We start from the raw sequence: 230,686 nt of genomic DNA on the forward strand, positions 1-230,686 counted from the left end.
TTTACATGAAAGATGATAGTGGTCATTGGGTTGAAGTTGTTAGTTTAATTAAATGGAAAGGATTTTTCTTCCCGTATCCAACCTTTGGTGGCGTTATGATTATTGAAAACGGAGAACATGATTTTAACGATTATTTAGAGCGTGTATTTATAGGAAAAGGAACATTTGTAGCTCCTGATCAAATGAAAAACTATCCATTTTTAACACGTCAAAATACCTTGGCAGAAAAAGTATCACGTCTTCAAGCAGAATCTTTGAAGTTTCTAGGCGGATTTAGTGATCCTTTACCATGGAATATGGAAACAGCTGTAAAAATTCCTGTTTTACCAGATGATCAAAACCAGCAACCATTTGTTACCGATTTTGATTTTTCTGAAAGTAATAAAGATGCGTATAGTGGATTATATCATTGGTTTGGTTTAGAGCCAGTAGGCGATGAGCGTACCAGTTTAACTTACAGTGTTTTTGTGCCTGCAGATGGCACAGAAAAGCTATTTTACTACGATCATGCTAGTAAAAAACAAGGTTATGCAGGTGTTTCTGCTATGCCTTTAAAAGTGATAGAATCTAGAAAAGAATACGATTGGTCTGTTAATAAACCAGTAGAGTTTAGACCATATATAAAAGAAATAGCTGGTAAAAAACGTATGTTTTTTCTAGGTACTATTTCTTCAATTAAAAAGGATAATGCGCAGTTTGATGGTTCTGCAACACCAGATTTAGCATTAATTGATAGCGAATATCGTGATGTAGTTTGGATTGATGCAAAACATCCTAGTCAATGGAATAAAATAGTTTATGATCAGTTAAATGAAGCTTGGCGTGCTAGTGAAGGTATTGGTAACTTTTTTCAAGAAGATAATACTATGTTAGATGCTATAAGTGGAATGGAAGACAAAGTAATTGAAATAGATTCCACATTAACTAATTCTACAAACAAAGATTTAACTGTTGAAGAATTAAAAGCACAAATTGATTCAATTAAAAATGCCAGAAAACAAAGTGAAGTAGAACGTTTACAACGCGAACTAGACTCATTAAAAGCTTTAGAAAATTAACTAAATTGTTTAAAAATATCGTTTACAACGGTTTCAATTTTTAGGTTTTTTTGTTCTTTTTCTAAGATTTTAGCTGGTACCATTCGCTCTTTACAATCTTTGATCGCACAACGCTCGCAAGTAACACCAACATTAAAGGTTTCAATTTTTTTGTCCTCTAAAAAGTTAAGCTTTCTTTTTAATTGTTGGTTAATTAATAATCCTATACTAACGCTTCTATATTGGTCGGTTTTAAACGGATCTTTTGTTGCAGAAGACAATACTAAATACGATTGGTTACTATCTGGATAATTAGAGATTTGCAAATTAAACACATGTTTGTCGTTTGTATTTACAATATCTTTTAAGACTTTTAAAGACATCCAACGTCTGCAATAATGCTCGTTTGTTTCGTTAGCATGAGGCGAATGTTGATGTGATAAATGGAGCTCTTTGGTTAAATAAAAGTTTGGACTATTTTTTTTATGTATAAATCGTAAGAAAAATAAATTCTGAATATTAAAATCTTTAGGTAATATATTGGTTAAACGCTGATAAAAAGATTCTGGAGAAGCGTTAAACGATTGTGCAATTTGCACAAATTGCTTATCGTCAAAGGTTTTTTTCTTAAATAGTTTTTCGACTTGATTAGTAAGTAATTCCTGCGGTAAAATTAACGAACCAGCAAAATAAGACGCGTAAAAATTATTTAATACTTGATCAAAATTTTCGAATTTAATCCAGGAAAATGTATATAATCGTTCTTTATAATTCAAATAATTATACGCAATTTCTTTAGCATAAATAAACGTACGTTGGGCTTCATCTATATGATTAGCCACTAACAACGTTTTTGTTTTAGGTATAAAAATAGATCTTAAATTATCTAATTCTTTATAATTTTCTAATTCTTTATTATTAATAGTGTAGCCATATTCTTCAACTAAAATTTCTTCTAATTCTAAAGACGAAATATTAGCTTTTAAATCTAATTGATAAGCTTCTGCAAACTTAATTACGCTTTGCTCTAAAGCTTCAAAATAGTTATTATTTGCTTCTTGAAAAGATCTTACAGACGCCAAATAAAAACTTTCTTTACTAAAGCTGTAATGCTGTGCTATTTCTATAATAGTACTAATAAATGCATTGACTTTATCTGGTGCATTTGCAACAATATCTATCAAGTCGCTTTCTTTTATACCAAATAATTCTAACGGAATTTCCTTTAAAATCTTCGACTTTAAGATATCACCAATTGGCGCTAAATTTTTATCCAATTTTAAGGAAACAAATTGATCGTAAGGCACATCTAATTTTTCAGATAATATTGCAATTTTATCAGGTTTAGGATATTTTTTTCCTTTTTCAATTTCGTTTAAATACGATTTTGATAACCCAGATAATTTAGATAATCCAAATAAGGATAAATTCCTGTCAGTTCTTATCTGCTTTAGCTTTAAGCCAAAAATTAACTTAATATAATCTTCTTCCATAATAACAAATATAATCAATTTTGCGAATATTATTTTTTAGCGAAAAAATAAAAACAGCGAACGTTCGCTTGTTTTTTTCAAAAGTTTGTTTTAATATTGCTTTATAAATACAAAACGTCATGGAATACAGCACATTAAAATTACCAACAGTACAATTTTCTAAAGCGGTAAAACAGTATTACCCAGAAATTTTAACCGATGAAGCTTTAGAGTTTCTTTCTGCTTTACACGAAAAGTTTAATTCTAATAGATTACAATTATTGTCCAGACGTGTAGAACAACAAAAGGTGTTTGATCAAGGTAAATTTCCAGAATTTCCTAGAGAAACTAAAGCCATAAGAGAAGGTGATTGGACAGCAAATGCAATTCCGGAAGATTTACAAGACAGACGCGTAGAAATTACTGGTCCAGTAGATAGAAAGATGATTATTAATGCATTAAACTCTGGTGCAAAAACTTTTATGGCAGATTTAGAAGATAGTAATGCACCAAGTTGGAAAAATTCAATCGAAGGTCAGCAAAGTTTATTAGATGCTAATAATAAGACAATTATTTTACACGATAGCAAACGCGATAAAACCTATAAATTAAACGATAAAACAGCAGTATTATTAGTGCGTCCAAGAGGATTGCATTTAAACGAAAGACATTTATTATTCAATACAGAAGAAGCGTCTGGAAGTTTAGTAGATTTTGGGTTGTATGTGTTTCATAACACCAAAACTATGCTAGAACATGGTACTGCGCCTTATTTTTATCTACCAAAATTAGAACATTATTTAGAAGCACGTTGGTGGAATGAGGTTTTTACCTTTGCAGAAAACTATTTAAATGTTCCTGTTGGCACATTTAAAGCAACGGTTTTAATCGAAACTATTACGGCTAGTTTTCAGTTAGATGAAATTATTTACGAGTTAAAAGACCATATTGTCGGACTTAATTGCGGACGTTGGGATTACATTTTTTCTTACATCAAAAAGTTTAGAAATCACCCAAATTTTGTTGTTCCAAATCGTGATCAAGTAACAATGACGTCGCCATTTATGGATGCCTATTCAAAATTAGTAATACAAAGATGTCATAAAAGAGGCATTTTAGCAATCGGCGGAATGGCGGCACAAATTCCTATAAAAAATAACGAAACAGCTAATAAAGCTGCGTTAGAAAAAGTAAGAAAAGACAAAGAACGCGAAGTAAAAAATGGTCACGATGGGACTTGGGTAGCACATCCAGCATTGGTAGAAGTAGCAATGAATGAATTTGATAAGTACATGAAAACGCCTAATCAACTCCACGTAACAAGAGATGATATTACTATAACAGAAGAAGATTTAGTAGAAATCCCAAAAGGAACTGTTACCGAAGCAGGAATAAGAAAAAACATAAACGTCGGTATTCTTTATATCGAAGCCTGGCTACGTGGTTTTGGCGCAGTTGCGCTGTATAATTTAATGGAAGATGCAGCTACAGCAGAAATCTCGAGAACTCAAGTTTGGCAATGGTTAAAAAATGAAGTAACTCTTGAAGATGGACGCGTGTTTAACAACCAATTATTTACTGATATTTTTGATGATGAAGTTGAAAAATTGATCACAGAAATAGGAGACGATGCTATTAAAAACACAAAATTTGAATTAGCGATATCGTTATTTAAATCTTTGGTAACTGCTACCGAATTTGAAGAGTTTTTAACATTACCAGCTTATAAATACTTATAAAAAAATGATCCTGCGATTGCGGCAACAATCAACAGGATCCAATTATTAATAATAAATAACTATTACAAAATTATGAAAAATTTATTTGATACTAATTACAATTCTGCTTTACAAACAATACAAGATTTAAAAGAAAAATTTGGTTCGACTTGGGAAGCAATTTCGGCACAAAATGGCGCAAGAATGAGGTTTCAAAACCAGTTTAAAACAGGTTTAGACATTGCAAAATACACTGCAGCTATTATGCGAAAAGATATGGCAGAATATGATGCAGATGCTTCAAATTATACACAGTCTTTAGGTTGTTGGCATGGTTTTGTGGCACAACAAAAAATGATTGCTGTAAAAAAACACCACAATACAACAAATAAAAGATACTTATACTTATCGGGTTGGATGGTAGCTGCATTACGTTCAGAATTTGGACCATTACCAGATCAATCTATGCACGAAAAAACAGCAGTTCCTGCTTTAATTGCAGAGATTTATGATTTTTTACGTCAAGCAGATGCAATAGAATTAAACGATTTATTTAGACGTTTAGAATTAGGCGAAGATGTACAAGATCAAATAGATAATTTTCAAACGCATATTGTTCCAATTATAGCAGATATAGATGCAGGTTTTGGTAATGAAGAAGCGACGTATTTATTAGCTAAAAAAATGATTCAAGCTGGTGCATGTGCGATACAGATTGAAAACCAAGTGTCTGATGCCAAACAATGCGGTCATCAAGATGGTAAAGTAACTGTGCCACATGAAGACTTCATAGCAAAATTAAATGCGGTTAGATATGCATTTTTAGAGCTTGGAGTTGATGATGGGATTATTGTGGCAAGAACAGATTCTGAAGGTGCAGGATTAACACAAAAGCTTCCGGTAAGTAAAACTAAAGGCGATTTGGCATCTAAATATTTAGAGTTTGTAGATGCAAATCCAGTTAATATTGAAGACGTAACCGAAAATGAAGTGTTGCTAAAACGAAACGGACAATTGGTAAAACCTGTACGATTAGCCAACGGATTGTATAAATTTAAAGAAGGTTCTAATATAGATAGAGTAGTGCTAGATTGTATTACTAGCTTACAAAATGGTGCAGATCTTTTATGGATAGAAACGCCAACACCAAACGTAAAGCAAATAGCACATATGGTAAATCGTGTAAAAGATGTTGTGCCTAATGCTAAATTAGTTTACAATAATTCACCATCGTTTAATTGGACTTTAAACTTTAGAAATCAAGTGTATGAAGAAATGTTAGCTGAAGGTGAAAACATGACTGCTTACGACCGTAATAATTTGATGGATGCAGAATATGATAATACCGAATTATCGTTTAGAGCAGATCAAAAAATTAAAACATTTCAGATGGATGCAGCTCGAGAAGCAGGAGTTTTTCATCACCTAATAACATTACCAACATATCACACTACAGCGTTACACATGAATGATTTAACCAAAGGGTATTTTGGTAAAGATGGTATGTTAGCTTATGTAAAAGACGTGCAAAGACAAGAAATACGCAAAGGTGTAGCTTGTGTAAAACACCAACGTATGGCTGGATCTGATTTAGGAGACGACCATAAAACATTTTTTGCTGGCGATAATGCTTTAAAGGCTGGTGGCGCAAAAAATACTTCAAATCAATTTGAAACTAAAAAACAGGTTAAAAAAGAGGAAAATACTATAAGCGTTGTTGCTTAATTAATTTGTTAGTTTTAATTGAAAAAGCACTCTAAAAGTAGAGTGCTTTTTTTATTTAATTCATATTAAATTCCATTTTAATATCTGCTCTTTTGTAAGGTGTATTTGGTTCTAGATTTACCTCTTTAAATCCAATTTTTTTATACAAATAAATGGCGTTTTCTAAAGATCTGTTAGAATAAAGTAATAAGTTTTTAAACTTATTTTCTTTAGCAAAATTTATAGCATGGTTTAATAGTTTTTGTCCAATTTTTTGACCTCGCATTTCAGGTAAAACAGCCATTTTTGTAAGCTCAAAACCTTCTTTATCTTTTAATGGCATAAATGCATAGGTACCAACTATAGTATCGTTTAATTTTGCAAAAAAGATATAACCACCTTTGTTAATAATATACTTTTCAGGTTGACTTAAAACGTCTTCATCTAAAGGTTCTACGTAAAAATAGGTTTCTAACCATTCTTTATTAAGTTTATAAAAATCTTTACTGTAAAGTTTATTAAATGGTATAATATGAATTGTTCCAGTCATTAATTTAAATATATAAATGCAAATCCAAAAAGTAGTAAACTTATAAACGAAATGAAAAAGGTTAAATTAAGAATTGATCTATCTACAATATTTTTTTTTACCAAATCAATAATCATCCAAATAGGTATTGCGATTATTAAAACTAAACTAGGTATAGTAAATAATTCTGCTAACGCTTTAAACCATTGTGAATCAATACGATTTATGTATAAAAATAAATGAGTTACTATATAAACAAAAACTAAAAAAGCTAAAGCTAATCTTATATATTCAATTTTTAGTTTATTCATTTTTGGTGTTTTTAGCTTTAATAAAATCGGTTATTAAGTAAGTAATTAATTTTCCTACTTGATTAGCTGTCTTTTTTGTTGGTGCAGCTTCGCAAATATGCAAATATTTTACATGTTTTCGTTTTGCAAAATAATGTAAAAATTGCCTTGTTTTTTCTACGCTAAATCCGCTAGGTGTTTTTGCACTACTAGGTATATTAATGATAGCATCACAATCTATTTCGATACCAAATTCATTTTTACAAATATGATCCTTACCTCGTTTTAAAGCGTTTTTAAATGATGTTTTTTGTCTTACTTCTATGTCTTCATAGGTTATGTAGTCTAGCTTTTTATCAGTGTCTAAATTCTCGAAAATTGGAGTAGAGGTATAGTTTTCGTGCAAGCCAAAAATAAAATACTTTTTTAAAAAACCTTCGTTGTATGCGTAGCTAAAACCATTTCCGCTATGTCTTCCTTCTAAGTTTCTAAAATCGGTGTGCGCATCAAAATTAATTGCATTAATTGGCTTTTTTAATCCTAAAGATGTGCCTTTAATCATTCCGTAAGCATTATTGTGTCCGCCACCAATAGCAATAGGTGTTTTACCAGCGCTAATAATTGTACAAACTAAGTCTGTAACGTGTTTATCAATTTCGGTAACTAATTTTCTTGCACTTTGTATATGTTTTTTGTCGTTTTGCTTAAGTTTTGATAGTTGTTCTAACTCTTCAGTAAAATCTAAATGTCCTAATATCAAAACTCTATTAGCTGCTGTATAAGGGTTACTTTGTATATTTAACAAAACTTTAATTGTGGCATTCCAAGCGTTGTAAGTGCCAGTATTTCCTAGGTTTGCGAATACACCAACATCTTCTGGTAAACCAAAAATAACGTAGTCAACGTCTAAAGATTTAATTGCGTCGTATATATTAGAAACGTTGGATAATAACTTGATTTGTTCACCAAATTTTGTTTCTCCATCACGAGTATTAAGTAAATTGTTTACTTCTAATTTTTCTAATAAAATTAGTTTTTCCATTTGCTTTTTATAAGTTTTGTAGAATAAAATTAAGGTTTTTAAATCAAAGTTTATCCAAAATAAAGAATTAACGTTTCACCCTTAAAAAAAATTAAATATTATGGCAAACAACACTGCAAGCACAGGATTAAAAGTAGCATTAGGTATAGCTTTAGTGTTATTTATTGGTACAGCTGTTTATACTGGATCTTTATATAGCGAAAAACAAGAAACAGAGCAGCAATTAAAAACAGAAAAAAATGATGTATTAGCTAACTTAAATGCAATGAAGTCTAAGTACGACTTAGCATTAAGCGAAAACGAAGTGACTAATCAAAATTTAGTAGATGCAAGAGAAAGAATACAAGGTCTTATAGATTCTTTACAAACAGCAGAAACTAACGTAAAAAGTTTATGGAGGTACAAACAAAAGTATCTTGCATTACAAGAAGAAATGGATGTTTTATTAACAGAAAATGACCGTTTAAAAGTAGAGAATATGCAGCTTGCAACGACTTTAGATAGTACAAAAGTGCAACTTGAAGAAAGAGCAATGTTTAATGACTCTTTAATGATACAAAATACAGCATTAGCTGAAGTTATGGAAAATGCAGCTGTTTTAAATACAGTAAACCTTAAAGGATATGGTGTTTTAGTGCGTAACAATGGTAAATTAGTACCTATGGAAAGAGCTAGACGTGTAGACAAAATTAGAGTATGCTATACTGTTGCTAAAAACAAGTTGGTACAATCTGGAGATAAGGAGTTATACGTGCAAGTTATTGATCCAAAAAACAATATTTTAGGAGCAAATCAACAAGTAACTTTTGGAGAGCAAACTTTAAATTATAGTGTTATTAGTAAGTTTAATTACGAAAATGGAAACTTAGATATATGTGAGTTTGTAAGTAATAATACAGACGACGATTTTGAAGAAGGTCGCTATCAAGTTAACGTATTTAACGGAAACGAATTGGTATCTAGCTCTGAATTTACACTTAAATAATATTCAGTAACAATGTAGATATTGTTAATTATTCCACTAAAAAGCCCATATTAATTTTGGGCTTTTTTTATGCAATAATTTGACCGTTAATAATTACAGTTTCTATATTATTTTCTCCAAAAGAATACGGTAAATAATAGTAGCTAGGTATTTGTTTAGTGATTATTACATTTGCTTTTTTACCTCTGGTGATACTTCCGTATTGTTTGTCTATACCCATAGCATAAGCACCATTAATGGTTGCTGCATTAATAGCTTCTTCAGGTGTCATTTTCATTTTTATGCAAGCTGTACTTACGACAAAATTCATATTACCACTTGGTGTAGATCCTGGATTATAATCTGTAGCTAAAGCTAAAGGTAAACCTGCATCAATCATTTTTCTTGCAGGAGTATACGGAATACTTAAAAAGTAGGAGCAAGACGGTAACGCAACTGGCATGGTATTACTACCTTTTAAAACTTCAATGTCTTCATCATTCATTTCTTCTAAATGATCTACGCTTAAAGCATTGTTTTCTACAGCTAACGCTACGCCTCCAAAAGCATTAAATTGATTTACGTGTATTTTTGAAGCCATATGATGTTTTTTACCAGCTTCTATGATTTGTTTAGTATCATCTAAATCAAAATATCCTTTTTCGCAAAAAATATCAATGTAGTCTGCTAATTGCTCTTTTTCAATTAGTGGTAGCATTACATTTATAATTTCATCTAAATAACCTTGTTTGTTGTTTTTATAATGTTGTGGTAGTGCATGTGCACCTAAAAACGTGGCTCTTACTTTTACAGGAAATTCTTTTTTTATGCGTTTAATTACACGAAGCATTTTAAGTTCTGCTTCTGGAGTTAGTCCGTAACCAGATTTAATTTCTAATGCGCCTGTACCTAACTTCATAACGGTTTTAACGCGTGCAATAGATTGATTGTAAAGTTCTTCTTCAGAAGTGTTTTGAAGTGTTTTAGCACTGTTTAATATTCCACCACCACGATTAGCAATTTCTTCGTAAGTCAACCCATTAATACGGTCTACAAACTCTAATTCACGATTACCAGCGTAAACAATGTGCGTATGAGAATCGCACCAAGTAGGTAATACAAATTTACCAGTTGCATCAATAGTGGTTTCTGCTTCTATGGAAGATGCATCTTCCATTGGTCCATAATTTACTATTGTATCATTTTCTATTAAGAGATATGCGTTTTCTATTGTAGGTAGCGTTTTCATGTCATTACCTGAAATAAACGATGGACAATTTTCTCTAACTTGAAGTAATGATTTTATGTTGGTAATTAATATGGACATATGGTTATTTTTAGATGAAATTCAAAGATAGATATTTTAATAAAAATTTATAATTGAAATATTCGTTCTTTTCAATAATAATGCAGTTTGTCGAATATTTAAATCTAAGTCAAATTTTTCAAAAACTTTTTTGTACTATGTCAAGATTAACTAATTTTAATCAAACATCCCTTAAAATATCAAATGATAACACCTGACTTAATACAAGCATTTAAAGATAATGTAAGTGAGTTTTATGATATTTCTTATGAGTCTTTGCACCTTTTAAAAGAAATAACAGAAGTTAGAGAGCTTAAAGCTGGAACAATTTTAGAAAATGTTGGAGATATACCTAACAGCGTTTATGTTATTATTGATGGGTATTGTAGATCTTATTTTGTAAATGAAAAAGGTAAAGAATTTACAAAAGCAATTTATAAACCTTTAGATATTTTCACTTCTTTTAATGCTATAATCAAACAAATACCGGCAGATTGTTATTATGCAACTTTAACAAAATGTACTGTAATAGTTACAAATTATAACGAATACATTAATTTAAGAGAACAACATCCTGATATATTAAAGTTTCATTTTAGTTATTTAGAAAATTTAATATGTCAAAACGATGTAAGACATAAAGAGCTTTTAAGTATGAATGCTACAGAGCGATATTTGAGTTTAAGAAAACAAATACCAAATATTGATAATTTAATACCTCAATATCAAATAGCAACTTATTTAAGTATTACACCTGTGCAATTAAGCAGAATAAGAAATAATTTAAACCATTAACATATGTTAATGCATAAACTTGATGTTTTAAGTATAATTGTATTGTTATAATACTACACACATATTAATAACTAACTTACACACAAAAAAACCGTTAAAAAGTTAATTTTTAACGGTTTTCCTTTTTTAAAGTATATAAAGTTATTATTTAAGACTTCCAACCATGTCTTCTGGTTTTACCCATTCGTCATAATCTTCTGCGCTTACATAACCTAAATTAATTGCTTCTTCTTTTAAAGTAGTACCGTTTTTGTGTGCTGTGTTAGCAATTTCGGCAGCTTTATAATAACCAATTTTTGTGTTTAAAGCAGTCACTAACATTAAAGAATTGTTTAATAATTCTTTAATCACTGCGTGGTTTGGCTCTATACCAGATGCACAATTTACATCAAAACTTACACAAGCATCTCCAATTAATTGTGCAGACTCTAAAATATTAGCCGCCATAACTGGTTTAAACACGTTAAGCTCGTAATGTCCTTGTGTACCACCAACAGTTATCGCCACATCATTACCCATAACTTGCGCACAAACCATGGTTAAAGCTTCGCATTGTGTTGGGTTTACTTTTCCTGGCATGATAGAACTTCCAGGCTCGTTAGCAGGAATAATAATCTCTCCAATTCCAGATCTTGGTCCAGACGCCATCATACGTATATCGTTAGCAATTTTATTTAAAGACACAGCAATTTGTTTTAAAGCGCCATGACTTTCTACAATTGCATCGTGTGCAGCTAACGCTTCAAACTTATTTGGTGCTGTGATAAATGGTAAACCTGTAAATTCAGCAATATATTCTGCTACACGTTTATCGTAACCTTTTGGTGTGTTTAGACCTGTACCAACAGCTGTACCACCTAACGCTAATTCTTTTAAGTGGTCTAACGTGTTTTCTAACGCTTTTAAACCGTGATCTAACTGAGATACGTAACCAGAAAACTCTTGTCCTAATGTTAATGGAGTTGCATCCATTAAGTGTGTACGACCAATTTTTACAACGTTTTTAAATTCTTCAGATTTCTTTTTTAAAGTATTGCGTAATTGTTTAACACCAGGTATGGTTGTTTTTACAATTTTTGTGTACGCTGCAATGTGCATTCCTGTAGGGAATGTATCGTTAGACGACTGCGATTTGTTAACATCATCATTTGGTTGAATAGTTTTATCGCCATCACCAATAGTTTTACCAGCTAATTGATGCGCACGGTTAGCGATAACCTCGTTAACATTCATGTTAGATTGCGTACCAGAACCAGTTTGCCAAATCACTAACGGAAACTGATCATCATGTTTACCTACTAAAATCTCGTCACAAACCTTAGCAATAAGGTCGCGTTTTTCTACCGGTAACACGCCAAGCTCGCAGTTAGTGTAAGCAGCAGCTTTTTTAAGGTAAGCAAAACCGTAAACAATTTCTAAAGGCATAGATGCAGGCGCACCAATTTTAAAATTGTTACGAGAGCGTTCTGTTTGTGCGCCCCAAAGTTTGTCTGCAGGCACTTTAACCTCGCCCATTGTATCTTTTTCTATTCTGTATTCCATGGTATAGTTGATTATAAAAATAAGACTACAAATTTATAAAAAATTGAGGTCTTAATTAAGTGAATGTTAATAAGAAATAAATACTTTTTAGGGTTTGTATTTGAGATGTTGAATAATTTGTCGAAATTGTGGTTTAATAATAATTTATTTTAATATCATGAATTTAAATAGGTCAATCTTCTTTATCTTTTTGTTTTGCTCCACCATTAGTTTTGCTCAAAAAAAAGACAATACTAACATAAGTATTTTATTAAAACAATGGGAATTAGTAGATTTTGAAACTGTTGATAGTTCTTCAGATAAAATGATAGTAACTTTAACAAAGTATGCAGATAAGGTTAGATTTAATTTTAGTGAAGATTATTATTTACAGGTTGTTTATTCTGAAACTAAAAAAGAAATTTATAAATGGAAGTTTAAACGAAAATTTACAATTGAAATTACACCATTAGATATTAATAGTTTTAATAAAGATATTGTGGGAGAATTCGTAATAAGAGACTTAAGTAATATTTCGTCTATATTTTTAGAGCATAAGGGACAACCTCATAATGGTATTATGCTCAAACTTTCTGAGAATTAATCAAATTTCTTAACAACTCTGTTAATAATTTTTAGGATAGTGTTGTTTAAAAAAAAGGTAATAAGTATCTTTGCGGTAACAATAAACAAGTAATTAGACGTAATCATGTTCGAATTTGACCAATATTTAGGCTTTTTAGCATTTTTAACTATCTTAACCATAGGCTTTTGGTTAATGATTTTTTTAATCACATTTGTAGTTCCTTATTGGATTGGAGGAAGCTTAATAGAGCGTTTAAAAGAAATTAAAGAAGAGAAAAAAGCAAAAAGACAACAGGCTTAAGTTTTTTATTAATCATATTTAAAAAGGGAAATTCTAAAATAGTTTTAGAATTTCCCTTTTTTTTATGTGTTATATTAAGTGGTTTTGTCATTTAGAGTTGTCACATTGAGCGCAGTCGAAATGAAAGCGAAGAATCTATTTATTTAAGATTATAAGATTCCTCGATACCTCGGAATGACAGTTGATTGATATTTTAGGATATAAAAAAAGGGTTTATTACAATTTAATAAACCCTTTTTTATAGTTTGCTAACTGCTAACTGCTAACTGCTAACTGCTAACTGCTAACTGCTAACTGCTAACTATCCTTCAAATTCGTCATCACCATTATAGTTGTTATTTCTGCTACCTCTATTACGATCTTTTTTCTGATTAAATCTATAAATCATAGATAATGTAATTTGACGTTGTCTCCATTGAAATTCTGAAGTTACACGTTCTGTAGCTGTTGTTGTAACAGAGTTTCTTTTTCTTGAGTTAAATACATCTCTTACGTTTAAAGATAAAGTAGCTTTATCTTTAAAAATCTCTTTACTAAATGCTAAATCCATAGAGAAAATTCCGTCTGTATCAGATTGTGCATCAGATCTTGCACCTCTATAAAATGCATTTGTTTGCCAATCTATTTTTGCTGGTAAAGTTACTTTACTACTAAATCTAGCAAACCAACTTGTGTTTTTTGCGCTGTAATCTACACCGTTAAATTCTCCTTCTGTATTAAATTGAAAAAAGTTAATACTAGAGTTTAAACGTAACCATTTTTCTGGGTTGAATAACACACCAAGTTCGGCTCCAGTACGTTTGTTTGTAGATAAGTTAACAGGAATTGTTCTAATAATATTAATACCATCTGTTGTTACGCTTCCGGTGTTTTCTTGTACACGCTCAAAAGAATCTGTTTCGTGTTGGTAGTACACAGATGTAGTTAATGTTAATTTATCCCAACGCTTTAAATATCCTAAATCAAAAGTGCTAGAAAATGCTGGGTCAAGATTTGGGTTACCTTGAAAAACTCTTGTTCTACTTGATCTGGTAGGAAAAGGGTTAATAAACCAACCACGCGGTCTGTTTATACGTCTGTTGTAACCTAATGTTATACTTTCTTCTTTCTGATCTTCTTTTGCAAGATTATAAATTAAGTTTACTGTTGGGAATAAACCTAAATAGTTTTTATCAAAATCTGTATCAATCGGAAAGCTAAAAGCGTCGTTTAATTCTTGATCTGATAATCTTGAGTCAATTTTTCCTTTTAATTGTGTATGCTCTAATCTAAGACCTAATAAAAAAGAGAATTTACCTAATTTGGTACCGTATTGCGTGTAAAGTGCATTTACGTTTTCTGAATAATCAAAAACGTTTGTAATAGTATCGTTTACAAATAAAGATCCATCTGTAATGTTTTCTTGTTCTAAAAGATAGTCTGTTACTTCATTTTGAAAACTACCACGGTAACCAGCTTCAAATCTAGAATCCTCACCAATTGGTAATACATAATCAGCCTGTACTAAATATTCTTTTTGATCTTCTGTTTGATAAATTTGTTCTCTTTGAAATGGTTCTGGATTAGCATCTTCGGTAAAATCATAATTTTCATCTAAAAATGTAAATTGCTCTTCTTTATCAATTACATATTGAAAATCTGCAGTTAATTGGTGTCCGTTATCATCAAATTTAGTGATATAATTTAATGCGAATTGGTAGCTATTATCTTCTTCATTTTGACGCTCGTATCTTGTAGTTTGTTCTACTAAACCACCATTATAACGTTCTGAAATATTTGTAGATAAATCTGCATCTTCACCATATCTATAGAAAAAACTACCTGTTAAAGATGTTTTATCTGATAAGAAGTATTCCATACCAATGTTACCGTTATAATTACGATTAAGCCTAGTAACATCTTGGTCTTCTATAATTTGTCTATATTCTGGTGTTTGTAAAATACCGTCTTCATCTAAATAATCAAAATAATAGGTGTCACTATCACTTGTTCTTGGTGCGTCAAAATATCTAAAACCTATGTTTGAAAATAGGTTGAATTTTTCTGTTCTGTAGTTTAATGTTGTAGCAACACCAACTAAATCTGGATTACCAGCATTTAAATTAATAGATCCATTAAAACCTAAAGTTTCTTTTTGACGTAGAATAATGTTTAAAATACCAGCGGTACCTTCGGCATCATATCTAGCAGAAGGCGATGTAATAACCTCTACACGCTCTATTGCTTCTGCAGGAAGCTGACTTAACACATTACTGTCTCCAAAACCAGCAAGAGCAGATGGTTTACCGTTAATTAAAATTCTAACATTTTCGTTACCTCTTAAACTAATACCACCTTCTATATCTACAGAAACTGAAGGGACATTATTTAAAGCGTCACTTACAGTTCCTCCAGCTGTCGTTAAATCTTTACCAATGTTGTAGATTTTTTTATCAAGTCTAATGTCTACAGTGGTTTTTTCGGCAACGATTTCAATTTCATCTAAAGTTTCTGCATCTACAGATAGGGAAGTGGTACCTAAGTTTGTATTGCTAGTAATTGATTTGTTATTGATTGTTAGCTTTTTAAAGCCTATATATTCGTATGAAATGTTATAAGTTCCTGCTGCAACTTTAATGTTGTAATTACCTTTGGTATCTGTTATTCCTCCTGTAACATCACTTGCATCTGTTGTGCTAGTAAATACAATTGTTGCGTATTCTAATGGTGTTTGAGTGCTAGCGTCTACAATTTTACCTTTTACTGTAATTTCTTTTTCGTTCTGAGCAAAAATTAGCGTTGTAAATAAAAGAATAAAACTGGTTAGTATTTTTTTAGTCATAATTAGGTTTTTGTTCTAAGACGCCAAAAATACTTACAGGTTTAACCTGACTTGGTTAAAGCTTTGTTAAATAAAAATGAATAGTGTTAACGTACGTTAATTAGTCTGGAATTATATCAAAAATACGTTTTGCAGGTTTTCCTATTACAGCTTTTTCTCCGTTAATAATTATTGGTCTTTCAATAATTTCTTGATACTCAACCATTAGATCCAAAAGCTCTTCGTTATTAAACTTATGATTATCTTGATGCAAGTGATCAAAATTTTCTTTCCAGACTTTACTTTCTTTCCTAATTAGTTCTTCTGGATTAATTTTAAGAAGCTTTATTATTTTTTGAAGCTTTATTTTATCTAAAGGTTTATCCTGATATTTGATAGCTTCTTGATCATGTTTACTTGTCTCTAAAATTTCTAAACACTTATTTGAGTTTGGAGAGTCTGGGTTGTGATATATTACTATCATTATTGTTTAAGGGGAAATTTTATTACTCTATAATTATTTATGGTTTTAAATATTAATGATTAATAGCGATACAATTTAAATAATTTTTTTAATATTTTCAGGTGGTCTTCCAATAATAGCTTTATTTTTATTTACAACAATTGGTCGTTCTATTAACTTAGGATTTTCAACCATTGCTGTAATTATTTCATTGTCAGATAATTGTTTGTTTTTGTAGTTTTCTTTCCAAATAGATTCATTTTTTCTAACTAGGTCAATTGGTTTAATACCTAGTAGTTTTATGATGTCAGAAAGTTCTTCTTTTGTAGGCGTATTTTCTAAATATTTTACAATTTCAAAATCTTTACCTGATTCTTCAAGAATTTGTAATCCTTCTCTAGATTTTCTACATCTTGGGTTGTGATATATTTTAATCATATTAATTTTTAGAGGTTATTATTGTCTTCGGTTTGTTGTCCCATCATCATTAAATAAGACTTTAAAAATGGTTCTATATGTCCATCCATTACAGCGTCTACATTACCAGTTTCGTGACCAGAACGTACGTCTTTAACTAATTTGTATGGATGCATAACATAGTTTCGTATTTGGCTTCCCCATTCAATTTTCATTTTACCAGCTTCAATATCATCACGTTGAGCCATTTGTTTTTGAAGTTCAATTTCATAAAGCTGAGATTTTAGCATTTGTAGGGCACGAGCACGGTTATCGTGTTGAGATCTTGTTTCGGAACACGAAATTTGAATTCCAGTAGGTTTGTGTGTTAATTGTACTTTAGTTTCAACTTTATTTACATTTTGTCCTCCGGCACCACTTGATCTAGCAGTAGTAATTTCAATATCTGCTGGGTTAATTTCAATTTCAATAGTATCATCAACCAAAGGATAAACATAAACAGAAGCAAAACTTGTATGTCGTTTTGCGTTACTATCAAATGGCGAAATTCTTACTAATCTATGTACACCGTTTTCTCCTTTTAACCATCCAAAAGCAAAGTCGCCTTCAATTTCTAAAGTCACTGTTTTTATGCCTGCAACATCACCTTCTTGAAAGTTAAGTTCTTTTACCTTAAAACCATTTTTTTCTGCGTACATTAAATACATACGCATAAGCATACTTGCCCAATCGCAGCTTTCTGTACCGCCAGCACCAGCTGTTATTTGTAAAACAGCGCTAAGGCTATCACCTTCTTCAGAAAGCATATTTTTAAATTCAAGATTTTCTATAGCAGTTTCTGCTTTTTCAAACCTAGATTCAACATCTTCTAAACTAGCTTCTTCTTCTTTAAAAAACTCGTATATAACTTCTAAATCTTCAATATAAGTTTTAGCATTGTCATAGTCTTCTATCCATTTTTTCTTTTCTCTGATGGATTTCATGACTTGCTCCGCAGCTTTAGAATCATTCCAAAAATTCGGGTCAAATGTTTTCTCTTCTTCGTTACGAAGCTCTATTGTCTTTGCGTCTAAGTCAAAGATATTGCCTTAAAGACTTAAGGCGTTTATTAAGATCTTTAATTTGATCTGTTGTAATCATATAATATATTGTTTGAAACAAAAATAAAATTATTAGTAAGATTCTAAAATTTATTAAAACAATATTTATAGTTTTATCTCTAAAAAATATACTAATGATTATAGATTTAAGAAGTGATACGGTAACTAAACCAACACCAAAAATGCTTGAGGCAATGATGCAGGCTAAAGTTGGTGATGATGTGTATGATGAAGATGAAACAGTTAACGCTTTAGAAGAAAAAATAGCTAAACTTTTTGGAAAAGAAAAAGCATTGTTTTTTCCTAGTGGGACTATGGCTAATCAAACTGCTATTAAATTACACACCAATCCTGGCGACCAAGTAATTTGCGATAAATATGCTCATATTTTTAATTATGAAGGTGGTGGCGCATCTTTTAATAGTGGCGTTTCTTGTAAATTAATAGATGGTAATAGAGGAATGTTTACTGCAAAACAGGTTGAAGAAGCAATAAATCCACCAGATTTTTATCATAGTCCGTTAACCAGATTAGTCGAAATTGAAAATACCACAAACAAAGGTGGCGGCGCATGTTGGGATTTTGACGAAATATTAAAAATAAAATCACTTTGTAAAACACATAACTTAGGATTTCATTTAGATGGTGCAAGATTATGGAATGCTTTAGTAGCAAAAGAAGAAACTACAGAACAATACGGTAAAGCTTTTGATACCATATCTGTTTGCTTAAGTAAAGGTTTAGGTTGTCCTGTTGGATCCGTTTTAGTAGGTGACAAAGCAATTATGGAAAACGCAATACGAATTAGAAAGATATTAGGTGGAGGCATGCGACAAGTAGGTTTTCTTGCTGCTGCAGGTTTGTATGCTTTAGATAATAATATTGAAAGATTAGCCGAAGACCATAAAAAAGCAAAGTATATAGCAGAATTATTACAACAATCTAATTACGTTAAAAATGTAGAGTCAGTAGAAACAAACATCGTTATTTTTGAATTGTATGATGAAACAAGCGAAAAGTTTTTGAAATCGCTTTCTGACAATAAAATTCTTATCACCAATATGGGAAATAACAAACTAAGAATGGTAACACATTTGGAAATTACTGATAATGAAGTTGATATTTTAGAAAATGTAATTAAGTCACTTTTTTAAAAATAGATTTAATATAATTTAGAAGCTGTTTATGTCGTTTTTTTATGCATTTTATCGATTTTTTGGTTTTTCTTAACAGTTAATGTTAAAATAAGTTTGAATAGTGCTTTTTTTGTCTGAAATTAGTTGTAAAATGCTAATTTATAGTCTTTTATTAATCTATTTATAAACTTAAATTAACAAAAAATGAAAAAAGTATTACTAACGATTTTGTCTTTTGTAGCCTGTACAGCAGTATTTGCACAAGACCTACCAACAAATCCTGAACCAGGAAAATGTTATGTTCGTTGTGTTACTCCAGATGTATGGGTAAACCAAGATGTAACAGTACAAGTGGCACCAGCTTATAAAAAGCTATCTGTTGTGCCAGCTAGTTACAACACAGTAACAGAAGAAGTTATTGTGCAAAAAGCAGGAACAGAATTATCAGTAGTTCCAGCAAAGTACGAAACTCAGAATTTTGATGTAGTAGTACAAGAGGCAAGTCAAAAATTAGAAATCATACCATCATCAGTTTCTTACGAAGAAGAAACAGTTGTTGTACAAGAAGCTAGCCAAAGATTAGAAGTAGTTCCTGCTGTTTACGAAACTCGTACTTTTGAAGTAGTAACTCAACCAGCAACGCAACGTTTAGAGGTTATTCCTGCTAAATACGAAACAAGAGAAGAAACAGTAGTTGTTCAATCTGCAAGTCAAAAATTAGAAGTAATTCCTGCTGTTTGGGGAACACAAACTATTACATATAAGAAAAGAGAATTTGGTAACACTTTAAAAGTTGTACCAGCTAAATTTACTTCTAGTTACCAAGTTATAGAGGTTAAACCTGCAACTGCAAAGTGGGAAATGAGCGATACACCAGCTGCAGAGTGTCAATCAAGTGACCCTAACGATTGTAGATACTGGTGTTATAAAAGTGTACCAGCACAAAACATTACAATAAATACTACTGAATTAGCTTCAGATGCTTCTGTAATAACTACTCCAGGATGTGATAATTCTAATGGAGGAGCAGATGATTGTGGCATGGCTACTTATACTCAAAAAGTAATTGAAACTCCTGCAACAACAAGAGTAATAGATATTCCTGCTGTTACAAAAACAGTTAAGAAAACAGTAATGGTTACTCCTCCAACGACAAGAGTTATCGAAGTGCCTGCAATAACTAAAACTATGGAGCGTGTTGTAATGGTAACTCCTCCTACAACAAGAGTTATAGATATTCCTGCTGTTACAAAAACAGTTAAGAAAAAAATCATTACTCCAGAAACAACTCGTGTAGTTGCTATTCCAGAAGTTACTCAAACAATGAAGCGTGTGGTTATGTCTACACCTCCAACTACAAGAACTATAGATATAGCAGAGAAACGTTCTACAATCAAGAAAACTGTTTTAGCTTCAGATGCTAGAGTAGAAGAGTCTGTTGTACCTGCTGTTAATAAAACAGTTACAAAAGAAGTTTTACAAACTAAAGGAGGTTTAACAACATGGAAAGAAGTTGACTGTAAATTAGTAGAGTATAATGACCTTAACATAAACTGGAATTTAGGTTCTGCAACTTTAACACCTGCAGCAAAAGCAGAAATAGATGCTAAATTATTACCAGTACTAGCAGATGGTGTATCTGTAGAGATTGCTTCTCATACAGACTCAAGAGGATCTAAAGAATCTAACAGATTATTATCAGAAAGAAGAGCACAAGCTGTAACTAATTATTTAATTTCTAAAGGAATTAATTCTTCAAGAATTACTTCTAACGGTTATGGTGAGTCAAGATTAACTAACAGATGTTCTGATGGTGTATCTTGTACAGAAAGAGAACACTTAGCAAACAGACGTACTCAGTTTAGAGTTATCAACTCTAAATAAGAGTAGATGGACATAATAAAAAAGGAAGCCAAATGGCTTCCTTTTTTTGTTTACACTATTATTTAAACATGTCCATGCCAGGTATATTTGGCATACCATCTTTAGCAACAGCAGCTACTTCTGTTTCATGTACTTCTGTAGCTTTAGTAATAGCTTTATTTAAAGTTAAAATTAAATAGTCTTCTAGTTGTTCTTTATCTTTTAGTAATGCATCATCAATATTTATTGATTTTATCTCTCTATTGGCTGTTAATGTGACTTGCAATAGGTTGTCATTACTTTTTTCATCAACTAAAACAGTATTTAAACGCTTTTTAGTTTCTTCAACTTTTTTTTGGGTTTCTTTAAGCTTACCCATCATTCCCATTAGGTCTCCAAACATCTTTATTAGTTTTTAAATTATAACTGCAAATTTATTAATTTCAATAGATAAATTTCAACTCAATTATTCATTAAATGATTTAGCTGTTTTGTTATTTAACTTTACATTTGCTTTTTCCTAAAAAATTGAACTAAAATGACAGATTTTAATTCTGAATTAATAGCTCCAAAAGCAAAAAAAATAAAAAAAGAGCTTACCATACATAATGATGTAAGAGTAGATAATTATTACTGGCTTAATCAAAGAGAAGATAAAGACGTTTTAGAATATTTAAACGCAGAAAATGATTATACCAATGCAGTATTAAAATCTACAGAAAGTTTTCAGAAATCTCTTTTTGAAGAGATGAAATCTCGAATAAAAGAAGATGACCAAAGTGTACCATATAAATTTAATGGATACTGGTATATCACCAAATTTGAGCAAGGAAAAGATTACCCAATTTACACTAGAAAAAAGGAAACTTTAGAAGCAAAAGAAGAAATTTTGTTTGATTGTAACCAAATGGCTAAAGGCTATTCATACTTTAAGATAGGTGGTTTTTCTGTAAGTGAGGATAATACGTTAGTATCATTTTCAATAGATACTGTTAGTCGTAGACAATATACCATAAAAATTAAAAATTTAATTACTGGAGAGATTTTAGATGATACTATAGAAAATACGACGGGAAGTTCTACTTGGGCTAGTGATAATAAAACTATCTTCTATGCTAAAAAAGATGAAGTTACTTTAAGGTCGGATAAAATTTTCAGTCATAAAATAGGAGAAAAGGTTGAAGATGATAGATTGGTTTTTATTGAAGAAGATGAAACTTTTCATACCTATGTTTACAAGTCTAAATCAAGAAAATACTTAATTATTGGAAGCTCTAGTACACAAACTTCTGAATATCAAATACTACCAGCTAATAATCCTGAAGGCGACTTTAAAGTGTTTCAATCTAGAGAACGAAACCTAGAATACTCTATAGCACATTATAACGATAGCTTTTACATAATAACCAATAAAGATGGAGCGACTAATTTTAAAGTCCAAAAAACATTAGAAACAGCTACAGCAAAAGAAAACTGGGTAGATGTAATACCTCACAGAGAAGATGTCTTAGTAGAAGATATTGAAATTTTTAAAAATTATTTAGTCGTTAACGAGCGTAAAAATGGACTAAACCATTTACGTATAATAAGTTGGGATAAAAAAGAAGATTACTATCTTGATTTTGAAAGCGAAACTTATACAGCAAGCATAGGTAATAACCCAGATTTTAATAGTAATGTTTTAAGGTATACATTTAATGCATTAACACAGCCAAGTTCTGTAATAGACTATAATTTTAAGACTAAAACTAAAGAAATTAAAAAGGAACAAGAGGTTTTAGATAAAAGTTTTGATAAAAACAATTACACTTCCGAAAGGATTTGGGCGACAGCCAGAGACGGAAAAAAAATACCAATGTCTGTTGTTTATAAAAAAGGTATCAAATTAGATGGAACAAATCCTTTGCTTCAATATGCTTATGGAAGTTACGGCTCTACAATAGATCCTTATTTTTCCACAATAAGATTAAGTCTGTTAGATAGAGGTTTTATATATGTAATAGCTCATATTAGAGGTAGCGAATACTTAGGAAGACCATGGTATGAAGATGGAAAACTTCTAAACAAAATGAACACATTTACAGATTTTATAGATTGTTCAAAATATTTAATTGAAAAAAAATATACATCTTCAGAGCACTTATACGCAATGGGAGGAAGTGCAGGAGGATTATTAATGGGAGCAGTAATAAACTTAAACCCAAAATTATATAAAGGTGTTATTGCAGCAGTGCCTTTTGTAGATGTGGTAACAACTATGTTAGATGACACTATTCCATTAACCACAGGAGAGTATGACGAATGGGGTAACCCTAACAATAAAGATTATTATCATTACATGAAATCCTATTCACCGTATGATAATGTAGTAGAAAAAGAATATCCTAATTTATTAGTCACTACAGGACTACATGATTCTCAAGTACAATATTGGGAACCAGCTAAATGGGTAGCAAAATTAAGAGAATTAAAAACAGACAATAATTTGTTATTGTTAAAAACAGATATGGATGCAGGACATGGTGGCGCATCAGGTAGATTTGAAGCTTTAAAAGAAGTTGCTTTAGAATATGCTTTTTTATTCTATTTAGAAGGAATTACCGATTAATAAAAAAAAATGCTTATTTTTGTCAGGTTTTAGTAATTAAAACCAAAAAATAAGTAGCTTTTAAACAGCATTTATGGAACAAAGTAAACAAGTTTTTAATAGCGCATTAGATCTAATAGGTAATACGCCGCTAATAAAACTAAACAAAATGGCGACTGAGTTTAAAGGAAACTACCATGCTAAGGTAGAAGCTTTTAACCCAGGTCATTCTTCAAAAGATCGAATAGCATTATACATTATTGAACAAGCAGAAAAGCAAGGTATAATCAAACCAGGTGACACCATCATAGAAACTACTTCTGGTAACACAGGATTTAGTTTAGCAATGGTAAGTGTTATTAAAGGTTACGATTGTATTTTAGCAGTAAGTTCTAAGTCTTCAGCAGATAAAATAGACATGCTTAAAACTATGGGTGCAAAAGTATATGTTTGTCCAGCAAACGTAAGTGCAGATGACCCAAGAAGTTATTATGAAGTAGCTAAACGATTACATAGCGAGATTAAAGGATCGGTTTACATAAATCAATATTTTAATCAACTAAATTTAGACGCACATTACAATTCTACAGGACCAGAAATTTGGAACCAAACTGAAGGTCAAATTACTCATTTAGTAGCTTGTAGTGGTACAGGAGGAACAATTTCTGGTACAGCAAAATACTTAAAAGAACAAAATCCAAACATCAAAATTATTGGTGTAGATGCTTACGGTTCAGTATTAAAAAAATACCATGAAACACGTGAGTTTGATAAAGATGAAATCTATCCATATCGTATTGAAGGTTTAGGTAAAAATTTAATACCTACAGCTACAGATTTTGATGTTATTGATAAGTTTGTTAAAGTTACAGACGAAGAAAGTGCACATACAGCAAGAGAAATAGCATTAACAGAAGGTTTATTTGTAGGATATACTTCTGGAGCAGCAATGCAAGCCTTAAAGCAACTAAACGAAGAGGACTACTTTAAACCAACAGACAAGGTAGTAGTTATCTTTCCTGATCATGGTTCAAGATACATGAGTAAGGTTTATAGTGATAAATGGATGAACGATCAAGGCTTTTTTGATAGTCAAAATGAAGCAGCAGCACAAAGCATTCAATACGTTAAGTAACGTTTAAAAATATAAAATTAAAGTTAGCCATTATGAAAATTCATTTTGGTTAACTTTTTTGTTAATAACAGATTGACAATTTATTATGCAAGAATAGTAAAATTGCCTAATTTTGCTCAATCTAACTAAATACTAATAGCTTAAGCCATAGGCTTAATAATCATTTAAAGATGAAAGACTTATTTGAGAAAATATACAAAGACAAAGGACCGTTAGGAAAATGGGCGTCGCAAGCAGAAGGTTACTTTGTATTTCCAAAATTAGAAGGACAAATTTCTAATCGTATGAAATTTCAAGGTAAAGAAGTAATTACTTGGAGTATCAACGATTACTTAGGTTTGGCAAATCACCCAGAAGTAAGAAAGGTAGATGCAGAAGCAGCAGCAAAATATGGTTCTGCTTATCCTATGGGAGCACGTATGATGTCTGGGCACACAGATTTACACGAAAAACTTCAAAATGAATTAGCAGAATTTGTTAACAAAGAAGCGGCTTACTTATTAAATTTTGGTTACCAAGGAATGGTATCTACAGTAGATGCGTTAGTATCTAAAGACGATATTATTGTTTATGATGTAGATGCACACGCATGTATAATAGATGGAGTTAGATTACATCATGGTAAGCGATTTACTTACAAGCATAATGACATAGAAAGTTTAGAAAAAAACTTAGAGCGTGCTACAAAAATGGCAGAGCAAACAGGTGGAGGAATTTTAGTGATTTCTGAAGGTGTTTTTGGAATGCGTGGTGAGCAAGGTCGTTTAAAAGAAATTGTAGCGTTAAAAGAAAAATTCAACTTTAGATTATTTGTAGATGATGCTCATGGATTTGGAACATTAGGAGCAACAGGAGCAGGAGCAGGAGAAGAGCAAGGTGTACAAGACGATATTGATGTGTATTTTGCAACTTTTGCAAAATCTATGGCTAGTACAGGAGCATTTATAGCAGCAGATCAAGAGATTATAGATTATTTAAAATATAATCTACGTTCTCAAATGTTTGCAAAGTCTTTACAAATGCAATTAGTAGAAGGAGCTTTAAAGCGTTTAGATATGTTACGCACAATGCCTGAGTTAAAACAAAACTTATGGAAAATTGTAGACGCTTTACAATCTGGTTTAAAAGAGCGTGGTTTTGATATAGGTACTACACAAAGTTGTGTAACTCCTGTATACCTTAACGGAAGTATTCCAGAAGCTATGGCGTTAGTTAAAGATTTAAGAGAAAATTATGGTATTTTCTGTTCTATAGTTGTTTATCCAGTAATACCAAAAGGATTAATCTTATTACGAATGATTCCTACTGCGACTCATACTTTAGAAGATGTAAATGAAACATTAGATGCTTTTGATGCAATTAGAGAACGTCTTGTAAATGGTACTTACAAGCGTATGTCTGCCGCATTAATAAAAGCAATGGGCGAATAATTCCCCCTTACATACAAAACAAAAAATCCGATTTAAATATTTAAATCGGATTTTTTTATTTATAATGTTTTTCGGTAAGTACTTCGTTTTTTTATAATTTTTGGATCAAAGTTTTTCCAAATTTTATGTATAGCTTCATTGTTTTCTAATTCTGGCGTGCGGTAACAATCTTCTATACCCTTTTCTTTAAAAATAGGGTAGTATTCGTTAAAAATAATACCGTGTACACCTTTGTTTTGATAATCAGGATGTACACCAATTAAATAAAAGTTTACACTCTTACTTTCTTTTTTAGCTTTTAAAAGTTTTAAAAATCCAAAAGGAAATAATTTACCATTCATTTCTTTTAATGCTTCAGTAAACCTAGGCATAACAATAGCAAAAGCTACTAGATTGTTTTCTTGATCTACAACAAATTTGATGTATTCTGGATTGATAAAGTTGATGTATTTTTTCTTAAAATATTCTTTTTGAATATCAGTAATTTCAACAAAAGATGACAGTTTTGAATAAGTTAGGTTAAACAAGTCAAACATCTTATCTACGTAAGGCATTATCTCTTTAGTCTTAGTAAAATTAAGTGGTTTTAATTTGTAACGTCTTTTAATTAAATCTTGAATTTTAGTAAAAGCTTCAGGATTTACATTACTAAATTTAAAGGTGCTTTCTATATAAGTTTTTTCAGTAATAAAGCCAAGTGCTTCATAATGTTTTTGGTAATAAGAATAGTTGTACCATGTTATCATATCGTTAGGATAATCAAACCCTTCAGTTAAAACACCAACTTTATCTAAGTTAGAGAAACCTACAGGACCCTCAACAAACTCTAAATTATTGTTCTTTCCTATCTTGATTACTTCTTCTATTAATGCTTTACTAACCTCTAAGTCATCAATAAAATCAAACCAGCCAAAGCGCATTTTTTTATCGCCTTGTTTGTTTACTTCTAACCAATTAATAATCGCAGCTACACGACCAACTATTTTACCATCTTTGTAAGCTAATAATAATGTTGCATCTGCATCATTAAACACAGGGTTTTTTTCAGTGTTAAAAACCTCTAGTTCTTGACTTATTATTGGCGGAATCCAATACTTACAATCGTTATAGATTTTAAAAGGAAATTTTACAAAAGCTTTATAATCTGCTTTAGATTTTACTTCTTTAATAGTTATCATAGATTATAAAATAGGATTATTCGTCGTCAAAATTGATGACTTGTGTTTCTTTCTTGCGTTTTCCATCGTCAGCATTATTGTCATCACCTTTTTTCTTTTTCTTATTTCTGTTTCTGTTAGCTTTTCTTTCGTATTCATCCATCACATTAGTACCATTATCTACTTTTGGATCTTTATGAAAATCAAGCCTATAAGATGCACCAAAGTTTAAACTAAATACAGAAGGTGTATCTTTAGTATTAAATGTAAGTGCTGTATCTAACTGAAAATCTTTTCCAAAAAGGTAAGCTCCACCAAATCTAAATAAATTATCGGCATAATAATCTCCGCTAATACCTTGAGTTTCTCCAAATAGAACAAATTTTTCGTTTAGAGCTTTTGTTAGTGTTAAAATGTATTGAAAGCTAGAAAAATCTGTGCCTAACCTTTCCATAGAAAAGTTAGTGACAAATACCCAACCGCTACTAAAGTTGTTTTGCGTAGCAACCATAGCTTTAAAATTAACGCCACCTTCATAAGCAGGACTTGTAAATGGGTTAGAATAAGGAACGTAAATATTATCTTTTGCATCCAAATTAACGCCACCGTAAACAGCTACTGCAGGAATTAAATTACTCCACTTAAATTTTCTATTAGCATGATAACTATATAAATTAGGTTTTTCTTCTTCTTTGTTTTTATAAGGATCATAGACTAAATACTTGGCTCCTAAAGCAAAATTTCTAAAGTTAGATCGGTTTGTTTCATTTGGAGAAAGTGAAGATCTATTATCTGTAAACGTATCGTTTTGATAAGTTCCTTCTAGATTAATTTCTAACTCTTCCCAAAGTAAACCGTAGCGTAACGCAAAGTCAATACCAAAACCTTTAGCTTCATTCTTTAAAGGTGTATGTTTTTCGTTTACAGTGTATGGACCAGCTTCAATCTGACCAACATTAACACCAACAGCAAAAGCGCTTTTAGACTCGCCAGGTCTGTTAGAGTTTATTACTTCGGTATACTGAGAAAATGCTGAAATACTGAAGAAAAATAATATGTATTTACAATAGAATTTTGGGTTAAGCATAGCTATTTGTTTAAAGTCAAATATAGAGATTTTATATTTTTTTTAGCTATTAAATAACGAAATTAAAATTAGAGAATTGTATTTTTGTATTTATAGAATAAAATTTGAATTATGGGTTTATTAAGAACCATTTTAATAATATTATTAATTTACTACGGATTTAAAATCCTATCAAGAATTTTTGCGCCTGTCTTATTTAAATACGCTGCCAAAAAAGCTGAAGAACGTTTTGGTGGTGCATTTAATCAACAACGTCAAGAACCAATTAATAAAGAAGGTGAAGTGACTATAGACAAAATGCCAGAAAATAAATCTTCAAATAAAAATGTTGGTGAGTATGTAGATTACGAAGAAATTGAGTAATTTTCAACCTCATTGAATTTATAATTATTTATGCCGTTTTCTTTCAAAAAGTTGTTGCCACACATTATTGTGTTGGTTAGTTTTATTGTTTGCGCTTTATTATATTTTAATCCCGTTTTGCAGGGAAAAACGATTTTTCAAAGTGATATTGTTCATTACCAAGGTATGGCAAAACAGCAAAAAGATTTTAAAGCTGAAACTGGAGAAGAAACCTATTGGACTAATAGTGCATTTGGCGGTATGCCAACCTATCAATTAGGCGCAAAATACCCAAATAATTATATCAAAAAATTAGATTTATCATTACGCTTTTTGCCAAGACCAGCAGATTATTTATTTCTTTACTTTTTAGGGTTTTATATTTTGCTTTTAGTGCTAAAAGTAGACTGGAAATTGGCTGGATTAGGCGCGTTAGCGTTTGGTTTTTCAACTTATCTTATCATAATACTTGGCGTTGGCCATAATAGTAAAGCACATGCTATTGCTTATATGCCTTTAGTTTTAAGCGGTATTATCCTCACCTTCAGAAAAAAATATATCGCTGGTTTTTTACTAACAGCTGTTGCAATGGGATTAGAGCTTGTTGCAAATCACTATCAAATGACGTATTATTTACTATTGCTAGTTATAGTTTTAGGTATAGTGTATTTAATAGACGCTTATAAAAAACAAGAATTACCACATTATTTTAAGTCTCTTGGTATTTTAGTTGTTGCTGTAATTTTGTCTATAGGTCTTAATGCTACAAATATTTTAGCTACAAAAGAATATGTTAATGAAAGTACACGCGGAAAATCTGAATTAACCATCAATTCTGACGGTACAAATCGAGAAAACACAAACGGTTTAAGTAAAGAGTACATTACAGAATACAGTTATGGCATAATTGAAAGTTTTAACCTATTTATCCCAAGATTTTATGGTGGTGGAAGTGGAGAAGATGTTGGCGAAAACTCTGCAATGTATAAATTTTTTACAGATAGAGGCGTATCACCAGCAGAAGCTAAAGAATACGCAAAAAGTACACCAACATATTGGGGCGATCAAACCATAGTAGAAGCTCCAGCATACATTGGAGCGGTTGTGATTTTTCTTTTTGTTTTAGGATTGTTTTTAGTAAAAGGTCGAATAAAATGGTGGCTTGTTGGAGGCACAGTTTTATCACTACTTTTATCATATGGTAAGAACTTAGAATTTCTAACCGATTTCTTTATAAACGTCGTACCGTTATACAATAAATTTAGAGCAGTAAGTTCAATACAAGTTATTTTAGAATTGTGTATACCTATTTTGGCAATAATTGCAATAAAAAAATTATTTGATAATACTTCTGATGAAGAAAAGCTAAACGCACTAAAGAAAACAACAATGATAACTGCAGGATTTGCAGTTTTAATTCTGTTAGGAAAACTATTTGGAGTATTTGATTTTGTTGGTGGTAATGACGGGTATTATCGTCAAAATTACGGTCAAGAATTTGTTGATGCTTTACGCGAAGACAGAGCAAGCTTCTTAACAATGGATACGTTGAGAACTTTATTTTTCGTGTTGCTTTCCGCGGGAATTATTTATTTATTCTTAAAGAAAAAAGTCAACGAAACTAAAGTTATTCTTGCGTTTGCTGTTCTTATTGTAATAGATCTTGTAAGTGTAGATAGACGTTATGTTAACAATGACGATTTTGTTTCTAAAATTAAAATGGAACGTCCATATCAAGCTAATAAAGCCGATTTACAAATCCTAAAAGACGATTCTAATTATAGAGTGTATGATTTAACTTCAGGTGGCGCAAAAGCAAGTTATTTTCACAATGCTTTAGGTGGTTATCACGCCGCAAAACCTAAACGTTACCAAGATTTATACGAGTTTTACCTATCAAAAAATAACATCAATGTTCTTAATATGCTTAATGCTAAGTATATTATTGGACAAGGTGAAAACGGAGAGCCTTTCCCATATCTAAACAATGACGCTAACGGAAATGCTTGGTTTGTAAAACAACTTAAAAACGTTAAAAATGCAGATCAAGAAATAAAAATATTAGATAGTTTAGATAATAAAAATGTAGCTGTTTTTAGTATAACAGATCTTAAAGCAAAAACTTTCAAAGTAGATTCTACAGCATCTATAAAAGTTGAAACTTATAAACCTAACTATATCAAATACAGTTCAAATAATTCAAATGATGGTTTTGTAGTATTTTCAGAAATGTATTATGCCAATGGTTGGAATGCTTATATTGACGGAAACGAAAAGCCTCATTATAAAGTGAATTACGCATTAAGAGGTTTACAAATACCAAAAGGCAATCATACTATTGAGTTTAAATTTGAGCCAAAAGTAGTTAAAACTGGTAGTCAGATTGCTTTAACAAGTTCGGTAATATTATTCCTTTTAATAATAGGAGGATTATTTTATCTGTTTAAAACTAGTAAACCAGAATAATATGACTAAACGTGTTCTTATAGTGACTTACTATTGGCCACCAGCTGGAGGACCAGGTGTACAACGTTGGTTAAAATTTGTAAAATACTTACCAGAACACGATATAGAGCCAATTGTTTATTGTCCTTCTAATGCTAATTACCCTATAATTGATAAGACTTTAAAGGATGAAATTCCTGAAAATGCAATCATTTTAAAACAACCCATAAAAGAGCCATATAAATTGGCTAATTTGTTTTCTAAACAAACCAAAACAATTAGTAAAGGGATTATAAAAGAAAAAAACAAGCAAAGCATACCAGAACGTTTGTTGTTATTTATTAGAGGTAACTTTTTTATTCCAGACGCTAGAAAACAATGGGTAAAACCATCTACTAATTTTTTAACAACTTACATTCAAGATTTTAATATAGATACTGTAATTACAACTGGTCCGCCACATAGTTTACATTTAATCGGTTTAAAAATTAAACAAAAATTAGATGTTAATTGGATTGCAGATTTTAGAGATCCTTGGACAAGTATAGGTTACCATAAGCAGCTTAAATTAACCAATTATGCAAAAAAGCAACACAAGCAATTAGAAAGAAAAGTGCTTAATCAAGCCGATCACATTGTGGTAACAAGTCCAAGTACAAAAACTGAATTTGAAACTATTACAGACAAGCCAATTAGCGTAATAACAAACGGTTACGATAAAGAAAAAGTAATAGTTAACGATTTAGATGAAAAATTTACCATATCTCACATAGGTTCTTTATTATCTAAAAGAAACCCTGAGATTTTATGGCAAGCACTTTCTGAATTTGTTAACGAAGATGAAAATTTCGCAAAACATTTTCAATTAAATTTAGTAGGTGAAGTTGGAGAGCATGTGTTAAATTCTTTAAATAGTTATGGTTTATCTAGTTTTGTAAATAAAGTTGGGTATGTTTCACATAGTGAAGCTGTTAAGTTTCAAAAAAAATCACAAATATTGTTGCTTATTGAAATAAATTCTGAAGACACAAAAGCTATTATTCCTGGTAAATTATTTGAATATATGGTGTCTAATAGACCAATATTAGCAGTTGGACCTAAAGGTGCGGATATTGAAACAATTATTAAGCAAACAAATACAGGACAGTTTTTTGATTACTCAGAATTTTCAGCTTTAAAAACAGCTATTAAGCAACTTTTTGAAGATTATCAAAATAATTCTTTAAAGGTTAATGCTATTGGTTTGCAACGTTTTTCGCGACAAGCGTTAACAAAACAATTAGTAGATTTGATTAATAATCTATAAATTTCAACCACAAAATTTAATTTGTAAACTTAATGGGTATAGTCGTTAATCAATCCATAAAAAACACGGTAATTACTTACCTTGGTTTTGGTATTGGTGCTATTAATGTAGTGTTTTTATACACTAAATTTTTATCCGACGACTATTTTGGATTAATTACTTTTATACTCTCTACAGCCAATATTTTAATGCCTTTAATGGCTTTTGGTACACATAATACGATAATTAAATTCTTTTCGTCTTTTAAGACTAGACAATCACAAAATGGGTTTTTAACCTTAATGTTATTTTTGCCTTTAATTGTTATTATTCCGTTAGGTTTTATAGGTGTTTTAGCATATGATACCATTGGAAATTGGCTTGCAAAAGAAAACCCAATCATCAAAGATTACAGTTGGTTAATTTACGTTTGCGCCATTGCTTTTGCTTACTTTGAGGTGTTTTATGCATGGAGTAAAGTACATTTACATAGTGTGTTTGGTAATTTTATGAAAGAGGTTTTTCATAGACTTTGTATTTCTATTTTGTTGTTAGCACTTCATTTTGGATATTTAAATGTACAGCAGCTTATTTATGGTATAGTTATCGTTTATATTGTAAGAATGGTCGTGATGAAACTTTATGCTTTCAACTTAAAACTACCAGTATTTAAATTTGTTAAAATTCCTAAATTATCTAGTGTTTTAAAATACTCTTCATTAATAATTATTGCAGGCTCTATTGCAAATATCATTCTTGAAATTGATAAGTTTATGATTGGTCAGTTTGAAGCATTAAATAATGTAGCTTATTATGGCGTAGCTATTTATATTGCTACGGTTATTGGTGTGCCATCACGATCTATGCATCAAATAACAAACCCATTAACAGCACAATTTTTAAATGAAAAAAATAAAGTTGAACTTAAAAAATTATACCAAAAAAGCTCGTTGAATTTATTCATAATTAGCGGATTTATCTTTTTAGCAATTATAGTCAATATCAATCAGCTATATACAATGATTCCTGATAATTACTCAGAAGGTTTTTTAGTAGTTCTAGTTATTGGTTTAGCTAAACTATTTGATAATCTTTTAGGAAACAATAACGCTATTCTTTTTAATAGTGATTATTATAGAATGGTATTAGTCTTTGGAGTTATGTTGGCTATTTTAACCATAATTTTAAATCTGGTTTTTATTCCCGTTTACGGTATTAATGGTGCAGCTTACGCAAGCTGTATAACCATTTTTGTGTACAATACTGTAAAGTTGTTATTTGTTTATAGTAAATTTAAAATTCAACCGTTTACCAAAGAAACATTAAACTCTGCGTTACTAATTTTAGTTTGTGCTTTTGGTTTATTCTTTTGGGAATTTCCTTTTCATTCAATAATTAACATCGGTTTAAAATCATTACTTCTTGTATTAATTTATGGATTAAGCGTTTATAAGCTTAATTTATCTTCAGAAATTACAGAAATTTTAAATTCATTTTTAAAGAAATAAAAAAGCCCTATAACTTGAGGTTTTATAAACCATTGTTATAGGACTTATAGTAAGTGTTATAAATATTTTATCCTCTTCTTCCAGATCTAGAAGACGATCTTGATGTACTTCTTGATTTAGAACTTGATCTACTTGAAGATGCTTTTGATCTTGAGTTAGATCTACTTGTATTTGCTTTAGTAGATGTTTTTGGTCTACTTGTGTTAGCTCTAGTTTGTATTCTAGTTCTAGGCTTAGAAGTAACAGTGTTATTTCTAACTGTTCTTGGTTTGGAAATATTACTATTACTGCGTGTTCTAGGTTTTGTAATATTTTTTGAATTACCTCTAGTTTTTGGAGTGCTAATAGAGTTATTTCCTCGTGTTCTAGGTTGCGTAGCAGAACTATTCCCTCTAGTTCTTGGTCTGGAAGCTACTGCGTTTCCTCTGGTTCTAGGAGAAGAAGTAGTTGCATTACTACGTGTTCTAGGCACATTATTTCTTGTAATATTTCTTACAGCTCTACCATTACCACGAGTAGCTAAACTTCTGTTTCTTGATATTGTATTACCACGTCTTGTTGCTACAGCAGTTGTACGTCTGTAATTGTTTACAAAAGGTCTTGAATATGCATATCTAATAGGTCTATAATATCTTCTATATGGAGTAGTATAAACAACTCTGTATAACGGAGCAGGTACTACATAATATGAATGCCAAGGTCTATATACATAAACTCTATTGTAAATATTTATAAATCCTGTACAGTGAGAAAAGCGGTTATAACGGTTATAATGAACATAAAGTCCGCCAACTCTAGTAACAAAACCACGATTGTTATAGTTAATCCTAACATTACCAATTTGATTTACACGTCCATAATAATCATAGAATATTGGTGTGTTTTCAACTTGTATAATAGCACCATACTCATCATATTGTACATATGGGTTATAATCATAACCAGTATTAAAACTAATAGAAGCATTTGGAGTGTTTACTGAAACATTTACGTTAGGACCGTAATTTGGTATATAAAAGTCAAATTGCCCATCTGCAAAAACCGAAAACTCAATTCCTGCTTCTGTAAAAATGAAAGAATTGCCATAACCTCGGTTATAAGATTCGTTTATAGTTAAACTTTCGGCGTTTTTTGTTGTGTCTGCATTAACAGCAAAAATACTTAAAGTAAATGCTGATAATAAAAGGAATAATTTCTTCATAACTAATTGTTTTATGATTGAACATTTAAATATTTACAAGCATCATGCCAAAAACCAAAACTGCTGTAATTGTTATTAGGTTGTAAAATGAAATAACCTCGTAAATAAAGACTTACGAGGTTTTTTTGTTTTGATTGAAATTATTTTTTCAATTTAGGTTTTTCGGTTTTTACACCATTTCTGTAGTAGTAAAAATCGTCATTATTATAATTGTAATCATAATTATTATCTATTGGTGATCCGTATGGATTTCCGTAGTTATTATCTAACACAAAAGACGTATTGTATCTATTTACATGACCAATTGTTCTAATTAACCTTCCGTGTCTGTTATAAATCAAACGCATTCCGCCAATACGACTTACCAAGCCTTGTCTATTATAACTTATATAAACAGACCCTAATCGTTTAACCTGTCCTTGTCTATTATAATTTAAAAACACATAGCCAACACGTCTTACTTTACCAGATCTATCGTGTAAAACAATGGTTCCGTTGTTTGTTGGTCCATAATAGGTATTGTAAGTACCTGGTGCTCCATAAGTACGATTTATACTGCTACGTCTTGTGTTTACATTTGCATTGCTACGTCTGTAATAATTATCACCTTGTGTATAATCTAATTGAGTATTAAAATCAAAGCTTCCATCAGGAAAGATTAAAAATTCTACACCACGTTCTACAAACATAATAGGTTGTACAAAACGGTTTGGGTTAACAACTAAATCTTCACCTTGCGATTCAGACTTATTTTCTGCTGTTACAGTGGTTAATCCCATTAACACACCTGTAATTAATAGTACTAGTTTTTTCATAGTATTAAGGATTTAGATTTTGCCTACTGTTTAGCGTTTCGGCAATCGCTATTTGATAAATTAGTTTCAATAGCTGTGCCAAACTTGAAACACGTTGGTTTTACTGGTGTTTTGATACGAAATTATATTTTTACTATTTCAATTTTAAAAAAGAAATTAGACATCTTTTAAAGTTTATTTTTACATTTACCTAAACAATCTACCAACATGTCACTTCAATATAAAGTTTGCGAAAACTGTGAAACAGAATTTAAAGATAGCTTTAAGTTTTGTCCTTGTTGTGGTATGAAAAATAGAGAAGAGTTAACAGTTAGAAGTCTTTTTTATAATACGATTAATAATTATTTACTATGGGATTCTAAATTTTTAAAGAGCTTTTTGCCTTTAATGACAAAACCTGGATTTTTACCAAAAAAGTTTTTACAAGGCAAACGTTTAACATATTTACATCCTGCACAGTTTTATTTATTTGTTTCGGTAGTTTTTTTCTTCATCTTCTCATTTTATATTAGAGAAACTAGAACAAAATTAGATAAAGCTATACAGGAAGAATTAGCAGTAAAAAAGGAAAAAGAATACCGTGAAGCTTTTGAAAGAGTAGCAGATTCTATAAAGTTAGATTCTTTAGTAAATGAAAAAATAGACGCTAAAGACCGAAAAGCTAATGGTAGTGTTTTTGGAACTTCTTTTACTTATGATGAAAAAGAAATAGACTCTTTAATTGATGCAGGAGCAGACAAAAAAATTATCTTAAAAAAAATGGGAATGCCTGAAGATGCAGGTTATTTAAAACGAAAGTTTTTTGAGCAAATGTTTAAATTTCAGAAAGATAAAGGTGTCGGGTCTATTTATCAAACCATTACAGATAGTTTTCCTATAGCAATGTTTTTTCTGTTACCAATTTTTGCGTTGCTTTTAAAGGTTTTCTATTTTAATAAAGGAAGATACGCCTTCCATTTGGTATTTAGCTTTTATTTTTTCTCTTTTATATTTGCGGTAATGGCTATAGATTTAGGCATAAACTGGTTTTATGATATGCCCGATTGGTTAGACTTTTTATTGGTTTTATCTACTTATTTCTACTTTTTTATAGCAGTCAAAAAGTTTTACGATCAAGGTTGGTTTTTAAGTTTTATAAAAAGCGGAGCTATAACTACAATTTTTATGGGCATGATAATTCCTTTTGCTTCAATATTAATTGCAGTGTTAGCCTTTATGATTTATTAGATCTTATCTTTTAAGTATTTAGCAGTTGCACTTTCTTTAACTTTTGCAACTTCTTCAGGTGTACCAAATGCTACTAATTGTCCACCATTTTCACCACCTTCAGGACCAAGATCTACAATGTGATCTGCACATTTAATCAAATCTAAATTATGCTCGACAACAATAATAGAGTGTCCTTTTTCAATTAAAGCATAAAACGATTTTAGTAATTTTTGAATGTCATGAAAATGCAAACCTGTTGTAGGCTCATCAAAAATAAATAAGGCTTTGTCTTTAGTATTTCCTTTACCTAAAAATGTAGCTAGTTTTATACGCTGTGCCTCACCACCAGAAAGGGTAGAACTACTTTGACCTAGTGTTACATAACCTAAACCAACATCTTGTAAAGGCTGAAGTTTGTTTTTTATTTTATTTTGTTTGTGCTTATCGAAGAAAGAAATAGCGTCGTCAATGGTCATATTTAACACATCATCAATGCTTTTATCTTCAAAAGTAACTTCTAAAACTTCCTTTTTAAAACGTTTACCATTACAGGTTTCGCAGACTAAATGTACATCTGCCATAAATTGCATTTCTATTGTAACTTCGCCTTCACCTTTACAGGTTTCGCAACGTCCACCATCAACATTAAAACTAAAATGTTTAGCAGCAAAATTTCTTATTTTACTTAGTTTTTGTTTAGCAAACAAAGCTCTAATATCGTCGTAAGCTTTGATGTAAGTTACAGGATTAGAGCGTGATGAACGACCAATTGGATTTTGGTCAATAAACTCAATATGCTTGATATTACTAAAATTTCCTTTTAATTCTGAAAATTGACCTGCTTTATCACTAAATCCAGTTAGTTTTTTTTGAATGGCAGGAAATAAAATTTTCTTAACCAATGTACTTTTTCCGCTTCCTGAAACACCTGTAATAACGGTTAACATTTCTAAAGGAAAAGTAACATCAATATTTTTTAAATTATTTTCTCTAGCACCAACAATTTCTATACTATACTTACTTGTACGACGTTTTTTAGGGACTTCTATTTTTAAAGTTTCGTTTAAATATTGAGCAGTTAGTGACTTTGATTTTAAGATGTCTTTAAACGTTCCTGTTGCGACAACTTTACCACCAAAAGTACCAGCTTCGGGACCAATATCTATAATGGTGTCGGCTTGTTTCATGATATCTTCATCATGCTCTACAACAATTACTGTATTACCCAAATCGCGTAACGATTTTAATACCGATATTAGTTTTTCTGAATCCTTTGGATGCAAGCCAATACTAGGTTCGTCTAATATATACATAGAACCAACTAAGCTACTTCCTAGTGATGTTGCTAAATTAATACGCTGACTTTCTCCTCCTGAAAGTGTGTTAGATCGTCTGTTTAAGGTTAAATAATCTAAACCAACGTTGCTTAAAAAGTTTAAACGATTTTTTATTTCTATAAGTAAACGTTCGGCAATTTTAGTGTCATAATCATTCAATTCTAATTGGTTGAAAAAATTAGACAATTTATTTAATGGCATTTCTACTAAATCTGTAATTGTAGCGTTTCCTACTTTTACATAACTAGCTTCTTTACGAAGACGTTTACCACCACAAACGTTACATTTTGTTTTTCCGCGATAGCGAGATAACATTACACGATTTTGAATTTTATAAGCTTTGCTTTCTAGTTCTTCAAAAAAGCTATTTAAACCTTCAAAATACTGATTACCTTCCCAAATTAAATTTTTATGTTCTTGACTTAATTGAAAATAGGGTTTGTGTATAGGAAAATCGAATTTATGCGAATTGTTTACCAATTGATCACGGTACCAACTCATACTTTCGCCTCGCCAAGGGAAAATAGCCTCTTCATAAACAGAAAGCGCAGTATTTGGAATTACTAAATCCTCATCAATACCAATAACATCACCGTAACCTTCACATTTTGGACATGCACCGTAAGGGTTATTAAAGCTGAATAAATGCACATTTGGCTCTAAAAACTGCATGTTATCTAATTCAAATTTATTACTAAAATGTCTTATGGAATTGTCTTTTAAGGTTTCAATGTAACAATTCCCTTTACCTTCAAAAAAAGCAGTTTGAATGGCATCTGCTAATCGGTTATAAAAATCGTCATCGTCTTTTGTTACAATTCTATCAACAACTAAAAATACATCTTCAGTAGATGTTAAATCTTTTGCTTGATCAATTCTTAAAACTTCATCTTTTACTTTAATTCTAGAATATCCTTGAGCATTTAAGGTGCTAAGTTTGTCTTGAAGTGCTCTTCCTTCTTCTAAATAAATAGGAGCTAGAAGTAAAAGTTTTTCTTTTAAATCAATAGTTTTTATAAATTCTAAAACATCTGTAACAGTGTCTTTTTTGACTTCGTTACCAGAAATAGGAGAGTAGGTACGACCAATACGTGCAAAAAGTAGTTTTAAATAGTCGTAAATCTCGGTTGTCGTTCCGACAGTAGAGCGTGGATTAGTAGAATTAACTTTTTGCTCAATAGCAATTGCAGGCGCTATACCTTTAATATAGTCTACTTTAGGTTTGTTAAGTCTACCTAAAAATTGTCGTGCATAACTACTAAGACTTTCTACATAACGACGTTGTCCTTCTGCATACAACGTATCAAATGCTAAACTAGACTTACCAGAACCTGATAGACCTGTTATAACAACTAATTTACGTCTAGGTATAACAACATCTATATTCTTAAGGTTATGTAATTTAGCACCTTTAATTATGATGTTCTCTTTAGGGTTTACTGCAGAAAGCGTAGTCTTCATAGTCAATTTTCGTATAGATTTGCAAAGATAACACAACAATTTCAGCTTAAAAAATAGATTATTGTGCATTAAAATGTTAAAACTTGAAATTATGTTTGCATTTTTGGAATAATTGTTGTTACATTTGAAACATATCAATTAACCCACAAACACTTTTGCCTATAGCAAAACATTACTTTTTTAATTTATAAACCCCAAGCCCGAAACACGTTTTCTGTGCAAAAAAAGTAATGATTATGCAAAAAGAATTAATCTCTGATGCTCAATTAGTGAGTAATTATATAAGAGGCGAAGAATCTGCTCTAGAAGTTTTAATTACAAGACATAAACAAAGAATTTACAGTTTTATATACTCTAAAGTTTTTGATAGAGATATATCTGAAGATATTTTTCAGGATACCTTTATCAAAGTAATAAGAACTTTAAAAAGAGGTAAATATAACGAAGAAGGTAAGTTTTTACCATGGGTAATGCGTATTGCTCATAATTTGGTTATAGATCATTTTAGAAAAAACAGTCGTATGCCTAAATTTGACAACTCAGGAGATTTTAATATTTTTTCTGTAATAAGTGATAATGCATTAAATGCAGAGAAAACAATTATTAAAGGTCAAGTAGAAGCAGATGTAAGACGTTTGATTGACGAGTTACCAGAAGACCAAAAAGAAGTTTTGGTAATGCGTATGTATAAAGATATGAGTTTTAAAGAAATCTCAGAACGCACAGGAGTAAGTATAAATACTGCTTTAGGACGTATGAGATATGCATTAATTAATATGAGAAAAGTAATAGAAAAGTACAATATTGTTTTAACAAATTAGGATAAGCAATAAAGTTAAATCTTATCCGTTATAATGTAGTAACAAACTAAAAATCTACATTAAATGGCAAAACTTTACTCTAAAAAACCTAAATCAGATTTTAAATTGAACCCAAAAGATGAAACAATAAGTTTTATCCTTAATTACTCTAAGGCTTTAAGTGTTATAAATTATAAAAGCATGAAGTTTGAATCACTTCAAAATTAAAAGAAAAACGTCCTAAAACATTAGGACGTTTTTTTATGATATTCTTTTAAAACTGTAGCTCTTCCAATGGTTTTTGTAATAATATCTTTATCTAAATCCCAACCACGAGCTGGAGAATATTCTCTTCCATACCAAATGATTTGCAGATGTAAATCGTTCCATAGTTCTTTAGGAAATAGGCGTTTAGCGTCTTTTTCGGTTTGAGCTACGCTTTTTCCGTTAGATAAATTCCAACGATACATCAAACGATGGATATGTGTGTCTACAGGAAAAGCAGGTACACCAAATGCTTGACTCATTACAACACTAGCTGTTTTGTGTCCAACAGCAGGTAACTCTTCTAAAGCTTCAAAAGATTGCGGGACTTCACCGTTATGTTTTTCTATTAAAATTTTTGAAAGACCGTAAATACCTTTACTTTTCATTGGTGATAAGCCACAAGGTTTTATTATCTCTTTAATTTCTTCTACAGTTAATTTAACCATATCATAAGGGTTATCTGCTTCTGCAAATAATAAAGGCGTTATTTGGTTAACTCTAACATCTGTGCATTGAGCAGATAATAAAACAGCAACTAAAAGAGTGTATGGATCTTTATGATCTAAAGGAATAGGAATTTCAGGATATAACTTATTTAACGTATTTATAACAAAATGTACCTTTTCTTGCTTAGTCATTAATTTGTATTTTTGAATAAATCAAAATTACAACTATGAATACATTAAAACAAGGTGATAAAGTACCAAATTTTACAGTTAATGACCAAGATGGTAATGCTGTATCTTTATCTGACTATAAAGGAAAAAAATTAATTGTTTTTTTCTATCCAAAAGCAAGTACGCCAGGTTGTACTGCAGAAGCATGTAACTTAAGAGATAATTATAAAGTTTTACAAGATAAAGGTTTTGAGTTATTAGGTGTTAGTGCAGATTCTGAAAAAAGACAAAGCAATTTTAAGAACAAATATGAGTTTCCTTTTCCTTTATTAGCTGATGAAGAAAAAGAAGTAATTAATGCATTTGGTGTTTGGGGATTAAAAAAGTTTATGGGTAGAGAGTATGATGGTATACATCGTAAAACTTTTTTAGTTGATGAAGATGGAGTAGTAGCGCATGTTATTGATAAAGTAAAAACTAAAGATCATGCAGCTCAAATTTTAGAGTTAATTTAATTGAATTTAATCTTTTAAAAATAAAAAAGGCGCTAATTTATAATTAGCGCCTTTTTTTTATTTATTGTAAACTGTATTATTTATTCTGAATTTCTTCGGTTTCGCAACCAAACAGACTTTGTTCTGCAATTAATTTAGAGACACCTTCAGGTAACATAGGTTGCCAACCATCTTCACCTTGGGCAATCATTTTTAAGACTTTTCTAGAGAAAACATTTAATGTTGATGGGTCATAGTCTGCAATATCTACAACTTTACCATTGTATTTAAAGAATTTATAAAGCTCTTTCATACGTGGATGTACTTTTAAGTTATCACTTGTGGTAATGGTTCCATCTTCATTTTCCATAGGGTAAAGATATACACGTAAATCTTTAAAGAATAACTTACCAAAAGCCTCTAAAATACCACCACTTAAATGACGATAATACTTCTCGTCAAAGATATCTACAAGATTATTTACACCCATTGCTAATCCCATACGGTTTTTAGTGTATTGAGAGAAATATTCTACTAATTTATAGTACTCTTGGAAGTTAGATATTAATACGGTTTGTCCTAAAGAACATAGTAAACGTGCTCTATCCATAAAGTCTTGCTCGTCTATTTCTCCTTCTGCTCTTAGGTTTGATAAAGTGATTTCAAAAATTACTTGTGTTCTTTCTTCGTCAACTTTATTTTCTTTAATAAACATATCTAAAGACTTCTGGTACATGTCCATATTTACCTTTGTTACAGGTCTAAAACTACCACGAAGTGCTAAAATGTTTTTCTTATATAAAACTCTTGCAGGAAGTACGTTATTACCATCTGGAGCAAACATTACAGCATCAGTCATTCCATTTTTAACTAGCTGTAAACTCATTAAACGGTTATCTACGTTTTTAAATACAGGACCAGAAAAGTTAATTGTATCAATTTCTAATTGGTCTTTATCTAAATGGTCGTATAAATATCTTAATAATTTTTTAGGTTCGTTGTATTTATAGAATGCGCCGTAAATTAAGTTAGTACCTAATATACCAAGAGTTTCTTGTTGTAATCTTGCGTCATTTTCTTTAAAACGAATATGTAGAATAATTTCGTTAACTTCTTTATCTTCAGGATCGATTTGGTATTTAATACCAACCCAACCATGTCCTTTATATTTTTTTGCAAAATCTATTGTAGCAACAGTGTTAGCAAAACTAAAAAACATTCTATGTGGGTTACTTTCTCTGCCTATACGCTCTTCAATTAATCTATATTCATGATGAAGCATTTTGCGTAACCTAGCTTCAGTAACGTAGCGTCTATCATCTTCAATACCATAAATAGCATCGCTAAAACTTTTATCATAAGCAGACATTGCTTTTGCGATAGTACCAGATGCGCCACCAGCTCTAAAAAAATGTCTTACAGTTTCTTGTCCAGCACCAATCTCGGCAAAAGTACCGTAAATGTTTTCGTTTAAGTTAATACGAAGCGCTTTATCTTTTAAGGATGGAATATTTTCAAATTCTTTATCTCCTTTTAGCGTAATTTCCATAAAAAAATCCCTATAAATTTAGTGTTACAAAGGTACCAAATAACTATAGTAAACAAAAAAATTAACTTATTTTTGTTTTCAAATTTTATAGATTTTGAAAATTACTTTTTTAGGTACTGGTACATCTCAAGGAATTCCTATTATAGGAAGTACACATCCAGTGTGTTTAAGTAAAAATCCTAAAGATAAACGTTTGCGTGTTTCAATTTTGGTAGAATGGGATTATTATACCTATGTTATAGACTGTGGACCAGATTTTAGACAGCAAATGCTTAGAGCTAATGTAAATAAAATTGACGGAATCATTTTTACGCACGAACATGCAGACCATACTGCTGGTTTAGATGATATTAGACCCTTCTTTTTTAGACTAGGAGATATACCTATTTATGCACATAAGAGAGTTGTAGAACAACTTAAGCAACGTTTTGCTTATATATTTGCTACAGAAAATAAATATCCTGGCGTACCAAACTTACAGGTAAATGAAATTGAAAACAAACCTTTTAAATTGAATAATTTAGAAGTGCTTCCTGTAGAAGTTTTTCATCATAAATTACAAGTATTTGGATTTAGATTTAACAACTTTGCTTATTTAACAGATGTTAAAACCATACCTGATGAAGAAATGGAAAAACTAAAAAACCTAGATGTTTTAGTGATTAATGCCTTAAGAGAAGAGACTCATATTTCGCATTTAAATTTAGAAGAAGCATTACAAATTATAAATACATTACAACCTAAAAAGGCTTATTTGACGCACATAAGTCATTTATTAGGTTTTCATGAAGAAGTCCAACAAAAGCTACCTAAAAATGTGTTTTTAGCTTACGATGAGCTTCAAATTAAACTTTAAAATCAAATATTATAATGAAGAATAAAATTTTTATGTACTTGTTTATCTTTACGTTACTTGTTGTTTTGTTTCAGTACGTAAACACTAAAAACTATGTAAAAGCTAATGATAGTCAGTTTAAAAGCTTAAAAGAAAAAAATATAAGAATGAAAGATTCTTTAGCGCTTTTAAACAATCAGCTAAATGATTTTATCATGTTTGATTTTAGGTATAACCAAGAAGCTAAGGATTATTTTTATGATAGAGGTATTGATACTGATAAGCTTACAATACTTATAGAAAATGAATTATACGATTTAACAGACGCGCCAGGAGAAGAGCATCCACTAATTCCTTATGCAGCTTCAGGTGGCAAAAAAATGCAATTTAATTCTATAAAAATACTAAACCATAAATGGGTTATAGCAGATTTTTCTGATGGTGTTTTTTGGGGAGAATTACTAATTAAATATGAAATTACTCCTGATAATCAGTTAAACTTTAAAGTTTTAGATCACTTATTGTATCCTACAAATTAGAGTTTGCTTTCAACCATTCTCTAAACTCATAAAAATTCTGTGGCGCAACACCATGACCAACAGGAAACTCGCTATACTTATAGTTAACTCCTAATTGCTCCATAAACGGTTTGGTTTGTCTAGCCCAATCTATAGGTATAACTTGGTCAACACTACCGTGTGAACAATAAAAATTAAGATTTTTATATGTTTCTGGACCTTTTAATTCAAATAAATCAGGATTTACATAACCGCTTAAAGCAATAACATTTTTAACTTTTTCAGGATATGTAAATGCTACAGCATAACTTAAAATAGCGCCTTGACTAAAGCCTAAAAGCGTTACATTATTGCTATCTGCGTTGTATTTAGCTAAAATTTCATCTATAAAATTAGCAATCAAATCTCTAGATTGTTTGGCTTGCTCGTTATCACTCCATTTTCCTTTTTCAGCATCAAAATTTATGGCATACCATGCATTACCAAAAGGCTGCATTGGGTAAGGTGCTTTAGCAGAAATTATTAAAAATTCTTCAGGTAATTCTGATGCAAAACTAAATAAGTCGTTTTCATCACTTCCATAACCATGAAAGAGTAAAAGTAATGGTGCGTTTTCTTTTAAAGTTGAAGGTCTTGATATATATTCTAAGCTTAAATCTGTCATGTTTCTATTTTCCTAATGATGAAAAAATTTTTTGAAAAAAAGGTCCTACTAGAGGAACAGCTTGCATTTTACCGCTAATAGCATTTATAATTCCGTAGAAAAATAATAAACCCATTCCTACCCAAAAAGCGACAGAGATTTGCATGTTATCAAATTGACTAATAAAATATCCAATAATCATATACATTAAACAAAGTCCTAAACCTTGACGGTTATGAAATGCTGTAAACTCGTTTTTTTTATCGTTATTCATTATGATAGCAATAACACTACCTATGATGGTTAAGTAGCTTACTACTGCTAATGTTTTTCCTTCTTCAGCTGTATTTTGATTCATTATAAAACTATTTTTTTATTGGCATAAATACCATAAACTTTTCCTTTTAATTCTTGTCCTAAAAAGGCACTATTTTTTGATTTTGATAGAATGTTTGACTTACCAAATACGTATTTTTCATTTGGATTAAATAGCGTGATGTTTGCAACTTCTCCTTCTTCAATTTTAGAAGTTACAGTACCAAAACGTTCTTTTCCTTTAGTTAATAGTTGAATAGATTTTTTAGTAGAAAATATCTGGTTTAAAGCACCAAAAGCACTTTCTAATCCAATAGTACCGTAGTTGGCATGGTCAAATTCTACTTTCTTTTCTTCTATGGTTTGCGGATTATGATCACTGGTTACCATATCTATCGTACCGTCTTTTATACCTTCAATTAAAGCGTCTATATCGTCTTGAGTACGTAATGGCGGATTGACTTTGTAACGTGTATCAAATTCGTTTAAAACATCGTCAGTCAAAAACAAATTATGTATAGCAACACTACAAGTAACGTCTATTTTTTTTTGTTTGGCTTCTCTAATTAGCTTTACACTTTCTTTAGTTGAAATGGTAGGAATATGAAGTTTACCACCAGCATATTCTAATATGTATAAATCTCGAGCCACTTGTAAAGATTCGGCTAAATTTGGACTTCCTTTTAGACCTAATATAGTGCTAGAAACATGCTCGTTAACAATACCTTTACCAGCAATTTTTTGTTCTAAAGGAAAACTACATACCAAGCCATCAAAATTACTAGCATATTGTAAAGCAATCTTTAATAGATTAGGGTTAGTAATTGGTTTTTTATAATCGCCAAATGCTACTGCACCAGCGTTTTTCATGTCAAAAAGTTCAGCTAAATCAACGCTTTCGCTATTTTTTGTTAATGCGCCAATTGGTAACAAATCAACGGGTTGTGATTGTGCTTTTGATAAGACAAAAGTAACGTCAGAACTGGTGTCGATAATCGGATTTGTGTTAGCTTGCAACGCAATGATTGTAAACCCAGATTTTGCAGCTGTTTTTAAACCGTTTTCTATAGTTTCTCTATCTTCAAAACCAGGTTCGCCAAAGCAAACGCTAGAGTCAAACCATCCTTGAGAGATATGTAAATTATCTAACTCAATTTCTTTAAAATTGCTAGTGTTTTTAATACATTTAGCAATTTGTGAAATCTTTCCTTTTTCAATTAAAACATCAACAATTTGATTATGAAATTTGCTTGATGTATCAATTACTGTTGCCGATTTGATTAAGACGTTCATTTAAAATATTTTAAGATGAGCATTTCTATGATTAAAAACACTAAAGCCAAAATTACAAACCATTTCCATAACTCATCAACTTTAGTGTCATTTTTTATAGTGTTAAAAGCTTCTTTAACAGAGTTTGAAACATTGATGCCTTCTATGTTTTCAAGGTTTTGATAGGTTAAATCACTTTCGTTTCTGTTGTAGTTAAAGCTTACGTATTCTAAAATTTCATTTTTATTCTTTACTTCATAAACACCAGCGTTTTCTTGTAAATCGTTAGTTTTTATAACCACTTTATTGTTGTAGTATTGTTGTTCTGGTATTATAGATTCGTCATTATTAACAAGAGTTAATACAGTATCTGGTTGTAAATTTACAGACACATCAAATTGATTGTTTTGACCGATTGTATAATAAAGTTGGGCAGCATTTAAACTTTGTTTTGCAATGTTATAAAATGTAGGAACAATTAGATTTATATTTTTAAAGTTTGAATTGTCCTCATTAATCGCAGCGCTAAAAACAAACACATTATTACGTTGAGATAAAAATGGTTTGTTATCTTCAAATTGAAGGATAGCAGTACTTTGAGATGCATTTTGAGGAAAATACAGATTGACTTTTGGATACTGAAAGTTATCTATACGTTTTTCAAAAACACCATTAGCGTAAATTGGATGTGCATAATTTATAGATGTAATGCGCTTTTCTTGCTCTAAAATTGAATTAAAACCACTAAAGTTAAATTGCTGTAAAAACGTATTGTAGTTTGATAGATTTCCTTTAATGTTAGGTATAAATGCAACGACGCCACCTTTGTCTGTAAAGACTTTAAGAGCAGTAATTAAAGTATTTGGTAGGTTTTCAATTTCGTTTAATATTACTAGGTTTTGTGTATCAAAAAGGGCATAATCTAATGTGTTTGGTGTTTTTTTTGTAAAATTAAACTCGTCTTCAGTAAAAATTCCATTTAAATAGTTGGCATCATCGTTAGACACTGCTAAAACATTAATTTTTGAAGGCGTATTTATGCTAAAGTATAAGGTGTTATCAAATTGAAGTTGCGCCTCATCAATAGTAATTTTACCTTTTATAGTTTGATTGTTAGGTATTGTAAAAACAGCTTTGTTTTCGTCTTTAATTTCAACTGAAACTTTTGAGACTAATTGATCATTATTATATAACGAAACAGGTAAATTAATAGTAGTAGTTTGATTACTTTTTAATAAAGCAGTCAACTCATAATTAGTTGCGTTTTGTTTAGAAATATACAAACTGTCCATAAACGCATTTGTTTTACTTACAGGGTTTAACTGAATAACACTTAAAGTAATACTTGAATCTTTTTCAATACTAAATTCTTGTGTTTTTTGTTGGAAATCTGACACAAAAATCAAGTTTTTAGTGCTATTTGCTTTATTAGAAAATAGCTTTTTAGCTTTTAATAAAGCAGCGTCATAACTTAATTGATTTGAAGAATATTCAAGTTGAAGTAATTCGTTTTTAATTGCCTTTATAGTTGTGTTTCTATAACTATCAGTATTGGTAATTAGTGAGAATTTTTCATTCTCATCAATAGAAGTAATGATATCTTGTATTGCACGTTTTAAAAGTGGACCATTATTACCTTTAGCTTGCATACTAAACGAGTTGTCTAGGTATATAACGGTTTCCTTTTCTGTGTTAAAACTATTAGTTTTTGAAAAATAAGGCTGAGCAAAAGCAATGATAATAGCGGTTAAAAGTAGTAGCCTAGTTAATAAGACTAGCCACTTTTTAATTAATTGACTTTTACGCGTTTGTAATTGTACCTTTTTTAAAATAGCAACGTTTGTAAAGTATTCTTTTTGAAACTTTCTTAGTTGAAATAAGTGAACAATAACGGGAATTAGCAGTAAGAAAAGCGCGTAAAGAAGTTCTGGGTTTTTAAACTGCATGTGTTATTAAAAGTTTGTCAAAGATAATAATTGAACAATTAAAAACAGCAATAAGAAATTAACATTTTAACAAAATCTTAATCTTTACGATTGTAACAAATTTTACTTTTGAGCGTCTTGTTACCAAGACCATTAACAAATAATATTTAAATATGAAAAAACTCCTATTATCAACACTTGCTTCAGGACTTTTACTAGTAGGTTGTGGTGGATCTAAAACCACTACAAGTCTTTTAGCAACACAAACACCTATTGAAACTTCAATAGACTTATCTAAAGTTACAAACGACAAAGTACCAGTAACCATTAACCCTGGTCGTTTTACTACAGAAACAGTAACGTATAGACTGCCAAGAGTTGTACAAGGAACATACTCGGTAAGCGATTTTGGTAAATATATTGATAGTTTTAAAGCTTTTAATTATAAAGGAGAAGAGTTATCTACAAGTAAGGTAGACACAAATACCTGGACAATTACTAATGCTAAAGACTTAGATTATATTACCTATTATGTAAATGATACTTTTGATCAAGAAGTTGAAGGAGGAATAGGAGGCGAGCAACCTTTTTCGCCAGCAGGAACAAACATAGAGCCAACAAATTATGTAATGAATTTACATGGATTTATAGGATATTTTGACAGTTTAAAAAACAGTCAATATAAATTAGATGTAACTGCGCCAGCAAACTTTAAACGTACATCTGCTTTGCAGGAAACTTCAAATAAAACAAGCGAGGACGGAAGCTTAATCACATCAAGCTACTTTGCACCAAGATATTTTGACATTACAGATAACCCAATGTTTTATGGAGAATTAGATGTAGAAGAATTTCAAGTAGGAGACATTAAAATTGTATTAAGTGTTTACTCTCCTAACAAAGTACATTCAGCTACAGAAATTAAAGGTGTTGTTGAAAAAATGATGCAAGCTCAAAAAACATATTTAGGCGATATAAACAGCACACCTCGTTACGATATCTATTTATACTTATCTGATGGATCAGAAGGTTCTCCTAAAGGATTTGGAGCTTTAGAGCATCATACATCTACAGTAGTTGTTTTACAAGAAGATATGCCATTTGATGCTTTAGCAGAAAGTATGATAGATGTCGTGTCTCATGAGTTTTTTCACATCGTAACACCATTAAGTGTACACTCTGAAGATGTACATTATTTTGATTATAACCAACCTACATTTTCTAAGCATTTATGGATGTATGAAGGTGTAACAGAATATTTTGCAACGTTATTTCAAGTAGATCAAGGTTTAGTGGATAACCAAGAATTTTACGGTGATATTTTACAAAAAATTCAAACTGCTAAAAACATGAATGACTCAATGAGTTTTACCGAAATGAGTGAAAATGTTTTAGATGAGCCTTACGCACCACAATATTATAACGTTTATATGAAAGGTGCTTTAATCGGTATGTGTATTGATATCATTATGCGTGAAGAAAGTAATGGACAGCGTGGTATTTTATCTTTAATGAAAGAATTATCTAATAAATACGGAAAAAACAAACCATTTGAAGACGATAAATTAATAGACGAAATCACAGCAATGACTTACCCAAGCGTTGGAGAGTTTTTAAATACACATGTAGTTGGAGGAACACCAATAGACTATAATGTATATTTTGAAAAAGTAGGCTTAATGATGAGTGAAGGAAAAGTAAAAACTAATTACATCCAGAATGGTGGCGAGTTAATTTTTGCTCCTAATCAAGAAACTATGAAACTTCCATTTTCTGAAGCTGTAAAAAACAACAGTTTTTGGGCAGATAATGGTGTGCAACCTGGTGATGTAATGAAAACCGTAAACGGTGAAGCCTTTTCTTTTATGACTGCGCAAAAAATCTTAACAGATATGTATATGTGGAAACCAGGACAAGAAGTAGAAGTTGTTATTGATAGAAATGGTAAAGAATATACTGTAAAAACAAAACTAACACAGTCTTATACTACAGGAAAAAATATTACCGAAAACCCTGAAGCTACACAAAAGCAAAAAGAAATTAGACAAGCTTGGCTAAAAGGTTAATCTTGTAGTAAATTATTTATAAGAACTTGAAAAGCTTGGTTTTGTACCAAGCTTTTTATTTTGTTTTGGTATAATAAGTGAATAATAAGTTAAATGTAAAATCAAACAGTAAAAAATTATTATATTTATTAATATTAAAATCTAAATAAGATGAAACAAATATTCCTTTTTATATTTGCTCTGTTTATAACAACTGGAGCAGTTATGGCTCAAGATAAAATGCAGGTAGAAGACGCCAATTATGTTATTTTACTAAATGAAAAAGTTTTTCATTATAAAAAAACAGGTGTAGAGTTACTCAAATCTGATTTAAAATTAAATAACGGAACAGTTGTTAAAACTGATGGAAGTTATATTACAAAAGATGGAGACAAAATGATGCTTAAAGATGGGCAGTGTTTAGGCATGAGTGGTAAATTATACAAGGATCAAGCTACATTATCCAAAAAGCTTAAAAAAGAAATGAAATAAATAAAACATTATAATATTGTGAAAAAGCCTGATAATAATATCAGGCTTTTTTTATTTTTCTACTGAAAAACTAAAAGTCGTTCCTTCATTAACTTTTGATGTTAGACTAACTTCACCACCTAATTTTTCAACTAAAGTTTTTACAGTATACAATCCAATTCCTGTACCTTTATTTCCATACTTATCTGCATCATGCGCTGTATTAAAGAGGTCAAATAAAGATTCTTTTTTACTATCAGGAATACCATTACCATTATCTGAAACAGAAAAATGATGGTGAGTTTTGTCTTCCTTATAATCTAATACTACTATAGGATTATTGTTTGTGTTATATTTAATTGCATTATCTACCAAATTAAGAATAATTTGAGTTATAGCAGATTTATTGATGTCTCCTAAGTTGGTAGTGTTTTTTAACTTAAACTGAGCGTCTTTTAAGCTAAGCATCTGTTTTACATCATTAAAAATATTAGACAAATCTATAGTTTGTTTTTTGTCTTGTAGTAACGCTTCAGACTTATAATGTTTTAAAATTCCGTCTATGTATGCTCTTAACGTATCTGCAGACTCTTCAATAAAGTCTAAATATTCTAAATTTATTTCAGGATTAGACGCTTTTAATTCATCTTTAAATAATTGAGATAATGATGTAATATTTGCTAAAGGCGATTTTAAATCATGAGACACTTTTCCTGCAAAAGTTTTTAAGGATTGGTGTCTTTCATCTAACAAATAATATGCGTTGGTTAATTGATTGTTTTTTAATCTTAACTCAAATAGATTAACAACTTGTTTAGCTAAAATAACCATAGCTTCTTGTTGTTGTTTAGTAAGTTGTTTGGGTTTTACATCATAAACGCATAATGTACCTAAAGGAAAACCTTCTGGATTGATTAATGGTACACCTGCATAAAATTTAACGTCGTGATCTTTTATTAAAGGATTGTCGTAGAAACGTTGATCTTTAGTAGCGTCTTCAACAATAAAAATAGAATTGCTTTCTAAAATAGCATGACCACAAAAAGATATATTTCTTGGTGACTCATTAAAAGGTATGCCATAATGAGATTTTAAAAAATTTCTGTCAGCGTCTATAAGTGTAATTAAAGAGATTGGTACATCGCAAATATTAGCTACAAGGTTAGTTATATTATCAAAATCTTCTTCTGGTAATGTGTCTAGTAGTTTATATTCTTTTACTGCTTTTAAACGTTTTTTTTCGTTTTTTGGTAATTTGGGTGCAATCATTATTTGTGTAGGTAAGCTTGGTTTGTGATAAGCTTACGTAAATATAAGAGTCTAGGTTTTGAATTATGTTAAAACTTTTCGAAAACTCCTAAACCAAATAAAGCAAAGTCATATTTAACAGGATCTATAGGGTCTAATAGTCTTAAATTTTTATCTAATTCTTGTAAAGCCTTAGCATCATTTTGTTTTCTACTTAAAAGCCCAAGTTTTCTAGCTACATTGCCAGAGTGCACGTCCAAAGGACAAGATAATTCTGAAGGTTTAATACTTTTCCAAATTCCAAAATCTACACCAGTATTGTTAGGTCTTACCATCCAACGTAAAAACATGTTAATACGTTTTGCTGCACTATTTTTTAAGGGATCACTAATATGCTTTTGAGTTCTTGGTAAGTGATTAATCTCAAAAAAAATCTGTTTAAATTGAGAAATAGAATGCTGTAAATTTTCATTTCTACCTTTACTGAAAACAGCTTCTAAACCATTGTGATTATTATAAATATTTTGAAGTGCTTTTATAAAAGTAATACAGTCTACACTATTAAAAGTGCGATGTACAAAGTTGTCAAAGCGTTGTAAGTCTTCTTCTTTATGATTTAAAATAAAATCGTATGGCGAATGATCTAATAAATCCATTAATTTATTAGCGTTATTGATGATGCTTTTACGATTTCCCCAAGCAATTGTAGCGGTTAAAAAACCTGCTATTTCAATATCTTCTTTTTTAGAAAATTTATGCGGAATTTGAATTGGGTCACTCTCAATAAATTTAGGATTATTATAAAGAATAACTTTTTCGTCTAAAAACTCTTTGAGATTTTCTATAGTCTTCAATTTTTATTTTTTGATAGAAAATTTAAAAGTACTACCAACACCAACTTTAGAGTTAACAGTTATATTTCCGCCTAAATTTGTAACTAATTTTTTTACTGTAGATAAGCCAATACCATGACCTTTTTGGCCAAATCTATCAGTCTCTTCAATGGTAGAAAATAACTTAAATATTTTTTTCTGCTTTTTTTTAGGTATGCCAATACCGTTATCTTTTACTGTTATAAAGTTAAGATCTTCTTGGGTTGTGTCTAACTCTACATCTATTATAGTTTCTTCTTTATCGTTGTATTTTAGACTGTTGGTAATTAAATTAAGTAAAATAAGTTCTAAAGCAGCTCTGTTACTTGTAATATCAAAGTCTTTTTCGGGTAAATTAATGGTGCAGTCTACTTTGATATTTATAATATCTATAACTTCTTCTAGTAAATGATTAAAAGAAAAAGTATCTACAGAAGTTGAAGATGTATTACTATTTTCGTAATAGTTTAATAGGTTATTTATATAGCTACTTAATGATAAAGATGAAGATTTAATGTTTTGTAAATAATTAATACCAGTATCATCTATATGTTTTTTGTATTTAGATTTTAATATGTCTGTAGTTAAAATCATGTTAGCTAAAGGCATCTTCATGTCATGTGCTACCTGAGATGCAAATCCTTTTAGCATTTTATTTTTTTTAGTTAGTTTTTTCTTAGTTTGTTTAAGATTGACATTACTTTTATTAAGCTCTATTAATTTTACAACTTGTTGCGCTAGTAGTTTTAGTGCTTCTTTTTGATCTTTATTTATTGCATTAGGCTTATGATCTATCACACATAAAGTACCTAGTTTATGGTTGTCTTTATCTGTTAGACATACACCTGCATAAAAAGCTATAGATTTATCTCCGTTTTTAGTATAAGGATGGTTTACAAAACGTAAATCTTTTTTTGTGTTTTCTACTATATAAACATCATCATCACTAGCTATAGCATAACTACAAAAGGATAATTCTTTTTCAGAGCTACTAATTTGCATGCCTTTTGCAGATTTAAACCAAACTTCGTCCTTATCTACTATAGAAATTAATGAGACAGGCATATTGGTTATTGTTGTAGCCAGTGCAGTTATATTGTTAAAACTAATGTCTTTTTGACATCTGTTTAGCTTATAACTTTTTACAGCTAAAAGCCTTTCTTTATCATTTTTAGGAATCGTGTTTAGCTGCATTATTTTGAGAGTCAGAAATTTTGTTTAACTAAATTAGTAAAAATATAAACACGGATAAGAAAAAAGTTAAACAATTTTTCCATCAACCATTGTAAGTTTTCTATCTGCTAGATTGGCTAACTCTTCGTTATGTGTTACAATCACAAAGGTTTGCCCAAATTCATCACGAAGTTTAAAGAATAGATTATGAAGGTTTTCTGCACTTTCGCTATCTAAATTACCAGAAGGTTCGTCTGCAAAGATTAGTTCTGGGTTGTTAACTAGTGCTCTTGCTACTGCAACACGTTGTTGTTCTCCTCCAGAAAGCTCATTAGGTTTATGGTTGTACCTGTGTGACAAACCTAAAAAGTCTAATAATTCTTTAGCGCGTTTGTTAGCTTCTGTTTTATTAGTTCCTTTTATAAATGCAGGAATACATACGTTTTCTATAGCAGTAAACTCTGGTAATAATTGATGAAATTGAAAAATAAAACCTATGTGCTTGTTTCTAAATTCAGCTAATTGTTTTTCGTTTAATTCTGTAATATTTTTATCATTAATAATTAGCTCTGTTTCTGAGTTTTTATCAATAAAATCTAAGGTGCCTAATATTTGAAGTAAGGTGGTTTTTCCTGCGCCAGAAGCACCAACTATAGAGACAATTTCACCTTTTTTAATAGTAACGTCTACACCTTTTAAGACATGTAAATCGTCATAATATTTATGAATGTTTTTTGCTTTAATCATAGGCTTATATAAAGCTTGAAAATTACTACTTTAAATTAGCTTTAGCAAGGTTAGATTAAGTTACTTTTTTTAGTAAATACCTTTTTTAAATCGTTATAATCTATAAAATAAACCATTCTTAAAGATACAGTGTTACGCTGCTTTTGCTTAAACAAATCGTCTAAAGTATCAAAATAACTAGCTTCTGAGTTTGAAGATTGATTAAAAATCTGGTTACGATATAAAGCGGTTAATTGGCTACCAGGTGCAAATTGCCAAGTATAGCTTAAGTCTAAATTCCATGTATTAAAATTAATGTCTGGATTAAAATTAGGATTGTAACTTATATTATCTTTTGTATAAACTTCAGACTGTACAAGACTACCGTTGTTTTGTAATACATACATTTGAGAGTCATAGGTTACAGAACTTACATAGTTTCTAAAACTTAGTGTTAATGCGTTAAAAGAGTTAAAATTGTAGCTGCCGGATATATTTGAGGTTATTTGCTTTCTGTCGCGTTGACCAAAAATTATACGATCGTAAATTTGTTGACCGTTTACATAACCTCTATCTGCTGTGTAATCGTCATAATCAAAACCTAGTAATAGTAAAAACTTGTCATTAAACTTAAACCTTGGATTGATACCAAACCAATAATTATTAAAATTATCACGCTCTTTATCAAAAAATCGACCGTAACCAAAGTTAGCATCTATAGCAAAAAAGTTGTTGTAGTTAGAAGAAATCCACATGTTTGCTTGAGCGTAATTTTTGGTTGTAAAAAAGCTATTAAAACCATTACGAGGCTCAAAATAATCATGTTGTTCGCCAATATTCCAATTACCATTAATACCAAAACTGTGTAGTTTTTTATTAGTTGCATTAAAGTTAAAACCAGTGTTTTTTCCTGTATACACGCTTGGCGTAGCTAGCATGTTATAATTAAACCATGTGCCTAAATACATATTGTTTAGATGCTTAGTAGGCTCAAAAATACGGTAACTAGCGTCAAAGCTATAGTTACTGTAGTTATTCCTGAATTGAATACCTAAATCGTTTGGATCAAAATTAACATCTGCATAATTATAGTCTAAAGATACACGATATTTACCACTAATTTTTCCAATTCCTGCTTCTACAGCATAACCATTTTGTTTATTAGATACGTCATTAAACGTACTCATCTTTCCGTTAGCATAGACGCCATAGGTATTCTTTTTATTGACTAAATTGGTTAAAAAACCAGTAACGTTAGCATCTCTAAAATCGCCATCTCTAGTAACATTGGTGTTGATTAAAGTTACAGACGAGTTTTTATTAAACTGCTGATCTAAAACCATGATATTGTAGTTAGCTAATGGCTCTACTATAGCGCGTCTATTAGATTTTCTAATTTCTTCAGCTTCAGAATTTGGGTTTAAAACTTCAGTTTTTTTAATATCTACATAGGTTTTTTCTGTAATAGCATTAAAAAACCCAATACCTAAACCGTTTTTTGTACGTCCGGAAATTTTAACTGCATTTAATAGCTGAACTTTTTCAGGATATTCGACAATATCTTCATCTTCATCTAAAATAGGAAATCCGCTAGGTGCATCACCAATACGTCTAGAGTAAAAGAGGTTACCTTTGCTAAATAAATCAATACCTTCTGTAAAAAACTGGCGTCTTTCTGAAAATTGTTGCTCAAAAGGACCAAGGTTTAATATGACATTGTCAAAACCAGCTTGGCTAAAATCAGGTATTAAAGTAGCATCTAAAGTAATATTTTCTGTAATCCCATATTTTACATCCATACCTGCAGCAAGTTCGGTTTCTGTTTCTCCGTCAAAAGAGCTTGTTAAGCCAGATGCGTAAGGAAAAAAACTAAGTCTTGTTGGAGGCGTAATGTTTTTTAATCCTTTTAATTCTGCATGGTATAATCCATTATTACCTTTTGTTGGATCTAAAGGATTCCATGTCATTTGTTCTCTTGTTTTACGATAATGTCTATGAAATTGTATACCCCAAGTTGGGTTTTCTTGTTGTGTAAAACGTAAAGCTCTATATGGTATTTTAACCTCTACAATCCAACCGTCATTTTGCATTTTTACACTACTTTCCCAAACAGCGTTCCAGCCTAAATCTTCACCATTATTTGGGCTTTCTACAGCATCTGCTTGTGTACCAGAACTAAATACAAAAAAATTAGTGTTGTTTTGCGCATCATTATTTGGATTAAAAATAATAGCAAAAAAATCTGATTGTCCAAAATTATCACGTTGTGTAAACTGTGTCATTATATCTTCTGGATTATCATAGCAGTAAGCAGCAATGTAGATTCCAGAATCATCATAAGTCATTTTAACTTCTGTTCTTTTCTCTTTACTAGGTAAGTCGCCTAAATCAGGTCTAAACTCGGTAAAATTTGTAGCAATTTGTGCGTCATTCCACGCTTTATCATCTAAAATACCATCTATTTTTGGAGCTATATCAGTACGTTTGATTTGATAAGTTTTTTTGTCTTGAGCTTGTAATTGACAACTTATAAAAATGAAAAATAGCGCTTTAAATAAAATTTTCATGATGGTTTAAAAATTTCGGTATTCTCAATAAAGAGTAAACTAAAATATAATTGTTACACTTAAAGACACAAAACTAACTTTGTTGTTATACTTTTCTCATAATATAACGTTAAAATCTTTTTTGAAACTATAGATTATAACCCGTAAATTAACAGAAAACACTATTTTTATTGTAAAGTGATTTGACATTATGTTATATCAAAGATTTTAATATAAAGGTCAAAATTGATGTTTATAAAGAACAATTTATATTAATAGAGAGTAATAATGGTGACTAATTAAGTTTAGTAACTTATTACTATTTTTTCTTGTTTATTTTGGAACACTATTTGCTTATAACTTGTTAGAATTTAAAATATTATAAATGAACAACAACACAAACAAATACACAAAACTGTTTTTAGGTTTGCTTTTTGATGCTTTAGGATATGTTACTTTTATTATACCTGGTATTGGCGAATTTGGAGATATTATTTGGGCACCAGCATCTGCATGGTTAATGACCAAACTTTATAAAGGTAAAACGGGTAGAGTAGCAGCAGTAGTGTCGTTTATAGAAGAGGCGTTACCTGGTTTTGACGTCATCCCAACCTTTACTATCATGTGGTTATATACCTATGTATTTTCAAATAAAAAACAAGATCAAACTATAGAAGTGAAATAGGATTGATTTTCATAACGCTGAATAAAAAAACACCTCTTTTTGAGGTGTTTTTTTATTCATATTTTTTTATTAATTCTTTTAAAGTTTTAATTTTTCTTTTAATTCTCTTCTCATGGAATTCAATTTTTTTTGATTTTTTAACTAATCTATAATTGTAAATTATACTTCCAATAATTTTCATAATTAGAGTAGTTGAAGTTCCAAGAAAGCTGTAAAAAAACAAATCACTAGTTACTTTATTAATAAATAAAAGAGAGATTGCAATTATTAAACAAAATAAAAAGTAGTTATAAGTTTCCTCAATTAAATTTAACAATTCATCATTATTATTTTCAGATATCTTTTTAAGTGATTTTAATTCATCTTTATAATGATTAACTAAAAATTCAATATTTTTTAATGACCATCTATTTGTTTTAGTTATGGAGAATTTCATTATAGAAAAGAAAAGTTTTTTTAGTAGATCATATATTATATTTAAAACTAATGAAACTAAAAGAACTGAAGTTAAAGAATTGTCTCTTACGAAGCTATTTAACCAATTTAAAATATTCTCCAAAATTTATTTAAAATTTATAATTTAATAAATATAAAAAAATCCCAACGCTAAGTCGGGATTTTTTTGAAGTAATCTTCACTATGTTATTAACAGTTATAAGGTATAATTTAAAGCAAAACTAATATTGCGTCCCATATTAGCAATACCATCTGTTTTTAAGCGTGATAAATGGTTAATGTACACTTTGTTGGTTAAGTTTGTACCTGCAATACTTATATCTAAAGGATTTTTAAATAATGTAACCGTTGTGCCAACACCAGCGCTTAAAAGGTTGTAGCTTGGTGTTGTAGTTTCAAATTGGCTAACATTGTTTTGTGCAAACGTGGTACGTAGTTTTACAAATGCATAACTTTTTTTTAGGGTATTGGTATTAAACTCTGCACGTAACGTATTGGTTAAACTGTTAGCAGGTATTAATGGTAAATAATCATCATTATCTTGTTGTCCTGTTACGGTTTCAAAACTAGACTCTAAATGTAACCAATCTAAAGGATGCGGATGTAAGTGTACACCAAACTCGCCACCATATAAACGCGCATTACTTTGTAAATAGTTATATACAGGTGTGTTGTTTATAAAGTTTCCGTTAGGCGCTAAATAGATGTAATTATTAATGTGGTTATAAAAACCGTTGGCAAAAATTTCAAAATGCTCGTTAGCATATTCTAAGGCTAAATCGGTTTGAAAGTTTTGCTCATTTTTAAGGTTTATATTTCCTACTTCGTATCTATTTGTTCCGTGGTGAGTCCCATCAGACACTAACTCAGATAAATTTGGTGCTCTAAATCCAGTAGCTAGGTTTAATCTTGCTAAGATAGCTTTAGTCACATTAGCTTTGATACCAGCAGCACCATTAAAGCTGTTAAATTGTTTAGTAATAGCATTGTCTATATCTATATTTCTGTGATCAAAACGTGCACCTAATTGCACATCAAAAGTTTCAAAATGAATATGTGATGTGGCTAACACACCAACATCATTAGTTGTTGCGTCTGGTATTAATTGTTCTTCGCCATAATTACTGTTGTTTTGAAGCATACCTTGTACACCAACAATGGTTTCAAATTTACCCATAGTAGGTAAGTTGTATTTAATGTTGTAGTTAAAGGTTTTTAGCTTCATGTGTAGTGCTGGCGCTTGGTCTTTGTGGTGTTCTTCTTCGTGCGCATCTTCGTCATGATCATGGTCGTCTTCATCTTCGTGATGATGGTCTTCAAATTCTTGTCTATCGTTGTAGATATAACCTAAGTTAATATCTAAGCTAGAATTATCAAAAAACCATGTACTTTTTGAACTTAAAATATGGTTGGTTAAGCTTTGGTAAGGCTCTAAAGGTGTTTTTAAATCAGACTGAATTCCAATTTCCTCAGGAATACCAAGTTTAGAAAGGTTAACATTGTATCTAAAATCGGTTTTAAAATTGGTGCTTTGGTAACCTAAACCAGTCTTTAAATCTTGTTCTCTAAAACGTGTATTGGTTACTCTATAATCTTGGGTTTGATAGTCGCTATGTTCTGCTTGGCCTAATCTAATTAAGAATTTAAATTTATCGGCAGATGCTTTATGCCCAAAATTAACATTGTAACCATCTGTATTTGTAAAATATCTAGTGTTTATATTAGTTGCATTACTATTTGGATCTGCAAAACGCTCAGGATTTAGATATAAAACGCCACCAAGTGCATCACTACCGTAAAGTAAAGAAGCAGGACCTTTAATCACTTCGACGCTTTCTATACCAGCATCGCTAATGCCTAAACCGTGTTCTGCACCAAACTGTTGGTTTTCTAGTCGTACACCTTGCGCGTAAACTAACACACGATTACTACTTAAACCTCTAATAACAGGTTTACCAATTCCCATACCAGTTGTAATGCTTTCTACACCAGCGATATTAGTGATTCCGTCAGATAAAGTTACAGCACCTTTTGCTTTTAAAGTGCTTATTTTTTCTTGTTCAACCTTCATTACATTATCTTTTTGAAGCTTATGAAATGGCGTTGAAAGTATAACTTCACTCATTTCTATAGCAGAAGGTTTTAGTTGAAATTGAAACGGACTTGTTGCTGGTAGCGTAATGTTTTCTGAAAAGGTCTCAAAACCAATCACCGAAATGGTTATTTTTTGAACACCAGAAGGTAAATTATTAATAGTGAAATTTCCGTTGTCATCGGTAGTTGTTCCTTTTTCTAACTGCGGAAAATAAATATTTGCATAAGGAATAGGCTCTGAAGAATCATTAATGGTGACTTGTCCAGATATATAGTTTTGTGCAATTGTTACGGTAGATACCATAGCAATTAGCATAAATAAAAATTGTTTCATGTTTTTAAATATGAATTTGTATAAAGTGTTTTAAATAATAAATTTGATATCGCGAAAGCGAAATCTATAACTGCGTATATACAAATTGTGGCGGACCACGAAGTACAATACCTAATCTCTGGTAAGAGCTAATAAATTGGTATTGAGAATGAATAGGTTTGTGATTATTTTTAACCTCTAAAAGTGTGTAACTAAATACAGAAAATGATAGCGAATTGTTGAGTTTTATTTTATAAAAGTCACAATCTACATCTAGTTGGTGTAAGTGATGATCGCTAGTTTTATCTGTACACACCTCATGTTTGTGGTTTTCAAACACATGCATAGCTTTTACCGCAGCAGGTAACAACACAGCTACTGTAAGTAGTACAGCAAAGCCTTTTGTTAGTATGTGTTTAATAGTGTACATTTATTCGTTTAAAAAACGTCCTAAACCAAAACGTTTTAGCATTTTCTTTTCAAAGTTCCAAAAAAATTGAAATTGACCAAATAACCAACCATAAAATACTAGTAAAACTTGGTAAAAAATGAGGCCAATAATAATATATAAAATCCAATAAATAAAAGGATTTAAGTTTTCTTTAGTAATTCCTATATATTTTATTAAAGGTCTTCCAATAAACACAGAGGAAGATCCTGTAATGGCAAATACTATAAAGATAGCTATTAATTCCCATCTATAAGTTACTTTCCATTTATCTTCTAATTTGCTAAACAAGAATAAAGTAACCTTTAATAATAGGTAGGTAATAATAATAGTAAAGCTAATTTTAAGGTAAATATTTTCAAAAAATAAATTAGCTAGTTTATATCCAGAATAAAGTAAACCTAATAAGCCTAAAATAGGAAATAGAAGCTGCCAATTTTTTTGAATTTGCCAGCGTTGTTTAAATACTTTCATAGCTGTTTTTTAAGTTTGCAAAAGTACAAAACGATTTAAAAAGGAGGCACACGACCACCTAAAAGATTTTGATTATATTTATTTTGGAAGTAAATAAAGTAATTATACAATTTATAATTAAGCTCATAACCATAATCAATATTCTGTCGATAGTCAATTTGCATTTCATATAAATTAGGATTGTAACGTTGTGGTTGTGAAACTCTGTTATTCCATGCTTGTACATAGAAAATATTTTTATTTTCTAAATAAGTTTGATTGTAAAACCCTTCTGGTCTTGCAGTTGTATTTAACCAAACATTAAAACCTGGTTCTATTATGATTATTTCGTATTCTGTTTTATCACTAGTTATTTTAATAGTATCTCCAATTTGTGCAGAACTGTTATCTGCTTCTACAGTTTTTTTAGATGTAGTACAGCTATAAACAATTAAAATAATGCAAGCAGCTAAAGCTAAATTTTTCATCGTTCTGTTTTTACTAAAGTTACTAAAATTATTACATAAAAAAAGCCAAACATTTTGTTTGGCTTTTTCTTGAAATATTTAATAATAATTATTTTCCAAATAATCCTCCTAAAAGTCCGCCAAGACCGCCTTTTTTCTTAGCTCCTCCTAAAACCATACCAGCTACGTCATCTACAACGCTACCATCGCCATCTGCATCTAATATTTTTTCTAAAAAGCTTTGTTCTTCTTTAGCTTCACTACCACCAAGTAAACCACCAAGTAAACCACCTAAATCATTAGTAGAACTAACGTTATTTTGTCTTGCTTGTTTACCTAAAACACCCATTAAAATAGGTGCAGCTACTTTAAGGATATTACCAACAGAACCAGCATCTAAACCAGCTTTTTGTCCTATTACTTGTTCTACACCTTGCTTTTTTGCACCTAAAACATGACCTAAAATTTTATCACCATCAGTTTTTACAGACTCATCAACACCGCCATTAAATAATCCTCCAAGGTTATCTAAAATACTACCATCATGTTTATCCATTATAGCTCCAAGTAATCCTTGAGCGCCTTCTGGAGATGCAGAAGCGTTACGCTCCATAGCTTTCATTAATACAGGTAAAGCCATAGTTAATACGCTTCCTGTTCTGTTTTCGTCTGTTCCTGTAGATCCAGAAACACCACTAATTATTGTTTTTCCTAAATCTGAATTTAATAAGTCTAAAATACCTGCCATTTTATTATGTTTTAAAGTTGTTTAAAATTTGTGATTGTAAATTACAAAAAAAAAGTCCCAAGCTATTCTTGAGACTTTAATTAATAAATTTTTTAAAAGAAAACCGATAAAAAGTAAATTTTAATCGTTTAAAAGCAAGCTTTTAATCTGGTCTGCTAACTCAACTCCAATTCTGTCTTGTGCTTCGTTAGTTGCTGCACCAGTATGCGGAGTTAAAGATAAGCTACTATTCATTAATAATTGAATTTCTGGTTGAGGCTCTTTTTCAAAAACGTCTAGTGCTGCTCTTGCTACTTTTCCGCTTTCAATAGCATTAACTAGAGCGATTTCATCTAAAACACCACCACGAGCTGCATTTACAATAATAACACCTTCTTTCATTTTATCAAATTCGTCTTTACCAATCACATATTCTTTTTGTGCCGGTACATGAAGTGTTAAAAAGTCTGAGTTTTTGATAACTTCTTCTTTAGACACAGTTTTAATATCGAAATTTAGTTTTTGACCATTAAAAAACTCTAATTCTAAATCGGCTTTTTCAATAAATGGATCAAAAGCAATTACTTTCATTCCTGCTCCAATAGCTACTTTTGCTGTAGCTTGTCCAATACGCCCAAAACCAATAATACCTAGTGTTTTTCCTTTTAATTCTGTTCCTTTAGCATAAGCTTTTTTTAATGCCTTAAATTTAGTGTCTCCTTCTAAAGGCATGTCTCTATTGGCATTATGTAAAAATCTTGCTAAACCATAAAGGTGAGCAAAAACAAGTTCTGCAACAGAATGAGAAGATGCTGCAGGAGTATTGATTACATGTATACCTTTATTACGTGCATAGTCTACATCTATATTATCCATACCAACGCCACCACGACCTATTATTTTTAGTTCTGGACAAGCGTCAATGATGTCTTTTCTAACTTTTGTTGCGCTTCTTACTAAAAGTACAGTTATATTATTGTTATTAATATAATTTATTAATTGTTCTTGTGCTACAGTAGTGGTATTAACTTCAAATCCAGCAGCTTCTAAAGCTTCGATTCCGCTATTTGATATACCATCGTTTGCTAATACTTTCATTATTATATTTTCTTTTTCTGTTTAAAAATGATTAAGCTTTACTTTCTAATTCGCTCATAACTTCTACTAATACTTTAACACTGTCTAGTGATAAAGCATTATACATACTTGCACGGTAACCACCAACACTTCTGTGTCCGTTAAGTCCGTTAATACCAGCTTCTTTCCACATGGTATCAAAAGTTTCTTTTAAATCGTCGTTTGTTAATGTAAAAGTTGCATTCATGTAAGAACGATCTTCTTTAGCAGCAAATCCTTTAAATAGAGGATTTAAATCTATTTCAGAATAAATTAATCGCGCTTTCTTTTCGTTTTCTTCTTCAATTGCTTTAATACCTCCTAAATCTTTTAACCATTGTAATGTTAACATGCTAGTATATACTGCAAATACTGGAGGCGTATTAAACATTGAACTTTTTTCAATATGCACTTTGTAGTCTAACATAGAAGGTATTTTGCGTGATACTTTACCTAAAACATCTTCTTTTACTATAACTAGAGTAGTACCAGCAGGACCCATGTTTTTTTGAGCACCAGCATAAATAATATCAAATTTTGAAAAATCTAAGGTTCTTGAAAATATGTCAGAACTCATATCACAAACCATTGGTATTGGTGAGTTTGGAAACTCTTTTATTTGTGTTCCAAAAATGGTATTGTTAGATGTACAGTGAAAATAATCGTAATCTTCTGGGATTTCGTATCCTTTAGGGATATAATTGTAATTAGCATTTTTAGAAGACGCAACTTCAATAATGTCATCAAAGATTTTAGCTTCTTTAATAGCTTTGTCAGACCAAGTTCCTGTATTTAGATACGCAGCTCTTTTTTCTAACATATTTTGAGCAACCATTAAAAATTGCATACTTGCACCACCTTGTAAAAATAAAGCTTTATAACCTTTGCCTTCTAAACCAAGTAATTCTAAAGCCAAAGATCTTGCTTGCTCCATAATATCTACAAAGGATTTACTTCTATGAGAAATTTCAATTAAAGATAATCCGTTGTCATAGTCTAAAACCGCTTGAGAGGCTTTTTGTAATACTTCTTGAGGCAATACGCATGGTCCTGCGCTAAAATTGTGTCTTTGCATTTTTTAATATTTTATGCATACACTGTAAGAGATTTACAGTATATATAGTTTGTTTAGCATTACAAAGGTGCTAATTAATACTGTAAAAAATGTTATTAATATGATAATTTATCAACTATATTTTTAACAAAAACTCAATAGTATTAATATCATCTGCATAGTCCCAAAGTTGTGGTTTTTGGGTCATACCAAAATCTACATCGTTTTCGGTTAGCCCTTTAGACACAACACATTGAATTAAATCTTTATCAATGTTTAGCTTGCTTTGAAGTTGTTCTAAACTATCATAGTATTCATAAAAAACAGTTGCGATAGGAGATGCGTAGCTTTGGTCTTCTTTAATCATTAAAAAACCATTTTCTAGCATGTCAAATTCGCTCATTAAATAGACTGCTTTATTATAATCATAATTATTAGCGTATTTAGCCTCTTCAATTATAGGATGCCATTTATACATCACGTTAAAAAAGCTATCAAAATTATAGTCTTTTGGTACAAATAGTTTTGAAACGTTGCGACAGCCTAACCCATAATATCTAAAAATATCTTCTGATAAGGCATTAAGTTGATCTTCAGTTTCATCACCAGTTAAAACTGCTACCGAGTTTCTGTTTTGCCTAATTATTGATGGTTTATTTTTAAAATAATACTCAAAATATCTAGCAGTATTGTTGCTACCTGTTGCTATCACAGCATCAAAATCTTGAAGTTTGTCTTCGGTAAATGTTATTTTTCCTTTTAATTCAGGAGAAACATATTCTAAATATTTAGCTAAAAAAGGTAAAAGGTGTTTATCGTTAGACGATTGCTTTACCAACACATCATGTCCAGTGATTAAAACACTTAAAAAGTCATGAAATCCAACCAAAGGGATATTTCCTGCCATTATAATAGCTACTTTTTTTGGCTTGACTTCGTTTAAATTATAACTTAATAACCATTGCTTTAAATTGTTTTCAGTCAATAAATTAGCCCAGCCTTCTAAAGCGAATAAAATATTGTTTTCAGTAAACCAGCCATTATGTTCTTTGGCTAATTTTATTTGATGTTTAAATCCATCAAAAAACAAGTCATTATGTAGAACATTTTCTTTTTTTTCAATTCCTTTAGTAGTAAATTGGCTTAAAAATTGGCCTAATTCGGCGAAAGCTGTAGTTATGTAATATTTGTTACCCATTATAATTTGTATAACCGTATTTTTGGCTTTATTTTTGTACAAAGTTAAGTAAACAAAAACGAAATTACGCTATGGCAATTATTATAACAGACGAATGTATAAACTGCGGAGCTTGTGAGCCAGAATGCCCAAACACTGCAATTTACGAAGGTGCTGACGATTGGAGATATAAAGACGGAACAAGTTTAGAAGGTAAATTGGTTTTACCTGATGGAAAAGAAGTTGATGCAGATGAGGCGCAAGAGCCTTTAAGTGATGAGATTTATTACATTGTCCCTGATAAATGTACAGAATGTAAAGGTTTTCATGAAGAGCCACAATGTGCTGCTGTATGTCCAGTAGACTGTTGTGTTCCTGATGATGATCACGTAGAAAGTGAAGAAACCTTACTTGGTAAACAAAAATTTATGCATCCTGATGGATAACATAATATTTATCTAAAAATTTAAAATCTCAAGTTAACACTTGGGATTTTTTATTGGATTAATGTGTACATTTGCACTCGTTAAAAATAAAATATAACAATGAAAGCAGGAATTGTAGGCTTACCAAACGTAGGAAAATCGACTTTATTTAATTGTTTGTCTAATGCAAAAGCGCAAAGTGCAAACTTTCCGTTTTGTACGATAGAGCCTAATATTGGTGTGGTAAATGTACCAGATCCAAGGTTGGAAAAGTTAGAAAGTTTAGTAAAACCAGAACGTGTTTTACCAGCAACAGTAGAAATTGTTGATATCGCTGGATTAGTAAAAGGAGCTAGTAAAGGAGAAGGTTTAGGTAATCAATTTTTAGCAAATATTAGAGAAACAGATGCAATTTTACACGTGTTACGCTGTTTTGATAACGATAATATTGTTCATGTAGATGGTAGTGTTGATCCAATAAGAGATAAAGAAACTATAGATATAGAGCTGCAATTAAAAGACTTAGAAACAGTAGAAAAAAAGCTTGACAAAGTAAAAAGAGCTGCAAAAACAGGCGATAAAGAAGCTCAAAAAGAAGAAGCTGTTTTATTAAAAATTAAGGAAGCTTTAGAGGCAGGAACATCGATTAGAGCTTTAGATTTTTCTGAAGAAGACCATAAAGCTTACGTAAAACCATTACAGTTTATTACAGAAAAACCAGTAATGTATGTGTGTAATGTAGACGAAGGTAGTGCTGTTTCTGGTAATGAATATGTTGAAAAAGTACGTGAAAACGTAAAAAATGAAAATGCTGAAGTTTTAGTATTAGCAGTAGGCACAGAAGCAGATATCAATGAATTAGATGATTACGAAGAGCGCCAAATGTTTCTACAAGATATAGGATTAGACGAACCTGGATCTGCAAAATTAATCCGTTCTGCTTATAAATTATTAAACCAACAAACCTACTTTACTGCAGGAGTTAAAGAAGTAAGAGCTTGGACTGTAAATGTAGGTGCAACTGCACCACAAGCAGCAGGAGTAATTCATACCGATTTTGAAAAAGGATTTATTAGAGCAGAAGTTATTGCTTATAATGATTATGTTGAGTTTGGTAGCGAAGCTAAAGTAAAAGAAGCTGGTAAAATGCGTGTTGAAGGTAAAGAATACATCGTAAAAGATGGAGATGTGATGCATTTTAGATTTAATGTGTAATTAACATTTTAGATTGCTTCACAATTAGATATTAAGATTTAAGACATTAAAAACGAGATGAAAATTCATCTCGTTTTTTTGTTTAGAAGTGACTGAGTTAAAATGAAAACACAAGCGAATGATTGAAAATTCGTGAAATTCGTGTCAGAAAAATTATATTCCAACTTATCAAAATATATTGTTAATTAATTTCATAGTCTACTATTTCATTTTTTACTGGGTTGTATTATATTAGCAACATATCTCACATTTTGCACCTAAATTTATGTCAGAACAAACAAATTATACCGAAGACAATATACGCTCGTTAGACTGGAAAGAACACATCCGTATGCGACCTGGTATGTATATTGGTAAACTTGGTGATGGATCTTCGCCAGACGACGGTATATACATTCTGCTTAAAGAAGTATTAGACAACTCGATAGACGAGTTTGTTATGGGCGCAGGAAAAACCATTGAGATTTCCATACAAGGTAATAAAGTAATCGTTCGCGATTATGGTCGTGGTATTCCATTAGGAAAAGTTGTAGACGTCGTGTCTAAAATGAATACCGGTGGTAAATACGATTCTAAAGCCTTTAAAAAATCTGTAGGACTTAACGGTGTTGGTACAAAAGCAGTTAACGCTTTATCAACATATTTTAGAGTAGAATCATCACGTGATGGTAAAAGTGCATCTGCAGATTTTGAGCAAGGAAACCTTGTAGATCAAGAGTTTTTAGAAGAAACGTCAAGACGAAAAGGAACAAAAGTCTCATTTATTCCTGACGAAACTATCTTTAAAAATTACAAGTTTCGTCATGAGTATGTAGCAAAAATGCTTAAAAACTATGTGTACTTAAATCCAGGTTTAACCATAGTTTTTAATGGCGAAAAATACTTTAGTGAAAATGGATTAAAAGATCTTCTTTCAGAAAAAATAAAAGAAGACGATCAACTTTATCCAATAATACACTTACGTGGTGACGATATTGAAGTAGCAATAACGCACAGTAAAACACAATATAGCGAAGATTACAACAGTTTTGTAAACGGACAAAACACAACGCAAGGAGGAACGCATTTAAATGCTTTTAGAGAAGCTATTGTAAAAACTATCAGAGATTTTTATGGTAAAAATTACGATGCTTCAGATGTTAGAAAGTCTATTGTTTCTGCAATTGCCATAAAGGTAATGGAACCAGTTTTTGAAAGTCAGACTAAAACAAAATTAGGTTCTACAGATATGGGTGGAGACTTACCAACCGTTAGAACTTATGTTAACGATTTTATCAAAACGTACTTAGATAACTTTCTACATAAAAATACAGAAACAGCCGAAAAGCTTCAACGTAAAATATTACAAGCCGAACGTGAACGTAAAGAGCTTTCTGGTATTAGAAAATTAGCTAAAGATCGTGCTAAAAAGGCAAGTCTTCATAATAAAAAATTAAGAGATTGTCGTGTGCATTTTGGTGATACAAAAAACGAAAGAAATCTAGAAACTACATTGTTTATAACTGAGGGAGATTCGGCTTCGGGAAGTATCACAAAATCTAGAGATGTTAATACGCAAGCGGTTTTTAGTTTAAAAGGAAAGCCGTTAAACAGTTACGGTTTAACCAAAAAAATAGTTTACGAAAACGAAGAGTTTAATCTACTTCAAGCAGCTTTAAATATAGAAGAATCTTTAGAAGATTTACGTTACAATAACATCGTAATTGCAACCGATGCCGATGTAGATGGTATGCATATTAGACTGTTGTTAATTACTTTTTTCTTACAGTTTTTTCCAGAAGTTATTAAAAACGGACATCTTTACATCTTACAAACACCATTATTTAGGGTAAGAAACAAAAAAGAAACTATTTATTGTTACAGTGAAGAAGAACGTCGTAACGCTATAGAAAAACTAAAGCCAAAACCAGAAATTACACGATTTAAAGGTTTAGGTGAAATTAGTCCAGACGAATTTAAACATTTCATAGGTGACGATATAAGACTTGATCCTGTAATGCTTGACGATAATATGTCTATAGAAGAATTATTGTCTTTTTACATGGGTAAAAACACACCATCGCGACAAGAGTTTATTATAGATAACTTAAAGGTTGAAATGGATTTAATAGAAGAGAAGTAGGATGAAATATAAAGCTATATTAAATTTATTATTTGTTTTATTCTTATGTTTTAATTGTTCTTCTAACGATGAAAACGAAGATTCAATTCAAAGTTGCACAAAAACAATAACCATAACTCAGTTTTATATTCTTGACGGAGCATCTTACAGCTATAACACAGAACAAGAAGTGCCTTGTGATTTTTCAGAGCCAACTAGTGCAGAACAAATAGAACCTCAAAAATTAGAAGACTTTAGCTATAATGTAATTCAGTTTGAATACACACAAAACACAGGTAATAATACGTCTAGATTACAATTTGAAATTCAATTAAATAACCTTAGCGACCAACCAGTAGAAGGTATACAAAGAATAACTATTAATTCAGATAATATCCAATTTTCAACTAATTATGGCATAAATTCTTGTACATCAATTGATGCAAATTCAAGTTGTGTTATTACATATGATGTTGAAGAGCCGCATTCAACAGGTATATCAAATACTTTTGAATTGATAGATGTAGAATATTATTTAACTATCGAATAATTAAAACTTATATTTAAGTCTAAATAAATAATTTCCTTTAGACAGGAATAACAATATGGCAGAAGAAGAAAACGAAGACTTAACAAACGACCAAAACCAAGACGCAAACGAAACCATTACCAGGATTACTGGTATGTATAAAGAATGGTTTTTAGATTATGCGTCTTATGTTATTTTAGAACGTGCAGTACCAGCAATAGAAGATGGTTTTAAACCAGTGCAACGTCGTATCATGCACTCCATGAAAGACTTAGATGATGGTCGTTACAATAAAGTAGCTAATATTGTTGGTCATACCATGCAGTATCATCCGCATGGAGATGCCAGTATTGCAGATGCTATGGTACAAATTGGTCAAAAAGACCTGTTAATTGATACACAAGGTAACTGGGGAAATATCCTTACCGGAGATAGCGCAGCAGCATCACGTTACATCGAAGCGCGTCTTTCTAAATTTGCTTTAGATGTAGTTTATAATCCAAAAATTACGGAATGGCAAGCATCTTACGATGGTAGACGTAAAGAACCAATCAATTTACCAGTAATGTTTCCGTTATTGTTAGCACAAGGCGGAGAAGGTATTGCAGTAGGATTATCAACAAAAATATTACCACATAATTTTATAGAGCTTATCGATGCGTCTGTCAAGCATCTTCAAGGTAAGCGTTTTACAATTTTACCAGATTTCCCAACAGCAGGTATTGCAGATTGTGGCGATTATAACGACGGTATGCGTGGCGGAAAAGTTCGTGTGCGTGCAAAAATTTCGCAATACGATAAAAACACATTGGTAATTACCGAAGTACCTTTTGGTACAACAACATCGTCGTTAATAGATTCTATCTTAAAAGCGAACGACAAAGGTAAAATCAAAATCAAAAAAATAGAAGATAATACTGCTGCAGAAGTAGAAATCTTGGTGCATTTACCGTCAGGAATTTCACCAGATAAAACTATAGATGCACTTTACGCATTTACAAATTGCGAAATCTCTATTTCGCCATTAGGCTGTGTGATTGAAGATAACAAACCGTTATTTATTGGTGTTTCTGAAATGTTACGTCGTAGTACAGACAACACAGTTCAGTTATTAAAACAAGAATTAGAAATCAAACTTAACGAGTTTGAAGAGCAGTGGCATTTTGCATCGTTAGAACGTATTTTTATAGAAAACCGTATCTATCGTGATATTGAAGAAGAAGAAACTTGGGAAGGCGTTATCCAAGCGATAGACAAAGGACTTCAACCACATATAAAACATTTAAAACGTGCCATTACAGAAGAAGATATTGTACGTTTAACCGAAATTAGAATTAAACGAATTTCTAAATTTGATATCGATAAAGCGCAACAAAAAATTGATGCTTTAGAAGATCAAATTGCCGAAGTTAAACATCATTTAGCTAACCTAATAGATTACGCAATAGCGTACTTTAAACGCTTAAAAGAAACATATAGCGAAGGTAAAGAGCGTAAAACAGAACTACGCGCTTTTGAAGATGTAGATGCTACAAAAGTGGTGATTAGAAATACAAAACTTTACGTAAATAGAGAAGAAGGTTTTATTGGTACATCGTTAAGAAGAGACGAGTATGTTTGCGATTGTAGTGATATAGACGATATTATTGTGTTTACTGCCGAAGGTAAAATGATGGTCACTAAAGTAGATAGTAAAACCTTTATCGGTAAAAATATTATTCACGTTGCAGTCTTTAAAAAGAAAGACAAGCGTACTATTTACAATATGATTTATCGCGATGGAAGCAAAGGACCTTCGTATATCAAACGTTTTGCCGTAACTTCCATGACTAGAGATAAAGAGTACGACTTAACTAATGGAAATAAATCGAGTAAAGTTTGGTATTTCTCTGCAAACCCTAATGGAGAAGCCGAAGTCATTTCGGTATTTTTAAGACAAGTTGGAAGTATTAAAAAACTTAAATGGGATATAGATTTTGCAGACATTTTAATAAAAGGTCGTGCAAGTAAAGGTAATTTGGTCACCAAATATGCTATCAAAAAAATAGAATTAAAAGAAAAAGGTGTGTCTACGTTAAAACCACGTAAAATATGGTTTGATGATACAGTACAGCGTTTAAATGTAGACGGTAGAGGAGAATTGTTAGGTGAATTTAGAGGTGAAGATCGACTATTAGTAATCAACCAACGTGGTTATGTAAAAACTATAATTCCAGAAGTAACAGCGCATTTTGATGACGATATGATTGTTTTGGAAAAATGGATACCTAAAAAGCCAATTTCAGCAATTTATTATGATGGTGATAAAGAACGTTACTACGTAAAACGTTTTTTAATTGAAAACGAAAGCAAAGAAGATTTATTTATATCAGAACATCCAAAATCACAATTAGAAATTGTGTCTACCGATTGGAAACCTATGGCGGAAGTAGAATTTACTAAAGAAAGAGGTAAAGATAGAAAGGAAAATCTTCAAGTTAATTTAGAAGAATTTATAGCAATTAAAGGTATAAATGCACTTGGTAATCAATTAACTAAAGATAAGGTTAACCAAATAAGTCTTTTAGATCCTTTACCTTATGAAGCGCCAGAAGACGTTCCAGCAGATACCATTGATGTAATAGACGAAGAAGATGTTTCTTCAAAACCGTCAGAAGATTTAGAAGAAGGAAGTAACCTTGATGATTCCGGTCAACCTACACTTTTTTAGTAGGTTTTTTGCTTATTTTCTGATTCAAAAATTCGACAAATAAAGAAAATGCAATAGCAAAATATAGATATCCTTTAGGTATTGCACCAACTTTTTTATCAAAGAAAGTTGTGTGAGATAAATGTCCAGCTTCTGTAATTAGCATAAATCCAATTAAGATTAAAAAAGAAAGCCCAAGTATTTGTATACTTGGGTTTTTGTCTATAAAACGTCTAATTTTATTAGCGAAACCAATCATTATTATTATTGAAATAACAACCGCAATTATCATTAAAATTAAATTGTAGTTGTGATTGTCTGATAAACCATTAGTCATACCAACAGCTGTTAAAATAGAATCTATAGAGAAAATAAAATCTATAATTAATATTTGTATAATAGCTTGTTGTAAAGATTTAATAGCTTTGCCTTTAACTTCATCTTCATCATGTTTTGGATCAGAGACTTTTTCTCTTATTTCAGAAGTACTTTTATAGATTAAAAATAATCCTCCAGCAAATAAAATTATAGCTTGCCAACTTAACTCTAAATGCATCCAATTTAAATCTAAAGTATAAAAAGGCTTAGATAAACCAACTAAAAAAGACACAAAAAACAAAAGGATTATTCTTTGTACCATTGCTAATAATAATCCAATATTTGTGACTTTACCACGTTGTTCTTCAGGAAGTTTATTTGCAGCGATAGAGATAAACACAATATTGTCTATTCCTAAAATTATCTCTAAAAATGTAAGCGTTAGTAATGCAAAAATGGCATCACTAGAGGTTAAAAACTCTATCATGGTTATTGTTGTTTATAAGCTATACCTTTTTGTTTTTTAGATTCGCCAACATAAGAATATTCAAAGGTATAAGTAGAATCTGTTGTGGTTAATATCTTTAAATGAATATCTTTTTGCTCTGCCATACTCTTTGGATTTATAGTTTTAAAAATAACTTCGCAATTATTAATCCATCGCAAAGAAGAACTATCGGTTTTACCTTCGTAAGTTTCTACTTGTAGCGTATCATTTCTAAAAAATGTAGACTTATACAGTTTATCATTAATGGTTACTTCACTAGTAAACTTACCTGTTTTAAAATCTTTACAATTTCTTTCAACCTGATAACAACTAAATAGACTTAATGTTAAAAGCAAAAGGATAAAATGTTTCATAAAAAAATATTTACTACAAAATTACAAAACTAGCTTATTAAAATCGTATAATTTTTCACCTACTTATAACTTTCGTATTTGAAAATTTTATGGACTTAGTTACGAATTCTCAAAATTTTGAAAACTACCATCCTTATAAAAAATCACAATACGATCAATTTCTTTTTTTGAATTTTGTTCAATTCGTGAAATTGAAGTCGAATTTGTTTCTTGAGTTTTCTCTTCAACTTCAGAAAATAAATTTTGTGATTCTGGTCGAGTAGGAATTTCAGATTTAATTTCTGTTGAATTTTTTTCAGCAGGAAAATTTCCTTTGCCATTTAACAACCAATACAATTCTACTTCAGGATAAGAGGATAGGACTTTTAAAACAAATTCTAAACTTGGTTTGTTTCTTCCAGATAGTATGTGTGAAATACTTGAGCGTTGCACACCGATTTTTTCAGCAAAAGAAGAGCCACTTTCACCGTAATAATCTATGACTTTTTGAAGTCTTTTAGCAAATTCTGTATTGTTTATCATAGTGATACAAATGTAAACAAAGAAGTTCAAATTTCAATGTTACAATTGTAAAAAAATAGTTAATTATGTAAATATTATTGCTTATTTACAGTTAAAATATTTAAAGTTAAACTTTAAATAAACAGTATAAATAACTGATAAACAATAATCAATAAGTGATTTTTATTTGTTTGAGCTTTCATCTACTTTCTTAATTAAAAAGCCTTTTAATATTGATTACAGATGTTTACAAACGTAAATTACAATTGTAAATTATGTTGTTTACATTTGTAAAGTTTAGTTTGTTTACATTTGTAACGTATAAAATTTAATATGACAATAACAGACTTAAACACTAGACATAAACAAGATAAAGAACACACTTTATTTGGGCGTTATATTTCATTAAATGACATAGCTCCTTTAATAGATAAATTACCTTCAAATTTTATAACTGAAATTATTGGACGTTCTGTATTAGATCAAAAGATCTATTCTATAACTATTGGTAATGGACCAAAAAAAATACTAATGTGGTCGCAAATGCATGGTAACGAGTCTACAACCACCAAAGCAATTTTTGACTTATTAAACAGCTTTAAAAACAATTATTTTGATGATATATTAAAATGCTGTACTATTAAAATAATACCCATGCTTAATCCTGATGGAGCTAAAGCTTATACTAGACTAAATGCTAATAATGTAGATTTAAACAGAGACGCTCAGGATTTATCACAACCAGAAAGTAAAGTACTGTTAGATTGTTATAATGCTTTTAAACCTGACTTTTGTTTTAATTTACATGGACAACGTACCATATTTAGTGCAGGTAAAACAAATAATGTAGCAACATTGTCTTTTTTATCTCCAGCAGTAAACAAAGAAAGAGATATTAATAGCACAAGAGCTATAGCTATGCAGATTATAGCCTCGATTAATAGTTTTATGCAAACCGAGTTACCTAATCAAATTGGTCGTTATGATGACGGTTTTAATGCTAATTGTGTTGGTGATAGCTTTCAAATGAAACAAACTCCAACAATTTTATATGAAGCTGGACATTACAAAGATGACTATAATAGGGAAGAAGTAAGACGATTTACATATCAAGCTATAATAGCAGGGTTATTAAGTATAACTAAGGAAGATATAAAAGGTGACAATTATAAGGCTTATTTTGATATACCAGAAAATCAAAAACTATTTTATGATGTTATTATAAAAGACGCATTAATAGACGGAGAAATTAAAGATGTAGTTATTCAATTTCAAGAAAAATTGATTGATAATAAACTGAATTTTATTCCTAAAGTTGAGAAAATTTTTAAAAATGATTCTTTTTTTGCTCATAAATGGATTGAAGCCAATAATTTAGAGGTAAGGACAGTAAATAAGGAACAGTTATATGAAGGTTACGAAAACGATTTCGTTTTTGTGAATAATGTGAAAAAATCATTAAAACACTAAAAATCTTTGTTTAAAATACAGAATAATCAAAGATTTTGTACTATTTTTGCCTAAAATCTATTAATTCAATAAAATGGCAAAGTTTAAATTAGACGAAATTGATCATCAAATTCTTGACATGTTAATCGATAACACAAGAGTTCCTTTTACAGATATCGCTAAAAAATTATTAATCTCTGCTGGTACAGTTCATGTACGAGTAAAAAAGATGGAAGATGCAGGTATTATTAAAGGGTCTTCTTTAACTTTAGATTATAAAAAATTAGGATATTCTTTTATTGCTTACGTAGGAGTTTTTTTACAAAACACGTCGCAAACTACTTTTGTTTTAGAGCGTATAAACGAAATACCTTTTGTTACTGTTGCACATATTACTACAGGAAAATTTAATGTATTCTGTAAAATTAGAGCAAAAAATACAGAACACGCAAAAGATGTAATCTTTATGCTAGATGATATTGAAGGTGTTTATAGAACAGAAACAATGATATCTATGGAAGAAAGTATTAATGATAAAAAGCGTTTAATGCACAGTATTTTTAATGAGCTTTAAGCTTTTTTCATTTTTAAAATATTAAAAACGCTTCAGGTATAATTATCTGAAGCGTTTTTTTTTATTCTTCCTCATCAATTAAAACGATATCATTACACAGTGTTGTGTCTTTATTAAAATCCATCACAACATGTCCGTCGCTATTAGTTGTAAAATCTAAATTGCTATCAAAATTTGTCATAGTGTAGTGTAGTTTACTACTAACTTTTACAAGATAAATAGCATCTTTTGTTTTTACTTCAATAGCTTCAATACTGTGGTTGTGATGATCATCAAATTTGATAATATCATCATCTCCATAACCATCAGGAAATTTTTCTGTAAGTAATTGTAATACTTCAGGTGTTAATTTTTTGTAATCGATAATAACTTTTTTCATACCTAATAACTTGATAATTAAGAGGTTAGTGTAGTCATGTAAAAAGTAAAGTATTTAAAATTACAATTTATTTTAATATAAAGGTGTTAATTATTATAAAATTCAAAAGATTTGATAACCAAATCATTAGGTGCTTCTTGATTAATTTTACAGGTTCCTATATTTTCTAAAAGCACAAATTTAATTTTACCATTTTCGTTTTTCTTGTCATGTTTCATAAGCCCTATAATTCCTTCAAAGTCTTTAGGGTCAATTTTAGGTTGACCAAATGTTTTAATTAAAAATGACTTAATTTTTTCGACAGAATTAATGTCTAACCCAAGTATTTTGTGTGATAAAAAACTTTCTAAAACCATTCCTATAGCTATCGCTTCACCATGTAGTAAAGCTTTGTCTACTTGGTTTAAGTAGTAGGATTCTATAGCATGACCAAGTGTATGGCCAAAATTTAAAGTTTTTCTTAGGTTTTGCTCTGTTGGGTCTTTTTCAACAATTTCTTTTTTTACATTAATAGAGTCATAAATTAACCAATCTAAATCTTCAAGTGTTAAATTAGATAAGTTTTGTAAATCACTATAATGCTTTGGGTTATTTATTAGTCCATGTTTAATCATTTCAGCCAATCCAGAACGCAAATCGCGTTGTGGTAAACTGTTTAAAAATGAGGTGTCAATTAAAACCATAACAGGTGTTTTTATTATGCCTATTTGGTTTTTTAAAGCTCCTAAATCTACACCATTTTTACCTCCAATAGACGCATCTACCATAGATAATAGGGTAGTGGGTATATTTATAAAATCAATACCACGTTGGTAGCAACATGCAACAAAACCACCTAAATCTGTAACAACGCCACCACCTAAATTAATCATTAAGCTTTTTCTGTCTGCTCCAAGTTCGCTTAAAGCTTTCCATAAACTACTACAAGTATCTAGGTTTTTATGCTGTTCTCCAGGCTCAATCTCTAAAATCTCAATTCTAATATCTGTATTTATATTGGTCAAAAGTTGTGATGAGCAATGTTTATTAGTATTACTATCGGTTAAGATGAAAATTGAAGAGTAATTTTTATTATTTATTTGTTGGTTAAGATTATCGTAAGATTTTTGATTAAAATTAATAGTGTAATCTTGTGTTTGGATAGCTGTCATATTGTGTAAAATGAAGTGTAAAAATAAGGAGTTTTTTAAATAATTTCTATTATAGTTCATTTATATTTGCACATAATTTTTTTGATAATGGTTGATAAAAAACTTTTTGAAAATACAGAGATAGCTTTTAAACTTAAAAGCGACTCTCAATTAGATCGTGCTTACTTTTTGTTTAAAATGATAGCTAACGAACCGTTAGTTAGAATAGGTACAGCAGCAACAAACTTTGCCTTAAAAGCTCATTTACCTATCGAAGGTCTTATTAGAGCAACTGTTTTTGATCATTTTTGTGGTGGAGTAAGTGAAGAAGATTGTTTGGATGTTATAGATAAGATGTATGAAGCTAAAGTGAGCTCTGTTTTGGATTACTCTGTAGAAGGAAAAGAAGTAGAATCTCATTTTGATGACGCAGCTCAAAAAATCATTAAAATAATTCGATTTTGTGAAGAAAGAGAAGCTATGCCAATAGTTGTATTTAAACCTACTGGTTTTGGTCGTTTTTACTTATTTCAGAAAAAAGGAGAAGGAAAACCATTTACAGAAGAAGAACAAAAAGAATGGGATAGAATAGTACAACGTTATCATGACGTCTGTAGTTTGGCAAAACAGAAAGACGTAGAAGTTTTAATAGATGGTGAAGAAAGTTGGATGCAAGATGCTGCAGATGAGTTAGCTGAAGAAATGATGAAAACTTACAATACAGATGTTCCTATAGTTTATAATACTTTACAAACTTATCGTCATGATAGGTTGGAGTTTTTAAAAGCTTCTCATAAAAGAGCAAAAGAGCAAGGATTTAAGCTTGGTTATAAAATTGTAAGAGGCGCTTACATGGAAAAAGAAAGAGAGCGTGCAGAAGAAAAAGGCTACGAAAGTCCAATTTGTAAAGATAAGGCAACTACAGATGCTAATTTTAATGACTGCTTAACTTTTATTTTACATCACATTGATGATATTTCAGTTTTCATAGGAACACACAATGAAATTAGTAACTACATTGCAATGGAACTTATGGAGACTTTAAATATTGATATAAAAGATAATCGTGTATGGTTTGGACAGCTTTACGGTATGAGCGATAATATTAGTTTTAATTTAGCAGCTAAAGGATATAATGTTGCTAAATATTTACCGTTTGGACCTGTTAAAGATGTTATGCCTTATTTGATTAGAAGAGCAGAAGAAAATACATCTGTTGCAGGACAAACTAGTAGAGAATTAACATTAATTAAAAAAGAAAGACAGAGAAGAAAAAATGCTTAATCTTTAATCTTTATTGATTGCAAAGTGACAGTTTTTTTACAGTTTTTTACAGTAAGGATAATAGTTTTATTATCCTTTTCTTTTTCAATATGATAAATGCCGCAAGGTTCTTTTCTTGGTTCACTTTTAGAGAAAACAACATCTCCTTCTTTTAGTATGTTTTTTATGGTAGTAGTATCAATTTCTTTATTTTGCAGTAAAATTTGACTATCTTCTGAGTATTTTAACACTTTATTATTTATATCTTTCAACACTCTAGATTCTGGACCATAATCATATTGGCAAGACGTTTTACTTCCGTTTAAAAAAAAAGCTAATAATACTAATCCGATAGCAAAACCACCAAGGTAATATCCTAATCTGTGAATAAATTTCATGTAGTTTAAAATTTGAGCAAAATTCGTAAAATGATTTCACTTAAATAATAAATTCTAAAAGTATTTTTAGAAAATAAGAAGGTTAATATCGCTATGTTTTAAATCAAACCATTCTCCAACTGCACGACTAGTTAAAATTCCATGATAAAAGTAAAGACCGTTTTTTAAACCTTTATCAAATCTAATGGCATGTTCAAGACCGCCATCATCTGCTATTTTTAATAAATAAGGTGTAAATATATTACTGATAGAAGCAGAAGCTGTTCTAGAATATCTTGCAGGAATATTAGGGACACAATAATGAATAACATCGTGTTTTCTAAATGTTGGCTTGTTATGAGATGTAATTTCGCTGGTTTCAAAACAACCTCCCATATCAATACTAACATCTATAATTACGGAGCCTTTTTTCATGTTTTCAACCATTGCTTCTGTAACTATGATAGGAGATCTATCTTTTCCTCTTACAGCACCAATAACAACATCGCATCGTTTTAAAGCTTTACTTAAATATTTAGGCTGAATAGTAGACGTATATATTGTACGATTTAAGTTAGTTTGTAAGCAACGTAATTTTGTTATAGAATTATCAAATACTTTTACATTAGCTCCTAATCCTATAGCGCTTCTTGCTGCAAATTCGCCAACAGTTCCTGCACCTAGTATAACAACTTCTGTAGGAGGAACACCGCTAATATTACCAAACATTAGACCATTACCTTGACTAGAGCTGCTTAATAGTTCTGATGCTATAAGTACAGATGCTGTACCAGCAATTTCGCTTAAAGCTCTAACAGCAGGGTAAGCACCTACATCATCTTTAATAAACTCAAAAGCTAGTGCTGTTATGCGTTTTGCTGCTAGTTTTTCAAAATATTTTTTAGTTTGAGTCTTTATTTGTAACGCAGAGATAAGTGTTGCTTGAGGATTTATTAGATCTAATTCTTCTAAAGTTGGTGGTTCAACTTTTAGAATCATAGGGCAACTATAAACTTTAGCTGTATCTTTTGTAATTTCGGCACCAGCTTCACTATAATCTTTATCAGAAAAATTAGCGCCAAGACCAGCTTCAGATTCTATAAGAACTCTGTGTCCATTATTAACTATAGCAGAAACAGCATCTGGAGTTAAGCATACACGTTTTTCTTGAAAAGCAGTCTCTTTTGGTATACCGATAAAAAGTTCGCTTTTATGCTTATAAATTTCTAAAGTTTCTTCTTGAGGGATAAGTTGTGCTTTAGAAAACGGCGTTATGGATTTAGACATTGATAAGTCAGTTTTTAAATATGAAACAAATTACGAAATAAATTGTAATTGCTAAACATTAAAAATACTGCTTAATTTTTCCCCAAAGCGATTTTGGTTTAAAAGTTAATTCATCCTCTAATTCTTGTATTGATTTATTAACAGAATTTATTTTATGAAATATTCTAGCTCTTATTAAGTAAATTGAAGGAATAACAATAGCCATAGCTATAATTAGGTATTTAAATTGATTGCTATCAACATACTGTAAGTCTTCATTTATAACATTAATAAGTTGAAATATATACATTATAATAGGAATTATTAGGGCATGATACCACCAGTGTCTACAGGTGAAAAACCATATTATCAACAAATAAAGCGGAATAAACTTCCCCATTATTGTCCAAACACCAGCTAAAGCACTTCCATAATATTTGCTATCGTAAGTAAACAAAAAAGTGTCCCAGATTTTTCTGTCTGGAACACTCTCGTAAGAATAAAAAAGATACGGTGTAATAGCAATCATTGTTGCTACAATTGTACCTAATATAAAACTTTTATTATCCGTGAGTTGGAACTTTGATTTTACTCCTGTCGATTTCTGTTGTTTGTTGTTCATTTAAATCAATAAGATTTGTCGCTTGTGCAGTGAATAAAACGCCACCAAAAATTGCTAAGGCAATTACATACTTTTTAGTTTTCATAATGTTAGGGATTTAATTAATTAATACCGCTAAAGTATGTTGAAAACTAATATGATTTCAAGCTAAATGTTAAAATAATGTTAAAAAATATATTTTTCCAATTTTTTGTTGTGGTTAAAACCGCAAACGCACCAAAAATACATTTTTTTGTTAAAAAAAGAAGAGATTTTTTATTTAGTGTTAGTCAATTTAATTTGTCTAGAGCTATTGTTAGTGGTTATAAAACTTAAAACTGTATACTCTTCTTGTAACATTGTTTTTAATAAGTCAGGCCATTCAACAAAAACATACTTATCACTATATATGTATGTTTCTATTCCAAAATTATAAAGCTCTTCTTCTTCGTTTACGCGATATAAATCAAAATGATAAATAATATTATCATTTGTTTCATATTCGTTTACTAAAGAAAAAGTAGGGCTGCTTACAGTATCTTGACTTCCTAGTTGCTTTACAAGTTTTTTAATTAGAGTGGTTTTTCCTGAACCCATTTCGCCATCAAAAAGGATGATTTTGGATTTAGCATTTTTTAAAACAAAATTAGAAGCCTCTTCTAGTTGATCTAATGTATATGTAAAATTCACTATTATTTTTTTTGCAAAATTAGCTTATTTAGGATTTAGTACAACAAAAGGAATAATCATTTCTTCTAAAGACACACCACCATGTTGATAAGTGTTTCTATAATGACTAACATAATGGTTGTAATTATTAGGATATGCAAAAAACAAATCGCTTTTAGCAAAAATGAAAGAGCTACTCATCGTAATAGAAGGTAAGTGTATTGTTTTTGGGTCTTTTGCAACTAAAACATCTTTTTCTTCATAGCTTAAGCTTCGTCCTGTTTTGTATCGTAAATTTAAGCTGGTGTCACGATCTCCAATTACTTTTGAAGGATGTTTAACATTTATAGTACCATGATCTGTTGTAATGATTAATTTAAAACCAAGTTGTTGTGCTTGTTGAATCATCTCTAATAAAGGTGAGTTTTTAAACCAACTTTGGGTTAAGGATCTATATGCTTTATCATTAGAGGCTAGTTCTTTTACAACTTCCATATCTGTCTTTGCATGAGATAGCATGTCTACAAAATTATAAACAACAACAGTTAAATCGTTATCTTTAAGACCTTTAAAATTGTCTGCTAATTGTTTACCGCTTTTAAGGTTTGTAATTTTGTAAAACTCATGTTTTAAGTGTGTTAAGCCTAATCTTTTGATTTGGGCTTCTAAAAAATCTGCTTCATATAGGTTTTTTCCTCCTTCATCTGTATCATTCTTCCAAAGATTTGGATGAAGTTTTTCCATATCGGCTGGCATTAGCCCAGAGAAAATAGCATTTCTAGCATATTGTGTAGCGGTTGGTAAAATGCTATAAAATGCTTCTTCATTTTCTTTTTTATAATGATTAGCTACAGTTGGCTCAAATGCTTTCCATTGGTCATACCTTAAATTATCTACTACAATAAGTAATGTAGGTTGCTCTTTACTAAGTTCTGGAGCAATTTTTTCTCTAAAAAGCGTATGAGATAATATTGGTGCGTCTGTGTTAGGCTGAAACCAAGTAGGGTAATTTTTATCTATAAACTTACCAAATTGTATGTTGGCTTCGTTTTTTTGAGATTCTAGGATTTCAAACATACTTGGGTCTTCAATATTTTCTAGTTGAATTTCCCAATAAATCAGTTTTTGATATAATGAAACCCAATCTTCATAACTATTAACCATAGCAAGATCCATTGCTATTTTTCTAAATTCTTGTTGGTAATTAGAAGTTGTTTTTTCGCTAACCAATCTTGAGTGGTCTAAATTTTTCTTTAAACTTAATAGTATTTGATTTGGATTGACAGGTTTTATTAAATAATCAGCTATTTTATTACCAATAGCTTCTTCCATAATATATTCTTCTTCACTTTTGGTAATCATTACAACAGGAATGGTATCTTTTATTTCTTTAATTTCATTTAAAGTCTCAAGTCCTGTTAGTCCTGGCATATTTTCATCTAAAAAAACAATGTCAAAATTCTTTTCATTTAAAATTTCTAATGCTTCTGTACCGCTATTACAAGTTGTAACATTGTAGTTTTTTTGTTCTAAAAATATGATGTGTGGTTTAAGTAAATCAATTTCGTCGTCTACCCAAAGAATATTTATATTGTTCATGTATATTTGTTATCTAATTATAATGTAAAGATTTAGTTTGAGAAAAATAAACAAACTTAAAATATTAAACGATCCAATTTACGGATTTATTACTATACCAAACTCGACAATTTTTGATTTAATAGAGCATAAATATTTTCAAAGGTTGCGACGTATTTCGCAAATGGGTTTGTCATATTTGGTATATCCTGGCGCGCATCATACTAGATTTCATCATGCTATTGGTTGTATGCATTTAATGCAAAAAGCGGTGCAAGTACTTCGTTTTAAAGGTGTTAAAATCTATAAAGAAGAAGAGGAAGCGCTTTATATAGCTATTTTGTTACATGATATTGGTCATGGTCCATTTTCTCATGCAATGGAACACAGCATAGTAAATGGTGTATCTCATGAAGAAATTTCTGTGCTTTTTATGCAAAAGTTAAACGAAGAATTTAACGGCGATTTAACACTAGCCATAAAGATTTTTAAAGGCGATTATCATCGTAAGTTTATGCTTCAGTTAATATCTAGCCAAATAGATATGGACCGAGCAGACTATTTAAAACGAGATAGTTTTTATACAGGTGTTTCTGAAGGAAATATAAATAGCGAACGTATAATAACAATGCTTAATGTAAAAGATGATGAGCTGGTTATTGAACATAAAGGTATTTATAGTGTCGAAAAATTTTTAGTAGCAAGACGTCTTATGTATTGGCAAGTCTATTTACATAAAACAAGTTTAGTAGCAGAACAGCTTGTAATAAGAGTTTTAAAAAGAGCAAAAGAACTAAGTAGGCAAGGCGTAAAATTAGAAGCTAGTAAACCATTACAGTTTTTCTTGAAAAATGAAATAACATTAAACGAATTTGATGATAATTGCTTAGATACTTTTGCAAAATTAGATGATTATGATATCATTTCTGCAATGAAATCTTGGCAGCATCATGAAGATTTTGTGTTGAGTAATCTATGTGAAATGATAATTGATAGACAACTACTTAAAGTTAAAATAAAGAAGAAACCAATAAAAGAAGACATTTTATCTACTCACTTAAAATCTTTAATGGATAAATATAATATTACAGAGGATGAAGCGAAGTATTTTGTATTTAAAGGAGAAATAAGTAATCAGGCATATACAAGAAGTAAGCAGAATATAAAGATTCTTTACAAGTCTGGAAAAGTTGATGATGTAGTTAAAGCTTCTGACCAATTAAATTTAAAAGCGCTATCAAAAAAGGTAACAAAACATTATATATGTTATCCAAAGCAGAAACTTTAATTCATTTTTTCTATTTTTGCCAATAATGAAATTTACAGCAGAACAAATAGCTGGTATTTTAGAAGGTGTCGTAGAGGGAAATCCTCAAGTAGAAGTTTCTAAATTATCAAAAATAGAAGAAGGGGAAGAAGGTGCATTAACCTTTTTAGCAAACCCTAAATACACACATTATATATATACTACAAAAGCATCAATTGCTATTGTAAACAATACATTTATACCAGAACAAGACCTTAGTTGTACACTAATAAAAGTAGAAGACGCTTATAAAGCATTTTCTAAATTATTAGAATATTACAATCAAGTAAAGCTTAATAAATCAGGAATAGAGCAACCTTCTTTTATTTCAGATAATGTAAATCAAGGAGATAATATTTACATTGGTGCATTTACTTATATAGGTAATAATGTTACCTTAGGTAATAATGTAAAAATTTTTCCTAGTAGTTACATAGGAGACAATGTAACTATAGGAGACGATACGGTTGTTTTTTCTGGAGCAAAAGTATATTCAGAATCGATAATAGGTAAAAACTGTGTGATTAATTCTGGAGCCATAATTGGCGCAGATGGTTTTGGTTTTGCACCTGATGAAAACGGAGAATATTCTAAAGTACCACAAATAGGTAACGTAATATTAGAAGATTTTGTAGACATAGGAGCAGCAACAACTATAGATAGGGCTACCTTAGGGTCTACAATTATAAGAAGAGGCGTAAAGTTAGATAACCAAATACAAATAGCTCACAACGTAGAAATAGGGAAAAACACCGTAATAGCTGCACAAACCGGTGTCGCTGGTTCGACTAAAATTGGAGAAAATTGCCAAATTGGTGGTCAAGTTGGTATTGTAGGACATATTACCATTGGTAATAATGTAAAAATACAAGCACAATCTGGTATAGGCAGAAATGTAAAAGACAATGAAGTATTACAAGGTTCACCAGCACTATCTTACGGTGATTTTAATAAATCTTATGTATATTTTAAAAACTTACCAAAAATAGTTAAAACTGTAAACGACTTAGAAAAAAACAATAATGGCAATAATTAATACAGACGTCAAACAAAAAACCATTAAAAGTGAAATATCTCTTACAGGTGTTGGTTTACACACAGGTAAAGATGTAACATTAACCTTTAAGCCAGCGCCAGAAAATGCTGGTTTTGCTTTTAAACGTATAGACTTAGAAGGCGCTCCAGTAATTGAAGCAGACGCTAACTATGTTACTAATACACAGCGCGGTACTTGCTTAGAAAAAAATGGGGTAACAATACAGACATGCGAGCATGTTTTAGCAGCATTAGTAGGAATGGGTATTGATAATGCTTTATTAGAATTAGATAATTCTGAACCACCAATAATGGACGGTTCGTCTAAGTTTTTTGTAGAAGCTATAGAAAAAGCAGGTATTGTAGAACAAGAAGCAACAAGAGAAGTATTTGAAGTTACAGACGTTATTTCTTATACAGATGAAGAAACTGGTAGCGAAATTTTAGTTATGCCAGCTTCAGATTACAAGGTTACAACAATGGTAGATTTTGGAACTAAAGTTTTAGGAACTCAAAATGCTACTTTAGATAAAATGGCAGATTTTAAAGATCATATTTCTTGTTCAAGGACTTTTAGTTTTTTACACGAATTAGAATCTTTATTAGAACACGGTTTAATTAAAGGTGGCGATCTAAACAATGCAATTGTTTATGTAGATAAAGAAATATCACCTAACACTATAGAAAAACTTAAAGTAGCATTTAACAAAGATACTATAGCAGTTAAACCAAATGGTATTTTAGATAACTTAACCTTGCATCATCCAAATGAAGCAGCCAGACATAAATTGTTAGATGTTATAGGAGATTTAGCTTTAATAGGAACACATATAAAAGGGAAAGTTATAGCTAATAAACCAGGACATTTTGTAAATACACAATTTGCAAAAAAAATGTCTAAATTAATTAAAAACGAAAGACGTAACAATGTTCCAAAAGTTGATTTAAATCAAACACCTTTAATGGATGTTAATCAAATTATGGATATGTTACCACATAGACAGCCATTCTTATTATTAGATAAAGTTTTTGAACTTACAGATCAATATGTAATAGGAGCAAAAAATGTAACCATGAATGAAGACTTCTTTAGAGGTCACTTTCCTGGTGCACCAGTAATGCCTGGTGTTTTAATAGTAGAAGCTATGGCGCAAACCGGTGGTATTTTAGTATTAAGTACTGTACCAGATCCTGAAAATTATTTAACATTTTTCATGAAAATGGATAACGTTAAATTCAAACAAAAAGTAATGCCAGGTGATACTTTAATCTTCAAATGCGAATTAATCACACCAATACGTCGTGGTATTTGTCATATGCAAGGTTACGCTTATGCAAACGGTAAATTATGTGCAGAAGCCGAATTAATGGCGCAAATAACTAAAGTTAAAAACGACTAAAAAATGAATCAACCATTAGCATACGTTCATCCTGGAGCGAAAATTGCAAAAAATGTAGTTATAGAACCATTTGCTACTATCCATAATAATGTTACAATTGGAGAAGGTACATGGATAGGTAGTAACGTAACCATCATGGAAGGTGCTAGAATAGGAAAAAACTGTAACATTTTTCCTGGTGCAGTTATTTCTGCAGTACCACAAGATTTAAAATATAACGACGAAGACACATTAACTATTATTGGTGACAATGTAACCATTAGAGAATGTGTAACTATAAATAGAGGTACAACAGATAAAATGAAAACTGTTGTTGGAGATAATTGTTTAATTATGGCGTATTGCCATATAGCACACGACTGTACTGTTGGTAACAACTGTATATTCTCTAATAATAGTACCTTAGCAGGACATATAACCATTGGTGATTATGTTGTTTTAGCAGGTATGACAGCTGTACACCAATTTTGTTCAATTGGTAATCATGCTTTTGTAACAGGTGGATCTTTAGTTCGTAAAGATGTTCCGCCTTTTGTTAAAGCAGCAAGAGAGCCTCTATCTTACGTAGGTATAAATTCTGTTGGTTTAAGACGACGTGGTTTTACAACCGAAAAAATTAGAGAAATTCAAGATATTTTCAGAATTCTTTATCAAAAAAATTATAATAACTCTCAAGCAGCTGCAATTATTGAAGCTGAAATGGAAGCAACTCCAGAACGAGACGAAATCCTTCAATTTATCAAAAATTCTCATCGTGGAATTATGAAAGGATATTTTACATCAAATTAAAAATTCAAATTAAAAGTAAATAATGGCAACAACATCAGATATTAGAAACGGTTTATGTATTAGATATAACAATGATATATATAAAATCATTGAGTTTTTACATGTAAAACCTGGTAAAGGTCCTGCATTTGTTAGAACAAAATTAAAAAGTGTAACTACAGGTAAAGTATTAGATAATACATTTTCTGCAGGTCATAAACTTGACGATGTAAGAGTGGAAACTCACAAATTTCAATACTTATATAATGATGGTGAGTTTTATCATTTTATGAACGAAGCGGATTATACTCAAATTAGACTTTTAGAATCTGCTTTAGATAGACCAGATTTAATGAAAGAAGGAGAAGTGGTAACTATTCAGATAAACTCTGAAGATAATATGCCACTTTCTGTAGATATGCCTGCTACAGTAATTTTAGAAGTAACAGCGACAGAACCTGGAGTTAAAGGTAATACAGCAACAAATGCTACAAAACCTGCAACTGTAGAAACTGGTGCAACTGTTAATGTACCTTTATTTATAAATGAAGGTGATAAAATTAAGGTTGAAACAGAAAAAGGAACTTATAAAGAAAGAGTTAAAGAATAATTTAACTCTTTTGTTTTTTTAAAATGAAATTCCCAAAACCTCATACACTTCAGCAAATAGCGCAACTAATTAATTGCGAGTTTGTTGGCAATGAAAACTTTGAAGTTTTAGGCATGAATGAAATTCATGTTGTAGAACCTGGAGATATCGTATTTGTAGATCATCCAAAATATTACGACAAAGCTTTAAATAGCGCAGCAACAATAATACTTATTAATAAAGAAGTAGATTGTCCAGAAGGAAAAGCTTTATTAATTAGTGATGATCCTTTTAGAGATTTCAATAAGCTAACTAATCATTTTAAACCATTTACACCTTCAAGTTCTGCAATTTCAGATACTGCTAAAATTGGAAAAAATACCATAATTCAACCAAATTGTTTTATAGGAAATAACGTGACTATTGGTGATAATTGTGTCATTCATTCTAATGTAAGTATTTACGATGATACAATTATAGGTAACAACGTTACCATACATGCAGGTTGTGTGTTAGGAGCAAGTGCTTTTTACTATAAAAACAGACCAGAAGGTTTTGATCAATTAAAATCTGGTGGACGCGTTATCATTAAAGATAATGTAGATATTGGTGCTATGTGTAGCATCGATCGTGGTGTTACTGGAGATACTACTATTGGTGAAGGATCTAAACTAGATAACCAAATTCAAGTTGGTCATGATACTGTAATAGGTAAAAAATGCTTAATAGCTTCTCAAACAGGCATAGCAGGTTGTTGTATTATTGAAGATGAAGTTACGCTTTGGGGACAAGTTGGTACAACTAGTGGTATAACTATTGGTAAAAAAGCCAATGTATTAGGGCAAACAGGTGTTACAAAATCTATTGCAGGCGGAAAATCGTATTTTGGCACGCCAATAGAAGAATCTAGAGAGAAACTGAAAGATTTAGCATACGTCAAAAAAATTCCTGAAATTTTAAAACAATTAAAAGAAAAGTAATGACAGCAAAAGAGGTTGTAAAATCATTTTATAGTTTAGACTTAGCTAAAGATAACGAAGCCATAAAGTTTATTCATAAAGATTGCTTATTGCATTGGAATAGTAGTAAAGGCTACATGTGTTCTGATTATAAAATGATTAAAGAGCGAATAGAAACCTTAAAAAAAGCATTTCATTCATTTAATTACAAGCTTAGTCATTTGTTAGAGGATAATAATACAGTAACAGCAAGATATACCATTTATGTAACTTCAATTGAAAAACCTGAAGATGAAGAACCTTTAGCGCATTTTATTTCAATTTGGGAAATTAAAAATGGACAACTTTATAGAGGACATGAAATAAGTCAGCTAGCAGACGAAAATTCTCAAAATTTAAACTCATTTTCTGAAATTAAAGTTTAAAAATACTTTAGTAATAGCAATCAAAAACTTATTTTTGTTACACAAAAAAATAAAAACATTTACAAATTCTTAATAATACAAAACATGAGCGTTTTAGTAAACAAAGATTCAAAAATAATAGTTCAAGGTTTTACAGGTAGCGAAGGTACTTTCCACGCTGGTCAAATGATAGAATACGGTACCAACGTTGTTGGTGGTGTAACACCAGGTAAAGGTGGTCAATCTCACTTAGATAGACCTGTATTTAACACAGTATCAGAAGCTGTAGAAAAAGTAGGAGCAGACACTTCAATCATATTTGTTCCACCAGCATTTGCAGCAGATGCTATTATGGAATCGGCAGACGCTGGTATTAAAGTAATTATTTGTATTACAGAAGGAATTCCTGTAGCAGACATGATTAAAGCTGCAGATTATATCAAAGGTAAAGACTGTCGTTTAGTAGGTCCTAACTGTCCAGGTGTAATTACACCAGGTGAAGCAAAAGTTGGTATCATGCCAGGTTTTGTATTTAAACAAGGAAAAGTAGGTATTGTTTCTAAATCAGGAACATTAACTTACGAAGCTGCAGACCAAGTTGTAAAACAAGGTTTAGGTATTACTACAGCAATTGGTATTGGTGGTGATCCAATTATCGGTACTACAACTAAAGAAGCTGTAGAATTATTAATTAATGATCCTGAAACCGAGTGTGTTGTTATGATTGGTGAAATTGGTGGACAATTAGAAGCAGACGCAGCTAATTGGTATAAAGCTTCAGGAAGTAAAAAACCAATCGTTGGATTTATTGCAGGTGAAACTGCGCCAGCTGGTCGTACAATGGGGCATGCAGGAGCAATTGTTGGTGGATCTGATGATACTGCTCAAGCTAAAAAAGCTATTATGAGAGATTGCGGAATCCACGTAGTAGATTCTCCAGCAGAAATAGGTAAAAAAGTAGCAGAAGTAATGGGATAAGCCCAATAACATAAACTATTTAAAGCCTCATAATTTTATGACAATTATGAGGCTTTTTCTTATCAATAACATTCTAAATAACTATATTTGAAATACTAATTGAAAACAGAATTATAAATGAAACTTTTAGAAAATAAAACAGCTATTATTACAGGTGCTTCAAGAGGAATAGGAAAAGGAATAGCACAAGTCTTTGCTCAAAACGGAGCAAATATAGCATTTACATATAGCTCTTCTGTTGAAGCAGCAAATGAATTAGAAGAAGAGCTAAACGCTTTAGGTGTTAAAGCTAAAGGATATCAAAGTAACGCTGCTAGTTTTGAAGAAGCTCAAAAATTAGCAGAAGATGTGTTAGCTGAATTTGGTAGTATTGATGTGTTAGTAAATAATGCCGGTATTACTAAAGATAACTTGTTAATGCGTATGGGCGAAGAAGATTTTGATAAAGTAATCGAAGTAAACCTTAAATCTGTATTTAACATGACAAAAGCTGTGCAACGTACTATGCTTAAACAACGTAAAGGATCTATTATCAATATGAGTTCTGTTGTTGGTGTTAAAGGTAATGCAGGACAAACTAACTATGCAGCAAGTAAAGCTGGTATTATTGGTTTTTCTAAGTCTGTAGCTTTAGAGTTAGGTTCTAGAAATATTAGAAGTAACGTAATTGCACCTGGCTTTATCGAAACTGAAATGACAGGAAAATTAGACGAAAAAACTGTGCAAGGTTGGCGTGATGCTATACCATTAAAACGTGGTGGTACGCCAGAAGATATTGCAAATGCTTGTGTGTTTTTAGCTAGTGATATGTCTGCTTACGTAACAGGACAAACGATTAACGTTGATGGCGGAATGTTAACGTAAATTTTCATCCTAGATTTTTTTTTGAAATACTATTTATCTATAACAAAATAGTACTTCATATATTAAAAGATGTCTACACAAGATATATTATTAATCATATTAGCAGGAATTATAGCGCTACTTTTAGCGCTTTTCCAGTATAAATACAAAACAAAAAGCGCATTAAAAGACAATGCGCTTTTTGTTTTTTTAAGGTTTTTCACCTTTTTTTCTGTGTTTTTGCTTTTAATTAATCCTAAATTTGAACAAAATTCTACATATACAGAAAAACCTAATTTAGTTATTGTAGCAGATAATTCAGCATCTATTTCTCATTTAAAACAAAATGAAAAAGAATTTGAATTTATAAGTCAACTAAAAGAAAATCAAAAGATTAATGATAAGTTTAATGTTGGATATTTCACTTTTGGAAATCAATTAAACACATCAGATAGTTTAAATTTTAAAGACCAACAAACCAACCTAAATAAAGTATTTAGAGATTTATCAGAAATCTATAAAAATACAACAGCACCAACACTATTAATTTCTGATGGAAATCAAACTATAGGTAGCGATTATCAATTTTCTGCTAACAACTATAAACAACCTATATATCCAATTATATTGGGTGATACCATAACGTATGCCGATTTAAAAATTAGTCAGTTAAATGTCAATAAATATGCGTATTTAAAAAATAGATTTCCAGTTGAAGCTATTATTGTTTATAACGGAAATGAAACAGTAACTAAAAACTTTACTATTACACAAAACGGTAAAGTGGTATATTCAAAGACAATTACATTTTCAAAAGACAAATCATCACAAATCATTAATACTACTTTACCAGCATCTTCTGTTGGTGTTAAAAGTTATCAAGCTCAAATAGTTCCAATTTCAACTGAAAAAAATAAGATTAATAATCATAAAAATTTTGCTGTAGAAGTTATTGATCAAAAGACAAAAGTTGCAGTTGTTAGCACTGTTTTGCACCCAGATTTAGGTGCTATTAAAAAAAGTATTGAAAGCAATGAGCAGCGCGAAGTTTCATTTTTAAAACCAAATGAAACTTTAAATCAATTAAATGATTTTCAATTAATTATACTGTATCAACCAAGCAATTCATTTAAACAATTATATGAAGCTTTAGAAGTTCAAAATAAAAATAAATGGGTGATTTCTGGAGTAAAAACAGATTGGAGATTCTTAAATTCGGTATCCAAAAATTATAACTTAGAAATCACATCTCAAACCGAAGATTATCAAGCTAACCTTAATCAAAATTATAGCAATTTTATTGTAGATGATATCGGTTTTGAAAGCTTTCCTCCATTAAAATCTAATTTTGGCGTACCAAATTTTTCTGTGCCTTACCAATCTATTTTGAATAAAACCGTTTCTGGTATTCCAACAAACGAGCCTCTTTTAGCAACTTTTGAAACTAATGGTAGAAGAGAAGCGATTCTTTTTGGAGAAAACCTATGGAAATGGCGTTCTCAAAACTATTTAAACGATCAGTCGTTTGAAGCGTTTGATGCTTTTATTGGTAAAATGGTGCAGTATTTAGCTTCAAATCAACGTAAAAATAGGTTGACAGTCGATTATAATTCATTTTATAACGGTAGTGATAAAATTGTTATCAGCGCACAATATTTCAATAAAAACTACGAATTTGATGCAACTGAAAACTTAAATATTTCACTTAATAATAAGGACACTAATCAAAAAATATCAAGACCATTAATATTAAAAAACAACAGTTATCAAGTTAATTTAAATGGTTTAGACGCTGGAGATTACAGTTTTACAGTTAGTTCTACTACAGATAAATTATCATCGTCAGGTAATTTTAAAATTATACCATTTAATGTAGAGCAACAATTTTTAAACGCTAATGTAACAAAGTTACAACAAGTTGCTACTAATAGTAAAGGTCAAGCTTATTTTATTGATAACACTTCTACTTTGGCAGATAGTTTATTATCAGATAATCGCTATCAGCCAATTCTTAAAACCAATAAAAGAGTTGTACCTTTGATAGACTGGTATTATCTACTATTTTTTATAGCATTATGCTTAGCTTTAGAATGGTTTATCAGGAAATATAAAGGATTAATTTAAAATAAAAATTACAATGGAAAGATTACCAAAAATTGCATTCCCTTTTATAATTGCGGGAGTTATATTTATAATTATCATAGCTAAATCTGCTGTCACCATAGATGCAGGTCATGCTGCAGTTTTATATGAAACTTTAGGAGATGGAGTAGACTCTAATAAAGCACCTTTAGGTCCAGGTTTTCATATAATTGCTCCATGGAATAGAGTTATAGATTACGAAACACGTCAGCAAGAAATTCCAGAAAAAATGTCTGTATTATCATCTAATGGATTAGATATAAAATTAGATGCATCGGTGCTATACGAACCAGATGTTAAAAACTTAGGAAAATTGCATAATGAGAAAGGAGAAAATTATTTAAGCAGAGTTTTACAACCTGCTATAAGAAGTGCTGCAAGAAGTGTAGTAGGTCGTTATACTCCAGAACAACTATATTCTACTAAAAGAGATGCTATTCAAGAAGAAATTTTTGAAGAAACTAGAAAAATTGTAGAAAGTCAATACATTCAACTTAATAATGTCTTGATTAGAGATGTTACGTTACCTCCTACAATTAAAGAAGCAATAGAAAGAAAACTTAGACAAGAACAAGAATCCTTAGAGTATGAATTTAGATTAGTTACTGCTGAAAAAGAAGCTCAAAAACAACGTATCGAGGCACAAGGTAAAGCAGATGCTAATAGAATTTTAAGTGCTTCTTTAACAGATAAAATTCTTCAAGACAAAGGTATTGAAGCTACTAATAAATTAGCAGAATCACCTAATAGTAAAGTAGTTATAATTGGTTCTGGCGAAAGCGGAATGCCTATTATTTTAGGTAATCAATAATAATTAAATTAATTTTAACATTTCATAATTTGGAATTTTAAATATTAATTTACAATCTTTGTACAGAACAAAACAAGACATGACTTTTATTCAATTACATCATCATCATTTCCATACTTGCACTCAAGCGAGCTAGAAATGTATTGAATAAAACCAAGATATTTTTAAAACCGTTTGAGTAAATCAAGCGGTTTTTTTCATTCCTGTTAAAACAGGAATCTTACCCAAAAAAGATTTACTCAAACACTTTTAACTAAAAAAGAAAAATGAGTAAACTAAAAATTGCAATTCAAAAATCAGGACGATTAAATGAGGATTCTATGAAAATCCTTAAAGATGTTGGTATTTCTATCGATAATGGTAAAGACCAGCTTAAAGCTTCGGCTAAAAACTTCCCATTAGAAGTCTTTTATTTACGTAACGGAGACATTCCTCAGTACTTAAAAGATGGCGTTGTAGACGTCGCTATTATTGGAGAAAACGTTTTGGTAGAAAAAGGACAAGACATCACTGTTGCAGAAAAATTAGGGTTTTCTAGCTGTAAAGTGTCTGTAGCGATTCCTAAAGGAAAAAGCTATAATTCCATTAAAGATTTAGAAGGAAAACGTATCGCAACATCGTACCCAAACACAGTCAACCAATTCTTAAAAGACAACAATGTCAAAGCGAATTTGCACATCATTAACGGTTCTGTAGAAATCGCACCAAACATTGGATTAGCAGACGCAATTGTAGATATCGTTTCTAGCGGAAGCACCTTATTTAAAAACAATCTTAAAGAAGTTGAAGTCATTTTAAAATCTGAAGCTGTACTTGCAGTTTCACCTCAAATTTCATCTGAAAATCAAGCGATTTTAAACAAGTTACAGTTTAGGTTACAATCGGTTTTAAAAGCTAGAAACTCACGCTATGTCTTACTTAATGCGCCAAATAACAAAGTGGACGACATTATAAATATTTTACCAGGAATGAAAAGTCCAACCGTTTTACCGTTAGCCGAAGAAGGTTGGAGCTCACTGCATTCTGTAATCAATAAAAACGATTTCTGGGAAATTATTGACGAATTAAAAGACAATGGAGCAGAAGGTATATTAGTTTGTCCAATTGAAAATATGGTACTTTAAGTCATTGTCATGCTGAACTTGATTCAGCATCTCAAAGAAATATAATTGTCAGACTGAGCTTGTCGAAGTCTTTTTATCCAGAAGCAAAAACGTAATAACACAACAACACTAAAAAAGATTCCCACTTTCGTGGGAAATGAATATGAAAACAATAAAATACCCAAATAAAACAACGTGGTCAGAAATTTTAAAGCGACCAACACAAACCGTTAACGATATAGAAAGTACGGTCAATCAAATTTTTGAAGACGTACAACGTAGCGGTGATGCTGCAATAAATAAGTATACTAGCTTATTTGATGGCGTAGATTTACGATCTAATCTTGTAACTGAGCAAGAAATTGAGGACGCATCTTCTAAATTAGCATCAGAATTAAAATTTGCGATTAACCAAGCAAAGACAAATATTGAAACCTTTCACAAAGCACTAAAAACAGAAAGGGTAAGCGTAGAAACATCTGTTGGAATTACCTGTTGGCAAGAAAAACGTGCTATTCAAAAAGTTGGAATTTATATTCCTGCTGGTACAGCACCTTTATTTTCAACAGTTTTAATGTTAGCAATTCCAGCAAATATTGCTGGTTGCAAAGAGATTGTATTGTGTTCACCACCAAATAAAGACGGTAAAATTGCCAACGAAATTTTGTACGCCGCACAACTTTGTGGTGTGACTAAAATTATAAAAGTTGGCGGTATTCAAGCGATTGCAGGATTAACGTTTGGAACCGAAACAATTCCTCAAGTTTATAAAATCTTTGGTCCAGGAAACCAATTTGTAACTGTTGCCAAGCAATTAGCTACTAAATTTGGTGTAGCTATCGATATGCCTGCAGGACCAAGCGAATTGTTGGTTGTTGCAGATGATAGCGCCAATGCAAGTTATGTAGCTTCAGATTTATTAAGTCAAGCAGAACATGGAACAGATAGTCAAGTGATTTTAGTATCAACGTCTGAAAATTTTATAAATGAAGTTGAAACTGAAATCAATACGCAAATCAAAGCATTACCAAGACAAGATATTGCGCAACAAGCTATCAATAATTCAAAATCTATTTTAGTGAAAACTGATGAAGAAGCATTAGATTTAATTAATGATTATGGTCCAGAACACTTTATTGTAGCAACTAAAAACAACGACTTTTATGTTGAAGGCATTCAAAATGCAGGTTCAGTATTTATTGGTAATTACACACCAGAAAGTGCTGGCGATTATGCGTCTGGCACCAATCATACCTTACCAACTAATGGATTTAGCAAAGCCTATTCTGGTGTAAATTTAGACAGTTTCACAAAAGCAATTACATTTCAAAACATCACAAAAGAAGGTTTGAAAAATATAGGAAACACCATAGAACTAATGGCAGAAGCAGAAGGTTTACAAGCGCACAAAAACGCAGTTTCTATTAGATTAAAAGATATATAGCAAACGTCACATCGAGTGATTTCGAGGAATGAGAAATTGTATCGAGATGTAAAAGTTCTCGATACGATTTTCAAAAGAAAATCACTCGAACTGACGAAAATCAAATTAAATGAAAACAACTTTCAACATAAATAACTTAGTCAGACCAAACATCGCAGCCTTAAAGCCGTATTCTTCAGCGAGAGATGAGTTTAAAGACGCAACATCAAACCAAATGATTTTCTTAGATGCTAATGAAAATCCGTTTGAAAATGGTGTAAATCGTTATCCAGATCCGCAACAAAAAGATGTAAAATCAATGTTGTCAAGCATAAAAAACATTCCAACCGAAAATATTTTATTAGGAAACGGAAGTGATGAAGTGTTAGACTTAATTTTTAGAGCATTTTGTGAGCCTAATCAAGATAATATCATCACATTGCCACCAACTTACGGTATGTACAACGTACTAGCAAATACAAATGCTATAGACGTTTTAACAGTTGAATTGAATGCTGATTTCCAACCAAAAGTAGATGATATTTTAAACACTCAAAATAGCAACACAAAACTGTTGTTTTTATGTTCGCCAAACAATCCAACAGCGAATAGTTTTGAAGCTTCAAAAATTGAAAAATTATTAACTAATTTCAATGGAATTATAGTGATTGATGAAGCGTATATCGATTTTTCAGAAGATGAAAGTTGGATATCGAGATTATCAGAATTTTCAAATCTGATAGTTGCACAAACGCTATCTAAAGCTTATGGAATGGCAGGCATCAGACTTGGGATTTGCTTCGCTTCAACCGAAATTATTTCAATTTTAAACAAAATAAAACCTCCATACAATGTTAATCAACTAACGCAGCTAAAGGCAATTCAACGTTTAGAAAAGCAACAAGAGGTTCAAAACGAAATTCAGAATATAATTTCAGAAAGAAGCCTGTTAATTAAAGCGTTAGCATCGATTACTTGGATTGATACTATATATCCAACACAAGCCAATTTTGTGTTAGTAAAAGTTGATGATGCGACTAATCGATACAATCAGTTAGTTGAAAAAGGCATTGTTGTTCGTAACCGAACCAACCAGCCACTTTGCAACAACTGTTTGCGTTTTACGGTTGGTACAAGTGAAGAAAATGAGAAGTTTATTGCAGTATTAAAAAATATATAAACGTCACATCGAGTGATTTCGAAGAATGAGAAATTGTATCGAGATGCTAAAGTTCTCGATACGATTTTCAAAAGAAAATCACTCGAACTGACGAAAACATAAAAAACAATGAAAAAAGTACTATTCATAGACCGAGACGGCACATTAATTAAAGAACCAACAGACGAGCAAATCGATAGTTTTGAGAAGTTGGTGTTTTATCCAAAAGTCTTCACGTATTTAAGTAAAATCGCTAAAGAATTAGATTTTGAAATAGTAATGATTACCAATCAAGATGGATTGGGAACAGATGTGTATCCAGAAAACACGTTTTGGCCAGTACATAATTTTGTGATTCAATCCTTTGAAAACGAAGGTGTTATTTTTGAAGAACAGTTTATTGACAAAACATTTGCTAAAGATAACGCACCAACTAGAAAGCCAAATACAGGTTTGTTGACCAAATATTTTAGCGAAGATTACGATTTAGAAAATTCGTTTGTTATTGGTGACCGATTAACCGATGTTGAATTAGCTAAAAATCTGGGTTCGAAGGGTATTTTTATTAACGACAATACCAATTTAGGAACAGACGAAATTACGGTAAAACGAGACGCTTTAGACAAGTTTATCGCTTTAGAAAGTAATGATTGGGAAGAAATCTATAAATTCTTAAAAGCTAAAGAACGCACAGGAACCATCGAAAGAAACACCAACGAAACCAAGATTAAAATCGATTTAAATCTTGATGGAACAGGACAAAGTAATATCGATACAGGTATTGCGTTTTTCGACCATATGTTAGACCAAATTGCGCGTCACGGACAATTAGATTTAAATATTAAAGTCGATGGTGATTTAGAAGTAGACGAGCATCACACGATTGAAGATACAGCAATTGCTTTAGGTGAAGTATTTGCAACGACTTTAGGTAACAAATTAGGTATAGAACGTTACGGTTTTAGCTTACCAATGGACGATTGTTTTGCGCAAGCTGCAATAGATTTTGGTGGTAGAAACTGGCTGGTTTGGGAAGCCGATTTTAAACGCGAAATGATTGGTAAAATGCCAACCGAAATGTTTTTTCATTTCTTTAAATCCTTTACAGATGGTGCAAAATGCAACCTAAACATTAAAGCTGAAGGCACAAACGAGCATCACAAAATTGAAGCTATTTTTAAAGCATTTGCAAAAGCAATAAAAATGGCTGTAAAACGTGACGTTGAAAAAATGATTTTACCAAGTACAAAAGGAATGTTGTAATTAGCTTCTAGTCTTTAGCGTTTAGCTGTTAGCTAAAAACTAAAGGCCAAAAGCCAAAAGCTTAAAAATGAAAATAGTAATCATAAATTACGGTGCAGGAAACATCAAAAGCATTCAATTTGCCTTTAAAAGACTAGGTTTTGAAGCGTTGTTAACTAATAACCCTGAAGAAATTAAAGCAGCAGACAAAGTGATTTTTCCTGGTGTAGGCGAGGCGAGTAGTGCTATGGAAAAGCTAAAAGAATCAGGTTTGGACTCGTTGATTCCGCAGTTAAAACAGCCTGTTTTAGGGATTTGTTTAGGTATGCAATTAATGTGTAACTCTACAGAAGAAGGACATACAAAAGGTTTAGGCATTTTTGATGTAGCTGTAAAACGCTTTTCAAACGCAGTAAAAGTGCCACAAATGGGTTGGAACACGATTAATAACCTTCAATCAGATTTGTTTAAAGATATCAAAGAGAATGAATTTATGTATTTGGTACATAGTTTTTATGCAGAACAATGCCAAGAGGCAATTGCAATAACAACTTATGATGTAGAATACGCTTCAGCATTACAGAAAGATAATTTTTACGGTGTGCAATTTCATCCAGAAAAATCATCCTTGGCAGGCGAACAAATCTTAAGAAATTTCATCAATTTATAAAATAATAAAACGATTAGCTAAAAGCTAAAAGCAAAAGGCGAAAAAATGAGAATAATACCAGCAATAGATATAATAGAAGGAAAGTGCGTAAGATTAACTAAAGGTGATTACAGCACAACAAAAATGTACAATGAAAATCCGCTAGAAGTTGCCAAACAATTTGAAGATGCAGGCATAGAATACTTGCATATGGTAGATTTAGAAGGCGCTAAAGCAGATCACGTAGTCAATTATAAAGTGCTAGAAAAGGTAGCAACCAAAACCAATTTAAAAATTGATTTTGGTGGTGGACTTAAATCCGACGACGATGTATTTATAGCTTTTAATTCTGGTGCTAAACAAATTACAGGTGGTAGTATAGCAGTAAAAAACACCGACACTTTTTTACGATGGATTAATAAATACGGTACCCAAAAAATTATCCTTGGTGCCGATTGTAAAAACGAGAAAATCGCTATTTCTGGTTGGTTAGAAGAAAGTAGTTTAGAGGTTGTTCCGTTTATTCAAGATTATCAAAAAAATGGTATTCAGTATGTGGTATGTACAGATATTTCAAAAGACGGAATGCTTCAAGGACCATCAGTAGATTTGTATAAAAAAATAATCAACCAATGTACCAATGGTAGCGCAGATCAATCTGTAAAACTAATTGCTTCTGGCGGAGTAACAACTATTGAAGATGTTGAAGTTTTAGCAGACATAGGTTGCGATGGAGTCATAATCGGAAAAGCCATTTACGAAAACAGAATAAGTTTGAAAGAATTAGAACGCTTTTTATAATAAAAAATTAATGTCATTGCGAGTGTAAGCGTGGCAATCTCATTCTTTGTAAAAGATTGCTTCACTATGTTCGCAATGACGAATAGAATTTATGCTTACAAAACGAATCATACCTTGTCTAGATATTAAAAACGGTCGAACCGTTAAAGGCGTTAATTTTGTTAATTTAAGAGACGCAGGCGATCCTGTAGAATTAGCAAAACAGTATGCGGTAAAAGGCGCAGATGAATTGGTGTTTTTAGATATTTCTGCAACTTTAGAAGGTAGAAAAACAATGATTGAAATGGTGCTGAAAGTCGCCGAACAAGTCAATATTCCATTTACCGTTGGTGGTGGAATTTCAAGTGTTGAAGATGTAGATGTACTTTTAAAATCTGGTGCAGATAAAATATCTGTCAATTCTTCAGCAGTAAAACGACCAGAATTGGTAAACGAATTATCAAGTAAATTTGGCAGCCAATGTGTTGTGGTCGCTATAGACGCCAAACAAGTTAACGGACAATGGAAAGTGCATTTAGCTGGAGGAAGTATTCCAACCGAATTAGATTTAATTGATTGGGCAAAAGAAGTTGAAACAAGAGGCGCAGGCGAAATCTTATTTACTTCAATGAATAACGACGGAACAAAAAACGGATTTGCAAACGAAGCTTTAGCTAAACTGTCAGACACTGTAAATATTCCGATAATTGCTTCTGGTGGAGCAGGAACTATTCAACATTTTACAGATACCTTTAAAGTTGGTAAAGCAGATGCAGCTTTGGCTGCAAGTGTATTTCATTTTGGTGAAATAGAAATAAAAGACTTAAAAGAAGAATTAAAACAGGAAGGCATTTCTGTTAGATTATAACTTGTCATCCTGAACTTGATTCAGGATTTCATAAAGCGTAAAAATATAATGAACATAAATTTTAATAAAAATAACGACGGATTAGTCCCAGCAATCATTCAAGATGCCACAACCAAAAATGTGTTAATGTTGGGGTATATGAATGAAGAAGCGTTTAAAAAGACCCAAGACACGAATTTAGTGACCTTTTTTAGCCGGACCAAAAACCGACTTTGGACCAAAGGAGAAGAAAGTGGTAACGTTTTAAATTTAGTCGACATAAAACTCGACTGCGATAACGATACGTTATTAATTTCAGTAAATCCAAAAGGACCAACGTGTCACACAGGAAGCGATACATGTTGGAATGAATCTAATACCGAAACTTATGGGTTTTTAACCCAATTAGAAAACACAATACAAAGTAGAGTAGAAGCCGGTAACACAGAAAAATCGTATGTAGCTTCATTATTTGCAAAAGGAATTAATAAAGTGGCTCAAAAAGTAGGCGAAGAAGCTGTAGAAGTTGTAATTGAGGCTAAGGACAATAACGACGATTTATTTTTAAATGAAAGCGCTGATTTATTATTTCACTATTTAATGTTATTGCAAGCAAAAGGGTTTAAATTAGAAGATGTTATAAATGTACTTAAACAAAGAGATAAACAAAACGCTAGATAAGCATCTAGCGTTTTTTGCTTTATAATTCGTTTACAAGCGTTGTTTTAAACTGCGGATAATTTTCTTTTAATTCCTTTTCTAGCCCTATTATATGAGCAGCACCAACAATAACAATATTTCGTGTTTTATCTGAGGCTTTTACGCTCTCACCGATGTTTTTTGCCATACGCATATTTCTTTCGTTCCAGTATTTTTCGCCTTGTTTACAACCATCGGTCATATTTTTTGTGTAAGTAAATGCAGCTAATTGATGGCTTGTTTGCAAAGATTTTTTCTTATTGGTGTGTTTTCCTAAACCTCTAAATATCGCAGGTAAAATTGCCGAGTTATAGTCCTTTTTATTTAGTTTTTTCATAATAGCGTTATTCCCATTATTTTTTCCCTCTTTATAACATTTAGACCAACCTTCATGATATTTATCGTTGGTTCGTTGATCATCCATAGCATTTAATAGTTTAATATTTTGATGTATGGCTAATTTATAAGTAAGATCACCATCTTCATAACGTGTTGGTTTTTTACTTCCTTTTAAGCCGTGCTTTAAAATATAACTGTAAAATCCAAAATTAGCGTCGTCTCTATGGTAAGCAAATGTTTTTTGTAAATATTGTAAATCTTGTTTCGTCATGGCTGAAAAGTCTTTTTCTAAAAGTGATAAAACTTTAGTACTATCTGGTGTAAAAACGTTTTTAATAGAATCTGACAAATGGTAGAATTGCTTATAACTTTTAGACCATCCATTTTTTAAATATGCCCAACTTAAACTGTCATTTCCTTTAGGACTCTCTACATATATTGCTGTCGGATTATATTTTTTGGCACGTCTTAGCATAGGTTTATAACTATGCTTTACAATTTTTGGAACCTTATGCATTGTGCCGACTAAGACAATTTCTTTTTGTACTTGTTGTTGTGCATTTAGGTTGAAAATAGATAGACAAACGATTAAAATTAGCATTACAATAGATTTCATCTTTATTAAATTTTGATTAAACTTCGATACTGCTAAATTAAAATCTAATCTTGATAAAACCCTTTGTTTTATTGACTTTGGGGCGAAATGTTATGTTGTTGTGGTAGAATTAAACCGTTGTTTTATGCTACTTAAATATGTTTTTGAAATAGGAATTTCGATAGCATGATTTAAAATTAAAAAATGCTTTCCTTTTTCGGTTTTCCATTGCTGAAAATGATATGGGTTAACAAGATATGAACGATGTGTTCTAATTAATTCTTCAAAAGTTTCATCTATAACCGAAAGCTTATTTCTTATTAAGGTTTTTTTTAATTCATTTCCTGAAAGATATAATACTTCAATATAATTATCTGAAGATTGTATGCTAATCAGGTCATTTAAATGCAATCTTATACCTTCAAAATTACCTTCACCTTTAATTTCTATTTTTTGATCTTCAACTTGTTTTTCAAAATATTTACCAAAAGCAAATCTAGCGATTATGATTATAGGTATAATAGTACCAGCTGCAGGTAGTAAAATAGCTTTAAGCATGTAACCCAAAGTGTAAGGGTTTGGAATGCCATCCATAATTACATATAAGTAGTACAATCTAACAAACGTTAGAGTTATAATGGTATAGGTAAGCAGAAAAACAATTTCTTTAGCAATAGTCCATTTTTTTATCTTATAAGGCAATATTTTGTATTGTAAAGGCAAAAATAAAAGATAAGAAATACCGCCAATTATGCCATATCCAGGCAAGTATATTAGTTTTTCTGTATCGCCAAACTCGTCTACGTCCAAAGGTTCTGTAAAATAAAGAAAGACAAAAATCCAAATAGCAAGTAACAAACCAATAATAATATGATGTTTTAATTTTGGATCAAAAGGGTAATTCATAATTAAAACTTATTCAATTTATAAATAATAATTCCTAAAACAGTTGTAATAACTAATAAAACAAATCCTTTTAAGGTATTGCCATAAATAAAACTTCCAATTGAAAATAATAACGCATATACACCAAAAACACCACAGAAAAAACTAATTGTTTTGTTGCCAAATCCTTTAAATTTTGATTCGTTACCAAAAATTAGAGCATTAAAAGTAGCTAAAGTTTTTGCATCTGTAGGTTGTGTTAGTAAAGTCACGATAATCCAACCAAAAGTCGTAATTACTACACCTAAAACTAATTGCCAATGTCCAGCAATTGTTACCATTGGTGTATCTAATTTTCCGTTTACAAAGAAGAAAACAGCAATTAAAAACGAGATTACCATAGCTGCAATTTCACTGTACGGATTAATTCTGCTCCAAAACCAACGCAAAATAAAAAGTAATCCTGTTCCAGCACCAATTTGAAGTAATAAATTAAATACATCTGCTGCCGATTGTAAATAAAATGAAAATAATGCAGCACATAACATCAATAATACTGTAGAGATACGTCCAACTAAAACCTGCTCTTTATCCGTAGCTTCTGGTTTTAGAAATCGTTTGTAAAAATCGTTTACTATGTAAGAACTTCCCCAATTTAATTGAGTCGAAATAGTGCTCATAAACGCTGCAATTAGCGATGTTAAAACAATACCAATTAATCCAGCAGGTAAATACGTCATCATTGCTGCGTAAGCTACATCGTGACCTTGCATTTGCTTTGTAAGGTTGGGAAAGGTTTCTGAAATAGAATTTAAATTAGGAAAAACAACAATTGAAGCCAAACCAACCACAACCCAAGGCCAAGGACGAATTGCATAATGTGCTACATTAAAAAATAGAGTTGCCCAAGTCGCGTGTTTCTCGTTTTTAGCAGCTAGCATACGTTGTGCAATATAACCACCGCCACCAGGTTCTGCACCAGGATACCACGTGCTCCACCATTGTACTGCTAACGGAATAATAAGTAAAGTAATTAATGCTTCTGTGTTACTAAAATCAGGAAAGAATGCTAATTTATCTACTACATTTTCATTGATTAAAAGATTTTCTATTCCACCAATTTCAGGGATGTTAACTATGTATATTGTAGCCCAAATACTTCCAACCATTGCAATAATGAATTGTATGAAATCAGTAATCAACACACCTTTTAATCCTCCTAATGTTGAATAAACAACTACAATGATAGAAGCGTAAAGTAGCATTTCTTCTTGTGATATTCCTAATAAAATATTTGCAATTTTTGCACCAGCCAAACATACGCCAGCCATAGTAATGATATTAAAAATAACACCAAGATAAATAGCTCTAAATCCGCGTAAAAAACTAGCCGTTTTTCCGCTATAGCGTAACTCGTAAAACTCTAGATCTGTTGTTATTCCGCTTTTGCGCCATAATCTAGCGTAAAAAAATACGGTTAACATACCGGTTAGTAGCATTGCCCACCAAACCCAGTTTCCAGAAACACCGTTGGTCCTAACCAATTCGGTTACTAATCCAGGTGTATCTGCAGCAAATGTTGTTGCAACCATGCTTACACCAAGTAACCACCAAGGCATGTTTCGGCTTGATAAGAAAAATGATTTTGTGTCTTTCCCGGCTTGTTTAGAAACAAAAATTCCTATTCCTGCAAATAGAATTAAAAAAAAGACAATTATTACCCAATCTAAAGTAGATAAAACCATAATTATAAATGTTGATAAACAAATCTAAGATTTATTAATAAATAAAAAGCATTAGAAATTTCTAATGCTTTTTTATGGGAGTTAAAACTTATTACTTAAGCCAACCTTTTGCAATTCCTTTATTTGAAAATACTATTAATAGAATAGCTATTATAGGTATTGAAATTGACATACTTGTATCAAATCCAGACATTTTATCTGAGATTGGTGACATGAAAAACGTGTAAATAGATTGAACGATTACAGCAATAAAAGAAACTATAAAAAAGATGTTAGCTAGTTTTTTTCTCAATAATAATAGGATGCATGCTCCAAATCCAGCAAAAACAGCAATTGCGAATGCAGCAGTATACCAAGCAGGAAAATCTATACTATAAATTTCTTGTTGTTCTGGTGGCATTGCTGCGATAGCTTCTTCGGTTAAAAATGCTTGTCCAATATAAGCTAATACGCCCATTGCATTCCATATTAAAGCAATAACGCTTATTACCCAGAACCAAATTGGAGGTTTTTGTGTGGTTGTTGTCATAATTTTAAAATTTAGTTAGTTTTTAATGATATACAATTTATAAAATTTTTGCCAATTGAAATGTAATAACTTATTTTCGGCATTAATTATGAAAAAGAAATTTTTTTACGTTATCACCATTCAATACTTAGGCTATCGTTTTCACGGTTGGCAAAAACAACCCAATGTAAAGACGTTACATTTAATGGTAGATCGTACTTTAAATTTCATTTTAAATAAAAAACCATTTAAAACCTTAGTTTCTGGTCGTACTGATGCTATGGTTAGTGCAGAAAACGCTGCTTTTGAGTTGTTTTTAGAAGAACCTATTGAAGATTTTAAAGCGTTTTTAGAGCTATTTAATTACAATTTACCTCAAGACATTCGTGCTAAATCTATAAAAGAAGTAGATAATAAATTTAATATTATTCAATCTTCAAAAACAAAAGAATACATATACATTTTTGCATTTGGTGGTAAATTTCATCCGTTTTGTGCACCAATAATGACTACTATTTTAGATCCGTTGAATATTGAAGTGATGAAAGAAGGCGCAAAACTTTTTGAAGGTAGACATTATCTAAAAAGCTATTGTTTTAGACCAACAGATCATGGTGTTTACGAAAGAGAAATTGATACTTGCGAAATCGTAGAAAACACACTTTACTCTGCAAATTTCTTTCCGGAAAAGACATATATGCTTCGTGTTAGAGGTAAAGGTTTTATGCGTAATCAAATACGATTAATGATGGGTGCATTAATCAATTTAGGTAGAGGAGAACTTACTTTAAACGACATTAAATCTAGCTTAACACCCGAAAACACTGTTGCTATAGATTATGTAGCTCCTGCATCTGGACTTATTCTTCATAAGTTAGAGTTTGATTAAACTGTTAATCCTTTTAACACCTTCTTTTTTTCTTAACACAATTTTATGTTAAAAGGCTAAGCTATTAGTTAAAGCTAGTTAAATGGCTAGTAATCAATATTGTTTAATTGTAATTTAGAACTGTTAAACAAAATAAACAACCCAAAATATAATATTGATTATGAGTTATTTGAATATGCAAGATGAAAAATTATTACCAGTAGTAATGGATTTAAATACATTATTATCTGACTATCATATGTACTACCAAAAACTAAGAAGTTTTCACTGGAATATATTAGGAAAAAACTTTTTTGACCTACATGAACAGTTTGAAGACATGTATAATGACGCACAAATTAAAATTGATGAAATAGCTGAGCGAATTTTAACACTTAGACATCATCCTGTTAGTAAATTTAGTGATTACATTAAAATAGCTACTGTACAGGAGGAAAGCGCTATGATTTCTGACCAAAAAATGATAGAAACTCTTTTAAACGACCACAAAATTATTTTAGCGCAAATGTCTAGTGTTATAGATTCTGCTGAAAATGCAGGAGATGAAGGTACAATTGATTTAGTTGGTGCATATATAAGAGAATTAGAAAAAACCAGCTGGATGTTAAATGCTTGGACAAAAAAGTCTACAGAGCAATTAAAGGAAGAAGCAGTAGCTAGCTAATATTTTAGCAATTTAGATACAGTACTAACCTTAAAAATTTAACATTATGAAAGATCAATTATCCGAAGCATATAATTTATTGATAGATAAATTAGAAGGCTGGTTTAATATAATAGTAACCAATATACCAAACTTAATTTTAGCAATCTTAGTATTATTTGCCGCATATTTTGTTTCAAAATATGTAAACAAATATGTAAGCAAGCTAATGGCTAGAAGAGTAGAACAAAACTCTATAACTAATATGGTAGGACGCATTTCTGCAGTAGTTGTAGTATTAGCTGGATTATTTTTAGCCTTAGGTATATTAAATCTTAGTAAAACATTAACCTCATTATTAGCTGGTGCTGGTGTTGCTGGATTAGCAATTGGATTAGCATTACAAGGTACATTATCTAACACCTTTGCGGGTATTGTATTGTCTTTTAGAAAGAAAATACAAATAGGACATTGGGTAGAGACCAATGGATTTTCTGGAGAAGTTATGGATATTAACCTTAAAGATTTCACCTTAAAAGAAGCAGATAATAACATTGTAGTTATTCCTAATAAAAAGATTTTAGAAAATCCACTAAAAAACTACACACTAACTACAAAAATGAGAGTGTTTTTAGAGTGCGGTGTTGGATATGAGTCGGATTTAGAACAAGTAGAGCAATTAACTAAAGAAACAATCTGTAATACTTTTGATCAGATAGAAAAACCAGAAGATGTAGAGTTTTATTTTACAGAATACGGATCAAGTTCAATCAACTATTTATGCAGATTCTGGATTGATGCCGAAAATGCTCTAGAAAAATTAAGAGCAAAAAGTACAGCAATTATAGAAATTAAAAAAGCATACGATAAAGCGGACATTAACATTCCGTTCCCTATCAGAACACTTCAATTTGATAATAAATTATCATTTGAAGCACAAAATTTAGAGAAACAATTCTCTAACAACTAAAAGCAAAGTGCTGTTAGTTTATTAATAACCATTTAAAACCAAAAAATTATGTTACGTTGGACAATCACATTTATCATTATCGCAATTATAGCCGGAATCTTAGGATTTGGAGGCGTTGCAGGAGCAGCTGCAGGAATTGCTAAAATCTTATTCTTTGTCTTTTTAGTATTATTTGTAGTATCACTATTAAGAGGAGCAACTAGATAAATACTAGTCAACTAATCAGTTACTTAAAATAATTTAGAAGCAAAAATAAGCTAGCTGATTAGTTCTATTTATTAACCAATAAAAACCAAAAAATGATGAAAAAATTAGTATACACCTTCTTAATCTTGTTCTCACTAACCACAGTGTTTACAAGTTGTAGAGAAGAAAAGAAAACACCAGAAGAAAAAATTGAAGAAACTATGGATGAAATGCAAGACGACATTGATGAAGCTTCAGACGATGTTAAAGATGCAATGGAAGACGTAGAAGATGAAATTGAAGAAGTTAAAGAAGAAAGCAAAGCAGAAGTCGAAGAAATGACTGATGAGCAATAAATATTAACCACTTAAAACCAAATATTATGAAATTTACTTTAAAAAAATCTATTTATGCATTTATTTTAATGTTCTCATTAGCAGCAGCATTTACATCTTGTAGAGAAGAAAAATCTACAGGAGAAAAAGTAGAAGATACTGTAGAAGATGTTGCAGATGATGTAGAAGATGCAGTAGATTAATAACTACATAAATTGCTATGAAACAAAAAAACCTCAGTTTAAACTGAGGTTTTTTTGTAATTTTAATAAAAATTAAATCTTAATGAAATCGACTATATCTAAACACGTATTCACATTTTTAAAACAACTAGAAAAAAATAATAATAGAGATTGGTTTAATGAAAGAAAACCAGAATTTAAAACTATAGAAAAGGAAGTAAAAGCGTTTAATGAGGAATTATTTACTCTAATTAATAAACATGACCAAGTAGATAAGTTAAAGCAGTTTAGAATATATAGAGATGTAAGGTTTTCTAAAAACAAACAACCTTATAAAACCCATTTTGGTTGTTCCTTTAATCGTGTAAAACCTAAACTTAGAGGTGGATATTATATTCATATTCAGCCAAATAACGAAAGTTTTATTGCTACAGGGTTTTGGGATCCAAATAAAGAAGATTTACTACGCATTAGAAAAGAGTTTGAAATAGACGATCAAGAGATGCGCGATATTTTAAACGATAAAAGCTTTTCAACTATTTGGGGAGATTTTAAAGGAGACAGCCTTAAAACAGCACCAAAAGGATTTGATAAAGAACATCCAGCAATAGACTTAATTCGTCGTAAACAGTATATTTTTACTAAACCGTTTACAGACAATCAAGTTTTATCAGATAACTTTATAAATGAAGTAGATACAGCATTTAAAGCCATTCGTCCATTTTTTGATTATATGAGCGATGTCTTAACAACAGATTTAAATGGAATATCAATAATTGATTAACCTCAATTAAACCGCAGATAAATATTTAGGCTTTTCAAATAATTGAATATTACTTTGTAAACGTTGTTTTACAATATTCATCATACGTTTATTTAGCGAAGACGAGTTTTTTATATACGTCAAATATTCATCTACTGTAAATTGACCAATCACCATACCTTTAAGGCTGTTTCTAAACTTAATGTCTTTATGTATAGCATTTTCAATATAATTTAAACGCTTTTCTAATGTCAATTGATAAAATACATTTTTATGTTTTGCAATGTAGTTTCTAAAAACCTCAATAAATAAATCATTTTGCAATTTAATTACTGGTCTTAACGTTTCATTTTGAAAGCGTTCTTCACTACTCATTGTTTCATTAATAATAATACTTTCAATAATTGGTCTTGCAGTTAACAGTTGTTGATCTCGTGTAGTCATGATAGTAATTTTATTAAAATTATCGATAAAAAATAGTAATACAGACATAGTAAAAAATTGTTTTTAACGGTCTTATTAACAATCTATAAATTGTAATTTTGAAGTAAATATGTATTAAATGAAATTTGGAAGCGTTACTAACCCAGAAGATATAGATTTTACTTTACCTAATGACCATAAAGACACAAAACGTGTGCTTAATTTAGTTAAAGATGATAATGAACCAGAAATTTATGTTGGCTGTGCTAAGTGGAACAGAGCAGATCTTAAGGGTTTTTATCCAAAAGGCACAAAAGACGAATTGGAGTATTATTCTTCACAATTTAATAGTATAGAACTTAACGCTACATTTTACCGTATTTTCCCACCAGAACAATTTAAGAAATGGAGAGAAAAAACACCATCAAATTTTAAGTTTTTTCCTAAGCTAAATCAAGAAATTAGTCATTGGAAACGTCTTAACGAAGTTAAAGAAGTTGTAGATAACTATTTATATTCTGCAGTAAATTTACAAGAAAAGTTAGGCACTATCTTTTTGCAAATGCATAATAATTTTGCGCCAAAAGATTTTAATCGTGTTGTTAATTTTATTGAAGATTGGCCAAAAGAAATTCCCTTAGCAGTAGAGTTTAGACATACAGATTGGTATAACGATCCAACTGTTTCAGAAGAGTTATTTCAACTTTTAGAAACTAATAACATATCAAATGTTATTGTTGATACAGCTGGAAGACGCGATTTAATGCATATGCGATTAACCAACCCAACTGCTTTTGTGCGTTACGTTGGCGCTAATCACCCTACAGATTATACACGACTTGACGATTGGATAAAACGATTAAAAACTTGGAAAACACAAGGAATTAAAGAGATAGACTTTTTTATACATCAAAACATTGAAAAAGAATCACCTTTACTTTCAGCATATTTTATAAAACAATTAAATGCAGAATTAGGCGCTCAATTAAAAGTCCCTAACGAAGCTCAACAACAAAATTTATTTTAGCCTATGAGATTTCATACAAGAAAATGGGTAAAACCAGAAGACTTAAATCCAAACGGTACTTTGTTTGGTGGTAAATTACTAGCTTGGATTGATGAAGAAGCAGCACTTTACAGCATAGTACAATTAGAAAACAATAAAGTGGTTACTAAATACATGAGTGAAATTAACTTTATGAGTAAAGCAACCGAAGGTGATATTGTAGAGATTGGTATTGATGTTAAAAAGTTTGGTGGCACATCGCTGACACTTAAATGTGAAGTACGTAATATGCGTACACGCGAAACTATTATTACCGTAGAAGATATTATTATGGTAAATTTAGGTGAAGATGGAAAACCTAAACCGCACGGAAAAACACAAATAGAATACGTTAAAGACCGATTAAAAAAGTAGGAGAGAAGCCTACTTTTTTTTAGCTAAAAACTTTTTGTCTACGTAAAAAGTCCCAAAAGGAATTAAAGAAGCAACAAGTACAACTAAAAACGTACGGTTATTCCATTTTTGCTCTGGTTTTAACAACACAGCCAAAGCAATGTAAGCTACAAACAATAACCCATGTGGCATACCTAAAAGCTTAACATATGTAGGATCGTTTGCAAAATACTTTATAGGTGTTGCAATAAAAAGTAATAATATATAAGATACACCTTCTAATAAGGCGATAATTCTGAAAATACTAAGTAAACTCATTCAAAAAATTTTAAACAAAAATAAACCCTGAAACTTAATTAACCGAAAAAATATTAAATAAATTAACCGTATATTTGTATACTCATTTATAGCAAGTAATTCTTTCTAATTCTTTACTTCACTAACTATTCAGAATTTTTAAGCGTATCGCATTAATTACTTTCTTTTAAATGAAATAATTAAAAACTTAAAATACGCGAATGGCAAAATCACAACAAACATTTAACAAAAGTGAAAAAGAAAAAAAACGTTTAAAAAAGCGAGAAGATAAACGTAAAAAAATGGAAGCTCGCAAAGCCGAAAAAGAAGCTAATGGTGGTTCTAACGGTATACAATTTGCATATGTAGATCATAACGGAAATTTGGTAGATACACCACCAGATCCAGATATGAAAAAGAAAATAGATTCTGAAGAAATTGTACTTGGTGTACCAAAAAAGGAAGAAGGTGAACAAGAAGATCCTATAAGACAAGGTAAAGTCTCTTTTTTTGATACATCTAAAGGTTTTGGATTTATTATCGATTCTGAAAATAATGAAAAATATTTTTGTCACGTAAGCGGACTTAAAAGTCAAATAGCTGAAAATGACAAAGTATCTTTTGAACTAGAAAAAGGTATGAAAGGCATGAATGCTGTTAACGTTACTAAAATATAACACTACATAAAATATTAATAAAAACCTCTTTAAAATTAAAGAGGTTTTTTATTTGAAAAAATCTAACAACCCATTAACCCAAAAGAAATAACTAACTCTTGGTCAACAGTGTTACCGTTTTCATCTTTTGCTGGTGTCCAAGTACTAGGTAAATCTTTCAATAATTTAATAAGTTGCCTATCAACTTTTGGGTAGTTAGAACTATGGTCCAAATGTATGTTTTCAATATCTCCTGTTTTGGTTACAGTAAAGTATAGTTTACCTGCTTTTAGCTGTTTAGGATCAACATCTTGTCTAACTGTTTCGGTTTGGTCTTTAAAATAGGCTTTTAATGCTTTAAAACCTTCAGAATATTGCGCTTGCACGTCAGGTACAATGGTATGATGTGGTGTAGAGTAGTTATAACCGCCAGAATATTTATCTATAAATTCTGTTCTAAAAACAATATTGTCGCCATAATCTAACGTTTGTAAGTAATTAAGTTGTTCTGTAGTAAAAGTTGTAGTTGTTCCGGCTAAATTTAAATCTTGTTGTCTATCGTTAACCACTTTTAGTAATCGTACAGCTTGTAAAGTTTTCATACTGTTTAGTGTTTCTATGTCGTAAACATCTTTTAGTTTTTTTGCATTAATGACTACTGATTTTTTAATGGGCATAAAACGTGTGCCAATTTCATAGATAAAATCTTCAAAGACTTCATTTTTAATAATTGGATCGTGTTCCTTAGGTCCATAAATTACGTCTTCAGTTTCAGTAGTGGTTATTTGCGTTGGTGCAACGTCTTTAATGTCTTTTTTAAAAACGGTAAACGCTGTTAATACAAACGCAATAATTACTATACCAAGGATTAAAATTTGTTTTTTCATAACTTTAAATTTAATGATTAATGAGATTTAAAAAATTTGATATTATAAAACTATAGCGATAAGCCGTTAAAAGTGTCAAAAAAGTGTAAAAGAAGTGTCAACTGTTGTAAAATCTCATAAAAATGTATGTTATTTACAATACTTATGAAGTTAACTCGCCTATTTTTAAAACCTATAATCGTACTAATTTTGGTTAGTATGGTATTACAATCTTGCACAAAAACACAAGAACCAGCAACAAACCAAGTAGTAAAAATAGCTTTAAGAGATGTTGGTCACCAACTATTATTAAGTAATCAAGACAGCACAACGGTAGTACCGCCGATACAAGATTTGGGCGATAACCATTACCAATTACAATTTAATACACGGTTAAGCATACATCCTGATAGTTTAGTACAGCAAGTAAAAACAAGTTTTAAAAAAGCTAATTTACCTAATAATTATATTACCGAAGTACAGCGTTGTAGCGATAACCAAGTAGCGTATAGCTACCAAATGAAACAAGATATAGAACAAGGTATTGTACCTTGTAGCGGCAGAGCTTTAAAACAAGATTGCTACACTATAACCGTAGCTTTTTATACAATAAAAACCACAACGTCTTTTGCTTATTATACTATACCGTTAGCCTTATTAATTATAGGATTATTATTGTTTATAAAGTTGAGATCTAAACCCAAAGCAATAAGACAACCTATAAGTACAAATGCTAAAACTATTGGTAGTTATACCTTTTATCCAGAACAAAACAAGCTAATTAAACAGGCTAAAGTAATTACTTTATCTAAAAAAGAATGCGAGCTTCTTAGCATTTTTATAGCACAACCAAACCAAGTTATTAAACGCAAAACTTTATCTAAACGCGTTTGGGAAGACCATGGTGTTGTAGTTGGTAGAAGTTTGGATACTTACATTTCTAAACTGCGTAAAAAACTACAAGAAGACCAAAGTATTAAACTAACCAACGTACATGGTGTTGGTTATAAGTTGGAAGTGGAGTAGTGGTCTACCGTTGAAAATCTAAAGTATTTCTTAATTATTCGTCAAACCAATATAAGAGCCATACCTTTGTAACTATTTACAAATTATAAACAAAAATTATGAGTAAAGTAAAAGCAAACGATACTGTAAAAGTACATTACACAGGTAAATTAACCAATGGGCAAGTGTTTGATACATCGGCAGAAAGAGAACCGTTACAAGCACAATTAGGACAAGGACAATTAATACCTGGTTTTGAAAACGCTTTAATTGATATGGCAGTTAACGAAAAGAAAACTGTAACAATAGCCAAAGCAGATGCTTACGGAGATGTGCGTACAGAATTGTTTCAAAAAGTAGCAAAAGAAGAATTACCAAAAGAAATTACTCCAGAAGTTGGCATGGGCTTAGTTGCATCTGCACCAGATGGATCACAACAACAATTACGTGTAGCAGAAGTTAATGAAGATCATATTGTTATAGATGCTAATCATCCATTAGCTGGTCAAGATTTAATCTTTGATTTAGAAGTTGTTGGTATAAACTAATATATTATTAGTCATTTCGAACGCAGTGAGAAATCACATAATAAAAGAATCTATCAACAATTAGATTTATAATGAAAAACGCTTTAGAACATTCTAAAGCGTTTTTTTATGATAAAATTTGTCTAAAAAAATAAATTCTGTATCTAGTGCGAAATGACAAATAATAATTATGTAAAATAGAATTAATAAAAAAAAATGATTTGTTATAATTAATCCTTTAAATTACTATTTTTCTAATCGCTGAGAATCGCGTATTTAAAAATTTATTGTCAGTTGTACAGAATATTAAAATTATGAGAATTATGAAAAATGACTATTTTTTATATTTATTAAAGTCATTTCGAACAATGTGAGAAATCACATTATTTCTAAAATTAAATTTTATGATAGTTTCACTGATTAGTTGATTTATTATATCTTAAGATATAGATTCCGCATTAAGTACGGAATGACAATTATATTTATTTTGGATTGAAAATATTTAGCTTTAATAATCATTTACGATATAAGTCTAAAGACATTATATCGATGACTATGTAAAATAGCACTTCGTGCTATTACGCTAATTATTACAAATGTTCTATAATTTATATTATGTAAAATAGAAATTTAATATTTGTACTCTATAATTATAATTTATAAGAATTAAAAAACGCTTAGATTGCACTAAGCGTTTTAAAACTAATTAATCTAAACTATTAATCGTATAAAATTCTAAGGGATTCACTTTTAATAATCTGTATAACCTTCTTTTCCTGGTGTGTAAAACGTATCAGGATTTGGGTCTTGTAATTCTTTATGATTTTTAAATCTTTCAACTAAATCTGGATTTGATATAAATGGTCTACCAACGTAAACTAAATCCATACCTTCATTTAAAACTTTTTGAGCATCTGCTTCACTAACAACGCCACCACCAGAAATTACAGTACCTGCGAAACTTCCTTTAATGGTTGCTTTAATATCTGTTTTAAATTCTGGTGCGCCCATTGCTGTATGATCTACAATATGTATGTAAGCTATATCTAGTTTTTTAAGCTCTAAAGCCAAATAGTTGTATAGCTCTACTAAATCGTCATAGTCATACTGTACGTCTCCGTTAGCACCGTATGGTGAAACACGTATTCCAACTTTATCACTTCCAATAGCAGCAACTACTTTTTCTGTTGTCTCTAGCACAAAACGAGCTCTGTTTTCAAAATTTCCACCGTAATTATCATCTCTAACGTTTGATTTTGGATTTAAAAACTGCTCTAATAAATAGCCGTTTGCAGCGTGTAATTCGATACCATCAATTCCTGCATCTATTAATTTTTTAGCGCTATTAACAAATTCGTTTTGGGTGCTTTCTATATCTTTTAATGTCATTGCTCTTGGTGTAGTATGTGGCAACATTCCTTTTGTATCGGTATACATTTCGCCATCAGCTTTTATTGGACTTGCAGATAAAACTTCTCCACCATCAGGAATATTTTCATCTACAGCCATTCTTCCGCAATGCATAAGTTGTACAAAAATTTTACCGTTATTTTTATGTACTCCTTTTGCTATTTGTTTCCAGCCTTCAATTTGTGCAGGACTAAAAGCGCCAGGAATACGCGCATAACCAAGCCCATTGACTGAAGGAGAAGTTCCTTCACTTATAATTAATCCTGCTCCTGCTCTTTGACTGTAATATTCTGTCATTAAATCATTTGGAATATTATCTATTGCTCTGCAACGCGTCATCGGAGCCATTACTATTCTATTTTTAAGCGTTGTGTTTTTTAAATTGTAATCGTTATATAAAGTCATGTTTTAAATTTTTTATTAAAAATAAATACCATGGAAAATATTTCCAAGTGATTTAACTTAATTTTATAAGTGTTTTACATATGTATATATTGAAAGGTTGAGTGTTTAAATTAGTTTAATGACATATAAATTAATTAATGATTTGTCCATTTTCTCTAAATTCTACATCTTTATTTTTACCTTTTTGTTTAAATTCTACATCATAAAATATGCCTTTTGTTGCACTTTGCACATATTCTACTTCTGTTATATCTTCATCTTTAAACTTGTTGTTAATTACTTGTTTGATTGCTTTCGGCAGATCTTCTTTATTAATGCTTAATTCTGTTTCAATCCAATTTCCTTTAGGCGAAAAATCTGCACGGTATTTTTTTCCATCTTTTTTGAAATGTGCCTCAAAATTTCCATGTGAATCTTTTTCCCAATTCGGATTTTTTTCACTTGGATACTTATTTTTAAAAGCTGTCTTTACGGTTTTAGGCACTTGCCCATTTACTGTGTTATTACAACTTATAAATAAAATGACTAGTAAAAGCAAACTTGATGTTTTAAGTAACTTCATAATTTTTATTTTTTATTAATGGTTTCTAATGGCTGAATATCATCTTTAATCTGCTTATAAACATCTAATTGAATTGATGTTAAAATATCTGCCATTTCTGCAGTTTCTTCACGCTGCATATTGTATAATTTGGCTAATTTGGTTTTTCCTGTGAAGTTATTTTCTATTTTATTTCTTGTTATTAAAAACTCCTCTACTTTCTTTTCAAACAGCATAAATTGTTTGGTGGTCATTTCTAATTGTTTGTCGTATGCTTTAGCAATTTCTGTAGCTCTTTTATCTAATTTTTCAGAATGTTTTTGAGTGAAAGTATCTTGTGCAAAAATTGATGTGGTAATTAAAAATGCTAAAATGGTAAGTATCTTTTTCATAACTGTAATTTTTTGGTTTACAATAATATACTTTGATTTAAAGGCATTGTCAAATCATTTAAGCAAACTTTAATATTTAACTATAAAGGTTTAACAGTTATTAATATTTAGAAATAAAAAAAAGGCGCAACCTAAGTTGCGCCTTTTTACTAATATATTTTATGGTTATAGCTTATTACCATAAATATCAAGTTCTATAACAGGTTTACCAAGCTTTTTAACTTCTTCAAACTGTGTAGCTTTATCACCAACGACTAAATAAGTTAAGTCTTCTTCATCCATATATTTATTAATAATTGACTTGTAGTCTTGCAGTGTCATGTTAATTAACTCTTCTTGATTTTTATCAAGGTAATCCTCTGCTCTATCGTATTTACTTATTTGTCTTAAAATGCCTAATTGTGCACCTAAACTTTCGTATGCTCTTGTGTTTCCTTTTAAGATTTTGTTTTTAGTAAGTTCTACTTCATTTTCTGAAAAGCTATTTTCATAATCTTTAACCATATTTTTAATAATTTCTAAAGATTTTAAAGTAGCATTAGCACGTACGCTTGTTCTGATTGTAAATGGACTAATAATATTAGCTTGCGAAATACTAGAATATGCACCGTAAGTATATCCTTTACCAATTCTTAGGGTTTGGAATAACCTTCCGCTAGAGCCTCCACCTAAAATTTCGTTAGCAAAATCTAAGTTATTAGCATCTTCATCTTTACCAGATAAGGCTAGTTTACCTATATATAATACAGATTGTTTTGCGTTTGGAACATCTACAAAATATAGTTTTCCTGCAGTGTCATTTGTTTTAACATCAGCTTCTGGAATAGAAACCGCTACTCCTTTCCATTGGTTTAATGGTTGAAGTGCTGCAACAGTTTCGTCTTTATTAACATCTCCAGCAATATGGAAAGTAGCTTGACTTGGTACTAAATTTTTGTAATAACTTTTCATGTCTTCCATAGTAATGTCTTTAGTGCTTTGTAAAGTACCAGAACTTGGGATACCGTAACGGCTATCTTCGCCATATAACAATTGACTGTAAACATTGCTTGCAATAGCATTTGGATTAGCTTCACGTCCTTTTAAATTTGTTTCTAAAGCTTGTTTTAGACGGTCAAATTCTTTGTCGTCCCAACGTGGTTCTAAGATAATCTCTTTAACTAGCTTAATAGTTTCTTCAAAGTTTTTAGTTAAACATGATCCAGCGATATGAAAATCTTCATCACTGCTATACATATATATATTAGCACCTAACAATCCAATAGCTTCTTCTAAATCTGCAGGAGATTTTGTTGCAGTACCTTGCATCATTACATCACTAAATAAGCTAGCAACACCTTCTTTTCCTTTTGGGTCTAAAAGTTGTCCGCCTGGAATTGTAATATCAAACTGAACTAATGGAACTTCTGTATTTTCTATACCATATAAATCCATACCGTTAGCTAATTGACCTTTCCAAATGTCTGGAGATTTAAATACTGGTAATTCTCCAAAAGGTGGCTCACTTCTATCGTATTTACTTGGTGTTTTTTCGTAAACAGCTTCTTCTCCTTGACTTACTTCTTCGTTAGCAACGTTTTGCTTTACTTCTTCAATCCAAACTTCTGCTTCTTTGCTATTTGTTACTGCCAAGTCTATTTGGTTTTTAGGCACGAAACTGGTCATTAAGTAGTTTTTGTTTTTAATGTATTTATTATATACACGCATAATGTCTTCTGCAGTAACAGCGTTAGTTAAATTTGCTGTTTTTGTAATGTAGCTTGGATCACCACCAAACTCGTTATCTTGCACTAATTGAAATGCTTTATTTAAAACCGTACTAACACCTTGATATAACTGTGTTTCTAGCTCTGCTTTAATACGTTTTAATTCTTTTTCATTTACACCATTTGATTCAAAACGTTTTAAGCCTTCTTCTATAGCAACTTTTACGCTATCTAAATCTGTATTGGCATTTGCACGAACTCTAAATACAAATTCTCCTGCAAGTTCACTACTGCTTTGGTAAGAGCTAACTCCTGGAGCTAATTTTTCTTCTTCTACAATAACATTATATAAAGGCGATTTTTTACTTCCGCTTAATATTTGTCCTAAAATATTTAAAGCATAAGTGTCCTCATGATATTCTTTAACTGTAGGGATTACCATACGTAATTCTGGTAATTTTGCAAAGTTATCTTCAAAGTACAATGCTTTAACACTATCTAATTTAACAGGTTCAAAATTTAACTCTTCAACTTCTGGTCCGCTTGGTATTTCTCCAAACCATTTTTTTACTAGTTTTTTAGTTTCTTCAACATCAATATCACCTGCAATTACTAAAGATGCATTACTTGCGCCATAGTATTGATTATAAAACTCTTTAACATCTTCTAATGTGGCTGCTTGCAAATCTGGTAAAGACCCTATTACTGTCCAACTGTAAGGATGTCCTTCTGGATATAAATTTTTTCTAATAACTTCATCTGTATATCCATAAGGAGAGTTATCTACACGTTGACGTTTTTCATTTTTTACAACTTGTTTTTCACGCTCTAAAGCCTCTTTGGTTACCGTATTAATCATGTATCCAAAACGGTCTGAATCTATCCATAATATTTTTTCAAAAGCGTCTTTTGGCACCACTTCGTAATATACGGTACCGTCACTCCATGTTCCTCCATTACGGCTTCCGCCCCATTCTGGAATCATTTTTCTGTTAGCGCCTACAGGTACATTTTCAGAGTCGTTAAAACTCATATGTTCAAAAAAGTGTGCAAATCCTGTTTTACCTGGTTTTTCTCGGTTAGATCCAACATGCATCATGGTTGCAACAGCAACAATTGGATCTGAATGATCTTCATGAAGAATAACTTCTAAGCCATTATCTAAAGTGAATTTTTCATAATCAATTTTAAAATCTACAGCAGTATCTGCTTTAGATACTTGCGTTTTTGAGTCTGAATTGTTGCATGAGATAAATGCAAATACAGACAAAACGGATAAAGTTTTTAAGAGTCTCATTAAATTATATATTTGATTGAAGTCTAAAGGTAAACAATATTTAATTGTCATAAATTTTTAATAAAACGATATGAAAAAAAATCTATTTTAATTATCTTTAAAAGGAACTTTAATACCAAAACAATATGGATATAAAATTTGAATATGACAATGTAAAGGCTAGTAAGGCTTTAGAAGAATACACAACAGAAAAAGTTCAAAAACTTTTTAATAAGTATGAATTTTTAGTTAGAGCTGATGTTTTTTTTAAAGTAGAAAATACTAGTGATGATAAAACAGGAATGATATCTAGTATTAGATTAAGTGCTCCAGGACCTAGATTATTTGCTAAAGACAGTAAAGATACTTTTCATAAAAGTGTAAGTGAAGCTGTTAGAGAATTAGATAATCAATTAGCTAAACGAAAGGGTAAAATGAAAACCCATCATTAATACATAACTATAAAAAAAGCGACCAAATAGGTCGCTTTTTTTTGCTATATTATTAAACTGTTATTTGTTTCATTTTTATACCTAGTGCTTGTTCTACCTTAGTCACCTCGCTGTGTTCACTTGGTAAAATTAAAGCAATTGAAACTCCTTTTTTACCGCCTCTTGCTGTCCTACCACTACGATGTGTATAATATTCTAAATGTTCTGGTAGTTGATGATGGATAATAAAACTAACATCATTAACATCTATACCTCTAGCCGATACATCTGTAGAAATTAAAAATTGTAAAGATTCGTTTTTAAAAGAACGCATAACCTTATCTCTATCTTTTTGGGTCATATCGCCTTCTAATGCATCTACATTAAAACCTTCTACTTGTAATTGATGCTTTAAAGCTTGTGCTCCTGCTTTAGTACGTGTGAAAATGATACCACGTTCTTCTGCTCTTTCATCTAAAATTTGCATGATTGTACTTGCTTTTTGATGAATTGAAGTTTCTATAAAGAAGTGGCTTATATTTTTATTGACAATACTATTTCTGTCAATTTCAATACGGATAGCATTATCTGCAATGTATCTTTTTACGATATCTTTTAAATCTTTAGACATTGTAGCACTAAACAACCAAGTATTTTTTTTGCTTTTTATAGCGTTTAGTATAGTTGTTAAATCGTTTTTAAAACCCATGCTTAGCATTTCATCTGCTTCGTCTAAAACAATTGTTTTAATGTTAGATAAATCTACAGCATCACGCTGCATTAAATCTACTAAACGACCAGGAGTAGCCACAATAACATGTGTAGTTCGCGCTAAATTTTTAAGTTGTATATCTATCTTTTCTCCACCATAAACAGGTTCTACAAAAGTTTGGTTTGTATTATACTTAGTAAACTTAAAAAGTTGTTTTTTTATCTGTTGAACTAACTCGCGAGTTGGAGATAAGACTAATGCTTGAACATGACTTTTTTTAGGGTCAACTTTATGTAGTAAAGGTAAACCGTAAGCTGCAGTTTTACCAGTACCTGTTTGGGCTAAACCAACAAAGTCTGTATTACTGCTTAATAATATAGGTATGGCTTGTTCTTGAATTTCGGTTGGTGTTTTAATACCAATCTCTTTCAAAGATTTTGTATAATTTTTATCTAAGCCTAAGTCTTTAAAAGTCATATTGTTTTATTTGTAGTCGTTAGACTTGTTAATATATTAATTTATTCTTCTTCTGGAGGAGGAAAACCATGAATTTCTTCATAGATCTCGTCAAATTCAGATCTTATTTTAGCATTTAATTTTTTACGGTAATCGTCTTTAAGCCAATCTACAAAGTTATGTGTACTTTTACTAATACATTTTGTGTATCTACCAATTCTGTAATCAATATCATCTCCTAAAAGCTTTGCTAAAGCTAAGGCGTCCCACATATCTTCACTATTTTCTACACAAATATGAGCATGCTGTGCGATAGAGCGTTCTAATACTACTTTAGAGCTTTCTCCTGCTCTAATTGAGTTTATATAGGTTTTTTTGATATCAAAATATACATGCTCTGAGTTTTTAAACTGCTCACGCATGTCATCTGGCATTTCGTATTTAAAATTATTTTCAAGTTCTTCATCACTTAAAATACCATCTAAATAATAGTTTGGAGAACGGAAAATTTTATGCCAATCTAAATCTGCGCCCCATGCCCCAAAACGATGTACGTTATTACCTAAATCTATAACGGTAAACTTGTCTTTTTTATCTAAAATACGAGATCCACGACCAATCATCTGATAGTATAATGTTAATGATTTTGTCGCACGGTTTAGCATGATACAATCTACTGTAGGTTCATCAAAACCAGTAGTTAAGATACTTACAGACGTTAAGATAGCATCTGGTGTTTCTTTAAACCATTTTAAAATAGCTTTACGCTCTTTTTTTGTATTGTTATTATCAAGATGAGCAATTTTATAACCAGCACGTCTAAAGGTATCGTAAACATGCAGAGATGTATTAATACCGTTATTAAATATTAATGTTTTCTTACCTTTACAACGCTCTTCATAAGCTTGTAAAAGCTTAGTTAACATGTCTGTATTGGTATATAAATCTTCTGAAGATTTTACAGTATAATCACCATTAGCACCAACAACTAAAGATGTTAAACCTACATTATAGCTATAGATTTCGGCACGTGCTAAAAATTCATTTTCTATAAGAGATTGTATGGTTTCTCCTACAATTAATTCATTATAATTATCCTTCATAGGAAGGTTAATATTACTACTTAATGGTGTTGCTGTAACACCAAGTATAAATGAATTATCAAAAAACTTAAATAATTTGGTAAAACTATTATAATGTGCTTCATCAATAATAACTAAACCTATATCTGAAATATCAAGTTTATTATCATTTAAACGGTTATTTAAAGTTTCTACCATTGCTACAAAACAATTATAGTCACCTTGATCACTTAAATCTGCTTTACTATCTATAACTTTGTTTGACACACCAAACTCAGACAACATTCTAGAGGTTTGTCTACAAAGCTCTATACGATGCGTCATTACTAAAACTTGTTTTTTTCTAGTTTTAAGATATTGTCTAACAATTTCAGAGAAGATTACTGTTTTACCACCACCGGTTGGTAATTGATAAAGCAAGTGATAATTATCTGGTGCTTCTTCAAAACAAGTAAAAATCTTGTCTATAGCTCCTTTTTGATAATTATATAAACTTTTCCCTTCTGTACGTTCTTGTAATTCTTGTGTTTGGACTGACATTAATTAATAGTTCTATAAAATTTAAGATGTGCAAAAATACAATGATAATAGACTTATGACGAATAATTAGCGAAAAAAATTTATTGATTACATTTATCCCTTAATATGACAAGAATAATTGAAAATTATAAAGATAACTTTAGTGGTTTTTTTAATACACCACATTTATTTAACTCTGAAGTTTTTGGGATTACACCTTTTACTAAAACCTTACCACAACAATTTGTTTTTACAAAGCTGATAACTAAAAAGTTAAGACTAGGACAATTAGTAGAGCATTTTGTTTTTGAAGAGTTAAAACAATTTAAATCAATCAAATTATTATCAGAAAACCTTCAAGTTATAAATAAAAATAAAGTAACAATTGGAGAGATTGATGCTATTTATTTGGATGAAGAGAAGCCATTTCATCTAGAAATTCAATATAAATTCTACCTTTTTGACACCACTGTTGGAGAGACAGAAATTGAGCATTGTATTGGACCAAACCGTAAAGATACTTTAGCACAAAAACTAAAAAAGCTAAAAGACAAGCAATTACCACTACTCTATTCTAACACAACAACACCTTACTTAGAACAACTAAATCTAAAACCAGTAGATATAAAACAGAAAATCTATTTCAAAGCTCAAATTTTTATGCCTTATAGCAAAAATATCATGCTTAAAACACTAAATAATGATTGTGTTTATGGCTTTTATTTCAACTATAATAACTTAGAAAATTTTAAACACTGTAAATTTTATATTCCTAAAAAATTAGATTGGTTAGTAGATGTAAACCCAAATGTAAACTGGAATAACTATGAGCAAATGCTTCCTCAATTAAAAACATTCTATAAAGAAAAATACGCGCCAATGCTTTGGTTAAAATTTCCAAACGGAGAAATTAAAAAAAGTTTTATGGTTTGGTGGTGATTAACCGTTAATAACTTAGTCATAAAACTCCTTCCAAAACTTAACAATTTCATTTAATTTGCAACACTAAATTTTTTAATCTAAATGAAAGTCTGTATAGCCGAAAAACCTAGTGTAGCAAGAGAAATTGCTCAAGTCTTAGGCGCCAAAACCAAACGTGATGGCTACTTTGAAGGTAATGGTTATGCGGTAACTTACACGTTTGGTCATTTATGCACACTAAAAGAACCTAACGATTATAAACCCTATTGGAAAAGTTGGGATTTAAACAACTTACCCATGTTACCTGATAAGTTTGAAACCAAAGTATCAAACGATTCTGGTATTAAAAAACAATTCAAAATAGTAAAATCCTTATTTGATAAAGCAGACGTTGTAATAAATTGTGGTGATGCCGGTCAAGAAGGAGAATTAATACAACGTTGGGTTTTAGACCAAGCCAATTATAAAGGTGAAGTTAAACGATTATGGATATCTTCTCTTACCACAGAAGCCATAAAAGAAGGTTTTGAAAAATTAGAAGCTAGCACAAAATACGATAACTTATACTATGCTGGGTTTTCTAGAGCAATTGGCGATTGGCTTTTAGGGATGAATGCTACGCGTTTATACACCGTAAAATATGGTGGTTACAAACAAGTTTTATCTATTGGTCGTGTGCAAACACCAACGCTAGCCATGGTTGTTAACCGTTGGAAAGAAATAGAAAACTTTAAACCACAACCTTATTGGGAACTACAAACGCTTTATCGTGATACATTATTTAGCTACGAAGAAGGACGTTTTCTTAAAATGGAAGATGGCGAAAAATTAGCTAACATTGTTAAAGAACACGATTTTGAAATTGTAAGCATCACTAAAAAGAAAGGAAATGAATTTGCTCCAAAACTGTTTGATTTAACAGGTTTACAAGTGTATTGCAATACAAAATTTGGCTTTTCGGCAGAAGAAACTTTAAAAATAGTTCAAAAGTTATATGAAATGAAAGTGGTAACCTATCCACGTGTAGACACTACATTTCTTCCAAACGATATTTATCCTAAAGTACCAGGGATTTTGAAAAACTTGACTAATTACAGTCAATTAATTCAGCCACTTTTAGGTCAAAAAATTAAAAAATCTAAAAAGGTTTTTGACGATGCTAAAGTAACCGATCACCATGCGATAATTCCAACAGGTGTACAAACCAATTTGCAGTACAATCAGCAACAGGTTTACGATATTATTACCAAACGTTTTATAGCGGTATTTTATCCAGAATGTAAAGTCTCAAACACAACCGTAATTGGTAAAGCAGAAGCTGTAAACTTTAAAACTACAGGTAAAGAAATTCTTGAAAAAGGTTGGCGTGTTGTTTTTGAAACAAATGACAAACCAACTAAAGAAACTGGCATTTTGCCCACGTTTGAAAAAGGCGAAAAAGGTCCGCATGAACCTTCTTTTTTAGAAAAAGAAACCAAGCCACCAAAACAATTTACGGAAGCATCATTACTTCGTGCAATGGAAACCGCAGGTAAACAAGTAGATGATGACGAGTTACGTGATTTAATGAAAGAAAATGGTATTGGTCGTCCATCTACAAGAGCCAATATTATTGAAACGCTGTTTAGACGTAAATACATAAAACGTAATAAAAAACAGGTATTGCCAACGGTTACCGGTATTCAGTTGATTGATTTAATTCAAAATGAATTATTAAAATCTGCAGAACTAACAGGTCTTTGGGAAAAACAACTAAAAGACATAGAAAAAGGTGAATATAGCGCTGTAGCATTTATCAATAACATGAAAAAAATGGTAGACCATTTGGTGTACGAAGTTAGAACAGAAAAGGTTCAAGCTAAATTAAGTTATACTAATAATAAACCAGCCAACGCCAGCAAATCACCATCTAAAAAAACTTCAAAAAAAGGTATTGTAGGTAAAACATGTCCAAAATGTAAAAAAGGACAATTATTAAAAGGAAAATCGGCTTACGGTTGCACATTATATGGAAAAGATTGTGATTTTGTTTTACCTTTTGAATATGCTTCAAAAAAAATATCAGAAAATCAATACAAACGCTTATTAGATAAAGGATCTACTGTAAACCTAAAAGGATTTAAGGTTAATGAGGCTTCTGTTGAAGGTTTGCTTCGTTTTGATGATAATTTTAAATTAAAATTAGAGCCTAAAAAAGAAATTTCCGCGAAAGCGACAAAAACAAATGTAGAAGAAAAAACTTGTCCTAAATGTAAAAAAGGTACAATTATAAAAGGAAAAACCGCTTACGGTTGTAGCGACTATAAAAATGGTTGCGATTTCAGGTTTAGCTACGATTTAATTAGGGAGAAAGCAAAAGGACAGCAACTAACTAAAGAGTTGGTTTTTAAAATTTTAAATGAAAACTAAACACCAACACTTTAAAATATATAAACCTTATGGAATGCTTAGTCAGTTTGACAGCAATGCTAAGCATGAGCAAAAAAAACGCTTTTTATCAGAGCTTGGTACATTTACAGATGGTACAATGCCAATTGGCAGATTAGATAAAAAAAGTGAAGGTTTATTACTATTAACTACCGATGGAAAATTGAGTAATCACATTAACCAATCTGGAATAGAAAAAGAATACTATGCTTTGGTTGATGGCGCAATTTCCTCGAAAGCGATACAAGATTTACAAACTGGAGTCAAAATTGGTTTTGACGGAAAGAAATACGATACAAAACCTTGTAAAGCTAAAATTTTAGAATCTACTCCTAACCTACCGCAACGTACTAAAAAAATACGAGACGAGAGACATGGACCAACTACTTGGATATCTATAACTTTAACAGAAGGTAAATTTAAACAAGTTAGAAAAATGACTAGCGCTGTTGGCTTTCCTACATTAAGATTAGTCCGCGTTAGAATTGGTAATATTCTTCTAGAAAATATGAAATCTGGAGATGTAGCTTTATTAGAAAATTTACCAGAAATACTTTAACGTATCTTTAATTTATTTAGTTGTTTAAATAATCAAAAACTCTGTACTTTTGCTTGTTACAAACAATCAACATGAATAAATATCAACACTTTTTTTACAATTATTTTAAAGAATTAAGTTTTACAGACACTTCTGCAAAATACATGAATATGCTTATGCTATTTGTAATAGCTTTGGTAGGTATATTTATTGTCGATTTGATTGTAAGAACGATTCTAAGATTTATTTCGGCAAGAATTGCTTCTACTACAAAATCTAATTTTGACGATTTATTAATTTCTAATCGTGTTCCTGCTAATACGGCGCATGTGCCTGCTTTATATTTAGTGCATGAGAGTATTCCGATTGTTTTTCATGACTTTGAAAACCTTCATATTGTTCTTGAAAAAATAACTACAATCATTGCTATAATTTTAGGTCTTTGGATAGTTAGAAGCTTATTAAATACTTTAAAAAGTTATTTTAAAACTCTGCCAAGACTTAAAGATAAACCAATAGATAGCTATATACAGGTCTTTATGATTTTTGCTTGGTCTGCTGGTATTTTATTAGCAATAGCTGTTGTAATAGAGTTGTCGTTAACAAAGTTTATAGCAGGATTTGGTACAATATCTGCCATTATCTTATTAATCTTTAAAGACACTATTTTAGGTTTTGTAGCAAGTATTCAAGTCGCTATAAATGATATGGTTAGAATTGGAGACTGGATAACTTTTGAAAAATATGGTGCAGATGGTGAAGTAACCGAAATTAATCTAGCAACGGTTAAAGTACAAAACTGGGATAATACCATAACCACAATACCTACTTATGCCATGATTTCAGATTCTTTTAAGAACTGGCGTGGTATGACAAATTCTGATGGTAGACGTATTAAAAGACATATGTTAATCAAGCAAAATTCTATTAAATACTTAACTGATGAAGATATAGAGCGTTTAAAAGGTATTCAAATTATAGAAAGCTACCTAACTAATATGCAACAAAAAATAGAGCAATATAATACAGCTAACAATGCAGATAAGTCTTTATTAATTAATGGTAGAAATCTAACTAATGTAGGTGTTTTTAGAAAATTTATACAAACCTATTTAGAACAACACTCTGCGATAAATGACCAAATGTTATTGATGGCAAGACAACTACAACCTACTGCAGAAGGTATTCCTATAGAAATTTATTGCTTTAGTAAAGATAAGCGTTGGCAAAATTACGAGTATGTTATGAGTGATTTATTTGATCACTTTTTAGCAGCAGTACCTTATTTTGATTTAGAAATTTTTGAATTTCCAGATAATTCAACTTTTAAAAGTCTAAGTAACAAGGGAAAAGTTAATTTATAGTTAACTAATTTCAAAACCGATAGTAATACTATTAAATTTGCAAATAAATAGATGTTATATGCAAAAGTTACTATCTAATTTAAAAATTACTATTAACGAGAATATCTTTCTAAAAGATCCAGAGTCTTCAGATTTAGGAAAACGTATTGTTGAAAACAGCATTTTATTAATTGACGAAATAGGTTTTGACGATTTTACTTTTAAAAAATTAGGAGCCAAAATTGGCTCTAATGAAAGTAGTATATATCGCTATTTTGAAAATAAACATAATTTACTAGTCTATTTAGCATCATGGTATTGGAGCTGGACAGAATATCAATTAGTATTTGCTATAAACAATATTGCAGATCCTTTAAAAAAATTAGACTTAGCTATAGAAGTTTTGACAAAGACTACAACCTTAGATAGTACTTTTAAACATATAGACGAAGTTGTTTTAAAACGCATTATTATTAACGAATACAGTAAGTCTTATCTAACAAAACAGGTCGACTTGGATAACGATGAAGGTTACTTTTCGATTTACAAAAGACTAGTAATTAGGCTTAAAGAATTAATACAAGAAGCAAATAAAGACTATAAATATGCTTTTTGTTTAGCTAATACAGTTATAGAAGGATCTTTACATCAGCAATATTTAAAAGATCATTTTAAATCCATTTCTGGATTAAAACCAAATGAAGCTCCGACAGAATTTTATAAAGATTTAGTGTTTAACACTTTAAATATTTCACCTAATGAGTAAAAAAATATTAACAGCATGGCAACGCTTTATCAACCTATTAAAGCTTGACAAAAAAGATTTAAAACAAGTTTTTTTCTACGCCATTTTTGCTGGATTAGTTAACCTATCTTTACCTTTAGGTATTCAGGCAATTATTAATTTGTTACAAGCAGCTCAAGTAAGTACATCTTGGATTGTTTTAGTCATTTTAGTAACCTTAGGAGTCATATTTGTTGGTGTTTTACAATTAATGCAAATACGAATAATAGAAAATATTCAGCAAAAAATATTTACAAGAGCATCTTTTGATTTTGCATATCGATTACCAAAAATTAAAATGAGCGCATTAAGAGGTTATTATCCTCCAGAACTAGTAAATCGTTTTTTTGATACCGTCATTGTACAAAAAGGATTGGCTAAGATTTTAGTAGATTTTCCTGCTGCTATACTTCAAATTATTTTTGGCCTATTACTACTATCATTTTACCATCCATTTTTTATCATCTATGGTGTATTACTAATAGTACTAATGTATATTGTATTTAAATATACTGCAGAAAAAGGCTTAAAGACAAGCATAAAAGAATCAGACCACAAATACCGTGTTGCACATTGGTTAGAAGAAATAGCAAGATCTATAGTTAGTTTTAAACTTTCAGGAAAAACAAATTTAGCGCTTTCTAAAAACGACCAATTAGTCACCGATTATTTAGACGCAAGAGAATCTCACTTTAAAGTACTGGTTATGCAATTTATTCAATTAATTGGTTTTAAAGTCTTAGTAACTTTTGGGCTTTTAGTTATTGGTGGTGCATTGGTTTTAAATCAGCAAATGAATATTGGTCAATTTGTTGCTGCCGAAATTATTATTCTATTAGTAATTAATTCTGTAGAAAAATTAATACTTGGTCTAGAAACGTTTTATGATGTACTTACTTCTATTGAAAAATTAGGAAAAGTAGTTGATAAAGAATTAGAGCCACAAGATGGAGAGATTATAGATTTTGATAATAAAGAATTCAATTTAGAATTTGAAAACATCTATTACGAAGTACCTGATAAAGAAACACCTATCCTACAAAATATTAACCTTAAAATTAATAATAAAGATAGAATTTTAGTTAACGGTACAAATGGATCTGGTAAAACAAGTTTATTAAAACTAATATCTGGCATCATTCAACCAACAAAAGGAAATGTTTTTGTTAATAATCATTCTCTTGTTAGTTTAAACCTTAATCAATATCGTGCTCATTTAGGGCAAACACTAGAAGAAGAAACTCCTTTTGAAGGTACGTTAAAAGATAATATTACTTTTGGTGATCCGTCAATATCAAAGTCAGACTTAGATTGGGCAATACAAAGTGTAGGATTATCTAATTATGTTAAGCACTTACCAAAAGGTTTAAATACTATTTTACGTCCAGAAGGAAAAGAAATCTCTTACACTACAGCTAAAAAAATCATTTTAGCAAGAGCCATAATAAAAAAGCCAAAACTATTAGTTTTAAAGGAACCATTAGATCATTTTGATCAAAAAGAAGCGTCAAAAATAATAGACTTTTTAATAGACAAAAAGCATGATTGGTCATTAATTGTTGTTAGCCAAAATCAACTTTGGGAAAACAAATTAAGTAAAGTAGTATCATTAGATAACGGTCAAATAATTAACAATAAATAAGATGTTAAATATTTCAAATAATAAGCTTGATAATAGGTTAGATTTAACCAAGTACGAGTGCGGTAAAAAAGCATTTGGTAAAGAGCATTTTAAAGCGTTTAACCGCTTTTTAGTAACCTTTGGTGTTGTAGGTATAATAATATTATTCTTACCATGGACCCAAAATATAACAGCAGCAGGTAAGGTTACAACCTTAACACCAGATCAACGTCCACAAACCATACAATCTCCTATACCTGGTCGTATAGAAAAATGGTATGTAAGAGAAGGTGATTTTGTAAAAAAAGGAGATACAATTCTTCATATTTCTGAAATTAAGAATGAATATTTTGACCCTAATTTAGTTGAAAGAACCGATCAACAAATAAAAGCCAAATCATCTTCAGTTTCATCTTACGGCGAAAAAGTTAAAGCGCTTAACACACAAATAGCTGCTTTAAGTAACGAAAGAAAGTTAAAGTTGCAACAAGCAGAAAACAAACTATTACAAGCCAGATTAAAAACCAAAAGTGATAGTATAGATTTTGAAGCTGCAAAAACAAATCTAAATATTGCTGAAACTCAATTTAATCGTACACAACAATTACAGTCAGAAGGTTTAAAAGCAATTACAGATGTAGAAGCTAAACGATTAAAATTACAAGAAACTCAAGCAAAATTAATATCACAAGAAAATAAATTTTTAGCATCTAAAAATGAAATTATCAACGCACAAGTAGAGCTAAATCGTATAGATGCCGAGTATGCAGATAAAATTTCAAAAGCAAGAAGTGATAAATTTACTGCGCAATCTAATCAGTTTGACGCCGAAGCTCAAGTATCAAAATTAGAAAGCGACTACACAAATTATTCTATACGTAATGATATGTATTACATCAAAGCACCACAAGATGGTTTTATTAATAAAGCTATTAAAGGTGGTATTGGCGAAACTTTTAAAGAAGGAGAGCAATTAGTAGGTATTATGCCTTCTAAATATGATATAGCTATAGAAACATTTGTAGATCCAATAGACTTACCTTTAGTACATTTAGGTGAAGAATTTAGAGTACAGTTTGATGGTTGGCCTGCCATAATATTTAGCGGTTGGCCTAACGTATCTTATGGAACATACGGTGCAAAAGTTGTAGCTATAGAACGTTTTATAAGTCCAAACGGCAAGTTTAGAATACTATTAGCACCAGATGAAAACGATTATGATTGGCCAGAAGCTATTAGAGTTGGTTCTGGAGCCAGAACAATAGGTTTATTAGAAGATGTGCCTATTTGGTTTGAATTATGGCGACAGCTTAATGGTTTCCCTCCAAATTACTATCAACCTGAAGATGCTTCAAACACAAAGACTAAAAAATAAAAATGAAAAACACATTTATTTTCATATTTAGCCTCTTACCTATCCTATTACTAGGTCAAACTTTAGATAGTTTAAGTTATACCGAATATTTAGGTTATGTAAAACAATATCATCCCATAGCAAAACAAGCAGATTTAAAGTTGGCATCTGGTGAAGCGACTTTACTAAAAGCTCGTGGAGGATTTGACCCTAAAGTTGAAGGTAGTTTTAACGAAAAAGACTATAAAAACACAGAATATTACGAAAGACTAAATGCAACTTTTAAAGTCCCAACATGGTACGGTATAGAGTTAAAAGCAAACTTTGAAGAAAACTCAGGATATTATTTAAATCCTGAAAATACAGTCCCTGAAGATGGCTTATTTAGTGCTGGTGTAGCTTTTTCGGTTGGACAAGGATTATTTATCAATAAAAGAATGGCAGATTTAAGAAAAGCCAAATTTTTTAGAGAACAAACTGTTGCAGAGCGTAAACTAATGGTTAATGAGGTTATTTATAATGCTTCTATAGCCTATTTTAATTGGGTTCAAGCCTATAATGAAACTAAAATTTATGAGAATTTTTTAAATAACGCTACTACAAGATTTAATGGTGTAAAATCAAGTGTTTTAGCTGGTGATAAAGCAGCTATAGATAGTTTAGAATCTGGTATAACAGTAAAAAACAGAAAATTAGAATTAGAACAAGCTAAAGTTAAATTAATAAAAGCAAGACTTGAAGCTTCAAATTACATTTGGCTAAACCAAACACCTGTAGATATTAGCGAAACTATAAAACCAGTAACAATTAATGAAGAAGAAATTGATAATGTTTTAGCTTTAAATCAATTAGAAAGTTTTCAATTAAATAATCATCCAAAACTAATTGCTTTGCAAAGAAAAATAGATGGTTTAGGTGTAGATCAAAAATTAAAAGCTAATAAATTACTACCTAAAATAGATTTAGAATATAACTTTTTAACCGAAACACCAGATATTTCAAATTCCTTTAATTCATCAGCATACAAAGCAAAAATAAGTGCTGCTTTCCCTTTGTTTTTAAGAAAAGAACGTGGTGACTTAAAACTATCTAAATTAAAAGTACAAGATGCTAATTTTGAATTATCTGATACCCAATTACAATTAAAAAATAAAATAGATGCTATTACTAAAGAGTTAGAATCTTACGTTACACAAAACAAACTTATTAAAGACATAGTCCAAGATTATGATGCTATGTTAAAAGCAGAAGAACGTAAATTTAGTTTCGGAGAAAGCTCTGTATTTTTAATTAATACACGAGAAAATAAATTAATTGAAGTACAGGTTAAAGCTGTAAAACTTGAAAATAAATTTCTTTCAACTAAAGCAAAATTGTTTAATAGTTTAGGCGTATTACCTAATTAGATTTATTATTTGAAGTTTGTGTAGAATCATTTTTTTCTACGCTTTGAGATTTTAGTTTTAGAGGACTATCTTTTTCTTTCACTACAATAATCGTTGCTTTTACACCTGTTGCTAAGTTCCATTGGTTAACAGCAATAACATTGCCAAATTCATCTAACACCTGAAACTCTGCTGTATTAGGACCTGAAGTTCCTTGGTTTAAAGCTAAAAAATCTATTTCGTTAATACCTTCATCTAAAGGTAAAAGCAACCCATTAAATCCAGATGTTAAAACAACGCTAGGTACAACAATGTCTTTATTGATAAATACTCTAATTTTATCACCATCAGGATATTGATGATCACGATAAATAATGTTTACGGCTTTTGCTGTGGTACGATATTCACCTAAAAACTGATTAACTAAGCTACCGTTATTACTTTTTTCGTCGTCTTCTTTAAATTTTAATTGTCTATCCAGTTGTTTTTTAAATAATTCACCAGGATTTCTCAAATTATTTTTTTCTACCATAGAAAATTCTTTTTTAGGTAAAGCTTCTGTTTTAGCATCATTTGGTGCAGTTACTACATTATCGTTATCGTCTGGTTTTATATCATTTTGCTGCTCTTCTACAGGTTCAATAATTAATTCTGGGTCATCTTTTGGATCTTCAGTTTCTTCAGCAGGTATTGCAATACCAATTCTTTCACTATCAATTTGAGAAAAACTTGATACTGTTATTGAAAAAAATATTAAGAATGAAATTAAAATCTTCATGTTTAAATTAATTGGTACTAAATTAATTCAAAAACTATACCTAAATACTAAAATTATATTAATCCTTGTTAATATACTATTAACACTATAAGCAAAAGGGTTTTATTAATTTTTTTACAATATACATAAATGTTAAAAATTGTTAAAACAGTATTATGTTATACAAAGTACTGTAACATTTTTGTTTTATACTCGTCATATAGGTGTAAATCATTTTAAATCAATCAAATAAAACTATTAATTATGAGAACTTTAAACAACAATCGATTATCAGAAACTTTAAAAGGAACTAAAAGTAACGTTTGGAATAGTAAAAGACGTTATAGACACTAAGTAAATAACAACTAAACCACAAAGATCATGAAAACACCAAAAATTATAAGAAGACTAAATCAAAATACTTTATCAAACGTACACTGTAATAGAGAAATCTTTAGGTTTAGTTGTACAAAAAACGGATTATGGCGAGGCGTTAAACGCTATGCACACTAATAAAAAAAGCAAGTGAAATTCACTTGCTTTTTTTATTTTAATACTCTAATAATTTTAATAGTTCTTCTTCAAATTTTCCTTTTGCTAAATATTGTTCTTCTAACTGATTAATAAAAGGAATTGGTGTATCTAAACTTGCTACACGTTTTACTGGTGCATCTAAATGTTCAAAACAATGTTCCATTATTAAAGATGATATATCACTAGCAATACCACCAAATAAAGAATCTTCTTGCAGAATAATAGCTTTACCTGTTTTTTTAACAGAAGTATAGATAGCTTCTGTATCTAAAGGTTGAAGTGTTCTTAAATCTATAACATCTGCTGAGATGTTAGAATGTACGTCTAATGTATTTAAAGCCCAATGTACAGCTGCACCGTAAGTAATAATTGTTATATCATTACCTTCTTTTAATAATGAAGCTTTACCAAATGGCAATGTGTAATAATCGGTTGGTACTTCTTGTCTAATACTTCTGTATAAGGCTTTGTGCTCAAAAAACAGTACAGGATTTGGATCACTAATAGCAGTAGCTAATAAACCTTTTGCATCATAAGGAAACGCAGGAAACACAACTTTTAAACCTGGTGTTTTTGTAAACCAAGCTTCATTAGTTTGACTATGAAATGGTCCAGCAGCAACACCTGCACCACATGGCATACGTAATACCACATCTGCATTTTGGCTCCAACGGTAATGTGATTTTGCTAAATAATTAACTACTGGATTAAAACCTGAGGTTACAAAATCACTAAACTGTAGCTCTACAACACTTTTAATACCAGCAATACTTAATCCCATTGCAGATTCTATAATGGCAGATTCACAAATAGGAGTATTACGAACACGTTCTTTACCAAAAGCTTCGACAAAGCCTTCTGTTATTTTAAAAACACCACCATATTCAGCAACATCTTGTCCCATAATTACAAGATCTTCATGACGTTGCATAGATTGTTTTAACCCTTCAGAAATAGCATCTACTAAACGTAATTCTGACGTGTTTTCTTTTGGTTTAATGTCTTGGTATTTAAACTCTTGAAACACATCATTTAATTCAGTGTTTAAATTTGGCGTAATTGGTTCTTCCGCGAAAGCGATTTTTAAATGTTCGTTTATTTCGTGTATAATTTCTTCTTTAATTTTAACCTCTTCTTCATCGGTTAAAAGACCTTCATTTTTTAAAAATTCTTGATAGTTTTCAATTGGATCTTTTTTAGCCCATTGATCCATCAAATCTTGCGGTACGTATTTGGTACCACTAGCCTCTTCATGACCACGCATTCTAAAGGTTTTAAATTCAATTAATACAGGACGAGGATTTTTACGGATGCTTTCTGTAATTTCAGAAATTTTTGTGTAAACCTCTAAAATATTATTGCCATCTATAATATGACTTTCCATACCGTAACCAATAGCACGGTCTGCTAAATTCTCGCAATTGTATTGCTCTTTTGTTGGTGTAGACAAACCATAACCGTTGTTTTCTATACAAAATAGCACAGGTAATTGCCATACAGAAGCAACGTTTAAGGCTTCGTGTATATCGCCTTCACTTGTTCCGCCTTCACCTGTAAACACTGTAGTTACTTGGTTTTTGTTTTTTAGTTTAGAAGCTAAAGCAATACCATCTGCTACACCAAATTGTGGTCCCAAATGGCTAATCATACCTACAATCTTATATTGCTGTGTACCAAAATGAAAACTTCTGTCTCTACCTTTTGTAAACCCATTAGCTTTTCCTTGCCACTGCGAGAATAAACGGTATAACGGGATGTTTCTTGTTGTAAAAACACCTAAGTTACGGTGCATTGGTAAAATATACTCTTCGTCTTGCATAGCAGATGTTACTCCTACCGCTATGGCTTCTTGCCCAATACCAGAAAACCATTTACTTATTTTACCTTGTCTAAGTAAAATAAGCATCTTTTCTTCAATTAATCTAGGTTTAAGTAAACGCTTGTAAAGATCTAACAGCGTATCGTTATTTAGGGTTGATTTGTCAAATTTCATTAATAAGCTTTCAAAAATTGAAAATATGATAATATATACTATGCCAAATATAGTATAATTACGAATAAAATAAACTACTGTTTTTGCTTAGTTTTCGTTACATTTGTAGTTAGAAGATTATAATTTTTACACATTATGAATAAAATACCTAGTGTTAATTTAGAGGATTTTCTATCTGATGATCCTAAGAGAAAACAAAAATTTGTAGATGAAATTGGAAAAGCTTACGAAGAGATAGGTTTTGTAGCGCTTAAAGGTCATTTTTTAGACGATAAATTAGTAGACGATTTATATGAAGAAATAAAGAACTTTTTTGAATTACCTTTAGAAACTAAGCAGAAATACGAAATACCTGGCATTGGTGGACAACGTGGTTATGTGTCTTTTGGAAAAGAAAGTGCAAAAGGTAAAAAAGAAGGCGACTTAAAAGAGTTTTGGCATTTTGGACAATATGTAGAAGATGATCTACAACGAGCTAAAGAATATCCAGAAAATGTAGAAGTTAAAGAAGTTCCTAATTTTAATGTCGTTGGAAAAAAAGCATACCAAACTTTAGAAAAAACGGCTAAGTATGTATTACGTGCTTTAGCGCTTCACTTAGGTTTAGAAGAAACGTATTTTGATAATTATATCCATAACGGAAACTCCATTTTAAGACCAATTCATTACCCACCAATTACTCAAGAACCAGATAATGCGGTTCGTGCAGCAGCACATGGTGATATTAACTTAATCACTTTATTAATGGGCGCACAAGGTCGTGGTTTACAAGTTCAAAACCATAATGGAGATTGGATTGATGCTATTGCAGAACCTGATGAATTAATGATTAATGTTGGTGATATGTTATCACGCCATACTAATAATAGATTAAAATCTACAATTCACCGTGTTGTTAATCCTCCAAGAGAATTATGGGGAACTTCACGCTACTCTATTCCTTTCTTTATGCATCCAATTAGCGAAATGAAATTAGATGTATTAGATAGTTGTGTAGACGAAAACAACCCTAAGCAATATGAAGATATTACTGCTGGAGAATTTTTAGACCAACGCTTAAGAGAATTAGGGTTAAAAAAGTAAACAGTTGTTAGTCTTCAGTTATTTTTTTACATAACTGAAGGCTACACACTGCCAACTTAACAATACAATACATGGATTTACAAGATCAATTAAAAAATCTATTTCCTGATCACGTCCCAGAAGAAACCGAAGAACAGCAAGAAAAAAGCAATATTTGGTTACAAGATGATCCTATAATTTGTAAATACGAAAAACGTAAAGGAAAACCCATTACAATTTTAGAAGGATATACTGGTGCTGATGAAGATTTCAAACTACTAGCTAAAGAGTTAAAACAAAAACTAAGCGTTGGTGGTAGTTTTAAAAACGATAAAATCATTATTCAAGGTGATTATCGTGATAAAATTATGGAAATATTAAAAGATAAAGGCTTTAATGTAAAACGTGTTGGAGGCTAATTATGGGTAAAAAAACGCTTCATATTACAAATGGTGGTGTATTAACAGAGTATTTAACCAAATTAGATTTTGAAGGCGACATGCTAACATGGCACGAAATGTTGTGCGTTGGACCTACTACAAAAGAAATAGATAATGATTATTTTTTCAGTATTAGAAAAAATTTTATCGAGTCTACTTATAATATTCCTTACAAAGCAGAAGTTTTTAAAAAAGAGCTAGATAAACTTTCAGAATTAGAAAGTTACGAAGAAGTTATCCTTTGGTTTGAATATGATCTGTTTTGCCACATCAATATGATAGCTGCAATAAGTCTTCTAAAACAAAAAAAATGTCAATTACCTATTAACTTAGTTAATTGTGGGAAAATTGAAGGAGAAAAACAACTTAAAGGCTTTGGTGAGTTAACTCCAGAACAAATTCAGTTAAATTACGAAAACAGAATTCAATTAAATGTAGACGATATTGCTTTTGCTCAAAAAGCATGGCGTATTTACTGCGAAAACGACCATAATTTATTAAAAGAATTAATCGTACGTCCATCAAATTACATTTACATGAGCAATTGTTTAAAAGCGCACATGAAACGTTTTCCAGATACAAGATCAGGATTAAATATGATGGAGTATAATCTTTTAAAGCTAATTAATGAGTATAAAATAAAAGATCGCCATCATTTACTTGGTTATGGCTTGCATTATCAAGGTTATTACGGTTATGGAGATATCCAAATAAAAAGAATAATTGATAATATTTCAATATTCTATGACGAAAAAGAAGAACAGTTAACCCTTAACAGAAATGGACATTTAGCTTTAGAGCATCAAAAAAACTTCTTTGAAGAAATGAAATCAGACTTCCAATTTGGAGGCGTAAAAAAGTTAGATTTCCAATATTTAAAAACCGAAAGTAAATTAGTAAATACCATCAAATAATGGCAATACAAGAATCAGAACTAATCTTAAATCCAGATGGTAGTGTTTACCACCTTAATTTAAAACCAGAACATATATCAGATACCATCATCTTTGTTGGTGATCAAGACCGAGTAGAAAAAATAACAAAACACTTTGACAGCGTAGAAGTTTCTATTCAAAAAAGAGAATTTAAAACACAAACGGGCACTTACAAAGGAAAACGCTTAACCGTTATTTCTACAGGTATCGGACCAGATAACATAGACATTGTCTTAAATGAATTAGATGCATTAGTAAACATAGATTTAAAAACTAGACAACCTAAAGAACAACTAACATCGTTAAATATTGTACGTGTTGGTACTTCTGGCTCTTTGCAAGCAGATATACCTGTAGATTCTTTTGTAATGGCGTCTCACGGTTTAGATTTAAACGGAATGCTACACTTTTATCAGATAGATCATATTAGTAACCCAGAAATCGAAGATGCATTTATAAACTTTACAAATTGGGACAGTAAAAAAGCACGTCCAATTATCATAAATAATAGTAAAGCTTTAGAAAAACAATTTGAAGGACCAAATATTTTTAAAGGCATGACAGCAACAGCTGGAGGATTTTACGGTCCACAAGGTAGAGTATTAAGATTACCTCTTTTTGATGCAGATTTAAACCAAAAAATGGATACATTTAACCATGATGGTTTTAGAGTCACAAACCTAGAGATGGAAACATCTGTAATTTACGGTCTATCAAAACTTTTAGGCCACAATGCACTATCACTTAATGCAATAATTGCAAATCGTGCTAATGGAACTTTCAGTAAAGATCCAAAAAAAGTAGTCGAAAACTTAATAGAATACACGCTTGATAAGTTTGTTAAGTAATTAAACTTTATAAACATATCTAAGTATTTCGCTTTCGCGGAAAAACATAACAATACATTAAATGAAACAAATAAACATTGGTGGCGTACCAGAACATTTCAATCTGGCTTGGTATTTAGGCTTAAAAAATGGAGAATATAAAGATGCAGGCATAAATCTACGTTGGAAAGATTATTTTGGCGGAACAGGCGCAATGAACAAAGGTTTACGCGATGGTGATATAGATATGGCTGTTATTTTAACAGAAGGGATTATTAAAGATATAATAGCAGGTAATAAGTCTAAAATTGTTCAAGTCTTTGTAGAGTCGCCATTAATTTGGGGAATTCACGTAGCTTCTAAATCAGATTATAATACAATAGAAAGTCTTAGAAGCACAAAAGCAGCAATAAGTAGATACGGATCAGGATCTCATTTAATGGCTTATGTAAACGCAAAAAATAATAATTGGGATTTAGAAAAAGATCTTGATTTTGAAGTCATAAAAAACTTAGATGGCGCTGTTGAAGGTCTTACAGAAGGTAAAGCCGATTATTTTATGTGGGAAAAATTTACCACAAAACCTTTAGTAGATAACGGTACATTTAGACGTATTGGTAATTGTCCTTCGCCTTGGCCATGCTTTGTGATAGCAGTTAGAGAAGAGTTTTTAAAAACTAACAAAGAAGATGTAAAAACCATTTTAGATATTGTTAATGCTACTACTTCAGAGTTTAAAGATATACCAAGTATTGATCGTATGATTGCTAATAGATATGAGCAAGAATTAGAAGATGTACAAGAATGGTTAAGTCTAACCGAATGGAGCCAAGAAAACATCTCTGAAGCGACTATAAAAAAAGTACAAGATCAACTATTTGATTTAAATATTATACAAGAAAAGTGGAGTTATAAAAACCTTGTTGCCGAATTGTAAACCATGAAAACAATTTTAAAAATCATTGGTTTAGCAATACTCTATCTAATTATAGTTTATGTTGAAATTATAATAGCTTTTCTCATTTTTGGTTCTGGTGCAAGTGCTACTGAAAAATCTTCAACATTAACATTTCAGCTCATAGTATATTTTATACCGTTAGTTATAGTGATTTTGATTGGTAAACGTGTTTTAAAATGATTACCACTCTATCTCCTCTAACCCATTGTTCTTTAAAATAGCATTAGTCTTACTAAAGTGTTTATTCCCAAACCAATATCCGCGATTAGCACTTAATGGAGATGGATGACCTGATGTTAAAACATGATGTTTTTCACTGTCAATTAGTTTGACTTTTTTCTTAGCAAATCCGCCCCAAAGTAAAAATACAACGCCTTCTTTTTGTTCACTTATTGTTTTAATAACAGCATCTGTAAAGGTTTCCCAACCGTGTTTTTGATGGCTACCAGCTTCATGCGCTCTAACAGTTAACGTTGCATTTAGTAAAAACACACCTTGCTCTGCCCAACGTTCTAAATTTCCACTTTTTGGATATGTTTTTTTTACATCTGTTTCAATTTCTTTAAAAATATTAACTAAAGATGGCGGATGCGCAACACCATCATTAACACTAAAACACAATCCATTGGCTTGATCGTAATTATGATACGGATCTTGACCAATAATAACGACTTTTAATTGATCTAACGTACATTTTTTAAACGCATTAAATATTAGGTTTTCTGGCGGAAAGCATTGATATTCTCTATATTCTTCCTTTACAAATTCGGCTAATTTTTTAAAATACGGTTTATCAAATTCGTCTTGTAAAATAGCGTTCCAACTTGGGTTAATATCAACGTTCATAAGTTTGTAAATAAAATGGTAGTCTTCTAATTATAGAAGTGCTTTCAAAGATAAAAATAATACTATCTTTATTTTTTAAAAATGTTTGTCATTTCGATCTTAAGAAAGAAATTACAGCACTTATTGCAACAAGCATTATGAGATATCTCACATGCGTTCGATATGACAAAATAAAATAAGTCATTTCGACTGAAAAGGAGAAATCGCATTATTTAGAAAAAGCGTTATGCGATATTTCATATACATTCGACATGACAACATAAATTAATTGTCATGCTAAGCTTGTCGAAGCATCTTTAAATTAAAATTTAAAATAGTTCTCAGATTATAATAAGTATTTAATACATATGAAAAAACTAAAATTCCCTTCAGCACAAACCATTTTACTAATCATTGCAGGATTAGTAACTTTATTAACTTGGGTTATTCCTGCAGGAAAATACGAAACTTTAGGCTATAACAGTGCTGACAACACATTTACTAAAATTGGTATCACTGAAACTGAAAATTTACCAGCAACTCAACAAACTTTAGAAAACTTAAATATTAAAATTCCTTTAGAAAAATTTACTAACGGAGATATTTATAAACCAATAAATATTCCAAATACATACCATCAACTAAAAGCTAAACCACAAGGTTTTTTTGATTTTGTAAAATCGCCAATTAAAGGAGTTATAGAAGCAGCAGATATCATTTTTTTAGTACTAATTATTGGTGGGTTAATTGGTATTATTAATAGTACAGGAGCTTTTGACGCGGGAATTGGTTGGTTGGCTAACGCATTAAAAGGACGCGAATTTATCCTAATCATATTTGTGACAATATTGGTTGCTGCAGGTGGAACAACCTTTGGTTTTGCTGAAGAAACTATTGCCTTCTTCCCTATTTTAATTCCTGTGTTTTTAGCAGCACGTTACGACGCTATTGTTGGTATTGCGTGTATCTTTTTAGGGAGTACAATTGGCACCATGTGTTCTACAGTTAATCCGTTTAGTGTTATTATAGCAAGCGATGCTGCTGGTATTAGCTGGACAACAGGTATTTGGGGAAGATTTATAATGCTTTTAGCATGTTTAACCATTTCATTAATATATATTATACGTTATGGTAAACGTGTACAAAATGATCCTACTAAATCTATAGTTTACGACCAGCAACAACAAATCGCTGCGCTATTTAAACATGACAAAAAGAAAGTTAATTTTAATAGCAGATTACGTTTAGCCTTATTTGTATTTGCATTATGTTTTGTAATTATGATTTATGGTGTTGTCTTTTTAGAATGGTGGTTTATAGAAATGACTACTACATTTTTAGTTGGATCAATTATTATAGGTGTTATTGCAAAAATTAATGAAAGTGACTTTATAGATACTTTTATTAGAGGCGCAAGTGATTTATTAGGTGTTGCATTAATTATAGGTATTGCTCGTGGTGTGACTGTAATTATGGCTGATGGTTTGATAAGTGATACTTTATTGTTTTACGCAAGCTCTGCAACAGAAGGCATGAATAAAGGTGTTTTTGCAAGCGCTATGACTGCAATCTACGCAGGCTTATCATTTTTTATACCTAGTAGTTCTGGTATGGCTGTGTTGACTATGCCTATTATGTCTCCGTTAGCAGATAGCGTGGGAATTGGAAGAGAAATTGTAGTTAATGCCTACCAATATGGTATGGGATTATTTTATATGATTAACCCTACAGGTTTAATATTAGCCTCTTTAGCAGTAGTAAAAATTGGTTTTGATAAATGGTTAAAGTTTATAATGCCTCTATTTATTACTCTAGTTGTTTTTACATTAATTGTAATGACCATATCTTGCTACTTATAATTATAGTCTTATATAACGATATTTTAAAATATCGGTCTTAAAGACGATTTTTTTGGTAATCGTATTTTAAAACGATATCTTTATAAAAAATTATACATGATAGCAGTATTAACAGGAGATATTATTAACTCTAGACAAGGTCAAACATCGTTGTGGTTAAATCAACTAAAGTCAACACTTAATCTTTATGGACAGACACCAAAAGATTGGGAAATATTTAGAGGCGATAGTTTTCAATTAAAAACAAATCCAGAAAATGCTTTACGTATAGCTTTGCATATTAAGGCTGTAATAAAACAAGTAAAACCTTATGATGTACGCATAGCAATAGGTTTAGGAGAACAATCTTATAATAGTAAAACTATATCTGAATCTAACGGAACTGCTTTTGTTAATTCTGGTGAAGGTTTTGAATCTCTTAAAAAACAAACATTAACAGTTGTATCTGAAAACAAAAAATGGGACAACACGATTAATATTATGATTAATCTAGCTTTGTTAACAGCCAATAGTTGGAGTAATACTGTTGCAAAGGTAATTAGTACAGTGATAGAAAATCCTGAAAAAAACCAAAATGACATTGCTTTACTTTTAGGAAAATCTCAAAGCACCATTAGCGAAGCTTTAAAAAGAGGCGGATATGAAGAAATTATGCAGTTAAACGCGTTCTATAAAGAACAAATCTTAAACCTATGATTGTACTTTTATTAAAACTATTATTAGCTCACGTAATTGGTGATTTTGTGTTACAACCAAAAAAATGGGTCAAGCAAAAAAATAAAAAGAAACATAAATCAAAATACCTTTATTTTCATGTCCTTATACATGCTTTAGCCTTAATAATTCTTTTAAAGTTTAAATTTAGTTTCTGGATAGGTATTTTAGTTATTACAGTATCTCATTATATAATAGATTTAATAAAACTCTATCTAAATAATAAAATAAAAGCGCACTATCTGTTTATTGCAGACCAGATAGCACATATTATAGTAATACTAATTGTTTCAGCTTTATATACAAACTATAAATTTGATATTAATATTATTTACTCTAAAGAAGTCATAGCTTTGTTATTAGCATTAATGACATTAACTTCAGTTTCTTCGGTAATTATGCAACTAATAATGAATAAATGGAAGTTAGATGAAGACGATGCAGAAAACTCTTTAGATAAAGCAGGAAAATACATAGGTATACTAGAGCGTTTGTTTGTCTTTGGATTTATCGTGTTAAATCAATGGAGCGCTATTGGGTTGCTAATAACTGCAAAATCTGTATTTAGATTTGGTGATTTATCTAAAGCTAAAAACAGAAAACTTACTGAATATGTACTAATAGGTACATTGTTAAGCTTTGGTATCGCTATAGCTGTTGGTTTACTTTTTAATTTTGTTATAAAAAAATAGCAGATCAAGTAAATAAAGACTTTTAAAATTTCAATTTACATTTCCGTAAATTTGCAAACAAAACAAAGAAAAAGAGAAATCTGCCTTGCAGAGTTTACCTATGATAAACATTCATCAAAAAACATTACAAGATTTAGAGTTTGCAACCGTTTTAAACCAAGTTAGTGAGTATTGTATCACTGCTTTGGGTAATGAGGCTGCGCTTTCTATTTCGCCATATAAAGACAAAGAGACCTTACTATTTTCGTTACAATTAACTAACGAGTATATTTCGTCTTTTTATAACGATAATCGCATACCAAATCACGGTTTCGATTCAATTACAAAAGAATTAAAACTACTAAAAATTGAAAACACTTTTTTAGAGCCACATAGTCTAAAAAAATTAGTTTCTATATCATTAACCAGTAACGATTTAATCAAATTTTTTAAAAAATTTGAAACCTATTATCCAACTTTACAGCAGTTTAGCAATAAAATTGAAGTTACTACAGATATTATAAACAAAATAGATAGTGTTGTAAACCGATTTAATGAGGTAAAAGACGATGCTTCACCAACATTATACCAACTACGCCAACAAATTAACAAGTTAAAAGGAAAGATTAACTCTAGTTTTACAAGTGCTCTAAACCATTATCATAATTTAGAATACCTAGACGACATTAGAGAATCTGTAGTCGATAATAAACGTGTATTGGCTGTAAAAGCGATGTATAGACGTAAGGTTAAAGGTGCAATTATGGGCGGAAGCAAAACAGGAAGCATTGTTTATATAGAGCCAGAAACCACCTTACAACACACTAGAGAACTTAATAATTTACAATACGAAGAAGGCGAAGAAGTTGTACGTATCTTAAAAGAAGTAACTAATTACATTAGATTTTATTTACCACTTTTAGAGCTTTATCAATCGTTTTTAACTAAAATAGATGTGATTTCGGCAAAAGCAAAATATGCCAAATCGATGAATGCGATTTTACCAGAAATCACAGAAAATCGTGAGCTTTACTTACGTGATGCTTTTCATCCTCTACTCTATTTAAATAATTTAGAAAAAAAGGAAATAACGCATCCACAAACTATTCAGCTTAAAGAAGATAGTCGCATAATAGTTATTTCTGGACCTAATGCTGGCGGAAAAAGTATCACCTTAAAAACTGTTGGTTTATTACAAGTAATGCTACAATCCGGATTGTTAATTCCGGTGCACGAACGCAGTAAAGTTTGCTTATTCGATCGTATTGTTAGTGATATTGGAGATAATCAATCTATTGAAAATCATTTAAGTACTTACAGTTATCGTTTAAAACAGATGAATTATTTCTTGAAGAAAATAAACAAGAATACGCTGTTTTTAATAGACGAATTTGGTACAGGATCGGATCCAGAACTTGGTGGCGCTTTAGCCGAAACGTTTTTAGAAGAGTTTTATGCACGTAAAGCATTTGGAATAATCACGACGCATTATGCTAATTTAAAACTGTTAGCTAATGAAAAAGATGAAATGATTAACGCCAACATGATGTTTAACGAGCGTACATTAGAGCCAATGTACAAACTAGCATTAGGACAAGCAGGAAGTAGTTTTACTTTTGAAGTTGCTCAAAAAAACGGAATTCCGTATAGCTTAATCAACCGCGCTAAAAAGAAGATAGAACGTAGTAAAGTACGTTTTGATGCAACAATTGCTAAGCTTCAAAAAGAACGCGCTAAGCTTGAAAAAACAGGCGAAAACCTAAAGAAAAACGAAAAGAAAAAGCAATCTGAAGCTGATAAGTTAGAAGAAATCAATGCTAAAATTCAGAAAAAATTAGAAAGCTATCAAGAATTGTATGATAGCAATCAGCGTTTGATTTATTTAGGTCAAAAAGTAAATGATTTAGCCGAAGGTTACTTTAACAATAAGCGTAAACGCGAATTGATGTCTGAGTTGTTTAAGCTTGTCCAAATTGAAAATTCTAAACGTAAAAAACAATCTGCCAAACAAGCAAAAGCCGAAAAAGCAAAACAACAAAAAGTAAAACAAGAAGCAGAGAAAAAGGTAGAAGTTATACGTAAGAAAAAGAAAGAAGCGAAGAAAAAAGAAGCCGAAAAACCTGCACCACCAAAACCAGTTTTAAAAGTTGGTGACCGCGTACGTATGCAAGATGGTAAAGCAGTAGGAAGTATTGATAATATTGACGATAAAGGAAAAGCTGTTGTCAACTACGGTATTTTTACGACCAATGTAAGTTTAGACCAATTAGAATTGGTAGAAGCGGTGAAAAAACAGTAAACAATTAGCAATTAACAATATTCAATTTGAACCAGTTACCAAAACATAAACAATTAATACTTTTTGATGGTGTTTGCAATCTGTGCAATAACACTGTCCAATTTGTAATAAAGCATGACAAAAAAAATAAGTTTATGTTTGCGCCTTTACAAGGTAAAGCTGGACAAGAGATCATTAGTAAATACAATATTGATACCGCAAAAACAGATTCAATTTTATTATATTCTGAAGAAAATGGACTTAAGGTGAAATCTACAGCAGCGTTATACATTGCTAAAGATTTAGGCTTTCCTTCTGCTCTACTTACTATTTTTTTAATTATACCTGCTTTTATTAGAAATTGGGTTTACGATTTTATAGCCAAAAACCGCTACAAATGGTACGGTAAAAAAGAAGCTTGTATGATTCCTACACCAGAGTTAAAGAGCAAATTTTTGGAGTAATATGGTTCTTTATAAAATACTCCTATTGTCATAATACTCGAACCGACGAGTTTAAGATTTATAAAACCACGAAACTTCGAGTGTTTATGAAGAATGAGAAAAATATATCTAAAAGCTTTATCTCACCCAAAGTATGAGTTTACTTGATAAAAACTATACTTCCCTAATTACATATTTTTTAGTTTATACTTTCAAATTAATTTAGCATTGAGAGTAAGTAATAGAAGATCTCAAAGCATTACTGTTAACTTAACCCTTACTTCTGTTAGTAAGGAACGAGTTAAGTTCTAAACAAAAGGCATGTCTAACCGTTTGTTTAGCTTAGGTTACTAATGGACAATGTAATGTTTTGAGATTTATTTTTTTTAAGTAAAGAGGTTTAAAATTTAATTATTTTAAAATCTTTTTTAGATAATGATAAGCTTCTTTTTCCATGATATCAAAACCACCATCTGCAAAAGCCATTAATTTTATATCAGCAAATAAATCTGCTAAATCATTACGATAATAGTCATGAGTTTTTACAGCTTCGATAATATTTTGTATGCTTTGGTAATCATTATCTTGGTTAAACTTCTCTTCTACTCTTTTGTAAATATCCTTATCAACTCTAGATAAAATATATTCTTTTTCTTTTTTGGTTTCTTCTAAATCAGAATGAGCAACAAAAATTAAAATGTATGCTAATAATTCTTCTTTAGACCATTGTTTAGGATCTTGCATGTTTCCTGTTGTTAAAGTTCCGTATTCTGTCCACGAACCATCGTAAACGCTATTGTTATAACCTAATAGTGTTGCAGCTAAACTTAAAATTGAAGCTGTAATACCAGAGCCACAAGTAAACACTAAATGTTGATTATTATTTGCTAAATCTTTAAAAGTTGAAGCTATTTGTTCTTTATGCTGAAATTTATGTTCGTTTAAGATATTTTGATATGGCAAATTAAACGAGTTTGGTATATGTCCTGAGCGTAAACCTTCTCTTGGTTCTGGTACGCGACACATAAAACGATCGCTAGACCTTGCATCGATTATCTTAAAATTCGGGTCTTTATTTATAGCTTCTAAAGATTCAAAATAGACAATGTTATTTGGATTGTATTTAGCTATAAAATTTCCTGAGTTATATTGTTTTTTAGTTTTAACTTCTGTTGGAAATTTCTCAGCCTTCCATTCAGGAAAACCTCCATCTAAAACAGCTACATTGTTATGTCCAAATGTTTTAAATAACCACCAAACACGCGGACTTGAATATATTCCAAATTCATCATAAACAACAATAAAATCTTCTTTATTAATACCTAATTTTTGTGCTTCGGTTTGAAATTGAATTTCAGAAGGAATTGTGTTAGGAAATTCTGCTGAAGCATCACTAAAAGCATTCTTTATATCAAAAAATCTAGCATTTTCTATTTGTTGTTCTTCTGATTTAAAGTTGCTTGAAACTTTTTGTATTGTTCCATTTAAAACAACAACGTTTGGATGGCTTAAATGATCTTTTAACCACTTTACAGAAACAATATTATCAAAACCATCCATAATTAGATATTAAGTTTTATCTGTTTAAATTTAGAATAATTATAATACATGATTATTTTACATCTTCATAATTGTCATCCCATTCTTTTGGATGTGGCTCATGCAATTTATCTAACGATTTTGCTACCAACATAGATACAGTAGCATCACCAGTAACATTTACGACTGTACGACACATATCTAAAGGTCTATCTACTGCAAAAATTAAGGCTAATCCAATTGGTAATAATTCCGCAGGAAAACCAATAGACTCTAAAACAATAACCAACATTACCATACCAGCACTAGGCACAGCAGCACTACCTATAGAAGCTAATAATGCGGTTAAAATTATAACAATTTGATTGGTAAACGTTAAACCTTCTGGCCAAATTACCTGCATAATAAAAACAGCTGCTATACCTTGGTACAAACTTGTTCCATCCATATTTACTGTTGCGCCTACTGGTAAAACAAACCCAGAAACTTCTTTATCTACACCAATATGTTCTTCTACACGTTCCATTGTAACTGGTAATGTTGCAGCACTACTTGAGGTTGAAAATGCTAATAATTGTGCTGGACTAATTTGTTTTAAGAACCATAATGGTGATTTTTTAGCATATATGCTTACTAGTAGTAAATAGAAACATACCATTAAGAATAGTCCACCAACAACACATAGTGCATAATATAAAAGTTTTAGTAAAATTTCTGTATCATCAAAAGCTATAATTACGTTTGCCATTAGTGCAAATACAGCGTAAGGTGCAAATAGCATAATTAAATCGACCATTTTCATAATGACCTCGTTGAGCGAATCGAAAAAATCTACCATAGGTTTAGCTTTTTTCTCTCCAATTAGCAACAAACAAATACCAACAAATAATGCAAAAAATATGACTTGCAACATTGAAGCATCTGCAAAAGATTGAAATATATTACTAGGAAAAATATCTACTAAAGGCTGTAATGGACCAGCATCTTTAGTTGCGTTTGCTTTATTTAATTTATCAACAACACCTGCATCATTTTCATACTTCATTTTAATTTTTTCGATGGTATCTTTAGGCATACCTGTACCCGGTTTTGCAATATTTACAATGCTTAAACCAATAACAATAGCTACTAAAGTTGTTGTTATGTAAATACCAATGGTACGTAAGCCCATTTTTTTAATTTTTGAAATATCTTTTAAATCAGATACTCCTTTAATTAATGAAGCTAAGATTAAAGGAACAGCAATTAACTTTAAAAGATTAATAAAAATTTTACCGAATGGAGCAATCCAATGTGTTGTAAATAATTTTCCGCCATCAATGGTATTCATTAAAAAACCAAAAATTATCCCTAGTATCATTCCTATAATAATCTTCCAATGTAACGCTAGTTTCTTCATATAATATATTTCTTTTCCTTAGATAAATTATGTAATTAGTTAGTTTATAGTTTTTTATAAGCTTATTATATTTTTAGTAAATTTTATTGATCAAAAAATAATCAGCTAAAACCAGTGCAGCCATAGCTTCTACAATGGGTACAGCACGAGGTACAACACAAGGATCGTGTCTTCCTTTACCTTGCATTTCAACTTCATTTCCTTCTTTATCAATAGTGGTTTGATCTTGCATAATTGTTGCTACAGGTTTAAAAGCAACTCTAAAATAAATATCCATACCGTTACTTATTCCTCCTTGGATACCACCAGAAAGATTTGTTTTGGTACTTCCGTCAATATTAAATTGGTCGTTATGTTCACTACCTTTCATTTTAGCGCCGCAAAATCCGCTACCATATTCAAAGCCTTTTACGGCGTTTATTGATAGCATAGCTTTACCTAACTCGGCATGTAGTTTATCAAAAACAGGCTCGCCTAATCCAATTGGCACATTTTTTAATACACAAGTTACTGTTCCTCCTATAGTATCACCTTCTTTTCTGATTTGCTTGATTTTTTCAATCATTTTATCGGCATATTCTTCATCTGGACAACGTACAATATTAGATTCTACTTTAGAAAAGTCTAAATCTTGGTAAGGTTTTTCAAGAAAAATATCACCAACAGAAGATGTATAAGCATGAATTTGTATAGTATTAAGCATTTGCTTAGCAATTGCTCCAGCTACAACTCTACTAGCAGTTTCCCGAGCACTACTGCGTCCGCCACCACGATAATCTCTAAACCCGTATTTTTTATCGTATACAAAATCTGCATGACTTGGTCTGTATGCATTTTTAATATGCGAATAGTCTTTAGATTTTTGATTGGCATTTTCTATGACAAAACCAATTGGTGTTCCGGTAGTTTTACCTTCAAAAATACCTGAAAGAAATTTGACTTCGTCTGGTTCTTTACGTTGGGTTACAATTTTTGATTGACCAGGTTTACGACGATTCATTTCGTGCTGGATTGCTTCAAAATCTAATTCAATTCCTGGTGGACAACCATCTATAATTCCGCCAATTGCAGTTCCGTGTGACTCACCAAATGTGGTAAGTTTAAATAAATTCCCGAAGCTATTTCCTGCCATAAATATTTAATTTACGCTAATGTAATCATAAAAAATGCCTAAACAAAACAGGTTTTATTTCAACTTTTAAAAATTGATAATATTAACTTAACAATATACTGATAATTAAATAATTGTAAAGACACGTTGTATTAACAAACATTATCAATATTTGTAGCGTAAAAAATCTAAAGTATTGAAATTTAAAAGAAAAGTTGAAATAGTAGTTATATCTGATGTACACCTTGGCACTTATGGTTGCCATGCTAAACAACTTCTTACCTATTTAAATAGTATAGAACCAAAACATTTAATTTTAAATGGTGATATTATAGATGTTTGGCAGTTTAGTAAGCGTTATTTTCCTAAATCACATATGCAAGTGATTAAAAAAATTGTATCATTTGCTGCAAAAGGAACAAAAGTAACTTACATTACCGGAAATCATGACGAAATGCTTAGAAAGTTTACTGATACCGAAATTGGTAACATTGCAGTTGTTAATAAATTAGTTTTAGAATTAGACGATAAAAAAGCTTGGATTTTTCATGGAGATGTTTTTGATGCCTCAATCCAAAATGCTAAATGGTTAGCAAAACTTGGTGGTTATGGTTATGACCTTTTAATTTTAATAAACCGTTTTACTAATTGGATGTTAGTTAACTTAGGAAAAGAAAGATATTCTTTATCAAAACGTATCAAAAACAGCGTAAAATCTGCAGTTAAATACATTAGTAATTTTGAAAAGACAGCAACAGATTTAGCTATAGAAAACGGTTACGATTATGTTATTTGTGGTCATATACACCAGCCTAAAAATGAAATCGTAGAGTCTAAAAAAGGAAAAACTCACTATTTAAATTCTGGTGATTGGGTTGAAAACTTTACTGCTTTAGAATATCAGTTTAAACGCTGGAAATTATACAAATACAGCGAAGATAAACTTTCTGCTTTTTATGCTGATGAAGATCTTAAAGAAATGACAGAAGCCGAATTGATTGCGGCAATTACAGTTATGAAACCAATGAAATAATTCGGTTTTTTAAAATAGATTAAGTTTCTTTACTTTGTAAAAAACACACCACATGAAACTTACGCAATCTATTTTACTCTTATTTTTAAGTCTATTTTTATTTAATTGTTCTGATGATAGTGATGATTCAGAAATAAATAATCAAATTCAATTTTCTGGTGAGTTTTTACCACTATCCATTGATAATCAATGGGATTATGATGTAGAAAACACAAATAACAATACAAACGAAACTACAAATAGTCAAGACGTTTTAAAGGTTGAAAGTGAAAATGCCTCAGGATATTCTTTATCAGTTAATGATAATGGCGTAGCTAATGGAACTATGAGTGGCATTTTAACCACTGGAGATTTATCTTTAACAGAAACCACTTTAGTTTCTAACGGAACAATAGGCTTACCTATTGACGGATTTGATTTTAATATTGTTTTAGATAATGCGTTATTATACAATACTGAAGCACCAAATGGCGAACTATTATATACACAGTCAGGTACTTTTACTCAAGATTTTCAAGGTTACCCAATAACTATTAATTATTCTTTGTTTAGCACACAGTTAGAAAACCTAGAAAATATGGAAGTTTTAGGTGTAAATTATGATACTGTAACATCTGCTAATATTTCACTTGAATTATCTGTATCTACAGAAGTATCTGTATTTGGTTTAACACAAACAATAAGTCTTTTAGATACTCAAAATGTCTTATCTGTAGATGCATTTTATGCAAAAGATATAGGATTGATTACCGCTAATGCTAATACTGGTTATTCTTTAAACGAAAATACAGTAACCATTTTACAACAACTAGGTGTAGATTTAAATATGCTACCAACAAACACGTCAATATTAAACACACAAGAATTGACAAGTTACACTTTACAATAAAGCTTCTTTTAATATAGTTACTGGATGATATGCAGTTTTTTGTGTTCCATCTTTTATTTGATGCCTACAACTAGTACCATTAGCACTAATTACAGTAGTTTTATCAGCTTTTCTTATTGCCGGAAATAAAGTTTGCTCGCCTATTTGCATACTTATATCAAAATGTTCTTTTTCGTAGCCAAAACTTCCTGCCATTCCGCAACAACCACTTGGTATGATTGTAACTTTATAATTTTTAGGAAGGTTTAAAACATTAAAACTATGTATTTGATTAGACAATGCTTTTTGATGGCAATGTCCATGAAATTTTATTGTTTTTTCTTCAAGAGTGAATTGATCTGAAGTAATGTTTCCTATAGCGATTTCATTACTAATAAATTCTTCAATTAAAAAGGTATGTTTAGCAATATGTTCTGCAGAAGTTTTATCGTCTACTAACTTAGGATATTCATCTTTAAACGTTAGAATTGCTGAAGGTTCTATACCTATTAACGGTGTGTTTTCAGTAATTAACTTTTTAAAAGTTTCAACATTTTTATCTGCTATTTTTTTTGCTTGATCTAATAATCCTTTGGATAAAAATGAACGACCAGATTCGGTATGATTTACAATTTCAACTTGATAATTTAACGCGTTTAACACTGTTAATGCATCTTGTCCTATTTGACTATCTAATTGGTTGGTAAACTCATCATTAAATAAATATACTTTTTTTATTAAATTATTTTCAATTAATTGATTTTTAGTATTTTGATAATATTTATCTAAACTAACACTTGATAATAAAGGTAAGCTCCTTTTAGACGCAATTCCAAAACTTTTTTTAATTAATGAAGCTGAAATTTTATTAGAAAACATAAAATTAGTTACAACTTTAAAACGTCTTCCAAATACATTTAATTGATTATTGTAAGCAAACAATTTAGTGCGCCAACTAATTCCATTCTCTTTTTGATATTGATATAAAAACTCGGCTTTTAAACTAGCAACATCAACACTGCTTGGGCATTCGCTAGCACAAGCTTTACAGCTTAGACACAAATCAAAAACATCTTTTAATTCTTTATGATTGAATTTGTTTTCTTTATCCGAAGTCGTTAAAAACTCGCGTAAAGCATTAGCACGTGCTCTTGTGGTATCCTTTTCGTTTTTTGTTGCTCTATAACTTGGACACATTGTACCGCCAAATTCTGGCAATTTTCTACAATCTCCTGATCCGTTACATTTTTCAGCTTCGCGTAAAATCCCTAAAGATTTAGAAAAATCAAGTTTAGTTTCAATACTAGGTTCTACTCTATCGGGTTGATAGCGTAAGTTTTTATCCATTGGTAATGCATCTACAATTTTACCAGGATTAAAAATATTATCAGGATCAAAAGTGTACTTTATTTGCTTTAGTGTTTGGTAATTTTTACTACCTATCATTAACTCGATAAACTCTGCACGCACAATACCATCACCATGTTCGCCACTAAAAGATCCATTATACTTTTTTACTAATTTGGCAACATCGGTTGTAATTTGCCTAAATAATTTAACATCTTCAGATTGCTTTAAATCTAAAATTGGACGTAAATGAAGCTCGCCAGCACCAGCATGCGCATAATACACTGCATTCTGGTTATAATGCTTCATCAAAGCAGTAAAATCATTAATGTAATTGGCTAAATCATCAATAGTTACAGCTGTATCTTCAATACATGCAACTGCTTTTTTATCTCCAACAATATTACCCAACAAACCTAATCCAGCACTTCTTAAGTTATTAGCTTTATCAATATCGTCTTCTATTAAAATAGGATTAGCGTAGCTTAAATTATATTTTTCAATATCAGTAATTAAAGCATTTGCTTTGTTTTTAGCATTGATTAATGTGTTTGCTCTAACTTCACACATTAATATCGCCATAGGATCACCTGTTATAAAATATCTGTTTTCTTGTTGTGTTTTGTTTGCTTTTGTGCAATCCAAAATGGTTTTATCCATCATTTCGCAATTAAACAAATCGTGCTGCATTGCTGGTTTTACTGCATTTAAACAATCTTCAATAGTTTTAAAATGCATGGCTACCATGACGCGATGTTTTGGCGGCAAAGCGTCTAATTGCAAGGTGATTTCGGTGGTAAACGCTAATGTACCTTCGCTTCCTGATAATAATTTAGCGACGTTAATATCTTCTTTTTCTATTAGTTCGTCAATTGCGTAACCAGTGTTTCTTCTATGAATTTCAGGTTTTGGAAAGTTGTTTTTTATTTCGTTTACGGTTTCTTCCGAAGAAATAATTTCATCTAAAACCTTATAAATATTGGCTTCTAAGGTATTATTAGATTTTAATTGCTGAATTTCAGCTTTAGTTTTTGAATTAAAAACAGCTTCACTTCCATCACTTAAAATGGTTTTTAATTGAATGACCTTATCTCTTGTCACTCCATATTTAATAGACGTTGTTCCAGACGAGTTGTTACCAACCATTCCGCCAATCATACAGCGATTAGACGTAGATGTATTTGGACCAAAAAATAATCCAAAGGGTTTTAAATAGTTATTTAATTGATCACGAACAACACCAGGTTGTACTGTTACTGTTTTATTATTTTTATCTAAACTTATTATTTTATTGAAATGCTTTGAAACATCAACTACAATTCCGCTACCAACACATTGCCCTGCAAGTGATGTACCCGCAGTACGAGGTATTAATGATGTTTTGTTGTTTTTAGCAAAATCAATAAGTTTAATTATGTCATTTACTGTTTTTGGATAAGCAACTGCAAGTGGTAAAACCCTATAAACTGAAGCATCTGTAGCGTATAAAGTTTTTAATAGTTGGTCAAAATGAAGAGTTCCTTCTAAGTTTTTTGAAAGTGCTTGAAGCTTAGCGTTCATAAGAGTTAGGATGTTTTTGCTGAAAATCAAATTTAAGACATGTTAACTAATATTAACAACGATTTATGAACGAATTTTAACATTTGAAACGTTTTATAATTAATTTTACGTAAAACCAAAACAATTAAAATTTATGAAAAATCTTATTATTACAACTGTTGCATTACTAGGTTTTGCAACTTTTACATTTGCTCAAGACATTTCTCCAAACGCAATTGGATTACGTTTAGGAGATAGTGATGGTTTTGGGGCAGAAATATCTTATCAAAGAGCTTTAGGAGATAACAATCGTTTAGAAGCTGACTTAGGTTTAAGAAGCGGGAATAACTACGATGGATTTAAATTAGCTGCTTTATACCAATGGGTTTGGAATATTGATGGTGGATTTAACTGGTACGCTGGTGCTGGTGGAGGATTAGGTTCTTATAGTTTTGACAATGATATACCTGGTCTTGATGATGATAGCGAAACATTTCTATTTGTAGCTGGAGATATTGGTATTGAATATAATTTTGATATCCCATTACAATTATCTTTAGATGCTAGACCTGAATTAGGATTTGGAGATTATAGAGATGATTTAGATTTTGACATCGCTTTAGGAATTAGATATAGATTCTAAACTAATTAAAATACAAATAAAAAGCCATCTAGATTAGATGGCTTTTTTTATTAATATACTTTACATTTATTAAGGGTTTCTTGATAAATAGCTTCGTATTTTGGAACGATTTGATGTATATCAAAAGTTTTGGCTTGTGACTTAGCATTTTTCTTAAACTCCTTAAATCTACTTTCATCTTTTAATATATAAATCGCATTTTTACTCATATCTTCAACATCTCCTACTTCACTTAAAAATCCAGAAAAACCTTCTTTATTAACTTCTGGTATTCCGCCTGTATTACTTGAAATTACAGGAACACCTGACGCCATAGCTTCTAAAGCAGAAAGCCCAAAACTTTCGGTTTTACTTGGCAATAAAAACAAATCTGAAAAACATAGTATGCGATCAATCTCGTTACTATTCCCAAAGAAAACTACTTTATCTGCAATACCTAATTCTTCACATAATCGTTCTGCAGGTTCGCGTTCTGGTCCTTCTCCAACCATCATTAATTTGGCTGGCATTTCTTTTTGAATATTATAAAACACATTAATTACATCTGGTATACGTTTAACTTCACGCATATTACTAATGTGGGTTATAATTTTTTCATCTTCTGTTGCCATCATGGCACGTTGACAATCTGTAAAATCATGATTAAACCTAGAAATATCTATAAAGTTAGCAACCACATTTATTTCCTTTTTTATATTAAATAAACGCAGCGTATCTTCTTTTAAACTTTGTGATACTGTTGTAACAGCATCAGATTTGTTAATACTAAATGTTACTGCTGGTTTGTAAAATGGATGATTCCCTACAAGTGTAATATCTGTACCGTGTAAAGTTGTTACTATTGGTACATAAATACCTTCTTCTAACAACATTTTTTGCGCCATATATGCAGCATATGCATGAGGAATTGCGTAATGTACATGCAAAACTTCAATCTTATGAAGCTTTACCATATCTACCAATTTACTTGATAGAGCTAACTCGTATGGTTGATAATGAAATAATGGGTATTCTGGAACATTTACTTCGTGAAAATGCACATTATTACCTAATAACTCTAATCGCACTGGTTGATTATAGGTTATAAAATGAATTTGATGTCCACGCTTGGATAATTCTAAACCTAATTCTGTTGCAACTACACCACTACCGCCAAAGGTTGGATAACATACTATGGCTATTCTCATTTATTTGATTGGTTTTAATTGAAAGGCTTTAACTTTCAAATATTTATAAGTTGGTCAATAATTTTAATTAAAACTTACAAAAGATTATAGTTATTCAATAATTGCTTCATATATAACTTCTTGAATATTTGTTCTTATGTTTTCTCTAAGTAACATGTTTTTTCCCATAGATGTTGGATACGTTCTATTTGCCATAAAAACATACACAATTTCTGTTTCTGGATCTGCCCATGCATAAGTACCTGTAAAGCCAGAATGTCCAAAACTTGTCATACTAACACAACCGCAAGTTGGTCCTACATCTCCTAATTGTGGTTTGTCAAAACCTATACCACGACGGTTATCACTTTCGCAGAAATAACATGTATTAAATTTATCTAATGTTTCACTTTTAAAATAGCGTTTTCCGCCATAAAATCCTTTTTGTAAAAACAACTGCATGATTTTGGCAATATCATTAGCATTACTAAAAATACCTGCGTGACCACCAACACCACCTTGCATTGCTGCGCCCATATCATGTACATATCCTTGCACGGTTTGGAAACGGTAATAATCATCATTTTCTGATGGAACTATATGTTTGTTACTAAATTTTTCAGAAGGATTATATGTTGTGTAATTAGCACCTAATGATTTGTAGAAATGATCTTGAACAAGTTCATCTAAAGGTTTATCGTAGTGCTTTTCTATATATTGTTTTAAAATATAATACGGTAAATCACTGTATCTGTATCTTAATCTTGATAATAGATCTGTGTCTTTAATAATACCATTTATAGAGTCTTTATAATCGTCTCGCATATATAAGTCAGGCATAACCTTAACTGTAAATCCCTTTGTTTTTTCTTTTCTATAATATTTTAAAGACGGTTTTTTTGTAAGTGTATCTAATGTTTTATAATAAAAAGGGATCCAAGGTTTTAACTGTGCATAATGTGATAACATGCGTTTTAAAGTCACGTCTTTTTTATTAGATTTTTTGTATTCTGGTATGATATCGGAAAGTTTTGTATCTAAGCTTACAACACCTTTCTCCTCTAATTCCATTAATAATGGTAATGTAGCTACAATTTTAGTAAGAGAAGCTACATCATAAATATCATTAAACTTTACTTGTTCATCACCTTCATATGTATGTTTACCAAAGTTTTTATTGTAAATTACTTTACCGTGTCTAGCTACAATTAACTGAATACCTGGCGTCATTTTATTAGTTATCGCATAATTGGCTATAGAATCTACTTTTTTTAATATCGCACTAGACATGCCCACTCGCTCTGGTGTAGAATATCCTAATCGATCTAAACTATTTGTTTGAACGCCATCTCCAACGGAAAAATAAGGACCTGCAGAAACAGATAAGTAACCTCTTGCAGGGATAGCACCAAAAATTAACTGAGCTGATTTTTGTTGTGCAATATCACTATTTTGATAGCTAACTATGATACTTTCAAAATTAGAAATCGTTTTTAAATCCATTAACGCATATGGTTTTGCAAAAACATTTAAAACAACATTATTGTTTCTTGCTATTTCATATAACCACGTTAATTCTTTATCAGAAAATTTGTATGACTTCCAAGGATTATCATTTGACTTATGAAAACCAACAATTACAGTATTATAATTTTGAAGTTTACTAATTAAATTATATAAATTATCATCTGAAATTATATGAACATCTGTATATTTTTTTAACTCATTATAAAAAACATCACCAGAATCATCACCTAGTTTTACATAGGCTATTTTCTTAGTTTCTAAGTGTCTAAATGGTAACTGTTTTGTTGAGTCTTTAGCAATGGTAATGGCATTCTCCATTAATTTCTCATACAAAACATCATCTTTAATTCGGTTTAAATCTTCAACTAAATTTTTAGTAGAAATTTGTTTATAGTTATTTAATCCAACTTTGTATTTAGCCATTAATATTTTTTTGACCGAATGCGCTAAACGTTTTTCAGTAATTTTACCAGTTTGATATGCTACAGCAATTTTATTAATACCAGCAGCAACATTTTCTGACATTAACATTACATCATTACCTGCTAAAAAAGCAGCTAAATCAACTTCTCCTGCTGTGTCAAGTTTATTAACTTTATTTCCGTCGATTGAAGGACTTACATATTCTGAAACACCTTTCATAGTTAAGGCATCTGTAAAAATTAATCCTTCAAACTTTAAACGTTCTTTTAAAATATCCTTGATAATTATATTAGATATTGAAGATGGTAAACCTTCTTGACCTGTTAAGCTTGGTACATTTAAGTGTCCTACCATAACACTAGATAGTCCTTCTTTAATCAGTTTTTTATATGGATAAAGCTCTATAGAATCAATTCTTTTTGCTGAAAAATCTATTGTTGGTAAGGTTTTATGTGAATCTGAAGACGTATCTCCATGACCAGGAAAATGTTTTGCATTAGCTAAAACGCCTGCGCTTTGCATACCTTTCATAAAAGCTAAAGCTTTTTCTGTAACATCATCTCTATCTTCTCCAAAAGAACGATTGCCTATAATTGGGTTGTTGGGATTGGTATTAATATCTACAACAGGAGCAAAATTAAAATGGACACCTAAACGTTTGCAATGCTCGCCTAATTGTCTTCCTGTTTGTTCAATTAATTCGTTATTTTTTACAGCGCCAAGTGTCATATTCCAAGGAAAAGAATAGGTTGAATCTAATCGCATACTTAATCCCCATTCTGCATCCATACCAATTAATAATGGTGTAGCTGAAGCAGCTTGCAACTGATTATTTAATTGAGCCTGTCTAACTGGTCCACCTTTACTATAGATAATTCCGCCAATTTTATTGTCTTCGATAAGCTTTAATACATCATCTTTGGATAGTCCATCTCCGTTAGAAAACACTTGAACCATGTATAATTGTCCAATTTTCTCGTTTAATGATAAACTATTATACACACTATCTACCCATTTTTTTTGGGCTTCTTTGTCTTTAGTTAATAAAGGATTATCACTATTTTGAGAAATAGAGAAAATTGAGAATAAACAAAATATAGCTAAGAAAAATAATTTATGCATAAAAATGAGGTGTCTGTTTTTATATATTCAACTAAAAAACTATGCCAAATTAGTATATTTTGTAGGATAAATAAAGGACTTTAAGATTGTTTTATAAAAGCGTTATAAACAAAATTAATCTACTAGATCTATATGCCTATCATGATACCCTAACAAATAGAGCACACCATCTAGACCTACGCTTGAAATAGAACTCTGTGCATTGTTTTTAACTTTAGGTTTTGCATGAAAAGCAATACCTAAACCTGCTAAATTTAGCATTGGTAAATCATTAGCACCATCTCCAACTGCAATGGTTTGATTAATATGGATACCTTCTTTTTTTACTATTTCTTTAAGGTATTCTGCTTTTTTATTACCATCAACTATTTCTCCAAGATATCCTCCTGTTAAGACACCGTTTTTAATTTCTAATTGGTTGGCATACACATAATCAATACCTAATTTTTTTTGTAAATAGTATCCAAAATAAGTAAATCCACCAGATAGTATTGCTGTCTTGAATCCGTAAGTTTTTAAAGTATCTATTAATCGTTTTGCACCTTTAGTTATGGGTAAATTTTCAGCTACATTTTTTAAAACATCTTCACTTAAACCTTCTAACAATTTCATGCGACGTTTAAAACTTTGGTTAAAATCTATTTCGCCTTGCATTGCCGATTCTGTTATAGCCTTTACTTGTGCTCCGACGCCTGCAAGTTCTGCTAACTCATCTATAACTTCAGTTTGAATTAACGTAGAGTCCATATCAAAACATACTAAGCGTCTGTTACGTCGATAAATATTATCTTCTTGAAAAGCAATATCTACATCTAAATCGTGAGAAATTTGCATGAATTTTTCTGTAAACTCAGCTTTATTATCTATTTTTCCTCTAATGGAAAGTTGAATAGATGCACGTGGATAATCGTCTTCTTTAACTAAAGATGTACGACCTGTTAGTCGTTTTATCGCATCAATATTCAGATTTTTATCTGAAATGACTTGAGTAACTTTAGATATTTGTTCTGCTGTTAATTGTTCTCCTAAAATAGTTACAATATATCTGTCTTTACCTTGTAGAGTTACCCAATTTTCATAATTTTCTAAAGATATAGGCGTAAATTTTGCTTTTACACCCAATTCGTAAGCTTTAAAAAGTAAATCTTTTAATACTGCTGAAGACTTATTTCCTGTTTCTATTTCAAAAAGAAAACCTAAAGATAACGTGTCATGTATATTTGCTTGTCCTATATCTAAAATTTTGGCTCCATAATGAGACAAAACGTTAGTTAAACTAGAGGTTAAACCTGGTTTATCTTGTCCAGAAATGTTTAGCAGAAAAATGTCTTTGGTCATGTCGTTTGTGTTTAGAAAAACCTGCTATGCCAGCTTTGTTCTGCAGGAACTTCCCAATTTTCGTTAAGTTCTCCAATATTTGTTACCAAATTATTAAAAACTATGGTGTTTTTTGATACTGCTTTATCTTTTACCATTTTTTTAAAATCAAGTAATGTTTTGTGCGCAACAAATTGACCTTGTTTGTAGGATACATTCATTTTATCCATTAAATCTACATTGTAGTCTTGTTCTAATTGTTGAATAAATCTAACAGAAGCATCTATACTACAACCTGTTGCAGATTGTGATGTTTGGTCTACTGCCAATATGATAAAACGTTTATATCTAATATCATAACCAGCATTAAGATCTGAACCATGAGCTGTCCAATTGGTAATAAATGTATCTAATTTTTGTTTAATTTCAGTCAGTTCTTCTTCAGAAAAACTTCTATTGGCTTGGTATATCCAAACTCTTGAATGTTCTGGTAGCGTATTAAAATCTACTAACATTAATCTAAATTTTTGTTTTTGTTGTTAGGTTTACGTTTTGCCATAAAAATGCCAAAAATCCAAAATAAAAAAAAGCTAATTGTAGTATATAAGCTATTGAACGGCATATCTCTTAAATAGTTAATAAATGTAACTATTAATGTCCCTATAATAGCCATTATAAAACCAGTTATAACTCTTTGTTTTAACGGTGGTTTTTGTTGGTTTTCCAAAGCTTATTTATTCTTGAGTGTTAGCTATTAGTTCTGCAATATCCATAACATCTATTTCTGCTTCTTTTTCTTTGGCTTTAACACCATCTGTCATCATTGTATTACAGAATGGGCATGCAGTAATAATTACTTTTGGATCAGTTTCTAAAGCGTCTTCTGTTCTTAAAACGTTAATATCTTTATCTCCTTTTTCTGGTTCTTTAAACATTTGTGCACCACCAGCACCACAACATAAAGAGTGACGTTGGTTACGTTTCATTTCTTTAAAATCTACACCTAATGTTTGAATTAAATCTCTAGGAGCTTCAAATACTTCGTTAGCACGACCTAGATAGCATGGATCATGAAATGTAACTTTTTTTCCTTTAAATTCTGACTCTTTAACTTTTAGTTTTCCTTGAGAAATTAATTGTGACAAAAATTCGGTATGATGAAATACTTCATAATTACCACCTAATCCAGGATATTCATTTTTTATGGTATTATAGTCATGAGGATCTGTTGTTATAATTTTTTTCACCTCATACATATTCATTACCTCAATGTTAGTTACAGCTTGCATCTGAAATAAAAACTCGTTACCAGCTCTTTTTGCAGCATCGCCAGAGTCTGACTCTTCTGTTCCTAAAACAGCAAAATCTACATTAGCTTTATTTAATAATTTTACAAATGCTTTGGTTATTTTTTTTGCTCTATCATCAAAAGCACCTGCAGAACCTACCCAAAATAAATATTCTGGTTTTTTACCTTCTGCCATCATTTGTTCCATTGTTGGCACATTTAATTGCTCGCTCATACTATTAGGAGTTTATTTGTTTAAAGCTTTAAAGTCTTCTTTTGAAAGCCTTATGTATATTGATAATATTTTTATTCCGTTTTCTTTACGGTTTTTAGGATCGTTTTGTTCAAGTTCTGATAATTTAATCGCTTGTAATCCTAATTGTTTTTTCTGTTCTTCTGAACAATAATCACAAAGTACTTTTTTTAATTTTATATCTTCTACTTTACTTTTATGATACTTTATAGATGTGATTATTTTAAATTGTAATGAGTCTTTAGTATAATCTTGTGCTTTGGTTTGGTTTAAACCAAAGATGAATATGATTACTATTAAAACTCTATATTTCAATTTTTAAAAATTTTAGTCTACTCGTCTTTCCATTTTAAACGATCCATTTGGTTGTATGGCCAAGGTGCACCGTTATTTTCTATATTAGTCATCATATTATTTAATTCCATTGGTGCCGCACTTTGCTCCATAACTAAATATTGACGCATTTGCATAATAATATTTAATGGATCTATACTAACTGGACAAGCCTCTACACAAGCGTTACAGCTGGTACATGCCCAAAGCTCTTCATTTGTAATATAATCGCCTAATAATTGTTTACCGTCGTCTACAAATTTACCGCCGTTTGCATCAATGTTTTTACCAACTTCTTCTAAACGATCTCTGGTATCCATCATGATTTTACGTGGTGATAATTTTTTACCAGTTAGGTTTGCAGGACACTCGCTAGTACAACGACCACATTCAGTACAGGTATAAGCATTTAATAAATTTAACCAACTTAAATCTTGCACATCGCTTGCTCCAAATTTTTCTGGTTCTGCAGCGTTATCATCTTCTGCTGGCGCAGCAAATGGATCTGCATTTGGATCCATCATTAACTGTACTTCTTTGGTTACTGTTGGGTTATTAGGAAACTGTCCTTTTGGCGTTAATTTACCGTAATACGTATTTGGAAACGCTAATAAAATATGTAAATGCTTAGAGAAGTATAAATAGTTTAAGAATACTAATATACCTACAATATGTAACCACCAAGCAGCTCTTTCTATAATGTGTAATGTTTCTTCTGATAATCCAGAAAATAAAGGTGAAATAAATTGACTAATTACATTACCTGAATCTAAGGATTGAAATGTTGTATCTGTTGCATTCATAACCAAAAACAAGGTCATTAATACCATTTCAAAATAAAGGATATAATTACCGTCATTTTTAGGCCAACCTTTCATTTCGGCGCTTAAAAAACGTTTTAATTTAATAACGTTACGTCTTAACCAAAATACAACAACTGTAACAAATACTAATGCTGCAAGGATTTCAAAACTACCTATTAAAAATCCGTAAACAGATGTTGGTAATACTTTTAATCCTATTCTATGCGTCCCGAAAAGTCCATCAAGAATAATTTCTAAAACTTCAATATTTATAATAACAAAGCCTACGTAAACAATTATGTGTAACAATCCTGCTATAGGTCTTTTTACCATTTTACTTTGGCCTAAAGCAATATAAGCCATGTTTTTCCAACGTTGTGGTTTATTATCTGAAACGTCTAAATCTTTACCTAGCTTAATGTTTCTTGATAATTTTTTTACGTTTTTTACAAAGTAGCCAATGCCTAAAATAAGGACAATTGCAAATAGAATATTAGGAATATATTCCATAGTTAGTCAATTTAAATTTAGTTAGTTATTGTCTTTAATCTCATTACCTTCAGCATCATAACGTTTTGGTTTTTTCCCAAATAATGAAAAATGCACATAACGTTTTGGGTTTAACTTCATGTCTTGCAGAAGTTGTTCCATTTGCAATGCTGCGCCTTCAAGATTATTATATAATTTATCGTCTTTTAAAAGTTTTCCTAAAGAGCCTTCTCCGTTTTCTACATTTGCTAAAATACCATTAACACTGTTTAATGTATTCTCTAATTTTTCAATACTATTACTTATTTGAGCTTCTTTTAACTCTTTTGATAATGTAGTTAAATCCTGACTTACGGTTTTAAAATTTTCTAAAACTTGAGCGATATTTTCATCATTCTTCTTAACAACTCCGTTAATTGAATAAGATAGGCTTTTAAATGATTGTAAAGTTGAATTTAACTCTGCAATTGTATTTTTTAATCCGTTTTCTGATGTATCTGTAACTAAACCATTTAGGTTAATTAATAATGTATCTGCAGATTTTAATGTTGAATTTAGGTCTGTACTAAGTTCAGAAAAGTTTCCTGTTAGTTTATCTACTAATCCTTGCTCTACTTCAGACTTTAAAAAGTCACCATCCTTAGCATAATCATTATCATTAGCAGCAATTAAAGCTAAAGCATTACCGTCCATAATACCTGGCTTGTAAAGTCTTATAATACTATTTTTTGAAAACTTTATTTCTTCATCAACAGTAAAAGACACTCTTGTTTTACCAGTGTTTATATCGTAAACAATATCTTTTACCTTACCAACTCTATTTCCTTTAATAGTTACAGAAGAAGATTTTGAAAGCGCATTGTATTCAAATTCGGTATAATATACATCGTCATTTTCTAAAATATTATTTCCTTTTAAGTAGTTATAACCGAATATAAACAGGAAAATACCTGTAAGAACAATTATAGAGGTTTTGACTTCTTTTGTAATTTTTATCATATTAGAACTTGGTTATGTAACAAAATTAGAAATAAAATTATTAATGGACTGCTATTTTTTTTCTGTTTTTAAAGCTTCAGAAACTTTTATCTGTTTACCATCTTTAAATGCAGTAATAAATGCTGTATTATAACCTTTGTTTTTTGCTTGAATTTGAAGCTTTTGTATTTGATTATAGTCTGATGTGTAACCATAATAATATTTGTAAAGCTTACCTACTTTTTGTCTAGAAATATCTTTTAAACCTTTAAAGTTATACGGTTTTGGGTCTAAAGCTTTACTACTTGCAGCCAATTGCACCTTAAAAACAACATTTGTAATGGTATTTTCTGTTGTTGGTATCGTATCTGCAATAGGTTTTTCTATATGGTTACCTACATTAAAATCTAAATCTTTTTTATAATCTTTAATTGCATTAGCAATTGCTGTAGATAACTCTGATTGACCTTTTTTAGAGTTAAGGTATTTACCTTCGTGCGTGTTGGTTACAAAACCTGTTTCTATCAATACACTTGGCATAACTGTTTGATGCAAAACAATAAAACCAGCTTGTTTTACACCTCTATTTTTTCGCTTTAGTTTGTTAGTAAAATTACCTTGAATATTGGTTGCCAACTTAATACTTTGATCTAAATACTCTTCTTGCATAAAGGACAAACCGATAAAAGATTCTGGTGAGTTTGGATTAAAACCAGCGTAATTTTCTTCATGATTTTCTTCTAAAAAGATAACTTCGTTTTCTGCTTTAGCAACCTCAAAATTGGTTTTATTTCTATGCAACCCTAAAACATAGGTTTCTGAGCCATAAGCTTGACTAGTATGAGCATTACAGTGTACAGAGACAAACAAATCTGCATTAGCATCATTTGCTATTTTACCTCTTTTAAACAAATCTACAAATACATCTGTTTTTCTAGTATAAACTACTTTTATATCATGTTCTTTTTCTAAAATCTGACCAATTCCTAATACAACTTTTAAAGCTATATCTTTTTCTTTTAGTCCAGATTTAGCGTGTTTACCAGGATCTTTACCACCATGACCAGCATCTAAGACTACTATAAATTTATCTTTATCTACTTGGGCAAAAACATTATTTAATGTAAAAAATGTTAATACTATAATAAAAGATACGAAATGTTTTAAAGTGTTCGTTTGCATAGATATTATAACCTTTTTTTTATAGGTTTATTATGGAATATAAATTTTAACGAAATATAAATATTTCAATAAAAAATATATGTAGTTTTGTCAATTCAAAAACCAAGCCATACTTTTACAAAAATACATTTAAAAGCATTGCATACACAACGTCTTAACATACTTTTTACTCTGAGTTTTACAATGTTTATTAACATTGTTTGCTTTGCACAAAAAGATTTGCCTAAGGAAGGAACAAAAATTCCGCCTGTAGAAAACACAGAAGAATTACCTGAAGAAGAAGTTAATGATAGTCTAACCATTGATGCAGAAAGCTTTTTAGCAAGTAATAAAGAAATAGACTCTACTAAAAACGATACAATTAAGCCTAAAGCTCAACTTTTATCAAGTACTGTAACTTATAAGGCTACAGATTACATGGCTTACAAGAAAAAAGAATCTAAAATGTATCTTTATAATGAAGCTGAAGTCTATTATGAAGATATGGAGATTAAAGCTGGTAGTATTATCTTAGATTTTGATAAAGATCTAGTATATGCTTATGGTATAAAGGATACACTAGGTAATTATACTCAAAGACCAAGCTTTAAACAAGGTCAAAACTTAATAGAACCAGATTCTATTATTTTTAACACAGTGACAAAAAAAGGGTTAATATATAACTCTCAAACAGAACAAAACGGAGGTACTTTAATTACTGAAACCACTAAAAAAATTAATGATTCTGTGTATTATGTGAGAAATGCAAAATTTACTACTGCAGAAGATTTAGACGATCCAGAATATTATTTTTTAATCAGTAAAGGTAAAATTGTACCAAACTCAAAAGTAATAACAGGTCCAACACAAATGCATATTTATGATGTCCCTACTCCTGTTTGGATACCTTTTGCTTTTTTTCCATTAACTAAAACACGCACATCTGGAGTAATATTTCCTAGTTTCGGAGAAGATGGTACACGTGGTTACTTTTTACAAAACGGTGGTTATTATTTTGCTATTAGTGATTATGTAGACTTAGCTACAATCGGAGATTATTACACCAATGGTAGTTACGGGTTAAGACTAGAAAGTAAATATGCCAAACGTTATAAGTTTAATGGTAACGTAGGTTTTAGATATGAAAATTTAATTACTAGCGAGCGTGGCTTTCCTGATTATGCAAAAACTACTATTTATAACATACGTTGGTCTCATAATCAAGATAGTAAAGCCAACCCTAACTCACGTTTTTCTGCGTCTGTAAACCTTGGTAGTAGTAATTATTATCAACAATCTGTAAATCAAGTAAACTTACCTAACACTCAAAACAATACACTAGCTTCGTCTATCTCTTATTCTAAAACATTTCAAGGAGAGCCACAAGCAAATATTAGTTTAACAGCTACTCACTCTCAAAACACACAAACAGGACTTGTAAATATGACACTACCAACGTTTCAAGGTAGTATAAGTCGTATATTTCCTTTTGCACCAAAAACTGGAGTTAAAAAAGGAATTATTCAAAACATTAACTTACAATATAATGTTAGAGCAGAAAACAGAATAAGTACAGAAGAAGAATTTTTCTTTAAAAGTGAAATGTTTGATGATGCGCAAGTTGGCGCAAGGCATTCTATACCAATTTCTACAAACTTTAAAGTGTTTGACTATTTTAGTGTAAGTGCTAATGCTAATTATGAAGAAGTATGGACATTAAATCCAATTAGAAAATATTATGATCCTGTGCTAGATGATATCGTTACAGAAGAACTAAACAAATTTGATTCTTTTAGAACCTATAATTTTAGCACAAGTGTTGGTACAACCATTTATGGTATGTTTGACTTTGACAAAAAAGGAGAAGGCAAAAGATTACAAAAAATAAGACACGTTATTAGACCATCTATTAGTTATAATATTAATCCAGCTTTTGATAATTATTATGACACCGTAGAAGTTATTGACGCAGATGGAACAACAAGGTCAGAATATACTCGTTTTGAAAACAGTCTTTTTGGTAGTCCAAACAATACCTTTTCTAGTTCTATAGGTATTGGTATAGCAAATAACTTTGAAGCAAAAGTAAGAGACAGAGACACCACAAAAGTAGAACCAAAAAAAATCACACTATTAAATAACCTTAATTTTTCTACATCATATAATGTTGCAGGAGACTCTTTAAATTGGAGTCCTGTAAGAGTTACCGGTGGTATGCAAATTTTAAACAATAAAATGAACATTAACTTTGGTGCTACATTAGACCCATATGCATTAGATGCTAACAACAGAAGAATAAACACTTTTAATATAGATAATGGTGGAAGTTTATTTAGAATGACCAGCGCTAACCTTACTTTAAACTACAGTTTAAGTAGTGATGGTATAAGTAATTCTACTAACGAAAGTCAAAGCTCTATTAACGAAAGGTTACAAGGTGGTGGACGTGCAGATGACTTATTTGGTGTATCTGAAGATTTTGCAGATCAACAATTTAATAGAGATGGTGTCGATAAAGAAGAAGAGGAAGAAGAAGAATCCGAACTCTACAATTATAAAATACCATGGAGCTTAAGACTTGCCTATGCTGTTAACTACTCTAATGCAGCAAGACAAAATGAAATATCCTCACATTCATTAATGTTCTCTGGTGATATAGAAATTTCACCAAAATGGTCCATTGGCGGATCATCAAGTTATGATTTTAAAAACAAAGGATTTGGTTTAACTCAATTAAGATTTCAACGTGATTTATTAAGTTGGAGAATGAACTTTAGTTGGGTACCTTTTGGTACTTATAACCGTTGGAATTTTTTCATAGGAATAAAATCAAGCTTACTTAAAGATTTAAAATACGAACAACGTCGTAGACCAGACGAACAATTATAATATTAATTATGAAAAAAATCATAACAACAACAAAAGCACCAGCTCCGATAGGACCATATAACCAAGCGGTTTTAAACGGAAATACTTTATACACATCAGGTCAAATTGCTTTTAATCCTGAAACTAATGAGCTTGTTTTAGATGATATTAAAACAGAAACTAAACAAGTCATGGAAAATCTAAAAGCAGTGTTAGAAGCTGCAGAAATGACTTTTGAAAATGTCATAAAAACTTCAATATTTATTAGTGATATGAATAACTTTTCTTTAATTAACGAAGTCTACGGAAGTTATTTTAATGAAGACACAGCTCCAGCAAGAGAAACCGTAGAAGTAGCAAACTTACCAAAATTTGTAAATGTAGAAATTAGTATGATTGCTTCAAAATAAGCTATAACTATAAACAATTGTTAATAAAACAGCCTTATCTTTTTAAAAAAAGATAAGGCTTCTTTTTTAATTACTTGTATTTTTGATAGTAACCCAAACATTACTATCAATGCGTATTGAATTAGATATTAAATTAGGTTTTAAAGATGTAATGATAAGACCTAAAAGATCTACATTAAAAAGTAGATCGCAAGTAGACTTAGAAAGAGAGTTTAAATTTTTACACAGTAACCATACCTGGAAAGGTATACCTATTATGGCAGCTAATATGGATACTGTTGGTACGTTTGAAATGGCTTCTGCCCTATCTAAACACAAACTATTTACTGCAATACATAAGCATTATTCTTTAGAGCAATGGAATCAATTTCTATCTACTTCAGGCAACGACATTAGTAATTATATAGCAGTAAGTACAGGAACAGGAAAAAATGACATTGAAAAGCTAAATTCAATTTTTAATGCTCATCCTGACTTAAAGTTTATTTGCATAGATGTTGCTAATGGATATTCAGAGCATTTTGTTGATTTTGTAAAGAAAACAAGAGATAATTTTCCTGATAAGATTATTATGGCAGGAAATGTTGTAACCGGAGAAATGGTTGAAGAGTTATTAATATCAGGAGCAGATATAGTAAAAGTAGGTATTGGACCAGGTAGTGTTTGCACAACACGTGTTAAAACAGCTGTTGGTTACCCGCAATTATCTGCAATTATCGAATGTGCTGATGCAGCTCATGGGTTAGGTGGACAAATAATTAGTGATGGTGGTTGTACTATTCCTGGAGATTTATCTAAAGCTTTTGGAGCAGGAGCTGATTTTGTAATGCTTGGCGGTATGTTTGCTGGTCATACAGAAAGTGGCGGTACTACTATAGAAAAAGACGGAAAAAAGTATAAGCAATTTTACGGTATGAGCTCTGCAACAGCAATGAATAAACATGTAGGCGGCGTAGCAGATTATAGAGCTAGCGAAGGTAAAACGGTAGAAGTTGCTTTTAAAGGTGATGTAGAAAACACCTTGCAAGATATTTTAGGAGGCATAAGAAGTACATGTACTTATGTTGGTGCTGCAAAACTAAAAGAGCTAACAAAAAGAACTACTTTTATTCGTGTTGCAGAACAAGAAAATCAAGTTTATAACTCATAAAAAAAGCACTTTATTAAGTTAAAGTGCTTTCATTAAAAGATCTGCTGTAGCGGGATTTGTAGCTAATGGTACATCATGTACATCGCATAATCGCATTAGCATTAAAACGTCTGGTTCGTGTGGATGTTTTTCTAAAGGATCTCTAAAAAACAATACCATATTACATTTTCCTTCTGCTACTCTTGCTGCAATTTGTGCATCTCCTCCTAAAGGTCCTGATAAAAGTCTAGTAACATCAAATCCTGCTTTTTTTACTTTTTTACCAGTTGTACCTGTAGAAATTAATGTTATATTTTTATTTAGTAATAAGTCTTTGTGCTGGTTTAAAAACTGAACCATTTCTGCTTTTTTACCATCGTGTGCTATAATTGCTATTTCCATAGGTCTTTGGTATTAAGAAGCATTAGTATGAAAGCTAACTAAACCTTCAATAGGTCTTCTTTCAAAATTTCCTACTGTAAAGTTTAGCTCTTTAGCAACTTCTTTAATTTCTTCTTGACAGAAAAAAGCTATTGAACCTGCAAAATGTACAGGAACAGTTTTTAATTCTTCTTCATACTGCAAAATCATGTTTTTAGCAAAACGTCTTATACCTTTTTTTATTAATTCTTTTACGTAATCAGAATCTTTATTAAGTATCATAAACTCTGCAAAACTTGCTAAATACGCGTTAGGATTTGGCTGTTTATATAAATTATATTTAATATAATCTGCATCTAAATTATACTTGTCTCCAAAAGCTACTTTTATTTCTTCTGGCATGTGGTTAAAGTAATAATCACGTATTAATTCTTTACCATAATAGTTACCAGAAGCATCATCCATTAATGTATAACCTAAAGATTTTACACGTTGGTGTAGTTTTTTTCCATCATAATAACTACAGTTTGATCCTGTACCCATTATACAGACTACTGCAGCTTCGGTTGGCTCGTTTACTGTTGCAAATACGGCAGCCATAGTATCTTCTTCTACAGAAATTTCTGCATTAGGAAAAAACTCGTGAAGCACTAATTTTAGTACTAATTTTGGGTTTTCTGTACCACAACCAGCTCCATAAAAATAGATGTTAGTTACTTCTTTTCTATGTTTTTTTAAGGCTTCACTTTTTTTAAGGACTTTTTTAATTTTCTTTTCTGAAAGAAGCGCAGGATTTAATCCTTTTGTACGGATTTTTTCTAACAACTGATTTCCTTGGTTATCTACCGCTTTCCAGTCGCATTTTGTAGATCCGCTATCAACAATTAAAATCATAAAATTAGTTTTAACAAAAAAGCGTAGCACTTTTTTATAAATATACTACGCTTTTGTTTAATTGAATAATTATGGATTATAGTGAGTTTACTTTTAAAGCTAAATCTACTAATTTGTTTGAGTATCCAAATTCGTTATCATACCAAGATATTAACTTGAAGAATCCAGAATTTAATTCGATTGACGCTTCTGAGTCAAATACACTTGTTCTTTCTTCGCTTACAAAGTCTTGAGAAACTACCATTTCGTCTGTGTAACCTAACACACCTTCCATTTCTCCTTCAGAAGCTTTCTTCATTGCTGCTTTAATTTCTTCTAAAGAAGTTTCTTTTTTCGTTTTTACAGTAAGATCTACTACAGAAACATCTACAGTAGGCACTCTAAATGCCATACCAGTTAATTTTCCGTCTAATTCTGGAATAACTTTACCTACAGCTTTTGCTGCTCCTGTTGATGTTGGTATAATGTTATTTAAGGCTGAACGACCTAATCTATAGTTTTTTCTTGATGGTGAATCTACTGTAAATTGTGTTGATGTTGCAGCATGAATTGTTGTCATTAATGCCTCTTCTATACCAAAGTTTTCTTCTATCACTTTAGCGATTGGTGCTAAACAGTTAGTTGTACAAGATGCATTTGACACAATATTGTCTGATGCTTGTAATTTGTTGTCATTTACACCCATTACAAACATTGGTGCGTCTTTACTTGGTGCTGAAATTACTACTTTTTTAGCTCCTGCTTGAATGTGGTAATCTGCTGTTTCTAACGTTGTAAATATACCTGTACACTCTGCAACCACATCTACTCCTGCTTCATCCCATTTTAAGTTTTTTGGGTCTCTTTCTGCAGTTACACGTATTGTTTTTCCTTCTACTATTAGGTTACCGTCTTTTACTTCTATTTTTCCATCGTAACGTCCGTGTACAGAATCGTATTCTAATAAGTATGCTAAATGCTCTACGTCTAATAAATCATTTATTGCTACTACTTCTACATTATCTCTTTTTAAAGTTGCTCTAAAAACGATTCTTCCAATACGACCAAAACCGTTAATTCCTAATTTTAATGTTGACATATTTCTATTAATTATTTTATTGTTAGTTATTATTTATGTTGTCATTATATCTGATACACGAATTAACTCATGATCAATTTCTGACTTTCCTTTTACTGCTTGTTCTAATGGAGTTAAAACTATTTCGTCTTTAAGTAATCCTACCATGTAATTAGATTTACCTTCCAAAAGACTTTCAACTGCTTTTACACCCATTCTACTAGCTAAAACACGATCAAAGCATGATGGTGATCCGCCACGTTGCATGTGACCTAAAACAGATACTCTTACTTCGTATTCTTCCATGTTTTCTTCAACATAGTCTTTAAGCTCGAATACGTTTTTACCTGTTTTATCTCCTTCTGCTACAATTACTATACTAGAAGATTTACCTGATTGTTTACTTCTTCTTAAAGATTCTAAAAGTCTATCTAAACCTAAGTCTTCTTCTGGTATTAAAATTTCTTCAGCTCCTGCTCCTACACCAACGTTTAGGGCTATATGACCTGCATCTCTTCCCATTACTTCAACAAAAAACAAACGATTATGAGAACTAGCTGTATCTCTAATCTTATCCACACAATCTACTACAGTATTAAGTGCTGTATCATAGCCTAAAGTGTGTGATGTACCATAAATATCATTATCTATTGTACCTGGTATACCCATTACAGGAAAACCAAATTCCTCGTTAAAGATTAATGCTCCTGTAAAACTTCCATCACCACCAATTACAACTAATGCATCTACGTTTTCGGCAACTAAAGCGTCATAGGCTTTTTTACGACCTTCTTTAGTTCTAAACTCATCAGATCTAGCAGATTTTAAAAATGTACCTCCTTTATTGATAATATCTTTTACACTTCTTGCTGTTAAGGGTTTAAAATCGCCTTCAATCATACCCTCGTAACCTCTATATATTCCTACACATTCTATTTTGTAAAAAGCGCAGGTTCTAACCACAGAACGAATAGCTGCATTCATACCTGGAGAATCTCCTCCAGAGGTAAAAACAGCTACTTTTTTTATAGTATTTGACATAAAATTAATTTGTTAGTATTGTAAAGCTACTAAACAAATTTTATTATTGACATGAGTTTTACTAAAATTTTGCGAAGTGCCGCAAACTATATCGTTTTCGTTAATAACTATTTAATTTTGAAGACGTTTTGCTACGGATATTTATGTTTAAAAAGTGAAAAATTAGTCTTTTTTGAAAGTATTATCAGACTTAAAAACCGATTCTGGTTCGGTTGCATTTTCGTTTGGATCTTGATTAAAATTTTCTTCTTCTTTTTCTTTTTTTGGATTGAAAATTTTACGCAGTAATTCTCCAAAAGTATCAAAGTCTACATTGTATGCAATTCCTACACCTTGAGTGTAACCTATTTCTTCTCCAAAGTTACGAATGCTGTTTTCTCTATTAAATACTTTTGCTATTAAAGTTCCTTCTTCATTTAATAAAAAGTCAACCTGAACATCTCCCGCGATAACAGAATCTCCTAATCCACCTACTGGCACACCAACTTTACCGTTAATAAGAACACGGTCTGATATTTTGGTTTGTAAAGTTACACCTACTCTATTATCTGTTTGAAAATCTGGTCTTGTTTGTCCTGCTTCAAAATTTAATCCAACATTAAACTTACCGTCTCCTGTAGATAATAGGTTGTTAACTAATCCATTTAAACGCTCGGTTAATGTTCCTGTAAAATTAAGGTTTTCTAATCCACGACTAAAGGATCCTGTAGCTAAAAGGAAAAGTGCTTGATTTTCTCTATCTTCTCTTGAGTCTAATCTATAATTTAACTCTGATTTTATTGTTGAGCTTGTATTAGGAAAATCAAAAGCATAATTTATTGTTGGTCGTTCTAGTTGATCTGTTAACTCTAAGGTTAAATCTACAGGTATACTTCTGTTAATACCACTATCTAATAATGGTGATGGATTAGCACGTGTACTATATTTTGCTTTTATATCTATTAAGGCGTCTAACGGTGGACCATTCCATGCAAGTGTACTTACATAAGGCTCTACAACAAATTGTTTTTGTACAACACCGCTGTATAGAAAATTGTAAACACCTTCATAAATTACAAAGTCACCGTACATATCAAACTTGTTATTAGTGTTTATTTCTATCAATAAACCACCAACACCACGACCTTTTATTGTACTTCCTGATGTTTTATCTATTAATATTTCAATTTCGGCATCTTGAGTAACATCTAATTCAAAATTTAAGTCCAAGCCTTCATCTACTTCAAAATCTATTTCTTTACCTTCTTCTTTTGCTTGTTTTTCTTCTGGTGTTAAAAAATGAATGATAGAATTATCTCCAAAAGACTCGTTGTCATTTAATGGTATTTTAAATACAGTACCTTCTTTAGTTTCGGCAATTACATTTATACTTAATGCTTCTGTTGCACCAACAATTTCTGCACTACCACCTATAAATGCGGTACCATAATACATAGATTCTTCTGTATATTTGGTATCTAACACTAAGAGTTTTTGTGTGTTTATGCCTAAGTTTAATTTCCATTTAGAAAAATTATTGTGGCTTATACTACCACTAAAACTTCCTTTTGTATTGTGTTTAGTGTCTGTAATATTGGTTTTTTGAAAGTTGAAACTTTGGTCTTTTAAGATGACTTTTGTGTTATCCTGAAATTTATAATCAACCATCAAATAAGGCACACCTAATCCGCCATTATTAATTAATAATTCTCCATTAAAATTTGGTTGATTAAGATTACCTACTACTTGAGTGTTTCCTGTAACCTTACCTCTTATATTACTTAGTATTCCATCTAAAAATGGATTTAATGGTTTTAAACTAAAATCTCTAAATGCTATATCTAAATCTATAGAAGGTTCTTGTCCTGACACTTTTATATTACCATTGGCTTCAAAAGAGTTTGTTACATCATCCTTTATTTTTGCATTTACAGAATAGTTTGATAAGTCTGAGTTTCCTTCAATTTTTGCATCAAAAGAACCTAGATATGTTTTGTTAAGTTCTAAATTATCTATGGTGATGTTAGAACTTGGTAAATAACTACCGTTTTCTTGTAATACATTAAGTTTTCCATTAATCGTACCTGCAAGACTTAAACTATCAATCTCTGGAATAATTTTATTTAAATCTACATCTTTAAAATTAAGGTTTAAGTCTTTGTATGTAGTGTCTTTTAAAACACCTGCTAACTTAATTTCTTCATTTTGATGGTTAAGTAAAATGTCTTCAATTTTAAAATCTTTAAAATCTCTGTCAAAAATTACTTTATTAAAGTTATTACGGTCTTCATTAATATGCCAATTATTACCTTTAAAGGTGACATCGCTCTTTTTAAAACCTACAACCGAATTGTTGTCTTGATCTATTGTATGATAAAAACTTAAATCGTAAAGATCATCATTTCGTTTACCGCCTTTAAATTCGCTACGCATATAAAGCGTATCATTTAAGGTTACATTAATTAAGTTGAATTTTGAAATATTGTAGACGTTTGTATTTATACTATCAATTTCTACGTAAGTATTAAATAATGGATTGTTATTATCTACTTGTATCTCAATTTCGTTAGCAAAATATTCTAATAGCTTTATTTTTGGTGATTTAAAGGTTAGCTCAAACTCTTTTTCGTTACTTTCTACTCTTCCCTTTATAAATGTATTTGGTGCTAACTCTACCTCTGGTAAGAATACTTCTACTATTTTATTATAAATTTTAAAATTGAAATCTATATATTGATTACCTTCTATCTTATTAGGCTTGTAATTTGTATATATACTTTTTAAAGAGTTTTCAAAAAGCAACTCTAAATCATTAAATTTAAAGTTTCCGCTTAAGCTACCTTCAATAATTTCGGGAGAGTTTATATCTATTATATGTTCGTTATCAATAAACTGAGAGTTTATTTCGAAATCTTTGAAATTATATGTATCATTTTCATTTTTATAGGTAGTATTTTTAAATTGAATGTATCCTACTGCATCATCAATAGTATTTGCATTCATTTTCATTTCTACAATTCCTGAAAATTCAGACTGTTCGTCTCTATTATAAAAATTTAAAGTTTTTAGGTTGGCATAATCTACATTAGCAATAAAGTCAAAAGTGTTTACTTTTTGAGATAAATCTGCTAATCCGTTAAATTCTAATTTTAAATTTTGATCGTTAACAACAAGCTTACCATTAAATTTGCTCTGCTTATAAACACCATTAACAGCAATGTTTTGGTAATTATAAGCATTGTAGTTTATACTATAAACATCTCCTTTTAATTGCGTAGATAAGTTTTCTTTTTTAAACCCAACGCCATCTACTTCTACATTTAAAGATGTTGTTGTTAATTTAGGATCGTCTAATAATTTGCCTATATTAAATTGATCTAAAATAATGGTTCCTCTATAAGAAGCGTTATCAATATTATTAACATTATACATCTTTAGATCTGAATCTACATAACCTAAATCTGTGATAATCTCTAAATCTGCAATTATATTATCTGGCGTTACATGACTAGTACCTTTTGCTGTAAAATTACCTAGTTTATCAAAAATTGAAGGTATGGCTTCGCCTAAAACATTAGGTAACAACGCTTTTAAATCTCTATAATTTGAAGACAGATTAGTAAAGCTTCCATCCATTTCAAAATTATTAGCTTCACTATTAAAAAGGTTTTTAAAATTTATATCACCATAAATTTTAGTATTACTACTTGTGTTTAATCTTAGATTTGTAGTGTTTAAATTATTTAAAGTCCCTGAAAGTTTAGTACTAAAGTTAACTCTTTGATTAATCCCAAATTCATTATAAAATTTATTTAAATCATCAAGTAATATGCTAGCTTCTGTAAAATTTGCATCTACATTTACTTTATCTTCAAAATCTTTAAAATCTTCTCTATTATAATTAAAATTTAAATTTCCCTCTACATAAGATGCTTTGGTTTTAATACTTAAATCATCAAAACGCATTTGTGTTAAAGTATAAGAGAAGTTTGTTGATAAATTTTGAAGTGCTAAACCACGATTATCTATAAATTGCATGGTATTAATACGTGCACTTACATCACTTCCATCAATTAAAAAGTTTGTTGCATTTATGTTTAAGTTATCAAACTGAAGTATTTTTGGTGTCTCTTTATTCTCATCAATCATTCTAAACACACCATTATTTATGGTAATATCACTAGAAGACATTAAAAAAGAACTTTTAGATGTTTTAGGTTGGTCATCATCAAATCTTGCTACAAAAACATCTAGATTAGTATCAGTTTCATCTTTGTAGGTTTTAATATTAAACACCAAATCATCTAAACTTATATCGCCAAAATTTAATGTGCCATCATAAAGATTCTTAAAATTAATAATAGAAGTTTTAATCTCTGATGCACTAATTAAAGTATCTAGTTTGTAATCTTTTATTAAAACACCTTTTATCTGTACATCTCCATTAAAAGCAAGACCAACTTTATCTATATTAATATTAGTCTTAAAATCTTGATTTAATCTATCTGTAGCATATTTACCTATCTTTGTTTGTACAGCAGGTATTGATAACACAAGCATTAAAATAATAAATAGCAATACAATTATTGCTATTATCTTACCAAATATTTTAAGTGCTTTTTTGATATTGAATTAAAATTATAATTTTAAAAGAAACCTTACATTTGCATATACGTTAACAAATGTAATCTAGTTGTTAATTAACACCTCAAAATTAACAATTATTATGCCTAAAAAAAGCTAATGAACTCACAAAATATTTATATCCTTGGTATTGAGAGCTCTTGCGACGATACTGCTGCTGCTGTAATCCATAACGGAAAAATTTTAAGCAACATTATTGCTAATCAAAAAATACATGAAGAATATGGCGGCGTTGTGCCAGAATTAGCCAGTCGTGCTCACCAACAAAATATTGTTCCTGTTGTTGACCAAGCGTTAAAAAAAGCTGGAATTACCAAAGATCAATTAAGTGCAGTAGCTTTTACAAAAGGTCCAGGACTTATGGGAAGCTTGTTAGTTGGTACATCTTTTGCAAAATCTTTGGCATATGGATTAAACATACCTTTAATAGACGTAAACCATATGCAAGCGCATATTTTAGCGCATTTTATAGATGAAGAAGGTTTTGATAAACCACCTTTTCCGTTCTTAGCAATGACTATTTCTGGTGGACATACTCAAATTGTAAAAGTGAATAATCACTTTGATATGGAAGTTATTGGCGAAACTATTGACGATGCTGTTGGAGAAGCGTATGATAAAAGCGGAAAATTATTAGGTTTAGGTTATCCTGCAGGACCAGAAATTGACAAACGTGCTAAATTAGGTAATCCAAAAGCTTTTAAATTTAGTAAACCGAAGGTTGACGGACTTAATTTTAGTTTTTCAGGTTTAAAAACGGCTATTCTTTATTTTATTCAACGTGAAGTAAAAAATAACCCAAATTTTATAGAAGAAAATCTAAACGATATTTGCGCTAGCATACAATACACCATTATTGGCATTCTAACCGATAAATTAAAAAAAGCAAGCAAAGAAACAGGCATTAAACACATAGCAATTGGTGGTGGCGTTTCTGCAAATTCTGGAATACGACAAGCCTTAAAAGATGGCGAATCTAAACACGGTTGGACAACATATGTGCCTAAATTTGAATTTACCACAGACAATGCAGCTATGATTGCTATTGTTGGCTATTTAAAATATTTAGATAAAGATTTTACTACACAAAATGTAATGGCTAATGCAAGACTAAAAATCTAATTTTGTTAATAACGTTTTAAAAAAGCCTATCTACAACATCTTTTTTTTGTTTTTTTGTTCTATCAAAACTAAAATTCTATAAATTTAATTAATGAAATATCTACTTACAGTAACACTAGCTTTAATCACTTTTACAGCAACTGCTCAAAAAAAACTGATTAAAAGTTTAGATACTATTACCAACACAGAACAAGCAGAAAAATTTTTAGAAACCAAAAAATCTAGAAAAAACAAGATCCTTATTTTTAATGAAGAAAAGCACCAATCCAAACTAGCTAACGCACTTTTAAACACATCTGTTGGTAGCACAAAAGTAGTTAAAGGTGAATTTGATACGACAGTTTACAAAGTCATAGAAAAAGACAACCAACGTCATTACAGACTAAGTTACGTGTATTTAGATGGCAATAAATTAGATGCCGAAACTATTGTAAAATATAAAAACGAAATTCTTCAATCTTACGAAGATGGTGTTAGGTTTGATGATTTAGCAAAAAAATATTCGATGGATAAAAATGCGTTACGTGGTGGCGATTCTGGTTGGTTAAAAGAAGGTAACCTTCCTATCGAAGTAGAAACCGAAGCGTTTAATCTAGAACACAAAGTAGGACAAATTTACACGGTTAGAATACCAGAGCCACAAGCTTATTTTGTAATTTTAAAAACGCACAGAATTAAAAAAATTAAAGAAATTAAAGTTTTAAAAGTTATAGATTAATTATAAAGAATAATTTAGCTTTTAATCGTATAAATTACTGTTAGTTAATAGTTTGACGTAACTTACATTAGTAAACGTAAAACAAGCTATTATGAAACTATTTTTAATTAAAGCGATGGTAACTGTATCGTTATTACCATTAGCTTTTTCCCTTAATTCTGGCAAAAAACCAAATAACGACAAAAAAATTACAATTTGTCATGTTCCGCCAGGTAATCCTGGAAATATGCATAAAATAACAATAAGTTATAACGCATTACAAACGCATTTAGACCATGGAGATTTTATTTGTACAGGACAAGACCAATAATTAAAATTTATTAAAATAAAGAGTCTTATTTTATCCAAAAGTAAGACTCTTTTTTATTTTTGTCTTTTTAAAAATTATATGCAGTTATTCTATAATTCAGATATTTCAGAACAAAACAATACGTTTACTTTCCCTAAAGACGAAAGCAGACACATTGTAAAAGTTTTACGTAAAAAAGTTGGCGATACACTTTATATCACTAACGGAAAAGGATTTCTGTTTACTGCAAAAATCACTATTGCAGATCAAAAAAACTGCGTGGTAAGTATCGAAAATTCCGAATTTAAAAAACCAACAGATTACAAACTTCATTTAGCTGTTGCACCAACAAAAATGAATGACCGCTACGAATGGTTTTTAGAAAAAGCTACCGAAATTGGTATCACTAGCATCACGCCTATTTTTTGCGATCATTCCGAAAGAAAAAATGTAAAATTAGATCGTTTTGAAAAAATTTTACAATCAGCTATGAAACAATCGCTTCATTTATATCTGCCAACTTTAAATCAACCTATATCGTTTAAAGACTATATAAATCAAGACTTTTCTGGTGATTTATTTATCGCGCATTGCGAAGAAACAGATAAAAAATCATTAAAAAACGAAATTAAACCCAACGCAGAAACTACTATTTTAATTGGTCCTGAAGGCGATTTTTCTGTTAATGAAATTGAAACAGCAATAAAAAATAAATTTATTCCTGTAACTTTGGGTAATACGCGATTACGTACAGAAACTGCTGCTATTGTTGCCTGTCACAGCGTTGCTTTTATAAACGAATAATTATGAAGTTTAAACTTATCTTATGTTTTTGTCTGTGTTCTATCTTTGGGTTTTCTCAAGATTTAGCAGTCTTAAAATATAAAGGTGGCGGCGATTGGTATAGTAATCCAACTGCTTTACCAAACTTAATCAAGTTTTGTAACGAAAACATTGGTACAGCGATGAACACAAAACCAGAAGTTGTTGAAGCTGGTAGTATTGATATTTTTCAATATCCTATGCTTCACATGACTGGTCACGGAAACGTTATTTTTGATGATGCTGAAGCTGAAAACATTAGAAACTATCTTATTTCTGGCGGATTTCTACACATAGATGATAATTACGGAATGCAGCCTTACGTTGTAGAAGCTTTAAAAAAAGTATTCCCAAATCAAGAGTTGGCAGAATTACCTAATACCCACGAGATTTTTAGCGCAGCATTTCAATTTAAAGATGGTTTACCAAAAATACACGAACACGATGGTAAAAGACCACAAGCTTTTGGATTGTATCATGAAGACAGATTAGTGGTTTTATTTACTTTTGAAAGTGATTTAGGCGATGGTTGGGAAGATCAAGAAGTACACAACGATCCTGAAGACGTGCGTTTAAAAGCTTTAAAAATGGGCGCAAACATTGTAAAATATGCGTTTGAACATTAAAAAATGGATGATTTAATAACTGCTTTTATTGACTTGATTTAACAGGTATGAAAAACGCAACCGAAATCATGAAGAAGAAATATTTGATTTTAATCATCAAATTTTCTATTATATCTATTTTCGTAATAACTGTAACCAGAGCTATCATATTGACTTCAATGTTTTGGGAAGTTAATATTGAAAGTGGATTTAAACTAGAAAGCATACTGAAAATTATAGAAAGAACTTCATATTATGTCCCATCACTCATTTTGATTATTCCTCTTGTTGGTGTTTTTTTTAACAAAAAAATTGGCTGGGTTTTAATTCAATCTTATTTCTATTTTCTGATTACTAATCTGACATTTAGAATTAAATATTATGATTTTAATGATAAAACTAAAATTTTATTGAATTTTGTCGGATTCTTATTAATAATGTTAATTATCATTCTTATGAATAAAAATAAAATTAGTGATCAAGTTTACGGAATAAGAAAATTAGAATTAATTAAAAAGAATATTATAGCTTCTGTTATTGGAATAATGATAACAATAACTTTAGCTTTAAGTAAAATTTAAATACTTAAAAAGTAACTATCATTTTATATTTCATATTAAAATAAATCTAAATTCCATTTGCAACTCAACCATTACAATACCAACTTTAAACAACAAACATTTCCTATTACCATTGTTTGTCAAAATGTAACTAACGCGCCTAATATTGGTAGTTTGTTCAGGACTTCAGATGCATTTGGTGTAAAAGAATTAGTGTTTACAGGAACCGAAATTCCGTTAGGCAGAAAAATGACCAAAACGTCTAGAGCTACCGAAAAAGTCGTGAATTATCAGGTTATAGAAGATGCTTTCGGCTTTATTTCTAATTTAAAAAACGAAGGTCATCAAATTATTTCATTAGAAATTACAGATAATAGCCAAGCATTACATAAATTTAATTTCAACTTAAATACGCCAATTGTATTAGTGATTGGTGATGAAAATTTTGGAGTTTCAGATAATATTTTAAGCATTAGTGACGCTATTATTCACATAGATATGTTTGGTCAAAATAGCAGCATGAATGTGGTACAAGCTACTAGTATTGCACTTTACCAAATAACTAAACAACTAAACCACAAATAGTTTATCTTTACGTTATGACATCAAAAACTATCTCTAACGGAATCCTTCGTGCTGTAGCTATAATTATAGGTGTAGTACTTTTAGGTTGGTTTATTTATAAAGTACAAAGCGTTATTGTTTACCTTGCTATTGCTGGTGTTGTAGCTTTATTAGGTAGACCTATTATTGTGTTTTTAAAAAGCAAATTAAAATTTAACGACACACTTGCTGTTGTATTTACAATTACTCTCTTTTTGATCTTTATTTTTGGTATTATAAGTCTATTTATTCCTTTAATTATAGAGCAAGGCAATAACCTATCTTTATTAGATATTGATGAGCTGCAAAACAATATAGAAAATTTATATGTGGAAGCAATTAGTCATTTTGGATTAAATACTTCTGATGTTGAAGCGTCTTTAAAAGATTCAAAATTTATGTCTAATCTCAATTTTGGATTTATTCCAGACTTTTTAAATTCGGTTATTTCTGGTTTTGGTAGCTTTAGTATGGGATTATTTTCTGTGCTATTTATTTCGTTTTTCTTCCTTAAAGACAGTAAATTAATGAGCAATGGATTAATTACCATATTACCTAAAAAACATGAAAAAAAACTTAGAAAATCGTTTGTTACAATTAGAGATTTATTAACTAGATATTTTGGCGGGTTGTTATTACAACTACTTATATTATTTACAATATACTCTATCGTATTGTTTATTTTTGGTATAGAAAACGCTATAATTATAGCTACACTTTGTGCTTTGCTTAATGTTATTCCTTATTTAGGTCCTGTAATTAGCGCAGCTTTATTAATATTATTAAGTATGTCTAGTAATTTAGGCGAAAGCTTTAGCGATGTAATTTTACCAAAAACCATTTATGTTATGATTGGTTTTATTATCGCACAATTAGTAGATAACTTTTTTAGTCAACCTTTTATTTTCTCTAAAAGTGTAAAATCTCATCCATTAGAAATCTTTTTAGTAATCATTATTGCTGGACTAATTTCTGGTATTGTTGGACTAATTATAGCTATTCCAGTTTATACTGCAATAAAAGTTATTGCTAAAGAATTTCTAAGTGAATATCGTGTTGTAAACAAACTTACAGAAGGCTTAAATGATTAATTTCAATAAAAGAATATTAAATATTGAAATTCAAGAATTTATAAAAAATAATATTAATTCAAATATCTCTGAATTAATATTGAAAGGTCTACCTTTTTCTTCTGAAATTTCTTCAGAAATTATTAATCAAATTGAAGCCAAAAACCGTTGCAAAAACAAGCTGAACACTTGGTTTGAAACTGATAATATTTACTATCCAAACAAGCTTAATATTGAGCAAACATCTTCTGAAGTTACAGCAAAACACAAAGCCTCTTTAATCAAAGGAAATAACCTAATTGATGTAACTGGCGGATTTGGTGTAGACTGTTTTTACTTTGCCAAACAATTCGATACAGTAACCCATTGTGAACTCAATACCGATTTATCCAAAATTGTCGCTCACAATAACTCCGTTTTTAAAATTGAAAATATAGATTGTATTGCCGATAATGGAATAGAACATATCATAAATAACGAAACTACATACGACTGGATTTATATTGACCCATCACGTCGTAACGATGCAAAAGGTAAAGTATTTATGTTGTCTGATTGTTTACCTAATGTCCCACAACATTTAGATAATCTATTCAAAAAAACAAATAACATCATGATTAAAACATCACCGTTATTAGACATTTCTTTGGGTATAAAAGAACTTAATTTTGTAAAAGAAATTCATTGTATTGCGGTTAATAATGAGGTCAAAGAACTGTTATGGATTTTAGACAAAGGTTTTGACCAATCGGTTAAAATTATAACTACAAATATTAAAAAGGATAAAAAATATAATTTCGAGTTTTTCTTAGATGAAGAAGCTAATACACAAGTTAATTACAGTAAGCCACTAACCTATTTATACGAGCCAAATTCGGCAGTATTAAAATCTGGAGCGTTTAATAGCGTTGCAGAACAATTAAGTGTGTTTAAACTACATAAACATTCGCATTTATACACAAGTGAGCAATTAATAGATTTCCCTGGAAGACGTTTTAAAATTGAAACTATTGCGCCTTTCAACAAGAAAAAGTTTAAACAGCAATTTAAACTAGATAAAGCTAATTTTACGACTAGAAACTTCCCTGAAACTGTTGCACAATTAAGACAAAAACTTAAAGTTAAAGATGGCGGAACTGACTATTTGTTTTTTACTACAGATTTAGATAATAATAAAATTGTAATACACTGCACAAAAGCTTAAATTTTAAAAATCGCATCTTCTGTAAACACAATGTTAGTGCATTTTTTGTCCGTTTTATTTGTATTTAAGCCTGTAAACTTGCTAAAAGCTGGCAATACGATATGATTATCAAACACTTGATAACATGGTAATTTTATAAACTGTTTGCCTTTTCCTTTCAGCACATATCCTGGATGAATATGTCCTGAAATATAAAATGCATCGTCTTTACATTCATTTAAATCATGAACAAAAGTAAATGGATTCAATTTTAAGCTTGGTTTAAAAATTTCGATATTTAAGTCTTCGTATAATGTAGCTGAAAGTCTGTCGTGATTACCAATAATTAACTGCAATTTCAAGTTATCAAATTGCAACAACCAATCTTTAAAATAGTCTATATCTGTATTAAATTCTGCGTGAAATAAATCACCAACAATTATTAGTTTTTCAGCTTTAAAATGATCTATTAAAGCCTTTAAACGCTGTAAATCTTCAATTAAAATAGATTGACTAATTGGTATACCATTTTTTCTAAATGTAGCCGATTTGCCAATATGCAAATCACTTAAAACTAGTGCATTTTGTGTTTCCCAAAATAGCGCACGTTGGTTGGTAAACACTAAGTTTTGATTGGTAAATTTTAAACTAATCGTCGCTAATTGTTTCATGCTTCAAATTTAAGCATCTGTTTTTTAATGCGCTCGATACGTTTTTGCAAATCTTCGTTTGTCATCGTGCCTCTTAATCCATCTACTTTTAATGGAAAACTCAATGGTGTAAACGATTTTGAATACTTGATAATAATCTCACTGTTTTTAATCCTATTAAAAGCTTCACGTAATCTCACTTCTTCTAATTCTTGATTAAAAACTTCGGTATAAGCTTGTCTGATTAATAAGTTAGAAGGCTCATTTTCTTCTAAAACCCTAAAAATCAAACCAGAAGACGATTGCAAACTTTTATTAGTTTTGCGTTGTCCTGGTTGCGATTGCACAACCAAACCAGCAATAACGGCAATATCTCTAAATTTTCGGCTAGCCATTTCACTAGCATTTATACTCGCAACAACATCTTCCATTAAATTCTCAACTGATAATATTTGATGAATTTTAGCCTCATCTAAAGGTAATTCTTGATCACTTAATAATTCAAAACCATAGTCATTACAAGCTATGCTAAAGGTCAACGGTTTAAATTTACTAATGCGATATGCCATTAGTGCAGCAAAAATCTCGTTAACCAATCTGCCTTCAAACGGATACATAAATAGATGAAATCCGTCTTTTGTAGTGATTAATTCGACTAAAAACTGATTGGCTTTAGGTATTTGTGACGCTTTATTTTGACGTTGCAATAACGGTCTTAAAAACTTTAGTTCTTTTTCGGATGTTTTAGCATGTAAGGCATCGCTTAACTTCAACCTTAAAAAGTGCGTTAAATATGATGTTAATGGCAACGAGCCACCTTTCCAACTTGGTGTGATTGCTTTTTTAGACTTACTTAAAGTTACCAAAGCCGTCATATCTTTAATTTGCTTTAATTGCAACACACGACCAGCCAAAACAAATGCGTCGCCTTTTTTTAGTTTTGAGATAAAAAACTCCTCAATCATACCAATATAACCGCCAGAAAAGAATTTTACCATTAGCATCGCGTCACTAACAATTGTACCAATATTCATGCGATGTAGCATGGCTATTCGTCTACTTTTTACCTTAAATAAACCATCTGTATCTAAAATGACTTTATGAAATTCTTCATATGAGGATAAGGTATTACCGCCTTTTGTTATAAAGTGAATTGCCCAATTAAAATCGTCTTCTGTTAAATACCAAAAAGCATGTGTCTGTTGTAAAAGTTGAAAAACTTCGTCCTTTTTAAATCCTTCACCAACAGCTAAAGTGACTAAAAATTGTACCAAAACATCGTACGCCAAAACAATTGGTGATCGCGTTTCGATTTGTTGTTGTTTTACTGCTTCTTTGACAGCAGCGACTTCAATTAATTGCAAAGAATGCGTTGGCACAAAATATATTTTAGAAGTCTCGAAAGGCGAATGACCGCTACGACCAGCACGTTGTAAAAAGCGCGCTATACCTTTAACTGAGCCTATTTGGATGACACAATCTACTGGCTTAAAATCGACACCAAGATCTAAAGAACTTGTACAAATTACCGCTTTTAAAATACCTGAAGCAATGGCGTCTTCAATAAAATTACGTTGTTTTTTATCTATAGATCCATGATGAATAGCAATCAATCCAGCCAAATCTGGTGCTTCTTCAAGAATGATTTGATACCATAATTCACTTTGATTTCTTGTATTAGTGAATATTAACGTCGTAGTATTTTCATAAATTATCGGTATAATTTTAGAACTCATTGTTCGACCTAAATGTCCTGCCCAAGGAAGTGTTTCGACTTGGTCTGGTAAGACTGAAATAATGTCGATTTTCTTCTTTAATTTCGCTTTAATTTGAATGGTTTTTAAATCTTTATAAGGCATTAAAACCTGCTGAGCTTCGTCTAAATTACCAATGGTTGCAGTGATTCCCCAAATTTGAAGTTTTGGCGATAGCTGTTTTAATCTTGCTATGGCTAATTCGGCTAAAACACCGCGTTTATTACCTAATAACTCGTGCCACTCGTCTACCGCAATGCAATTAAGATGTTTAAACCAACGTGAATTTTTCTTTTGTGAGAACATTAAATGCAAAGTCTCTGGCGTAGTAATCAATACATCGGGCATTAAACGTTCTTGCTTGCGTTTAATATTAGTTGGCGTATCACCATTTCTAACTTTAATTTGCCAATCTAAACCAATATCTTCAACCGCATTTGTCATTGCTTTGGCCAAATCTTTAGCTAACGATCTAAGCGGACTAACCCAAATTAATTTTAGTCCTTTTTTATAGGCTTCTGGATGATTTAAATAATCGATAACAACCGCTAAAAACACCGAAAACGTTTTACCAAAACCAGTCGGAGCTATAACTAAACCTGAATGTTTAGTGTAATATTTAGACCAAGTTGTATACTGAAAATCAAATGGTTGCCAATCGTTTTGATGCATCCAATTTTCAATAATTTTATAACCTGTAGAATTTTTAAACTTAGACATCTAACGGATTTGTAATAAGTCGTTTAACAGTTTCTATAGTATCAATTTCTGAAACTGGCTTATCTTTTCGCCAGCGTTTTATTCTTGGAAAACGTAATGCTACACCACTTTTATGACGCTTACTAAAAGCAATACCTTCAAAAGCAATCTCAAAAACTAATTCTGGTTTTACAGTTCTTACAGGACCAAATTTTTCGATAGCATTTTTATTAACCCATCTAGAAATTTCGGTAATTTCATCGTTTGTCAAGCCAGAATAGGCTTTAGCAACTGTAACTAAACCGTCTTCTGTTTTTACCGCAAACGTATAATCTGTGTATTTGCTACTTCGTCTACCGCTACCCTTTTGCGCGTAAATCATCACAGCATCAATGGTTAAAGGATCTACTTTCCATTTCCACCAATCGCCTTTTTTACGACCAACATGATATTCAGATTGTTTTTGTTTCAGCATTAATCCTTCGCTATTATGCAATCTGGCTTCATTTCTTATCGCATCTAATTCTTCCCATTTATCAAATTGAATGACTTCTGAAAGTTTAAAATTTGGTTTTGATAATTGATTATCACTAAAGAGTTTCTCAAGCGTTTTTCGTCTAAACTGAAGACTTTTCGCTCTTAAATCTTCATCATTAATTTCTAAAATATCGTAAGCAAAAAAACCAATTGGTACGTCTTGTAATAGTTTTTTTGAGATGGTTTTCCTATTTAATCGCTTCTGTAAATCGTTAAATAATAACACAGATTGATCTTTAACAGCAAGAATTTCACCATCTAACACAAAATCTTCTTTTATGGTTGAAACAATTTCAACTAGCTCCGGAAATTGTTTTGTGACCAACTCTTCGCCTCTTGACCAAATGTAAATTTCGTTATTTCGTTTTACAATTTGACCTCTAATTCCGTCCCATTTATATTCGACTTGCCAGTCTGAAACTGAGCCTAATTCGTCAAGATTTTTCTCCAAACTGTACGCTAAACAAAACGGATAAGGTTTTGAATTGTCGTAATTGATATGCGAACCGTTTATTAAGTCTTCAAACGAAATAGAATTGATGTCCCATTGCCCAATAATACTATGCATCAATTGATTAGCATCGATATTAGTTAGTTTAGAAAGTGCATTTACTAAAGTTTTTTTAGAAACGCCAATTCTAAAACTTCCACCAATTAACTTATTAAAAATAAAGCGTTGTTGCGTATCTAAATGTCGCCAAGCATTTAACACGTAGGCTTTTTTTTCATCATCAGATTTAGTTGAAAGTTGCTTAAGCTCGTCCATGTAAATATGTAACGGTTTATCAATAGTATTAGAAGGTTCTGGCAATAATAAAGACAAGGTTTCTCCTAAATCACCAACGGTACTGTAAGATTCTAAAAACAGCCATTCTGGTAGACCTGTTTCTTCAATACACCATTGTTTTAATAAAGACGTTTTTACAGGTCTTTTAGGTCTTTTTCCTGTAAATAAAGCAATTAGCCAGAGTTTATCTTTATCTAAAGCAGTTTCAAAAAAATTGACTAATGCATCTAATTTAGCATTAGTTTTATTGGTGATTTCTAATGAATTTATGAGTTGCGAAAACTGTTTCATTAGCTAGCAGTTGTTAATTGTTGGTCTTTTGCATCTTCGTTGTCTTCTGTACCATATTCTGTAACGACTTCTTGACTTTCTATACCAATTTCATTTAAATACTTTGAAAATACAGCTTGCGAACCATGAGTGACGTAAACTTTCTCAGCTTCAGTAGCTTTAACAGCAGAAAGTAGTCCGTTCCAATCTGCATGATCACTAACTGCAAAGCCAGCATCTACGCCTTTCCAACGTCTATTTCCTCTTATTTGCATCCAACCAGAGCAAATTGCAGTTGCTGCATTAGGAATCTTTTTAAGAAGTTTAGATCCTAATAATGCTGGAGGAAGAATTACTATTTTATTTTGAATGTCTTTTTTATTGAAATCTGAAGTGATAAGTTTTGATTTTGGTAAAACAATTCCAGATTTAGAAATAGCTTGATTTAGATTGTTTATTGCTGAATGTACATAAACCTGATCTATTCCATCTACTAAAGACATAATTCTTTGCGCTTTACCTAAAGAGTAACCAAAAAAGACACTAGTTTTATTTTGTTTTTGATTATTTACAATCCATTGCTGTAGTTGAGATTGTAATTCGGCTTCTGTTTTCCAACTGTAAATTGGCAAACCAAAAGTACTTTCTGTAATAAACTCGTGACACTTAACAGGCTCAAATGGTGTCGTTATAAAATCTGGGGTAGTTTTGTAATCTCCAGAAAACACAACAACTTTTCCTTTATATTCTAGCTTTATTTGAACTGAACCGATAATATGTCCAGCAGGAAAAAATGAAACTTTAACACCATTTATAGTTTTTATTTGGTTGTAATTTAAAGTTTCTATCGAAATATCTTTGCCTAAGCGATGAAGCAGTATGTTTTTTGAATCGTGATGACACAGATAATGCTTATTTCCCCATCTTGAATGATCGGCATGACCATGAGAAATTATAGCATAATCTACAGGATACCATGGATCTAAATAAAATTTTCCTGGTATGCAGTAAATACCTTTTTTAGTGAATTTTATGAATTTCAAGCGTTTTTAACTACAAAATACAACCAAAATCATAAAATTATTGTAGACTTAACTAATTTTTAACCAGAAACAAAAAAGCCTTACTAAAATTAGTAAGGCTTTTTGTGATCGCGACAGGATTCGAACCTGTGACCGTCTGCTTAGAAGGCAGATGCTCTATCCAACTGAGCTACGCGACCGATAAAATGTCGGGGTGGCAGGATTCGAACCTGCGACCTCCGCGTCCCAAACGCGGCGCGATAACCGGGCTACGCTACACCCCGAAATTGGTTATCTATATTGCGGAGAGACCGGGATTCGAACCCGGGCATCCCGAAGGATGACAGCTTAGCAGGCTGCTGCATTACCACTCTGCCACCTCTCCTAAATCATTTAATGAACTTTGCAATAAAATTGCGGATGCAAATGTATGATTTCATCTCGTAGAACACAACATTTTTAGTGATTTTTTTGAAATTTTATTCCGGATACTCAATTCTTAAATGGTAAATGTTTGCTAACTTGCGTTTTAGCACTTTTTTTATGGCTTCAATTTCTTTAAAGGTTATGTCTGCATTTAAAAATTGTCCTTCGTCTTTTTGTTTATTTATTATATTTTCTACAAAATTATCAATTTTTGCTGATGTAGGTTCTTTTAAACTTTTTGATGCTGCTTCTACACTATCACACATCATTAGTATTGCTGTTTCTTTACTAAATGGCTTTGGTCCTGGATAGCTAAAGTCTTCTATGTTTACACCTTCATTATTAGCCTTTTCTTTCATATAGAAATAATAAACTTGACTGGTACCATGATGTGTTCTTATAAAATCTATTACTCTGTCGGGAAGATTATTTTTCTTAGCAATTTCAATTCCGTTTATAACGTGATTTATTATGATTTGAGCACTTTCTTTTGGAGATAATTCGTCATGACTATTTATTCCTGACGATTGATTTTCAGTAAAATAAGTTGGATTTTTCATCTTACCAATATCATGATATAGAGCTCCTACTCTGACCAACATCGCATTTGCATTAATTTCATTTGCTGAAGCTTCTGCTAAATTTGCAACGTTTAATGAGTGATGGAATGTACCTGGAGCTTTATTTGACAGCTCTTTTAAAAGTTTAGAATTTGTATCGGACAATTCTAGGAGAGAAACATCTGATACTAATCCAAATAGCTTTTCATAAACATAAATTAATGGCTGGACAAACAATGTAGCCAACCCGCAAAGTATAAATAGTACAAAGGTTTGAGTATGTATGTTTTCTATACTTGCTTCATGTATAACAAAAAAAGCAAAATAAGCAATGATATAAATTAATGTAATTTGACCTACTGATATGAATAGATTTGCTCTTTTATAAAGTTCTGAAACTGTTAGTATGGTTACAATACCTGCAATAATTTGCAAAAACATATACTCATAACTATTTGGTACTATTGATCCAAGCAAAAGCACTGTAATAACATGTGCAAACAAACCTAATCTAGCATCAAAAAAAGCTTTTAAAACTAAAGGTAAAATAGCTATAGGTACAATATAAACATATTCTGATTTGTAACTTACCACCAAAGTTGTAAGCAAGACAACCACAAATATGTTAAAGAATATAAAGGTAACTTTAGTATTATTGTTAAAAACATCTATTCTATACTTTCTTATAAATAACAATAACATTAATAAGGCTAAAGCAACTAATAATGTATAAGCAAAAACAATCCAATAATAGTTAGATTTTGTCCAATCTTTAGACTCATATTCATTAACCAAAGAGTTTAAAATTTGAAATTTATTATCGTTTACAATTTCTCCTTTAGAAATAATTAAAGTCTCTTTTTCAATCATTCCCCTATTTACCGAAATAGACTGCAAAGCTTCATTTAAAACATTCTCTGTTAATGTTTTATTATAGGTTAAGTTTGGTTTTATAACATTAAAGAAAAGCGCTATTATAGAGTTTATTTCTTTTGGAGTAAAAACCTCTTTTAGTTCGTTTTCAACGGTAGATTTTACTTCTGATTGATTGAATAAATTTTTAAAATTTGCAGTTTCTTTTTCAACATTATTTTCAAGTATAATTACAGTTTTTTCAGGCTTTAACTTGATATTTTCGCTTAAAATTCCAAATTCATAAAACTCATCTAAAATCTGACTACTTTTTTCTTTAAGAATGTTGTAATTTGGTATTGAATCTGAAAAAACATTACTAAAAGACTTTTCAAAAGCATTAAAAACGCTTGATTTGACTTTTTCATTTCTATTAAAATATGCTATAGATTGACTTTTTAGAAGCTCTTTTTCTTTATCAATTTCAGACTTATTTTTCTTTATAGCAAAGTTAAATGGTGCATAAAGATTTTCTGTTTGCCAAGGTTTTCCTTTTTCAAAGTTATATTTAAAACGACCACTTTTAGGAAATAAAAACACAATTAAAAAAGTAGTAGCTATAAAAAGTAATACTTTGTATATGTTAGAATGGTTTTTGTAAAAAATATTTATGTTGTTGTTCATGTTCAACTAACTAATAAGTTTTTAAGCTTGTATGTTACACTAATTTATTATTCAAATTCTATATCAAAATCTTTTTGGTTGTATTTAATGGGAATTTTAGACCAAAAAATTTCATCTTTATTGTAAATGCTATCAGGCACTTTAATTTCTAGGAATATAGTACTAACTTCAGGATCATCTGGTAAAAAAGTTACAAAATACTTTTCACTCTCTTTTGGTTTAGATCTCCCTATATAATTATTTTGAGTGTAAGTAATAGAATTGTAACTATAGGTATATTTACAAGTCATACCACCTTTCATAGCATAAATATCATCAATAGTTGCTATTGTGAACTTCCCTTCGTTTAACAATTTTTTATCTCTTTTAAGATTAAGTATTAAACAAATAATAATAAAAATCAAAAAAATTGGAATGCCTATTTTATCCTTTTTGTTTAGTTTAAACATTTTTACTAGTTAGTTAGATTCTTAATATTTCTTAACCAGCATTAAATTAACTTATTTTAAGTTATCCATTGACTTCTATTAAAAAACTGTAGTTTTTCAAATGTAATAAATAATTACAGTTTTGATTAGTTATAATGCACAGAATGGTCTAAATTTTATTAAAAAATTAGTAATTTCGTGGACATAATAAAAACTAAATAAATATATGAGTAAAGAAGTTGTAATTGTCTCGGCTGCAAGAACACCAATAGGTAGTTTTTTAGGTGCTTTAAGTACTGTCCCTGCTCCTAAATTAGGTGCTGTAGCTATTAAAGGTGCTTTAGATAAAATTAATTTAAAACCAGAATTGGTTGATGAAGTTTTAATGGGTAATGTAGTACAAGCTGGTACTGGACAAGCACCAGCAAGACAAGCAGCTATTTATGCAGGTATACCAAATACTGTACCGTGTACAACTGTAAATAAAGTTTGCTCTTCTGGGATGAAGGCTGTAATGCAAGCTGCGCAAAGCATTGCTTTAGGCGACACAGAAATAGTTGTTGCTGGTGGTATGGAAAACATGAGTTTGATTCCTCATTACTTACATGCAAGAACTGGAACTAAATTTGGTCCTGCAAGTTTAATCGATGGTATGCAAAAAGATGGTTTAGTAGATGCTTATGACCAAAATGCAATGGGTGTTTGTGCAGATGATTGTGCTACTGAATATAATTTTTCAAGAGAAGAACAAGATGCTTTTGCAATTCAATCTTACAGTAGATCTGCAGCAGCATGGGATGCAGGAAAATTTGATAATGAAGTTGTACCTGTAGAAGTACCTCAGCGTCGTGGTGAACCAAAAATAGTATCTAAAGACGAAGAATATACAAATGTTAAACTTGAGAAGATTCCTGCATTACGTCCTGCTTTTACTAAAGACGGAACAGTAACTGCTGCTAATGCTTCTACAATAAACGATGGTGCTGGAGCAATGGTTTTAATGAGTGCTGATAAAGCAAAAGAATTAGGCCTAACACCATTAGCAACTATTAAATCTTATGCAGATGCAGCACAAGAGCCAAAATGGTTTACTACTGCTCCTGCAAAAGCATTGCCTAAAGCTTTAGATAAAGCGGGAATTAAATTAGAAGATGTAGATTACTTTGAGTTTAATGAAGCTTTTTCTGTTGTTGGATTAGCTAACATGAAAATTTTAGGGTTATCAGACGACAAAGTAAACGTTAATGGTGGCGCTGTATCTTTAGGTCATCCATTAGGTTGTTCTGGTGTAAGAATACTAATTACTTTATTAAATGTTTTAGAACAAAATGATGCAAAAATTGGAGCAGCAGCTATCTGTAATGGTGGCGGTGGCGCATCAGCTTTAGTACTACAACGTCAGTAAATACAACTAATGCAATACGGAATTTGTAATTTAAGCATTGTTCCTTTAAGATTAGAAGCATCAGACACAAGTGAAATGGTTTCTCAGGTCATTTACGGTGATGTTTTTAAAGTTTTAGAGCAACGAAAAAAATGGAGTAAAATCAGATTAGCTTTTGATAAATATGAAGGCTGGATTGATAATAAACAATATGTAGAAATTACAGAAGAACATTATAATGACTTAAATAATCAACCTTTAAAAATCTCAACAGATTTAGTTGAGTTTATTCAGGATGAAAATGAGCAACTTCATACAATTGTTTTAGGCTCTAGCTTAAATGGTGTTAGTCTATTAAATCATAAATATGAAGGTGCTTTTGTAGATCAAACACAAGAAAAAAGTCATTTAATTGAAACTGCATTTAAATATTTAAATGCTCCTTATCTTTGGGGAGGAAAAACTCCTTTTGGTATCGATTGTAGTGGTTTTACACAAATGGTATATAAACTTAATGGTTATAAATTATTGCGTGATGCCTCACAACAAGCCACACAAGGTGAAGCTTTAAGTTTTATTGAAGAAAGTGAACCAGGTGATTTAGCTTTTTTTGATAATAATGAAGGCCAAATTATTCATGTTGGCATAATAATGCAAGACAATTATATTATACATGCGCATGGAAAAGTAAGGATAGATCGTTTAGATCATACAGGTATTTACAATGCAGATAGACGGATGCATACCCATAAACTTAGAGTTATTAAAAAGATAATATAAAAAAAGCCTCCTAAAATTTAGGAGGCTTTTTTATTATAATGGTTAAAGGTTTTATTTCCCTTCAATCTCTGCATTAATTGCTTTTGCTTTTTCTACTTCACCTAAAGCATTATATATATTCTTTAACTGTTGTAAAACAGATGTAGGTACAGAAGTGTTATTGTTTTTGAAATCTACTAGCGTTTGTGCTGCTTGATCAAATAGAGAAGACTTCTTCTTTTTAAGTTCTTCATATTTTAAATCATCTGCTCTACTGTTTCCTAAAGAATTCATTTGTTCTACTAAAGCATTTCCTTCTTCAAGGTATGATGTAGATAAGTTTAATGCTGCATCTGCATTTGCAGGTTTTAAGCTTAATACTTTTTCAAAAGACTGTCTTGCTTTTTCAATCTCTTTGTTATTCATGTAAATAACACCTACGTTATAATGTAAGTCTGCATTGTTAGGCTCTTTTTGTATAGCTTCTTGTAAAATTGATTGAAACTTTTTCTCATCACCCATTTCAAAATAAATATTTGCTTCGTTAATTAATAAATTAACATCATCTGGGTTTGCTTGTTTTGCCTTTTCTATAGCTGCTAAAGCTTTGTCTTTTTCACCTTTATTAATGTAAATTAATGCAATATTTTTAGTGATTTCAGAAGCTCTAGATTCTGTATTTTGGGTCTCTGGATCTGTATGCGTTCCGCTCTTTACATATATATCTCTTTCAGATTTACTGTTAAAGCTATCTACTTGTCCAGTTTCTTTATTTGTAGCAACAAACATTGTTTTTTCTCCTGTATAACCTAATTTATCTAACTCTAAGTAAGACTCTAATGCTTTATCAAAGTTTTGAGCACCTATATAACTTACTGCGGTGTAATATAAATAGTCCTGTGCTTCTGGATTAACTTGATACATCATGTTAAAAGTTTCTGCAGCTTTATTAAACTTTTTACTTGAGTAAAAATTATTTGCTTTTGTTAACAGATCATTTTCTATGATTCTTTTAAACTCTGCTCCTTCTCCTTCTACTTTAAGTATATTTTCTATAGCTTTATTAGTATCTGCATTAGTAGACGTCCCGTTAGCATAATATGCTTTTGCTGCAGCTAGATAATAATCTTCTTTTAAGTCATCATCCATAGCAGACACTTGAGAGTCTAATTGTGTTGCTATAGTTTTAGCTTCTGCAAAATTGTCTTTTTTTACTGCTTTTTCTAAAGCTTTAACTTCTTTTTTTTGGGCAAAAGTAAAAACAGATACAAATAATGCTAAAGCAATAATTACTTGTTTTTTCATTTTAAATTTGTGTTTTAAATTTTATAAATTATTTATTCTTCTTCGTTAGTAGCAATAGTTGTGCCATCTTCATCTGTGTTGGCAGTGTCTTCTAAGTTTTCAATATCTATTTCTTCTTCATCTTCATCTTTCATTACTTTAGCTACAGCAGCTATAGAATCGTTACCTTTTAGATTTATTAACTTAACACCTTGAGTTGCTCTACCCATAGTCCTTAAGTTTTCTACTGCTAGACGAATAGCAATTCCGGATTTATTAATAATCATTAAATCATCAGAATCTGTAACACTTTTTATTGCAACTAAGCTTCCTGTTTTTTCTGTGATAGAAATAGTTTTAACACCTTTTCCTCCTCTATTAGTGATACGGTAAACTGCTTCTCCATCTTCTGGATCATCAATAAATGTACGTTTACCATAACCGTTTTCTGAAACGACTAATACAGTTTCTTCTTGCGGATTGTTAACTGTTACCATTCCTATTACTTCATCATTATCATTACCTAAAGTAATACCTCTTACTCCTGAAGCATTACGACCCATTGGACGTGTTTTTGCTTCTTCAAATCTAATAGCTTTACCAGATTTTAAGGCTAACATAACTTGGCTGTTACCTGTTGTTAGTTTTGCTTCTAGTAACTCATCATTATCTTTAATGGTAATTGCGTTAATTCCGTTTGTACGAGGTCTAGAGTATTGCTCTAAAGCTGTTTTCTTAACCTGACCTTGTTTAGTTGCCATTATGACATAATGAGAATTTATGTAATCCTCGTCTTTTAGGTCTTGAGTACAGATAAATGCCATAACCTTATCATCTTGTTCAATATTAATAAGGTTTTGTATTGCTCTACCTTTTGATGTTCTTGAACCTTCAGGTATTTCGTAAACACGCATCCAGAAACACTTTCCTTTTTGGGTGAAGAATAACATATATTGATGGTTTGTACCCACAAATAAATCTTCTAAGAAATCTTCGTTTCTTGTATTTGAAGCTTTTTGACCAACTCCGCCTCTATTTTGTGTTTTATACTCTGTTAAAGATGTACGCTTGATATATCCTGCATGAGAAATAGTAATAACTACTTGCTCATCCGGAATCATATCTTCGATACTTAAATCTCCACCAGCATATTCTATAGTAGAACGACGCTCATCTCCGTACTTATCTTTAACTTCGATAAGTTCTTCTTTGATAATGTCCATACGACGTTCTTTCTTTTCTAGAATATCTTTTAAATCTGCTATTGTCTTTATAATATCTTCATATTCACTACGTAGCTTATCTTGTTCTAGACCGGTTAATTGGCGTAGACGCATATCTACTATTGCTTTAGCTTGAATTTCTGAAAGCTCAAAGCGATCTATTAATTTTTGTCTTGCTTCTTCTGCATTAGACGATGCTCTAATTATTGAGATTACTTCGTCTATATTATCTGAAGCTATTATTAAACCTTCTAAGATATGTGCACGTTCTTCAGCTTTGCGTAATTCGTATTTAGTACGTCTTACTACAACATCATGTCTATGCTCTACAAAGTGATAGATTAAGTCTTTTAAATTTAAAAGCTCTGGTCTACCGTTTACTAATGCAATATTATTGACACTAAAAGAAGATTGTAATGCTGTGTATTTGTATAACTTATTTAATACGATATTTGGTATTGCATCACGTTTAAGCACGTAAACAATACGCATTCCGTTACGGTCAGATTCATCACGAATTGTAGAAATACCTTCTAATTTTTTATCGTTAACTAAATCAGCAGTCTTTTTAATCATATCTGCTTTGTTAACTTGATAAGGTATTTCGGTAACTACTATAGATTCTCTTCCGTTAACTTCTTCTACATTAGCTTTACCACGCATAACAATACGTCCGCGACCTGTATGAAATGCTTCTTTTACACCATCGTAGCCATAGATTGTTCCACCGGTTGGAAAATCTGGAGCTTTAATATGTTGCATTAACTCGTCTACTTCAATATCGTTATTGTCAATGTAAGCAATAGTACCATTAACAACTTCTGTTAAATTATGAGGTGGCATATTTGTAGCCATACCTACCGCAATACCAGAAGCACCATTAATTAATAAACCAGGAATACGTGTAGGTAAAACTGTTGGTTCTTCTAAAGTATCATCAAAATTTAGCTTATGATCTACAGTTTCTTTATCGATATCTGCCAACATGTCTTCAGATATCTTTCGCATACGCGCTTCTGTATAACGCATTGCTGCAGGACTATCTCCATCTACAGATCCAAAGTTACCTTGACCATCTATTAACATATAACGTAAGCTCCATTCTTGAGCCATACGCACCATAGTGTCATATACTGAGGTATCACCATGTGGATGATACTTACCTAAAACCTCACCAACTATTCTTGCAGATTTTTTATGTGCAGTGTTAGACCTAACACCTAATTCGTGCATACCAAAAAGCACACGTCTGTGTACTGGTTTTAAACCATCTCTTACATCTGGTAAAGCACGTGACACAATGACTGACATTGAATAATCAATGTAAGCCGACTTCATTTCATCTTCAATGTTAATCGGAATGAGTTTTTCTCCTTCTGCCATATATAATTTAATTTGTTATATTCATTATTTCAAAACACGCTAATATAAAACTTTCGTTAGTAACGGTAAGCCTTTTACTAGGTTTTTTTAGTGTTTTTTATTAACAATTTTAGCCCCTTTTTTAGTTAATAACTTAATCACTGTTAATTTGTAGATTATTCTTACTTTCAAACCAAAAACAATTAACATATTATTTAAGGTACAGTTTTTGCCTATACTAATTATGTTTACTATTTTTAAAGCAGAAAGGAAATAAATATGGACGATAATTTTTCACCAAGAGTTAAAGATGTAATTGCATACAGTAAAGAAGAAGCGCTTAGATTAGGACACGACTTTATTGGCACAGAACACCTTATGCTTGGTCTTTTAAGAGACGGAAACGGTAAGGCTATTAATATTTTAAACGCATTAGATATTGATTTAAATCATTTAAGGCGTAAAGTAGAAATTTTAAGTCCTGCCAACCCAAATACATCAATAACTTCTAACGAAAAGAAAAACTTGCACTTAACGCGACAAGCAGAACGTGCTTTAAAAACTACTTTCTTAGAAGCTAAGCTTTTTCAAAGCACATCAATAAACACAGCACATTTACTGCTATGTATTTTAAGAAACGAAAATGATCCTACTACAAAGCTTTTAAATAAGCTTAAAGTAGATTATGATAATGTAAAAGAACAATTTAAGTCAATGATTACAAACGATGATAATTTTGAAGATATAACAGGAAGCCCTAAAGCCGAGTTTCCTGAAGATGATGCACAACAAGATGATGCATCAAAAGATATATTTAATACGCCTTCATCAAAAAGCAACAAAAAGTCTAAAACTCCTGTTTTAGATAATTTTGGTCGCGATTTGACTGCTATGGCAGAAGAAGGTAAATTAGACCCAGTAGTTGGACGTGAAAAAGAGATTGAAAGAGTGTCTCAAGTATTATCACGTCGTAAGAAAAATAACCCACTTTTAATAGGAGAACCTGGAGTTGGTAAGTCTGCTATTGCAGAAGGACTTGCTAACAGAATTGTAAGTAAGAAAGTATCTAGAATACTTTTTAACAAACGTGTAGTTACTTTGGATCTTGCAAGTTTAGTTGCTGGTACTAAATACCGTGGACAGTTTGAAGAACGTATGAAAGCTGTGATGAATGAGCTTGAAAAGAATGATGATGTTATTCTTTTTATAGATGAAATTCATACCATAGTTGGTGCTGGTGGCGCAACAGGAAGCTTAGATGCTTCAAATATGTTTAAGCCTGCTTTAGCACGTGGCGAAATTCAATGTATAGGTGCCACTACTTTAGATGAGTACAGACAATACATAGAAAAAGATGGGGCTTTAGAGCGTCGTTTTCAAAAAGTTATTGTAGAACCTACTACTGTTGAAGAAACTATTCAAATACTTAACAATATTAAAGCTAAATATGAAGATCATCACAATGTAGAATATACTGATGAAGCTATTGAAGCTTGTGTTAAGTTAACCAATAGATATATGACAGATCGTTTCTTGCCAGATAAAGCTATAGATGCTTTAGATGAAGCTGGATCACGCGTTCATATCACCAATATTGATGTCCCTAAACAAATTTTAGAATTAGAGAAAAAACTAGAAGAAGTTAGAGAAACAAAAAATTCTGTAGTTAAGAAACAGAAATACGAAGAAGCTGCAAGATTACGTGATGATGAAAAACGTTTAGAAAAAGAACTTGCTGTTGCACAAGAAAAATGGGAAGAAGAAACCAAATTACATCGTGAAACAGTAACAGAAGATAATGTAGCAGATGTTATCTCTATGATGACAGGTGTTCCTGTAAACAGAATAGCACAAACCGAGAGTAATAAACTAGCACAATTACCAGAGCTTATTAAGGGTAAAGTTATAGGTCAAGATAATGCTGTTGCCAAAGTTGTTAAAGCAATACAACGTAACCGTGCTGGATTAAAAGATCCAAATAAACCAATTGGTTCATTTATCTTTTTAGGACAAACAGGTGTTGGTAAAACACAATTAGCTAAAGTGTTATCAAAACAATTATTTGACAGTGAAGAGTCACTAATTAGAATAGACATGAGTGAATATATGGAAAAATTTGCCATATCTAGATTAGTTGGTGCGCCTCCAGGATACGTAGGTTATGAAGAAGGAGGACAACTTACAGAAAAAGTAAGACGTAAACCATATTCTGTAGTACTTTTAGACGAAATTGAAAAAGCACATCCAGATGTATTTAACATGTTACTTCAAGTTTTAGATGATGGTTATTTAACAGATAGTTTAGGTAGAAAAATAGATTTTAGAAACACTATAATAATCATGACCTCTAACATTGGTGCCAGAAAATTAAAAGATTTTGGTACTGGTATAGGTTTTGGTACATCGTCTCAAAAAGCTCAAGAAGATGCAAATGCTAGAAGTGTTATTGAAAATGCACTTAAAAAATCTTTTGCTCCAGAGTTTTTAAACAGAATTGACGACGTTATTGTCTTTAATGCTTTAGAACAAGAAGACATTAATATGATTATTGATATAGAATTAGAAAAACTATTAAAACGTATTGATGGTTTAGGCTACAACTTACAATTAACTAAAGATGCTAAAAACTTTATAGCAGAAAAAGGATTTGATAAGCAATACGGTGCAAGACCATTAAAACGTGCAATTCAAAAATACATTGAAGATGCTTTAGCTGAAGAAATTATTACTTCTAAATTAAAAGAAGGAGATAATATAGTTATGGATCTAGATAAAGGCAATAACGAAATAGTTATTTCTATACAATCATCAGAAGAAGCTAAATAACAATATAAAATTATAATAAAAACCTGTTGATATTTATATTAACAGGTTTTTTTCTATCTTTATAAAGAGTTAAAACAACCTATATGCCTATAAAAATTACATTAGATTTTTGCACTTTAGAATTTATAGACAAAATTGCAATTGCGGTAATAAATGAAGGTGTGCATGTAGACTTTGAAACCAGCAAAATTATTGCTCAAACTTGTATCAATTATTTTAAACAAAGTCCATTTGTATATTTAACACACAGAACAAACTCATATTCTGTTGACGTTACAAAATATAGTACTTTCGTAAATCAAATGGAAAACCTTAAAGGTTTTGGAGTTATTTCCACTTCATTATCTGCAAGAAATGCAGAAATAGAAAGTCTTTTCTTAGATCTTCCCTTTGCTATATTTGACAATTTAGACGAAGGTCTTAAATGGGCAAAAAACATCTTAGATAATAATCCAGAGAAAACTATCTAAATAATTCACTTGTATCAATACCTAAATTATTAATAAACAGTATTGATTTTTCTATATCATCGTGTAAAATTTCATCTTCTTTAACAAAAGGTACTTCTACTCTATAATTTTGTAAAAATAATTCTATAAAATCTGAAGATTTTAATGGTTCTCTAAAGTGTATAGCTTGAGAAGCGTTAAATAACTCAATAGCCAAAACACGCTCTACATTATCTATTAACTTAAATGCTTGTGTTGCAGCATTTGCCCCCATACTTACATGATCTTCTTGTCCATTACTTGATACAATACTATCTACACTAGCAGGACTAGCTAACTGTTTATTCGCACTAACAATACTTGCTGCCGTATATTGTGGTATCATAAACCCACTATTTAAACCAGGATTATCTACCAAAAATGCAGGTAAACCACGTAAGCCAGACACTAATTGAAATACACGTCTTTCAGAAATATTTCCTAATTCTGACATTGCTATTTTTAAATAATCTAATGCTAATGCTAAAGGTTGACCATGAAAGTTTCCTCCAGAAATAATTTCATCTTCGTTTGCAAAAATATTTGGATTATCAGTCACTGAATTTATTTCTGTTATAAATGTTTTTTCTACAAAAGATAAAGTGTCTTTTGTTGCACCATGCACTTGTGGTATACATCTAAAGCTATAAGGGTCTTGTACGTGTTGTTTTTCTTGACTTATAATTTCGCTACCTTCTAAAAACTCTCTTACTCTTTCTGCTGTTTTTAATTGACCTTTATGTGGTCTAACCAAGTGTATTAATTCATTAAAAGGTTCTATTCTTCCATCAAAAGCTTCTAAAGAAATACTTCCTATTAAATCTGCTAAATAAGATAATTTATAAGACTTTAATAATAAAAACACACCATAAGCACTCATAAATTGCGTTCCATTTAATAATGCTAAACCTTCTTTAGACATTAATTTAATAGCATCCCATTTAAAGTATGTATTTAAATCTTCTGCTTCTAAAATTGCATCTTTATACCATACTTTTCCTTTTCCTATTAAAGGTAAAGCTAAATGAGCTAAAGGAGCCAAATCACCTGAAGCTCCTAATGATCCTTGTGTATAAATTACAGGTAAGATATCATTGTTAAAAAACTCAATTAAACGCTGTACAGTTTGTAATTGTACGCCAGAATGCCCATAACTTAAAGATTGTATTTTAAGTAACAACATTAACTTAACAACTTCATTAGGCACAACATCTCCTGTACCACAAGCATGAGACATGACTAAATTTTCTTGTAATTTAGTTAAGTTTTCTTTGTCTATTTTAACATTATATAACGAACCAAAACCTGTATTTATTCCATAAATTGGTTTAGTCTCTGATTTAAGTTTATCATCTAAATACGCACGGCAATTTTCAATTTTGTCAATAGCTTCATTAGACAACTTTAAATGCTTTTCTTCTAAAATTATTGATTGAATGGTTGCCAAATCTAATGGCTGTGATGATATATAATGAATTGAACTCATGGACATTTTTTATTGTGTCCCAAAAGTCATAATTTGAGATAAATTCTGCAAGTTTTTGTTAATAATTCGTCAAAATAAGAAATCCTCAAATTATTCTTTTATTTTTGATTGAAAATTAAAAAATCAATAATGAAGAAAGTTTTAATGTGCTTAGCAGGTTTGGCCATAATAGCCTGCAAACAAGAACCTAAAGATTACGCTACTTTTTCTGGTAAAATCGAAAACGCTAATAGTGATTCTTTATTTGTATTTCAATCAAGAAATTACAAAAAAACTATTAAGGTTAATGAAGATGGAACTTTTAGTGACACTTTAAAAGTAAATCCTGGAGTTTATGGTATTTATGATGGAAAGGAACAAGCTTTTGTTTATCTTAAAAATGATGCAGATATCAAACTTTCTGTTGATGCAGAAAACTTTAGAGAAACTATTAAATATGAAGGTAAAGACGTAGAAAACTCAAACTTTTTAGTAGAAAAAGCAAGGTTTGAAAGTGGTTTAATTGATTTAGAAGCTCTAAAAAATCTTGATTCCTTAGGTTTTGAAAAAAAACTAGAAAGCCTTAAATCTGAAATGATGGCTTTTTATGATAAAAACAAAAATATAGATTCTAGTATTATAGCTACATCAAAAAGTCAAATTAATCCAATGCTTATGTCTTTAAAAAGATATGTTGGAGAGTCTATTAAACTAAGATCTCAGTTACCAAAAGGTTCTGAATCTCCTTCATTTAAAGACTACGAAAATTATGCTGGTGGTACTACATCTTTAGAAGAATTAAAAGGAAAATATGTTTATATAGATGTATGGGCTACTTGGTGTGCACCTTGTAAAGTAGAAATTCCTTCATTAAAAAAATTAGATGAAGACTACAAAGACAAAAACATAACTTTTGTAAGCATATCAATTGATGACGCAAGAGCACACAAAGGATCTATGGAAAATGCAAACGAAGCTTGGAAAGCTATGGTAGCTGATAAAGAGTTAACTGGTGTGCAATTATTTGCTCCTAATGGATGGCAAAGTGATTTTATTAAAGACTATAAGATTAATGGTATACCAAGGTTTATATTAATTGATCCAGAAGGAAAAATTGTAACACCAGATGCACCAAGACCTTCTGACGAACAACTAAGAACTTTATTAGATACTTTAAATATCTAATCTATTATAATTTAAAATAAAAAAAGCGAGCTTTATATGCTCGCTTTTTTTATTTAATCTTGTTCACCATCATCCTCTTCTTCTACTTGAGGTTGTTCTGGTTTTTTAAATAAATCTAGATAAGCTAATGGTATTCCTTCAACAACATGTGTAGCTATAAAACTTTGATAACCTAACTCATCTACAAGTAAGTCTGCCGATTTACCGTGTAAATAAATGGCAAATACTGTTGCAGATAATAAATCATAGCCTTGTGCTATCATACCTGCAATCATACCTGTTAAAACATCTCCTGTACCTGCTGTTGCTAATCCTGGATTGCCCGTAACGTTTACATATAACTTATCCTCTGCAACCGTTATTGTATTAGCGCCTTTTATAACTACTATACATTTATGATTCTTACTAAATGCTTTTGTTTTTTGTAATTTATCAAAATCATCTTTCCAAGTCCCTATTAAACGTTCTAATTCTTTAGGATGTGGTGTTAAAATAGTTTGACGTTCTGGTAAAAGCTTTAATAGTGACTCTCGTTTAGCCAACATATTTATACCATCTGCATCAATGACTAAAGGTTTTTTATTTGTTTTTAAAAAAGCTTCAAAAGCATCTATAGACGCATTATCTGTTCCTGCTCCTACTCCAAAAGCTATAACATTTGCGTCTATATCAAAATTTATCTCGGTAAGCTTTTCTTCATCTTTATCTGTAATTAACATTAACTCAGGAAAAGCGCCTTGTAAAGGAATGTATCCGCATTTGGGTGTAAAAGCTGTTACTTTTCCAGCACCAGCACTTAGTGCGCCTCTTCCTGCCAAGTTAATTGCTCCTATTTTACCATAACTACCTCCAATAATTAAAGCGTGTCCAAAAGTACCTTTATGACTGTATTTTTCTCTTGGTTTGTATATTGTTAAGACTTCATTCTTTCCAATTAAGTCTGCTTCTGTTGGTGTCGTATATAAAAATTCAGGATCTATACCAATATCTAACACTTCCCATTGTACTGTGTATTTTGCAGTTTCTGGTAAGAAAAAAACTAATTTAGGTGATTGAAAACTTAATGTATATCCTGCATTAACAACATTATTTGGTGATGTTGGCACAGCATCTGTTTGCAAACCTGATGGTATATCTACAGATAAAACAAAAGCTTTAGTGGCTCTAAAATGATCAAAAATATTTACAACCCAATTAGCTACTGGTCTGTTTAGACCTATACCAAAAATAGCATCAACAATAATATCTCTTTCTTCTATTTGCGGTAATTCGCTTTCTTCATTTAGTAATATTGGCCAATCTTTAGTTGTATTTTTAATACGATCGTAATTAATTAAAAAGTCTTTTGATCTTGACGTACTGTAATTAACGATGTACGTTTTAACATTATAACCATGGGTTATTAAGTGCCTAGCAATTACTAAACCATCTCCTCCATTATTACCAATACCACAAAATATATGAATTGGTACTTGCGCACCATGCATACGCATGTGTAACCAATTAAAAATTTGTATTCCAGCACGTTCCATTAAATCTGTAGAACTTATATTTTGTTTTTTAGCGGTTAATGCATCACCTTCATAAATCTGTTCTTTCGAAAATATTTTCATCTATAAAAATTTATTATAACATTCATTTTAAGTTTCATTATTAATAAAATTTAAGCTTAAATTTATTAATCTATCAAAAATCAAACTTAGGTTTGTTTATTAAGGTAAAAGTAATACATTTGATAAGTATTGAAGCAAAAAGATGAAAACAACTTCTTTAATTATTACTTTTTTTATGACAATGACCCGCTAGGGTTATGCTTCTATATATCTTCCGTTTAAGGTAGTTTAAAAACTACAAATTTTAATTAATTACATACAAACTAGATGAAAGTTCTAAAATTTGGAGGAACCTCTGTAGGTTCTAGTCAAAACATAAATAAAGTTATAGCCATTTTAAAAGAAAAATCGCAAGAAGATACTGTAATATGCGTAGTTTCTGCAATTGGTGGCATCACAGATAAATTATTAAAAGCTGGGCAATTAGCTAAAAATAAAGATAAAAGTTATTTAAATGAATTTGAAATTATTAAAGACATTCATTTTAAAACAATAAGCGAATTACTACCAAAACCTAGTAAACCCATAACGACTGTTGTAGAAGATAAACTTAATCAATTAAAAGAATTATTGAATGGTATTTATTTGATAAACGAATTATCACCAAAAACCTCTGATAAACTAGTAAGTTTTGGTGAGCACTTATCCTCTACTATCATTGCCGAAACTATGAAAACTCAAGGTTTTGATGTAGAATTAAAAAATAGTCAAGATTTAATTGTAACTGACGATAATTTTACTCGTGCTCAAGTTAATTTTGAAGTAACTAACAATAATATCAAATCCTACTTCAAAACACCTAAACAAATTACAGTATTACCTGGTTTTGTGGCAAAATCTACTTCTGGAGAACCAACAACTTTAGGTCGTGGCGGATCAGATTTTACTGCTGCTATTATTGCTGCTGCATTAAAAGTGGATCAATTGGAGATTTGGACAGATGTAAGCGGTATGTACACAACCAATCCAAAACTAGTAAAACAAGCATTTCCTATTGATAATTTATCGTATCAAGAAGCTATGGAATTATCGCATTTTGGAGCTAAAGTATTATATCCTCCAACAGTACAACCTGTGTTAGATTTAGACATACCAATTCACATAAAAAATACTTTTGATCCTGACGCTATTGGAACAGTAATCACCAAACAAGACAACGAGAAAAACTTAACCGTTAAAGGTATAAGTAATATAAACGACGTAGCTTTACTTACACTTGAAGGAAGTGGAATGATTGGTATTCCTGGATTTTCTAAACGCTTATTTGAAGTCCTTGCTAATGAAAAAATCAATGTGATTTTTATAACACAAGCGTCTTCTGAGCATTCTATTTGCTTCGGAATTGATAAATCGGATGCCGAACGTGCCAAGAAAGCTATTGATACTGCTTTTGATTATGAAATTTCGCTTCATAAAATTAATCCAATCGCTGTAGAAAAAGACTTATCGATTATTGCTTTAGTTGGTGATAATATGAAAAGCCATCAAGGCATTAGCGGAAAAATGTTTAGTACACTAGGTAAAAACAATATAAATATTCGCGCTATTGCACAAGGTGCTTCAGAAAAAAATATATCTGCAGTTGTATCAGAAAAAGATGTAAAAAAAGCATTAAACGCTTTACACGAACGGTTTTTTGAAAGCAATACCAAACAACTTAATGTATTTATAACAGGCGTAGGTAATGTTGGCGAAAAACTAATAGAGCAAATTAAACAACAACGCAGTTATTTAAAGAAAAACCTAAAACTTGATGTTAGAATTATTGGACTATCAAATTCTCGTAAAATGGTCTTTAAACCAGAAGGTATCGATTTAAATAATTGGGCTTCACTTTTTCATCATGCAGACAAATCAAGTATAGAAGGTTTTTATCAAAAAGTAGTTAATCTTAATTTACGTAACAGCATTTTTGTAGACGTAACAGCAAACGAGGATGTAGCAAACATCTACGAAAAATACCTAAAACAAAGTGTAGCGGTTGTGGCTTGTAGTAAAATAGCGTGTTCTAGCGCATTTGCTAATTATAAAAAGTTACAAGATTTATCATTAAAATATAACGCACCTTTTTTATACGAAACTAATGTTGGCGCAGGATTACCAATAATAAATACCTTAAGTAATTTAGTTGCTTCTGGTGATAAAGTGATAAGTATAAAAGCCGTTTTATCGGGTAGTTTAAATTTTGTGTTCAATAATTTTAGTGACAAGAAAAACTTCCATGACACTGTAAAACAAGCGCAATTTGAAGGTTATACAGAACCTGATCCTCGAATAGATTTAAGCGGCATTGACGTAGCTAGAAAAATTCTAATTCTTGCTCGTGAAAATGGAATTGAAATGGAAATTGAGGATATTAAAAACAAATCATTTTTAACCAAAAAGAATTTAGAAAGTGACACTGTTGATGATTTTTATGAAACATTAATAGAAGACGAAGCTCATTTTCAAAAGTTATACGCGTCTGCGAAAGCGAATAATTGTCAACTCAAATATGTTGCAGAATATAAAAATGGTAAAGCATCTGTTGGCTTACAAGAAATTCCAGAAGGTCATCCTTTTTATAATTTAGAAGGTAAAGATAATATAGTAATGTTCCATACACAGCGTTACCCAGAACAACCTCTAATTGTAAAAGGTGCAGGTGCTGGCGCAGATGTAACTGCTTCTGGATTATTTGCAGATATTATCAAAATTGGAAGCAAATAATATGGATTGTATTAAAATATTTTCTCCTGCGACTGTTGCCAATGTGTCTTGCGGCTTTGATGTTCTTGGGTTTTGTTTAGATCATATTGGTGACGAAATGATTATAAAAAAGACTAAAGAAAGAGACATTAAAATCACAAAAATTAAAGGTGCAAATCTTCCTTTTGAAGTTGAAAAAAATGTTGCTGGCGCTGCTGCTTTAGCAATTTATCAAGATGCAAAACCAGATTATGGTTTTGAGATTGAAATTTATAAAAAAATAAAACCTGGTAGTGGTATTGGTAGTAGTTCTGCTAGTGCGTCTGGAGTTGTTTTTGCTATCAACCAATTATTAGGCAAACCATACAATGCAACACAATTAACCCAATTTGCAATGAAAGGTGAAGCTGTTGCTAGTGGTTGTGAGCATGCAGATAACATTGCTCCTGCACTTTTTGGTGGCTTTACTTTGGTAAAAAGTACACAACCATTGGAAGTACTGTCATTACCAACACCAGCTGATTTATATGCTACAATAATTCATCCTCAAATCGAAGTAAAAACTGCTGAAGCTAGAGCCATTTTACCTAAAAAAGTAGACTTACAGCATGCGATACAACAATGGGCAAATGTAGGCAGTTTCGTACATGCATTGCACACTAACGATTATGATTTGTTAAGTGAATCTTTAAAAGATAAAATTGTAGAACCATACAGAAGCAAGCTTATACCTTATTTTGATGATGTAAAAAATGCTGCAATAAACGCTGGTGGATTAGGAACAGGTATTTCTGGTTCTGGACCTTCAATTTTTACTTTAAGTAAAGACGAAAAAACAGCAAAAAACGTTGAAAAAGCTATACAAAACGTGTACAGTAAAACAGATATAAAATTTAATACTTACGTGTGTAAAATCAATACTGAAGGGATAAAAATAATTTAAATAAAAATTTCGCTAAGACATCAATATGAAATACTACTCTTTAAATAAAAAAGCACCAATTACTACATTCGAAAATGCAGTAGTAAAAGGATTAGCGCCAGACAAAGGACTTTATTTTCCAGAAAAAATAACGCCTTTACCACAATCCTTTTTTGATACTATTGATAATCTTTCTCACGCTGAAATTGCTTTTGAAGCCATCAAACAATTTGTAAGCCCAGAAATACCGGAAGATGAACTTAAACAAATTCTTGAAGACACATTGTCTTTCGATTTTCCTATAGAAAAACTTTCAGAGCAAATTTCAACATTAGAATTATTTCATGGTCCAACTATGGCGTTTAAAGATGTTGGCGCTCGTTTTATGGCGCGTTGCTTAGGTTATTTTAATAAAGAAAACACAAACGAAGTTACAGTTTTAGTAGCTACTTCTGGCGATACTGGTGGCGCTGTTGCTAACGGATTTTTAGGTGTAAAAGGCGTAAATGTAGTTATCCTCTATCCTAGCGGAAAAGTAAGTGATATCCAAGAAAAACAATTAACTACACTTGCTAAAAACATTAGGGCTTTAGAAGTAGATGGTGTTTTTGACGATTGCCAAGACATGGTAAAACGTGCGTTTTTAGATGAAGAATTAACTTCTAAAATGCAATTAACATCTGCAAATTCGATAAATGTGGCGCGTTGGTTACCGCAAATGTTTTATTTCTTTTTTGCTTACAAACAGTTACACAACTCACATAAAGACATTGTATTTTCTGTCCCTAGCGGAAATTTTGGTAACATTTGTGCAGGTATGATGGCGCAACAATTAGGCTTACCAATCAAACATTTTATTGCCGCTAACAATGCAAATAATGTTGTAACTGAGTTTTTACAATCGCAAGAATACAATCCAAAACCATCTGTTCAAACCATTAGTAATGCGATGGATGTTGGTAATCCAAGCAATTTTATTCGTATACAAGAAATTTATAATCAAGATTTCAACGAATTAAAAAACAACCTAACGTCTTACAGCTATACAGATGAAGAAACTTGCGAAGCTTTAAAAGAAATGTATAACGATTACAACTACGTTGCAGATCCACATGGCGCTGTTGGATATTTAGGCTGTAAAGACTATTTAAAAACTAATCCAAACGCGCATTGTGTCTTTTTAGAAACAGCGCATCCAACCAAGTTTTTAGATGTTGTGGAAGATGTAATTAAAGAAAATATAGAATTACCACCACAAATTTTAAGCGTCATGGATAAAAAGAAAAAGGCGACTAAAATTAGTTCTTATGAAGAATTGAAACGTTTCTTATTGAAATAACAATTCATCATCTAACTTCTACAATTCGGTAATATAATATTTAGTATTTTTCAAATTAGAGATAAGTTTGCTTCAACTTTTAATTTCAACTAATGAAAAATAAACCAAAATTAATCCTAAGAATTGTTCTACTATTAAGCACTGTAATTTCACTCTACTTTGTCCCTTGGCCAATTGTAACTGCTTGGGTAGAACCTTTACCAAATACTATTCAAGAACAAGTAAATCAAGCTTCAGATTACGGTTTTGATGGTATAATTGTTTATGTAGATCAAGCAGGAAAATCACCTCAATTTTACACTTCTGGTTATCATAATACAGAAAATAAAATTCCTGCAAAACCTGACGCTTTATTTAAAATTGCAAGTAATGATAAATTATATACATCGGTTTGTATTGCTAAATTAGTTTATGACAAAAAGATTGATTTAAATAAAACATTAGCGGATTATTTTCCTGAATTAGTTGGTAGAATCGAATACGCTAACACCATAACTATTAAAATGATGGTACAGCACAGAAGTGGTATACCAAACTATACAGATTTTAATAATTATTGGGCAAATCCAAAATATACAAATGAAGAAAACCTTAAAATTGTTTTAGATTTACCTGCTAGTTTTAAACCAAATACAGATTACGAATACAGTAACACCAACTACCTATTACTAACAGAACTTATTGAAAAAGTTACCGAAAAACCTAAGTTTGATTACATAAACCAGCATATCTTAAAACCATTACAGTTAACAAACACTTATAATTCCATAAACGATGTAAATATTAATCGTGTTATGAGTGGTTATTATGTTGGTTATGACAAAGATTTAAAAACCGAAGATGTTGGTATGCTTGCTACTGCAGAGGATTTAGGCAAGTTTTTAAGAGCTTTAAATAACGGAGATGTATTTAAAAATAAAGAGGAACAAAAAATTTATTCCTCTATATATAAATATGAACATACTGGTTTAGTTCCTGGTTATCAAAGCATCGCTAAGTATCATAAAAATATAGATGCTGTTGTAATACAATTTACTAATACCGTTAACTTTGAAGGTTATAATTGGAACCTATCTGAAGTTATGTATGGTCGTGTTGTTAAAATTTTAAAACGCAATAATTAGCTAGATAACTTATGTAAAGCTTCACCAATTAAGGTTTCTCCTTTAATTATTTCAAAAGTCTCTCTATTTGCTGTATCGTCATTTAAGACACTAACTAAGGTTTGTGCAACGTCGTTACGGCTAATTTCGCCATGTTTATCAAGGTGTTGTTTTAACTCAATTTTATTTGCTGCTGGCTCGTTAGTTAATGATCCTGGTCTAACTATAGAGTAATTTAAATCTTTAGATTTTAAATACTCGTCTGCATTGTGTTTTGCTTTTAAATAGTCTTGTAGTTGGTTAGCTTCTTCTGGTTTATCTGCACCTAAAGAGCTAAGCATAACAAACTTTTTGACATTATTTTTAATAGATGCATCTACTAATTTTTTAGCACCTTCTTGGTCTACATTAACTACATCTTTTCCTCCAGATCCAGCTGCAAAAACAACTTTATCAATAGATTTGTTAAATGCCCCATCAACATTATCTTTTAAATCTGCTAATACCGTCTCGACATTTTTAGCTTCAAAAAAAGGAATTTGTTCTTCTTTTCTAACCATTGCAATTGGGTTAAAATACTGAGATTTTTTTAAAAGGTTTACTATTTTTTTTCCTGTGGTACCATTTGCACCTGCTACTAAAATATTTTCCATAATACTCTAATTTACAAAAGAGATAGTTTATAAAAAGAATTATAAAATTGGTTTAACTTAGGTTTAATATAGTTTCAAATGAAATACTAAATTTTTAACATTAAAAACGTATAAATTCAATAATTAAAAAGAAATTTCAGTGTGTGATAAATTGAAGTTATTTCTTCAAAATGAAAATGTCTAGTCAATATTTTTCAATACTTTTGTTTCACTTAAAACTAAAAAATTCCGCTTGACGGAAATAAAAAATATTATTTAAAATGAAAAATACTGCATTAACAGATACTCACATTGCATTAGGTGCTAAAATGGTTCCTTTTGCAGGTTACAACATGCCTGTTCAATACGAAGGTGTTAATATAGAACACGAAGCTGTAAGAACAGATTGTGGCGTTTTTGACGTAAGTCATATGGGTGAGTTTTTGATTGAAGGAGAACATGCTTTAGATCTTATACAAAGCGTAACCAGTAATGACGCTTCAAAATTGACTGTTGGTAAAGCGCAATACTCTTGTTTACCAAATGATGAAGGTGGAATTATTGACGATTTAATTGTATACCGAGTAAAAGAAAATACATATTTATTAGTTGTTAATGCTAGTAACATAGAAAAAGACTGGAATTGGATTAGCTCTAAAAATACATTTGGCGCTACTATGCGTGACTTATCTGAAGAATATTCTTTACTAGCTATTCAAGGTCCTAATGCAGTTGAAAAAATGCAAGCTTTATCAAGTCACGATTTATCCGAAATTAAATTTTACAACTTTATAGTAGGCGATTTTGCTGGAATAGAAAATGTTATCATCTCTGCAACAGGATATACTGGTAGCGGTGGATTTGAAATTTACTGTAAAAACAACGAAGTAAAACAAATTTGGGATAAAGTTACAGAAGCTGGTGCAAAACCAATTGGTCTTGCAGCACGCGATACGTTGCGTTTAGAAATGGGTTATTGTCTTTACGGAAATGATATAGACGATACAACATCTCCTTTTGAAGCAGGTTTAGGTTGGATTACTAAGTTTACCAAAAAATTTACCAACTCAGAAAACTTAGAAGAACAAAAGAAAAAAGTACTAAAACGCAAACTTATAGCGTTTGAGTTAGACGAAAAAGGTATACCAAGAACAGGATATGATATTGTAGACGGACAAGGAAAACTAATAGGTAAAGTTACCTCTGGTACAATGTCTCCTTCATTAAAAAAGGGAATTGGTTTGGGTTACGTCTCTCCTATTTTTAGTGATTTTGGAAGTAAAATTAACATTCAAATTCGTAAAAATGCAGTTCCTGCAACGGTAGTAAAATTACCTTTTTACAAAGGATAATTCTTTAAAGAAAATAATACTATGTCAGTCTAAGCTTGTCGCTATAAACATTGGTTTATTTTAACAAGTTTATTCTGGCATTTTATTTGAAATGAAGTAGATTAATGAAGCATCAAAAAGACAACAAACATCGTATATTAATTCTTGGCGCAAGTGGTTTTTTAGGACAAGCCATTTATAAAGAGTTGTATGCCTACTATAACACATTTGGTACCTACTGTACCGATAAATATGCATATGAGAAAAACCATCATTTTTTTCAGTATAACATAGAAGAAGATGATGTTTTTGAAATCCTAGATATTATAAAACCTACAATAATTATATCTGCCCTTCGTGGTAATTTTTCTGCTCAAGTTATAGCACATCAACATATAGTTAGTTACATTACAAATAACGATTGTAAGTTACTTTTTTTATCATCAGCAAATGTTTTTGATGCTTACAGTCAATTTCCTAGTTACGAATTTGACAAAACTTTAAGCCATAGCATGTATGGTCATTTTAAAATTAAGATAGAAAACATGCTTCTTAGACTTCCCAAAAACAAAATAGGTGTTTTAAGACTACCTATGGTTTTTGGCGTACAATCTCCTAGAATTAAAGAAATAAAACTACATTTAAGAGAAAAACTACCAATAGAAGTGTTTCCTAACTTAATAATGAATGTTACAAATGATAGCAAGGTAACTCAACAAATTCATTACATCATTAACCGAAACAAATCAGGAATTTTTCATCTTGGAAGTCAAGACCTAGTGCATCACGAAGATTTTTACTCAGAAATTATTTCATCTTTAGGATACAAAAATCCATTGTATAAACGAGTATATACAACCAACGAAGATCGTTATCTTGCTGTTTTACCAAAAGAGAATAAACTACCAAAGCACCTTCAAATATTAAGTCAAGACATTTTATCCGAATTAGAAGTATAAATTTCTTATTTTTAAAACTTAAAACATTAATATGGAAAAACTATCTAAAAACGACATAGAAACACGTCTATTAAGACTACCAGATTGGGAATATTTTGATAATGCAATACATGCCGAATTTGAATTTGAAAACTTTAAAGATTGCTTTAGTGCTATGAGTCGTATAGCTTTTGAATGTGAAGCATTAAACCACCATCCGGACTGGAAAAACGTGTACAACGTATTAAGTATTTCTTTATCTACACATGATGCAGATGGTGTTACAGACAAAGATTTTAAATTAGCACAAGCAATAGAAGCTATTATTGAGGAAGAAGAATAATTAAATTCTCTTTTTTTTAAATTTGCAAAAAAATTAAATAACCGCCTTCGTTAGAAGACAAAAATAAAACATCAAATATGGGAAGAGCTTTTGAGTTTAGAAAAGCACGAAAAATGAAACGTTGGGCTGCTATGAGTAAAGCCTTTACACGTATAGGAAAAGATATCGTAATGGCTGTTAAAGAAGGTGGACCAGATCCTGACAGCAACTCAAGACTAAGAGCAGTTATACAAAATGCCAAGTCTGTAAATATGCCTAAAGACAATATAGAACGTGCTATAAAAAGAGCAAGTGATAAAAGTCAAGGCGATTATAAAGAAGTTGTTTTTGAAGGTTATGCGCCACACGGTATTGCTGTTTTAGTAGAAACAGCAACAGATAATAATACACGTACTGTAGCAAACATACGTAGCTATTTTAATAAATGCGACGGAAGTTTAGGTACATCAGGTTCGGTAGTTTTTATGTTTGACCATACATGTAATTTCAGAATTAATGCTGAAGGATTAGATCCAGAAGAATTAGAATTAGAATTAATAGATTTTGGTGCAGAAGAAGTCTTTGTAGATGATGATGGTATCTTAATCTACGCACCTTTTGAAAGTTTTGGAGCAATACAAGCAGAACTTGAACGTCGTGAAATTGAAATTTTATCTTCAGGTTTTGAACGTATACCGCAAGTCACTAAAAAGTTAACCGAAGAAGAAGCTGCAGATGTAGAAAAACTTTTAGAAAAAATTGAAGAAGATGATGATGTACAAAACGTATATCATACCATGGAAGAAACAACAGATTAATAATCTTCCTTATCTATAAAACAAAAAGGCTATTCAAAATTGAATAGCCTTTTTTCTTTCAAATCAAATCAATTATCAACCATTAATTATTGCTTAGAAAGATAAACTGCAGAAGCTGACGCTAAATTATAATCTAAAACCGGTGTAAGGTTACCTCCAGAAGAAATATTATTGAAGGCTAAAATCTTACCATTTGCAGCTTCTGCAATATATACTGTTTCGGTCATACTATCGTATGCAACATCAACCGGGTTACCTAACATTGTGTTAGATCCTGCAACTCTTACTTGACTAGACATTGCTAAAGTACCACCATTACTTGTACTATTAAATTTATTAGAGAAATTAGAAATTACATGAAATCCACCATCTGACGAACTAGTTGGCGTACCACTAGCAACACCAATATCTGTTAATACCATAACGTCACTATCCATATCATAAGCTAAACCATGTGTTCTTACAATTCCTTCTACTGAAATTGTTTTTGTAGCCATAACTGTAGCATCTGTAGTATTTGACAAGAAGTTGTTAAATACAGCTAATTGGTCTGTAACATCTACAATTGCATATAAATCTGAACCAGCAAATGTAATTCCCCATAATTTAAAATTAGTAGTAATTGTATTTCTTAAAGTGAAATTACTACCTGACTTTTGATAAATAAATAGTCTACCATCAGGAGTATTTGTATCACCATCTACATCACTATTATCTGCCACAACATAAAAGTTACCGTTAACAGCAACTTCTCTAGGACTTGTCATATCTGCTGTACCAGAAAAATCAACAGAAACCGTTGTTCCTGATGTAATCATATTTACATTAGAAAAACCTTCTAAAGAAAGATTTGATCTTGATGCCTGAAAAACAGCATCAGAGTCTGCATCGTAGTAAACTCCATCTGCAGCTGTACTTGCTGTAATTAAAGTTTTAGATTCTACATTTGACATATCTGATACATCAATTTCATCAATATTACCATTAGCATTATTTGATGTGTAAATTTTAGTTGAAACTTCTGCCATAGGCATATCCATTCCGTTCTCATCGTCATCGCTACAAGAAGTTAAAGCAAATGAAGCAATTGCTAAAAGACTTAAAAATTTTACTGTTTTTTGAGTTTTCATAATTTTTGTTGTTTTGTTAATACAGCAATACTTACGAAGTATCTATTTTCTCAGTTTTATAACAAACACAGTTTAACGTTTTTTAACAAAAAAAAGCGCTTTCAACTATGTAATTGAAAGCGCTTAATTTAAGTAAGTTGTAGCTTTATAATGTTTCTTTTTAGTGACTTGGGAAGTTTACTTTATGTTTCATTAATATCTACATTATATCTATATCAAATAAGATGCCAAAGCTAAGACCAACAACGTTTTAGCTTAAGAATTTTTACTAACCTTACCTTTAACACCATTAAAAAAAGACTTCATGTATTTAAAATCTTCTTCTATATTATCTGTTGGATAAAAAGGTCTTGAAACTTTGTTTTGTTTGTTTTGGTAGTCTAATGTAAACATGATTATTGGCACATTTGCTTTTTTAGCTATGTAATAAAAACCTGTTCTCCAATTATCTACCTTACTTCTTGTGCCTTCTGGAGCTAATGTTAACCTAAATTCTTCTTTATCGTCAAAAAGTTTTGCTATGGTTTCTACTTTATTTTCTTTATTTTTTCTGTCTACAGGAACACCTCCAACAGCTCTAAAATAATATCCTATTGGCCATACAAAAAGCTCTTTTTTTCCTAAATAGTTAGATTTTAAATCAACAACTTTTCTTAAAAGTAGTCCTATAATAAAATCAAAATTATGGGTATGAGGCGCAGAAATTAAGACTGCTTTTTTTATGGTATCCTTAGAAAAGTTAGTGTTTCCTACAACTTTCCAACCTAAGATTTTGAAATAAATTAATTTAGCTAACCAACGCATTTTACATTTTTTGGTAGAGTGCCTTTAAGACTTCTGGTGTTATTTTTTTCTTCCAGTTTTTTCCTATTGCGTTTTCCCATAATGGTTCTAGGCTTAATGCTACACCAATCATGGTATCAAATTCTTTATCTTTTAAATTGGCACAAATACCTTGTGGTAATTGTATGTTATGCTTTTCTTTCATTTGTTTGAAAAGTTTAACGCCTTCTGGATAATATTCCTCTAAATGATCAAACACTATACAGTTACCTATACCATGTTTTACACCTAATAAATATCCTAAACCATAACTCATAGCATGAGCAACACCTACTTGAGAATACGCAATACTCATCCCGCCATGCCAGCTAGCCATCATTAATTTATCTTGGGCTTCTTCTGCTGTGAGATGATCTGATAAGAAAATTTCTTTACACAACTCATAAGCAGTTTCACCATAAGTTTTACTAAAAGCATTTAAGTATGTTCCATTTAAAGACTCTATGCAATGTACATAACAATCCATACCTGTGTAAAACCACTGGTCTTTAGGTACATCTTTAGTTAATTCTGGATCTAATATAACTTGATCAAATGGAGTAAAATCACTATTAATGCCTAACTTACGTTCTGGACCTGTTAATATTGTTGTTCTAGACACTTCTGCTCCTGTACCTGATATGGTTGGCACACCAACATGATATACTGCAGGATTTTTAACTAAATCCCAACCCTGATAATCTTTAGATTCTCCATCGTTATTTAGCATAATAGATACTGCTTTAGCTACATCCATAATGCATCCACCACCAATACCAATAATACCAGATGGTCGTTCTTTATAATCTAATATTATTTGTTCTACTAACTGATCTATTTGTGATGTTTTTGGCTCTTCTGCTGCTGAGACGTATATTATTTTGTCGTCATAAGCTAAAGGAATTCGTGAAGTTAACCAAGCATTACCTTTAAAGACATCATCTACAAAATATATAAATGGAGCATTTCTGTTTACACGCTTAGGTTCTAATATTTCTCCTAGCTGACTGAAACTGCCTCGTCCAAAAACAATTTTGGACACCATTGGAAAATTTTTGAATTGCATTAACTAGTTTTCTTATTTTGTAAATTTATTATTTATTTAGGTGTTTCTGAAATATTTCTGAAAATAAACCAATATGATATCCATCTGCAAGCGCGTGATTTACACTTATAGCTACATTTATTTTTAATTGGTTATTCCTTTTTACTGCTTTACCAAAAGCTAATTTTGGTACAGAGTCTTTTAAGCCAGAAACTGGTTCTTTATGTCCTGTAAAATCTACCCAAGGTAGTGCAGAACAATGTATACAATCTAATCCGTTTTTAGGTGGATATAATTGATCTGTGTTATTAATTCTTTGTTTTTCTAAATGTAAATTATTTAAAAATACATCTAAATTTTTATCATAGTTTACAAAAGAAAATCCAAAAGTTTTATCTTCTCTAGATATCGTTGGTGATGCATTTATAACATCATAACTAACTACTTTATCTTCTATTATTCTATACTTTAAATTTTCTACATTATTAATTGCTATCAAACACGCATGCAAATAGACACCAAAAAAACTTAGGTTATTATCCTTAGAAAATTGATAGGTTTTAGTTACATCAAAAGGAATAGTTACAGCAAAATATGGGTCTTTAAAATTGGCAAAGTGATTAAAAAGCTGCTTTCTTTCCCAGGTTTCTATATCTATAGTTTTTAACATTGTAATAATTGTGGTATTTCTTTCAAAGTTTTTAAAGTATGAAATTGATTATTACTATTTGCATCTAATTTAACTTCTTCATGTGCCCAAGTGGTATGAAAAGGAACATGAATTGCTTTTGATTTAATATTTATTAAAGGTAAGATATCTGATTTTAAAGAGTTTCCTATCATTAAAAATTCTTTAGGATTGATGTCTAAATGATTTAATAATTTAGAGTAATTAGCTTCTTTTTTATCACTTAAAACTTCTATATGATGAAAATAATCTAACAGTCCCGATTTTTCAAGTTTTCTTTCTTGGTCTAATAAGTCTCCTTTTGTGGCTACAATTAATTTATATTTAGTTGAGAGTTTTTTTAACACTTCTTCTACACCATCTAAAAGCTCTACATCTTTATTAATCATGCCCTTACCAATATCTAAAATTTTTGAAATGACTTTATTAGAGACTGTTCCATTTGATAACTCTATAGCCATTTCGACCATTGATAATACAAAACCTTTTACACCATAACCATAAACAGGAAGGTTTTTCATCTCCATTTTAAATAGTTCTTGATCTATTTTATTAGGTGTTTCAAATTGACTTAATAGATTAGCAAATTCTGTTTCCGCATCTCTAAAGTAGGTTTCGTTAACCCAAAGTGTATCATCTGCGTCAAAACCTATTACTTTAATATTGTCGTAATTTATTTCCATAGCTTTTTTGCACGTTCAAGGTCTTCTGGTGTATCAATTTCTACTCCTTGTACATTAGTTTCGACCATTTTAATTTTTTTTCCGTATTCTAAATATCTTAGTTGTTCTAGTTTTTCTGATGCTTCTAGTGTTAACATAGGAAAATGATAAAAATCTAATAACGCTTGTTTTCTAAATGCATAAACACCTTTGTGTTTGTAGTATTTTACGTTAACATTTTCATCTCTAGGATAAGGAATTGGACTTCTTGAAAAATAAAGCGCTAGGTTATTTTTATCTAAAACTACTTTTACAGTATTAGGATTTTTAATTTCTTCTTTATCTTTAATATGTACCATTAAAGACGCTAAATCTATTTCTTTATTTGGATCGTTTTTAAAAACATTTATTAATTTTTTCAAGGAATCAACTTCTGTAAAAGGCTCGTCTCCTTGTACGTTAACTACTATATCTACATCTAAATCTTCTACTGCTTCTGCTATCCTATCACTTCCACATTGATGTTCTTTTTTACTCATCATAACATTACCATCAATATGTTTTATTTCGTCATAAATAATTTGACTATCTGTTACAACTAACACGTCGTCAAATAAATTGGTGTTAACTGTAGCTTCATAGGTACGGGTAATTACTGGTTTTCCGTTAAGGTCTTGCATAAGTTTACCGGGAAAACGAGAAGCACTGTAACGTGCTGGTATCATGGCAATGATTTTCATATTTTATTTTGAAAAATTACTATTCAAAAATAGTCTATTAATGTTAATTATTGGTAGGTATTGCTTTAATTTTCTTCGAAAAATTCGTCTTTAAAACCTATTAAATACAGTTTTTCTTTAGCTCTGGTTACTGCTGTGTATAGCCAACGTAGGTAATCGCGATCAATCCCATTTGGGAGATAAGGTTGTTCTACAAAAACAGTGTTCCATTGTCCTCCTTGCGATTTATGGCAAGTAATGGCGTAAGAAAACTTAACTTGAAGAGCATTAAAATGTGGGTTATTCTTGATTTTTAGGAACTTTTTATAGTTACTCGTTTCATCCTCATAATCTTTTTGTACTTCTTCATAAAGTTTATTTGATTCTTCATAAGACAGTGATGGTGATTCGGCAGTTATCGTATCTAAAAGTAGAACGGTTTCAAAAGGTTTCATTTTAGGATAATCTACCATTTTTACTTTTACTTCTGCAAATTTAAAACCATATAATTCTTTAAAACTAAAGATTTCTAAGACTTCAATAATATCTCCGTTAGCAATAAAACCTGCTTCGGTATTTGGCTTTATCCAAAAATAATTGTTTTTAACTACCATTAGATAATCTCCTGCTGCAAGTTCGTTTTCACTAAATAGAATTCGGCTTCTAATTTGTTGATTATATAAATTAGCACGTTTATTACTTCTAACAATTATACTTGTCTCTTCATATCCTAAAGTGCTGTAAGCATCGTTTATGGCATCCATAATCTCATAACCATCAACTAACCTAACTATATCTTTAAAAGGTTTTAAGTTAAATTTAAAGCTTTCAAAAAACTCGTCTGCTAACGCTTCTCTTAATAAAGTTGCATTTTCTAAAATCCCAGAATCTAAACCTTGACGTGTTACTTCATCTAACTCCATTTTTGTAACAGATTTGTTATAGTTTAGATTTAGTGTGTTTTCATTTAAAGCTGGACTTAAATCTAACTTTACTGGAGGCAACTGTGCTGTATCACCAATTAAAAGTAACTTACATTTATGTCCTTGGTATACATACTGCATTAAATCGTCCAACAAAGACCCGTTAGCATATAATTTAGAATCGTAAGGTGTGTCTGGTATCATAGACGCTTCGTCTACAATAAATATGGTGTTTTTATGTTTGTTTGGTTGTAAAACAAAATTAACGCCACCACCTTTATTTTTTTTAGGAAAATATATTTTTTTATGAATTGTAAAGGCTTCTTTTTTTGAGTAATTAGATATCACTTTTGCTGCTCTACCTGTTGGAGCCATTAATACTGCACTTTTTTTTGCTTTCCATAAATTAGTTACAATAGTACCTATAATTGTTGTTTTTCCTGTACCGGCGTAACCTTTTAATAAAAAAACGCTATCTGTAGTATCTTTAAAAATAAATTCTGAAAGTTGTAAAAGTAAAATGTCTTGTTTTGCGGTTGGTTTAAATGGAAATTGCTGTTTTATAAGGGAATAAAATTCTGAACTAGTCATTAAGGCACAAGGTTTAAAAACTTTTTCTCAAATATATAAATCATTTTTACCAACAAATGGTTTTTACGAATAAAAAAAAATTGTAGATTTGTCACTGACCTTAATTATATTTTAATAAAAAACACTATGCTAAATTTAATATTAATTATTATTGGTGCCATTCTTTTAACCTTTGCAATTGTATGGCTAATTGACAAATATTTACCTTCAAAAGTAAAACCTGTAATTGTAATTGCACTTTGGGCTTTAATTATTCTTTTAGGTTATTTAACTTTTGACTCTGTTTATGGAGAAATTAAATTTAATCAATTAAAAGTAAAGCGTTATGCTGCTGCAATTGAAAAATTAAAAGATATTAGAGATTCTGAATTAGCATACAGAGAAGTAAACGGAAAGTTTACAAAAAGCTACGATACTTTAATTAAGTTTATTGAAAATGGTCAATTTACAATTATAGAAAGACGCGACTCTAGTGTTGTTGACGAAGAAAGAACCAAGGCTTATGGTGGTGTAGAAATGTTTAAAGATATTGTAATTACAGATACTATTGGATACGTGCCTGTAAAAGATAGTTTGTTTAAAACTTCTACTAGATATAAAACAATGATGGATGTACCAAATGCTAAACCTGGTACTAAATTTACTTTAAATGCAGGAGAGCTAACAGATGGAGATAATAAAATACCTGTATTTGAAGCGTTTGTTAAAAAAGACGATTTATTATTTGACCAACCTAAAGATTTAGTTTCTAAAGAAAAAGAAGTATTATCTGTAGAAGGTGTTAACGGAGATGCTTTACGTGTTGGATCTATGGACGAA

Annotated in this window: 213 protein-coding genes and 3 tRNA genes (2 of these 216 running past the window's edge); 114 read left to right on the forward strand and 102 right to left on the reverse strand. The window is 30.7% G+C overall.

All coding sequences use genetic code 11. The features are described 5' to 3' along the window. A protein-coding gene (locus FHS04_RS01630) for a hypothetical protein (protein WP_106677981.1) crosses the window boundary here: on the forward strand, nt 1-1,058 show its 3' portion. Its footprint begins 703 nt before the window's first position; 1,058 of the gene's 1,761 nt are visible here — the last part of the coding sequence; its start codon lies off the left edge, out of view; the stop codon is at nt 1,056-1,058. Here FHS04_RS01630 and FHS04_RS01635 read toward each other — a convergent pair. Continuing rightward, a complete protein-coding gene (locus FHS04_RS01635; protein ID WP_106677979.1) occupies nt 1,055-2,530 on the reverse strand; it encodes a helix-turn-helix domain-containing protein in 1,476 nt (491 codons plus the stop codon). The two genes, FHS04_RS01630 and FHS04_RS01635, sit on opposite strands and share 4 nt — an antisense overlap. 119 nt (nt 2,531-2,649) lie before the next feature. Here FHS04_RS01635 and aceB point away from each other — a divergent pair, with 119 nt between their 5' ends. Both aceB and FHS04_RS01645 read left to right on the forward strand, forming a co-directional pair. Continuing rightward, nucleotides 2,650-4,248, forward strand: a complete 1,599-nt coding sequence (gene aceB / locus FHS04_RS01640; protein WP_106677977.1) for a malate synthase A — start codon at nt 2,650-2,652, stop codon at nt 4,246-4,248. 72 nt (nt 4,249-4,320) lie between these two features. Further along, entirely contained in the window at nt 4,321-5,952 is a 1,632-nt protein-coding gene (locus FHS04_RS01645) for an isocitrate lyase (protein WP_106677975.1), read from the forward strand. Between the two features lie 55 nt (nt 5,953-6,007). On the opposite strand, the gene FHS04_RS01650 is transcribed toward FHS04_RS01645, so the two are convergent. Genes FHS04_RS01650 through FHS04_RS01660 form a run of 3 tightly spaced genes read right to left on the reverse strand, consistent with a single transcriptional unit; the run spans nt 6,008 to nt 7,792 of the window. Next, the gene (locus FHS04_RS01650; RefSeq protein ID WP_106677973.1) at nt 6,008-6,481 is read right to left on the reverse strand and encodes a GNAT family N-acetyltransferase; all 474 of its coding nucleotides are present in this window, start codon (nt 6,479-6,481) and stop codon (nt 6,008-6,010) included. Further along, nucleotides 6,481-6,771 (reverse strand): hypothetical protein, encoded by a 291-nt coding sequence (locus FHS04_RS01655; RefSeq protein ID WP_106677971.1) that lies wholly within the window; start codon nt 6,769-6,771, stop codon nt 6,481-6,483. Before FHS04_RS01655 ends, FHS04_RS01650 begins: the two co-directional genes overlap by 1 nt. Next, the gene (locus FHS04_RS01660; RefSeq protein ID WP_106677969.1) at nt 6,764-7,792 is read right to left on the reverse strand and encodes a formimidoylglutamase; all 1,029 of its coding nucleotides are present in this window, start codon (nt 7,790-7,792) and stop codon (nt 6,764-6,766) included. The genes FHS04_RS01655 and FHS04_RS01660 overlap by 8 nt, the downstream gene beginning before the upstream one ends. 100 nt (nt 7,793-7,892) lie before the next feature. Between FHS04_RS01660 and FHS04_RS01665 the strand changes: the two genes are divergently transcribed. Next, nucleotides 7,893-8,777 (forward strand): chromosome partitioning protein ParA, encoded by an 885-nt coding sequence (locus FHS04_RS01665; RefSeq protein ID WP_106677966.1) that lies wholly within the window; start codon nt 7,893-7,895, stop codon nt 8,775-8,777. A gap of 67 nt (nt 8,778-8,844) precedes the next feature. On the opposite strand, the gene hutI is transcribed toward FHS04_RS01665, so the two are convergent. Beyond that, nucleotides 8,845-10,083 (reverse strand): imidazolonepropionase, encoded by a 1,239-nt coding sequence (hutI, locus tag FHS04_RS01670; protein ID WP_106677963.1) that lies wholly within the window; start codon nt 10,081-10,083, stop codon nt 8,845-8,847. 183 nt (nt 10,084-10,266) lie between these two features. Here hutI and FHS04_RS01675 point away from each other — a divergent pair, with 183 nt between their 5' ends. Further along, complete coding sequence (locus tag FHS04_RS01675; RefSeq protein WP_027878896.1) at nt 10,267-10,857, forward strand: Crp/Fnr family transcriptional regulator; 591 nt, start codon at nt 10,267-10,269, stop codon at nt 10,855-10,857. Nucleotides 10,858-11,001: 144 nt separating this feature from the next. Here the strand turns inward: FHS04_RS01675 and fumC are convergent, their stop codons facing one another. Next, nucleotides 11,002-12,399 (reverse strand): class II fumarate hydratase, encoded by a 1,398-nt coding sequence (fumC, locus tag FHS04_RS01680; RefSeq protein WP_106677959.1) that lies wholly within the window; start codon nt 12,397-12,399, stop codon nt 11,002-11,004. Between the two features lie 157 nt (nt 12,400-12,556). On the opposite strand from fumC, the gene FHS04_RS01685 reads away from it, so the two are divergent. Both FHS04_RS01685 and FHS04_RS01690 read left to right on the forward strand, forming a co-directional pair. Then, nucleotides 12,557-12,982: a hypothetical protein gene (locus tag FHS04_RS01685; protein ID WP_146131295.1), complete on the forward strand. Its 426-nt coding sequence runs from the start codon at nt 12,557-12,559 to the stop codon at nt 12,980-12,982. A 105-nt stretch (nt 12,983-13,087) separates the two neighbouring features. Further along, nucleotides 13,088-13,264: a hypothetical protein gene (locus FHS04_RS01690; RefSeq protein ID WP_027878899.1), complete on the forward strand. Its 177-nt coding sequence runs from the start codon at nt 13,088-13,090 to the stop codon at nt 13,262-13,264. Between the two features lie 301 nt (nt 13,265-13,565). On the opposite strand, the gene FHS04_RS01695 is transcribed toward FHS04_RS01690, so the two are convergent. From FHS04_RS01695 to prfB, 4 genes are all read right to left on the reverse strand, one after another. Continuing rightward, complete coding sequence (locus FHS04_RS01695) at nt 13,566-16,085, reverse strand: TonB-dependent receptor domain-containing protein (protein WP_106677953.1); 2,520 nt, start codon at nt 16,083-16,085, stop codon at nt 13,566-13,568. 100 nt (nt 16,086-16,185) lie between these two features. Then, nucleotides 16,186-16,548, reverse strand: coding sequence for an ArsC/Spx/MgsR family protein (locus tag FHS04_RS01700; RefSeq protein WP_027878901.1), 363 nt, complete (start codon nt 16,546-16,548; stop codon nt 16,186-16,188). A 75-nt stretch (nt 16,549-16,623) separates the two neighbouring features. Beyond that, nucleotides 16,624-16,965: an arsenate reductase (glutaredoxin) gene (arsC, locus tag FHS04_RS01705; protein ID WP_106677949.1), complete on the reverse strand. Its 342-nt coding sequence runs from the start codon at nt 16,963-16,965 to the stop codon at nt 16,624-16,626. Between the two features lie 8 nt (nt 16,966-16,973). Then, nucleotides 16,974-18,084, reverse strand: a protein-coding gene (gene prfB, locus FHS04_RS01710; RefSeq protein ID WP_146131294.1) for a peptide chain release factor 2 whose coding sequence is annotated in 2 segments (ribosomal slippage) — nt 16,974-18,020 and nt 18,022-18,084 — 1,110 coding nt in all. Because the reading frame shifts where the segments join, the coding sequence is not laid out codon by codon here. Between the two features lie 94 nt (nt 18,085-18,178). On the opposite strand from prfB, the gene FHS04_RS01715 reads away from it, so the two are divergent. Together FHS04_RS01715 and FHS04_RS14445 are read left to right on the forward strand one after the other, a co-directional pair. Further along, nucleotides 18,179-19,198, forward strand: coding sequence for a threonine aldolase family protein (locus FHS04_RS01715; RefSeq protein ID WP_106677940.1), 1,020 nt, complete (start codon nt 18,179-18,181; stop codon nt 19,196-19,198). A 186-nt stretch (nt 19,199-19,384) separates the two neighbouring features. Continuing rightward, nucleotides 19,385-21,064, forward strand: a complete 1,680-nt coding sequence (locus tag FHS04_RS14445; RefSeq protein ID WP_106677938.1) for an OmpA family protein — start codon at nt 19,385-19,387, stop codon at nt 21,062-21,064. Between the two features lie 58 nt (nt 21,065-21,122). On the opposite strand, the gene FHS04_RS01725 is transcribed toward FHS04_RS14445, so the two are convergent. Then, nucleotides 21,123-21,446: a YbaB/EbfC family nucleoid-associated protein gene (locus FHS04_RS01725; RefSeq protein ID WP_106677936.1), complete on the reverse strand. Its 324-nt coding sequence runs from the start codon at nt 21,444-21,446 to the stop codon at nt 21,123-21,125. 135 nt (nt 21,447-21,581) lie between these two features. On the opposite strand from FHS04_RS01725, the gene FHS04_RS01730 reads away from it, so the two are divergent. The 3 genes from FHS04_RS01730 (at nt 21,582) to FHS04_RS01740 (ending at nt 26,195) form a co-directional block, all read left to right on the forward strand. Further along, nucleotides 21,582-23,651 carry a S9 family peptidase gene (locus tag FHS04_RS01730; RefSeq protein ID WP_106677934.1) on the forward strand — a complete coding sequence of 690 codons (2,070 nt, stop codon included), beginning with the start codon at nt 21,582-21,584 and terminating at the stop codon, nt 23,649-23,651. Nucleotides 23,652-23,724: 73 nt separating this feature from the next. Then, the gene (locus FHS04_RS01735) at nt 23,725-24,765 is read left to right on the forward strand and encodes a PLP-dependent cysteine synthase family protein (protein WP_027878908.1); all 1,041 of its coding nucleotides are present in this window, start codon (nt 23,725-23,727) and stop codon (nt 24,763-24,765) included. 170 nt (nt 24,766-24,935) lie between these two features. Then, a complete protein-coding gene (locus tag FHS04_RS01740) occupies nt 24,936-26,195 on the forward strand; it encodes an aminotransferase class I/II-fold pyridoxal phosphate-dependent enzyme (RefSeq protein ID WP_027878909.1) in 1,260 nt (419 codons plus the stop codon). A 59-nt stretch (nt 26,196-26,254) separates the two neighbouring features. Here FHS04_RS01740 and FHS04_RS01745 read toward each other — a convergent pair whose 3' ends face one another. Then, complete coding sequence (locus FHS04_RS01745) at nt 26,255-27,373, reverse strand: GTP cyclohydrolase (RefSeq protein WP_106677931.1); 1,119 nt, start codon at nt 27,371-27,373, stop codon at nt 26,255-26,257. A 16-nt stretch (nt 27,374-27,389) separates the two neighbouring features. Further along, entirely contained in the window at nt 27,390-28,439 is a 1,050-nt protein-coding gene (locus FHS04_RS01750; RefSeq protein WP_027878911.1) for a transporter, read from the reverse strand. Nucleotides 28,440-28,550: 111 nt separating this feature from the next. Here FHS04_RS01750 and FHS04_RS01755 point away from each other — a divergent pair, with 111 nt between their 5' ends. Genes FHS04_RS01755 through FHS04_RS01770 form a run of 4 tightly spaced genes read left to right on the forward strand, consistent with a single transcriptional unit; the run spans nt 28,551 to nt 34,019 of the window. After that, nucleotides 28,551-28,802, forward strand: a complete 252-nt coding sequence (locus tag FHS04_RS01755) for a DUF4834 family protein (RefSeq protein ID WP_106677929.1) — start codon at nt 28,551-28,553, stop codon at nt 28,800-28,802. A gap of 30 nt (nt 28,803-28,832) precedes the next feature. Then, nucleotides 28,833-31,247 carry a YfhO family protein gene (locus FHS04_RS01760; RefSeq protein ID WP_106677927.1) on the forward strand — a complete coding sequence of 805 codons (2,415 nt, stop codon included), beginning with the start codon at nt 28,833-28,835 and terminating at the stop codon, nt 31,245-31,247. 1 nt (nt 31,248) lies between these two features. Beyond that, complete coding sequence (locus FHS04_RS01765) at nt 31,249-32,532, forward strand: glycosyltransferase family 4 protein (RefSeq protein ID WP_106677924.1); 1,284 nt, start codon at nt 31,249-31,251, stop codon at nt 32,530-32,532. A gap of 32 nt (nt 32,533-32,564) precedes the next feature. Next, nucleotides 32,565-34,019 (forward strand): lipopolysaccharide biosynthesis protein, encoded by a 1,455-nt coding sequence (locus FHS04_RS01770; RefSeq protein ID WP_106677921.1) that lies wholly within the window; start codon nt 32,565-32,567, stop codon nt 34,017-34,019. Nucleotides 34,020-34,086: 67 nt separating this feature from the next. On the opposite strand, the gene FHS04_RS01775 is transcribed toward FHS04_RS01770, so the two are convergent. Both FHS04_RS01775 and FHS04_RS01780 read right to left on the reverse strand, forming a co-directional pair. Beyond that, entirely contained in the window at nt 34,087-35,220 is a 1,134-nt protein-coding gene (locus tag FHS04_RS01775) for a hypothetical protein (protein ID WP_106677918.1), read from the reverse strand. 140 nt (nt 35,221-35,360) lie between these two features. After that, nucleotides 35,361-36,035 carry a hypothetical protein gene (locus FHS04_RS01780; protein WP_106677915.1) on the reverse strand — a complete coding sequence of 225 codons (675 nt, stop codon included), beginning with the start codon at nt 36,033-36,035 and terminating at the stop codon, nt 35,361-35,363. 207 nt (nt 36,036-36,242) lie between these two features. Here FHS04_RS01780 and FHS04_RS01785 point away from each other — a divergent pair, with 207 nt between their 5' ends. Beyond that, nucleotides 36,243-37,262, forward strand: a complete 1,020-nt coding sequence (locus FHS04_RS01785) for a DUF3667 domain-containing protein (protein ID WP_106677911.1) — start codon at nt 36,243-36,245, stop codon at nt 37,260-37,262. Here the strand turns inward: FHS04_RS01785 and uvrA are convergent. Beyond that, a complete protein-coding gene (uvrA, locus tag FHS04_RS01790) occupies nt 37,259-40,042 on the reverse strand; it encodes an excinuclease ABC subunit UvrA (protein ID WP_106677906.1) in 2,784 nt (927 codons plus the stop codon). The two genes, FHS04_RS01785 and uvrA, sit on opposite strands and share 4 nt — an antisense overlap. A 236-nt stretch (nt 40,043-40,278) precedes the next feature. Here uvrA and FHS04_RS01795 point away from each other — a divergent pair, with 236 nt between their 5' ends. Beyond that, the gene (locus FHS04_RS01795; protein WP_106678301.1) at nt 40,279-40,863 is read left to right on the forward strand and encodes an RNA polymerase sigma factor; all 585 of its coding nucleotides are present in this window, start codon (nt 40,279-40,281) and stop codon (nt 40,861-40,863) included. 63 nt (nt 40,864-40,926) lie between these two features. Beyond that, nucleotides 40,927-41,070 (forward strand): hypothetical protein, encoded by a 144-nt coding sequence (locus tag FHS04_RS01800; RefSeq protein WP_181256112.1) that lies wholly within the window; start codon nt 40,927-40,929, stop codon nt 41,068-41,070. Nucleotides 41,071-41,090: 20 nt separating this feature from the next. Here the strand turns inward: FHS04_RS01800 and FHS04_RS01805 are convergent, their stop codons facing one another. Beyond that, complete coding sequence (locus tag FHS04_RS01805) at nt 41,091-41,747, reverse strand: endonuclease III domain-containing protein (protein ID WP_106677902.1); 657 nt, start codon at nt 41,745-41,747, stop codon at nt 41,091-41,093. A gap of 35 nt (nt 41,748-41,782) precedes the next feature. Here FHS04_RS01805 and bcp point away from each other — a divergent pair, with 35 nt between their 5' ends. After that, the gene (gene bcp / locus FHS04_RS01810; protein WP_027878922.1) at nt 41,783-42,241 is read left to right on the forward strand and encodes a thioredoxin-dependent thiol peroxidase; all 459 of its coding nucleotides are present in this window, start codon (nt 41,783-41,785) and stop codon (nt 42,239-42,241) included. Between the two features lie 76 nt (nt 42,242-42,317). Here the strand turns inward: bcp and FHS04_RS01815 are convergent, their stop codons facing one another. After that, nucleotides 42,318-43,769 (reverse strand): hypothetical protein, encoded by a 1,452-nt coding sequence (locus tag FHS04_RS01815; protein WP_027878923.1) that lies wholly within the window; start codon nt 43,767-43,769, stop codon nt 42,318-42,320. A 94-nt stretch (nt 43,770-43,863) separates the two neighbouring features. On the opposite strand from FHS04_RS01815, the gene FHS04_RS01820 reads away from it, so the two are divergent. Next, nucleotides 43,864-44,625 (forward strand): MBL fold metallo-hydrolase, encoded by a 762-nt coding sequence (locus FHS04_RS01820; RefSeq protein WP_106677898.1) that lies wholly within the window; start codon nt 43,864-43,866, stop codon nt 44,623-44,625. 14 nt (nt 44,626-44,639) lie between these two features. Further along, a complete protein-coding gene (locus FHS04_RS01825; RefSeq protein WP_244906269.1) occupies nt 44,640-45,143 on the forward strand; it encodes a hydrolase in 504 nt (167 codons plus the stop codon). Here FHS04_RS01825 and FHS04_RS01830 read toward each other — a convergent pair. The 4 genes from FHS04_RS01830 to FHS04_RS01845 are packed head-to-tail and all read right to left on the reverse strand — an operon-like array spanning nt 45,133 to nt 49,298. Further along, nucleotides 45,133-45,786, reverse strand: coding sequence for an alpha/beta hydrolase (locus FHS04_RS01830; RefSeq protein ID WP_106677894.1), 654 nt, complete (start codon nt 45,784-45,786; stop codon nt 45,133-45,135). The genes FHS04_RS01825 and FHS04_RS01830 overlap by 11 nt on opposite strands. A 4-nt stretch (nt 45,787-45,790) precedes the next feature. Further along, nucleotides 45,791-46,123, reverse strand: a complete 333-nt coding sequence (locus FHS04_RS01835) for a hypothetical protein (protein WP_106677892.1) — start codon at nt 46,121-46,123, stop codon at nt 45,791-45,793. Further along, nucleotides 46,123-47,373 carry a dihydroorotase gene (locus tag FHS04_RS01840; protein ID WP_106677890.1) on the reverse strand — a complete coding sequence of 417 codons (1,251 nt, stop codon included), beginning with the start codon at nt 47,371-47,373 and terminating at the stop codon, nt 46,123-46,125. The genes FHS04_RS01835 and FHS04_RS01840 overlap by 1 nt, the downstream gene beginning before the upstream one ends. Beyond that, complete coding sequence (locus tag FHS04_RS01845) at nt 47,370-49,298, reverse strand: vWA domain-containing protein (RefSeq protein WP_106677888.1); 1,929 nt, start codon at nt 49,296-49,298, stop codon at nt 47,370-47,372. The genes FHS04_RS01840 and FHS04_RS01845 overlap by 4 nt, the downstream gene beginning before the upstream one ends. Nucleotides 49,299-49,450: 152 nt before the next feature. Here FHS04_RS01845 and FHS04_RS01850 point away from each other — a divergent pair, with 152 nt between their 5' ends. Continuing rightward, a complete protein-coding gene (locus tag FHS04_RS01850) occupies nt 49,451-51,343 on the forward strand; it encodes a M61 family metallopeptidase (RefSeq protein ID WP_106677886.1) in 1,893 nt (630 codons plus the stop codon). 150 nt (nt 51,344-51,493) lie between these two features. Beyond that, nucleotides 51,494-51,814 (forward strand): DUF6799 domain-containing protein, encoded by a 321-nt coding sequence (locus tag FHS04_RS01855; RefSeq protein WP_106677884.1) that lies wholly within the window; start codon nt 51,494-51,496, stop codon nt 51,812-51,814. A gap of 51 nt (nt 51,815-51,865) precedes the next feature. Here the strand turns inward: FHS04_RS01855 and FHS04_RS01860 are convergent, their stop codons facing one another. The 5 genes from FHS04_RS01860 to FHS04_RS01880 form a co-directional block, all read right to left on the reverse strand. Next, the gene (locus FHS04_RS01860; protein WP_106677881.1) at nt 51,866-53,062 is read right to left on the reverse strand and encodes a GAF domain-containing sensor histidine kinase; all 1,197 of its coding nucleotides are present in this window, start codon (nt 53,060-53,062) and stop codon (nt 51,866-51,868) included. Nucleotides 53,063-53,130: 68 nt separating this feature from the next. Next, nucleotides 53,131-53,895, reverse strand: a complete 765-nt coding sequence (locus tag FHS04_RS01865) for a TIGR02757 family protein (RefSeq protein WP_106677877.1) — start codon at nt 53,893-53,895, stop codon at nt 53,131-53,133. 3 nt (nt 53,896-53,898) lie between these two features. Further along, a complete protein-coding gene (locus FHS04_RS01870) occupies nt 53,899-55,107 on the reverse strand; it encodes a GAF domain-containing sensor histidine kinase (protein WP_106677874.1) in 1,209 nt (402 codons plus the stop codon). 66 nt (nt 55,108-55,173) lie between these two features. Then, the gene (locus FHS04_RS01875) at nt 55,174-55,833 is read right to left on the reverse strand and encodes an ABC transporter ATP-binding protein (RefSeq protein ID WP_106677871.1); all 660 of its coding nucleotides are present in this window, start codon (nt 55,831-55,833) and stop codon (nt 55,174-55,176) included. 50 nt (nt 55,834-55,883) lie between these two features. Next, the gene (locus FHS04_RS01880) at nt 55,884-58,379 is read right to left on the reverse strand and encodes a DUF5916 domain-containing protein (protein WP_106677867.1); all 2,496 of its coding nucleotides are present in this window, start codon (nt 58,377-58,379) and stop codon (nt 55,884-55,886) included. A 364-nt stretch (nt 58,380-58,743) separates the two neighbouring features. Between FHS04_RS01880 and FHS04_RS01885 the strand changes: the two genes are divergently transcribed. Then, nucleotides 58,744-59,043: a hypothetical protein gene (locus FHS04_RS01885; protein WP_106677864.1), complete on the forward strand. Its 300-nt coding sequence runs from the start codon at nt 58,744-58,746 to the stop codon at nt 59,041-59,043. Nucleotides 59,044-59,095: 52 nt separating this feature from the next. On the opposite strand, the gene FHS04_RS01890 is transcribed toward FHS04_RS01885, so the two are convergent. From FHS04_RS01890 to FHS04_RS01930, 9 genes are all read right to left on the reverse strand, one after another. After that, a complete protein-coding gene (locus FHS04_RS01890) occupies nt 59,096-59,602 on the reverse strand; it encodes a hypothetical protein (protein WP_106677861.1) in 507 nt (168 codons plus the stop codon). 93 nt (nt 59,603-59,695) lie between these two features. Then, the gene (locus FHS04_RS01895) at nt 59,696-61,927 is read right to left on the reverse strand and encodes a TonB-dependent receptor (RefSeq protein ID WP_106677856.1); all 2,232 of its coding nucleotides are present in this window, start codon (nt 61,925-61,927) and stop codon (nt 59,696-59,698) included. A 64-nt stretch (nt 61,928-61,991) separates the two neighbouring features. Continuing rightward, entirely contained in the window at nt 61,992-62,336 is a 345-nt protein-coding gene (locus FHS04_RS01900) for a hypothetical protein (protein WP_106677854.1), read from the reverse strand. Then, nucleotides 62,337-62,828: a DUF6787 family protein gene (locus FHS04_RS01905; RefSeq protein ID WP_106677852.1), complete on the reverse strand. Its 492-nt coding sequence runs from the start codon at nt 62,826-62,828 to the stop codon at nt 62,337-62,339. It lies immediately after the preceding gene. A gap of 35 nt (nt 62,829-62,863) precedes the next feature. Further along, complete coding sequence (locus FHS04_RS01910; protein WP_106677850.1) at nt 62,864-63,295, reverse strand: DUF6146 family protein; 432 nt, start codon at nt 63,293-63,295, stop codon at nt 62,864-62,866. 88 nt (nt 63,296-63,383) lie between these two features. Then, nucleotides 63,384-64,022 carry a DUF937 domain-containing protein gene (locus FHS04_RS01915; protein ID WP_027878944.1) on the reverse strand — a complete coding sequence of 213 codons (639 nt, stop codon included), beginning with the start codon at nt 64,020-64,022 and terminating at the stop codon, nt 63,384-63,386. A gap of 120 nt (nt 64,023-64,142) precedes the next feature. Next, on the reverse strand, nt 64,143-65,099 hold the full coding sequence (locus FHS04_RS01920; RefSeq protein ID WP_106677848.1) for a D-2-hydroxyacid dehydrogenase: 957 nt from the start codon (nt 65,097-65,099) through the stop codon (nt 64,143-64,145). 31 nt (nt 65,100-65,130) lie between these two features. Further along, complete coding sequence (gene serC, locus FHS04_RS01925; protein ID WP_027878946.1) at nt 65,131-66,192, reverse strand: 3-phosphoserine/phosphohydroxythreonine transaminase; 1,062 nt, start codon at nt 66,190-66,192, stop codon at nt 65,131-65,133. Nucleotides 66,193-66,307: 115 nt separating this feature from the next. After that, on the reverse strand, nt 66,308-67,369 hold the full coding sequence (locus FHS04_RS01930; RefSeq protein WP_106678299.1) for an acyl-CoA reductase: 1,062 nt from the start codon (nt 67,367-67,369) through the stop codon (nt 66,308-66,310). Nucleotides 67,370-67,440: 71 nt separating this feature from the next. On the opposite strand from FHS04_RS01930, the gene FHS04_RS01935 reads away from it, so the two are divergent. The 5 genes from FHS04_RS01935 to FHS04_RS01955 all read left to right on the forward strand — a co-directional run bounded on the left by FHS04_RS01935 (nt 67,441) and on the right by FHS04_RS01955 (nt 74,328). Then, nucleotides 67,441-67,794, forward strand: a complete 354-nt coding sequence (locus FHS04_RS01935) for a 4Fe-4S dicluster domain-containing protein (protein WP_106677846.1) — start codon at nt 67,441-67,443, stop codon at nt 67,792-67,794. A 99-nt stretch (nt 67,795-67,893) separates the two neighbouring features. Continuing rightward, the gene (gene ychF, locus FHS04_RS01940) at nt 67,894-68,988 is read left to right on the forward strand and encodes a redox-regulated ATPase YchF (RefSeq protein ID WP_106677843.1); all 1,095 of its coding nucleotides are present in this window, start codon (nt 67,894-67,896) and stop codon (nt 68,986-68,988) included. A 265-nt stretch (nt 68,989-69,253) separates the two neighbouring features. After that, the gene (locus FHS04_RS01945; protein WP_027878950.1) at nt 69,254-71,110 is read left to right on the forward strand and encodes a DNA topoisomerase IV subunit B; all 1,857 of its coding nucleotides are present in this window, start codon (nt 69,254-69,256) and stop codon (nt 71,108-71,110) included. A 1-nt stretch (nt 71,111) separates the two neighbouring features. Then, complete coding sequence (locus FHS04_RS01950; RefSeq protein ID WP_106677840.1) at nt 71,112-71,639, forward strand: hypothetical protein; 528 nt, start codon at nt 71,112-71,114, stop codon at nt 71,637-71,639. Between the two features lie 55 nt (nt 71,640-71,694). Then, a complete protein-coding gene (locus FHS04_RS01955; RefSeq protein WP_106677838.1) occupies nt 71,695-74,328 on the forward strand; it encodes a DNA gyrase/topoisomerase IV subunit A in 2,634 nt (877 codons plus the stop codon). Here FHS04_RS01955 and FHS04_RS01960 read toward each other — a convergent pair. The 3 genes from FHS04_RS01960 to FHS04_RS01970 all read right to left on the reverse strand — a co-directional run bounded on the left by FHS04_RS01960 (nt 74,315) and on the right by FHS04_RS01970 (nt 76,008). Further along, nucleotides 74,315-75,112 (reverse strand): TerC family protein, encoded by a 798-nt coding sequence (locus tag FHS04_RS01960; protein ID WP_027878953.1) that lies wholly within the window; start codon nt 75,110-75,112, stop codon nt 74,315-74,317. The two genes, FHS04_RS01955 and FHS04_RS01960, sit on opposite strands and share 14 nt — an antisense overlap. Before the next feature lie 2 nt (nt 75,113-75,114). Then, nucleotides 75,115-75,486, reverse strand: coding sequence for a hypothetical protein (locus FHS04_RS01965; RefSeq protein WP_027878954.1), 372 nt, complete (start codon nt 75,484-75,486; stop codon nt 75,115-75,117). 99 nt (nt 75,487-75,585) lie between these two features. Further along, nucleotides 75,586-76,008 (reverse strand): helix-turn-helix domain-containing protein, encoded by a 423-nt coding sequence (locus FHS04_RS01970; RefSeq protein WP_027878955.1) that lies wholly within the window; start codon nt 76,006-76,008, stop codon nt 75,586-75,588. A gap of 312 nt (nt 76,009-76,320) precedes the next feature. Between FHS04_RS01970 and FHS04_RS01975 the strand changes: the two genes are divergently transcribed. Both FHS04_RS01975 and FHS04_RS01980 read left to right on the forward strand, forming a co-directional pair. Continuing rightward, nucleotides 76,321-77,457 carry a M14 family zinc carboxypeptidase gene (locus FHS04_RS01975; RefSeq protein WP_106677835.1) on the forward strand — a complete coding sequence of 379 codons (1,137 nt, stop codon included), beginning with the start codon at nt 76,321-76,323 and terminating at the stop codon, nt 77,455-77,457. A gap of 73 nt (nt 77,458-77,530) precedes the next feature. Next, a complete protein-coding gene (locus tag FHS04_RS01980) occupies nt 77,531-78,010 on the forward strand; it encodes an Lrp/AsnC family transcriptional regulator (RefSeq protein ID WP_027878957.1) in 480 nt (159 codons plus the stop codon). A gap of 61 nt (nt 78,011-78,071) precedes the next feature. Here FHS04_RS01980 and FHS04_RS01985 read toward each other — a convergent pair whose 3' ends face one another. Further along, on the reverse strand, nt 78,072-78,389 hold the full coding sequence (locus tag FHS04_RS01985) for a hypothetical protein (RefSeq protein WP_106677831.1): 318 nt from the start codon (nt 78,387-78,389) through the stop codon (nt 78,072-78,074). Between the two features lie 86 nt (nt 78,390-78,475). Continuing rightward, nucleotides 78,476-79,540, reverse strand: a complete 1,065-nt coding sequence (aroB, locus tag FHS04_RS01990) for a 3-dehydroquinate synthase (protein ID WP_106677828.1) — start codon at nt 79,538-79,540, stop codon at nt 78,476-78,478. Between the two features lie 87 nt (nt 79,541-79,627). On the opposite strand from aroB, the gene FHS04_RS01995 reads away from it, so the two are divergent. Beyond that, nucleotides 79,628-80,803 (forward strand): proline dehydrogenase family protein, encoded by a 1,176-nt coding sequence (locus tag FHS04_RS01995; RefSeq protein WP_106677825.1) that lies wholly within the window; start codon nt 79,628-79,630, stop codon nt 80,801-80,803. On the opposite strand, the gene FHS04_RS02000 is transcribed toward FHS04_RS01995, so the two are convergent. The 6 genes from FHS04_RS02000 to porX all read right to left on the reverse strand — a co-directional run bounded on the left by FHS04_RS02000 (nt 80,800) and on the right by porX (nt 85,294). Continuing rightward, nucleotides 80,800-81,180 (reverse strand): DUF4258 domain-containing protein, encoded by a 381-nt coding sequence (locus FHS04_RS02000; protein ID WP_106677821.1) that lies wholly within the window; start codon nt 81,178-81,180, stop codon nt 80,800-80,802. The two genes, FHS04_RS01995 and FHS04_RS02000, sit on opposite strands and share 4 nt — an antisense overlap. Before the next feature lie 66 nt (nt 81,181-81,246). Further along, nucleotides 81,247-82,446 carry an alanine dehydrogenase gene (locus tag FHS04_RS02005; RefSeq protein ID WP_027878962.1) on the reverse strand — a complete coding sequence of 400 codons (1,200 nt, stop codon included), beginning with the start codon at nt 82,444-82,446 and terminating at the stop codon, nt 81,247-81,249. Nucleotides 82,447-82,504: 58 nt separating this feature from the next. Next, complete coding sequence (locus FHS04_RS02010; RefSeq protein ID WP_244906268.1) at nt 82,505-82,954, reverse strand: hypothetical protein; 450 nt, start codon at nt 82,952-82,954, stop codon at nt 82,505-82,507. A gap of 34 nt (nt 82,955-82,988) precedes the next feature. Beyond that, entirely contained in the window at nt 82,989-83,132 is a 144-nt protein-coding gene (locus tag FHS04_RS02015; RefSeq protein ID WP_181256111.1) for a hypothetical protein, read from the reverse strand. A gap of 170 nt (nt 83,133-83,302) precedes the next feature. Continuing rightward, complete coding sequence (gene tsaE / locus FHS04_RS02020) at nt 83,303-83,716, reverse strand: tRNA (adenosine(37)-N6)-threonylcarbamoyltransferase complex ATPase subunit type 1 TsaE (protein WP_106677813.1); 414 nt, start codon at nt 83,714-83,716, stop codon at nt 83,303-83,305. A 24-nt stretch (nt 83,717-83,740) separates the two neighbouring features. Continuing rightward, nucleotides 83,741-85,294 (reverse strand): T9SS response regulator signal transducer PorX, encoded by a 1,554-nt coding sequence (gene porX, locus FHS04_RS02025; RefSeq protein ID WP_106677812.1) that lies wholly within the window; start codon nt 85,292-85,294, stop codon nt 83,741-83,743. A gap of 37 nt (nt 85,295-85,331) precedes the next feature. Between porX and FHS04_RS02030 the strand changes: the two genes are divergently transcribed. The 19 genes from FHS04_RS02030 to hisIE all read left to right on the forward strand — a co-directional run bounded on the left by FHS04_RS02030 (nt 85,332) and on the right by hisIE (nt 104,392). Next, on the forward strand, nt 85,332-86,561 hold the full coding sequence (locus FHS04_RS02030; RefSeq protein WP_106677810.1) for an HD domain-containing protein: 1,230 nt from the start codon (nt 85,332-85,334) through the stop codon (nt 86,559-86,561). A 25-nt stretch (nt 86,562-86,586) separates the two neighbouring features. Next, nucleotides 86,587-87,615: a UDP-3-O-(3-hydroxymyristoyl)glucosamine N-acyltransferase gene (lpxD, locus tag FHS04_RS02035; RefSeq protein WP_106677808.1), complete on the forward strand. Its 1,029-nt coding sequence runs from the start codon at nt 86,587-86,589 to the stop codon at nt 87,613-87,615. Next, entirely contained in the window at nt 87,602-89,014 is a 1,413-nt protein-coding gene (locus tag FHS04_RS02040; RefSeq protein ID WP_027878968.1) for a bifunctional UDP-3-O-[3-hydroxymyristoyl] N-acetylglucosamine deacetylase/3-hydroxyacyl-ACP dehydratase, read from the forward strand. Before lpxD ends, FHS04_RS02040 begins: the two co-directional genes overlap by 14 nt. A gap of 3 nt (nt 89,015-89,017) precedes the next feature. Beyond that, nucleotides 89,018-89,803 carry an acyl-ACP--UDP-N-acetylglucosamine O-acyltransferase gene (gene lpxA / locus FHS04_RS02045; RefSeq protein ID WP_027878969.1) on the forward strand — a complete coding sequence of 262 codons (786 nt, stop codon included), beginning with the start codon at nt 89,018-89,020 and terminating at the stop codon, nt 89,801-89,803. Nucleotides 89,804-89,825: 22 nt separating this feature from the next. After that, a complete protein-coding gene (gene efp, locus FHS04_RS02050) occupies nt 89,826-90,392 on the forward strand; it encodes an elongation factor P (protein WP_106677806.1) in 567 nt (188 codons plus the stop codon). 23 nt (nt 90,393-90,415) lie between these two features. Then, nucleotides 90,416-91,351, forward strand: coding sequence for a UDP-3-O-(3-hydroxymyristoyl)glucosamine N-acyltransferase (locus FHS04_RS02055; RefSeq protein WP_106677804.1), 936 nt, complete (start codon nt 90,416-90,418; stop codon nt 91,349-91,351). Further along, nucleotides 91,351-91,755 (forward strand): nuclear transport factor 2 family protein, encoded by a 405-nt coding sequence (locus FHS04_RS02060; protein ID WP_106677802.1) that lies wholly within the window; start codon nt 91,351-91,353, stop codon nt 91,753-91,755. Before FHS04_RS02055 ends, FHS04_RS02060 begins: the two co-directional genes overlap by 1 nt. A gap of 84 nt (nt 91,756-91,839) precedes the next feature. Continuing rightward, entirely contained in the window at nt 91,840-92,712 is an 873-nt protein-coding gene (gene sucD, locus FHS04_RS02065; protein WP_106677801.1) for a succinate--CoA ligase subunit alpha, read from the forward strand. A gap of 117 nt (nt 92,713-92,829) precedes the next feature. Beyond that, a complete protein-coding gene (fabG, locus tag FHS04_RS02070) occupies nt 92,830-93,576 on the forward strand; it encodes a 3-oxoacyl-[acyl-carrier-protein] reductase (RefSeq protein ID WP_027878974.1) in 747 nt (248 codons plus the stop codon). A gap of 69 nt (nt 93,577-93,645) precedes the next feature. Further along, nucleotides 93,646-95,679: a hypothetical protein gene (locus tag FHS04_RS02075; RefSeq protein WP_106677796.1), complete on the forward strand. Its 2,034-nt coding sequence runs from the start codon at nt 93,646-93,648 to the stop codon at nt 95,677-95,679. A gap of 13 nt (nt 95,680-95,692) precedes the next feature. Then, nucleotides 95,693-96,508: a prohibitin family protein gene (locus FHS04_RS02080; protein ID WP_027878976.1), complete on the forward strand. Its 816-nt coding sequence runs from the start codon at nt 95,693-95,695 to the stop codon at nt 96,506-96,508. Between the two features lie 266 nt (nt 96,509-96,774). Beyond that, on the forward strand, nt 96,775-97,632 hold the full coding sequence (gene hisG / locus FHS04_RS02085) for an ATP phosphoribosyltransferase (protein WP_106677793.1): 858 nt from the start codon (nt 96,775-96,777) through the stop codon (nt 97,630-97,632). 142 nt (nt 97,633-97,774) lie between these two features. Then, nucleotides 97,775-99,055, forward strand: coding sequence for a histidinol dehydrogenase (gene hisD / locus FHS04_RS02090; RefSeq protein ID WP_106677790.1), 1,281 nt, complete (start codon nt 97,775-97,777; stop codon nt 99,053-99,055). A gap of 109 nt (nt 99,056-99,164) precedes the next feature. Continuing rightward, nucleotides 99,165-100,214 (forward strand): histidinol-phosphate transaminase, encoded by a 1,050-nt coding sequence (gene hisC / locus FHS04_RS02095; RefSeq protein ID WP_106677788.1) that lies wholly within the window; start codon nt 99,165-99,167, stop codon nt 100,212-100,214. Nucleotides 100,215-100,322: 108 nt separating this feature from the next. Next, nucleotides 100,323-101,456: a bifunctional histidinol-phosphatase/imidazoleglycerol-phosphate dehydratase HisB gene (hisB, locus tag FHS04_RS02100; RefSeq protein WP_106677785.1), complete on the forward strand. Its 1,134-nt coding sequence runs from the start codon at nt 100,323-100,325 to the stop codon at nt 101,454-101,456. Nucleotides 101,457-101,523: 67 nt separating this feature from the next. Beyond that, on the forward strand, nt 101,524-102,105 hold the full coding sequence (hisH, locus tag FHS04_RS02105) for an imidazole glycerol phosphate synthase subunit HisH (protein WP_106677781.1): 582 nt from the start codon (nt 101,524-101,526) through the stop codon (nt 102,103-102,105). A 45-nt stretch (nt 102,106-102,150) separates the two neighbouring features. Further along, on the forward strand, nt 102,151-102,885 hold the full coding sequence (gene hisA / locus FHS04_RS02110) for a 1-(5-phosphoribosyl)-5-[(5-phosphoribosylamino)methylideneamino]imidazole-4-carboxamide isomerase (RefSeq protein ID WP_106677778.1): 735 nt from the start codon (nt 102,151-102,153) through the stop codon (nt 102,883-102,885). A 91-nt stretch (nt 102,886-102,976) separates the two neighbouring features. Continuing rightward, a complete protein-coding gene (gene hisF, locus FHS04_RS02115; protein WP_106677774.1) occupies nt 102,977-103,732 on the forward strand; it encodes an imidazole glycerol phosphate synthase subunit HisF in 756 nt (251 codons plus the stop codon). Nucleotides 103,733-103,780: 48 nt separating this feature from the next. Beyond that, nucleotides 103,781-104,392: a bifunctional phosphoribosyl-AMP cyclohydrolase/phosphoribosyl-ATP diphosphatase HisIE gene (gene hisIE, locus FHS04_RS02120; protein ID WP_106677770.1), complete on the forward strand. Its 612-nt coding sequence runs from the start codon at nt 103,781-103,783 to the stop codon at nt 104,390-104,392. Nucleotides 104,393-104,411: 19 nt separating this feature from the next. Here hisIE and FHS04_RS02125 read toward each other — a convergent pair whose 3' ends face one another. The 4 genes from FHS04_RS02125 to FHS04_RS02140 form a co-directional block, all read right to left on the reverse strand. Next, a complete protein-coding gene (locus FHS04_RS02125; RefSeq protein WP_106677768.1) occupies nt 104,412-105,365 on the reverse strand; it encodes a DUF5694 domain-containing protein in 954 nt (317 codons plus the stop codon). A gap of 90 nt (nt 105,366-105,455) precedes the next feature. After that, complete coding sequence (locus FHS04_RS02130; protein ID WP_106677766.1) at nt 105,456-106,250, reverse strand: LytTR family DNA-binding domain-containing protein; 795 nt, start codon at nt 106,248-106,250, stop codon at nt 105,456-105,458. A 2-nt stretch (nt 106,251-106,252) separates the two neighbouring features. Continuing rightward, nucleotides 106,253-107,974 carry a sodium:solute symporter family protein gene (locus FHS04_RS02135; protein ID WP_106677764.1) on the reverse strand — a complete coding sequence of 574 codons (1,722 nt, stop codon included), beginning with the start codon at nt 107,972-107,974 and terminating at the stop codon, nt 106,253-106,255. Nucleotides 107,975-108,065: 91 nt separating this feature from the next. Next, entirely contained in the window at nt 108,066-108,503 is a 438-nt protein-coding gene (locus FHS04_RS02140) for a hypothetical protein (protein WP_106677762.1), read from the reverse strand. Between the two features lie 88 nt (nt 108,504-108,591). Between FHS04_RS02140 and FHS04_RS02145 the strand changes: the two genes are divergently transcribed. The 7 genes from FHS04_RS02145 (at nt 108,592) to FHS04_RS02175 (ending at nt 112,471) form a co-directional block, all read left to right on the forward strand. Next, nucleotides 108,592-109,371 carry a tRNA pseudouridine synthase A gene (locus FHS04_RS02145; protein WP_106677760.1) on the forward strand — a complete coding sequence of 260 codons (780 nt, stop codon included), beginning with the start codon at nt 108,592-108,594 and terminating at the stop codon, nt 109,369-109,371. 160 nt (nt 109,372-109,531) lie between these two features. Then, complete coding sequence (locus FHS04_RS02150) at nt 109,532-110,035, forward strand: Dps family protein (RefSeq protein WP_027878990.1); 504 nt, start codon at nt 109,532-109,534, stop codon at nt 110,033-110,035. A gap of 46 nt (nt 110,036-110,081) precedes the next feature. Beyond that, nucleotides 110,082-110,984, forward strand: a complete 903-nt coding sequence (locus tag FHS04_RS02155) for a mechanosensitive ion channel family protein (protein ID WP_027878991.1) — start codon at nt 110,082-110,084, stop codon at nt 110,982-110,984. 48 nt (nt 110,985-111,032) lie between these two features. Continuing rightward, nucleotides 111,033-111,191, forward strand: coding sequence for a DUF1328 family protein (locus FHS04_RS02160; protein WP_027878992.1), 159 nt, complete (start codon nt 111,033-111,035; stop codon nt 111,189-111,191). 95 nt (nt 111,192-111,286) lie between these two features. Continuing rightward, complete coding sequence (locus tag FHS04_RS02165) at nt 111,287-111,526, forward strand: DUF2746 domain-containing protein (RefSeq protein WP_027878993.1); 240 nt, start codon at nt 111,287-111,289, stop codon at nt 111,524-111,526. 26 nt (nt 111,527-111,552) lie between these two features. Further along, entirely contained in the window at nt 111,553-111,708 is a 156-nt protein-coding gene (locus FHS04_RS02170) for a hypothetical protein (RefSeq protein ID WP_169558268.1), read from the forward strand. Nucleotides 111,709-111,790: 82 nt separating this feature from the next. Beyond that, nucleotides 111,791-112,471 carry a DUF2461 domain-containing protein gene (locus FHS04_RS02175; RefSeq protein WP_106677757.1) on the forward strand — a complete coding sequence of 227 codons (681 nt, stop codon included), beginning with the start codon at nt 111,791-111,793 and terminating at the stop codon, nt 112,469-112,471. A gap of 6 nt (nt 112,472-112,477) precedes the next feature. On the opposite strand, the gene FHS04_RS02180 is transcribed toward FHS04_RS02175, so the two are convergent. Further along, nucleotides 112,478-112,894: a glyoxalase gene (locus FHS04_RS02180; protein WP_106678297.1), complete on the reverse strand. Its 417-nt coding sequence runs from the start codon at nt 112,892-112,894 to the stop codon at nt 112,478-112,480. Between the two features lie 118 nt (nt 112,895-113,012). Here FHS04_RS02180 and FHS04_RS02185 point away from each other — a divergent pair, with 118 nt between their 5' ends. After that, a complete protein-coding gene (locus tag FHS04_RS02185) occupies nt 113,013-113,900 on the forward strand; it encodes a DUF72 domain-containing protein (RefSeq protein WP_106677753.1) in 888 nt (295 codons plus the stop codon). A 3-nt stretch (nt 113,901-113,903) separates the two neighbouring features. Next, nucleotides 113,904-114,293: an acyl-CoA thioesterase gene (locus FHS04_RS02190; protein ID WP_027878998.1), complete on the forward strand. Its 390-nt coding sequence runs from the start codon at nt 113,904-113,906 to the stop codon at nt 114,291-114,293. A 9-nt stretch (nt 114,294-114,302) separates the two neighbouring features. Here FHS04_RS02190 and FHS04_RS02195 read toward each other — a convergent pair whose 3' ends face one another. Further along, entirely contained in the window at nt 114,303-114,590 is a 288-nt protein-coding gene (locus FHS04_RS02195; RefSeq protein ID WP_106677750.1) for a DUF3817 domain-containing protein, read from the reverse strand. A gap of 200 nt (nt 114,591-114,790) precedes the next feature. On the opposite strand from FHS04_RS02195, the gene FHS04_RS02200 reads away from it, so the two are divergent. After that, nucleotides 114,791-115,246, forward strand: a complete 456-nt coding sequence (locus tag FHS04_RS02200; RefSeq protein WP_027879000.1) for a cold-shock protein — start codon at nt 114,791-114,793, stop codon at nt 115,244-115,246. A gap of 62 nt (nt 115,247-115,308) precedes the next feature. Here the strand turns inward: FHS04_RS02200 and FHS04_RS02205 are convergent, their stop codons facing one another. Then, on the reverse strand, nt 115,309-116,112 hold the full coding sequence (locus tag FHS04_RS02205; RefSeq protein WP_106677747.1) for an energy transducer TonB: 804 nt from the start codon (nt 116,110-116,112) through the stop codon (nt 115,309-115,311). A 198-nt stretch (nt 116,113-116,310) separates the two neighbouring features. On the opposite strand from FHS04_RS02205, the gene FHS04_RS02210 reads away from it, so the two are divergent. Together FHS04_RS02210 and FHS04_RS02215 are read left to right on the forward strand one after the other, a co-directional pair. Further along, complete coding sequence (locus FHS04_RS02210) at nt 116,311-117,117, forward strand: helix-turn-helix domain-containing protein (RefSeq protein ID WP_181256110.1); 807 nt, start codon at nt 116,311-116,313, stop codon at nt 117,115-117,117. A 98-nt stretch (nt 117,118-117,215) separates the two neighbouring features. Continuing rightward, entirely contained in the window at nt 117,216-117,644 is a 429-nt protein-coding gene (locus tag FHS04_RS02215; RefSeq protein ID WP_027879004.1) for an FKBP-type peptidyl-prolyl cis-trans isomerase, read from the forward strand. A 729-nt stretch (nt 117,645-118,373) separates the two neighbouring features. Here FHS04_RS02215 and FHS04_RS02220 read toward each other — a convergent pair. The 4 genes from FHS04_RS02220 to FHS04_RS02235 all read right to left on the reverse strand — a co-directional run bounded on the left by FHS04_RS02220 (nt 118,374) and on the right by FHS04_RS02235 (nt 123,374). Beyond that, on the reverse strand, nt 118,374-119,438 hold the full coding sequence (locus tag FHS04_RS02220; protein ID WP_106677741.1) for an alkene reductase: 1,065 nt from the start codon (nt 119,436-119,438) through the stop codon (nt 118,374-118,376). Nucleotides 119,439-119,568: 130 nt separating this feature from the next. Further along, the gene (locus FHS04_RS02225) at nt 119,569-120,000 is read right to left on the reverse strand and encodes a PepSY-like domain-containing protein (RefSeq protein ID WP_106677737.1); all 432 of its coding nucleotides are present in this window, start codon (nt 119,998-120,000) and stop codon (nt 119,569-119,571) included. 5 nt (nt 120,001-120,005) lie between these two features. Beyond that, the gene (locus FHS04_RS02230; protein ID WP_106677734.1) at nt 120,006-120,371 is read right to left on the reverse strand and encodes a hypothetical protein; all 366 of its coding nucleotides are present in this window, start codon (nt 120,369-120,371) and stop codon (nt 120,006-120,008) included. 165 nt (nt 120,372-120,536) lie between these two features. After that, nucleotides 120,537-123,374: a M16 family metallopeptidase gene (locus tag FHS04_RS02235; RefSeq protein ID WP_106677731.1), complete on the reverse strand. Its 2,838-nt coding sequence runs from the start codon at nt 123,372-123,374 to the stop codon at nt 120,537-120,539. Nucleotides 123,375-123,499: 125 nt separating this feature from the next. Between FHS04_RS02235 and hpf the strand changes: the two genes are divergently transcribed. Continuing rightward, nucleotides 123,500-123,805: a ribosome hibernation-promoting factor, HPF/YfiA family gene (gene hpf / locus FHS04_RS02240; RefSeq protein WP_027879009.1), complete on the forward strand. Its 306-nt coding sequence runs from the start codon at nt 123,500-123,502 to the stop codon at nt 123,803-123,805. Nucleotides 123,806-123,857: 52 nt separating this feature from the next. On the opposite strand, the gene FHS04_RS02245 is transcribed toward hpf, so the two are convergent. Together FHS04_RS02245 and FHS04_RS02250 are read right to left on the reverse strand one after the other, a co-directional pair. After that, nucleotides 123,858-124,973 (reverse strand): DEAD/DEAH box helicase, encoded by a 1,116-nt coding sequence (locus FHS04_RS02245; RefSeq protein WP_106677727.1) that lies wholly within the window; start codon nt 124,971-124,973, stop codon nt 123,858-123,860. A gap of 41 nt (nt 124,974-125,014) precedes the next feature. Beyond that, nucleotides 125,015-126,574, reverse strand: a complete 1,560-nt coding sequence (locus FHS04_RS02250; RefSeq protein WP_106677725.1) for a DEAD/DEAH box helicase — start codon at nt 126,572-126,574, stop codon at nt 125,015-125,017. Between the two features lie 105 nt (nt 126,575-126,679). Between FHS04_RS02250 and FHS04_RS02255 the strand changes: the two genes are divergently transcribed. The 8 genes from FHS04_RS02255 (at nt 126,680) to FHS04_RS02290 (ending at nt 136,947) form a co-directional block, all read left to right on the forward strand. After that, on the forward strand, nt 126,680-127,492 hold the full coding sequence (locus tag FHS04_RS02255) for a DUF1853 family protein (protein ID WP_106677723.1): 813 nt from the start codon (nt 126,680-126,682) through the stop codon (nt 127,490-127,492). An 84-nt stretch (nt 127,493-127,576) separates the two neighbouring features. Beyond that, the gene (locus FHS04_RS02260; RefSeq protein ID WP_106677721.1) at nt 127,577-129,883 is read left to right on the forward strand and encodes a type IA DNA topoisomerase; all 2,307 of its coding nucleotides are present in this window, start codon (nt 127,577-127,579) and stop codon (nt 129,881-129,883) included. Beyond that, nucleotides 129,873-130,460, forward strand: coding sequence for a pseudouridine synthase (locus FHS04_RS02265; RefSeq protein ID WP_106677719.1), 588 nt, complete (start codon nt 129,873-129,875; stop codon nt 130,458-130,460). The genes FHS04_RS02260 and FHS04_RS02265 overlap by 11 nt, the downstream gene beginning before the upstream one ends. A 71-nt stretch (nt 130,461-130,531) precedes the next feature. Continuing rightward, nucleotides 130,532-131,803 carry a mechanosensitive ion channel family protein gene (locus FHS04_RS02270; RefSeq protein ID WP_106677717.1) on the forward strand — a complete coding sequence of 424 codons (1,272 nt, stop codon included), beginning with the start codon at nt 130,532-130,534 and terminating at the stop codon, nt 131,801-131,803. A gap of 58 nt (nt 131,804-131,861) precedes the next feature. Continuing rightward, a complete protein-coding gene (locus FHS04_RS02275) occupies nt 131,862-132,548 on the forward strand; it encodes a TetR/AcrR family transcriptional regulator (protein ID WP_036226918.1) in 687 nt (228 codons plus the stop codon). Continuing rightward, nucleotides 132,541-134,208, forward strand: a complete 1,668-nt coding sequence (locus tag FHS04_RS02280; protein WP_106677715.1) for a peptidase domain-containing ABC transporter — start codon at nt 132,541-132,543, stop codon at nt 134,206-134,208. The genes FHS04_RS02275 and FHS04_RS02280 overlap by 8 nt, the downstream gene beginning before the upstream one ends. Nucleotide 134,209: 1 nt before the next feature. Continuing rightward, nucleotides 134,210-135,562: an HlyD family secretion protein gene (locus FHS04_RS02285; protein ID WP_106677712.1), complete on the forward strand. Its 1,353-nt coding sequence runs from the start codon at nt 134,210-134,212 to the stop codon at nt 135,560-135,562. Nucleotides 135,563-135,564: 2 nt separating this feature from the next. Then, on the forward strand, nt 135,565-136,947 hold the full coding sequence (locus FHS04_RS02290) for a TolC family protein (protein WP_106677709.1): 1,383 nt from the start codon (nt 135,565-135,567) through the stop codon (nt 136,945-136,947). On the opposite strand, the gene FHS04_RS02295 is transcribed toward FHS04_RS02290, so the two are convergent. Next, nucleotides 136,940-137,704: a hypothetical protein gene (locus FHS04_RS02295; RefSeq protein ID WP_106677706.1), complete on the reverse strand. Its 765-nt coding sequence runs from the start codon at nt 137,702-137,704 to the stop codon at nt 136,940-136,942. The genes FHS04_RS02290 and FHS04_RS02295 overlap by 8 nt on opposite strands. 360 nt (nt 137,705-138,064) lie before the next feature. On the opposite strand from FHS04_RS02295, the gene FHS04_RS14325 reads away from it, so the two are divergent. Continuing rightward, nucleotides 138,065-138,196: a hypothetical protein gene (locus tag FHS04_RS14325; RefSeq protein WP_255593076.1), complete on the forward strand. Its 132-nt coding sequence runs from the start codon at nt 138,065-138,067 to the stop codon at nt 138,194-138,196. A gap of 37 nt (nt 138,197-138,233) precedes the next feature. On the opposite strand, the gene FHS04_RS02300 is transcribed toward FHS04_RS14325, so the two are convergent. Further along, nucleotides 138,234-140,210 carry an alpha-ketoacid dehydrogenase subunit alpha/beta gene (locus FHS04_RS02300; RefSeq protein ID WP_106677703.1) on the reverse strand — a complete coding sequence of 659 codons (1,977 nt, stop codon included), beginning with the start codon at nt 140,208-140,210 and terminating at the stop codon, nt 138,234-138,236. Between the two features lie 135 nt (nt 140,211-140,345). Here FHS04_RS02300 and FHS04_RS02305 point away from each other — a divergent pair, with 135 nt between their 5' ends. The 6 genes from FHS04_RS02305 to FHS04_RS02330 all read left to right on the forward strand — a co-directional run bounded on the left by FHS04_RS02305 (nt 140,346) and on the right by FHS04_RS02330 (nt 144,612). Continuing rightward, nucleotides 140,346-141,293 (forward strand): isopenicillin N synthase family dioxygenase, encoded by a 948-nt coding sequence (locus tag FHS04_RS02305; RefSeq protein ID WP_106677700.1) that lies wholly within the window; start codon nt 140,346-140,348, stop codon nt 141,291-141,293. A gap of 71 nt (nt 141,294-141,364) precedes the next feature. After that, on the forward strand, nt 141,365-141,691 hold the full coding sequence (locus tag FHS04_RS02310; RefSeq protein ID WP_106677696.1) for a translation initiation factor: 327 nt from the start codon (nt 141,365-141,367) through the stop codon (nt 141,689-141,691). 2 nt (nt 141,692-141,693) lie between these two features. Further along, nucleotides 141,694-142,626, forward strand: a complete 933-nt coding sequence (locus tag FHS04_RS02315; protein ID WP_106677693.1) for a DUF1835 domain-containing protein — start codon at nt 141,694-141,696, stop codon at nt 142,624-142,626. Further along, nucleotides 142,626-143,495: a nucleoside phosphorylase gene (locus tag FHS04_RS02320; RefSeq protein WP_106677690.1), complete on the forward strand. Its 870-nt coding sequence runs from the start codon at nt 142,626-142,628 to the stop codon at nt 143,493-143,495. Before FHS04_RS02315 ends, FHS04_RS02320 begins: the two co-directional genes overlap by 1 nt. Before the next feature lie 61 nt (nt 143,496-143,556). Continuing rightward, nucleotides 143,557-144,411, forward strand: coding sequence for a substrate-binding domain-containing protein (locus FHS04_RS02325; protein ID WP_106677686.1), 855 nt, complete (start codon nt 143,557-143,559; stop codon nt 144,409-144,411). Nucleotides 144,412-144,414: 3 nt separating this feature from the next. Next, a complete protein-coding gene (locus FHS04_RS02330; protein ID WP_106677684.1) occupies nt 144,415-144,612 on the forward strand; it encodes a hypothetical protein in 198 nt (65 codons plus the stop codon). Here FHS04_RS02330 and FHS04_RS02335 read toward each other — a convergent pair whose 3' ends face one another. After that, nucleotides 144,613-145,278, reverse strand: coding sequence for a uracil-DNA glycosylase (locus tag FHS04_RS02335; RefSeq protein ID WP_106677682.1), 666 nt, complete (start codon nt 145,276-145,278; stop codon nt 144,613-144,615). It abuts the gene before it with no gap. A 347-nt stretch (nt 145,279-145,625) separates the two neighbouring features. Between FHS04_RS02335 and FHS04_RS02340 the strand changes: the two genes are divergently transcribed. The 5 genes from FHS04_RS02340 to FHS04_RS02360 all read left to right on the forward strand — a co-directional run bounded on the left by FHS04_RS02340 (nt 145,626) and on the right by FHS04_RS02360 (nt 151,243). Continuing rightward, complete coding sequence (locus FHS04_RS02340; RefSeq protein WP_106677680.1) at nt 145,626-147,116, forward strand: YfcC family protein; 1,491 nt, start codon at nt 145,626-145,628, stop codon at nt 147,114-147,116. A 96-nt stretch (nt 147,117-147,212) separates the two neighbouring features. Then, nucleotides 147,213-147,812: a SatD family protein gene (locus tag FHS04_RS02345; protein ID WP_106677678.1), complete on the forward strand. Its 600-nt coding sequence runs from the start codon at nt 147,213-147,215 to the stop codon at nt 147,810-147,812. Continuing rightward, nucleotides 147,809-148,522, forward strand: a complete 714-nt coding sequence (locus FHS04_RS02350) for a DUF3307 domain-containing protein (protein WP_106677676.1) — start codon at nt 147,809-147,811, stop codon at nt 148,520-148,522. The genes FHS04_RS02345 and FHS04_RS02350 overlap by 4 nt, the downstream gene beginning before the upstream one ends. Before the next feature lie 100 nt (nt 148,523-148,622). After that, a complete protein-coding gene (locus FHS04_RS02355) occupies nt 148,623-150,800 on the forward strand; it encodes an endonuclease MutS2 (RefSeq protein ID WP_106677673.1) in 2,178 nt (725 codons plus the stop codon). A gap of 26 nt (nt 150,801-150,826) precedes the next feature. After that, nucleotides 150,827-151,243 carry a thiol-disulfide oxidoreductase DCC family protein gene (locus FHS04_RS02360; RefSeq protein WP_106677671.1) on the forward strand — a complete coding sequence of 139 codons (417 nt, stop codon included), beginning with the start codon at nt 150,827-150,829 and terminating at the stop codon, nt 151,241-151,243. Nucleotides 151,244-151,633: 390 nt separating this feature from the next. Here FHS04_RS02360 and FHS04_RS02365 read toward each other — a convergent pair whose 3' ends face one another. The 3 genes from FHS04_RS02365 to aroC all read right to left on the reverse strand — a co-directional run bounded on the left by FHS04_RS02365 (nt 151,634) and on the right by aroC (nt 155,292). Further along, nucleotides 151,634-152,782, reverse strand: a complete 1,149-nt coding sequence (locus tag FHS04_RS02365; protein ID WP_106677668.1) for a sulfurtransferase — start codon at nt 152,780-152,782, stop codon at nt 151,634-151,636. A gap of 52 nt (nt 152,783-152,834) precedes the next feature. Beyond that, entirely contained in the window at nt 152,835-154,160 is a 1,326-nt protein-coding gene (locus tag FHS04_RS02370; RefSeq protein ID WP_106677665.1) for a dicarboxylate/amino acid:cation symporter, read from the reverse strand. A gap of 73 nt (nt 154,161-154,233) precedes the next feature. Next, the gene (gene aroC, locus FHS04_RS02375; protein ID WP_027879035.1) at nt 154,234-155,292 is read right to left on the reverse strand and encodes a chorismate synthase; all 1,059 of its coding nucleotides are present in this window, start codon (nt 155,290-155,292) and stop codon (nt 154,234-154,236) included. Between the two features lie 175 nt (nt 155,293-155,467). Between aroC and FHS04_RS02380 the strand changes: the two genes are divergently transcribed. Both FHS04_RS02380 and FHS04_RS02385 read left to right on the forward strand, forming a co-directional pair. After that, entirely contained in the window at nt 155,468-156,304 is an 837-nt protein-coding gene (locus tag FHS04_RS02380) for a UDP-2,3-diacylglucosamine diphosphatase (protein ID WP_027879036.1), read from the forward strand. Between the two features lie 52 nt (nt 156,305-156,356). Continuing rightward, nucleotides 156,357-157,193, forward strand: coding sequence for a hypothetical protein (locus FHS04_RS02385; protein WP_106677662.1), 837 nt, complete (start codon nt 156,357-156,359; stop codon nt 157,191-157,193). Here the strand turns inward: FHS04_RS02385 and FHS04_RS02390 are convergent. Beyond that, the gene (locus FHS04_RS02390) at nt 157,185-160,079 is read right to left on the reverse strand and encodes an FAD-binding and (Fe-S)-binding domain-containing protein (protein ID WP_106677659.1); all 2,895 of its coding nucleotides are present in this window, start codon (nt 160,077-160,079) and stop codon (nt 157,185-157,187) included. The two genes, FHS04_RS02385 and FHS04_RS02390, sit on opposite strands and share 9 nt — an antisense overlap. Before the next feature lie 133 nt (nt 160,080-160,212). Here FHS04_RS02390 and FHS04_RS02395 point away from each other — a divergent pair, with 133 nt between their 5' ends. Further along, nucleotides 160,213-160,701: a hypothetical protein gene (locus tag FHS04_RS02395; RefSeq protein WP_027879039.1), complete on the forward strand. Its 489-nt coding sequence runs from the start codon at nt 160,213-160,215 to the stop codon at nt 160,699-160,701. A 50-nt stretch (nt 160,702-160,751) separates the two neighbouring features. Here FHS04_RS02395 and bshA read toward each other — a convergent pair whose 3' ends face one another. The 9 genes from bshA to FHS04_RS02440 form a co-directional block, all read right to left on the reverse strand. Further along, nucleotides 160,752-161,888 (reverse strand): N-acetyl-alpha-D-glucosaminyl L-malate synthase BshA, encoded by a 1,137-nt coding sequence (gene bshA, locus FHS04_RS02400; protein ID WP_106677655.1) that lies wholly within the window; start codon nt 161,886-161,888, stop codon nt 160,752-160,754. Nucleotides 161,889-161,978: 90 nt separating this feature from the next. Next, nucleotides 161,979-164,939 carry a glycoside hydrolase family 3 N-terminal domain-containing protein gene (locus tag FHS04_RS02405; RefSeq protein WP_106677651.1) on the reverse strand — a complete coding sequence of 987 codons (2,961 nt, stop codon included), beginning with the start codon at nt 164,937-164,939 and terminating at the stop codon, nt 161,979-161,981. 114 nt (nt 164,940-165,053) lie between these two features. Then, entirely contained in the window at nt 165,054-166,277 is a 1,224-nt protein-coding gene (gene serB / locus FHS04_RS02410; protein WP_106677647.1) for a phosphoserine phosphatase SerB, read from the reverse strand. A gap of 11 nt (nt 166,278-166,288) precedes the next feature. Then, complete coding sequence (locus tag FHS04_RS02415; RefSeq protein WP_106677645.1) at nt 166,289-166,771, reverse strand: ABC transporter ATPase; 483 nt, start codon at nt 166,769-166,771, stop codon at nt 166,289-166,291. 219 nt (nt 166,772-166,990) lie between these two features. Further along, the gene (locus FHS04_RS02420; RefSeq protein ID WP_106677643.1) at nt 166,991-167,779 is read right to left on the reverse strand and encodes a (Fe-S)-binding protein; all 789 of its coding nucleotides are present in this window, start codon (nt 167,777-167,779) and stop codon (nt 166,991-166,993) included. Nucleotides 167,780-167,791: 12 nt separating this feature from the next. After that, nucleotides 167,792-168,112 (reverse strand): hypothetical protein, encoded by a 321-nt coding sequence (locus tag FHS04_RS02425; protein ID WP_106677641.1) that lies wholly within the window; start codon nt 168,110-168,112, stop codon nt 167,792-167,794. A gap of 17 nt (nt 168,113-168,129) precedes the next feature. Then, nucleotides 168,130-169,443 (reverse strand): (Fe-S)-binding protein, encoded by a 1,314-nt coding sequence (locus FHS04_RS02430; RefSeq protein ID WP_106677639.1) that lies wholly within the window; start codon nt 169,441-169,443, stop codon nt 168,130-168,132. A 21-nt stretch (nt 169,444-169,464) separates the two neighbouring features. Further along, nucleotides 169,465-170,421 (reverse strand): MlaD family protein, encoded by a 957-nt coding sequence (locus FHS04_RS02435; protein ID WP_106677637.1) that lies wholly within the window; start codon nt 170,419-170,421, stop codon nt 169,465-169,467. A 51-nt stretch (nt 170,422-170,472) separates the two neighbouring features. After that, nucleotides 170,473-171,582 (reverse strand): N-acetylmuramoyl-L-alanine amidase family protein, encoded by a 1,110-nt coding sequence (locus FHS04_RS02440; RefSeq protein WP_106677634.1) that lies wholly within the window; start codon nt 171,580-171,582, stop codon nt 170,473-170,475. Nucleotides 171,583-171,765: 183 nt separating this feature from the next. Here FHS04_RS02440 and FHS04_RS02445 point away from each other — a divergent pair, with 183 nt between their 5' ends. The 3 genes from FHS04_RS02445 (at nt 171,766) to FHS04_RS02455 (ending at nt 175,989) form a co-directional block, all read left to right on the forward strand. Continuing rightward, nucleotides 171,766-174,450, forward strand: coding sequence for a putative LPS assembly protein LptD (locus FHS04_RS02445; protein ID WP_244906267.1), 2,685 nt, complete (start codon nt 171,766-171,768; stop codon nt 174,448-174,450). Nucleotides 174,451-174,458: 8 nt separating this feature from the next. Then, entirely contained in the window at nt 174,459-174,839 is a 381-nt protein-coding gene (locus FHS04_RS02450; RefSeq protein WP_027879051.1) for a RidA family protein, read from the forward strand. A 109-nt stretch (nt 174,840-174,948) separates the two neighbouring features. Further along, nucleotides 174,949-175,989 carry a GMP reductase gene (locus tag FHS04_RS02455; RefSeq protein ID WP_027879052.1) on the forward strand — a complete coding sequence of 347 codons (1,041 nt, stop codon included), beginning with the start codon at nt 174,949-174,951 and terminating at the stop codon, nt 175,987-175,989. A gap of 18 nt (nt 175,990-176,007) precedes the next feature. On the opposite strand, the gene FHS04_RS02460 is transcribed toward FHS04_RS02455, so the two are convergent. From FHS04_RS02460 to FHS04_RS02480, 5 genes are all read right to left on the reverse strand, one after another. Further along, on the reverse strand, nt 176,008-176,370 hold the full coding sequence (locus FHS04_RS02460; protein ID WP_027879053.1) for a methylglyoxal synthase: 363 nt from the start codon (nt 176,368-176,370) through the stop codon (nt 176,008-176,010). Nucleotides 176,371-176,382: 12 nt separating this feature from the next. Further along, entirely contained in the window at nt 176,383-177,243 is an 861-nt protein-coding gene (locus FHS04_RS02465) for an N-acetylglucosamine kinase (protein ID WP_106677629.1), read from the reverse strand. Nucleotides 177,244-177,319: 76 nt separating this feature from the next. Continuing rightward, nucleotides 177,320-178,321 carry a type I glyceraldehyde-3-phosphate dehydrogenase gene (gap, locus tag FHS04_RS02470; protein ID WP_027879055.1) on the reverse strand — a complete coding sequence of 334 codons (1,002 nt, stop codon included), beginning with the start codon at nt 178,319-178,321 and terminating at the stop codon, nt 177,320-177,322. A 33-nt stretch (nt 178,322-178,354) separates the two neighbouring features. Then, nucleotides 178,355-179,341 carry a 6-phosphofructokinase gene (gene pfkA / locus FHS04_RS02475; protein ID WP_027879056.1) on the reverse strand — a complete coding sequence of 329 codons (987 nt, stop codon included), beginning with the start codon at nt 179,339-179,341 and terminating at the stop codon, nt 178,355-178,357. Nucleotides 179,342-179,503: 162 nt separating this feature from the next. Further along, the gene (locus FHS04_RS02480) at nt 179,504-183,880 is read right to left on the reverse strand and encodes a translocation/assembly module TamB domain-containing protein (RefSeq protein ID WP_106677626.1); all 4,377 of its coding nucleotides are present in this window, start codon (nt 183,878-183,880) and stop codon (nt 179,504-179,506) included. Between the two features lie 183 nt (nt 183,881-184,063). Here FHS04_RS02480 and tsaD point away from each other — a divergent pair, with 183 nt between their 5' ends. From tsaD to FHS04_RS02525, 9 genes are all read left to right on the forward strand, one after another. Then, a complete protein-coding gene (gene tsaD, locus FHS04_RS02485; RefSeq protein WP_106677623.1) occupies nt 184,064-185,086 on the forward strand; it encodes a tRNA (adenosine(37)-N6)-threonylcarbamoyltransferase complex transferase subunit TsaD in 1,023 nt (340 codons plus the stop codon). 91 nt (nt 185,087-185,177) lie between these two features. Beyond that, complete coding sequence (locus FHS04_RS02490; RefSeq protein ID WP_106677620.1) at nt 185,178-185,804, forward strand: peptidylprolyl isomerase; 627 nt, start codon at nt 185,178-185,180, stop codon at nt 185,802-185,804. Between the two features lie 91 nt (nt 185,805-185,895). Then, a complete protein-coding gene (locus FHS04_RS02495) occupies nt 185,896-186,114 on the forward strand; it encodes a hypothetical protein (protein WP_106677615.1) in 219 nt (72 codons plus the stop codon). Between the two features lie 78 nt (nt 186,115-186,192). Then, nucleotides 186,193-186,897 carry a 16S rRNA (uracil(1498)-N(3))-methyltransferase gene (locus tag FHS04_RS02500; protein ID WP_106677613.1) on the forward strand — a complete coding sequence of 235 codons (705 nt, stop codon included), beginning with the start codon at nt 186,193-186,195 and terminating at the stop codon, nt 186,895-186,897. A gap of 2 nt (nt 186,898-186,899) precedes the next feature. Beyond that, on the forward strand, nt 186,900-187,541 hold the full coding sequence (locus FHS04_RS02505) for a DUF4159 domain-containing protein (RefSeq protein WP_106677609.1): 642 nt from the start codon (nt 186,900-186,902) through the stop codon (nt 187,539-187,541). A gap of 47 nt (nt 187,542-187,588) precedes the next feature. Then, on the forward strand, nt 187,589-188,101 hold the full coding sequence (locus FHS04_RS02510; RefSeq protein ID WP_106677605.1) for a hypothetical protein: 513 nt from the start codon (nt 187,589-187,591) through the stop codon (nt 188,099-188,101). Between the two features lie 57 nt (nt 188,102-188,158). After that, complete coding sequence (locus FHS04_RS02515) at nt 188,159-188,665, forward strand: TrmH family RNA methyltransferase (protein WP_106677603.1); 507 nt, start codon at nt 188,159-188,161, stop codon at nt 188,663-188,665. Between the two features lie 14 nt (nt 188,666-188,679). Continuing rightward, complete coding sequence (locus FHS04_RS02520) at nt 188,680-189,774, forward strand: AI-2E family transporter (RefSeq protein ID WP_106677601.1); 1,095 nt, start codon at nt 188,680-188,682, stop codon at nt 189,772-189,774. Beyond that, nucleotides 189,767-190,957, forward strand: coding sequence for a THUMP-like domain-containing protein (locus tag FHS04_RS02525; protein WP_106677599.1), 1,191 nt, complete (start codon nt 189,767-189,769; stop codon nt 190,955-190,957). The genes FHS04_RS02520 and FHS04_RS02525 overlap by 8 nt, the downstream gene beginning before the upstream one ends. Here FHS04_RS02525 and pdeM read toward each other — a convergent pair. The 9 genes from pdeM to FHS04_RS02570 form a co-directional block, all read right to left on the reverse strand. Further along, on the reverse strand, nt 190,954-191,607 hold the full coding sequence (gene pdeM, locus FHS04_RS02530; RefSeq protein WP_106677597.1) for a ligase-associated DNA damage response endonuclease PdeM: 654 nt from the start codon (nt 191,605-191,607) through the stop codon (nt 190,954-190,956). The two genes, FHS04_RS02525 and pdeM, sit on opposite strands and share 4 nt — an antisense overlap. Then, nucleotides 191,604-194,060, reverse strand: coding sequence for a ligase-associated DNA damage response DEXH box helicase (locus tag FHS04_RS02535; RefSeq protein WP_106677595.1), 2,457 nt, complete (start codon nt 194,058-194,060; stop codon nt 191,604-191,606). The genes pdeM and FHS04_RS02535 overlap by 4 nt, the downstream gene beginning before the upstream one ends. Beyond that, nucleotides 194,053-195,654, reverse strand: a complete 1,602-nt coding sequence (locus FHS04_RS02540; protein ID WP_106677593.1) for an ATP-dependent DNA ligase — start codon at nt 195,652-195,654, stop codon at nt 194,053-194,055. The genes FHS04_RS02535 and FHS04_RS02540 overlap by 8 nt, the downstream gene beginning before the upstream one ends. Continuing rightward, nucleotides 195,654-196,676 carry a ligase-associated DNA damage response exonuclease gene (locus FHS04_RS02545; RefSeq protein WP_106677591.1) on the reverse strand — a complete coding sequence of 341 codons (1,023 nt, stop codon included), beginning with the start codon at nt 196,674-196,676 and terminating at the stop codon, nt 195,654-195,656. The genes FHS04_RS02540 and FHS04_RS02545 overlap by 1 nt, the downstream gene beginning before the upstream one ends. A 105-nt stretch (nt 196,677-196,781) precedes the next feature. Further along, nucleotides 196,782-196,855: transfer RNA gene (locus FHS04_RS02550), tRNA-Arg, on the reverse strand. Between the two features lie 9 nt (nt 196,856-196,864). Continuing rightward, nucleotides 196,865-196,939, reverse strand: a tRNA-Pro gene (locus tag FHS04_RS02555). Between the two features lie 19 nt (nt 196,940-196,958). Beyond that, nucleotides 196,959-197,040 (reverse strand) — tRNA-Ser (locus tag FHS04_RS02560). A gap of 94 nt (nt 197,041-197,134) precedes the next feature. Next, the gene (locus FHS04_RS02565) at nt 197,135-199,177 is read right to left on the reverse strand and encodes an HD family phosphohydrolase (RefSeq protein WP_106677589.1); all 2,043 of its coding nucleotides are present in this window, start codon (nt 199,175-199,177) and stop codon (nt 197,135-197,137) included. A gap of 47 nt (nt 199,178-199,224) precedes the next feature. Beyond that, nucleotides 199,225-199,626 carry a hypothetical protein gene (locus tag FHS04_RS02570; RefSeq protein ID WP_106677587.1) on the reverse strand — a complete coding sequence of 134 codons (402 nt, stop codon included), beginning with the start codon at nt 199,624-199,626 and terminating at the stop codon, nt 199,225-199,227. A gap of 205 nt (nt 199,627-199,831) precedes the next feature. On the opposite strand from FHS04_RS02570, the gene FHS04_RS02575 reads away from it, so the two are divergent. After that, nucleotides 199,832-201,010, forward strand: a complete 1,179-nt coding sequence (locus FHS04_RS02575; RefSeq protein ID WP_027879072.1) for an acetyl-CoA C-acyltransferase — start codon at nt 199,832-199,834, stop codon at nt 201,008-201,010. A 9-nt stretch (nt 201,011-201,019) separates the two neighbouring features. Further along, nucleotides 201,020-201,769: a C40 family peptidase gene (locus FHS04_RS02580; protein WP_106677585.1), complete on the forward strand. Its 750-nt coding sequence runs from the start codon at nt 201,020-201,022 to the stop codon at nt 201,767-201,769. A gap of 51 nt (nt 201,770-201,820) precedes the next feature. Here FHS04_RS02580 and FHS04_RS02585 read toward each other — a convergent pair whose 3' ends face one another. Continuing rightward, nucleotides 201,821-203,053 carry a tetratricopeptide repeat protein gene (locus tag FHS04_RS02585; RefSeq protein WP_027879074.1) on the reverse strand — a complete coding sequence of 411 codons (1,233 nt, stop codon included), beginning with the start codon at nt 203,051-203,053 and terminating at the stop codon, nt 201,821-201,823. 32 nt (nt 203,054-203,085) lie between these two features. Then, nucleotides 203,086-205,638, reverse strand: coding sequence for a DNA gyrase subunit A (gene gyrA, locus FHS04_RS02590; RefSeq protein ID WP_106677583.1), 2,553 nt, complete (start codon nt 205,636-205,638; stop codon nt 203,086-203,088). Nucleotides 205,639-205,896: 258 nt separating this feature from the next. Here gyrA and FHS04_RS02595 point away from each other — a divergent pair, with 258 nt between their 5' ends. After that, nucleotides 205,897-208,443, forward strand: coding sequence for an ATP-dependent Clp protease ATP-binding subunit (locus FHS04_RS02595; RefSeq protein WP_106677581.1), 2,547 nt, complete (start codon nt 205,897-205,899; stop codon nt 208,441-208,443). 83 nt (nt 208,444-208,526) lie between these two features. Next, nucleotides 208,527-208,913, forward strand: coding sequence for a hypothetical protein (locus FHS04_RS02600; protein ID WP_106677579.1), 387 nt, complete (start codon nt 208,527-208,529; stop codon nt 208,911-208,913). On the opposite strand, the gene hutH is transcribed toward FHS04_RS02600, so the two are convergent. Next, nucleotides 208,906-210,417, reverse strand: coding sequence for a histidine ammonia-lyase (gene hutH, locus FHS04_RS02605; protein ID WP_106677577.1), 1,512 nt, complete (start codon nt 210,415-210,417; stop codon nt 208,906-208,908). The two genes, FHS04_RS02600 and hutH, sit on opposite strands and share 8 nt — an antisense overlap. Before the next feature lie 129 nt (nt 210,418-210,546). Between hutH and FHS04_RS02610 the strand changes: the two genes are divergently transcribed. Continuing rightward, nucleotides 210,547-211,581 (forward strand): TlpA family protein disulfide reductase, encoded by a 1,035-nt coding sequence (locus tag FHS04_RS02610; protein WP_106677575.1) that lies wholly within the window; start codon nt 210,547-210,549, stop codon nt 211,579-211,581. 53 nt (nt 211,582-211,634) lie between these two features. On the opposite strand, the gene FHS04_RS02615 is transcribed toward FHS04_RS02610, so the two are convergent. Further along, nucleotides 211,635-213,194: an NAD(P)H-hydrate dehydratase gene (locus FHS04_RS02615; protein ID WP_106677574.1), complete on the reverse strand. Its 1,560-nt coding sequence runs from the start codon at nt 213,192-213,194 to the stop codon at nt 211,635-211,637. Between the two features lie 267 nt (nt 213,195-213,461). Between FHS04_RS02615 and thrA the strand changes: the two genes are divergently transcribed. From thrA to FHS04_RS02635, 4 genes are all read left to right on the forward strand, one after another. Further along, the gene (gene thrA / locus FHS04_RS02620; protein ID WP_106677572.1) at nt 213,462-215,903 is read left to right on the forward strand and encodes a bifunctional aspartate kinase/homoserine dehydrogenase I; all 2,442 of its coding nucleotides are present in this window, start codon (nt 213,462-213,464) and stop codon (nt 215,901-215,903) included. Nucleotide 215,904: 1 nt separating this feature from the next. Next, entirely contained in the window at nt 215,905-216,825 is a 921-nt protein-coding gene (locus FHS04_RS02625; protein WP_106677570.1) for a homoserine kinase, read from the forward strand. Nucleotides 216,826-216,850: 25 nt separating this feature from the next. Next, nucleotides 216,851-218,143 carry a threonine synthase gene (thrC, locus tag FHS04_RS02630; RefSeq protein WP_106677568.1) on the forward strand — a complete coding sequence of 431 codons (1,293 nt, stop codon included), beginning with the start codon at nt 216,851-216,853 and terminating at the stop codon, nt 218,141-218,143. Between the two features lie 92 nt (nt 218,144-218,235). Beyond that, complete coding sequence (locus tag FHS04_RS02635; RefSeq protein ID WP_106677566.1) at nt 218,236-219,267, forward strand: serine hydrolase domain-containing protein; 1,032 nt, start codon at nt 218,236-218,238, stop codon at nt 219,265-219,267. Here the strand turns inward: FHS04_RS02635 and FHS04_RS02640 are convergent. Beyond that, the gene (locus FHS04_RS02640) at nt 219,264-219,899 is read right to left on the reverse strand and encodes an SDR family oxidoreductase (protein WP_106677564.1); all 636 of its coding nucleotides are present in this window, start codon (nt 219,897-219,899) and stop codon (nt 219,264-219,266) included. The two genes, FHS04_RS02635 and FHS04_RS02640, sit on opposite strands and share 4 nt — an antisense overlap. A gap of 260 nt (nt 219,900-220,159) precedes the next feature. Here FHS04_RS02640 and gcvT point away from each other — a divergent pair, with 260 nt between their 5' ends. The 4 genes from gcvT to FHS04_RS02660 all read left to right on the forward strand — a co-directional run bounded on the left by gcvT (nt 220,160) and on the right by FHS04_RS02660 (nt 223,287). Continuing rightward, nucleotides 220,160-221,230, forward strand: a complete 1,071-nt coding sequence (gene gcvT, locus FHS04_RS02645; RefSeq protein ID WP_106677562.1) for a glycine cleavage system aminomethyltransferase GcvT — start codon at nt 220,160-220,162, stop codon at nt 221,228-221,230. 104 nt (nt 221,231-221,334) lie between these two features. Then, entirely contained in the window at nt 221,335-222,168 is an 834-nt protein-coding gene (locus FHS04_RS02650) for a sugar nucleotide-binding protein (protein ID WP_106677560.1), read from the forward strand. Between the two features lie 31 nt (nt 222,169-222,199). Further along, a complete protein-coding gene (locus FHS04_RS02655) occupies nt 222,200-222,490 on the forward strand; it encodes a 4a-hydroxytetrahydrobiopterin dehydratase (protein ID WP_106677558.1) in 291 nt (96 codons plus the stop codon). Nucleotides 222,491-222,567: 77 nt separating this feature from the next. Then, nucleotides 222,568-223,287: a YebC/PmpR family DNA-binding transcriptional regulator gene (locus FHS04_RS02660; protein ID WP_106677556.1), complete on the forward strand. Its 720-nt coding sequence runs from the start codon at nt 222,568-222,570 to the stop codon at nt 223,285-223,287. A gap of 86 nt (nt 223,288-223,373) precedes the next feature. On the opposite strand, the gene FHS04_RS02665 is transcribed toward FHS04_RS02660, so the two are convergent. The 7 genes from FHS04_RS02665 to FHS04_RS02695 all read right to left on the reverse strand — a co-directional run bounded on the left by FHS04_RS02665 (nt 223,374) and on the right by FHS04_RS02695 (nt 229,867). Continuing rightward, nucleotides 223,374-224,417: a hypothetical protein gene (locus tag FHS04_RS02665; protein ID WP_106677554.1), complete on the reverse strand. Its 1,044-nt coding sequence runs from the start codon at nt 224,415-224,417 to the stop codon at nt 223,374-223,376. 255 nt (nt 224,418-224,672) lie between these two features. Beyond that, nucleotides 224,673-225,221 (reverse strand): 1-acyl-sn-glycerol-3-phosphate acyltransferase, encoded by a 549-nt coding sequence (locus tag FHS04_RS02670; protein ID WP_106677552.1) that lies wholly within the window; start codon nt 225,219-225,221, stop codon nt 224,673-224,675. Between the two features lies 1 nt (nt 225,222). Beyond that, nucleotides 225,223-226,284, reverse strand: coding sequence for an iron-containing alcohol dehydrogenase family protein (locus FHS04_RS02675; RefSeq protein WP_106678295.1), 1,062 nt, complete (start codon nt 226,282-226,284; stop codon nt 225,223-225,225). A gap of 49 nt (nt 226,285-226,333) precedes the next feature. Then, complete coding sequence (locus FHS04_RS02680; RefSeq protein WP_106677551.1) at nt 226,334-226,954, reverse strand: CatA-like O-acetyltransferase; 621 nt, start codon at nt 226,952-226,954, stop codon at nt 226,334-226,336. Then, nucleotides 226,948-227,655 (reverse strand): HAD family hydrolase, encoded by a 708-nt coding sequence (locus FHS04_RS02685; protein WP_106677549.1) that lies wholly within the window; start codon nt 227,653-227,655, stop codon nt 226,948-226,950. The genes FHS04_RS02680 and FHS04_RS02685 overlap by 7 nt, the downstream gene beginning before the upstream one ends. Further along, nucleotides 227,646-228,374, reverse strand: coding sequence for a 3-deoxy-manno-octulosonate cytidylyltransferase (gene kdsB, locus FHS04_RS02690; protein WP_106677547.1), 729 nt, complete (start codon nt 228,372-228,374; stop codon nt 227,646-227,648). Before kdsB ends, FHS04_RS02685 begins: the two co-directional genes overlap by 10 nt. A 65-nt stretch (nt 228,375-228,439) precedes the next feature. Further along, nucleotides 228,440-229,867, reverse strand: a complete 1,428-nt coding sequence (locus FHS04_RS02695; RefSeq protein WP_106677545.1) for an ATP-dependent DNA helicase — start codon at nt 229,865-229,867, stop codon at nt 228,440-228,442. 126 nt (nt 229,868-229,993) lie between these two features. Here FHS04_RS02695 and FHS04_RS02700 point away from each other — a divergent pair, with 126 nt between their 5' ends. Continuing rightward, nucleotides 229,994-230,686, forward strand: partial view of a hypothetical protein gene (locus FHS04_RS02700; RefSeq protein ID WP_027879097.1) — the 5' portion only. The gene runs 48 nt beyond the window's last position; the window shows 693 of its 741 coding nt (coding positions 1-693); the start codon lies at nt 229,994-229,996; its stop codon lies off the right edge, out of view.

The organism is Mesoflavibacter zeaxanthinifaciens subsp. sabulilitoris, assembly GCF_014191595.1.
Taxonomy (GTDB): Bacteria; Bacteroidota; Bacteroidia; order Flavobacteriales; family Flavobacteriaceae; genus Mesoflavibacter; species Mesoflavibacter zeaxanthinifaciens.

Coding starts and splice junctions, on each gene's coding strand:
- porX (WP_106677812.1), bottom strand. CDS start 85,294: ATGAACAATATAAATATTCTTTGGGTAGACGACGAAATTGATTTACTT.
- FHS04_RS02565 (WP_106677589.1), bottom strand. CDS start 199,177: ATGAACAACAACATAAATATTTTTTACAAAAACCATTCTAACATATAC.
- FHS04_RS02005 (WP_027878962.1), bottom strand. CDS start 82,446: ATGTCTAAATCCATAACGCCGTTTTCTAAAGCACAACTTATCCCTCAA.
- FHS04_RS01770 (WP_106677921.1), top strand. CDS start 32,565: ATGGGTATAGTCGTTAATCAATCCATAAAAAACACGGTAATTACTTAC.
- FHS04_RS02650 (WP_106677560.1), top strand. CDS start 221,335: ATGAAGCATCAAAAAGACAACAAACATCGTATATTAATTCTTGGCGCA.
- FHS04_RS02680 (WP_106677551.1), bottom strand. CDS start 226,954: ATGTTAAAAACTATAGATATAGAAACCTGGGAAAGAAAGCAGCTTTTT.
- FHS04_RS02290 (WP_106677709.1), top strand. CDS start 135,565: ATGAAAAACACATTTATTTTCATATTTAGCCTCTTACCTATCCTATTA.
- FHS04_RS02000 (WP_106677821.1), bottom strand. CDS start 81,180: ATGAAATTTATTCACAGATTAGGATATTACCTTGGTGGTTTTGCTATC.
- FHS04_RS02080 (WP_027878976.1), top strand. CDS start 95,693: ATGGAAAGATTACCAAAAATTGCATTCCCTTTTATAATTGCGGGAGTT.
- FHS04_RS02055 (WP_106677804.1), top strand. CDS start 90,416: ATGAAATTCCCAAAACCTCATACACTTCAGCAAATAGCGCAACTAATT.
- hisD (WP_106677790.1), top strand. CDS start 97,775: ATGAAAACAATAAAATACCCAAATAAAACAACGTGGTCAGAAATTTTA.
- FHS04_RS02540 (WP_106677593.1), bottom strand. CDS start 195,654: ATGAAACAGTTTTCGCAACTCATAAATTCATTAGAAATCACCAATAAA.
- FHS04_RS02275 (WP_036226918.1), top strand. CDS start 131,862: ATGCAAAAGTTACTATCTAATTTAAAAATTACTATTAACGAGAATATC.
- FHS04_RS02160 (WP_027878992.1), top strand. CDS start 111,033: ATGTTACGTTGGACAATCACATTTATCATTATCGCAATTATAGCCGGA.
- fumC (WP_106677959.1), bottom strand. CDS start 12,399: ATGGAATACAGAATAGAAAAAGATACAATGGGCGAGGTTAAAGTGCCT.
- kdsB (WP_106677547.1), bottom strand. CDS start 228,374: ATGAAAATCATTGCCATGATACCAGCACGTTACAGTGCTTCTCGTTTT.
- bshA (WP_106677655.1), bottom strand. CDS start 161,888: ATGAGAATAGCCATAGTATGTTATCCAACCTTTGGCGGTAGTGGTGTA.
- FHS04_RS02445 (WP_244906267.1), top strand. CDS start 171,766: ATGTTTATTAACATTGTTTGCTTTGCACAAAAAGATTTGCCTAAGGAA.
- FHS04_RS02135 (WP_106677764.1), bottom strand. CDS start 107,974: ATGGTTTTATCTACTTTAGATTGGGTAATAATTGTCTTTTTTTTAATT.
- FHS04_RS01780 (WP_106677915.1), bottom strand. CDS start 36,035: ATGAAAAAACTAGTACTATTAATTACAGGTGTGTTAATGGGATTAACC.
- FHS04_RS01910 (WP_106677850.1), bottom strand. CDS start 63,295: ATGAAAAATTTAGCTTTAGCTGCTTGCATTATTTTAATTGTTTATAGC.
- hisF (WP_106677774.1), top strand. CDS start 102,977: ATGCTTACAAAACGAATCATACCTTGTCTAGATATTAAAAACGGTCGA.
- FHS04_RS01745 (WP_106677931.1), bottom strand. CDS start 27,373: ATGATAACTATTAAAGAAGTAAAATCTAAAGCAGATTATAAAGCTTTT.
- FHS04_RS01765 (WP_106677924.1), top strand. CDS start 31,249: ATGACTAAACGTGTTCTTATAGTGACTTACTATTGGCCACCAGCTGGA.
- FHS04_RS02665 (WP_106677554.1), bottom strand. CDS start 224,417: ATGAAAACTCAAAAAACAGTAAAATTTTTAAGTCTTTTAGCAATTGCT.
- FHS04_RS01730 (WP_106677934.1), top strand. CDS start 21,582: ATGACAGATTTTAATTCTGAATTAATAGCTCCAAAAGCAAAAAAAATA.
- FHS04_RS02150 (WP_027878990.1), top strand. CDS start 109,532: ATGAGTTATTTGAATATGCAAGATGAAAAATTATTACCAGTAGTAATG.
- FHS04_RS02125 (WP_106677768.1), bottom strand. CDS start 105,365: ATGAAATCTATTGTAATGCTAATTTTAATCGTTTGTCTATCTATTTTC.
- FHS04_RS02140 (WP_106677762.1), bottom strand. CDS start 108,503: ATGACAACAACCACACAAAAACCTCCAATTTGGTTCTGGGTAATAAGC.
- arsC (WP_106677949.1), bottom strand. CDS start 16,965: ATGATTAAAATATATCACAACCCAAGATGTAGAAAATCTAGAGAAGGA.
- FHS04_RS02385 (WP_106677662.1), top strand. CDS start 156,357: ATGAAACTTACGCAATCTATTTTACTCTTATTTTTAAGTCTATTTTTA.
- FHS04_RS14325 (WP_255593076.1), top strand. CDS start 138,065: ATGAAAACACCAAAAATTATAAGAAGACTAAATCAAAATACTTTATCA.
- thrA (WP_106677572.1), top strand. CDS start 213,462: ATGAAAGTTCTAAAATTTGGAGGAACCTCTGTAGGTTCTAGTCAAAAC.
- FHS04_RS02655 (WP_106677558.1), top strand. CDS start 222,200: ATGGAAAAACTATCTAAAAACGACATAGAAACACGTCTATTAAGACTA.
- hisC (WP_106677788.1), top strand. CDS start 99,165: ATGAAAACAACTTTCAACATAAATAACTTAGTCAGACCAAACATCGCA.
- FHS04_RS02295 (WP_106677706.1), bottom strand. CDS start 137,704: ATGAAGATTTTAATTTCATTCTTAATATTTTTTTCAATAACAGTATCA.
- gcvT (WP_106677562.1), top strand. CDS start 220,160: ATGAAAAATACTGCATTAACAGATACTCACATTGCATTAGGTGCTAAA.
- sucD (WP_106677801.1), top strand. CDS start 91,840: ATGAGCGTTTTAGTAAACAAAGATTCAAAAATAATAGTTCAAGGTTTT.
- hisB (WP_106677785.1), top strand. CDS start 100,323: ATGAAAAAAGTACTATTCATAGACCGAGACGGCACATTAATTAAAGAA.
- FHS04_RS02450 (WP_027879051.1), top strand. CDS start 174,459: ATGAAAAAAATCATAACAACAACAAAAGCACCAGCTCCGATAGGACCA.
- FHS04_RS01725 (WP_106677936.1), bottom strand. CDS start 21,446: ATGTTTGGAGACCTAATGGGAATGATGGGTAAGCTTAAAGAAACCCAA.
- gap (WP_027879055.1), bottom strand. CDS start 178,321: ATGTCAACATTAAAATTAGGAATTAACGGTTTTGGTCGTATTGGAAGA.
- FHS04_RS01650 (WP_106677973.1), bottom strand. CDS start 6,481: ATGACTGGAACAATTCATATTATACCATTTAATAAACTTTACAGTAAA.
- FHS04_RS01950 (WP_106677840.1), top strand. CDS start 71,112: ATGAAATATAAAGCTATATTAAATTTATTATTTGTTTTATTCTTATGT.
- tsaD (WP_106677623.1), top strand. CDS start 184,064: ATGAACTCACAAAATATTTATATCCTTGGTATTGAGAGCTCTTGCGAC.
- FHS04_RS02525 (WP_106677599.1), top strand. CDS start 189,767: ATGATTAATTTCAATAAAAGAATATTAAATATTGAAATTCAAGAATTT.
- FHS04_RS02325 (WP_106677686.1), top strand. CDS start 143,557: ATGAAACAAATAAACATTGGTGGCGTACCAGAACATTTCAATCTGGCT.
- FHS04_RS02520 (WP_106677601.1), top strand. CDS start 188,680: ATGACATCAAAAACTATCTCTAACGGAATCCTTCGTGCTGTAGCTATA.
- FHS04_RS02415 (WP_106677645.1), bottom strand. CDS start 166,771: ATGTTAGTAGATTTTAATACGCTACCAGAACATTCAAGAGTTTGGATA.
- FHS04_RS02495 (WP_106677615.1), top strand. CDS start 185,896: ATGAAACTATTTTTAATTAAAGCGATGGTAACTGTATCGTTATTACCA.
- FHS04_RS02465 (WP_106677629.1), bottom strand. CDS start 177,243: ATGATTTTAATTGTTGATAGCGGATCTACAAAATGCGACTGGAAAGCG.
- FHS04_RS01895 (WP_106677856.1), bottom strand. CDS start 61,927: ATGAAACAATTTTTATTTATGCTAATTGCTATGGTATCTACCGTAACA.
- FHS04_RS01880 (WP_106677867.1), bottom strand. CDS start 58,379: ATGAAAATTTTATTTAAAGCGCTATTTTTCATTTTTATAAGTTGTCAA.
- FHS04_RS01665 (WP_106677966.1), top strand. CDS start 7,893: ATGGCAAACAACACTGCAAGCACAGGATTAAAAGTAGCATTAGGTATA.
- FHS04_RS02300 (WP_106677703.1), bottom strand. CDS start 140,210: ATGAAATTTGACAAATCAACCCTAAATAACGATACGCTGTTAGATCTT.
- FHS04_RS02195 (WP_106677750.1), bottom strand. CDS start 114,590: ATGAGTTTACTTAGTATTTTCAGAATTATCGCCTTATTAGAAGGTGTA.
- FHS04_RS02310 (WP_106677696.1), top strand. CDS start 141,365: ATGGATTTACAAGATCAATTAAAAAATCTATTTCCTGATCACGTCCCA.
- FHS04_RS02600 (WP_106677579.1), top strand. CDS start 208,527: ATGCCTATAAAAATTACATTAGATTTTTGCACTTTAGAATTTATAGAC.
- hpf (WP_027879009.1), top strand. CDS start 123,500: ATGGATATAAAATTTGAATATGACAATGTAAAGGCTAGTAAGGCTTTA.
- FHS04_RS02405 (WP_106677651.1), bottom strand. CDS start 164,939: ATGCATAAATTATTTTTCTTAGCTATATTTTGTTTATTCTCAATTTTC.
- FHS04_RS01815 (WP_027878923.1), bottom strand. CDS start 43,769: ATGGAAATTACGCTAAAAGGAGATAAAGAATTTGAAAATATTCCATCC.
- FHS04_RS02235 (WP_106677731.1), bottom strand. CDS start 123,374: ATGAGACTCTTAAAAACTTTATCCGTTTTGTCTGTATTTGCATTTATC.
- FHS04_RS02440 (WP_106677634.1), bottom strand. CDS start 171,582: ATGCAAACGAACACTTTAAAACATTTCGTATCTTTTATTATAGTATTA.
- FHS04_RS02205 (WP_106677747.1), bottom strand. CDS start 116,112: ATGAAAAAACAAATTTTAATCCTTGGTATAGTAATTATTGCGTTTGTA.
- FHS04_RS02695 (WP_106677545.1), bottom strand. CDS start 229,867: ATGACTAGTTCAGAATTTTATTCCCTTATAAAACAGCAATTTCCATTT.
- FHS04_RS02455 (WP_027879052.1), top strand. CDS start 174,949: ATGCGTATTGAATTAGATATTAAATTAGGTTTTAAAGATGTAATGATA.
- FHS04_RS01760 (WP_106677927.1), top strand. CDS start 28,833: ATGCCGTTTTCTTTCAAAAAGTTGTTGCCACACATTATTGTGTTGGTT.
- FHS04_RS02305 (WP_106677700.1), top strand. CDS start 140,346: ATGAATAAAATACCTAGTGTTAATTTAGAGGATTTTCTATCTGATGAT.
- FHS04_RS01885 (WP_106677864.1), top strand. CDS start 58,744: ATGAACAACAACACAAACAAATACACAAAACTGTTTTTAGGTTTGCTT.
- FHS04_RS01955 (WP_106677838.1), top strand. CDS start 71,695: ATGGCAGAAGAAGAAAACGAAGACTTAACAAACGACCAAAACCAAGAC.
- FHS04_RS01935 (WP_106677846.1), top strand. CDS start 67,441: ATGGCAATTATTATAACAGACGAATGTATAAACTGCGGAGCTTGTGAG.
- FHS04_RS02460 (WP_027879053.1), bottom strand. CDS start 176,370: ATGGAAATAGCAATTATAGCACACGATGGTAAAAAAGCAGAAATGGTT.
- bcp (WP_027878922.1), top strand. CDS start 41,783: ATGAATACATTAAAACAAGGTGATAAAGTACCAAATTTTACAGTTAAT.
- FHS04_RS02165 (WP_027878993.1), top strand. CDS start 111,287: ATGAAAAAATTAGTATACACCTTCTTAATCTTGTTCTCACTAACCACA.
- FHS04_RS01805 (WP_106677902.1), bottom strand. CDS start 41,747: ATGACTAAGCAAGAAAAGGTACATTTTGTTATAAATACGTTAAATAAG.
- FHS04_RS02615 (WP_106677574.1), bottom strand. CDS start 213,194: ATGAAAATATTTTCGAAAGAACAGATTTATGAAGGTGATGCATTAACC.
- FHS04_RS02130 (WP_106677766.1), bottom strand. CDS start 106,250: ATGAATTACCCTTTTGATCCAAAATTAAAACATCATATTATTATTGGT.
- FHS04_RS02210 (WP_181256110.1), top strand. CDS start 116,311: ATGGTATTACAATCTTGCACAAAAACACAAGAACCAGCAACAAACCAA.
- FHS04_RS01840 (WP_106677890.1), bottom strand. CDS start 47,373: ATGAACGTCTTAATCAAATCGGCAACAGTAATTGATACATCAAGCAAA.
- FHS04_RS01700 (WP_027878901.1), bottom strand. CDS start 16,548: ATGATAGTAATATATCACAACCCAGACTCTCCAAACTCAAATAAGTGT.
- FHS04_RS02220 (WP_106677741.1), bottom strand. CDS start 119,438: ATGACTTTATATAACGATTACAATTTAAAAAACACAACGCTTAAAAAT.
- FHS04_RS01635 (WP_106677979.1), bottom strand. CDS start 2,530: ATGGAAGAAGATTATATTAAGTTAATTTTTGGCTTAAAGCTAAAGCAG.
- FHS04_RS02245 (WP_106677727.1), bottom strand. CDS start 124,973: ATGACTTTTAAAGACTTAGGCTTAGATAAAAATTATACAAAATCTTTG.
- FHS04_RS02225 (WP_106677737.1), bottom strand. CDS start 120,000: ATGAAGTTACTTAAAACATCAAGTTTGCTTTTACTAGTCATTTTATTT.
- FHS04_RS02040 (WP_027878968.1), top strand. CDS start 87,602: ATGGCAATAATTAATACAGACGTCAAACAAAAAACCATTAAAAGTGAA.
- FHS04_RS01980 (WP_027878957.1), top strand. CDS start 77,531: ATGGCAAAGTTTAAATTAGACGAAATTGATCATCAAATTCTTGACATG.
- FHS04_RS02265 (WP_106677719.1), top strand. CDS start 129,873: ATGAAAACTAAACACCAACACTTTAAAATATATAAACCTTATGGAATG.
- FHS04_RS01795 (WP_106678301.1), top strand. CDS start 40,279: ATGCAAAAAGAATTAATCTCTGATGCTCAATTAGTGAGTAATTATATA.
- hisG (WP_106677793.1), top strand. CDS start 96,775: ATGAGTAAACTAAAAATTGCAATTCAAAAATCAGGACGATTAAATGAG.
- FHS04_RS01970 (WP_027878955.1), bottom strand. CDS start 76,008: ATGATAAACAATACAGAATTTGCTAAAAGACTTCAAAAAGTCATAGAT.
- FHS04_RS01690 (WP_027878899.1), top strand. CDS start 13,088: ATGTTCGAATTTGACCAATATTTAGGCTTTTTAGCATTTTTAACTATC.
- FHS04_RS02270 (WP_106677717.1), top strand. CDS start 130,532: ATGAATAAATATCAACACTTTTTTTACAATTATTTTAAAGAATTAAGT.
- FHS04_RS01945 (WP_027878950.1), top strand. CDS start 69,254: ATGTCAGAACAAACAAATTATACCGAAGACAATATACGCTCGTTAGAC.
- FHS04_RS02260 (WP_106677721.1), top strand. CDS start 127,577: ATGAAAGTCTGTATAGCCGAAAAACCTAGTGTAGCAAGAGAAATTGCT.
- FHS04_RS01645 (WP_106677975.1), top strand. CDS start 4,321: ATGAAAAATTTATTTGATACTAATTACAATTCTGCTTTACAAACAATA.
- FHS04_RS02060 (WP_106677802.1), top strand. CDS start 91,351: ATGACAGCAAAAGAGGTTGTAAAATCATTTTATAGTTTAGACTTAGCT.
- aroB (WP_106677828.1), bottom strand. CDS start 79,540: ATGACAGCTATCCAAACACAAGATTACACTATTAATTTTAATCAAAAA.
- FHS04_RS01960 (WP_027878953.1), bottom strand. CDS start 75,112: ATGATAGAGTTTTTAACCTCTAGTGATGCCATTTTTGCATTACTAACG.
- FHS04_RS01905 (WP_106677852.1), bottom strand. CDS start 62,828: ATGAAAGTATTTAAACAACGCTGGCAAATTCAAAAAAATTGGCAGCTT.
- FHS04_RS01800 (WP_181256112.1), top strand. CDS start 40,927: ATGGCAAAACTTTACTCTAAAAAACCTAAATCAGATTTTAAATTGAAC.
- FHS04_RS02250 (WP_106677725.1), bottom strand. CDS start 126,574: ATGTCAGTCCAAACACAAGAATTACAAGAACGTACAGAAGGGAAAAGT.
- FHS04_RS02675 (WP_106678295.1), bottom strand. CDS start 226,284: ATGGTGTCCAAAATTGTTTTTGGACGAGGCAGTTTCAGTCAGCTAGGA.
- aroC (WP_027879035.1), bottom strand. CDS start 155,292: ATGGCAGGAAATAGCTTCGGGAATTTATTTAAACTTACCACATTTGGT.
- FHS04_RS02685 (WP_106677549.1), bottom strand. CDS start 227,655: ATGGAAATAAATTACGACAATATTAAAGTAATAGGTTTTGACGCAGAT.
- FHS04_RS02320 (WP_106677690.1), top strand. CDS start 142,626: ATGGCAATACAAGAATCAGAACTAATCTTAAATCCAGATGGTAGTGTT.
- pdeM (WP_106677597.1), bottom strand. CDS start 191,607: ATGAAACAATTAGCGACGATTAGTTTAAAATTTACCAATCAAAACTTA.
- FHS04_RS02420 (WP_106677643.1), bottom strand. CDS start 167,779: ATGAGCGAGCAATTAAATGTGCCAACAATGGAACAAATGATGGCAGAA.
- thrC (WP_106677568.1), top strand. CDS start 216,851: ATGAAATACTACTCTTTAAATAAAAAAGCACCAATTACTACATTCGAA.
- FHS04_RS02330 (WP_106677684.1), top strand. CDS start 144,415: ATGAAAACAATTTTAAAAATCATTGGTTTAGCAATACTCTATCTAATT.
- FHS04_RS02535 (WP_106677595.1), bottom strand. CDS start 194,060: ATGTCTAAGTTTAAAAATTCTACAGGTTATAAAATTATTGAAAATTGG.
- FHS04_RS02145 (WP_106677760.1), top strand. CDS start 108,592: ATGAAAAAGAAATTTTTTTACGTTATCACCATTCAATACTTAGGCTAT.
- lpxA (WP_027878969.1), top strand. CDS start 89,018: ATGAATCAACCATTAGCATACGTTCATCCTGGAGCGAAAATTGCAAAA.
- FHS04_RS02390 (WP_106677659.1), bottom strand. CDS start 160,079: ATGAACGCTAAGCTTCAAGCACTTTCAAAAAACTTAGAAGGAACTCTT.
- FHS04_RS01675 (WP_027878896.1), top strand. CDS start 10,267: ATGATAACACCTGACTTAATACAAGCATTTAAAGATAATGTAAGTGAG.
- FHS04_RS01750 (WP_027878911.1), bottom strand. CDS start 28,439: ATGCTTAACCCAAAATTCTATTGTAAATACATATTATTTTTCTTCAGT.
- FHS04_RS01785 (WP_106677911.1), top strand. CDS start 36,243: ATGTCACTTCAATATAAAGTTTGCGAAAACTGTGAAACAGAATTTAAA.
- FHS04_RS02230 (WP_106677734.1), bottom strand. CDS start 120,371: ATGAAAAAGATACTTACCATTTTAGCATTTTTAATTACCACATCAATT.
- serC (WP_027878946.1), bottom strand. CDS start 66,192: ATGCAAAGACACAATTTTAGCGCAGGACCATGCGTATTGCCTCAAGAA.
- hisIE (WP_106677770.1), top strand. CDS start 103,781: ATGAACATAAATTTTAATAAAAATAACGACGGATTAGTCCCAGCAATC.
- FHS04_RS02335 (WP_106677682.1), bottom strand. CDS start 145,278: ATGAACGTTGATATTAACCCAAGTTGGAACGCTATTTTACAAGACGAA.
- FHS04_RS01900 (WP_106677854.1), bottom strand. CDS start 62,336: ATGTACACTATTAAACACATACTAACAAAAGGCTTTGCTGTACTACTT.
- FHS04_RS02660 (WP_106677556.1), top strand. CDS start 222,568: ATGGGAAGAGCTTTTGAGTTTAGAAAAGCACGAAAAATGAAACGTTGG.
- FHS04_RS01830 (WP_106677894.1), bottom strand. CDS start 45,786: ATGACAGATTTAAGCTTAGAATATATATCAAGACCTTCAACTTTAAAA.
- FHS04_RS02010 (WP_244906268.1), bottom strand. CDS start 82,954: ATGATTGCTATTACACCGTATCTTTTTTATTCTTACGAGAGTGTTCCA.
- FHS04_RS01775 (WP_106677918.1), bottom strand. CDS start 35,220: ATGAAGAAATTATTCCTTTTATTATCAGCATTTACTTTAAGTATTTTT.
- pfkA (WP_027879056.1), bottom strand. CDS start 179,341: ATGTCAAATACTATAAAAAAAGTAGCTGTTTTTACCTCTGGAGGAGAT.
- FHS04_RS02505 (WP_106677609.1), top strand. CDS start 186,900: ATGAAGTTTAAACTTATCTTATGTTTTTGTCTGTGTTCTATCTTTGGG.
- FHS04_RS02180 (WP_106678297.1), bottom strand. CDS start 112,894: ATGACTACACGAGATCAACAACTGTTAACTGCAAGACCAATTATTGAA.
- FHS04_RS02570 (WP_106677587.1), bottom strand. CDS start 199,626: ATGTTTAAACTAAACAAAAAGGATAAAATAGGCATTCCAATTTTTTTG.
- FHS04_RS01920 (WP_106677848.1), bottom strand. CDS start 65,099: ATGAAAGTATTAGCAAACGATGGTATATCAAATAGCGGAATCGAAGCT.
- FHS04_RS01965 (WP_027878954.1), bottom strand. CDS start 75,486: ATGAAACATTTTATCCTTTTGCTTTTAACATTAAGTCTATTTAGTTGT.
- FHS04_RS02190 (WP_027878998.1), top strand. CDS start 113,904: ATGAGATTTCATACAAGAAAATGGGTAAAACCAGAAGACTTAAATCCA.
- FHS04_RS01915 (WP_027878944.1), bottom strand. CDS start 64,022: ATGGCAGGTATTTTAGACTTATTAAATTCAGATTTAGGAAAAACAATA.
- FHS04_RS02200 (WP_027879000.1), top strand. CDS start 114,791: ATGGCAAAATCACAACAAACATTTAACAAAAGTGAAAAAGAAAAAAAA.
- FHS04_RS02175 (WP_106677757.1), top strand. CDS start 111,791: ATGAAATCGACTATATCTAAACACGTATTCACATTTTTAAAACAACTA.
- FHS04_RS02350 (WP_106677676.1), top strand. CDS start 147,809: ATGATTGTACTTTTATTAAAACTATTATTAGCTCACGTAATTGGTGAT.
- FHS04_RS14445 (WP_106677938.1), top strand. CDS start 19,385: ATGAAAAAAGTATTACTAACGATTTTGTCTTTTGTAGCCTGTACAGCA.
- FHS04_RS01835 (WP_106677892.1), bottom strand. CDS start 46,123: ATGAATCAAAATACAGCTGAAGAAGGAAAAACATTAGCAGTAGTAAGC.
- FHS04_RS01875 (WP_106677871.1), bottom strand. CDS start 55,833: ATGATTAAAGCAAAAAACATTCATAAATATTATGACGATTTACATGTC.
- FHS04_RS02370 (WP_106677665.1), bottom strand. CDS start 154,160: ATGAAGAAACTAGCGTTACATTGGAAGATTATTATAGGAATGATACTA.
- uvrA (WP_106677906.1), bottom strand. CDS start 40,042: ATGAAGACTACGCTTTCTGCAGTAAACCCTAAAGAGAACATCATAATT.
- FHS04_RS02585 (WP_027879074.1), bottom strand. CDS start 203,053: ATGAAAAAACAAGTAATTATTGCTTTAGCATTATTTGTATCTGTTTTT.
- FHS04_RS01735 (WP_027878908.1), top strand. CDS start 23,725: ATGGAACAAAGTAAACAAGTTTTTAATAGCGCATTAGATCTAATAGGT.
- FHS04_RS01755 (WP_106677929.1), top strand. CDS start 28,551: ATGGGTTTATTAAGAACCATTTTAATAATATTATTAATTTACTACGGA.
- FHS04_RS02215 (WP_027879004.1), top strand. CDS start 117,216: ATGAGTAAAGTAAAAGCAAACGATACTGTAAAAGTACATTACACAGGT.
- FHS04_RS02575 (WP_027879072.1), top strand. CDS start 199,832: ATGAGTAAAGAAGTTGTAATTGTCTCGGCTGCAAGAACACCAATAGGT.
- FHS04_RS02395 (WP_027879039.1), top strand. CDS start 160,213: ATGAAAAATCTTATTATTACAACTGTTGCATTACTAGGTTTTGCAACT.
- FHS04_RS02610 (WP_106677575.1), top strand. CDS start 210,547: ATGAAGAAAGTTTTAATGTGCTTAGCAGGTTTGGCCATAATAGCCTGC.
- FHS04_RS02280 (WP_106677715.1), top strand. CDS start 132,541: ATGAGTAAAAAAATATTAACAGCATGGCAACGCTTTATCAACCTATTA.
- FHS04_RS01975 (WP_106677835.1), top strand. CDS start 76,321: ATGACAATAACAGACTTAAACACTAGACATAAACAAGATAAAGAACAC.
- FHS04_RS01660 (WP_106677969.1), bottom strand. CDS start 7,792: ATGGAAAAACTAATTTTATTAGAAAAATTAGAAGTAAACAATTTACTT.
- FHS04_RS01825 (WP_244906269.1), top strand. CDS start 44,640: ATGAAGAATAAAATTTTTATGTACTTGTTTATCTTTACGTTACTTGTT.
- FHS04_RS01655 (WP_106677971.1), bottom strand. CDS start 6,771: ATGAATAAACTAAAAATTGAATATATAAGATTAGCTTTAGCTTTTTTA.
- FHS04_RS02625 (WP_106677570.1), top strand. CDS start 215,905: ATGGATTGTATTAAAATATTTTCTCCTGCGACTGTTGCCAATGTGTCT.
- FHS04_RS01860 (WP_106677881.1), bottom strand. CDS start 53,062: ATGATTGCACCCAAATTACCAAAAAACGAAAAAAAACGTTTAAAAGCA.
- FHS04_RS02480 (WP_106677626.1), bottom strand. CDS start 183,880: ATGCTTGTGTTATCAATACCTGCTGTACAAACAAAGATAGGTAAATAT.
- FHS04_RS02435 (WP_106677637.1), bottom strand. CDS start 170,421: ATGATAAAAATTACAAAAGAAGTCAAAACCTCTATAATTGTTCTTACA.
- FHS04_RS01695 (WP_106677953.1), bottom strand. CDS start 16,085: ATGACTAAAAAAATACTAACCAGTTTTATTCTTTTATTTACAACGCTA.
- FHS04_RS02635 (WP_106677566.1), top strand. CDS start 218,236: ATGAAAAATAAACCAAAATTAATCCTAAGAATTGTTCTACTATTAAGC.
- FHS04_RS02315 (WP_106677693.1), top strand. CDS start 141,694: ATGGGTAAAAAAACGCTTCATATTACAAATGGTGGTGTATTAACAGAG.
- hutH (WP_106677577.1), bottom strand. CDS start 210,417: ATGAGTTCAATTCATTATATATCATCACAGCCATTAGATTTGGCAACC.
- serB (WP_106677647.1), bottom strand. CDS start 166,277: ATGACCAAAGACATTTTTCTGCTAAACATTTCTGGACAAGATAAACCA.
- FHS04_RS02255 (WP_106677723.1), top strand. CDS start 126,680: ATGACAAGAATAATTGAAAATTATAAAGATAACTTTAGTGGTTTTTTT.
- FHS04_RS01930 (WP_106678299.1), bottom strand. CDS start 67,369: ATGGGTAACAAATATTACATAACTACAGCTTTCGCCGAATTAGGCCAA.
- FHS04_RS01985 (WP_106677831.1), bottom strand. CDS start 78,389: ATGAAAAAAGTTATTATCGATTACAAAAAATTAACACCTGAAGTATTA.
- FHS04_RS02640 (WP_106677564.1), bottom strand. CDS start 219,899: ATGGAAAATATTTTAGTAGCAGGTGCAAATGGTACCACAGGAAAAAAA.
- hutI (WP_106677963.1), bottom strand. CDS start 10,083: ATGTCCATATTAATTACCAACATAAAATCATTACTTCAAGTTAGAGAA.
- FHS04_RS01685 (WP_146131295.1), top strand. CDS start 12,557: ATGAATTTAAATAGGTCAATCTTCTTTATCTTTTTGTTTTGCTCCACC.
- FHS04_RS02430 (WP_106677639.1), bottom strand. CDS start 169,443: ATGGAATATATTCCTAATATTCTATTTGCAATTGTCCTTATTTTAGGC.
- FHS04_RS02345 (WP_106677678.1), top strand. CDS start 147,213: ATGATAGCAGTATTAACAGGAGATATTATTAACTCTAGACAAGGTCAA.
- FHS04_RS02170 (WP_169558268.1), top strand. CDS start 111,553: ATGAAATTTACTTTAAAAAAATCTATTTATGCATTTATTTTAATGTTC.
- FHS04_RS02595 (WP_106677581.1), top strand. CDS start 205,897: ATGGACGATAATTTTTCACCAAGAGTTAAAGATGTAATTGCATACAGT.
- FHS04_RS02285 (WP_106677712.1), top strand. CDS start 134,210: ATGTTAAATATTTCAAATAATAAGCTTGATAATAGGTTAGATTTAACC.
- FHS04_RS01855 (WP_106677884.1), top strand. CDS start 51,494: ATGAAACAAATATTCCTTTTTATATTTGCTCTGTTTATAACAACTGGA.
- hisA (WP_106677778.1), top strand. CDS start 102,151: ATGAGAATAATACCAGCAATAGATATAATAGAAGGAAAGTGCGTAAGA.
- FHS04_RS02355 (WP_106677673.1), top strand. CDS start 148,623: ATGATAAACATTCATCAAAAAACATTACAAGATTTAGAGTTTGCAACC.
- gyrA (WP_106677583.1), bottom strand. CDS start 205,638: ATGGCAGAAGGAGAAAAACTCATTCCGATTAACATTGAAGATGAAATG.
- FHS04_RS02365 (WP_106677668.1), bottom strand. CDS start 152,782: ATGGATGGTTTTGATAATATTGTTTCTGTAAAGTGGTTAAAAGATCAT.
- fabG (WP_027878974.1), top strand. CDS start 92,830: ATGAAACTTTTAGAAAATAAAACAGCTATTATTACAGGTGCTTCAAGA.
- ychF (WP_106677843.1), top strand. CDS start 67,894: ATGAAAGCAGGAATTGTAGGCTTACCAAACGTAGGAAAATCGACTTTA.
- FHS04_RS02340 (WP_106677680.1), top strand. CDS start 145,626: ATGAAAAAACTAAAATTCCCTTCAGCACAAACCATTTTACTAATCATT.
- lpxD (WP_106677808.1), top strand. CDS start 86,587: ATGAAATTTACAGCAGAACAAATAGCTGGTATTTTAGAAGGTGTCGTA.
- FHS04_RS02015 (WP_181256111.1), bottom strand. CDS start 83,132: ATGAAAACTAAAAAGTATGTAATTGCCTTAGCAATTTTTGGTGGCGTT.
- FHS04_RS01850 (WP_106677886.1), top strand. CDS start 49,451: ATGAAAAAACTCCTATTATCAACACTTGCTTCAGGACTTTTACTAGTA.
- efp (WP_106677806.1), top strand. CDS start 89,826: ATGGCAACAACATCAGATATTAGAAACGGTTTATGTATTAGATATAAC.
- FHS04_RS02490 (WP_106677620.1), top strand. CDS start 185,178: ATGAAATATCTACTTACAGTAACACTAGCTTTAATCACTTTTACAGCA.
- FHS04_RS02500 (WP_106677613.1), top strand. CDS start 186,193: ATGCAGTTATTCTATAATTCAGATATTTCAGAACAAAACAATACGTTT.
- FHS04_RS01995 (WP_106677825.1), top strand. CDS start 79,628: ATGGTTGATAAAAAACTTTTTGAAAATACAGAGATAGCTTTTAAACTT.
- FHS04_RS02670 (WP_106677552.1), bottom strand. CDS start 225,221: ATGCGTTGGTTAGCTAAATTAATTTATTTCAAAATCTTAGGTTGGAAA.
- hisH (WP_106677781.1), top strand. CDS start 101,524: ATGAAAATAGTAATCATAAATTACGGTGCAGGAAACATCAAAAGCATT.
- FHS04_RS02510 (WP_106677605.1), top strand. CDS start 187,589: ATGAAAAACGCAACCGAAATCATGAAGAAGAAATATTTGATTTTAATC.
- FHS04_RS02075 (WP_106677796.1), top strand. CDS start 93,646: ATGTCTACACAAGATATATTATTAATCATATTAGCAGGAATTATAGCG.
- FHS04_RS02185 (WP_106677753.1), top strand. CDS start 113,013: ATGAAATTTGGAAGCGTTACTAACCCAGAAGATATAGATTTTACTTTA.
- FHS04_RS01870 (WP_106677874.1), bottom strand. CDS start 55,107: ATGCAGCTAAACACGATTCCTAAAAATGATAAAGAAAGGCTTTTAGCT.
- FHS04_RS01740 (WP_027878909.1), top strand. CDS start 24,936: ATGAAAGACTTATTTGAGAAAATATACAAAGACAAAGGACCGTTAGGA.
- FHS04_RS01715 (WP_106677940.1), top strand. CDS start 18,179: ATGATTATAGATTTAAGAAGTGATACGGTAACTAAACCAACACCAAAA.
- FHS04_RS01845 (WP_106677888.1), bottom strand. CDS start 49,298: ATGCAGTTTAAAAACCCAGAACTTCTTTACGCGCTTTTCTTACTGCTA.
- FHS04_RS02155 (WP_027878991.1), top strand. CDS start 110,082: ATGAAAGATCAATTATCCGAAGCATATAATTTATTGATAGATAAATTA.
- aceB (WP_106677977.1), top strand. CDS start 2,650: ATGGAATACAGCACATTAAAATTACCAACAGTACAATTTTCTAAAGCG.
- FHS04_RS02580 (WP_106677585.1), top strand. CDS start 201,020: ATGCAATACGGAATTTGTAATTTAAGCATTGTTCCTTTAAGATTAGAA.